The following is a 230,686-nucleotide window of genomic DNA, read 5'->3' as shown; positions in this document are numbered from 1 at the left end:
CCAGAGGTAAGCTTGTAACTTCATTGATGACCGCGATCAGATCATACCAACAAATATGTGAACTTGAACAACAGAGCGTCGCTTTGACAAATATCTTAGAAGCATCGCAAGCAATACTCGGCCACACCGATATGGTGTCGTTTAGCCAAGCCGTGGTGAAGCAAATCGCTAAGATTATTGGGGCGCAAGAAAATGGCATCGTGGCGGGGATCACGAGCAGTTCACGTGTAATTATCTTCGGTGGCACGCAGAATTATGTCGAATTTTTTGGGGATGGGCTTGAGCAGCTAGATAATGGCCGTGTGATAATGCAGGTGCAAAATTGTTTTGACCGAGAGGTTCATCAACACACCGATCACGATATAACTTTTCTGTTACAAGGTAAAAGCCGTCGAGCAGCAATTTACATTGAAATAGAGCACGCACCAAGTGCAGCGCAATTACAGTTTGCGGAGATATTTTTAGCTAACGTCAGTGTTGGCGTAGACAATATCAAGCTGATTAATGAACTAAGAGATGTTGCGTATAAAGATACTCTGACGAGGTTACCCAATAGAGCAAACTTTATAGACTCTATTGCTACCTACTACCAACCGGATAATGACTCACTTGTTTTTGTACTGCTCGATATTGCCCAGTTTTCTGATATTAATAATGGTTTGGGGCAAGAAGTTGGTAATTTGCTATTGCTGGCGGTTAAAGAGCGGTTGTGTATAGAGTTTCCTGACTGTCAGTTATTGTCTCGAATAGGCGCAGATGTGTTTGGTTTACTCCTACCTGCAGAGGGCTTTGATGAGCAGCGCTTCGTTGATGCGATTACCGTGCCTTATCAAGTAGGAGAGCATGTCTTAACCATGCACTTTCATGTGGGGGTGTGTAATCAGGCCGATTTCCATTATCTTGGTTTAGAGACCCTTAAACTTGCTTACATTGCCCTCAATCAGGCGAAACAAGCGCGTAAAGTGATTGATAGATATACGCCTGACTTAGAAGAGAAAATGGCTTGGCGGTTGGGGCTCATTCGGCAACTAAGACAAGATTTTGAACTGAACAAACTAGAAGTATGGTATCAACCTCAATTTAGCCTGACTTCGAACGAAGTGATTGGTTGCGAAGCATTATTACGTTGGCCATCTGGAAACGGAGACTATATATCTCCGGGGATATTTGTGCCTTTAGCTGAAGACTCAGGGCTTATCGTTGACATTGGACAATGGGTATTAGAGCAGGCCTGTAAGTTACAGCGACAGTTTACACAGCTTAACTTAGAGCTAAGTGTTGCTGTTAACGTGTCTGTACCGCAATTTAAAGTGAGTAACTACGCTGAACAAGTCAAAGAAACCATTGTTAGCCATAACGTGGAGCCAAGTAAGATCGAACTTGAGGTCACTGAGAGCGTTGTAATGGATGAGATCACAACGGTCATTGAGACCTTAGGAGAGTTAAAGTCATTTGGTGTTGAAGTGGCGATTGACGACTTCGGAACCGGTTTTTCTTCACTGAGCTACCTTCAACAGCTGCCTTTAGCGCGTTTGAAAATAGATAGGGCCTTTGTAAAGGGCATACCAGAAACGGACAGTGGGGCTATAGCAGAGCTAGTCATTTCTCTGGGGCGTCATTTGGGACTAAAAACGATAGCAGAAGGGGTAGAAACGCAAGCTCAGGCACAGCTACTTAGAGACTTGGGTTGTGATGAGGTACAGGGGTTCCTATTTGCTAAACCGATGCCCGAAAAAGAGCTCTTGAAATTTTTAACTAATAGCAAAAAATAAAGTTTAATTTGGGTGTGTATTCGAGACATCTTATTTTCCAATTCTGAACAGCTCTGTTGAGTCTTTTCTCTTAATTATTGACCAACTTCCATGTGAATTTATTTATGTGACAGTTGGTTGATGGTATCTCTTCGTATAATTTTTTTCATTTTTTGCAATAATCTTTATTTTTTTTTAAATGTATTTCTACGTTGTTTTATACGTTTACGGACTTTTTTAAGTAATATATGCAATGTACCTGTTTACATGCTGTTGACTGTCGAGGGCTAAATTAGTAACTTCTATAACGTGGGATGAAGATATTTCACATGTACTATAAAAAAAACGTAATTTTTTAATAAGGAAATATCAATGAGATACTCTAAACTGTCTCAATCGATAAAGACCTCGCTAGTCGCGGGTTCGATTTTAACAACAGGTTTTTCACAATTAGCAGTTGCTGAAGAAGCCGGAGCTGAAGGCAAGGTTGAACGTATTGAGGTAACCGGAAGCCGTATCAAACGTATCGCGCTTGAAGGTGCTAGTCCAGTAACTACCGTATCGGCTGAAGATATCAAAGTTGCGGGTATCACACGTATTGAAGATATCCTAAATGATATGCCAGCGGTATTTGCAGGCCAGACATCTGGTACAGCGAATGGTGCAACAGGTACAGCTACGGTTGACTTACGTAACTTAGGTCCTGAGCGTACTTTGGTACTACTAAACGGTCGCCGTCTACCTTCTGGTTCTCCATCAGCTGGTGGTATTGGCGCTGACTTGAACCAAATTCCGGCAGCACTTGTAAAACGTGTTGATGTATTAACCGGTGGTTCATCTGCAACATATGGTTCTGATGCGGTTGGTGGTGTTGTTAACTTCATCTTAAAAGATGATTTTGAAGGCTTCCAGTTTGAATACCAAACTGGTATGTACCAACACAACAATGACCATGATGAAATGCAAGCAGCTGTTGCTGCGCGAGGCTTTGAAAACCCAGAGTCAAGCGTAACAGATGGTCGCTCTGAAGACTTCACTATCATGTTTGGTGCAAATACTGCTGACGGTCGTGGTAACGTTGTAGCTTACGCTACTTATCGTGAAATTGATGCGATAACGCAAGACAGCCGTGATTTCAGTGCGTGTGCGATGAACTTAGATGCAGATGGTAATCGTGCATGTTTTGGTTCTGGTACTATTCCTGATGGTCGTTTGACTAACTTTGTAGACTTTGATGTAAAAGTTGCAGGTGATCAGTTCGTACCGCGTGATGGCACCCTGTACAACTACGGTCCATTAAACTACTTCCAGCGTCCAGACAAACGTAAGACAATGGGCATGATTGGTCACTACGACCTAAATGACAATGCGACTGTGTATACTGAGCTAAGCTATATGGATAACCGTACAGTTGCTCAGATTGCTCCTTCAGGTGCATTCTTCCCAGGTGGCGTAACTATTCACTGTAATAACCCACTATTCTCTGATCAGCAAGTTAAGACTCTTTGTACTGATAGAGGCCTAGGCATCAATGATACTGCTGACGGTATCTTTGTGGGCAAACGTAATGTGGAAGGTGGTCCTCGTCAAGATGATAGACGTCACACTTCAACACGTTATGTATTTGGTGTTAAAGGTGAAATCAATGATAGCTGGACATACGATGCTTACATGAACTTCGGTGAAGTATCTTATATTCAAACGTATCAAAATGATTTATCTATTACTAACATCGGCAGAGCGCTAGACGCTGTAAAAGATGCAGACGGCAACATCGTATGTCGTTCAGTAGTAGAAGGCTATGATCCAAATTGTGTGCCTTGGAACATCTTTGAAACAGGCAAAATTACTCAAGATCAATTAGATTATCTAATTATCCCGCTTTACTCTCGTGGTGAAACGAAGACTAAGCAAGTGAGTGGTTATGTTGCTGGTGACTTAACTGACTACGGTATTATGGTACCGGGTACTTCTACTGGTCTTGGTGTGGTACTAGGTTTAGAGCACCGTAAAGAAGAGTTAGTGCTTAATCCTGACAGCAACTTCCAAAATGGTGACGGTGCTGGTCAAGGTGGCCCTACTGCGCCAGTTTCTGGTGAGTATGACGTAGATGAATTCTTCACTGAGCTGAATGTTCCTCTATTAGAAGACACAAGCTTTGTTGATACCTTAACGTTAGAGCTAGCTTATCGTTACTCTGATTACTCAACGGGCAAAACGACAGATACTTATAAAACTGCATTTGATGTTCGCTTTAGCGATGCGTTAGGTGTACGTGCAAGTTACCAACGTGCTGTGCGTGCAGGTAATATTCGTGAGCTATTCCGTCCAACTGCTCAGGGCTTATTCAACTGGGTAGACCCTTGTAGTGGTGCATCTCCTACAATGTCACAAGCTGATTGTGCTAAGACAGGTGTGACGGCTGAACAGTATGGCAAAGTTCCAGCTAACCCAGCAGGTCAGTACAATGCGGTAAATGGTGGTAACCCAGCTCTTGAGCCAGAAGTATCAGATACTTACTCTTATGGTATTCTTTGGTCTCCTGAGTTTGTAGAAGGCTTAGATATCGTTGTTGATTATTTTGATATCTCTGTTGAAAAAGCAATTACTGAGGTACCAGAAGGTGATGTACACGCAGAGTGTGTGGCTGGCAATGCAGATTCATGTGCGGCTATCTCTCGTGATCCTGTGAACGGTAACCTATGGATTGGTACAAACGCAATTACCTCATTAGATAGAAATATCGGTTTCATCGAAACATCAGGTATCGATTACGACATTACTTACCGTTATGATATCAATGACCTAGGTTCACTACGTTTCTCTCTTAAAGGTACTTGGTTAGACAAGTACTCGACGCAGAACTACCCAGATCGCCCAGCTGACGATTGTGCTGGTTACTGGGATAGAAACACGTGTTCTGTACCAGTTCCAGAGTTACGTCAGAACTTAGCAACGACTTGGATCACGCCTTGGGATGCGAATATTACAGCAACAGTTCGTTACTACGGTGAAGTGAACGAGTACACGAAAGATGCTAACAACGTTGTTTCAGACGGTCCTACTACGCTTAAAGCTATGACATACTTTGACTTAGCTGCAACGTGGAATGCTACAGACAGCATTACGCTAAGAGCAGGTATTAACAACTTGTTTGATGTTACACCACCTCTAGTACCAAATGGTCCAGCGGGTGACGCAAACGGTAATACATACCCTGGTCAATATGATGCATTAGGTCGTTACCTATTCGCAGGCGCGACATTTAGATTCTAAGTGTCAAAATAATAAAGTAGGCTCTGTGGCCTACTTTATAAAAGCCATGAAAAAAGCAAACCTTTCGGTTTGCTTTTTTGTTGTCTGTCTATTACGAAAAAGAACACAAGTACAGATTTAGCCTGTAGGTGAATTCCTGACTAGCTTCGCAACTACAGCGGTGATGGAATTAAAGACCACCCTGTGCTCCAGTGTTATTACCACGAGAATCTAACATTCGCTTAGCTTCTTCCTCTTGGCGATCAATCTGTTCTTGGGTACGACATGTCCGTTTACCAAAACGTGTTCCAGTTCTCGCTTCTCTTGAACAAATTAGTCCATTGTTCGCAGTTGCATTATTATCTACAGCTGCGTTGTTACTGTCTGTTGATGTTGTTGAATTGCATCCCGCAAGCAGAACGATGGCAATTGATATAGGTATAAACTTCATATCAAACTCCTTCTATTTCTTTATTAGTTAATTGTATACGCAGCAAAAACTATTGAGCTATTTTTCACCACATATACCTACCTTAACGACTTTATCTTGATGAAACAACCACAATAAAGATTTGAATTATTTTTTACATATTTTGGCCGTGTTTTGCGGTGGTTTTATGAGGTTAAGCCTTGTTATTACTAATAAATTCATAATTTGTAAGCATTTTGTAAGTTGAATGGTGGCAACCTATATGTTGAATAATACAGGTAAATACCGTGTTGATATGGTGTCGGTTTTCAAGCATACAGCTATACACTCATATTTACTTTTATATTTTGGGTTGTCACAGGTTTGAGTCACAATCTGAAAGTTTAATTATGAGTGGCATGTTTATATTCATATCGTTCAAATGTTGAGGCAGCAATATTACTTCGCTGTTTTTTAAATGTTTTTTCTAAGATTACGGTTCATTGGGAATTTTTTACCTAGTTGCGATATAATCTGGATCTTTTTTACTCAGAGCCGTCACTCTATGAACACACCCAAAGCTACACCGCTTAAAGCAGAGCGTTCGCTTTTTTCTTACCCTAAGTATTGGGCTGAATGCTATGGTCCAGCGCCTTTTTTACCGACCTGCCGTGCTGAGATGGATGCACTCGGTTGGGATAGCTGCGATATCATCATCGTCACTGGAGATGCTTATGTAGACCATCCAAGTTTTGGTATGGCAGTGATAGGGCGAGTATTAGAAGCGCAAGGTTTTCGAGTAGGTATTATTGCACAGCCCGATTGGTCTGATAAAAGTGCTTTTGAGTCGCTAGGCAAACCTAACTTATTTTTTGGTGTGACTGCGGGTAATATGGACTCCATGATAAACCGCTACACAGCAGAAAAACGGATTCGTCATGATGACGCCTATACACCCGGAAACGTCGGTGGTAAGCGCCCAGACCGTGCCGTTGTGGTTTATAGTCAACGATGTCGAGAGGCTTATAAAGATGTACCAGTTATTATTGGCGGTATTGAAGCCAGTTTACGTCGCATTGCTCACTATGATTACTGGCAAGAAAAAGTGCGCCGTAGTGTCATTTTTGATGCAAAAGCCGATATCCTGATCTATGGCAATGCAGAACGACCTTTGGTCGAAGTAGCGCATCGTATTGCCAATGGCGAGTCTATCGAAACAATTCAAGATGTGCGTGGCACAGCGGTTATTCGTAAACAGCCGCTGGAGGGGTGGCGCGGAAGCGACTCAACGGCGATTGATAAAGTTGGTAAAATTGACCCAATTCCAAATCCGTATGGCGCAGATGATATGGGTTGCAGCAAGTCTGAATTTGCTAAAGCAGGCATAGATTTAAAAGCAGATTTAGCCAAACCCATAACCGTGCAGCCTCCGCGTTTAAAGCCTTGGGAAAAAGTCTATGTTAAGTTGCCTGCTTTTGAGCAAGTAAGTGTTAATAAACCTTTGTATGCACATGCATCGCGTATATTGCATCAAGAAACCAACCCCGGCTGTGCGAGAGCGCTATTTCAACGTCACGGCGATCGTTCGGTGTGGGTAAACCCGCCTGCATTTCCGCTTGAAACCGAAGAGATGGACCATGTATTTGGTTTGCCGTATCAGCGTATTCCACACCCTGTTTACGGGGAGGACAAAATCCCAGCATATGACATGATCAAAACTTCGGTGAATATCATGCGAGGCTGTTTTGGAGGCTGTAGTTTCTGCTCTATAACAGAGCACGAAGGGCGTATCATTCAAAGCCGCTCAGAAGAGTCTATCATAGAAGAGATTGAGCAAATTAGAGACAAAGTACCGGGCTTTACGGGAGTCATCTCTGATTTAGGGGGGCCCACTGCCAATATGTACAAATTGCGCTGCAAAAGCAAAAAAGCAGAAAGCACTTGTCGGCGTTTATCATGTGTTTACCCCGATATCTGTAAACATATGGATACCGACCACACGCCAACCATTGAGTTGTATCGAAAAGCGCGTGATGTAGAAGGTGTTAAGAAAATCTTAATCGCATCAGGCGTTCGTTATGATTTGGCGATTGAAGATCCTCGCTACGTGAAGGAGTTGGTTTCTCACCATGTCGGCGGGTATTTAAAAATTGCGCCAGAACATACCGAGACAGGCCCATTGTCTAAAATGATGAAACCAGGTATGGGCACTTATGACAAGTTCAAAGAGCTATTTGATAAGTACTCTAAAGAAGCAGGGAAAAAGCAGTATTTAATACCATATTTTATCTCTGCCCATCCGGGTACAACGGACGAAGACATGGTCAATATGGCGCTATGGTTAAAAGCCCATGACTTTAAATTGGATCAGGTGCAAAACTTCTATCCATCGCCGATGGCTAATGCGACAACCATTTACCACACGGAGATGAACTCACTGCGTAATATTAAGAATAACCACGAGGAAGTGCCTGTACCGAAAGGGGCACGTCAGCGTCGCTTGCATAAAGCCATTTTGCGCTATCACGACCCCGCTGGCTGGCCTATGATCCGTGAGGCACTCAAGGAGATGGGTAAAGCCCATCTAATTGGAAGAGGGCCTGAATGTTTAGTGCCAGAGGAAAATAGCAGGGAGCGACATAGCAAAGGTGGTAATAAGCGCAGTAATAAGGCATTGACCAAACACACTGGTTTTAGCCAGTTTAATCACGCGAATACTAAGCCGAGGGTAGGGAAAAATAAGCGCAAGCTGAATAATAAAAAACCAACTCAGCACTAATAAAAAAGCCGCTTTTATAAGCGGCTTTTTCTTTGTATGCAATGAATATTTACTCTTCAGGGCGATGTGCTTTACCCGACGTGATCCACTCGGCAGCTGGCATGCCACGTAAGTAGTGGTCGAAGTACTCCATCATTCGAACCGAAAAGTCGACCTGATTAGGAAACTTTTTCAGGTGGTGCGGTTCACCTTCGTACTGTAAGAAAATCGCGTCTTTGTCATGACGTCTCAGTGCTAAGTAATATTGAATACCCTCTTGCCATGGAACAGCACCATCTTTATCGCCAAACATCAGCAAGATAGGTGTATTTACCTTATCTGCGAAAAAGACCGGCGAGTTTTCAATGTACAACTCTGGTGCAGCAGTCAGCGGCTGACCAATACGGCTTTGTCCTGATTCGTATTGGAATTGTCTGGCTAGGCCCGTCTTCAATCGAATACCACTGTATGCTGATGTCATGTTTGATACTGGTGCGCCAGACACAACTGCTTTAAACATATCAGTTTGCGTCACTGCAAATGCACTTTGATAGCCAGCCCAAGAGTGGCCTTGAAGGCCAATTTTGTCTTTATCAGCAATCCCTAAATCAATTAACTTTTGTGCTGCGTTGATCAGTGTTTGCGTTGATGAAGGTCCTGGTTTGCCGATCTCAAAGCGAATGTCAGGCAAGAAAATGGCGTAACCGTTGGAGGTAAACATCGGGAAGTTAGGTCTGTGGTTTAACTCCATTTTTGGGAAGTCATACATACGCTGACTCATATAACGGTAGAAATAGATGACCATGGGGAGTTTTTGGCCTGGTTTGTAATCTGCCGGTTTAATGAGCACGCCTTGCAGAGATTCGCCATTATATCCTTGGTATTTAACAAGCTCCGGTTTTTGTCCCCAAGCGAAATTTGTCACTTGCGGATTGAGATTCGTGACTTGCTTAGGAGCACTGAACTGGCTGTTGGTTTGCCAATAATCGGGAAATTGATGATAAGTTTGCTTGGTAAATATCAGCTTATCAGCATGTTTGGCTTTTTTTACTAAATCGAAGCGTGCTTCACCAGTTAGCACCGTGCTAAGCGCTCCTGTCGCAAGGTTAAGCTTGGCAATATGGGTTTGCTTGTTTTGTAAGTTATGCGCGGATAAAAATAAGGTTTCGTCGCTGGCAAAGCCGACTTGTTTTTTATCTAGCTTAATCAAGCGATATTGCGTGTTGGTTTCTTTACCTTGTGTCAGTCTTTTTGCTTCACCAGTCTTGGCATCAAATGCCCAAATATCAAACTTACTGTAGGCATACAGCGTGCTGCCATCCAACTGCCACCCTGCAAAACCATAACCTGGATTCGGTTCTGGGTAATCGTGCTTATCATCGGCAAAAATCGCATTGCGTACAGCTTTACTAATGACTTGCTCTTTCTGTTGATGTAAATCTTTTAACCATAATTGGTCATGCAAAAAATAAGCTGCGTGTCGTCCCGTTGGTGATAGGCTTGGGCGATTTGGCGTGTCTTTTACAATATAGCCTTTTGCGCCGGTACTTACCTTAACGGCATAGTAGTCAGAATAGAAACCGTCATACATTATTTTTTTCAAATAGGGCTGATCATTACGTCCTAATAAAAAGTCAGCTTCCGTATTAAGTGTGACATCGCGTACGGTTTCGTCAGCCAGCTGAACCACTCTTTGAGACTCTATATGGTAAACGGCTTGATATTGGCGATCGCGGTTGGTCTTTTTCCACGTGTGCTGCTCACGGGGTTTTATCTCTGGATCATTATTGTGCCAAAGCTTAAGGCCCGATTGTTCGCGGATCGTATCAAAGTCACGTAATGATGTTTCATCACTATACTTACGTGCTTCTACTTTATCGGTAAGCAGTGGACGATTCTCAAAGTACAGCCTGTTACCTTGCTCAGACCACTTTAACTTTGATGACTTGGCACTATACCAACCGCTTTGGCTTTCAACTTTAGTAACTTTATTCGTATTCGCATCCCAGAGGGTGACTTCGTAACTGCGGCGGCGTTTATCTTCATTAATATAATTACCTAAGTTAAACGCGACGATACTAGAGTACGGGTGCCATGCAATAGCGCTTACTGTGACACCCGGTTCATTAAACAGCACGTCGACTGATTGCGTATTCAAATTTAAGTATTGAACTTGATTATTAGCTGTCGCTGAATCATGTTGGCTAAATAACACGCCGTACTCTGCTGGGCTTAACGCGTATGAAACGACATTGTCGAAGCGTTGTACCTGTTGGGTGTGTAAATCCAGCACGACTAACGTTAAAGGTTTATCTTTTTTATCCGCTTTGATAGCAGCTGTTTCTTGCTTAGCCTTCTCTTTCGTTTCTTCTTTTTTGCTATCTTCTCGATAGGCAAGCCAGCGTCCATCATCACTCAATTGATAGTCTTTAACATTGTTAAAGCTTTGCTTTTGGCCATTTTTTGTATTGACCAAAACTAAGTGCTTTTTAAGCTGTTTACGTTCTTTTTTAGTTGCGGTCTCGAACTCCAACAAAGAGGCGACTTGAGTAAAAGCAACCCAAGTCGAAGACCTGTTGATTTGAGCTTGAGTACCGCGTTCAACACTGGCAATGAGTGTGTTGTTACTAAGGTCATAAACTTGCCCTTCAGGATTACCGCGGTATGGCTTCGCACTGAAAGCTAAAAATTTCCCGTCTTCTGCAAGTTGTGTGGATTTGGCATATTTAAAATCGAAAACATCGTCAAATTTTAAAGGCGCTTTGTCGGCCAATGCATGGCCGGAAAACAAAGCAGCCGTGATGAGCGAGTAGGCTAGCTTCATGGTTTATCTATTCTTGTATTTTAAAGTTGCTTCTTTTTAACACTTTTAATAGATAAACAAAATCATGCTGCGTTGTGTGGAAGTGAAAAGTCGATAAAAGCGGTATAGCACCGCTTTTCTATAACCAAATCCTTTGTAGTTCCTGCCATTGACTGGCAAAGGTAGAAGTTGGTTTTGCTTTGAAGTCGCTGCGTACAAACTGGTTCATCTTGCCTTCTACATGCGCTAAAAATAGGTTGGCAAGCGCGGCTTCGTCACTGTTGAAGGTTTTACCCTCTCGGAGCTTTCTCTCTCTCAGTACCTGCTTAAACTGTGTCTCAAGTTTTTCAAATAGGCTTTGGACACGCTCTCTTAATCGCTCTTGTTCACCTTGCAAAGCATCGCCCGTAAGAATGCGCGTGATACCAGGGTTTTTTTCTGAGAAGGTGAGCAGTAGAGCGAGGATATTATAGATACGACTTTGGGTATCTTTTTCATTCTCTAAAATTAAGTTAATACGAGAAAGTAGCGTGTCTTCAATAAATTCAATGAGCCCTTCAAACATGCGTGCCTTGCTCGGAAAGTGGCGATATAGGGCTGCTTCAGAGACACCGACTTCAGCGGCTAGCTTTGCGGTGGTGATTCGTTGACCTGGGCTAGTTTCAAGCATTTGCGCAAGAGATTGAAGAATTTGCTCTTTGCGATTACTGCGTTTAGTCGCTGGCATGAACTTTCCTTTAATAATTATCGTTATTCTGGTCTGTATGGTGTATTTTTATTAGGTCCATACTGAGTAAGGACCTATGTTAATGTTTTATTCAGCTTCTTTCCAGCCTTTTAACAACAACTCAATCAAGTTTACTTGCAATTGCTTTAACGACAGTGAGCGCTAACTCATTCTTGTTGGAAGTCGGTAAAGAAACCTGCTCTTCCTGCCAGAATAAAGTTAAAGCATTGTTATCTGAGTTAAAACCTAACCCTGCTTGAGATACATCATTCGCGCAAATCATATCGAGGTTTTTGTTTTTTAATTTACCTAAAGCGTACTGTTCAACATTTTGCGTCTCTGCTGCAAAACCCACAGTATAAGGGCGCTTTGCAGTGAGCGCCGCTACCTCTGCAATAATGTCAGGGTTTTTTACCAACGTTATTGTCATCGCATCGCCCTGCTTCTTGATCTTTTGTTCAGCGATATCTGCAGCGCGATAGTCTGCGACGGCGGCACAACCAATAAAGACGTCGGATTCACTCGCCAAGCGGAGTGCTTCGTCGCGCATCTCAATTGCACTATTCACATGGCTAACATGAATGTCTGTTGGTGGGTTGAGTTTTACTGGACCGGAGATTAAATTCACGGTTGCTCCGAGCATCTTAGCTGCTTCAGCAAGCCCATAACCCATTTTACCAGAGCTATGATTAGTGATATAGCGGACGGGGTCTAAAGCTTCTCGCGTCGGCCCTGCCGTGATTGTGATGACTTTGCCTAGTAAAGGTTGCTCGGCTGGAAGCAGTGCAGAAGTACATTGCTCAACAAGTTCATTGGGCTCAAGCATGCGGCCTTTACCAATATCTCCGCAAGCCTGTTCGCCTTGTCCTGGTCCCCATATCGCAACTCCGTCACTGGCTAGCGTTTCTAGATTGCGCTGTGTGGCAGGATGAGCAAACATTTGTTGGTTCATAGCGGGGGCAATCGCGACTTTAGCTGGCGTTGCTAGCACTAAGGTAGTAAGTAAGTCATCAGCAATACCAGTAGCCATTTTAGCAATGATATTACTGGTTGCAGGGGCTATGAGAATCAAATCTGCCCATTTGGCAAATTCTATATGGCCCATGGCGGCTTCGGCACTGGGGTCGAGGAGCGAATCAGATACAGGTTCTCCAGATACGGCTTGCATTGTGAGTGGCGTGATAAAGTGTTTGGCTGATTCAGTCATTACCACTTTAACTTCACATTGTTGATCTTTTAATCGTCTCACTAATTCAGCACATTTATAGGCTGCAATACCACCACTTATTCCTACAACTATTTTTTTGCCAGATAGGTTCATGTTCACAATTCTCACGACTCAAACTGACCCTAAGATATCATAGCCATAGGCCAGTTTTGAAATATTGACGGTGGCACGAACAATAAATTGCACCGCGACTCATATTAATGAGCGGTTTTTTTATCACAATACATGGTAAATATGAGAGCGCCGCTGGCTTTTGCTTAAAACAAGGAGTGAATATGCAATTGAGTGCGCTACCAGAACAATCTAGACCAAGAGAAAAGTTGCTGGCATTAGGGCCAAGCTCTCTCAGCGATGCTGAGTTATTAGCGATTTTCTTGCGTACGGGGGTTAGTGGCATGAATGCCATTGAGCTGGCAGAATCATTACTTGCACAACGAGGCTCATTACAACGTCTGTTCAACAGCACGCAACATGATTTCGTGCAATTAAGAGGGGTGGGTGACGCAAAGTATGTGCAATTTCAAGCTGTATTAGAACTATGTAAACGCTACTTAAAAGAAGGCTGCCATCGAGAGGTGTGCTTTGGTAATCCACAGCGTGTTTATGACTATTTGAGTATTCAGCTAAAGGGTCTGGAGCATGAAGTGTTTATGGCGCTGTATCTCGACAGCCAAAATCAATTAATCAAAGATGAGGTGTTATTCAGTGGCACAATCAATGCGGCGTCTGTTTATCCAAGGGAAGTTGTCAAAGCTGCATTAAAATACAATGCTGCTGGGATTATTTTTGCTCATAATCACCCATCCGGAGTAAGTGAACCGAGTTATGCGGATAAAGTTTTGACTGAGAAGTTACAAAAAGCGCTATCACTTATAGATATCAAAGTGTTAGATCACATCATTGTAGCGGGTAATCGGTGTGCCTCTTTCGCTGAAATGGGCTTGCTTTGAGCTTTTTATCGACACTTTTTGGTCCGCAAGCCTTTATTGTGCTTAAAAATTATAAAATAGTTTAATTTAAATGCAGTTTTTACTTTCCACATGGCCCGATGATCATTATAATTGGCCGCTATCAAATTTACCCATGAGCTGACTAGGATATCATCAGATCCTTGATCTCTGCCTGCAGATGCTGTATAAAGAGCGCCCTTTGATTTTACCCGGGGCACACCAGTGTAAGGCCTAAGGGGAAATTAAGCTCGAGCGAAGTTATTGGAGATACATAGACATGTCTAAAGTCTGTCAAGTTACAGGTAAGCGCCCGGTTGTTGGTAACAACCGTTCACACGCGCGCAACGCAACTAAGCGTCGTTTCCTACCTAACCTACAAACACACCGTTTCTGGGTTGAAAGCGAAAAGCGTTTCGTTACTCTACGCACTACTACTAAAGGTATGCGTATTATCGATAAAAAAGGCATCGACGCGGTATTAGTAGATATCCGTGCTCGCGGCGAAAAAGTATAAGGAGCTTAAATCATGCGTGATAAGATCCGTTTAGTTTCAACTGCTGGTACTGGTTATTTCTACACTACCGACAAGAACAAGCGTAACATGCCTGAAAAAATGGAGATCAAAAAGTACGATCCTAAAGTACGTAAGCACGTGATCTTCAAAGAAGCGAAAATCAAATAATTTCGCTCTTCGGATTAGAAAAACCCAGCCTTGTGCTGGGTTTTTTATTGCTTCACTTTTTAGCGACCATTCTCTTTACCTTTTCACCAATTGCAAAGCAGCTTTTGGATTGAGACCAAATTGCCTTTTAAAACTGCGGCTAAAGTGAGCTGAGTCTGCAAACCCTGCTTGTACGGCAGCCTCCGTAATACTTTTTTGTTGTTTTAAGTGCTCAATGGCACAGATGATCCGCTTCCAAATTAAGTAGGGTCGCCAAGCAATCCCCACCTGCGCTCTAAATAAATGAAGAAATCGACTCTCTGAAAGGTGTAGCTGCATGGCAACTTTACTTGCTCGCCAATATTCCGGCTCTAAGTTAGTGGCAGTCTTAAAGTGACTGTCGAGCATGTTTAATAACTCGCAGATACGCGGGTCTAAATCTACATGTTCTGCTTGGGAATGCAGCCCTAAGGCTTTAATAAGTACGTCCAAAGATACATCTTGGTGTAATTGAGGCGCTTCCTCTAAAACGTGAACTTGGCTTGGGTGGTAACTGTTTTGCAGTTGTTGACCAATTTCAGAGCATGGCTCTATGAGTATTATCCAGCCCTCATCCATTGTGAGTTTGTGGGAAAGAGCGCTTGGAATAATATGCGCGTCGGTTATTGTGTCGTCATCACATGCTACGGTACATGCGCCATTTGGAAGCGTAATTTGGATTTGGTGATGCTGGTGAGGTTTTGTGTCTATGATACGTGTGTATGCGGCGAAAATACCAGGGCGAATATACATAGACAATAAAGCCGGGATAACGCCCGGCTTCTCACTCGACGCTTAAGCGAATGCGTCTTGAAGTGGTGGTACTACTTGCTTTTTACGGCTTAATACACCATCAAGCCATACACGGCTTTGTTCTGGTGCTTCACCGTATGCTTTTTCGATGATACCCTCATCATCAGAAGCGATAAGCATTTGTGAACCTTCTTTCATAATATCCGTAAGTAGTAACAACACTGAGTGGCGACCACCTTCTTCTTTTAGCTTTGCAATGTCAGCTTCAAGGTCGGCTTTAATTTCATCGAATACCGAAAGGTCGATAACTTCCAACTGACCAATACCAACGAGGTTGCCGTTCATGTTGAAATCTTTAAAGTCACGCATAACTAGGTCACGAGCAGGTGTGCCCTCTACCGCAGACTTCACTTTAAACATTTCCATACCAAACGCTTTGTAGTCTTCGATACCTGCAATCTCAGCAAGCACTTCAACACACTTAATGTCTGCAGTTGTGCAAGTTGGTGATTTGAAAATAACGGTGTCAGATAAAATGGCGCCTAACATAAGGCCTGCGATGTCTTTAGGGATCTCAACGCTGTAGAAATCGTACATCATCTTAATAATCGTGTTACTACAGCCTACTGGACGGATCCAACATTCAAGTGGTGTCGAAGTCGTTAAGTCACCTAATTTGTGATGATCTACAACACCAACAACCGTTGCTTCATCAATGTCATCAGGAGCCTGTGTTTTTTCAGTGTGATCAACAATATAGACGTCTTCGCCGGCATAGCTCATTTTTAGTTCAGGCGCTTCAAAACCAAAACGATCTAGGATAAATTGTGTTTCAGGCGATATATCACCTAGACGCGTTGGGATGGCCTCTTCGCCGATCTGGTTTTTTAGATAAGAAAGTGCGATTGCACCACAAATTGAATCTGAATCTGGGATTTTATGACCCACTACATACATTGCCATTGACGGACTCCTCAAAATTTTGCCGCCTAGTTTAGCAAAAATTAAGCACATTAATACAGCATCAAAGCGGTATTTTGGATCTTATCAAATAGTCTTAAGAATTTAGATACTGCTATAAAGCTTAGGGTTTTTAACGCTTGAAGCTGTTGTCATATGCTGAGTAAGGTATAGTAGGGTGATCTAAAACGCACAAAAGATGGTATCAATGGAGCCTGTATGGGATTGAGCAGAAAAGCATGGAATAATGTCGTGATATTTTCCATGCTCATTATGATCTTTTTCTTAAATGGATTACATCACAAGCTGAACCCGCCCGAAGAGGAACTGGGCAGCGTGCGGGTGCTTCCTGAGCAAAGTTTCGTGTTGGCGCTTGCGTATCCAGGCGTCAAAATTGAGCGTATTGGCACATCGTGGCGTATAGAATCAGAATTGCCAAGTAGTGATCAGAAGGGCTACACAGAGCAAGATCTAGTTGCAATTGTGAAGCTTTGGCAAAGCAGTGAATTGGAGATGATCAGCCCTCCTCAGGTGAACACAGAGCAGGCGGTTTCAGTTGCGACATTTTGGTTAGCTGCAGAAGAGTTGCCGCTCAGTTATCAGCTGTATCATATTAACGGCGAATATGTTCTATTTGCTAAACGCAGTCATCGCTGGTTGCAATTAACGCCGCAACAAGCTCGGCAGTTATTTAAACCGATAGAAGTATAGTTATGCCTGAATTACCAGAGGTCGAAGTAAGTCGACAGGGGATTGAGCCCCACATTAAGCAAAAAGTGGTTACTGAAGTACGAATACACAATGGCAGCTTACGCTGGCCTGTGCCCGATGATGTGCAACTCCTATCTGGGGAAAAAATAGATGCAGTACATCGAAGGGCGAAGTACCTTTTACTTGAGAGTAAAGTGGGCTCCGCTATTCTACATTTGGGTATGTCGGGAAACCTACGTGTGGTTGAAAAGTCTGAGCCTTTGAAGAAGCATGACCACGTAGAGCTTATCTTTGATAATGGATTGTCACTGCGGTTGAATGACCCGCGCAGATTTGGGGCTTTTTTATGGCAAGCTCCCGATGAACAGCACGCTGTTTTTGCCAAGCTAGGTCCTGAGCCTTTGACTGATGACTTTGATGCAAAACACCTCTATGAGCGTAGCAGAGGCAAGAAAGTGGCGGTTAAGCAATTTATAATGGATAATCACGTGGTTGTTGGCGTAGGTAATATATACGCGAATGAATCCCTGTTCAAAGCGGGCATTCACCCCAAGCGCGAGGCGGGTAAAATTTCTTTAGCGCGCTATCAAAAGCTAACCCCGATTATAAAGGACACTTTAGCGTCTGCAATTTTACAAGGTGGTACGACACTTAAAGATTTTGCGCAAAGTGACGGTAAACCGGGATATTTTGCTCAAGAGCTTTTGGTATATGGACGCAAAGGGGGGCCTTGTATCCAATGTGGTACGCAGTTACAGGAAATTCGCTTAGGCCAACGCAGCACCATTTATTGCACAAAGTGTCAGCGTTGACCTGATCAAATCAAACCTGAGTGGCAGTTTGTTTTACTTGCTGTGGGTGATAGCACAATTGCGCTAAGATGGCCGTCATTTGCTCAATGCGCAATTCAAAGCTTGATTTCAGTGCGCGCTCGTCAGCGGTGTGATCACCATCACCATACGGACCAAATCCATCTAGCGTAGGTGTGCCCGTAGAGGCTGCTGTGTTTGCATCAGACACACCGCCACGGTGTTCGATTGGTTGCTCTTGGCCTAAGATCTGATTGATAGTATCGAGCAGGTTTTGTTGTGCTTCACTGGGCGCCATAACCGTGCGTTGTAAACCTCCTTGAATATCCACTTTAACGCCTGTGATTTCGATTGCCATACAGATATTCTCAATCCCTTCTAGTAAACGTTGCTGTTCACTTTGATTGGTAAAACGCGCTTCAACTTGCATGGTTGCTTTTCCTGAAATCGTATTGGCGCCTATGCCTCCCTGTACTTTACCTACGTTGACCGTACTGCCCTTTTTTAAGTCGGTCAAAGATGTCATTTCAAGTAACATATTGGCCATGGCAAAGTTGGCATCTATGCCATCTCTGTAGTGATTGCCTGCGTGTGCGGGTTTGCCGGATACTGTTATGTGGTAAGTGGCGATCCCTTTTCTGGCTACTACGAGCTCATGATCTTTTCCGGCTGCTTCAAATACAAAACACGCATCATATTGTTTAGCAATTTTTTGTGTGAGCGATTGACTATCATCACTGCCAATTTCTTCATCGCTAACGAGTAGCCAATCGACATTGGCGAGTTGACCAAACTGTTTTTTTAGATTTCTCAACACATTCAGTGCAACCCAATTCCCTCCTTTCATGTCACAGACACCTGGCCCGTAAACATAAGCTTCATCTTCATGAAACTCCGTGAAAGTGTCTTTGGGAAACACGGTGTCTAAGTGCCCCAGTAAAAGAATCCGTTTGCCGCTTGAGCGTGCTGATCGAAACAAAAGGTGATCGCCAATATGCTCGCGTTGATATCGTGTCAGTGAATATCCCAAGGGCTCAATTAATGCGATCATTTGCTGGCCGTGTTGATCCACCCCTGCTTTATTTTTACTGTGCGAGTTACAGCGTATTAAGTCTGCTAATTCTGCATAGTCCAGATTCATCTCAATCTTCTCCCTGCTAAGGTTTGGCCACATCGTGGCGTTTTTCGGTTGCAGTTCAGTGAAGCTTTTATGAACAGTTTTGAGATCGTTAAAAGGATCAAAATACTGTCATACAGATGTTTTTAACTATTGTGACAGTTCAAAAATCAAGCACCTAATTTAGAACCAAGGAGATATTCTATGACAGCCGTATCGCAGGCGCCTCATGTTGGTATTTGGATGTACGAAAATGGCGGAGGAAAAGAAATTGAACAACAATTGGTGCACGCGCTTGCTGAGCGCGGGATCTTAGCCAGTACAGGCCTAAACCTACGTGATGCCAGAGCCCGCGACGGTGGGATCGAGTGTAATGGGGTAGCAATGGAGCAGTTAGACGCCTTTTTGAGCTACAACGCTGGCCAGCAAACTCAGTACCAGTTATATCTTTATGAAACTTTGAATGAAACCATTCCCACTCTCAATAATTACCGTGCATTCGCACTCGCTGAAGATAAATTCCGTACCGCGCATTTGCTCAATAGTCATGGGATCTGTACACCTGATTATCGACTGTGTCACAAAAATGATATGGCGGGTTTAAGATCTGCGCTGAAAGACTTTGGTGATAAGCTTGTTTACAAGCCAACGGACGGTTGGGGTGGCGTTGGTATTGTTAAAATTGAAGGTGAGCAAGCGTTAGATATGATCATGCCGTTTCTGAGCCGTACAGATTTACGCTACTTTTATGTTGAGCGTTTTATCAATTATGACAACACGGATTTTCGCGTAGATGTGGTCGATGGAAAATTTGTTGGGTGCTATGGCAGAAAAGCCCCAAAAGATGATTGGAAAACCAATGTGACAAGCGGTGGAACTGTTTTTGTTCGTGAGGCAAATGATGAAGTGGTTGAGCTGGCATTACAGGCAACCAAAACATTGGGACTAGAAATAGCAGGCGTTGATCTGATCTACGATCGCGAGCGCGAGCAATACGTCGTGCTAGAGGTCAATACCATCCCTGCTTTTGCAACACCAGAGCAAGAACAGTTAGGGATCATGTTCAATCAAACGAAGATCCAAGCGATGGTGGGGTTGATCGAAAAAACTGTCGCAAAGAAAACTTCATTTCAATCAGCCAAGGTGGCCTAGTGCAATGACAACACAAACCAAACTACCCAAAATAGGGTTGCTATATCTCGACTATGTACTTCGATTCTTTGACAAATCTAACTTTAAAGGTTGGCCCGATAAGATTGAAACAGTGGTTTATCATTGGGGTAATGATAAAGCGCGTTTTATTGCTGAAGTAAAAAGAAAAAAAATAGAAGTTTTGATTGGGAACATCCCCGCAACAGCATATGAAACATTTAGAGAAATAGCGCGGGCATTGCCCAATGTACGTTTTTTGCCTTCTTTAGATAGCCAGTTTTCTAATAAGTCGAAAGAGAATGTGACCCACTTTTGTCGCAAATATAAGTTGCCTGCGCCTCACACTGAAATTTTTTATATTCCAGAAAAGGCACAGCAGTATTTAGCCAAGGCGCAATATCCGAAAATCATTAAGCGCTCATATGGCCCGTCAAATTATGGCGGTTACTTTGTGCATAAAGTGGATAGCTTTGAAGAGGCTACGAGTTTACTTGGAGAGAAAAAGTACTACCCGGTCTACGTCCAAGACTTCGTGCCAATGGAGGCCGATATTCGTGTAATGCTCATTGGCCATAAACCAGTCTGTGCATTTTGGCGTCGACCTCCTGATGGGGAGTGGCTAACGAACACCAGCCAAGGCGGCAGTATGGATTATCAGGCAGTCCCTAAAGAGGTATTAAAGCTTGCCACAGCCGCGTCAAAAGCCGCCAATGCTGAATACTGGGCATGTGATATTGCATTGGGTAAAGATGGTAAATTGCGCATCCTTGAGTGTGCCACTGCATTTGCTGCCTTTCCTTATATTCGCGATTGGATTGGTCAATATCTAATGTGGCTGTTGTCAGATGGCTATTTCAAAAAGCCCAATATTCCACTTTATAATTGGGAAGAACTTGGCAAAATTGACGCCCGTTTGTTGCGTACGATGCGCCATATTGGGTTTTCAAGTTATACGCCGAGCCAAGATGCTGGTGAGCTATTCAGTCAGCTGGATGAACAGAGTTTTCCTATCCTTGATACTGCGCTTAAATGTGGTGAAGAATGGCCAAGTGAAGTGTGGAACTTACAAGACAATTTTGTGCTGAATGCCAAGACCATATCTGCGAAAACATTACAGCCAATTCCTGCGGGAGATGAACAAGGTGTCGACTTAAATAGCTATCAAGCACCAGTGTTTGATGAAGCGCAGATCCGTATGATTTTAAGTGGCGTGCGTGGTATTGGAGAGAAAATGCTCGATGATATCATGTCAACGTTTGGCGCCCATGGGGTTGTAGAAGCACTTAATACGGACCCTCAAAAGCTTTGTGCAGTGAAAAATCTTAAAGATAAAAAGCTCGAGAAAATAGTCGAGCACTGGCAAAGCCATCTCGCACATATCCATTAACATCCTGAATACCTGTCAATTCAATTGGGCGGCAACTTGTTGGTTGTCGCCAAGACAAAACTGAGAGTTAACCTGCATGAAAATTCAATACGCTTCATACCAAGATACAATTGATGCGCTGCAATGCGCTATGAATGAACATCCGCATTTAATTCGTTTGCAAAGTATTGGAGAAACTTGGGAAGGGCGACCGATCATGTTGGTCACGGTTTCATTGGATGTCACTTACGCAGATGACAAACCGGCACTCTTATACACGGGATCAATCCATGCGCGTGAGTGGATTGGCAACGAGTTAGCCCTTAAGTTTATTCAATATGTAATAGATAACTATCGATTTAACCCTAAATTACAGACAGCCCTAACAAGAAACACCCTTTACATGGTGCCTTGTTTAAATCCTGATGGGTTTGAATATTCGCGTAACCACTTTTCTTTTTGGCGCAAAAACCGCCGCAATAATGGCGATGGTACCTTTGGTGTCGATTTGAATCGCAATTTTGATGCGAAATTTATGCGTAATCAAAATACAGGGTCGAATACATATGGTGGCCCACATGCGTTTTCTGAACCCGAAACATGTGCCATTCGAGATTTTGTAGAAGCGCATGAAAATATTCGCATAGCCTTAGATTACCACTCACAAGGTAATGTGTTTTTCCCCGCGCATAAGTTCAATCATGAAGTTGAGATTGAGGGCACAGACTTAAATATTTTATGTGCGAATATGAATTATGAAATTAAAAAGGTGACAGGCAGACAATACGGGATCCATCGCGGTAAACCGCCAGCACAGCTGATCCATGGCAGTGGACGAGAGTATTACTATCGGAAAGGCATTATTGCGACTGTGGTTGAAGTGGGGACGCGCAATATTCCAGATTATATGAAGAATATGTCTGAGAGCGTTGCTGAAAATATACCCGCCGTATTACATGCGCTCAGTGAAGCAATTAACTACTCGCCGCTCGCGCCGCTTAGAGTATCTGAATTTACGATTAAATCGGTGGATCACGATGGTGTTGAACTAGAGTGGCAATATGCGGATAGGGATGATATTTACTTTGAGTTGTATCGCAGTGAAAACAATAAAAGCCCATGTGGTGAAGAAAGTCTGATTGCAATAACAAAGTCATTGTCTTTTAGGGATTCCCAATTAACCAGTGGACAGAGCTATTTCTACAATATTCGCGCGGTGGACAAAGTCACTAAAATTAAATCGCCATTCAGCCCTGAACTCAGATTGAAGACGCATTTAGCGCGACATCAAAGTGCGCGCACACTTTTCCCTTCAAAAGAGCTGGTGGGCTACTTGTCTGAAAACTATTTGAGTAAGAATAAGGAGCACTTTGGCTATAACTCAATGTTTATTGGTGTGGATAAAAAGCGCGGTATCAGTTTAGGGGTTGTGCAGTTTGATCTGAGTAGTTTGCCTGTCGGCTCTCATATCGAGCGGGCGGAATTCTTTTTGTATCCAATGAATCGCGTTGCGGCCAAAATAGAGAAGTATGGAGAATGGTCTGTGGCAATTCTAGATGCAGAGCGCATCTCAGATATCTATGATTTTAAGGAAGTCAGTGAAGCTAAGCCCTTGCACACACTAGGGCAGACGTTTGCGTCAGACAAAATGACGCAAGGGATCTGGATGAAGTGGTCGTTTAACGGTGTAGAGCGTGAACTACTGACCGAATTAATCACAAAGAATTCATTACTACTGCGATTGCAGGGTCCGAAAACATTACCGCTCGGTAATGATTCTCAAGTCATGCAGTTTGATATCGGTTACGGTCCATTTGGCAGTGGTTTACATTATCGACCTAATTTAGAGTTGGTTTATCAAGTAGCCGAAAAGTTATTGACGCTCAGTCCGACAAGATGCAACACCATCTTTAAAGAGCGAGTCGTACCGGATAGGCTTGCATCTGGCTTCGATGATGCGGGTGAGATAGTGTATGGCCAAATGGCGTTTGAATTGAATGCAGATTTACCCGTTGAAAAAACGATATTTACGCATGCCTGCCTTACGTTACGCAGTTGCAACAGTATTGCCAGTGCCAAAGATGTACGTTTTACCATTGAGTTGGTGGAACTGCAGGATGTTGATTTTCAGGCGGTAAAACAGAGACAAAAAATTGAGTACATAGGCTATGAAGTCAGTAATGAACAGCTTAAAGAGCGTGGAGAACATCATTTTATTTTTGATAGCTACAGTCTACAAGCATTAGAGCGCTTGCACCAAGCCCACACGCCGTTTTACTTTATTATTCGTGCGACCTCAGAGTCACAAGCAACAAGCGCTTTGGTCAATTGGACTGCCTGCCAAGATCAACATCCTGCAGAGTTGAAAATTGGCTATATCAATCGTCGTAAACATGCTTTGCACGCCCCTCAAGCCTTGGCAGCACAGACTGAATCTGGAGTGGTCAAATTAACCTGGCAAAACCCTAGCGACGAAGATTTTGTGGGTTGCTTTGTTGTTCGTAACCGCTTTCATCCGCCGCGTTCACCATTCGATGGTGTTAAATTGTATGGGGGCAAAGACGAATACACGCTGGATAACTTTGGCAATCCTGATCTAGACAAGTACTACGCTGTTTTTAGCTATGATGATGTCCCTAATTACTCAGATCCCGTCGTGCTCTTTTATAAAGGTAAAGAACAAAACTAAAGGATCATTATTTATCATCGCGTGCTTGTCTGAGCCGAGCAATGAGCACGCCGCTAAAAATTTTAAAAAAAGTGCAAAATTAATTAATTCATCGCACTTACTAGTGATATGAAAATAAAGCTAACTTATTAATTTAATTATTTTTTGTTGCCAGTTTGAAATTGAAATGGCAAGAATACTTCCCGATCTGCCTGCTACCGTTTATATCAGTTAGCAAATACATGTTCTTGCGGATGAGTGTGCTCAGCAGATGGGCTCTGTTGCGCGCGGCTCATATTTTTAGATGTAGCTAACTGTATCGCTCTTCCCTATTTTTTATTTTAGTTGACCAGTTTTAGGGCGAGTTATATGGGTACGGGAGGGTGGCCAAACTGTCCGTATATGGGTAACCCATTTAGAGTTCGGTTGAGGCAATGGATTGCTGAAATAAGGGCGATACGCATGGAAGCCACCTAGTTTAGGCTGCTATATGGTGCGGCATTTGCGAAGTCTTGCTTGCAAAATAGTCAAACTGGCATAGTGACAAGCAAAACAAAGAATTAAGTTTGGTGGGAGATATAGAAGTCAGCTAACATCTAATTTTTATTAGTTTTGGGCTTATTCTATGACTGAGCTATACCACTGGTTTGATCTACTCGGCGTAATGGTATTTGCAATCTCAGGTACCTTGCTTGCCCACCGCAAGCATATGGACGGATTTGGGGTTGTAGTACTGGCTACGGTGACTGGTATAGGTGGTGGGACCATACGTGATGTTATTTTAGATATTCCCGTGTTTTGGTTACATGACAGCAGCTATTTTTTTGCAATTTTTGCTGCGATAGCTGTCAGTATTTGGTGGTTAAACCGGCAAAAATCGGTACCCATGCAGTTGCTTTCAAGTGCAGACGCGTTTGGGTTGGCTTTTTTTGCGGTAATGGGAATGCAAAAAGCGATGAATATTGGTATGCCTGATACCACTGTGATCATCATGGGCGTCTTAACCGGGTGTTTTGGTGGGGTAATCAGGGATGTGTTGGCTGATGAAATCCCAATGCTGCTCAAAGGTGAATTATATGCGATAACCTGTATTGTCGGTGGCATTGTGTATACACGGCTCACTCACTATGGATTCTCCCTTGAATTGACGATGTTGGCGGCGATGGTTTCAATTCTGTTGTTACGCTTGGCTGCGATCCGTTGGCGCCTTGTGTTGCATGTTTTCAAATACAAGGACTGAGTGTGCCTTATCGCTGAGCCTTAATCGTTTGTCTGCTCCATACCGGGTAAATAGCAATTAAATGAGACAGGGAATGTCACTAGCAAAAACTTATACACGTGCTCAGGTCGGCATTGAGGCACCATTGGTGACAGTTGAAGTACACCTCAGCAATGGATTACCAGCTTTTAATATTGTTGGCTTACCAGAAACGTCTGTTAAAGAATCGAAAGAACGGGTTCGCTGTGCACTTGCCAACAGCCATTTTATTTTTCCTGAGCAGCGTATCACAGTTAATTTAGCGCCAGCGGATTTACCTAAGCAAGGCGGACGATATGATTTAGCCATTGCTGTTGGCATTTTAGCGGCGTCTGGCCAAATTCAAAATCCCGATATGCATGCTTTTGAGTTTTATGGCGAGCTGGCATTAAACGGTGAAGTCAGAGAAGTTACGGCATTAGTGCCCGCACTTATTTCGGCTACAGATGTAAAGCACTGCTGCTATATCCCAAAACCAAATGAAATGATGGCGAGGTTGGTATCTCAAAGCTATCGTAAGAGTGTGGTGAGTTTAAGAGAGGTGTGGGCTGATCTGGTTGGACAGCAAACACTTGCTTGGGATGAGCAAAGTCCGAGTGATCCAGCACTGGGTGTGGATACCGGAATGGATATGAATGAGGTCAAAGGCCAAGGAGCAGCAAAACGGGTCTTAGAAATTGCAGCCACAGGTGGACATAACGTACTCTTTTTAGGCCCTCCAGGTACAGGAAAGTCGATGCTTGCGCAGCGTATGCCAACCATCATGCCAGCAATGGAGTTACAGCAAGCGCTTGAAACTGCGTCCGTTTACTCAATCATAGGCAAAGAGATTGACCCAAACAATTGGCGACAAAGGCCTTTTCGAGCACCGCATCATACCTGTTCAGCGGTTGCACTTGTCGGGGGCTCTTCGACGCCTAAACCTGGCGAGATATCGCTCGCTCATAATGGGGTGTTGTTTTTGGATGAGTTACCTGAGTATGAGCGCAAGGTATTGGACTCGTTACGCGAACCGATGGAGACAGGCATGGTTAGTATTTCCAGAGCGGCACAACAGGTTGATTTTCCTGCACGCTTTCAGTTGATAGCGGCATTAAACCCAAGCCCTACAGGTTGCCATACCGATAAGCGGGCAACACCAGAGCAAGTACTTAAGTATTTGAGTAAAGTCTCCGGCCCTTTTATTGATCGTATCGATTTGCAAATTGAGTTACCTAGACTTAGCACGGTCGAACTGCAATCTACGTGTGTCGAGGAGGGCAGTGAAGCGATACGTTTGCGTGTTGAGCAAGCGCGTGCTTTGGCGTTGCAGCGTCAAGGTAAAGTTAATGCGTTGCTTTCTAGTAAGGAAATCGATCAATACTGTCAATTGTCGAGCACAGTTTTGGCATTTTTAGCGAAAGCGACTGAAAAACTGCATCTGTCGCCACGCTCATATCATCGCGTCATTAAAGTATCGAGAACAATTGCTGATTTAGCAGGTCATGAAGAGATAACTTTGGCGCATTTGAAAGAGGCGCTGAGCTACCGGGCATTTGAACGCCTGCTCGCTCAGCTGATCCGTTAGGTTGACAGCATGTAGCCTTTGCCACGCACAGTAACGATGCGTTTTTGGTCTTTTTCATCACCCAGCTTTTTACGCAGTCGGCCTATGAGCACGTCAACGGTTCGATCACTCGGACTCCAGTCTGGTTGACCAATATCCTCAGATATTTTGGCGCGAGAAGTGGCTTTGCCTGCATTGGCAATTAAACAGATAAGCACCTTGTGCTCGGCTTCTGTTAAACGGGCTTCATCACCGTTGGGGTTGATCAATGTTCTATTATCGGGGTGTAGTTTAAAGTCAGCGTATTCAATAAACTCTTCTGATTCATCTTCACCTTTAGAACCCGCGAGTCGTTTATACAGAGCGCGCATACGAAGCTCAAGCTCTAACAGGTCAACAGGTTTACAGACGTAATCATCTGCACCTTGTGCTAGGCCTGCGATTCTATCCGCTTGAGAATCGCGACTTGAAAGCATTATTACGCCTAAGTCTGTTAAAGTATTGAGCTCTTTCGCAAGCTGCAAACCATCTGTAGCTGGCAATACAATATCTATGATGGCCATCATAAATGGATTACCGGTCTGTGCTTGCTCCTGTACCTGTTCAAGAGTACGAGCACCGGTATTATCTACAGTGATTTGAAACTCCGTTTGTGCGAAATGGCTTTCGACTCGTTTAGCCAACAACTCGTCGTCCTCGACTAATAATACGTTTATGCTCATGGTTTCGAAACTTTCTCAATAATTAATCTATATCTTAGCACCGAGAATTCTCGGCTGAGAACCATAAGTTATCTATTTTTATATAAAAACTCTAATGAAAATTGCCAGTAAATTGTGTGCTTAATGACCACTTATTAAAAATAATGAAATAGTTTTAGCTATTTATTATTTGCACATAAAAAAATAGCAGCACTAAAGTGCTGCTACAAACTTTTATTTACCGTACATATGTTGCCACCACTGTGGCTCTTCTTTGAGGTGTTTGTCAAAGTAAGCCAGCATAGTGTTCCACCACTGGAAGCGTCGGTCACGGGCAAAAATCTGGTGATCTGCGCCTTTGTACTCGATCATTTCAACGTCTTGGTTTAATAGCTTCAATGCGGTGTACATAATATGACTTTCTCCAACTGGCACATTGGTGTCAGCATCCCCATGGATCAGTAGCAGCGGTGTTTTTACTTTGTCTGCGTTAAACACTGGACTTTGTTCGCTGTAAAGCTTCATGTTGTTCCAAGGGTAGCTATTCTTAGATGCTTCAGATGAGTATAGGTATCCCCACCAGCCGTGACCCCAGTATGAAGTTAGGTTTGAGATCCCCGCATGAGAGATTGACGCACTGAACATGTCAGTTTTAGTGGCGAGCGTCATCGTCATGAAACCACCGTAAGACGCTCCTAAATTACCTAAACGATTTTTATCAACAAACTGATAAGAATCTAAAAATGCTTTGGTGCCTTCAATGATGTCGTCGGCGGCACGGTTACCCCAGTCGTTCACATGTTTGGCAGAAAACTCCTGACCAAATCCAGTTGCGCCAGATGGCTGTAATACATAAACCACATAGCCATTCGTTGCCCAAAAATTAAATGGGTAACGTCCTGTAAAACCACGTGAAACAGGTGAAGTACCACCATAGTAGTATATTAGCGCAGGGTGTTGTTTAGATTTATCTAGGCCGTGTGGAATGTAAACGCGGCCCTTAATCTCAGTGCCCACAGAATTCGTGAAGTTGAATTCTTCTAACTTCGCTATTTCGGCATTTTGGTATGCAATTGGCTGCGAATCCCAAAGTGTATTAGCGCGATTATTCTTGACACTTAATTGGATAAGCTTTTGTGGTGTAGAAGCCGTTGTACCAGTAGCCAAAACGACTGGGCTGCGTTTGTCCGCGACACTGAATTTATCGACTACATCAAGTTTGGTATTGAGCGATTTAAACTTACTTTTACTTTCATCATAAAAGTAAAGTTTCTTGCGATCTTCGTCTGTCACTTTAAGAATTAAGTCGCCATTATTCAGTACGCTGAAAGAGTCGATTGATGGGTCAAACTTTTTACTCAGGGGCTTAACTGCAGCGCCGTCATCGTTCATCCAGTAAAGCTGCGTATCGTAATTGTTGACCAACACATCTTTTGCAACAACGCTACCTGCACCATTGTTAAACCCAGCACCGGCTGAGATATAAATCCCATCATTGCCATATCTTGCGTCACCAAAAGTACCATATTGGCCGATGACTTTATGGCTGTTGTTCTTAATATCAAACTCGACAAGTTCAGTCACACCGTGATGTGGAGCACGGTAGTTTTGAGGGTGACGGGTAGTAAGAATACGGCCACTCTTGCTATCGAAGTCTTCTAAGCTGTGGCTTAGTTCGTGCTCTGTAATCGCTTGAACAAGCCCAGTACTGATGTCAATTAAGTACACTTGACTCTTATTGCGTGCATAGGACCAACGATCTTCTAGGCCTTTGAGGTGTTTGACAATTTTGTCACCTTCTGGGGCGCGCTTAGTCCAAGTAAAGATCAGGCTATCGTCGTTGAAATACTTAAAGCCGCTTGCACCTGCAAGACCTTCTGCGATGACCGTTTCTTTTAAGCTTTTAATGTTGAGGGCTTTGAGCTGTTTATTTTGAACAAATACCAGCTCTTTTGAATCTGCACGCCAGCTAACCGCACCTGCATTCACACCGGAGAGGCGATAAATTACATCACCATCTTCATTGTGGATTGTGGTATCCCTGAGCGCTTTGTTGCCTTGATTGTCTTGGTAATGCTGTTGTGTGGCAACATAATAATTGGCGTCAGGAGAAACCGAAATCGCACTAATTGTAGGTGCATCAAAGAGTTGCTTTGCAGACAGTGCTTTTGTTTCTTTTTTACTGAAAACCAGTATGTCGTGTGCTTCTGTACCGTCAAACTCCACTGCGACTTTTTTCCAATCACTCACTTGCTCGGCAATAATAAGAAGTTGATGATCTCCTGTGACCGCGCTCAGTTTGTATTCTGAATTTCCATCGATAAGCTGGCCATTTAAGAATACATGGCCCTTTTCAATACCCGTTAATTTGAGTGTGCCCTGAACAAAACGCGCGGTAGAAAAGTTGAGTTTCAGCGCCTGTAAACCACCCATCGTTAGCGCATTTACATCGTTTAACGGCTGCCAATTAATACGCTGTCCAAAGACATCTAATGACTTTGCATCAGTACTGAGTTTATCAACTAGATTACCCACAATGGCCGATTGATGGCCCGTATGGTGAGGCTTAGTTTGGATATTTTGACCAATTGGGCCTATAAACTGGATATTTGCAGGATCGATCGGCGCTGCGCTGAGTTGCGTAGCTATTGCGGAAAATAGTAAAGTTACCGCTGATTTTAATTTCATAGTGTGCGCCTATTGTAGGTAAAATATGCGTTAATATAACATATTAATCAAAATTAATAGGTGCTGTGCGATTAAGTGCTGTACAGCTAAGATATAAGTGAACGGTTATTACGTGAGGAGTAGACCTTGTTTTTGTTAATTAGCTACATGTTATTAGCTATTGCGATTTCTTTTATATGTTCTGTGATGGAGGCAGTGCTCTTGAGCATTACCCCCAGCCACGTTGGGATGATGAAACAGCAAAATCCCACTTTGGCATCGCGTGTACAAAAATTAAAAGACAATATTGATAAACCGCTTGCAGCGATTTTGACATTAAATACGGTCGCACACACTGCGGGTGCGGCCGGCGTTGGTGCCCAAGCTGCGGTCGTCTTTGGCGATGCGGCGGTTGGCTTAGCTTCAGCTGTGATGACGTTGTTGGTATTAGTGTTGTCTGAAATTATTCCTAAGACCTTGGGGGCGACGTATTGGCGCGGTTTAACACCGAGTGTCAGTTTTGCCTTAGTCTGGTTAGTTAGATTGCTAAAACCGTTTGTTTGGATGTCTGATCAACTGACAAAATTAATCGGCAAAAAGGGTGACGAGTCGATTTATATTCGCCAAGAAATTGAAGCGATGGCAGAAATGGGATCGCAAGCGGGGGCATTAAAAGAGGAAGAATCGGCAACAATTCGTAGCTTATTGCAATTTAGACACGCTAAACTTGAAAACTTAATGACGCCTCGTACCGTGCTATTCAAAGTACATAAAGATATGTCAGTACATGACTATTTGGCGGAACACGGCTCTGTGTCTTTTTCTCGCGTATTGGTATTTGACCAAAACAGCGATGACATTGTTGGCTTTGTGCATAAAAACGACATCATGCTGGCATATCATCGCTTGGGCGAAGATTACAAAATTAGTAAGTTAATGAAGCCATTGTATACGGTACCTGAGACTTTGGCTGCACCGACACTGTTTCAAACCTTACTTGAAAAACGCATTCATATTGCATTGGTGATTGATGAGTATGGCGATATTCAAGGTATTGTCACCCTAGAAGACTTACTAGAGTCTCTCATGGGCATGGATATTGTTGATGAGCGCGAGCAAACCAGTGACATGCAGGCGGCTGCTAAGCAAAAGTGGCAGCAACGTGTTGATAATCATAGCCATCTGATTGTGACTGAAAGCGAATCAGAAAATGAGGACATCGTTGAAGGTAAAGCAAACGACAAAAACTAAATGCTTTAAGCTTAAATTGGGCCCAAACCGGGCCCTTTTATGGATTAGAGTTAATCATTCTCTGCCAAGAGTGGATCCAGCGAATGAATTCATTTAGGGCTTTGGGCCTGCTAATTAAATAGCCCTGCATTAAGAGACTAAACTTGTAGCGCTCTAAATACTGAAGCTCTTCAATACGCTCTATCCCCTCAGCAACGATATCCAGCTGCTCATTTTGTGCAATATCAATCAAGCTATCTACGAGGACTTGAGAAAAACGGTCTGACTCAATGTAGGTAATTAAAGAGCGGTCAATTTTAATCTCTGTAAAGGGCAATGTTTTAAGTTGCTGTAAATTCGTAAATCCGGTGCCGAAGTCATCAAGCGCAAGATCAAAACCTCGCAGTCGTAAGCGATTAATGGTCTCCAGTTGAACATTTGAGATGATAGGTTGATTCTCGGTAATTTCGACTATAACCTCTTGAGGTTTCAGGCGATTGAGCTCTAAAATCAACGCTAACTTATCTGGACAGCTAGTATCATTGAGTTGAATGGGCGACAGGTTGAAGGCCAATTTAAACGGATAATTAAGCTCGTTTCTAATACGCTGAAACTCATTGGCTGCTTTTTCGAATAATTGAAAGGTCAATAGGTTTACGAGATCTAAATCTTCTGCGATGCCAATAAAGCGTTTTGGCAGCATTACCTGCCCTTCTTCTTTTGAGACGATGCGAGCCAAGACCTCAATACTTTTTATTTGCTTGGTGCCGCGATGTACCTTAGGTTGATAAAAGGGCGTGATCTCGTGGTGGCTGATCGCTTCAAGCAAACGGTCTTCAGTAATGGGCTGCTCGTAGGTCTCTTCGACGCCGACAAAACTGTCCAGTTTTTTTAAGGTTCTCTCGACATCAATGAGCTGTACAGGCTTAGCAATATTACCAATCAAGTGCGTGTTGTGCTGTCTTGCCAAGTTAGCCGCTAAATCTATAATTCGATTTTCCATTTCAGAAATGATAACGATGCCGCCAGGGTAATGAAGCTCCCCTAAATGACGAATAAACTCCATGCCGTCCATTTCGGGCATGTTGAGATCGGTAAAAATGGCATCAAATTGATGGGGAGACTGACGTATTTTCTCCAATGCCTTTACTGCACTATTGGCTACGGTGACATGTTCTATATCTAACTCAGATAGAATCGCCTGCATGACGATTAAAATTGCTTGTGAATCATCTACGACCAGTATACGTCGGCTACGATCTTTCATAGTTTCCTGTCCCTAGGGCAAATTACACAGTAAAAGTTTGGCTCGCTTGCAAGCGTATTTATCAACATGACACTTTTACATCACGCTTGTATTTCAAAGTGGTCTTAAGACTATAAGCTCGCAAGACAATCTAAGCGTAGTACAAGTTGGCAATAATTCACTCATTGTCTCTTCAATCGAAACTCTGAATTTAGGATAATAAGGAAAATTTCACTAAGTCGTGAGTGTGATGATAAGAATTGAATTGCCGATTGATGGCATGACGATATCAGTAATGGTCAATCGTCAAAGCGTGGTACAGGTATATAAAGAACAGCAATCAATGCCAATTGATGAGCTCAATGAGCATCAGCTAGAGGTCGATCTGGGTCAGCGAACGCTGCAAATAAGCACAGAGCAACTCAGAGATAATCTGTTGGCTGTATCTATAGACCAATCTCCTTGGCAGTGGGTGGAGGTGCCTGTTGCGAGCTATGAACGCAAAGGAAACTGGCTTGGACTTGCGGCGCTTGGATTTAAGTTGTTCAAAAGTGCCAAAGTGATAAAAGCGGCTTTGATTGGTGCATCCGTTGCAGGTTATGCTTGGCTGTTTTCTTGGCAGTTTGCATTGATGTTGGTGGCTTGTTTAGTTGTGCACGAGTATGGACATGTAAGAGCAATGAAGTATTTTGGGCTGAAAACCAAAGGCTTTTACTTGATCCCCTTTGTTGGCGGGCTCGCTATGAGCGAGGATAAAATGACAACGCGTTGGCAAGATGTGATTATCTCCTTGATGGGGCCAGCTTTTGGCTTATTTACATCTGTTCTGGGGGTCGTGCTTTATTATGTGACCGGCTCGGAAATTTTTGCCGGGGTAGCAGTACTCAGTGCGCTTTTAAATTTATTCAATCTATTACCTATTTTGCCACTTGATGGTGGACATGTGTTGAAAAGTATTAGTTTTTCCATGCGGTCATGGGTGGGCTTGTTAGCCTGTTTGGGAGGGCTTGCACTTGGCCTGTGGGTAAGTTACACATTTGGGCTGATGCTTTTGGCATTTTTCATTTTCATTGGTAGTATCGAAATCTTATTAGAATGGCGGACGCGACATCAAACTCACCTTCTACCACTTGACCGATACGGCCAGATTGTATCGGCTGCATTATATGTTCTCGTGGCTGTTGGGCACATTGCGGTGATGTGGCACTTTGCAGACTCGGATAATGTGATCCTAAGCCTGCCAGTGAAAGTGTTATCTAGCTAAACGAAGCTTAAGACAGCGGCGATAATGATGCCTGTGACAATTAGTTGGAGCAGGCAAAACCCCATAATGTCTCGTGCTCTGAGCCCCGCGATGGCGAGCACGGGTAAAGCCCAAAATGGTTGAATTAAGTTTGTCCACGCATCCCCCCATGCGACAGCCATGGCAACACGAGCAATATCGGCATCTAAGGCTTGCGCTGCAGGAATAACAATGGGGGCTTGCACAGCCCATTGGCCACCACCTGAGGGAACAAAAATATTGACGAGCCCCGCACTTAAAAAGCTCCAAAATGGCAAGGTTTGCGCATTACTGATAGACACAAATCCCGCAGAGATCTGTTCTGCTAGTCCTGTATTAACCATGATGGCCATAATGCCCGCGTAAAACGGAAACTGAATGACGATACCAGCGCCGCCTTTAATTGCCTGCTGAAGGCTATGTAAAATATTGGCTGCTGAGCCATGAAGCAAAATCGCCAAAAACAAAAAAAGCGCGATGATGATGTTTAGATTTAAACCACCACCTTGTACAACAAAATAGTGCGTTAGGTAGCCGCAGCCGAGCAAACCAATCAATATGCCCAATATTGCACTATTCTCCAGTTTTTCTGCTGGCGTTAAAGTTTGACTTGGCGTGGCTGTTGGCGGTTCTTTTAAGTTCTTTTTGTCGACCAAGACTTGCTCATTTTTTGGAGGAAGCATCGCCCGATTGAGCAGAGGTAAGACGATGAGCATCACTGCCAGCAAGATTAAATTAAAATAAGAAAAAATGGTTTCGCTGGTGGATAAAATACCGATTTGAGATTCCGCAAAGTGCCCAGCAGAAGCGATGGTGAGTGGTACAGAGCCAGCAAGGCCACCGTGCCAAACAATAAACCCAGAGTAAGCACTCGCAACCAGCACTCTGTAATCAACCATAATCTTTTTTGCGAGTGCTTTGGCAAATAGCGCACCCACAACTAAGCCAAATCCCCAATTTAACCAGCTCGCAAGCATGGATACCAAAGTCACTAAAATGATGGCTTGTGCTGGCGTTTTAGCTAAAGTCGCGAGTGCATTCAATAATTTTGCACATAGTTTGGTGTTAGCGAGCATAAAACCAGCGATTAAAACCAGCAACATTTGCATCGCAAAAGTGAGTAAATTCCAGAGCCCTTGCCCCCAAAACTGCATGGTTTCTATGGGCGTTGCAGGTGTAAACATAATCGCCATGGCCATGACGAATAGCGTTAGTAAAGTGACAAATACAAAGGGGTCTGGCAAATATTGCTCAACGAGTCGGCTGAGTGGCCGAGTTAATTTGTTTAACATGCTAAAGTCCTGTTATTGTTCTTTGCGCTACCGAGCTTGCGTGTATGATCATTACCGTGAGGCAAGTCTTATATTGTCATACCTTCATCAAGCAGTTGTAGTCATTGGATGTAATATAACTAAGAAAAGCACTAAAAGTTAGTGTTTTACGCCAAAAAATCAATAAGTTGGTTATATTGGTTTTTTGTAAGTCATTGATTTTTAAGGTTCTTATTTTTGGCATATATCGTGATTACAGTATTAACTATATTGATTCGGTAGGTTTATCTACCATGCTATACACATTGGGATGTGGTAGTAATAGAAATACAACTAAGCGAGGTATCTATGGCAGGACAAGGTTCTGGTGGTAATGTAATTGCTGCTATCTGTAATGTATTTTTTCCAGGTTTAGGGCAGCTTGTACAAGGTCGTTTATTAGCTGCAATTATTTTCGCCATTATTACAGTAGGTGGATATGCATTGTGGTTTTTAGTCGTGCCAGCTGTAATTGCAGCGGTAGTGCACCTTTGGGCAATTATCGATGCTGCTAAATACTCATCACGAGGTTAGCAAACTAAATCGTGTTCTTATTGAAGAGGCCTTGATGAAAGGCCTTTAAACAATTGAGTTTTTAAGTCTAAATTTTATAAGTGGTGTTTTCCTGACACATTACTCCTTTCATACGGCAATATAAAAGCTAATGTGCATTGTTTATACACAAATACACGGCGCTGTTTGAATTGAAAAAAGTAATTTATTGGTGTTGTTAACCTAGGTACATTGGAATAAAATACGCGCTTTTTATTCGGGAAAACTCAATGAAGTCTAACATTGAAAAGCATGTCATATTGACAAAAAAGCTGGCTTTGAGCGCTGTCATCGCGCTGTCTCTAAGTGCATGTGGTTCAGGTGGAGCTGATGATACACCCAGTACACCACGTGTTCAAAATATTACCTATGAAGCACTGCCTGCTATTCTAACCTTCAATGAAGGTGAAACGATTCGCCTGTCTTTAAATACGAAAGGCGAAGGAGCAAATGGCTTAAAATTCAATTGGACGGTTAAGTATTTAAATCAAGATGTTACGTTTTCTGGGCAAGGTTCAGATACTATTTCATTCAAAGCACCAAACGTTGAAACGCACGGCACTATGCAAGTGAGCGTGAAGTTAGACGAGGCCAATTCTACTAAAACAATTGGTTTTCATGATCAGCACTTATCTCTCAACATTAAAGATTTAGATCCACCTGTTACCCCACCAGCGTCAACGCATGAGCTAGGTGAAGAAGTTTCAGAGATTGATACGTCTGCCCTGACTGTGGGAAGTACATGGACAGAAACGCACAAAACTAACTTAAGAATCGACCAAGTAGATAACAGTTACAATTTAGTGGACAGCACATTTATCCGTTCATTTATTGTCGAAAGTGCGGACCAAAATAAGCAGGTTATGGGGACCAACTACTGTGGATTCCCTGATCTTAATTCAATGGAGTTAAACGCGGGTGTATTGTCTGTAAATTGTGACTCAGGTACTTTATCGACCCAATATTTTCAAAAAGAAAATAGTTTCTCGATAGTACAAAAGTGTGATGAGAAGACTGTTGGAGTGAGCACATATGAAAAGAAAAGCAACGAAGCTGTTGCTAGTTTTGGCTCATTAAACATGCACTTTGACAACTTTGCAGATCTGCAGACCAAAGAGGTATGTGGTGTGGTGGTTACATCAAAAGTGACTGCTCACTCAGCTGATAATCAGGAGGTTGCCAAAGAAGAAGCAACTGCTATTCGCCTTGTAACGCAGCAAGAGGGCAATGACTTTGAACTGCATTTCGCGTTTAATGAAGCCCCTAATGGGTTCTTTGTTTCTTTAAATTCTTTCTTTGATGAAAATAACAAAGCAACCATAGTCTCGGCAAGCTATCCTGAGCTAAATACATCGTCACAAAGCGGCTCTCTTGATCTTGATGCTCAAAATAGCATTTCAAATATGAAAGGTAAGTTTAATTTTGTATTGAAAAATGATAACGGTGTGGGCGAAGCTGTTGAAGGTGACTTTGAGCTCGTTCTTGAGTAACCCTCTTTGATGTAGGCTTAAAAAGTGAGCTTCTCTTTTAAGCCTACTTGCGCCACGGCCATATTAAGTGGGCTTATTCGTTCACTATGCACCGTTATATTAAAAGATAAAGCCAAGCGCTAATACTAAACGGACTTAACATCGTAGAGATGACGACGCTCGCAGCGAGTGTGTCTTGGGCACACTGCTGTTGCCGGGCAACAAGGTAAGCATTGACCCCCAGTGGTGAGGCTGCCATCAATGTCAGTACTGCTGTATGTATTTCCGACAATTGTAGCCAATTAGCAAATCCAAATACCATCATGGGCAGCACCCAGAGTTTGGTGATACTCAGCAGTAACGCGCGCTTCCAAGCCTGTTTAATAGAATACTGCACCAAACTTACGCCCAACACGAATAACGCCCCAGAGATAGCGGGTTTAGCGAGCCATTCCAGTCCTGAAAATAGAAGTTTCGGTAGAGGTATATAAAGCGCGTTAAAGAGTAATCCTGCCGAAATGCTCAATACTATTGGGTTAACAAAAAGTGGTTTTAGAGTCTCGATTAATGAGCCACTTCGGTTGCTTGAAAACAAAAAGCTCAATGCAAATAGCAGCGCACTATGAAAAGTAATAATCATAAACACCAATGAACCTGCTTCGCTGCCCAGCGCTGCAATAATCACCGGTAAACCGACCAATACGGTGTTGGAGTATGTACCTCCGAGTCCCCACATGGCGGCTTCTGCCATCGCTTTTTTATTGTTTAGCCATTTGGTGGTTAAAGTCAGCAAATAACACATCAGGACGGGTATATAGAAGGCGAGTAGTAACTGAGGCGAGGCGACTTTATCCAGATCTGCTTGATACATGTTGAGAAAGAGAAAGACAGGGATCGCGATATAAAAGATGAATCTGCGCAGTCCCTCTAGCTGGGTCGTCGCGATAAACCCAGTTTTACCGCAGAGATAGCCTGTCAGTACTAAGAAAATTAAGGGAAATAGAACTTCGATGGGGGTCATAGAGTTACGATTTATTATGCAAGGCGATTATTATACGTCACAGAGAATTATTTTCACGCGTGTCTGACAAGGAATTTTACTTTGTCCTTTTGGCCATGCTTTACGGTATAATTAAGCATTGTGTTGAGTGTTTTATAAAGTTGTATGGAATATCAGTTTATTCGAGACCCGATTGTGGGTTTTAGAGTTCGCATGTCCGAAGAGCATGCTTTGGTTGGCCGATGGCTAAATGAAGAATTACCTCTCAATGATATTGCTGGTTTTATCGAGAAAATGAGCGCGGTAAAGCAAGGTACTGAAGAGCTTAAGCTTGAAGGTAAAGAAGTGCGTTTAACACTTTCTAAAGATGAAGCCCTGTTTGAAGCACATACCTTATTTCAAAATGACGTGGACCTATCTCGTTACGAAGACGATTTTTTAGAGTTAGATGAAGATGGTCTAATCGCGGGGTGTGGCTTTGAAGATTTTCAGGCTCTGATGCATGATTGGCATACGTTTGTTCAGAGCCGAAGATAACGGGTGTCACTATGCAGTGGCATGCTGAGGTGGTGCACCATATAGCTGCTCAGCCCTTTGAAACAGCACCCATGAAGTTAAAATATATTTGTCATTGGAAAGCGGCATATTTCCTCTATGTGTATGCGTAAAATAACTCGGTGCGATTACCATGCTGCCTTTTTTCGGTGCCAGTTTCCTGTTTTGATAGAAAAACTCTGTTTCTCCACCTTCCTCTACATCATTGAGGTAAAACATGAATAGTAGCACGCGGTGCAGTGCTTCATTGTGATGTAATTGTGGGTAAACTTCGCTATGCCAGTATGGATATCCGCCTTTATTCACTGGGTATTTTTGCGCTTGAATTGGCCCAAGTCTAAATAGTTGCTGTGTGAGAACCGGTAGCTGAGGTTTGCCGACTTCCTCAAAGTTGTCGACGGTTAGGTTGACTGGCTTGCCCGTTGCAGGATGGTAGACGTTGAGGCCGAATGCACCTAACATCATAAAAAAGTGTTCTTCAACGTATTGAAATAAGTGTTTAGACGTTGCTTGTTCGATTTCGCGCAACTGCTGCTGATATTCAGGGTGGTTGTTCAGATACAGGTCTTGACTGATTTTTTTGTTTAAATCAACGCCACCTGATGTTTGGCCTTGAGCTAAATGTGGACTTTTATCAAAGGTTTGCATAAATTGGTCACAAAACTCTGCACTCAGTGCATTGTCGTATACGCGGATAAAATCAGTCATTTCATTCCTCAAAGGTTGTTAGAGTTATTATGCTTGCAGAAAAAATCATGCCACGCTTTAGCGAAACAGATGTACTTGGCCACATAAACAATACCGTACTCCCGGTATGGTTTGAAGCTGCTAGGGCACCTATTTTCAAAATTTTTACACCTGATTTAAATCCACATAACTGGAAGTTGATTGTCGCAAAAGTAGAAGTGACCTTCAAAGGAGAGTTATTTTATGGTCAAGAGGTGGAGATTAAAACGGCAATAGAGAAGATAGGCAACAGCTCTTTTGTGATCTTGCAACAAGCTTGGCAACATGGAGAATGCTGTGCTGAAGGGCGTACAGTGATGGTACGTTATGACTTTGCCAGTAAATCATCTAAAAATTTGAGCCAACATGAGCGAGATGCTTTGGCCGAGTATTTATTGTAATAGCGTTTGAGTACGCTTGCGAAGCAATCGTACTCAGTACACTCGGTTAAATTTTAGATTTAAATTGATGTCCAACAGCGGCTGAAATACACGGAATCACGTCGTATTGATAGCTCGATTCACTATTCTCATCATCTAACTTGGTGATCTGTAATATTTCATAGTCATTCAATTCTATGATTCGCGTACCGGGCGCATGCTCACATCGAGAGCGGGAATCTGCTTCATATTCATAGATAAAATGTCTTAAAACCCTTTTAAGTTGTGCTTCGTATTGTGCTGTATTTTCATCAACTAAGGCGATTTCAGCTTTTAACTCTTTGAGATCTTGCTCACGTTCAACGAGCTTTTGAGCTAATTGTGCTTCCTCTTCTTCAGTCAGCTTTGTGCCATCGGGCTTAATCTTTTCGCCTTCAAGGTAGACTTTAAAACGTGAAGGGCTGACGATGATTTCAAACCAACCTTTGATAAACTGGTTAACGCCTCCGGATAGGCCTGTATGGGAAATTAACATAGCGACTTGAAATAAGATAAGCATGCTGAATACGAGGCGTAAAATACCGGTTGTAACCGGAAACTTGTAATCAACAGGCTGCCACATTTTGTGTAAGCCAAATGGTCGAAGAAAGATAAGCACCAGTAAGTATAACGGTTGGGCAAGCTGTAAGAGCACCAATAAAACGATGGTGGTGATGAAAAACCAGGTTGGCAACGACAATAGTACACTGAGGTTGTGGCTATAGGGGAGGGGGTCTGAGCTCACACCGGTTATATCGTTGATCATGCCCGCAGCTTGTACGAGGGCGTAGTTAGCGATAAATGCATAAAAAAGCAAAATCACCGCTTTGCCGGGGAGGCTGTCCCAAAAAACTAAAAATTTTGGCCAAAACTCTAGCAGCATGGCACTGAGTGCAATAAATGCGACTAAATGAAACCAAGCGTCATTATTCTGGCTGGCAAACAAGATAGCGCCAATGCTGAGAAATAAGGCTGAGAAATAGAGTCTTTGCGGTGTATTGAGTGAGTGCCAGAAGCGTTCAAACGGTGCCCCGATTTTGCTTAGTTGGTCTTTAAACGCTATCCACGCGGGATGATTCATTGTTGTTATAGTCCCTATGAATTGAGTAATGCATGGCAGTGAATGTGAGCTCACTGCCATTGCTTATTACTTATAACATAGGCTTAAGGTATCGGCCAGTGTGGGACTGAGCGTGTTGTGCAACTTCTTCAGGGGTGCCAGAAACCAGTATTTGACCTCCACCAGAACCCCCTTCCGGCCCTAAGTCGACTATCCAGTCGGCTGTTTTGATGACATCCAAGTTATGCTCAATGACCACAACGGTATTGCCATGATCTCGCAATCGGTGCAATACAACCAACAGTTGCTGGATATCATGGAAGTGTAAACCTGTCGTCGGTTCGTCCAAAATATACAGGGTTTTACCTGTGTCACGTTTAGAGAGCTCTCGTGCAAGCTTCACGCGTTGTGCTTCACCGCCAGAGAGCGTCGTAGCCGCTTGGCCCAGGCGAATATATGAGAGGCCAACATCCATTAAGGTTTGCAATTTTCGTTTAATCGCAGGGATTTTATCAAAAAACTCTCTTGCATCTTCTACGGTCATTTCTAGTACTTCATGGATGTTCTTACCCTTATAAAGTACTTCTAATGTCTCTCGGTTGTAGCGCTTGCCATGACAGACATCACATGGCACATAGACATCAGGTAAAAAGTGCATTTCGACTTTTAATACACCGTCACCTTGGCAAGCTTCACAGCGCCCACCTTTTACATTGAAGCTAAATCGGCCGACTTTATAGCCACGAGAGCGTGCTTCTTGCGTACCAGCAAACAGTTCGCGAATGGCGGTGAAAATGCCGGTATACGTTGCAGGGTTTGAGCGCGGCGTTCTACCGATAGGACTTTGGTCTATATCGATGACTTTATCAAAATGATCTAAGCCTTGAATATCTTTATGTGGCGCTGGCTCTGACACCGTCGCACCATTCAGTGCACGGTGCGCCAATTTATACAAGGTATCGTTAACCAGTGTCGATTTACCAGAGCCCGAAACGCCTGTAATACAGGTCATCAAACCAAATGGAATTTTAAGATCGACGTTTTTGAGGTTGTTTCCTGTTGCGCCGAATAACTCTAACCACTTTTCAGTAGGTTGATGACGTTCTGGGGGAACAACTATCTCTTTGGTGCCACATAAATATTGGCCAGTTAAAGAATCTGGGTTGGCTATAATGTCTTCTCTGGTACCCTCGGCAACAACATTACCACCATGTACCCCTGCACCCGGACCGATATCAATGATATGGTCAGCAGCGCGAATGGCATCTTCGTCATGCTCTACAACAATAACCGTATTACCTAGATCGCGCAGATGTGTCAGTGTACTCAATAATCGATCGTTGTCTCTTTGGTGCAAGCCAATAGAAGGCTCGTCCAGCACATACATCACACCGACTAGTCCAGCACCAATTTGGCTTGCCAGTCTTATCCGCTGAGCTTCTCCACCAGATAGGGTGTCAGCACTACGCTCTAAAGAGAGGTAATTGAGTCCAACGTTAATCAAGAAGGACAAGCGGTCGCGGATTTCTTTTAATATTTTTTCTGCAATTTGAGCCTTTTGGCCCGTTAGAGTGAGGTCATGGAAAAACTGACTGGCCTCGCCAATGCTCATGGTAGTGACAGCTGGTAAGTTGGTTGAGCCAATAAAGACGTGTCTTGCTTCCTCTCTTAACCTTGAACCGTGACAGCTTGGACAAGCTTGGCTTGTTTGATACTTGGCTAACTCTTCGCGTACCGACGTGGATTCAGTCTCATGGTAGCGACGATTCATATTGTTTAAAACGCCTTCAAATTCGTGGTTACGCGTGATTAAATCTCCGCGATCGTTTCGATAGTTGAATGCGATTTTAGTTTTACCTGAGCCTTCCAACACCACTTTTTGTGCAGAACTGGGCAGCTCTTTAAAAGGCACTTCCAAGTCAAAGCCATAATGCTCGGCAACTGAGCTGAGCATTTGGAAATAGTAAAAGCTGCGCTTGTCCCACCCTTTAATCGCGCCACCAGAAAGACTCAGTTCTGGGTTTTGTACTACGCGATTAGGGTCGAAGTACTGACGTACGCCTAATCCATCACAACTTTGACAGGCGCCTGCTGGGTTATTGAAAGAAAACATGCGAGGCTCAAGCTCTGTCATCGCATAACCACACGTTGGGCAGGCAAAGTTTGCAGAAAAGATCAGCTCTTCAGCGTCCGGATCATCCATACTCGCTATTTGTGCAATGCCGTCTGCAAGTTCTAAAGCAGTTTCAAAGGACTCAGCCAAACGCTGTTGTAAACCCTCTTTAACTTTAAAGCGGTCTACAACGACTTCAATCGTATGCTTTTTGTGTAGTTCCAGTGCAGGAGGATCCGACAAGTCACAGACTTCACCATCGATTCGAGCTCGAATGAAGCCTTGGCTTGCCAACTGCTCAAGTAGTTTTACATGCTCACCTTTTCGGTTTTTAACGACTGGCGCAAGCAGCATTAGTTTGCTGCCTTCCGGCTGTGCCAAGGCCGTATCTACCATTTGGCTAATAGTCTGAGCGGTAAGTGGTAAATCATGAGTTGGGCAACGAGGTTCGCCAACACGCGCAAATAGCAAACGCAAATAGTCGTATATCTCGGTGATCGTACCGACCGTGGAACGCGGGTTATGAGATGTCGACTTTTGCTCGATTGAGATTGCCGGAGAAAGTCCCTCGATATGATCGACATCGGGCTTTTCCATTAATGATAAAAACTGTCTGGCGTATGCTGACAGTGATTCCACATATCGTCTTTGCCCTTCTGCGTATAAGGTATCGAAAGCGAGTGAGGATTTACCCGAGCCAGAAAGTCCGGTGATCACAATCAGCTTGTCTCTTGGAATAGTCAAAGAGATGTCTTTGAGGTTATGCGTGCGCGCGCCTCTTACTTCTATTTTATCCATAGTGGCCTTTTTATGAATCTTGTGTGCTTACAACAATTGCTCGGGTGTTATTTTTTCCGGGTTAACTGCGTTTAACGAGCCGGTACGCCCCTGATTTAATGTCTGAATGATACATAATTTATAAATTAATTGATGTAACAAACTTTGCCATGGGTAGCTGTATACTCATACAGTATACATCAAAGCTGCCTTTATTCTACCCTTGTTACGCGCGTCGAGAGTAACTGGCTCACTTTATGTCGCCTGTCGTTTATTATGCAGCAAAGCGAGAAGGGACAAATTTGAGCTTTCCTGTTTTTAACAACTAGACTTAACGTAACGATTGGCAGTCGAGCTGTGTACGTGCGATTTTTGCTTATAAGTATTCTCTTTATTTCACCTGTTTGGGGCTGCGAGATGATTGTGCGGTTTGAAAATTATGCTGCTCAGTCAAGGCTAGATGAAGAGAAAGGCTGGCATGGTATGGATGTCGACTTTGCTAAAGCACTGCTAGATGAGGCTGGGTGCGAGTACAAGTTTGTCAGTATTCCCTGGGGCCGTTCACTGAAAATGCTTGAGACGGGCGATATTGATCTCGTGTTGAGTGTGACTAAAACGCTAGCCAGAGAAGACTACGCTTTCTTTATCGGGCCTCAGCGTATGGAAACCATTGTTTTTGCAATGAATGCCAAGCGGCAATTCGATGTGACTACGATGGATGAGCTGTTTTCTTTACCAGTGCCAGTGGCAATACAGCAAGGCGCATTTTACGGTACTCAATTTACCGAACGATTTAAGCTTTTACAGCAAAATGAAACGCAATTTATCTTTGTACCTGATAATCAAACTAAGCTCAGTTTGCTAAAGCATGGTCGTATTGCAGGATTTTTAGAAGAGAAATTTAATATCTTGTTTCAATCGGACAATCACCCCGATTTCATGACAATTAAAGTGGCCCCATTGATCATTAATGAATCTCCGGTGTATTTTGCATTCAGTAAAAAAAGGACGTCTTTAACCCGCCTAGAACGATTGAACAAAGCGTTTCTAAGTTTACAAAATTCAGGCAGATTCAGAGAAATATTAAAAAAATATCAGTTGCAGTGAGTTTTTGATAAACTAGCGGCGATTTTTTACTGTTTGACTTTACATGCTTTATGTCCAATCAATCTTTGAACCAAATTGAAAAACGCGCTGCATTTTCATTGGCAGGCGTATTTGCATTTCGAATGCTCGGCCTTTTCATGCTAATGCCAGTGTTAGCAGTGTATGGCACTTCGTTAGAAGATGTTTCACCTCTGTGGATAGGGCTAGCAATTGGTGCATATGGATTGACTCAAGCTTTGTTACAAATCCCCATGGGGTGGTTGTCAGACAAGTTTGGACGTAAACCTATTATTATTGCGGGGTTAGTCGTTTTTGCACTCGGCTCCGTTATCGCAGCTTTAGCTGAATCTATTTATTGGGTCACATTTGGGCGGGCACTACAAGGCATGGGCGCGATAGCCAGCGCATTACTCGCCCTCGCTTCCGACTTAAGTCGCGATGAACAGCGGCCAAAGGTGATGGCCGTCATTGGCATGTGTATTGGTTTAAGTTTTGCAGTTGCGATGCTTTTAGGTCCTATGGTGGCGGCGGCGTTTGGCATTTCTGGGGTATTTTGGCTAACCGCGATGCTCGCTTTACTCGGCATTGCAATCGTGATGTTTGTTGTTCCAAATGCAGTTCATAAGGCGCCAAAAGGCGACACGGTTGCTTCAATTGCTGACATTAAAAATTTAATCAAACATCCACAGTTATTGCGCTTAGATATCGGCGTGTTAATGTTGCATTTGACCCTAACCACATTATTTGTCGTGTTGCCAGCAAAGCTAATTGAAGAAGGGCTGGCGGCCTCAGATCATTGGCAAATGTACATTCCCGTTTTAATACTGGCATTTGTTTTAATGGCACCTATGATGATTGTGGCGATAAAAAAGCAAAAAGAAAAACAGGTTTTCTTAGCTGCTATTGCTGCATTGAGTGTCAGTGCATTAATGTTGGTTTGGCTATCGCATTCGTTGATAGGTATTGCTGCTGCAATGACTGTCTATTTTATCGCGTTTAACTTTTTAGAGGCGACCATGCCAGCCTTAGTTTCTCGAATATCACCAGCTACACAAAAAGGGTCTGCTATGGGGGTGTTTTCTTCCGGGCAATTTTTAGGAGCATTCTTAGGCGGTGTGTTAGGCGGTTACCTTGCGCAAAACTATGAAGTGAATTCTGTATTTGCTGCTGCGGCAGGAATTGGGGTAATATGGCTGCTTATTGCATGGCGCATGCAAGTCCCTCCACGTAGTAAAGCACTGAGCTTTGTAACGGAACTCAATAAATCTCAGCATGCACAAGTACTTGCTGATAAACTGGTTACATTACCAGGCGTGCTAGAGGCGACTGTAGTCAGTGAAGAAAATCGCGCTTATCTAAAAGTGGATGAAAGTAAATTTGATTTAAACCAAGCGAAACAAGTTTTATCTTCTTAAAGCTGTAAATTTTGCATGCGTTTTCGTGTCACTGCGAAACCGTCTGTGCTTTGATAGATGAATAGAAATTAGTGACGCTTGTAATTGTGTGAGGAGAGGGTGCCATGGCACGCGGTGTGAACAAAGTAATCTTGGTTGGTAATTTAGGCCAAGATCCAGAAGTACGTTATATGCCAAACGGAAACGGTGTGGCAAATATCAGTATCGCAACGACAGACAGTTGGAAAGACAAAAACACAGGTCAACTTCAAGAGCGTACTGAATGGCATCGAGTGGTGTTATTTGGCAAATTAGCTGAAGTGGCTGGTGAATATTTACGTAAGGGCTCTCAAGTATATATTGAAGGCCGTTTGCAAACGCGTAAATGGACTGATCAAAGTGGTCAGGAAAAGTATACCACTGAAATTGTGGTAGACATGGGTGGCCAAATGCAAATGCTTGGCGGACGCAACGAACAGGGCGGTCAGTATCAGTCTGGTGGTAACCAAGGTGGTTATGGTCAGCAGCAAGGTGGTTACGCGCCGCAGCAAAATAATCAGCAGCAATATGGTCAACAGCCTGCAGCACAGCAGGGTGGCTTTGCACCTCAGCAGCAACAAAATGCACCACAGCAACAAAGCAATAATTTTGGTGGACAGCCTCAACAAGCGGCTCAACCACAAGGCGGACAAGCGCAGGGTGGACAAGCACAAGGCGGGTTTGCCCCACAGCAAGGCAGTGGCAGCGCTTCTAACCCGATGGAACCACCAATCGACTTTGATGACGATATTCCATTCTAATGCACAGTTAAATTAAAACTGTAAATTTAGAATAGATAAAAAACCCAGCGCATTTGCTGGGTTTTTTTATTGTGACTCGTGTCTGTGAATTTAGGGACTAAAAATTAGGGGATCTCTACATTCTATTGGTTGTCACGCTTGCAGTATCGATGCTCAATAAGTCATCTCAAAATATATTGCATGCTATATCAGCAGTTTTGCGGTTTCTTCTTCCCCCTTCCTTGAGTTTTGCAATAGATTGAACAAAACTTTAGACAGAATCACCAATGATAGTTTGTCACTATGCTTCATTTTGCGCTTTTTGATGGTACGCACAAGCGAGGGTATTTACTCTTGTTAGTTTGGTGCGTATTGGCGTTGGTAGGCAATTTGAGCGTGATGCATCTGACGAACTCTTGGATTGCTGAAGACACCAAGCGTCTATCAGTGCAGCTCTCAAATTATATTGAACCTATCAACACATTGGATTTACACAAAGAAGCGCGGCGCTTTGGGTTTAGTTTTGAATCCCCCAGCCAATTCCCTTTATCTTGGATGTCGAAGCAGCAAAAATTGGAGCTGAGTGAGCAGCAACTGACATTGTACCCAAATGCGATAGTGCGTAAGGGGGTATATCGTGGCCTCTGGGTCAACGGGGCGCTATTACTGCTTGGTCTTCTACTTATAGCGAAGGGTCGTTTTACCAAAAACAAACAAAGCGTTGTTGATAGTGAAAGAAGTGGGCTTAGCAAGCGTCATAGCACAGCACTCAGTGCACAAGAGATCATTTTACCAGTCAGCACTGGACAGCAAGTGAATATGTTTGCAATGTTTAAGTGGCGTTGTGAATTACCTAAGCACATTGAGCCTCAAAGCCATTTTAGTGTCACTTTGGCAAAGTGCTTTAATAAATACAGGTATTGTTCCGCGAAGTATCTATCCTCTGGCGCGTTGGCTGTTACCTTGTCTTCCATGAATAAAGAGGAAGTAGAGCAAACTATTAAACGTTTGCACGAAGTTGTGTATCAGGCGTTGTTAGCGTTTCGTGGTGATCTGTCCAGAAGTGCAGTTAAGTGCGGGGCATGTTTTTATAGCGAAGGTGCGGACCAAACACAAGTATACCAGATTGCACGGTCGTCTTTGAGTGTGGCACAAAATCACGTATGGCAACATATTCATATGCTGCCCTTGAACAGAACATTAGCCGAAAGTTTGTTAGATGCGGAGTCAAATGTGATTGACGATATCAAAGCGGGTCGGTTTGTTTTGTTTTTCCAACCCTTGTTTGACTTTAAAACACAAGACGTTATTCAAAGTGAAGCGTTGTTACGCGTACGCCACAAAACCTTGGGGTTAATCACCGCTGGTCAATTTATCCATAAGATCCACCGCAGTGAGCATCTCATTGAACTGGACAAAGCAATCGTACAACAGGCGCTTAAAGTGCTAAGTAAAGAGCCGAAGGGCTTTACGGTCAGTGTAAACTTGCATGTGGTAAATTGGTCAAGCAGTGAGTTTTTAAGCTGGTTAATCGCGATACTCAAAGAGTCCGGTCGTGCAAAAGATGTCACGTTGGAACTTATGATCTGTGATTACTACCAACACCGAAGCTACTTCGAACAATTTTTTGATGCGCTTTCGCCTCTTGGCGCCAGTATTGTCCTAGATCATGTAAATGGACCTCTGGATATTGTGCCTTTGCAAAAAGTAAACAATATCGTAGGGATAAAGCTTGCCTTCGAGTTGATCCATGATATTCAATCGAGTGCTAAACGTCGCGCTGTGGTGAAGCAAATCGTAAATCAAGCCAAAAAACTGCATGTCCCAGTATATGCGGTCGGGGTTGAGACACAGGATGAGTTAAACTGTATAAAACGGTTAGGTGTTGACGGTGCACAAGGTTACTATTTTAGTGCGCCATTACTTGAATTAGAAAACAGCTTAAATTAACTTGCGATAACGAAGGCCATCTAACCCCTGCAATCCGCCAGTATGTATGGCGACAATCTTACTATTGGCTGGGAAATATCCTTTCTCAATTAACTGCCACAAACCAAACATCATTTTTCCAGTATAAATTGGTTCAAGCGGCAGGTTATGCGTACGTTTCATCATCTGACAAAAATCCCACAACGGTGCGCCAAACTTGCCGTAACCGCCGTCATGAAAATCATGAAGCAGCTGCCAGTTATTACAGGTAGCTGCTGTGGGGTTGAGTTTGAGTACTTCTGCCTGCAGGTATTCTGCGCCTTTTAGCACACAAAACCCTAGCAACTGAGTTGATTTGGGTATGCCATTCAAAAGACCTGCCAGTGTGCCGCCACTGCCAACAGCACAACATACGTAGTCGCTTTCTGGGAGTGATTGGGCAAGCTCCTGACAGCCCTGTAGGGCGAACTGGTTACTACCACCTTCGGGTACAATATAAGTGTTTGGGTACTGATTGGCTAAGTCTTCGAGGTATTTATTGTCATATCTCTGTCTGTATTCTAATCTTGTGACTGCGTGCAAGTGAACACCGCATGCTTTTGCGAGACGTAAGGTTGGGTTTTGCAAATCTAATTGCGGTCCTCGCACTATAATATGCGCTGGTATATTGAATAATTTACTGGCCATCGCTGTTGCGTACACATGATTGGAGAAAGGACCGCCAAAAGTGAGTAATGCATCGTTTTTACGCCTTTTGAGCTCAAGCAGATTGTGCTTCAGTTTACGCCATTTATTGCCTTGTATTGTGGGGTGCAAAAGGTCGTCTCTTTTCACTAATAACTCGACCTTTTTTGCGCTTAGCAGTGGGTGGCAAATACGTTGTATTGGAGACTCTAGGTGATTGGAATTGAACATCAGATTTTAGATTTCTCTATAAATAGGCGCTTTGAGGTTATTATTTCATGAAAATGTGAAGAGAACACTGGTAAGGACGTGACTATTAGTTGTAAACTCAGATATTAATTGTACAAGGCTTGTGTTTTACTTCGTAAGTACATAGCATTAAGCATTAAAACATCAAAAATAACAAAGACCAAAACAACTGCCGCTGTTGGGAATGGAATATATGCGAATTGCTCCTTTATCTCTTTTTGTCTCTGCCGCCTTATTGTCTGTAAGTGTTTGGGCACAAGATACTGCGACTGTGACAGCTATCGAGTCAGAGCGCTCTGAAAAACAAGCTGAGTTAGACAGATATACTCAGATTTTAGATAAGCATGTGGCTGAAGAAGCCCGTTTACAGGCACAACTGGAATTATTAAGAAAGAATTCAAGTGAGCTTGATAAAGAAAAAAACCAAGCCTTAGATGCGATGAATGATTTATATCGTCGTTTGATCGATGATCCTTCCATCGATATTTCAACGGCTCAGTTGAGATATCAGCAATCAGTAGCTGACCACAAATCTAATAAAGAAGATATCGCGATGCAGTTAGCGGCCATAGCATCGCACCGTAAAGATATTGAACAAATTCGCGTCAGTAAACATACGCTTGTCAATACAATTGCCAGTTTAAGAGATCAACTGAGTACAGCGCGAGTTGAGCGCTTGCGCAATGAGTTTACGCGTGAAGGCACATTAGAAGTTGAACACACCATTAACTGTAAACGCACAGAAACGTTGGCAGCGTGTGAGCAACGCGGGCAGCAGCTTGGACTACAAAAAGCGACAAAGCGTTTTATCGACCAAATCTTTGCTAACCTCACGGAACAGCGCATTGTTGAGCCAAAAAGACATATGGCAGGGGCACAGGTTCAGGTTGTTAGTAGTCACGTAGTTGGCAGCGCGTTTAGTGGTCAAGGTAATTACAGTGTCAATTTAAGCGTTACAATGCGTGGAGATGTAAATAATAGTCGTTTATGTGGACTCTTATCTCTAGACAATCGATTCTGTAGCGAATATGGCACGCCATTGGCTGTGGGTTATCAAGCAAGTTATCCGACAACATTCAGCGACAGTCAGCTGACTTTTACTGATGAAATAGATAAACCAGATCTTAATGTCCCAAGTATTACTGCATTGCAGCCTAAACCAGAGATAAAATCTCAAGTCATACAACAAACGCCTAAAGACAGACAGGTTGATTTAACTTTACGATCTAATGTGTATGACGATGAAGTGTTTATTGATGGTGTAAGCTACGGTTCAACTAAGTTAGTAGTTAGTGTGCCACTTGGCTCGTATGACATTGAAATCCGTAAATTAGGCTATGAATCATACACAGCAAAAGTGGATGTACGCAGAGCTCGAACGATCAATGCAAAACTGATAAAAAAGCCTGAGTCGATTGCTGCACCGACGCCAACAAGCGAGCAACAGAGCAAACCCGTTTCGGTTGTGAATAAAATATCACCAAACTTGGTTGGTAACGAAGTGGTAATTATTCCCGCAGGTACTTTCCAAATGGGAGACTTGACTGGAAATGGTTTAGCAAATGAGCGACCTGTTGTAGAAAAAGTGTTGAGTCATTCTTATGCAATGCAAAGCAAAGAGGTGACTGTAGCAGAGTTTAGGCAATTTATTCTAAGCACAGGCTTTCAAACCGAGGCCGAAAAAGGCAATGGTTGTGCGCATTACAAAAATGGCGAACCTATTTGGGAGAGCGAGTACAACTGGGACAAACCAGGATTTGAACAAGCTGATAATTTCCCTGTGGTATGCGTGACGTATGAAGATGCAAAGGCATACGCCAATTGGCTCTCTGGTGAAAAAGGCATTCAGTACCGTTTACCGAACGAAGTTGAGTGGGAGTACGCAGCACGTGCCGGTACAAGCTCAGAGTACCCTTGGGGTAATGAAATAGGCAGAGGCTTAGCAAATTGCGGTTGGTGTGGTAGTGATTGGTCTAATAAAAGTCCAGCGCCGGTAGGTGAGTTTTCGCCAAATAACTATGGTTTGTATGATACCGTTGGTAACGTATGGGAATGGACCCAAAAGCGTGCATCACAAGAGGATGTGACGGTGAGAGGAGGTGCGTGGAACTTCGCACCAAGCTTGGCAAGAGTGTCAACTCGATTGGCCTTAGCTCCTGATTTTAGAGCCAACTATATCGGTTTTCGATTGGTTCGAGAAAGATAATTTATGCGCTCAGAAAGGGCGCATTCAGCCAAAGTGCAGTTAGCATTTTGTAGACTTAATTATTTCAGCCGTGGCGTTAATCGACACGGCTTTGTTAAAAGAATTCTTTAAGGTTACCCAGCCTCATGTTTAAAAAGCTACGCGGATTATTTTCTAATGACTTGTCTATTGATTTAGGCACGGCAAACACCCTGATTTATGTAAAAGAAGAAGGCATTGTATTGAATGAGCCTTCAGTGGTTGCGATTCGTCAGGAGCGGGCCGGTGGGCCAAAGAGTGTCGCTTCTGTTGGTACTGCTGCCAAGCAGATGCTAGGTAGAACCCCAGGCAATATAAAAGCGATTCGTCCGATGAAGGATGGTGTAATTGCGGATTTCTATGTAACTGAGAAAATGCTGCAGCATTTCATCAAACAAGTGCACAACAACAACTTCATGCGTCCAAGCCCACGCGTTCTTATTTGTGTGCCGTGTGGCGCTACACAAGTTGAGAAACGTGCGATTCGTGAATCTGCAATGGGAGCTGGTGCGCGTGAAGTGTACTTAATCGAGGAGCCTATGGCTGCTGCGATTGGTGCCGGATTACCTGTATCTGAAGCGACTGGTTCGATGGTTGTTGATATCGGTGGTGGTACAACAGAAGTTGCAATCATCTCATTGAATGGTGTTGTTTACTCATCATCTGTTCGTATAGGTGGCGATAAGTTCGATGAAGCCATCATAAACTATGTGAGACGAAACTTCGGCAGTTTGATCGGTGAAGCAACTGCTGAGCATATTAAGCATGAAATAGGCTCTGCATTTAAGAGTGAAACGCCAATTGAGATTGAAGTGCGTGGTCGTAATCTCGCTGAAGGGGTACCACGTTCATTTACGCTGAATTCACACGAAATACTAGAGGCATTACAAGAGCCGCTTATGGGGATAGTGAGTGCAGTTATGGTTGCGCTTGAACAATCTCCACCAGAGCTTGCTTCAGATATCTCTGCGCACGGTATGGTGTTAACTGGTGGTGGTGCACTACTAAAAGATCTTGATCGCTTACTGATGGAAGAAACAGGGATACCAGTAGTGGTTGCCGATGACCCTCTAACCTGTGTTGCTCGAGGCGGTGGTAAAGCGCTTGAGATGATAGATATGCATGGTGGCGATGTATTTAGTTACGACTGATGAATTTACTGTTTGGCCGAAGTGCATCTTTACAACTGCGACTTACCGTCGCAGTTGTGCTTAGTATTGTACTTATAATTGGAGACCGCTACACATCTGGTGGCACGTTCGTGCGTACCACGCTTAATACGCTAGTTAGTCCAGTCCTATATGCGGCCAATGTACCGTATGAACTCTTCAATGTTGGTGCAAAAAGCTTAAATACACGTGATCAATTACTTCAAGAAAATGAAGCATTGCGTACCAAGCAACTGCTACAAAGTGAACAGCTGCAACAGTATCAGTTTTTATTAAAAGAAAATATAGAGCTGAGGGCGCTGCTTGGCGCGTCTTCTCGACAATCCCATGCTCGTCAAATTGCACAGGTTTTATCCGTTCGTTCTAATCGCTATAGTCATCAAGTGGTCATCAATCGGGGCACCATTGATGGTGTCGCGGAAGGACAAGCCGTTATAGATGAATTGGGATTGGTAGGTCAGCTTACGCAAGTTGGCACGACCACATCACGTGTACTGCTTATGACAGATACTACCCATGCAACACCTGTTCGAATACTTCGTAACGATGTGAGTATGGTGATCGAAGGGATCGGTAAAATAAACCTGATGCAATTGGCGCATGTTTCGCACAGCTTAGATATTAGAATAGGTGATATTCTGGTGACTTCTGGCTTAGGCGGCCGATTTCCGGAAGGCTACCCTGTGGCAGTTGTAACAGAAATCGATCGTGATGAGGGGCTGCCATTTGCAAAAGTATATGCGGAACCCATTGCGCAACTAGATAGGATCCGTCTGTTAGTTATTTTGGGTGATGGTGCACAAGGGGATGCAAATGAGCCGTAGTTTTTCCCTGATAGCATTTAGCGTTTTTTTAGCATTAATTATGGCACTGATGCCATTGCCTTTTTCTCTGGAGCCTTTTAGGCCTGATTGGGTCTTACTGGTGTTAATGTATTGGTCAATTGCGATTCCACACCGAGTCAATATAGGTTGGGCATGGTGCACTGGATTAATCATGGACTTGGCTGTGGGCTCTCCGCTGGGGGTGAACTCCTTAACTTACTCTGTTTGTATTTATATCACAGTGAGCAACTTTCAAAAACTGCGCAATTTTTCTCTTTGGCAGCAAGCCATGTTAATAGGGCTATTTTTAGCGCTGTACCACCTTCTGCAGTTTTGGTTGAACCATTTCCTATTAGATATTTACTTTGATCCAGCCTACCTTTGGCCGGCACTAGTAGGCATGTTTTGTTGGCCTTGGATTTTTCTTCTGTTACGAAAATATCGAAGGCATTTTAGGATCCGTTAATGACTGTAAAACTATATTTAGCTTCTGCTTCTCCACGCCGCAAAGAGTTACTTACCCAACTAGGCTACGATTTTAAACAATTTTCTGTTGATGCTGATGAAACTCAATTTGCTGACGAGCATCCAATTACGTATGTTGAACGATTAGCGCGATTAAAAGCGCAAAGTGGCGTTGATTTGGGTTATCAAGATAGACCTGTACTTGGCAGCGATACGATTGTGATTGCAGAGGGTAAGGCTCTTGGTAAGCCAAAGAGTGAGGCAGACTTTAAAGCGATGATGAGCATGTTGTCAGGCAGCACACATCAAGTGATGACTGCGATTGCGCTTGCCACTAGCCAGCGAGTGTTAAGCAAGACCGTGATTACCGAGGTGTCATTTAAGCCTTTGTCTGAGCAGGAGATAGAAGCATATTGGCACAGTGGTGAGCCGCATGATAAAGCGGGTGGATATGGGATCCAAGGTCAGGGCGGGCGCTTTGTCAGTCAGTTAAAAGGTAGTTATTTCGCGGTAGTGGGACTACCTTTATATGAAACAGATGAACTAATTCAAGCATTTATGGCGGACCAAGATGAGTAGTGAATTATTGATCAATGTGACACCAAGTGAGAGTCGCGTAGCCTTAATTGAAAATGGGGTTTTACAAGAGGTTCAGGTCGAACGTGTTGGCAACTTGGGTATTGTCGGCAACATTTATCTTGGTAAAGTAAGCCGTGTGCTTCCGGGAATGCAAGCCGCATTTGTGGATATAGGTTTAGAAAAAGCCGCATTTTTACATGCCTCGGATATTGTGAGTAGCGCTTCTATAGAGGAGGACGTTGACGAGCAGCCAGTTAAAAAAGTCCAAGATATTCGTGAGCTGGTTAAGCAGGGGCAGTTTATTATGGTACAGGTGGTGAAGGACCCAATTGGTACCAAAGGCGCACGCTTGACGACTGACATCACCATACCTTCTCGGTACCTTGTATTCATGCCCGATGCGACACATGTCGGTGTCAGCCAGAGAATAGAAACTGAAGAAGAGCGTAGCCGATTAAAAAAAATTGTGGCGCAGTACAATGACGAAAATGGTGGTTTCATTGTCAGAACTGCGGCCGAAGGCGCGGCTGAAGCCGAGCTAAAGCATGACGCAGAATTCCTCAAAAAGCTCTGGCAAAAAATCGTCAATAAGCGCCGCAAAACGAGTAAAGCCAGCATTTTGCATGAAGATTTAACGTTGGCGTTTCGTACTCTACGCGATTACGTGGGAGAGGATATGGAGCGCATACGGGTTGACTCTAAGTTAACCTATCAGCAGTTAAAGTCATTTACTGAGGAATTTGTGCCCCAGCTCTCTGAAACACTGGAATATTATCCGGGTGAGCGACCTATTTTTGATTTGTTTGATGTTGAGGCTGAAATCCAAAAAGCATTACATCGCAAAGTAGAGCTAAAATCGGGTGGCTACTTAATTATTGATCAAACTGAGGCAATGACCACCGTTGATGTCAATACAGGCGCATTTGTAGGCCATCGAAACCTAGAAGAAACAATTTTCAATACCAATGTTGAAGCGACCTCCGCGATAGCCCGTCAGCTTAGGTTAAGGAACCTAGGCGGTATTATCATTATTGATTTTATAGATATGGTGTCGGATGAGCATAAACGACGGGTGTTACATTCGCTGGAAGCTGCGCTAGCCAAAGATCGTGCTAAAGCCAATATCAACGGGCTTTCAGCACTGGGGCTTGTAGAGATGACGCGTAAACGTACCAGAGAAAGCCTAGAGCATATTCTGTGCGATGTGTGCCCATCTTGCTCTGGCAGAGGCTCCTTAAAAACTGTGGAAACAGTCTGCTATGAAATCTTACGAGAGATTGTACGGGTCAATAGAGCTTATGATGCAGATAAGTTTATGGTGTATGCGTCAGCGGCGGTCAGTGAAGCGCTTGTCAACGACGAGTACCATAATCTAGCGGAATTAGAGCTCTTTATTGGTAAACAAGTAAGTATCCAAACTGAAAACTTGTATAGCCAAGAACAGTTTGATGTAGTAATGATGTAGGCCAGTATGCAAGCCAAAACGATATGCTTCTTTTGTATGAGAAAAGTTTGGCAGGTGTTCGCTGTGACATTGGTGACACTTGCTGTACTTGTCTCATTGTTGAAGCTGACGTTACCTTATGCGAATGATTATAAAAGCAGTATTGAATCGCTGATCTATGAGCAGCTTAATGTGGAGTTAAGCATTGGCTCTATCAGTGCCAGTTGGCAGGGAACAGGGCCTGCGCTGCTGCTAAAAAATGTGAGTTTTGAAGACAATCAGGCTTCACCTATCTCTGTGCAAATTGAAAGCACTAATTTACAAGTTAATGTTGTTGAGTCTATCAGGCAATGGCAGTTGGTCTCTAACTACTTTGTGCTGGATGGGTTCAAAGCCAATATCTATTTGGACAAATTAGATCTGGGTAACAGCTCAGGGGAGTTTGAACAGCAAGCATTGATTGAAGGCTTATTCCTTGGCGACACCGGCCACTTCTCCGTCCAAAATAGTGAAATATACCTGTTTGCTAAAACACAAAAGCGTCACTCGGTACTAATCCAAGATATGGTATGGCAAAACAGTGAGTTAGCACACCATGGAGAAGGAAGGCTCGTTTTACCTAACCTATCACAAGGTAGCCTAGATACTCTGGTCCGTTTAGAAGGTAAAACGCTAAATGATATCGGGGGGGAGATCTTTTTACAGGCAAGAGAACTTAACGTTCTTGAGCTGATTGACGAACACCTTGATGAAACGCGCGATGCACTTAGCGCAAGTATTAACGGACAGCTTTGGGCGCGACTCAACCAAGGTAAAATTGATGATATTCAACTGCAATTTGAGCCGAGTTATTTAAAGTGGCAGTCAGAGGACAAAAACAATCAGCTCGGGCTAGACAGTGGTCAGTTACAGTTACTGAAGCACGCAGATGGTTGGCGTATAAATAGCTCAGAGCTTTATTTCAGTCATGGGGAAAGGGTTTTTGAGCCAGTTTTACTGCAAGGCGAATGGCAAAACGAAACGTCCCAGCTATGGCTTAAGCAGTTTAATTTAGAACTTTTGGTGGATGCTTTATCACTGACCCATTACGACTGGGCAAATCAACTGGTTAAAAGTGATGTTGTCGGCCAATTAACCCAGGCAAAGGTATCTTGGCATCAGCAACAGGGCCTAAATGTATGGGGGATATTATCTTCTGTTGGGTGGCAAGAGTCTCATTTAGCTCCCGGGTTTTCGGGGTTGGGGCTAGAATTTCATTGGTCAGATAACCGGGCGGTTGTAAGTTTAAATGCGCATCAACAGCAACTTGTAACAGGACCACGATTCATAGAGCCAATCGCCATTGAGGAACTCAATGGCGATATCCACTTTTGGACGGACGAAAATAAGTATTGGCACGCTCAATCGAGTAATTTGTGGTTGAGCAATTCGGACTTAAGTGTCGCACTGGAGTTTCATACCCGCTTGTTTGATGAGCCGGAATTAGACCTCTATGCAGAAGCGTATGGTGGGGATGCGCGTATTGCTGGACGCTATTTCCCGCTTGAGCTCATGCATTCAAATCTGGTTGAGTATCTCAACAAAGGTATTCTGGCTGGACAAAACAAAGGTACACAGGTGTTGGTCTCTGGACCATTGAAAGATTTTCCCTATAGAGGCACGCATGGTCAGTTTGAGGTACTCGCTGATATTCAAGACGCTGAATTCCTATTTGCGCCTGATTGGCCGAGTATTCACGATGCAGACGTATCATTGCATTTTATCAATCAACGCATGGATATCACGACACGTTCTGGGCAACTGGAAAATCAACAAATCCAAGGTGATGTGGCCGTACGTTTAGCTGACCTCGAACAAGCAGATATATTGACTGTTGATATAAACCAAACCACCGAGGCGGCTTCATTAATGCCATTTTTTGCCGCGACTCCCATAGCCGACCCTCTTGTCGACGTCCTAGATGTTGTGCGAGGGCAGGGCAGTGTATCAGGTGTGGTTGGACTTGAAATAGATTTAGAAAATTTAGACGTTTTGGCACGTGGTCGCGTGCAATTTGCAGATAATACTATTCACTTAAGTCAGCCGGGCATGACGTTACAAGGTGTGTTTGGCGAGCTGAAGTTCAAAGATGATGATATTGCGTTTGAAGGTGGTCAAGCAACGTGGCTTGATATGCCCTTGTCTTTTTCTGTAAAAGGAGGTGGGGATAAACAGGGGTATTTAGTTAACATAGATACTGCGATGCAAATTTCTTCGGACAAGTTGTTACCGTACGGCCATGGTATTATGGATGGGTTCATTGAGGGGCACACTCAATTAGATACCGATATCACATTGAACTTTGAAGATGCTGGCTTTAATTACCTAGCGAGCTTTCGAACCGATCTGAATGGCGTTGAAGTCAATTTACCTCCGCCGTATCAGAAGGCACATGCGATACCACGCATACTATCTGGAGAGGTGAGAGGGGATGATATTTCGAACCTGATCACCGCGAATTATGATAATAACCTTTATTTCAATGGGATTCTGAATAATCAGAATGGGTTATTAGACAAAGCGCATCTCGTCGTGAGTCAGCAAAATAGGGGGTTAGATAAATCAGGGTTTGTCGTAACGATTGAGCACTCTGAACTTGCACTAGAACCTTGGTTCGAGTTTATTGATCGCATCATTGATATAAGCGCAAAGCCCAGCAGTGGCGAAGCCCAATTATTACCTAAGCTGAATGAGATTCGTGCAAACCTTGGCCAGTTAAATATTGGCGGCTTACTTTTTAATGACTTTGAAATGCGTATGACCCCGCAACAGCAAGCGTTGAAAATGCGGCTAACAGGTAAAGAGTTGAGAGCACAGGTGCTCATACCCACCGAAGGGCGCAGCGACCCAATTCAAGTGCAAGCTGACTACTTGCGATTAAACTCGCAAAAAGAAGATGAAACAGAAGCCGAAGATGTTAGTCTGCCACTTGCTGAACAGCAATGGCTCGCCAATATACCCGCGATCGAGTTCGGCTGTGATGATTGCCGTTTGAATCAGTATCAATTAGATAGAGTCAATCTGTCGATGTTTGGCGATGGTCAGCGTCTTAATATTACCGCTTTGAATATCGATAAAGGCACGCACACGTTAAGTGCTAAAGGGAGTTGGCAAAATGGCATATCTCAAGTCATGGGTAATTTAAGCAGTGCCGATTTCGGTGATTTGATGGAAGAGTTTGATATCACTTCAACTGTGAAAGACTCGCAGGCCAACATTGATTTTGATATACAGTGGCAGTCAGCGCCATACGATTTTCAATGGGCAAGTCTAGGAGGGGAAATCCAATGGCGACTTGGCGAGGGGCATTTAACAGATATCAGTGATCAAGGAGCACGTGTTTTCTCCCTGTTGAGTTTGGATTCTCTAGTTCGAAAACTAAAATTAGACTTTCGTGACGTATTTGCCAAAGGCTTTTTTTACAATCAGATGGAAGGGAGTCTACAATTAGAAAGTGGTATTGCCTATACCAGAGATACTAAAATGGATGGCGTACCAGCTGATTTAAGCATTTCAGGATATGCGAATTTAAAAACCCAAGAAATCAACTATGACTTGGCTATCGCACCACAAGTGACCTCAAGTTTACCTGTAATTGTGGGGTGGATGGTGAACCCTGTGACTGGGTTAGCAGCATTGGCCATTGATAAAGTAATACACTCCGCACGCGTTATCTCAGAAATCAATTTTAAGGTGACAGGAACGATGAAAGAGCCGATTGTCACTGAGGTTGATCGTAAGAGCCGTGAAGTGACTATTCCGGGGGTGAGTAAACCACCAGCAGCGGCTCAGCCAGAACCTCAAGGTACAGAAAAGCAAAACGACGCTGGCACACCACCGATACAAATTGATGCTGAGGCTCAGCCAGAACCTCAAAGTACAGAAAAGCAAAACGACGCTGGCACACCACCGTTGCAAGTTGATGTTGAGGCTCAGCCAGAACCTCGAAGTATAGAAAAGCAAAACGACGCTGGCACACCACCATTGCAAGTTGATGCTGAAGCTTTGCCAGAAGCTGGCCGCGAAAATACACAACCAGCCAGTATCGAGTCTGAGGGAAGTTCAAAAAAGAAAGATTTAGGCGGTGCCGATAACACTGAAGGTCAGCCACTCCAATAACATGGCGATTTGGAAGGGACTCACCGTTATTGTCAGTGTGAATACAGTAAACGATATGTGGAAATAAAATATGCGTAGCAAAGTCAATATTGTCGTTATCCCGATGTGCTCTAAGCGGTTGCCTGAGGACAACTTTGAATACCTCTTGGCGCAAATGGAGCAACTGGTTATTGATGAGCCCACGCTGATTTGTTTGCCAGAAGCATGGCTTGCTTTTGGTCGAGATGGCAAAGAGTCTTTGGCCATGTCTAAGCAGGCTGATAAGTGGTTGAAGCAGATCGCTGTCGTTTGTAGAAATAAGGGCGTGTGGATGGCCGCGGGCACAATCCCAGTTTATGATGCTGAAGAGCGTTACTTTGCCGCAAGTTGCCTATTCAATGATGAAGGTAGGCTGGTTACTACGTATAACAAGATACACTTGTTTGACGCAAATGTAGCGGATTCAGCTAAACACTACCGAGAATCTGAGTTCACTCAGCCTGGACGTGACATTGAAGTTGTAGATAGTCCGTTTGGTAGACTAGGCTTAAGTGTATGCTATGACGTTCGATTTCCGGGTCTTTATCAAGTACACAGGGAGCAAGGTGCCGATATTTTGCTGGTACCGAGTGCTTTTACAACGGTCACAGGGGAGGCGCACTGGTTGCCCTTATTGCAAGCCCGAGCAATTGAAAATCAGTGCTTTGTCATCGCTGCGGCACAGGTAGGCAAACATGAAAATGGCCGAGAAACTTATGGGCACAGCGTCATAATTTCGCCATGGGGTGAAGTTTTAGAAGATAGTGAACTATCTTTGCAACCAATACAGCGACGTATCGATTTAAGTGAAATTGATAAAATTAGAGCTGCTATGCCAGTCGCAATGCATAATCGATTTAAGAGCAATTATATATGAATCAAGTTGAAAAGAACTTGTTGACTGACAGTCAATTAACTAGAGAGCAACTAGAACAGACACTTAACTACATACATCAACATCAAGTTGACTATGCAGACCTGTACTTTCAGTCTAGCTATCATGAAACTTGGGTGCTCGAAGACGGGCAGATTAAAGAAGGCAGCTACAACATTGAGCGCGGGGTCGGCGTGCGTGCGGTTAGTGGAGAGCAGACGGGGTTTAGTTATTCCGATGCGATTAACCTCGAAGCCATCAACCAAGCAGCGCAAGCGGCTCGTTCAATTGCAGCCGGTGGGGAATCTAAAGCAATTCAGGTATTCACTGAACGTAAAGTGCCACTGCAATTCGAACCTGTGCAACCATTACTCAGCATGAGTGATGAAGATAAAATTGCATTGCTTAGAGAAGCGGATGCTGCCATTCGAGATTTAGCGCCAGACGCGCAGCAAGTGGTTTGTTCAATCTCTGCGGTATATGAAGAGGTTTTGATTGCCGCGAGCGATGGCACGTTTGCAACGGATATAAGACCATTGGTGCGCTTAAATTGCTCGGTAATACTTGAGCAAAATGGGCGCAGAGAGCGAGGCAGTGCTGGCGGTGGTGCAAGATTAGATTACGGCTATTTTAAAGAGTTAGTTGATGGGGAACCCAGGTGGCTGGGTTATGCGCAGGAAGCTGTGAGATTGGCGAGAGTTAACCTAGGTGCTGTCGATGCACCAGCGGGCACTATGCCTGTTGTATTAGGTGCAGGTTGGCCAGGTGTGCTGCTTCACGAGGCTGTTGGGCATGGACTCGAAGGCGACTTTAACCGCAAAGGAGCATCGGCTTTTAGCGGTCGGATCGGAGAGAAGGTTGCATCTGAACTATGCACCGTGGTTGATGACGGTACCCTTGAAAATTGCCGAGGCTCGCTGAATATTGATGACGAAGGCACTCCGGCAGGTTATAACGTATTGATTGAGAATGGCGTCTTAAAAGGGTATATGCAAGACAAGACCAATGCACGCCTAATGGATACGCAATTGACTGGCAATGCGCGTCGAGAGTCTTTTGCACATTTACCTATGCCACGTATGACAAACACCTATATGCTTGCAGGGGAAAGCACACAAGAGGAGATCATCAGCTCTGTTAAAAATGGCATATTTGCCAATAGCTTTGCCGGCGGTCAAGTGGATATTACGTCAGGTAAGTTTGTTTTCTCTGCTTCTGAAGCATATTTGATTGAGAACGGTAAAGTAACAAGGCCAATTAAAGGGGCAACATTGATCGGTAATGGCCCTGAGGTCATGCAACAGATTTCCATGGTAGGTAACGACCTTGAGCTTGATAAAGGGGTTGGGGTTTGTGGTAAAGAAGGGCAAAGTGTGCCTGTTGGCGTCGGCAGCCGAGCTTGAAAATAGATCTCCTGACCGTTGGTGGTACTGCTTAAAATACTAGGAGGGGCGCTCCCCTCCAAACTGTTTAGTCTAAAATCGCTTCTTTTAGGTATTGAAATAGTTCTTTATAGCCTTTAGCTGGCTTTTCAGCCTTCACTTCTTTGTTAGCTTGACGAACTAGCTGACGTAACTTTTGACGCTCCATGCTTGGATGCAACTCTAATAATTCGTTAATTTTACTATCGCCCTGAGACAGTAGTTCTTCGCGGGTACGCTCTATCTGGTTTAGCAATACTTCAGCTTGGTTATTTTTGTTAAGCAGTGTATCTAAAGCGCGTTGCAAATCTTCAACATTATCCGTCGTACGCAGAACTTTCGCTATGTAGTTCATATGGCGACGATAAGCGTCGTGTTTGCCACGAATTTTGTCTGCTAGTGCCATAGCTTCGACTAGCTCATGGCTAAGCGGTAGTTTTTCTCGCTGTTTTTTACCTAGTTCCGCGATGTCTATACCAAGTTGTTGATATTGCTGGGCATCACGTTTTAGTTCGCTTTTTGATACGTAGATGATTTCTTCATCTTCAATATGGTTTTCTGATTTTTTTGCCATAATTTTTCGACACTGAATATTACAATTATATTGATTATACCAAGAAGCGACAAAAAATATCGCTTTTGCGAGTGATGAACTGCTATCTAATCCAGCGAAATTGTGCCTCATGTGTTAGGATTGTAATGTTTACAAGCATTTGGAAAAGCAGCATGAATGAGAACCAAGTTGGATCTATCTATCAGCAAATGGATGAAGTGAAGGGCGCTGTCTCTGAAGTACTGAGCCTTGCAAAACAGCTCGGCGCGACCTCAGCTGAAGCCGCGATGAGCCGCACCTCAGGGTTGTCAGTAAGTACGCGTATGGGTGAAGTGGATACTATAGAATTCAATCAAGATGGCAGTTTGGGGATCAGTGTCTATGTTGGTAATCATAAAGGCTCAGCTTCGACAGCAGACTTGAGCGAGCATGCATTACGCTCGGTTGTTGCTAAAGCCATCGAAATTGCAAAGTACACCGCTGATGATGCCTGTAACGGTCTGGCAGACAAAGAGCTGATGGCGAAAGATATCCCTGATCTGGACCTCTATCACCCATGGGATCTGAATCCTCAACATGCAATTGAACAATGTGTTGAAGCTGAGAAGGCGGCCCTTGAATTTGACTCGCGAATCATAAATTCTGATGGGGCAAGTATCGCGTCCCATCAGGGATTGCGTGTTTATGGTAATAGTCACGGATTTATTGCTGGATTCCCTCGTACTCGGCATACACTCAGTACTATGGTCATTGGCCAAGAGGGTGAGATGATGCAAAGAGACTCTGCCTTTAGCATTTCTCGTGAGCACTCTCAGTTAAAAAGTGCCAAAGTGATCGGTATTGAAGCTGCACAGTCAACGTTGGCTAAATTAAACAGCCGAAAACTTTCAACCATGAAAGTGCCAGTGGTCTTTCGTGCTGACATTGCCAATAGCTTATTTGCTCATCTTGTTTCCGGCATTGGTGGCGGCGCTTTATATCGCAAGGCTAGCTTTTTGCTAGATTCGCTGGGGACGCAAGTGTTTAGCTCCTGTGTGAATATCCAAGAACGACCCCATTTGTTACAAGGCTTGGCATCGAGTCCGTTTGATAGTGAAGGCGTTTATACGCAGGACAGAGATATCATTGTGGGTGGTGAGCTGCAAACGTATTTATTGGCGAGCTATTCGGCGAGAAAATTAGGTATGCAGTCTACTGGGCATGCTGGCGGGATCCATAACTGGCTTGTACAGCACACACATGATGATTTGAAAGCGGTTCTAAAAGAAATGGGCACAGGGCTACTTGTCACTGAATTAATGGGCCAAGGGGTCAACACAGTAACGGGAGACTACTCTCGTGGTGCAGCAGGCTTTTGGGTTGAAAACGGCGAGATTCAGTACCCTGTGAGTGAAATTACCATTGCTGGAAACCTAAAAGACATGTTTCAGGCTATTCAAGCGATTGGTGCGGATGTCGAATTGCGCGGTGCGGTGCAAACTGGCTCTGTGCTTGTGGAGAGTATGCAGGTAGCTGGTCAATAGTATACACGGTGGTTTTTACTCTGCTTCATGTTCAGAGTAAAAACCACGTTGCTGTGCCCAAGAATGCAAAGATACCGACAATATCGGTGACAGTGGTGAGGACTACACTGCCAGCCAAAGCAGGGTCTATTTTCATTCTCTTTAAAATGAGTGGAATACTTGCACCAGCGATACCGGCAGCCACTAAGTTCATAAACATTGCAAAAGCGATGACAGCACCAAGTTTAAAATCCCATTGCCATAATGCCACCACGCCAGCGATGAGTAATGACCACAGGATCCCGTTTAAAGCGCCTATCGCGAGTTCTTTACCTAGTAAAAAGCGTTGGTTTGTTTGGTTTACATGACCAAGGGCAATACCACGGATTACCAAAGTCAAAGTTTGGCTGCCTGCTACTCCCCCCATGCTTGGTACAATACCATTCAGTACTGCTAGAATAGGTAAAATATCTAGTGTGCTCTCAAAAAAGCTGGCTACAAATGCGGCGAGTAAAGCGGTGAGCAGGTTGATGCCTAGCCAGATAGAGCGTCTTTGACTACTTTTCATCACAGGTGCGAAGGTATCTTCTTCATCTTCTAAACCTGCCATACTCAATAGACTGTGCTCGGCATCTTCTCTGATGACGTCTACAATATCATCGATTGTAATTCGCCCTAGTAGTTGACTCTTGTCGTCTACCACAGGCGCCGAAATCCAGTTGTGGCGTTCAAATAATTGAGCCACATCGCTTTCTTTCATAGAAACGGGAATCGTCTCTCGTTCTTCATTCATTAACTCTTCGACAAGTTTGTCGGGTGGATTGGTTAATAAAATGCCAAGTGGCAATGCACCTAAAAAATGGTTTTCTTTATCAACAACGTATAAATCGTCTGTACCCTGCGGCAATTCTTCTTTTAAGCGTAAATATCTTAATACAACATCGAGTGATACATCGGGCCGAATAGTGATTGCATCACTATTCATTAACGCCCCAGCAGAATCTTCGTCATAAGAAAGTGCAAGTGTTGCTCGCGCTCTGTCTTGGCTATCCATAGCGCTGATTACGTCTTGATAGACAGGATCAGGCAAGCTCCTCAATACTTCACCTAAGTCATCATCATCCATGTCCTCGGTTGCAGCGGCGATGAGCTCAGGTTCCATCTTGGCGATGATACTTAATCGTACATCTTCGGATAACTCTTCCAGTACATCCCCCTGAATATCGGGGTCAACGAGTTTCCAAAGTGTACTTCTAATCTTAAGTGGTGATGACTCAAGGAGTAGTGCTGTATCGCACGGAGGGATCTCTGCTAAGGTTTGCCTAACTTGAACAAACAGTCCACTGTTGATAGCTTTGGTGACTTGCTGCAATTGTTCCAGTGTATAGTCTTGTTCAACAACGTCTGGCATAGGCTTCCTAAGTAGTATTAGTTGTGCGTCAAATGTTCGTGTCTCATTGCGTTACAAATTAAGCTTGGGTTTATTAATCAGTAGCACAATAACTTTTCTGCAACTCTGCCATTTGTATGAAGCAACAATTCTATAAGATCATTGCTGTGAGGTTATGCAGGTTACATAATATTGGTTTGTATCAAAATCACTTAAACTCAAACAGTGTAAAGAGTTTTGTATAATGATTATAGCTGTTTAAATTAAAGTTATTATATAAGAGTTTGTACTTGCCCCACATCTTACCTGATCGTTTTTACCTAAAAATTATAAAAACAGGCTTTAAGTGATAGTGGTTAGCGATTATTCAGCTTCGTGAAATTTTTCTTCAATGAGGTTGCCAATTGCCAGTAATGCACCTTGTGCATCAGGTCCCGTACATTCAACTCGAACGGTTTTACCTTGGCTACTTTCTAATAGCAATAAGGCTAAGACACTATCACCAGGTGCGCTTTTTTCTCCCTGGTAAAGCGTTATTTGTGCATTAAACTGAGCAGATAGCTGGGCTAGAACTGTCGCAGCACGTGCGTGTAACCCCAGCTTGTTGCGTATTAAAAATGTATCTTCCCACTTTTGGGTCATCACTCTTGCTCTCTATGGCGAATTTTCACATTGGCATGAGTACGATTGAAACGCTCCCCTAGGGTTTGCGCTAGGTAAACAGAGCGATGTTGCCCACCAGTGCAACCAATAGCAACGGTCAGATAGCTGCGGTTATTTCGTTCTAAATGAGGTAGCCAAGTTTGCATAAAAGTTTGAATTTGCCAAATAAACTTTTGCACAATGCTGTGGCTAGATAAATAATCCTTAACGGGCTGGTCTAAGCCAGTCAATGGTTTTAGCTCTGGCTCCCAATGTGGATTAGGTAAAAAGCGGGCATCGAATACATAATCGGCTTCTTTTGGAATACCATGTTTAAATCCAAATGATTCAAAGGTGATGATCAGTTGCTTATCTTTTTGACCGAGAATCTTCTCTCTAACGCTTTCAGCTAACTGATGTACACTTAATTCGGTGGTATCGATAGATACATCAGCGCGACGTATCACCACATCCAATAGATTTCTTTCTTGCTTAATAGCTAAATCAAGCGGCAAGTCATTCAAGGATAATGGATGTAGCCGCCTTGTTTCAGAGAATCGCTTAATTAAAGTTTGGTCATCACAATCAAGGTAAAAAACACTCGGATTTGCGAAGCCTGGTAAGTACCCTAAAATGTCGTGAAATTCTTGTTGCTCTTTAGGGAGGTTTCGTACATCGATACTTACGGCAATTTTATCGTATCCGTCTGAGACACTTCGAACTAACGCGGGAAGCAGGTTAACCGGAATATTATCAGCGCAGTAATAGCCTAAATCTTCCAAGACTCGCAATGCAACTGATTTACCTGAACCAGAGCGACCACTGATAATAATGAGTTCCACGATTAATTCCTATTAATTGTCAAATTCAACAAGGACTTGGTACAGCTCGCTGTCGTTTTCAGCCTGTCGAATACGTTTACAAAACACTTTGTTTGTCAGTTTATCAGCGATGCTGGCTAAGGTCTCTAGGTGTTGTTTATTTTCACCATCTGGTACGATGAGTGCGACAAAAACGTCTACATCACGATCATCGTATGCGTCGAATGGAATGGCTTGCTGGTTGACGAGTATAATTGCCACAACTTTGCTAAGCCCAGACAATCTCCCATGCGGGATCGCGATACCTTTGCCAATACCTGTACTTCCCAACTTTTCACGATTTAGTAGTGCTTCAAGAATATCATGTTGATTGGAATCAGGAATTTTTTGTTGCGCCAGTTCGCTAATGTATTGAAGAATTCTTTTTTTGCTATTAAAAAGGACTGCAGCTTTGCTGCAGTCCTCGGAAATAAGTTCGCTAAGTTTCATGATTAGTGTCGAGTTAGCTTCTCTTTATGTTTAATAACTTGGCGATCTAGCTTATCAATTAGGCCGTCTATTGCTGCATACATATCTTTATGCTCTGTTGAGGCAAATAATTCGCCGCCATTGACGTGCAGTGTAGCTTCTGCTTTTTGTATGAGTTTCTCGACATCTAAAATGACATGAACATTATTAATGTGATCAAAATGCCTTTCCAGCTTCGCAAACTTACTCGTTACGTAGTCTCTTAATGAATCGGTAATTTCTACATGGCGACCAGTTAAATTTAGTTGCATAAGCATTTTTCCTTCTTTTGTTACGTCTATATCAAACTCTTACGCTGATTAGACGGTGGAATAGCCAAAGACTCTCGGTATTTGGCAATAGTACGTCTTGCCACCTTGATACCTTGATCAGCTAATACGTCGGCTATTTTGCTGTCACTCAGTGGTTTTGCTGAGTTTTCAGCTGCGATTAGCTTTTTGATAAGCGCTCTTATTGCTGTGGATGAGCACTCACCACCATTCTCAGTACTTACGTGGCTCGAGAAGAAGTATTTCAGTTCATATATGCCGCGAGGCGTGTGCATATATTTTTGTGTCGTTACACGAGAAATAGTCGACTCATGCATATCAACCATTTCAGCTACATCATTGAGGACCATAGGCCTCATCGCCTCAGGGCCATGTTCAAAGAATGCCTGTTGTTGCTGCACAATGCAATTAGTTACTTTCAATAATGTTTCATTTCTGCTTTCTAAACTTTTAATGAACCACTTAGCTTCTTGCAAATGTGAACGAATAAACTGGCTGTCACTGCTCGACTTTACTGAGCGAGACATGGCTGCATAATGATCATTAACTCTAATCTTGGGCATCGAATCAGGGTTCAATTCAACAACCCAGCGACCTTTCACTTTTTTTACAGAGACATCAGGTATCACATAGTCAGCTTCTTCCTGCACAATACTTGCTGCGGGTTTGGGATTCAAACTATGGATAAGTGTCATCACCTCTTTAAGCTCGGGCTCTTTAAGCTTGGTTTTTTTCATGATAGTACGGTAATCACGATTTGCTAAGAGATCGATATATTCTTCGATGACATGCTTGGTTTCTGTTAACCAAGGCGTATCTGCGGCAAATTGATTTAACTGTACAATCAAGCACTCCTGCAAACTACGTGCAGCAATACCCACCGGATCAAAGAGTTGAATACGCTTCAATACTGCTTCGACCTCATCCAGCTCAATAGGTTCCTGATCATTGTCAACATTCAAGCTCTCAACAATGTCTTCACATGCAACCGTTAAAATACCCGAGTCGTCAACGCCTTCAACTATTGAAAGTGCAATCAGTCTATCGGTTGCACTAAACGGTGTCAGTTCAAGTTGCCACATGAGGTATTCTTGAAGGCTTTCGGTCGTCTTACCTTGATAAATACTTTCGTCTTCAGGCATTGGCCCTGATGAGCTCACTGGCGCAGCGCTAATATATTCATCCCAGGTAACGTCCATCGCCATTTCATCGCTTAGCGTTTCCTTATTGAGTGCCGTGTCGGTATCTTGCTCATATTCGCTGGATGGCGTCTCTATGCTATCGTCGATATTTGAATCAGTTTTTTCAGTACTTTGTTGTTCGTTGGTTTTGTTCAGACCGTTGTCAAAAGATTCTGCTTCGTTTTCTTCTACTTCCAATAAAGGATTGCTGTCCAGCGCTTCTTGGATCTCTTGCTGGAGATCTAACGTACTCAATTGCAGCAGGCGAATTGCCTGTTGCAGTTGTGGTGTCATTGTTAATTGCTGCCCCATGCGCAGCTGTAGCGATTGCCTCATGTATCTCTAACAATCCTTTTTCGTTGTTACGCTTGTTCTTAACTATAGCCTGAATTGTTCGCCTAAGTAGACATCTCGGACAGTTTGATCCGCTAAAACATGTTCAGGGCTACCTGATGCAATCAATTCACCGTGTGAGACAATATAAGCTTTTTCGCATACATCTAAAGTTTCTCTTACATTGTGGTCAGTTATAAGCACACCAATGCCACGGTTTTTCAAATGCTCGATAATTTTCTTTATATCTATCACTGAAATGGGATCAACGCCAGCAAAAGGCTCATCTAATAGAATAAATTTTGGATCAGCGGCTAATGCGCGCGCAATTTCTACCCTACGACGTTCACCACCAGACAAAGCCATTCCTAAACTTGTCCGTATATGTTGAATATTAAATTCGTCTAATAACTCGTTCAATGTCTCTTCACGTTGTGCACGATTGAGCTCTTTGCGAGTTTCTAAAATAGCCATTAAGTTCTGATAGACAGTGAGCTTTCTAAAGATAGATGATTCTTGAGGTAGGTAACCAATCCCTAACCTTGCTCGGCTGTGCATTGGCAGTAATGTGATATCTTGATCGTCTATTTGAATACTGCCCTTATCACTGGGAACTAAGCCAACAATCATGTAAAAGGTGGTGGTTTTACCCGCGCCATTTGGCCCAAGCAAACCTACAATACTGCCTGCTTTTACACTCAGCTCAACGTTTTTTACAACTTGTCTGCCTTTATAGCTTTTAGCTAGGGCAATGGCCTTGAGTGTACTCACGGTTGTTCCTCATTTGTTTCTTTCTTATCATCGACCGGTAATAGCACGGTTCTTACGCGTTTGCCTTCTTGATCAGAACGTTGAGCGCTGATCAGTTGCTTGTCCATATCGTAGCGTATTTCTTGAGCTGATATCTTTTGGCCAGCTTGGCTGATTTCGGCGTTACCTTTAATCGTTAATAGTTTGTTGGCAACATCGTAGCGCACTTCTTTGGCGCTCGCTTTGAGAATACTGCCATCGGCCTGCTGTTCTTGAAATATGGCAGGGTCCCCAGTTGCCACTAAAAGCTGTTTATTGTCACCCAGCTCTTCTCTGCGGTGCACTTCTAATCGGTCAGCTGTGATTTTACGAGAACCATGAATGATCTCTACGTTGTCTTCAAATACGCCGATATTTGTCTGCAGCTGTGCCTGCTGCTTTCCGGAGCTGATAATAACCTGCTCAGGCGATGTGTTGGCAACAGCACTTTGCGCTAGAAGTCCTACAGAACACGCAAATAAGATTGTGGCACTCAGTTTATTGCTTATCATAAATCGTTTCAGTATGGTTGATTAATTCAATGACCTCAGTATTGAGGTCGGCTGTTAGGCCCTTGCCTGTGATCGTTACATTTGGCCCTGTAATGACGACTGGTTGTTCAGAGCGCATGACTCGATTGGTAATTTCTAAGCGTAAATTGTCAGCATTAATATGCGTGATCATTGCTGCTGGCATCAAGTTTGTTGCCGTCACATTACCCTCTAAAATCAGCGTATCGTTTTCATACAAGGTTGCTTCTTTTGCTTCTAGTTGCCAGTTGTGTTGGCCGTTATGAAGCACAAAAATAGGCGCTTCAAAATGGCTAAAGCCTAATTCTTGATACAGTTCCATTCTCTGGGCGGTGATTTGGTAGCTTAGTTGTCCATTTTCAGCAAAAGACGTCTGTTTCAAGTCAACAGCAACATAGTCTGGTTTAGCGATTGCTTCTTCTTTGGAAGTCGCCAGCTTATCTTGCTGTGTGATATATGGGTACCACAACCATAGCATCATGACACCGAATACTATGAGTAATATGACCCGCAAATTGGTCATGTGCTACTACCTTTCGAGAGTAATTCTTTCCCCTGACTAAGCATGAGCAGATCGGTTAACTCTCTGACTGCCCCAAACCCGCCCGGTAGCATTGTCGTGTAATGGGCTAATTGCTTCACTAGCGGATGTGCATCAGCGACGGCAACGGCAAAACCGACCAACTGCATCACAGGGATGTCGGGTCCATCATCGCCAATATAGGCGATTTGTGCATCTTCTAATCCGAGCGTGCTTTTTAATTCTTCATAAGCAGCAACTTTGTCTTCTTGCCCTTGATAGATATGTTTAACATTTAAGCTAGTCATACGTTGCTTAACTATTTCTGAATGGCGCCCAGTGATCACTGCAACTTCAACACCTGAATCAATGAGTGCTTTAATGCCAAAGCCATCTTTGGTGTTGAATGCTTTCAACTCTTCGCCTTGATTACCAAGGTAGATACGCCCATCTGAAAAAACGCCGTCTATATCGCAAATTAAAAGTTTAATCGCTTTTGATTTATCCGTCGTTTGTTGCGTAATTGGTTGGTATAAGTCACTAAAGTGCATGCTACAGGACCCCCGCACGTAATAAGTCTTGAGTATTGAGGGCACCGATGGGGTGGTTGTCATTATCTATCACTATCAGGCCGTTAATTCGTTTCTTTTCCATGATGTTAAGAGCTTCGGCAGCTAACATGTCTGGCATGGCTGTAGTACAGCAGATAGTCATGACTGAATCAATGGTATCATTATGCAAGTCTATTTTTTGCTCAATCACACGACGTAAGTCCCCATCAGTAAACAAGCCGCTTAGTTTACCTTGCTCATCAACAATTGCAGTCATCCCCAGTCCTTTTGCAGACATTTCAAAGAGTGCTTCTTTTATTGAGCTGCCCATGGGGGTTATTGGGATATCCGATTTCGTATGCATGATATCTGCAAGCGTAAGCAAAAGGCGTTTACCTAAACTGCCTCCTGGGTGAGAGAGTGCAAAGTCGTCAGCTGTGAATCCCCTTGCCTCCAGCAGCGCGACAGCCAAAGCATCACCCATTGCAAGTGTTGCGGTGGTACTGGCTGTTGGTGCCAGCCCTAAAGGGCAAGCCTCTTGAGAGACTTTGATGCACAAGTGAATGTCGGCAAGTTGCGCCATTGTCGATTGATCATTACCCGTCATACTAATGACCTGTGCGCCAATTCGTTTGATAATAGGAATAATGCCAACGACCTCACCGGTTTCCCCTGAGTTCGACAACATCAATACCACATCGTCAGCAGTTATCATCCCCAAGTCACCATGACTGGCTTCTCCCGGATGCACAAAAAATGAGGGGGTGCCTGTACTGGCCAGTGTGGCAGCAATTTTATTGCCAACATGGCCTGATTTACCCATGCCTATAACGATCACTCTGCCTTTGCAATCCATCATTAGATCACAAGCAGAGACAAAATTGTTATCAATAAATTGCTCGAGTTCAAGTAACGCTTGTTGTTCTATTTTTAAAACGCGCTTAGCAGTTTCGACAAATGACGGTTTTTTCATTTCAAACACCTAAATGATCATGTACATATAGCCCATGAAAGCGGCTAAAAGTAAGCCCCCTTCAAAGCGATTGATTTGTCGTTTTCCTTTGAAATTAAGACTCATTAGAATGAGTGCAGCCGTTGCTCCAAGCATGACAAAAATATCTCGGCCTGAAATATTCAGGTCTAATTGCGCAGGGTTGAGAAGACCAGCGATAGACAATACTGCCAAGATATTAAAAATGTTTGAGCCAATGATATTTCCAAGCGCCAGATCATCTTCTTTTTTCAGCACGCCCGCAACGCAGGCGGCAAGTTCAGGTAAGCTCGTTCCAATCGCGATAATAGTCAAACCAATCAACAAATCACTCATACCAAAGAATTTAGCGATATCAACGGCGGCATCCACTAAGAAATCTGCACTGATAGGAAGCACTATCATACCGACTATAAGCCAAAAAACCGCTTTGCCTGTTGGCACGTTGTTAGGCACTTCATCACAGGCTTCCGAAACCAGTGGGTCTTCCTCTGCCGCATGGCTGCTTTTCTTGGTTATATATATCAAGCTTAAAATAAACAAAGCAAAACCGGCTAAGAGCACGGCACCTTCAAAGGCGCTGAAATAATTGTCACTGACTATATACCACGCACCAAGGGATACGATTACCAACAAGGGCATTTCCCTTCTCAGAATACCAGAGCCAACCGCCAAAGGGCGCAAAAGTGCAGTGATCCCAAGCACTAAAAAGATGTTGGCAATGTTCGAACCTACGGCATTACCGACGGCGGTGTCTGTTTTATCTGATAAAGCTGCTTGTGCGGCAACCATCATCTCTGGGGCAGACGAGCCCATTGCAACTATCGTCAGACCAACAATCAAGGTAGGAACACCAAGGTTTTTTGCTAACGCTGCAGCCCCAAAAACAAATCTGTCTGCGCTCCACACTAGCGCTATAAAACCTAAGATAAGAATGACAAAAGATAAAACCATGAAGCCTATGCCGAGTAACTTAATTAAAGTGCGACAAATATTATCAAATGCAATATCAAATGTATAAATAATCTCGAATTAGATGTGTTTTGTCGTAGCGTTGTGGCGTGCTTAGTGGCATTTGTGAAGCCCTTTAACAAATTCAATTACAAAATTTTACCAATTTGCATTTTCCTTCTTGTGGTAAAAAAAAGTATTATTCATCAATTGGTGAAATCGATATATGGAGAGCGACTTGTCGCAGTCAATCGTTGAAGTCAAGGATGTAACCTTTTCTCGTGGTGATAGAGTCATATACAAAAATATGAGCTTTTCAGTACCAAAGGGTAAAATTACAGCCATCATGGGGCCAAGTGGTATTGGTAAAACCACCATGTTGCGTCTGATAGGTGGACAACTTCGTCCAGATAGTGGTGATATCACTTTTCAAGGTACTAGTGTGCCTGCGATGTCCCGTACAGAGCTTTATCAGGCACGCAAACAAATGAGCATGCTGTTTCAAAGTGGTGCGCTTTTTACGGAACTGTCGGTATTTGATAATGTGGCATTCCCTTTAAGAGAGCATACTCAACTCAGTGAAGATTTAATTAGATTAATCGTTTTAATGAAGCTTCAAGCTGTTGGATTGCGCGGAGCCCGAGACCTCATGCCCTCTGAGCTATCAGGTGGCATGGCAAGGCGGGCAGCTTTGGCTCGTTCAATTGCGTTAGACCCAGAACTAATCATGTACGATGAGCCATTTGCTGGCCAAGACCCTATCTCAATGGGCGTGCTGGTGCGTATGATCAAATCATTAAATGAAGTACTTGGGTTGTCTTCATTGATCGTAACCCATGATGTCACTGAAGTACTCAGTATTGCAGATCATGTGGTTATTATTGCTGAACAAGGTGTCATTGGCAGTGGTTCACCAGAAGAGATGCTGGCTCACAGCTCTCCATTGGTGCAGCAATTTCTGCAAGGGCTGGCCGATGGTCCTGTCCCATTCCATTTTAATGCTGCGCCATACGAAGAAGAGTTATTGAGTGGAGATTCGCAGTGTTAGATTTATTACAAAAGATAGGCCACAAAACGCTCAGCCGCTTTGCATCTATTGGTAGAGCAACACAAATGCTACTTGGTGCGTTGTTAAATGTACCAAATTTACGCAAAGGCACACCGTTGTTGATCAAACAGCTGTATATGGTGGGCCATCAGTCTTTACTCATTATTATGGTATCGGGCCTATTTATTGGCATGGTACTCGCGCTACAAGGCTATACCGTACTTGTTGGTTATGGTGCCGAAGATAGTTTAGGGCCATTGGTGGCTTTGAGTTTATTACGAGAACTTGGTCCTGTGGTAACCGCTCTGCTATTCGCTGGGCGTGCAGGTAGTGCACTTACTGCAGAGATCGGCTTAATGAAAGCGACAGAGCAGCTTTCCAGCTTAGAAATGATGGCCGTAGACCCGCTTAAAAGGGTTGTTGCACCCCGATTTTGGGCCGGTTTTATCAGTATGCCGTTATTGGCACTTATTTTCTCAGCGGTCGCTATATTAGGTGCGCATTTGGTTGGGGTAGATTGGTTGGGTGTTGACTCCGGAAGCTTTTGGTCGATTATGCAGTCTCAAGTTTCTCTGCAGCAAGACATCATGAATGGTCTGATTAAGAGTTTTGTATTTGCGTTAATCGTGACGTGGATTGCGTTATATAAAGGGTATGACTGTATCCCAACTTCAGAGGGGATCAGTAAAGCAACAACGGAGACCGTTGTGCACTCTTCACTGGCTGTTTTAGGGTTCGACTTTGTACTAACAGCTGTGATGTTTTCTAGTTAAGGGTTTTGGGTAATGAATACACGGAAAATTGAAATTTTAGTGGGCTTATTTGTGGCTCTAGGTGTTGCGGCATTTGTTATGCTTGCAATGAAGGTCGCTAATGCGGGTATAAGCGGCAATGGCGAAACATATACGTTACAGGCGAAATTTGACAATATTGGTTCACTGAAAACACGTGCCCCGATTAAAGTGGGTGGTGTTGTGATTGGTAGAGTCGATGGCATTCAAATTCACCCTGAAGAGTTTGTGCCTGTTGTCAGCATGAGCATCAATCAAACATACGAGTGTCAGTTTTCGGACACAACGTCAGTCTCGATATTAACTTCAGGTATTTTAGGTGAGCAGTACTTGGGTATTTCACCGGTCATTGCGTCAGAGTCGGCAAAACAGTCATGTTTAGGTAATGAGGTTGTCAATCAGGAAGAAATGGATTTAGATGATTTGTTTGGCGTTGAAAGCAAAGCCTTGAAAAACGGTGACATGATCACGGATACCAAATCAGCGCTTGTACTTGAAGAGCTCATCGGTCAGTTTTTGTTTAATCAGGGAAGTGAGTAAAGCATCATGATTAAGAATTATAGTTTAGTAATCGCATCGCTATTTGCGGTGTTACTTTGGTCTCAAACTGCAAAAGCAGAACAAGTTGATTTAAGTGACCCATATAAAATGGTACAGCAAGTCGCTGATAATACTTTCAAGCGTGTCGCAAGGGATCAGGCGATTATCACCAAAGACAAAGAGCACCTAAGGCTTATCGTTGAGCAGGAATTGTTACCTTACATTGACTACAAGTATGCAGCTTACCGTGTCTTAGGTAGTTATATTCAGAAAGTGCGCACCATTAAAGATAAAAAGGAAAAACAGCAAGCCGTACAGCACATCAAGGAGTTTATCAAAGTATTTAGAGCCTACCTCGTTGCAACTTACGCTGGTGTCTTTACACAATACACGGACCAAAAAGTAGAATTTGAAGCACCTCGTGCTATCGGCGCGCAATCTGTTGCGACTGTGAAAACTAAAATTGTTGAGGACGGTAAGCCGGATATCAAAATAGATTTCAAAGTGCGTAAAGACAAAAATGGCGAATGGCGTGCATTTGATATGATGGCTGAGGGCATTAGTTTGTTGGATGCAAAGCAAAGTGAGCTTCACGGTATTTTACGTCAACAAGGTATCGAGCACGTGATTACCCTATTAGACAAGAAAAGTAAGTTGCCAGTGCAGTTTAGAGGGGATGATGGCAATGCCTAATCTGCAGTTTAATAAGGTAGCCGAAGACACTGTCGCGGTAACGGGGGAATTGACTCGTGATACCTTGGTAAATGAATCACTTCTTAATCAATTGTTAGAAAATGCGCAGTCAGTGCTCTATTTTGACCTTTGTGAGGTCTCAAGGGTTGACACCGCGGGTTTAGCTTGGTTAATTCACTCTTTAGGCAAATTAAAACGACAAGGTGTACGCCTTGAGTTGAAAAATAGACCTGAACAATTACAAAATTTAATGGAATTGGGGCAGGTCACAAACTTATTTGAGTGAGTCCAATGGAAACTAATCAAGTCGAAACTGTGTTACAAGAATCTTTGACCTTAGAAGAGGTAAAAGTGAAAGCCAATGGTAGTCATTATGAAGTGATTGCGGTTGGAGAATGTTTTGATGGATTAAGACGTGTTAAAAGGGAGCAAATGGTATACGCACCTTTGATGGAAGTCATCAAAGACGGAACCATTCATGCTGTTAGTATCAAGGCATTTACTCCAAGCGAGTGGCAACGCGAACAAAAATTCATTTTGCCACAATAAGTAGGAGCCACAATGGATCAGTTTGTTATCCAAGGTGGCACCACTTTAAACGGTGAAGTCACTATATCAGGAGCCAAAAATGCGGCTCTTCCTATCCTATTTGCTGCATTGCTTGCTGACGGTAAAAGCGTTTTTAGCAATGTGCCTCAATTGCGAGACATTGTTACAACCGAAGCCTTGTTGAGAACACTGGGTGCCGATGTTACTTGGCGTGGAGACTTGCTAGAAGTTAATGGCGCTACGGTTGATAAGGTCTTAGCGCCTTATGAACTGGTTAAGCAAATGCGTGCGTCAGTACTTGCCCTTGGTCCACTCCTTGCGCGCTTTGGAAAAGCTCAGGTGTCTTTGCCTGGTGGGTGTGCGATTGGCGCGAGGCCTGTAGATTTACATATCTCTGGACTCGAGAAGATGGGCGCACAGATCAGTGTTGAAAACGGTTATATCAACGCGCAAACGCCTGCTGGTAGGCGCTTACAGGGTGCTGAGATATTGATGGAAACAGTATCGGTAGGTGCCACAGAAAACCTTTTAATGGCGGCGACGCTGGCGGATGGTACAACGGTGCTTGAAAACGCGGCGCGTGAACCAGAAATCATTAACCTTGCACAGTGCTTAGTTGCAATGGGCGCTAAAATCACAGGAGCTGGGTCGAGTCGTATTGAAATCCAAGGGGTAGAATCACTCAGTGGATGCGAGCACAAGATCTTACCCGACCGTATTGAAACAGGGACATTCCTTGTGGCAGCGGCCATGAGTAAAGGTGAAGTGTTGTGTCGCAACACGGATTACTCAAGCTTGGAACCTGTGCTTGAAAAGCTGCGTCAGGCTAATGCCCTTGTTGAAGTCAATGATGACAGTATCTTCGTCAGTATGAAAGACAGAGAGCTCAAAGCCGTCAATATCAAAACAATGCCGCACCCTGGTTTTCCTACAGACATGCAGGCTCAATTTACAGCGCTTAATGTTGTCGCTAATGGCAGCGCGACCATTACAGAAACGATATTCGAAAATCGTTTTATGCACGTGCCTGAACTGCAACGTATGGGGGCAAATATTCGTCTTGAGGGCAATACCGCGATTTGTGATGAAACTAAGCACCTGTCCGGTGCGCAAGTGATGGCAACCGATTTACGTGCATCAGCAAGCCTTATTTTGACTGGCATAGTGGCTGAAGGCGAAACTGTGGTAGATCGTATTTATCATGTAGACAGAGGTTATCAAAAGATTGAAGATAAGCTCAGCCGTTTAGGGGCCAACATAAAGCGTAAGCACAATTAAAAAAAGCGAGCTTTGCTCGCTTTTTTTAATACAAGGGGGTTTCTAATTCGGCGACTTCCACCATAAAGATTAAAGTTTCTCCATTGCGATAAACTTCAAACTCCAAAGTAGTGCCTGGTTCTGTGTTGCCAATGATACGCAGTGTTTGCTGGGGATTCGTGATCCCTTTGCCTGCAACCTTAGTGACGATATCACCGTCTTTCATCCCTGCCTGCCAAGCAGGGCCGAGCGGATCGAGTTCGCTTATTCTAAGGCCCATTATGGGGGTGTATACATCCGTGATGAGTTGTCCCTCATTATCGACTGCTGAGCCAATAAATCCTAAGTACCCTCGGATTACACGGCCATCTTCAATGATTTTTGTCATGACATCTTTGGCTAAACTATAGGGGACGGCAAATGAGATCCCTTCAATATCGATGTTATATCTTGTGGTAAATTGTGCAGAAGTAATACCTACCAATACACCATTTGAATTAACCAGTGCTCCTCCTGAATTACCCACATTTACCGCTGCATCGGTTTGTAGCAAGCTGTTATACTGACTGTCAGTGAGTGACTGTTTACCTGTTGCACTGATAATGCCCTGCGTAATCGTTTGGCCCAAGTTGAGGGGATTACCTATGGCTAGCACTACATCGCCGACTCTGGGTGATATAGCGTCGTTGACTGGAATCACAGGCAGATGCTCTTCGTTCACTTTTAAAACGGCTAGATCTGTGATGGTATCAAAGCCAATGAGCACGCCATAGTATTGCCTGCCATCAGGCAACAAGACCATGATTTGATCCGCATTATTAATGACATGGTAGTTAGTAAGAATATAGCCATCAGACGTCATGATGACACCCGAACCAAGTTCTTGAATACGATTTTGTCGCTTGAATCGGGGCACTTGGCTAAAGCTTTCTGAGAAAATCGTGACAACGGCTGGGGCGGCCTTACTCACACCATTGGCAAAGCTCATTTGTTGCACGGTATATGGCACATTGAGGTTACCCGCCTTGGTCCTAAATTCGGGTGTTAACCATAAGATCAATAGAGCGATGACAAGCCCAACGGCAATGGGGGGCAACACGGTTCTGATTATTTGAAGCACAGGTTATTATTATTCACGTTTATTTGCTATGAAAGACATGATGACACAAAACAACGCAGCGACAAGTGCCGCTGCGTAGATCTTGGTGATTTTTTTGAATTGATTACTGAATTAGATAGAACACGGAGTCTCTACCGCGTTTAATGCCTAATACAATGTTCCCTTGAATATCATCAATCAGGCGCTTCATCTCTCTCACAGTTGTCACTCTTTGTCGATTGACCTGCATAATGACATCACCTTCTTGCAGACCAACACGTGCTGCCGGTGAGCGTTCTTCCACACTGACTACAACGATCCCTTGATTGCCATTGCGTTCGCTACTTTCTAGCACAGCGCCTCGTAAACTTGGATGTATACGATCCGCTTGTGCTTGACGCTCATTTTGGCCCTGAAGTTTAACATCTAGGGTGCGGTTTCTGCCGTCGCGGTGAATACTAACTTCTATTTCTCGGCCTTCGCCTAACGTGGCGATCTTACCGCGTAGCTCTTCAAAGCTTTCGATTTTGTCACCATCAATGCGCGTGATTACATCATTTGCTTTAATGCCTGCCTCAGCGGCAGCAGAATCAGGTGTTACCTCTTGAACGAATACGCCCTGTTTTACATCAAACCCTTGGGCTTCAGCCAGTCCTGCATTGAGCGTACGACCGACGATACCTAGAGAACCACGGCGTACTTGACCGTACTCTATAATTTGGTCGACAAGGTTCTTCATCATGTTCGAAGGGATTGCAAAGCCAATGCCTACGTTACCGCCAGAAGCACCTAAAATGGCGGTGTTTATACCAATTAATTCACCATGTAAATTAACTAAAGCGCCACCAGAGTTACCCTGATTTATTGCCGCATCCGTTTGGATGAAATCTTCGTACCCTTCGATATTCAAGCCACTGCGTCCTAACGCACTGACAATACCTGATGTAACAGTGTGACTTAAACCAAATGGGTTACCGATAGCAACTGAAAAATCACCCACTCGTAATTTGTCTGAATCGGCTAGTTTGACTTCCGTTAGGTCGTCATTATCGATTTGCAACAACGCGACATCTGACTCTTTGTCTGCGCCAATGAGTTTTGCTTTAAATTCTCTGCCGTCTTTAAGTGTCACGACAATGTTATCAGCCTCGTCGATAACATGATTGTTTGTCACTACGTACCCTTCATCAGCATCAATAATGACACCAGAGCCTAAGCCACTGAATGGTCTTTTCTGTGTTCTTGGGGCAGGATTGCCAAAGAAAAAGTCAAACGGATCAACACGGCGGCGCACTTCTTTCGCGCCAGAAACTTGGATGCTCACGACACCGGGTGTTACGCGCTCTAACATTGGCGCTAAGGTCGGAAGTTGCTGTCCGTCAACCGCAACAGGTAGCTTTGCTTCGGAAGTGTTTGGTAGCAAAAGCATACTGGAAGATAAAAGCGCTGCGGATAATAAAGTTAATTTTAATCTCATAGTCTGGAAACTCTCCTAAATTACAGCGTTGATTCATCCTTAGCGATAAAGTAGATAAAAAATAGATAGTTACCATTTACCTGTACAATACACTAAGGTGATTTAGTCCCTGAGCAGAAAAATGCCTGCTCAATGATTCAGTAATTATTTCTACAGACTATGAGGTCAAAAAAAAGTTCATTAAGGGGTTTTTAATTGCTCGCTTTTTGAACGATTGTCGGTAAATAACCCACTCTCACCTTCAGCGTAATCCACAGGTGGATTCGTGTATGTGGATTCATCGCTGCGGCGCTTTTCAGGGCGTGCTCGCAAAGACGCTTGTAATTGCTCTGTTGTTTCCTTAGAGAAAAATGGCTCGCTCGGCTTTTGGTTCTTTTCCTCAATCAATAACTGGTTAGTGTCTTCAACGTGTTGCAGTAACTGACTGTAATTGTCTTGCATCTTGCCTACTAGCTTTTTGGTGCTCGCTAAATGATCCGCAACATCTTGACGGTATTGCTCTAAATTTTGCTCTGCTTGCTTCGCTTGTTGCTCGATTTCTTCGTGTTTAAATTGTTTTTTAGTGAATAGTGAACCTAAGAAAAACGCACTGATCGCCACGATGATCAATAAGCCCAACCATGCGATTGTTGTCATACTTACTCCTGTATAAGGTGAAAGCCACCTGTTTTAATATGCTAAAAATACCATCTATCGATAGCTTAAATATACGCTGAGTTTGGATGCGTGTTAATATACTCGGCAAAGAAAACTGCTCAGTTCAATAAAAAATATGATGACGCCTTGGGAAAAGTATCAACAAGATCTTAAAAGAGATGACTTTCAATACGACAGTGCGCAAGAAAATGCAGTAAAGCATTTACAGCGCTTATATGACGATTTAATTGCTCAACCAGCTGAACCAAAAGGCTTTTTTGCAAAGCTGTTTGGGAACAAGCAAGTGGAGCCAGTGAAAGGGTTATATTTTTGGGGTGGCGTTGGCAGAGGGAAAACATATTTAGTTGATACTTTTTATGAAGCACTTCCGGGTGAACGAAAAATGCGTGTGCATTTTCACCGTTTTATGCATCGTGTACATGATGAGCTGAAAAAACTCAATGAAGTTAAAAATCCACTCAATGTGGTGGCTGACATTTTTAAAGCCGAAACGGATATTATTTGTTTTGACGAATTCTTTGTACAAGATATTACCGATGCCATGTTGTTAGGCGGGTTGATGGAAGCGCTATTTGAACGCGGTATTGTGTTGGTCGCGACGTCGAATATTATTCCGGATGAGCTTTATCGCAATGGCTTACAAAGGGCGCGATTCCTACCTGCGATAGCGTTGGTTAAAGCCAATACTGAAGTTGTTAATGTGGACTCAGGTATTGACTATCGGTTGCGTACGTTGGAATCTGCTGAAATATTTCATAGCCCACTGGACGAACAAGCGGATCACAACTTGTTTGAGTACTTTGATAAATTGTCGCCAGAGCCAGGTGTATTAGATGCTGAAATTGAGATCGAAGGGCGAATGATCAAAACACGTAAAGTGTCAGACTGCATTGCCATGTTTGATTTTACACAGCTATGTGAAACTGCGCGCTCGCAAGTTGATTATATGGAGATAAGTCGCCTTTATAACACGGTCATTTTGTCAAACGTCAAGCAAATGGGGCAATCAAATGATGATGCCGCACGTCGATTTATTGCCTTGGTCGATGAGTTTTACGAGCGGAATGTCACTTTGATCATTTCTTGTGAAGCACCAATCAATGACATTTATACACAAGGCACATTAAACTTTGAATTCAAACGTTGTATCAGTCGCTTACAAGAGATGCAGTCACTCGAATACCTATCCCGAGAGCACCTAGCTTAACCAAATAAGATTTCTGACGGAAAAATCAGCCATGTGCTGGTTTTTCCTAACTACCCTTGCTATAATCCGCGGCCTGCCACGTTGCGTTCTATAGCCCTCGTCGGCTTAGCCACCGACTTGAGGGGCAAAAAAGTCTTAAACTCGAAGGGGTTGAAGCACCATTAGTAGAGCGGTAGTCCTCTGACTACCTGTGGTTTTAACTGAAACTTTGGATTTTATAAATGAAAACGTTTGTTGCTAAACCAGAAACTGTAAAACGTGACTGGTACGTAGTTGACGCTGAAGGTAAAACTTTAGGTCGTATTGCTACTGAAATCGCTGCTCGCCTTCGCGGTAAGCATAAGGCTGAGTACACTCCACATGTTGACACTGGTGATTACATCATCGTTATCAACGCTGAGAAAGTTACTGTAACTGGTAACAAAGCTCAGCAAAAAATGTACTACGCTCACTCTGGTTACCCAGGTGGTCTTAAGTCTGTTAACTTCGAAAAACTTCAAGCTAAAAAGCCTGAAATGATCATCGAAAAAGCAGTTAAAGGCATGTTACCTCGCGGTCCTCTAGGTCGTGAAATGTTCCGTAAACTTAAAGTTTACGCTGGTAACGAGCATAACCATGCGGCACAACAGCCTCAGGTTCTAGACATTTAAGGAGCACTATCATGGCAAATCAATACTACGGTACAGGTCGTCGTAAAAGTTCAAGTGCTCGCGTATTCTTACGCCCAGGCACTGGCAACATCGTAATTAATCAACGTTCTATCGAAGAATACTTCGGTCGTGAAACTTCTCGCATGGTTGTTCGTCAGCCATTAGAGCTAGTTGAACTTACTGAGAAGTTTGACCTATACATCACTGTTGAAGGTGGTGGTATGACTGGTCAAGCTGGCGCAATCCGCCACGGTATCACTCGTGCACTTATGGAGTTTGACGAGTCACTACGTCCAACTCTACGTAAAGCTGGCTTCGTTACTCGTGACGCTCGTCGCGTTGAACGTAAGAAAGTTGGTCTTAAGAAAGCACGTAAGAAGACACAGTTCTCAAAACGTTAATTTATTACGTTTCAGAATTTGCAAAAACCCAGCCTTGTGCTGGGTTTTTTGTTTTTGAGTATTCGGTATTACCGAATACTCAAACTTTTTACACCTGTTTGTTTCCACTCAACTTAATAAACTTTCAAAAAACTCTAAAAATTAATGTAATTGAACGTTTAATCATCAAATTCTTTGCTACACTTGCATGGCAAGTAAATTATTCGCGATTTAGACTGATTAATTTTCTGTTGATTTAGGCAGAGGTTGATCTTGGTCAGAGAATCGTTGCATAAGACGTCATATCATAACCTGTCGTTTCTAATTTTAGTTGTTATTTGAAGCAATTATCGCTTTGAGAACACCTGAAGTGGAATAGTAATAACCCTGTAGAGTATAGGGCTTTTACTTATGATCGCGTCTATTTTGAAATATCTTAAATTAACCTGCTGTAACTGATGTTCTCAATATAGCAAGTGTTGAGGATCATAGTGGAGATAAGTGGATGAGCAATGCGCCTGTAGACAACAGCCGACGTCGCTTTTTAACTATCGCTACCTCTGTTGTAGGTGGCGTTGGTGCGGCTGGAGCTGCTGTTCCTTTTATTGCGTCTTGGAATCCAAGTGAGCGTGCTAAATCTGCAGGGGCTCCTGTAGAAGTGGACATTAGCAAACTTGAGCCTGGACAATTAATTCGTGTTGAGTGGCGAGGTAAGCCTGTATGGGTTATTTATCGCACCCCAAAAATGTTAGAACAAATGAAACAACACGAAGATCAACTTCGTGACCCCAATTCCGATGAAGCGCAACAGCTTGAATCGGCAAAGAATAGTTACCGCTCAAAGCGTGAAGAGATATTTGTCGCAGTTGGGATTTGTACCCACTTAGGTTGCTCTCCAACGTTCATGAATGGCGGCTTTGGTGAAAAAGTTGAGGGCACAGCGGATGGTTTCTTCTGCCCGTGTCACGGTTCTAAATTTGATATGGCTGGACGCGTTTTCCAAAACGTACCAGCACCGTTAAACCTGGAGATCCCGCCGTACGTCTTCCTAGATGACACCACTATCTTGGTGGGTGAAGAAGAAGGGGTGGCGTAATGACTAGCAAATACGAAGAACAAACCACTATGGGCGACAATACCGAAGCTAAATCGGGTGGCGTCGTGAGCTCTGTGGTGAACTGGATTGATGACAGAATCCCGATGACTCGGGTCTGGAACATGCATATCGCACAGTACCCAGCACCTAAAAACTTTAACTTTTGGTACCTTTTTGGTTCATTGGCCATTTTAGTATTGGTCAATCAAATAGTGACAGGTATTTGGTTGACGATGAACTTTGTGCCTTCAGCTGAGGGGGCGTTTGCTTCAGTTGAATACATCATGCGTGATGTTGAATATGGCTGGTTATTACGTTATCTCCACTCTACGGGTGCATCTGCATTCTTTGTTGTCGTTTACCTACATATGTTTCGAGGAATGATATACGGCTCATATCAAAAACCAAGAGAGCTACTGTGGTTATTTGGTATGTTGATCTTCCTTGCGTTGATGGCTGAAGCGTTTATGGGTTACTTATTACCTTGGGGGCAGATGTCATTTTGGGGTGCGCAGGTAATCATTTCGTTATTCGGTGCTATCCCCGTAATTGGTGAAGACTTAACACAATGGATCCGTGGTGATTACGTTATCTCCGGTGCAACTCTAAACCGTTTCTTTGCTTTGCATGTTATCGCACTGCCATTGGTATTAGTGATTCTCGTTTTCCTACACATTGTAGCGCTACACGAAGTGGGTTCGAATAACCCAGACGGCATTGAGATTAAGCGCAAAAAAGGGTCTGTTGCAGAAGAAGATAAGCCCAAATTTAAGTTCCATGAATACTATACCAACAAAAAAGATGTGGTTGATGCTATTCCATTCCACCCTTACTACACCGTGAAAGATGTGCTGGGTGTTGCAGGATTCCTAATTCTGTTTTGCTGGGTGGTGTTCTTTATGCCTGAAATGAATGGTTTCTTCTTAGAGGCACCAAACTTTGAGGCGGCAAACCCGCTTAAAACACCTGAGCATATTTTCCCTGTTTGGTATTTTACACCTTTCTATGCGATTTTACGCGCTATTCCTGATAAACTAGCGGGCGTAGTGGCGATGGGCGCTTCGATTGTCATGTTGGCACTGTTACCATGGCTAGACAGAGGTAAAGTTCGCTCAATCCGTTATCGCAGCATTTGGCACAAATTGAATATAGCTCAGTTTGTTGTGACCTTCTTAATCTTAGGATGGGCAGGTGCAACACCACAGACGGTATTTTCGACGATTTTGTCTCAGATCTGTACTGTGACGTATTTCATGTTCTTTGTATTACTTTATGTATATTCCAAGAACGAAGTAACAAAGCCACTACCAACGAGGTTGACGAAATGATGAAAAAGCTATTGATCGGTTTATTCGCATTATTGCCAACCTTTGCAATGGCAGCAGGTCCATCAATGCCATTGATGGATGCTAACATTGACTTAAGGGATAATGCTTCATTACAGCGTGGCGCCAAACTGTTTATGAACTACTGTTTGGGTTGTCACCAGATGCAGTACCAGCGTTACGAGCGTACGTTTCGTGATATTGGTATCCCAGTAGAAATAGGTAAAGAGACATTAATTTTTGATGACTCTAAAGTGGGTTCGCATATTCTTAATGCTATGTCTAAAGAGGATGCTGCGAAATGGTTTGGTGCTGCGCCGCCTGACTTAACGCTGATATCTCGCGTTAAATCGCCAGATTACATTTACACCTACTTAAAGTCATTCTACAAAGATGAGTCTCGACCTTTTGGTGTGAATAATGTTGTATTTCCACTTGTGGGGATGCCTCACGTTCTTCAGGAACTACAGGGGCTACCAATGCCGATCACTGAAGAAGTGGTTGAAGGTGGTGAAACTGTAACCAAAGTTGTGGGTGTTGAAACTGACGGCTCCGGTGAGATGAGTGACGATGAATACGACCAAGCGGCAAGAGACCTTACAAACTTTTTAGCGTATGTGGGTGAACCTTCGCGACTAGAATCTGAGGCAATAGGTATCAAAGTGCTCGGATTCTTGGTAATCTTCTTCATCTTAGCTTTCTTCTTGAAGAAAGAGTACTGGAGAGACGTTCATTAACTTGAACACTCAATGGTGATTTTAGGTAATAGGGGCTTATGCCCCTATTGCTGTTTAAAGTGATTTGATTACTTTGTGATTATTTTATGGAGGTAGGCATGGCCGTAGCTGCCAACAAGCGCCCAGTTATGACTCTTTTTTCTGGTGCAAACTGTATGTATAGCCATCAGGTTCGTATCGTTTTAGCAGAAAAAGGTGTAAGCGTTGATATTCATCTGGCTGAAAAGGACAACTTGCCAGAAGCGCTACACGAAATTAACCCATATGGTACAGTACCAACCTTGATCGACCGTGAACTAGGTTTGTACCAAGCAAATATCATTATGGAATATTTGGATGAGCGTTTCCCGCATCCACCGTTAATGCCAGTATACCCAGTAATGCGTGGCCGCAGCCGTTTGATGATGCACCGCATTGAAAGCGATTGGTATAGCCTTGCTGAGAGAATTATGACTGGAAATGATGCTGACAGTGCTCGTAAAGAGTTAACAGAAGCATTACTTGCTGTAGCGCCTATCTTTGGTGAAGCGCCTTACTTTATGAGTGAAGAGTTTAGCCTTGTTGATTGCTTCATGGCACCGCTTTTATGGCGTTTGCCTCAGCTAGGCATTGAGCTAACTGGCAGTGGTGCAAGTGAATTGAAAGATTATATGTTGCGTTTATTTGAGCGTGAGTCTTTCCAAGCATCACTTACAGATATCGAGCGCGAGATCCGCAGCTAATGACGTCGAATCGACCTTATTTGCTTAGGGCGTTTTACGATTGGATTGTGGATAATCAATGTACACCGCACATTGTCGTCAATGCAAATTATCCGCAAGTTCAAGTCCCAGTACAGTTTGTTCAAGACGGGCAAATTGTACTGAATGTGAGTCCAAGTGCCGCCAATAACTTTCTGATGGACAAAGAAGCGTTGAGTTTTAGCGCTCGTTTCTCAGGGCAGCCTATGCAGGTATATGTGCCTGTTGGCGCAGTGCTAGCGATCTACGCAAGAGAAAACGGTGAGGGTACAATCTTTTCTGAGTCAAATGTGGAAGATGAGTACACACAAGACGCTGAGGAAGTTGAGCTGGAAACCACCGAGGAAGAGCCAACCGTTTCACAGCCAAAAGCGCCAAGCTCTAGCGAAGAGAAGCCCAAAAAGGGCGCTCACTTACGCGTAATAAAATAATAAAAAACCTGCTAATGCAGGTTTTTTCTTTTAAAACGGAACATCTATTTTATAGATACTCGAATGCTTTGATAACTCTTTCAACGCCATGAATATTTCGCGCGATATCTACCGCTTTCTCAGCCTCATCTTTATCAACCATCCCCATTAAGAAGACTTCAGCATTTTCTGTAATGACTTTGATATTACTGCCATTGACGTTGTCATTGGCGAGGAGTTGTGTTTTCACCTTAGAAGTTAACCAAGTGTCGTGAGTTTGCGTCGATAGACCAATGTTACTGCCAATTCTGATTTGGTTTAGTAAGCGTTTTACACCCATGACTTTGTTAACGGCATTATTTGCTTCTGAGCGCATTTCGGTATTGGCGACTTGTCCAGTTAGTAGCACGGTGCCATTCACACTGACGACATTTATATTTGCATGTTTGGCTAAACGCGGGATCTGCTTTAGTGCCAATGTAGCTTTTATTTCTATGCTGTTGTCATCGATCTGAGAGCCGATCGTGCGTCTGTCGTTTGCTGCTGAGACGGCACCAGCGGTGCCTGCAACGACAGCAACGGCGCAGCCTTGGATAAGTAAAATAGCGCAAAGTAACAAGATGGTTCTAAAATGCATACTAATCATCCTGAGGGAAAAGAATATTATCAATAAGCTGGCTAAGGCAATGTATGGTAAACAAGTGAGATTCCAAAATACGACTCGCACGTTTACTTGGCATACGAATTTCGACATCGTTGGGGCCCAGTAGACCAGTTAACTCTCCGCCATCATTACCCGTTAACGCGATGATCTTTAAGTCTTTCGTGAGTGCTGATTCAACGGCACTAATGACTTCTTTTTCATTTCCGTTTACGGCAATTGCAAACAGAAGATCACCTTCTTGTGCGACAGCTCTAATTTGTCTTGCAAAGAGCTCGTGGTGCGCATTAGGTACTTGACCACTTAAGTTTATGTTTGATTGACTCAGCGTCAGAGCTGGCAAACATGGGCGCTCTGTTTCATAGAAATTGATAAGTAAACTGGCAAAATGCTCAGCGAGCATATGGCTACTTGGTACACCGCAACATATTAACTTATTACCATTAATTAAAGTTTGCGATATCACGTAAGCAGCGGTTTCTAATTGCTCTGCGACAGCTTCTCCGGCTGCGATCTGTGCCTGAATACTCTCGGTAAAGATGGCCTTGATAGATTCTTGCATATTAAAAAACGTTCTTTATCCATTGTATAGCGTGGGGACTATCCCCCTGTATTGCAACAAAGTCTACGCGTAGAGCACGATTATGCAAGGCATAATCTTGAGTATATTGATAAATACTGCGCCTTAAACACTGTTGCTTTTTAGCCGATAATGCATTGACCGCACCACCGTAGGCTGTACTTTTTCTAAATTTCACTTCAACAAACACCCAAGTCTGCGCTTCTTGCATAATGAGGTCAATCTCCCCAAAACGGCACAGGTAATTGCGAGTGACAGGTCTAAGACCTTGCTTTATCAGATATTGTTCCGCAATGACTTCGTAGTGCTGACCTTTTTCACGGGTATTGCCAAATAGTCCTTTTAGCATAAAAGTTCCTTTTTTCTTCTCCTTTGCTCAGCAACACCGCCCTTTTATTGCTCCGCATGTTGCATAAACAACGGGGTCGGTGGGCGTTCATCTAAGCTAACTAAGCGAATTCGGTTTTTGTGATACTGTGCCCAAATTAATTTTCTGTGTATTTGATTTGCTTCTTTGATGCTGAGTGCACCTGTGAGACCTTCGAACTCTTTTCCAGGTATCTTATTAAGTTGTTTAAGCTCTGGTATCAAGTTTACTGCATCGTACGCCATGGCAAATAAGCGTTGCTCTATATCAGCTTGTTCTGGCCAAAGGCGAGAGTAGGTATCTCTTAAATTTCGTTCATTAATCGCATCGGGCAGCATCCAGGGTAACTCAGTGAAGTATAGGCCTTCCAGATCCCCTTTATCTGTTTTATCGATTTGTTTACTGTAACTACGAGAGCTTGCATAAAGGGGAATACGCTCAGCAAAGGTGCTGACGTTAACATCCAAATATGGTTTTAGCAGCCTCGTTTCTATTGCATCGCCCAAAATGTATATGGCGTCTAAATCACGTCTTGAGCGCGTTTCACTTTCAACTTCACTGCGAAATAGGTTTCTGACCTCTTTGATTCGCGTTTTTGAGCCGTCGACTTCTAACAGTTCAGTGATCACTTTTACCATGTCTTCGCTGTTTGAGTAAAAGCCAACTTCAGGATGGGTGTCACTAAAGCCTTGCCACTGTTGGTTGAAGTGTGCAATTAGACGCTGCCCTGAGGGCGTATCAGGCGCAAGAATCATTGGTTTCTGATAGCCTTTTGCTAAAAAATGAACCATGGCTTGTTCGACTTCATGCTCAGGATTAAGTGCAAAGTAAAAGTGTTCAGAGTGCACGCGCTGAGCCTCTGATTCATCAATTTCATTCAAGAAGATAGCTGGAGAGTTGGCTACATAACTGCTGCTTTTCACCTTGATAACATTAGACTTTAGTAATGGCCCAATAATAAAATCAGCTTGGATTTTTTGCAGGCTTCTTTCAATTAACTCGGGACTGTCCATCTCGTCAATAAAGTAGATCTCTGATATTTTGCTTCTGTCCATTGCAGCCAGAAAACCATTTTTCAATGCCGCGCCAAGGCGTTCACTACTACCCGATTGCGGAAGCAAAATGGCTAGCTTAGTAGCCTGGTATGGTGCTAAGTCGATGTCTGATTTAACTTTTGTTGGAATAATGAAGCTACCAGGGTGGTTTTTATAACGACGTTGCCAGTTATTCATTGCTTGATGCAATTGCACGGTTGAACCGAGGTAAACCTGATGATACTTAGCGAGTTTAACCCAACCTTGTTGGATGACAGAGCCGCGGTCAAAACGTTCTAATGCATAGGATGAAAGTTGTTGTAATGCGACCCAAACCTCGCTATCCAGTCCTGCTATCGCAAGCTTGTTTTGCTGAGCGATATCAGCGCTTTTAAAATAATGAACGAGCGCTTTTTTGGGTAAATTTTGTGAGGCATAAATACTACCAGTGAGATATTGATGCCATGCTTTATGCTCTGGGAGCTTTAATTTCTGGGCAACACTTTGCAGTATTTCGTGGGCACTTTCGTATTTTTGAAGTTCTTTACGAGCTAAGGCTATATACAGCTTGTTTTGTACATGATCGACACTGGCTTTAGACTCAAGCTCGCTACAAGCTTGCTCTAGGACTTGCCAGTTACGTTCAGTTATCGCTGCTTCGCGTGCATTGTAAAGTAGCTGAATACGCGCTGCACCGTCTTTTTCAAGGGCTTTTGTATAGAGTGCCGCAGCATCTAAATCTTGTACAATTTGAGGGGGGTTAAGCTGTGATTGTGCGTTTGTAGGTGGTTGAGTGCTATTAGGGGTTGTGCCACAGGCAGATAACCCCGACAATATGGCCATAATTAGACTTATTTTTTTCAGTTGCACGCGTATACCTTCACTCATCACTTTGTATGTGAATATCTTACTGACTGATCTTGGAGACCTCAATGACAAAAGCCGAAACCACTAATAAAATTGGCACCCTTTATATCGTGGCCACGCCCATCGGTAATTTAGAAGACATCAGTGAACGGGCGCTGAAGACATTAGCTGAGGTCGATTTAATTGCCGCAGAAGATACTCGCCATACAGGTAAATTACTTAGTCACTTTAATATTAAAGCAAAAACCTTTGCGCTGCATGATCATAATGAAAAACAAAAAGCGCAGCAGGTCTTAGATTGGTTGAATGAAGGCAAAGATATCGCCTTGGTTTCAGATGCGGGCACACCGCTTATCAGTGATCCAGGCTATGCCGTGGTGAACATTTGCCGAGAATTTGGTGCGCAAGTGACACCGGTTCCGGGGGCATGTGCTGCAATTTCTGCGGTGAGCTGCTCAGGATTACCAACCGATAAGTTTCAATTTATTGGCTTTACGCCAGCAAAAAGCCAAGCTAGACAACAGTTTTTCAAAGAGGCGTTTGAGTCTGGGATCACCAGCATTATGTATGAAAGTACGCACCGCATTATGGCGAGTCTGGATGATCTTGCCAGCGCGTTAGGAGAACAGCAGCAAGTGGTGTTTGCCAAAGAGCTCACTAAGACATATGAAACGTTTTTTAGCGGTGAAGTGTCTGAGCTAATTGCTTTTCTAACCGATGAGCCAGAAAGGCAGCGTGGTGAGTTGGTACTTATGTTGCCTGGAAAGGGCAAGGAAACTGCGGCAATCACGCCTGAAGCACAAAAATTAATTTCGCTTTTGGAAGCTGAAATGCCGCTTAAAAAGGCATGTGGTGTGGCTGCTGAGTACTTTGGTCTGAAAAAGAACGCATTGTACAAAGCGATTATTGCACAAAGAGAAGAATAGCAAAAAATCCGCTGTGCTTTAGGCTAGAAACAGGTATAATGCGCCGCGAGTTGGCCGGATAATCGCTGCTTGTGACGAAAATGATCAAGGGGAGGAAAGTCCGGGCTCCACAGGGCAGGGTGCCAGCTAACGGCTGGGGGGTGTAAGCCCACGACAAGTGCAGCAGAGAGAAGACCGCCAACCTCGGTTGGTAAGGGTGAAAGGGTGCGGTAAGAGCGCACCGGACCACTGGTAACAGTTGGTTGCAAGGTAAACTCCACCCGGAGCAAGACCAAATAGGGTTCCTTATGGTGTGGCCCACATCGGAACCGGGTAGGTTGCTTGAGCCTAAGAGCGATTTTAGGCCTAGACGAATGATTATCACCTCGCAAGAGGGACAGAACCCGGCTTATAGGCCAACTCAGAAATTTTAGTAACCGCTTGATCTTTCAAGCGGTTTTCTAAAACCCCTACATTTCAGAACCGTGGTCGACCAAAGGTACACGGTTGCACTCAAATTAAATTTCAGATTCTAAAAATTCAATAAAATCAGATTTTTTCAGTTGTCTTATAGACCAACTCACACCTTCCTTTTTAACTATCTAAACGAACGATTGTTTGACTAGGAATGCGGCTTACAAACCGACTCTCACTTTTCCAAGAGCTATCAATTTTCAGTGTTTCCCCCGAGCCATAATGGTTTTTCCAAAATAGAATACCTGCACTTATTACAACAAATTTTTGGACAATTATGGCTAACGTTAACAAGAAATGGTTTCTCGCAGAAGTGGAGTACCAGCTTAAAAGTAACTCAAACAAATATTACTCTGTTTTAAAGATGTTACTGGAAAATGCAGCAGGAAATACCGCAGAAAAATTGAATGAAACCATGTCGTTGCTGATGACACGGCGCGACATCAGTCCAGTATGTAACCATCTGTGGGAAAACATCCATAGTTACGGTGTAGGGCTTAACAGGCTATTTGCAAATGACAATAGGTTTGATGAGATTCCGACTTCAGAAGAAATGGTTAAAATTCACCATCACTGCATAGCAAAAGCAACTCAGGCTACACTTCAGCACTTCTTTGAAGAGAAGTGCCAAGTTGGATTAAACCTTGTACAATCCGTGAACAACGTTCCTGCGAGATACACCCATAGTTATGTGTGTGCTTGCATAAACGTCTATGAACTGTTAAATGAAACGCTAAGAGATTGTTTTATTCCGGCAAGAATATCATGGGGTACAAGCACCACTGATAAGCTAATTCTTCGTATTGCTAAACATTACGTACTCCCTCCACAAGCTGCTACACAAGAAGTGCAAGAGAGGCGCGATGAACTCAACCGGAACATGAGATATTTTTCAAATCAAGGGTATTACAACGCATCTGGTGAATATATAACTAAGACAGTTAACAATATTCATGCGTTGGGTGACTGGTACGAAAATAAATCCAGAGATGGTGAAATGGTTGGCTCAAGTGAAGAGTTTCCAAACCTGTACATTATGCCCAGAAATGACAAATGGGGGGCAGATACACTGGTTGGTTATCACGGTTTCCCACTGAGAGATGGTTTTTATATGTACGTGGTTTTACCCTCGAAGAAAATACTTTATATGCCTGCTGCTGAATATATTGGAGAAGGAGGGGCAGCGAAGCCGTTCTTTCAATATGTTCCCCACTCTCAGTTAGCGAATCATGGAGAAGTGCTTGCTGCGGGCAATTTTCAAATTAAAGAATGCAGGCTTTCATGGATAGACGGAGGAAGTGGCCATTACAGAGTGGCATCGGATGTTAACAGATCTAATGTATTAGATATCCTTTCTATAATAGGCTACGAATTTGGCGAACAGATTTATCAGGAGCAGTGGAATCAGGGGGAGGCTGGGTTATATTACCGTTTAAATAAAGTGCTTAAGCGCTTTGAAGGCGTTCGGCCATCAAAAACACCTGAAATAGATGATATGTCGAAATTGAACTCTAAACTGCTTACAGCTGTGAATTACCTTAACTCTTTTCAATAAAACAGCAACCACAACAATAATCAAAGCCAGTTCTCGATTTAAAATTTGCTAAGTAACTATCCTGCTGTGCGACTGTTGCGCAGTTAGGATCCGTTTTTAAATTTTTTGAACATGAAAATCAGTCACCCCACACCACCAAAGAAAGCGGCTACTAGCCTTCATCCTGCAGATGTTTCGCGCTATGACAGACAGTAGCACGCAATCCCAATTTTAAAGTGACACTTATTCAATCAATAGACGACAAGCGTTAATCGTAGCTCGTGCACAAACCGTGTCATGTTTAATCAGCGCTTAAACACTTTGGTATACCACACCATCATTAGGACAACACAGCAGTTGCGTTTCTATCACGTTTATTGTTTTTATAATTTAAATAATGATGTTTCAAGCATGTTTTAATTCGTTCCATTTTTTTGCACATTTGCATGTCATAAACCCTAAGTTGAACTGTATCTGTCAATTAATAGGGGGTATTAATATTATGATGCGGACTAAACTGTGCTTAGCCTTGCTGACTTTGGGGGCAAGTGTCCCCAATAGTGCTGAAGCTGCTATGGCACCATTAACAATCCATGTTGATGAAAATACCAAAACAAACACCACCATTGGTCGGGTGAGTTTTGTTGATGGCGTATCCGATAAAACGGTGCGTTTAGAAGTCGGTAAAACAGACATAAAAAATTGGGTAACCAATGGTGAAGCATTTGAGCCCATCTCATTTGCCTCAAGTTTTACGCAAGCGCCGATTGTTTTCGGTCAGATCCAATCCAATAGTGACTACGCAGTAGAGTATGAAGTCAGTACTTACTCTTATTCTGGCCTAACGAGCAAAAACAATAATAGACTGTTGATGCGTCACCGCTTAGATAACGTGAGTGCACAGGGGTTTGAGGCCGTACTGGAGTCTGAGCTCGATAAAAAAGGCACCAGTGTTATTCAAAGCTTTACCAATACTGGTGAGGGCGAAACGCTTGGCTGGATAGCATTTGCTGAGCCCATCTCAGCGCTTTGGAATGACAAGCCATTTGAAGTTTCAAGCACAGGCTCTGCGGTGACACATCAGGTTCATGGCCATGCGTTTAGTGCGCCAATTACAGAAGCCCCAACGATTTTAACCTCCTTAGCATCCTACAATGGCACATCTCAAAGTGGTGTGGCGATTGATGAAGTCTCAGCAAACCGTGTAAAAGTGCACATTGATAATATTGACGATGACGCCCATGCGGCTGAAAACGTTAACGTGTTTGCACTGCAAGGTTCAGGCTTATTATTTACAGAAAGCTTGGCAATTGTAGGTGAAACGGGCGTCATCAAAGTCGCTGATTCAGGTAGTGATTCGCCATTTTCAATCACTTTTTCGAAATCTTATAACAACCCAGTTGTCTTCGTTCAAGCGGTGGGAATAGACAAAGACATTGTTGATGCGGCGGTACGCTTAAACTTCGTTGCGCCAATGATGCTACAAGGGTATTTGCATGGCGATAATGAAAGTGTGGTACCAAACCGCTTTGGTGAGTTTGAACTGCATTATCAAATCTTTGAGGCGGGTCGTTGGGATATACCACTGGAACATTATAGCTATGAAATCGTCTCTGGTAACGATGCGGGTGTGTTCTCAATTGATGCAATCAAAGGTGACATTAAAGTTGCTGACCAAACACAATTAGATTTTGAGCTGGGCAATAATCAGTACGTATTAACGGTTCGTGTGAAAGATGGGGCAGGCAATACGTATGATTCGACAGTCACGATTAATGTAAACGACATTAATGACTCTCTGAACAACAATGCGCAATCCATTGATGGTCTAGCAGCGGATGACTGGGCTGGTTGGTCAGTAGCCCCTGCTGGTGACGTAAACGGTGACGGCTTTGACGATATTATTGTAGGCTCTCCTCAAGCAGATGTTTATAGAAATGATGGCACCTTTATGTACGAAGATAATGGTGCAGCTTACGTTCTTTTCAGTGATGCAACGGGCACATTTCCATCACTAACGGAAGTGATCGGTGGTACTCGTGGTTTTGGGATCATGGGAGCTGAGTCTGGCGATAACGCAGGTTTTGCGGTGGCAGGCGGCGTTGATATCAATGGTGACGGATTGTCAGACGTTGTGGTGGGTGCGCCTTATGCAGGTACTAACGGTAAGCATTCAGGTTCAACCTACGTTGTATTTGGTAAAACAGACACCAACTATGTGCCACTGTCTGATTTAAACGAGGGAGGCAGTGACGACGGCTTTGCTATTCATGGCGCTTACACTGAAGACTACGCAGGTGGGACGCTAGTTGTCGGCGATGTGAATGGTGATGGCCTCGGTGACATTGTTATCGGTGAAACAGTTACGCGTTTTTTAGCAGGAACGGGGGCATTTGAATTAAGAGACTTGCTAGAAGATGGCACGGCAGATCCTAACTTAGCCTATGTTGTTTACGGTAAGAAAGACAACAACGTGGTTCAGTTAGCCAATGTTGCGACAGACTACAACACGCAAGGTTTTGCGATTACTCGCCCAAGCAGAAGGCTATTCAGCGGGTGGCACTATGGTGCACAAGTATTACCAACCGGTGATTTTAACAGTGACGGTTTAACTGACTTTATCGTGAGCCATGGTTTATATGTTGATACGTCTGGCACCAGTTATGTTGCATATGGCCGTATCGGTGGCGAATCGATTAAGTACAACAGCATCAAATCGAGTGGAAATGGCATTAAAATCATCCCGGAAGCCAGCGGCAACTACGGTTTTAATTTTGGTCGTGCAAGCTTAAATACACTGCCTTCATTTACCACATCCCATGTTGGTGACGTGAATGCTGATGGTGTTGACGATATTGCGTTATTGCTGACCGATACAGGGTGTTGCTCTGCCATTGACCATCCCCGCGCGTATATCTTATTCGGTGGAGTAAACGTTGCCGATGAAATTAACTTAGCGGATATTGCACAAGGCAACGGTGGCTTTGTTATTCACAATGATGCATCCAATATTGATCACAGTGATTTACAGGTTATTTTGGGCTCTATCGGTGGTGCAGGTGACCTAAATGGTGATGGTTTTGACGACATCATTGTTGGCGATCCGTTTGCAGAAGATAACAAAGGCCGTGTATATGCAGTATACGGACGTGCAGGTACAAACCCTGTTTATCTAAGCGAAATTATTGAGACAAAACAAGGTTTTTATTCTGAAGGTAACGGTGGCGAGCAGTTAGGTCAGTTCATCGCCAGCGCGGGTGACATCAATGGCGATGGCATCAAAGATATTCAATTTGGTACGCCTTCTGCTGATAAAAACAATTTAAGCAACACCGGTGCAGTATATGTATTAAACGGCGATGGTAATTTAGTGACACTTTGGGGCACTGTGGGTGATGATACAATCACAGGTGCAGCAACGGCAGATAATATCGCAACGGGAACCGGTGATGATGTTATTCGCACCAATGGAGGGGCTGATGCGGTGTATGCAGGCCCTGGCGAAGATACCATTTTTATCTCTGACAATACCTTCACGCGTATCGACGGGGGCGGCAATACAGATACATTGGTTTTTGATGGCGCAGGCATTAACCTCAATCTCGCAGCGCAAGCATCTCGCGTGCGTAACGTTGAGGTGTTTGACATTCGAGGCTCAGGTGCAAATTCAATCACACTGAATAAAAGTGTCAGCAGCAACTCAAACTTGCGCATTTTAGGTGATGATGATGACTATATTGGTGCGGCGAACAACCAGTGGGTTGATTCAGGCACAACGCAAGTTATCGACAATATCACCTATAAAGTGTTTACAGCAGGCGCTGCGACCATGTTAGTGCAAGACGGTGTGAGTATTGCCGTTAACAATGCGCCCACCATTGAAGCGCAATCTTTCACTGTGAGTGAAGCTTCTGCAAGTGGTACTGAGATTGGCACTATTTTGGCCGACCCGAATGATGTCGGCGACTTTGTTACTTTTCAAATTCTAAGTGGCAACACAGATGGTGACCTAGTGCTAGATGCACAAACCGGTGTGTTAAGCATCAGCCCTGACATTTCTCGTTTAGACTTCGAAAACACCGCTAGCTATAACTTAGAAGTCATTGTTTATGACCAATACAACACAACGGATGTGGCGAACATTACCGTTGATGTATTAGACATGGAAGCCATGACCATAAGCTTTTCCGGTGACGCAAGTGGTGAGGGCAGTTATTGGGGTAACAATACCGTGCTTGAACTGCTTGGTATGAGTTCACCTGATTGGGCATCAACTGAAACTAAAATGACTTGGACGCTGCCTGATGAAGATACGGGCGCGGCGACCTGGCCTGCATTTAGAGTACAGTCAGGCGGTAAAATTCACTATGTGGGTGGTCTTGATGTCTTTGGTGGTTGGGTTGAAGCGGATATCCCATTAGCCATGGACTTAAAATACCCAGATGAAATTCAAGTAGGTCAACCGGTTAACTTAACCACGCAATTTAAAGTGGACCCTCACTCGAACTTCATGGCGTCTTCCCCAGGCGTACAAATCTCAGCGGAGTTAATTGTTGAAGACTTCTTCATGAGCTTTGAGTCGGAAGTATTCCCAAACCTGAATGACACAACCAAAATTGACTATGGTTCATATGAGAAAAGTGTCGGTTCAGAGTCATCAGGCATTTATGGTGACAACTGTGCCAATGCTTTAAATCGTGCCGATTGTTACAAGTTGGACGAGGGTGTGGAAGTTTACGATTTAACGCGTGAACTGACAGATGACGAAATTGCTACCCTCATTGCAGAACACCATTATGAGTTATCGCTGGCAACGACAATTGCGCATGCAAAACAAGTTAGTTCAAACCTAACGTACGACACCAGTATGGTTGACGGCGACTACCTTGTAGATGTTGTTTATGCTCATCTAGGTGCAACCGATGGATTTGAGATTATCAGCACAGATCACTCAGATCCATTGGCATCGATCACCTCTTTTGTTCGAGCTGAAACGACAGACGAAGAGATTGCGCTATATATCAAAAATCTAACTCGCGATACGTTAGCAGCTGATGTCGCAAATAGCGCCAGAAAAGCCATTGAGAAAACCATTAATTTAGAGGTAGATAAGCTACGTTTTCTTGCTGGTCATGATTTAATTGATTGGGTGTCTGAAGAAGTATATTGGGGTTCAAATTGGACCAAATGGCATGCTAAAGCGGGCATGGAGGCGGTTGAAGGTACTTCTGAGCAGTGTATTGAAGACTTTTATGCACCAGTGGGTGAAGATTTATACCGTAGTTATAAGTTCAGCACCTTAGATACTTTTGTGAGTATCACATTAGATTTATTCCAAGACTTTGAGTTGAATGTTGAGCCTTCAGCAATTTTAGTGTTAGAAGATGGCACAGAAATTTATTTTGACCCAGAAGACGACATTGTATTCACGCCAGAACTTGCGCATGACGTTAATAACGATGGCATGATTGACGCGACATTAACAGTGGATGTTCAGTCTAAGTTTGTGAACAACAGTAAGATGAAAGCGTCGTATAAAATGCCGTTTAAGTTCTTAGAGTTCTCATATAACGTGCAAGAAGCCGTGTGTACTGACGCCCGAGCTTACTTCATGGGTAAGCAAGGCATTCAGTACGAAAAAGGCTCATATGGTCCGTTAATGGATAGTGAGTGGGTGTTTGAGTTCTCTGACACAGATTTTGGTGGTGAAACGGAAATCACACTGGCTCAAAATTCGTATACAACGCACCTATCGTTTGATCTGTGTAATACTAACGGCGTGTGTGGCGAGCCGGTATTGTCGTACAAAAATAATGCGCCAGTGGCATCTGATGTCACAGTCACGGGTGACTTTATTGGTAAGTCTACAGTATTCGGGACTTATTCTTATTCGGATCCAGATGGAGATATCGAAGAAGCGACGCGTTTCCAATGGTATCGTTCTGCAACTGGCAATGAGACTGACGCACAAGTTATTGAGGGTGAGCTTTACCAATCATATACCTTGTCATTAGACGATATTGATAACTATGTGGCATTTTGTGTGACACCTGACGATGGCACAGATCTTGGGAGCCCTGCATGTTCTGAATGGACTTATGTAGAAAGCCCATTCCACAAAGACTTGTCTATCATCAATGGCTTCGGTCAATCAGTTGTCTTTGATGGCACGGATCAGAGCATGGTTCAAACTCTGAATTCAGGCTTCAATCCGAATAGCTCTTACACAATTGAAGCCTGGGTGAAAGTGAATGCATTGAACCCCGATGACAATTCCAACTTAATTACCTTTACCGAAAGCGATAATAAGTCAAAAGCAGCAATTAGAATATTCTCTGATGGTCGCTTACGTATTAAAGCAACGAACACCACATTTAAATCGACAGAAACAGTGACCGTTGGTCAGTGGCAGCACTATGCTATCAGTTACGATCAGCCGACACAGCAGTTATCTGTGTATTTAGATGGTGAATTGATCATATCTGAAGTTGACGCTGCTGACTCAAGTAATGTGTATTTTGTATGGGGTTCAGGCAATGATGGTGTAAGCAAGAAGCTAAATGGTCAAATTGATGAGATCCGTATTTGGAACCAAGCGCTATCGCAACAGACGATTGCGGCGCATCGTGCATTAAGTGCTTCGTTAACTGATTCAAGACTCGTGTCTTATTACAATTTCGATACGGTGGTTGATGCTCAGGTAGCCGATCTGGTGGGTCAAAGTACGATGACGTTAGTTAACGAGCCAACGTTAGAAAAATACGACTCGTACTTAACACTTGATGGCAATGGAGATTATATCGAGATTGCTGATGCCAGCGACGGTTCGATAGACTTTGCTGGTGACAACTTTACAGCCTCAGCTTGGATTTATTTAGAGCCAGGATCCAATGGTACAAACCGCAATATTTTCGCGAAAAAAATCTCAGCGAACGCAGGTTACAAAGGCTGGAGCTTAAGCATTAACAGCTCAAATAATTTGCAGTATCACCATGATGCTGTCAACGATGGTAAAAAGACCTACTCAGGAGGCACGTTTAAGACGGGTCGTTGGTATCACGTTGCGGTAGTAGCTAACTGGGAAGGTGGCAAGATTAGGTTGTATGTGAATGGTAGCGAAGTTGGTGGAAATGGCAGTGGCTTAGGTAATAAACGTAACTTGAGCAACCATAAACCACTTCGTATAGGAGCATATAGCCATACAAATACGACCTCAAACACCTTTAAAGGTCACATTGACGATGTCGCTATATGGACGCGCGCTTTGTCTGAAGATGAGCTCAATGTATGTAAAGATGACATGGTGTTGGGCTGTGAACAAGACCTATTACTCTATTATGACTTCGAGCAGGAAGCCCATAAAAACAAAGCAGTTGATAGATACAACGGCACTATTTTTGGTGCGGCCGAAGTCAATCAAGGTCTGGACGTTAAATTTACCACGACTGAGTCAGTCTCGTTTGTAGGCAGGTTACCAGGGGGGACAGGTGTCACGTTTGGAGTCGCTGATGCACCTGCTTATGGTGAAGTGGTCATCAATGAATATTCAGGTGAATTTACCTATATTCCAAATGGCAGTGCAAACGGCGCCAACGACTCGTTTAGCTATGTCGTTTACGATAACAACGAGGGGTATAGTCTTAAGCAGGTTGTGACCATTGAGTTTGAATAAGCTTAATAACCGATAAAAGTCTAAAGCCGCGATATCAAAAAAGTGTCGCGGCTTTTTTGTCAGATAAACCACTTAAGATAGGCAACTGATTACTTTTATGAATTTAGCAATGGGTTGATCTTTCGAGCGATTCGCTAAGATGCTTATCAAAATCTCATTTAATTGCGAATTCGCAACATTACATAAACTTTGGTCAGTATGTTGAATATAAGTTTGGCCTAGCGTGCATTTGAATCATGCTTACCAGATAGTAAGGCCCTTGTTGGATCAACCACGTTAAACTTTAAAGTGTGTACGCTCCAGAGACGTGCTGAAGAGGGCTGTACGAATCAAAAACGTCAAAATCCAATCAAATAATTTCTTTTAATACAATAATGTAAGAATAAAAATGTAATCCCAGTGACATGTTCCTGAAATAAAAAAGTCACTTTGTATACGTACACTTGCGCCTGCTCACAATTGATTACGTTTTAGGAACATTCGAATGAAGATGAAATTTGTTGCACTCGCTGTGTCTGCGGCTTTACTTACCGGTTGTAATGATGACACTCAAACTGTTGAGGTTATTAAGGAAGTTGAAGTTACTAAAGAAGTTGAAGTGGTAAAGGAAGTCGTTAAAGAGGTACCACCTACACCAGTTACTTCGGTTAAAAATGTCATTTTAATGATTGGTGATGGCATGGGCCCTCAGCAAGTCGGTTTACTTGAGGAGTACGCTCAACGCGCGCCTAATTCAGTATACAAAAATAAAAATAACCAAACCGCGCTTTCTAAGTTTGCCAATGCAGGTCACTTGGGTTTATCACTGAATGCCCCACATGGACCAACCGGCAGCCTAGTTACAGACTCTGCTTGTTCGGCAACACAGCTAGCGACAGGCATTTCAGCAGGTTCTGAGATGATCGGCTTAGATACTCAGGGCAATAAAGTTGCGACTATCTTAGAAAAAGCGAAAGCGATGGGTAAAGCGACTGGTTTAGTTTCGGACACACGTATCACCCATGCGACACCTGCTGCATTTGCTTCACACCAACCTCACCGTTCTTATGAAGACAAAATCGCGGCTGAACTTATTTCTTCTGGCAATGTAGACGTGATGCTTTCGGGTGGTGCGCGTGTATTTTTACCTCAAGACGTTGCATCAAATGAAGAAACTCAAAAGCAGCTTGCCGAGCTAGGGATGCCAAGTGGTGTTTATAAGAAGTCTAAGCGTAGTGACAACGAGAACTTGGTTGTTCAAGCAAAAGATCAACACGGCTATGCATTGGCATTTGATAAAACCCAATTGATGGATGTGGACGGCGATAAGTTACTGGGTTTATTTGCAAACTCGGGAATGGATGATGGTATTGCATACAGAAAGTGTCAGCAGGACAACAGCTGTACACAGCCTTCATTAAAAGAGATGACAGTCAAAGCGCTTGAGGTGTTATCTAAAGATGAAGACGGCTTCTTCTTGATGATCGAAGGGGGTCAAATTGACTGGGCAGGCCACGCGAATGACGCAGGCTGGATGCTAAATGAATTACTTAAATTTGATGAAGCAGTTGAAGCTGTACATGAATGGGTTAAAGACCGCAACGATACGTTAGTTGTTGTAACCGCTGACCACGAGACGGGTAGCTTTGGTTTTAGTTATTCAAATCACAATACGCCAGAGGCGGTTGCATTACCAGGTGATGGCATGGGCGATGCTCTGTACAAACCAAAATTCAACTTTGGTGCATTAAGTCTACTCGATACGCTTTACAATCAGGAAGGCACATTCTACGACATCATGGGTGATGTAGATGGCAGTTACAACTTTGCAAATAGCAGTGCAGAGCAGTGGCAAACGGCCATTACTAAGCATACGCCATATACAGTAACGCTTGAGCAAGCCGCAACGATTCACGAATCTCATGAAACAAATGACGATGGTCATCCGTTGCCGCATTTTGAAGATTTTTCTGATTTCTATGTATACGGTACGGAGGATTTTACAGGTAAGATTGCACGCGTTGTTGCGACACAGCAAAATGTGGTTTGGGGCACAGGTACCCACACGGCTGCGCCAGTGCCTGTATATGCATTTGGACCAGAGGGCATCACAAAGCAATTCTCAACATTGCAGCATCACGTCGATATCGCGAATAAAATGATGGCGGCTCTGGGTGTTAACGAATAAATAAGAAGCTGTTCAATCCAAACAGACAAAGCCATTCTTCGGAATGGCTTTTTTACTTTTTAATATTGCGTGTCTTGAGTTGTTAAAAAGGTGATGAAACTGTCCATCGGTAGTGGCTTGCTGTAAAAATAACCTTGTCCAAAATCACATCCAGCTTGTTTGAGCAGCTCATGCTGCGTGGCCGTTTCAATCCCCTCGGCGATGACTTTGAGCCCCAATTGATGAGCCATTAAAATCATTGTTTCGCACAGAACCAAGTCGTCTTGATTATGCTCTATGCCGTCGACAAAGCGTTTATCGATCTTAATAAACTCGGTATCCATCTGCTTGAGATAAGCCAGTGACGAATAGCCTGTGCCAAAGTCATCTAGCGCAATCGAAAAGCCTTGTTGAATGAGCTTAGTTAAGCGTTTTTGACTACGCCCTTCACCTTGCATCATCAAGCCTTCCGTGATTTCTAAAACCAGCATATCCGGTGTTAATTGGTGTTTGGCCAGTTGGCTTTGCCAAGCAAGTAGTGTGGTGTGTTTGGCACTAAATTGCACCGGAGACACATTGATACTTAATTGCAGCTTTGTGCTCAAGTGCTGAGTTTGTTTCAATACGTCCACAGCTTGTGTGAAAGCAAACTCTCCCAATTGATGGATGAGTTGAGTTTCTTCAGCCAAAGGAATAAAGTTTGCGGGGCTGATCATGCCTTTGGTTGGATGTCGCCATCGTATTAAGGCCTCAGCTTTGGTAACTGCACGGTTTTGCATTGAAACGATTGGTTGAAAGTGCATGACAAATTGGTTGGCGCACAGTGCCTGTCGCATGTCTTTTAGCAGAATAATCCGCTGTTCTGCTTGTTCTCGTAGCTCAGAACTAAACAATGCAAACCCATTCCTACCCAGTTGCTTAGCCTTATACATGGCTTGATCAGCTGCCTTTAGAAGCTGTTCGGTATTTTCACCATCTTGAGGCGCTAAAGCAATACCGATACTGGCTGCGATATGACAAGTTTCGTCGGCTACATCAAACGGTGCTTTAATCTCAGCCAATATTTGCTCTGCGAGCGCAGTCGCTTGAGACTGATCTGTGCAGTTATCATATACAAGCACAAACTCATCTCCCCCGATCCGAGTTAGGCGAGCAACCGATTCGGTGGCTTTTTTAAGTCGTTGTGCAATCTGTGTTAGCAACAAATCGCCGTAATAATGTCCCAGTGTATCATTAATGTCTTTGAAGTGATCGATATCGAGCAAGAGTACAGCAAAATTATGTTCTGGCAGTCCAAATAAGGTGTTAAGTTGCTTCTTCAAACTGGTTCTATTCGGTAAGTCGGTGAGAGCGTCGAAGTGGCTTTGTCGCCATAATTGCTCATCTTTACGCTTTTTATCTGTAATATCCGCAAAAATACCAACTCGACGATAAGGCTCTCCATGCTCGTCATACACAGTATCAATCGTTAGCCATTCAGTATAAAACTCACCATTTTTGCGTTTATTAATGATTTCCCCTTGCCACTTACCCGAGGAGACCAAAGAGCGCCAAAGTTGTTCATAAAAGCTGGGATCATGTTTTCCCGAACTCAATATAGATGTGGTTTTACCGATTACTTCATGTTGTGCGTAACCGGTAATTTTACTGAAAGCCGGGTTGGTATCTAGAATGTAACCCTGAGCATCGGTGATCACCATACATTCGCTACTATTGTTATACGTTAGTGCAGCTAGATTTAGTGCTTCTTCCTGTTGTTTTTTCTGGCTTATATCACGCATTATTAATATCGCTTCATCAATATTTGCGATCTTATGTATGCGAATTTCATATACTTTATTCTGATTTTTGTCTTTGTGTGCGTACTCAAAAATCGTATTTGGTTTGTCTTGCAGCAATGCCAGTGCTGCTTTTATACGAATATTAATGTGTGTAGGAAAAATATCGCTCAAGGTATTGCGACCTGTGACACCGTGGCCATGTTGATCAAGAATATTCGCATCTTTGTCTAAGCGGAGAAAGTCGTCAGGTAATGCACTTATTAACGTGTTTATCTCCGCATGCTTGCGATTTAACTCATTTTCAGTTGTTAGCCGGATCTCTGCCATGCGTTCGAAATGTGCTGCTAAGTCAGCCAATTCTTTGGGCATATTTTGCTGATCCAATTTTACCGCTTTGCCGTGGGTAAGTGCGCCGATGGCATTGCTGAAATCTTGCAGAGGAAGCAAAAGCGTATGTCGTAGCTGTTGACGACCAAGCCAAATTAGAAAGCACACAGCAAGTAAAAATGCGACTAATATTAGCGAAAATTGGCGATTTACCTCGTGTAGCGCATCATCAAAAGGGAAATCAAAATAGATGTTGAGCTCAGATTTTGATTGTTCTAAAGGCAGGCGTAAATACACATGGTGATGCCCATTGGGGCCTTCTAAGATGGCAACCTTGTCAGACAAATTATTCGGCCAGTCCTCACTGACAGGTCGGCCTAAGAGTTTTTCAGAGTATGGATACTCAGCCACAACTTGTGCAAAATTATCCGCTATCATCACCCTTGTACCTATTGGTAAAGGTAAGTGGGACAGCGATTCGCTCCAATTTGTGAGACGGCGAACAGCAAAAATCACCATCTGGAGGTGGTTGTTTCGATACACTGGTTGCGCAAAATTGAGCGTAGCAGTATGTACACTGCGGTCTTGCTGGTATTCACCAATACTAAAACTCTGTGTTCTAATCGCCTGCAAGAAGTAAGCTCTGTCGGCGATACTGATCGGATCTGATAGCGGATACAAAGAACAAAAAACATGCCCACTTGGCGTCGCCAAGCCAAAATTTGCAAATTCGTGATGAAGCAGTTTGGCGTGTCGCAAAAGCTGCGGACATTCTGAGTTTGGCGCCTGAAGTAATTCGCTGTTATTTGCCAGCTGCTCCAAGAGTTGCTGTGTATCGGCTATCTCCACACGTTGTTGGGTGGCGATTTGATTGGCGTAAAAAATTGCATCCTGCTCTTTGATATGAAGGATGTCTGCTCGCTGTGCAAATAATAACGCTAGTATTAGTGTGAAACCCGGTAAAGACAGTAACAGCATCAACCTAGAAAAGCGTTGTTTTATTGTCGAATAAAGAATAATTAAGTCTCAATTTGTAAATACATGTATATCATAACCGCCCACACTTAAATCACCAAACTTCAGAGCACAGCAATTAAACGGCACTTGATAAATAGTAAGTTTTGCTAAATTTGAGGTAAATTCGATTCTGTATTTTTTGGTCGTTGAATTTAATTTAAACGCAAATTTTTTATTTATTGGTTGTGACTTTTTAAGTCTTCCCATTTTTTCCCACACATTTCAAAAACTTCTTTGAAAGCCTCATTTTTTCTGGATTTATGGATAGGTTACCCCCCTTATCTAGCTTGACAAAAAGGCTTGTCAAGCCCTAGACTTGTCAACTGTGGTAGAATGTGGGTTAAAGTGGATCAAATTGGATCAAAATGTACATTTCTTACTCGTTGAGGTGGTTTAGCTATGTTTCGCGGTGCGAACTTAATTAGCCTTGATGATAAAGGGCGTTTTTCGATACCTGTGAAGTATCGCCAACCGCTGCTGTCTGAAGAAATGGGAACCGTGATTTGTACCATTGCGATTAACGAACCCTGTCTTTGGGTTTACCCGCTTTCTGAATGGCAAGACATAGAAGCTCGCTTACACAAGCTGTCGAATACGAATCCTCGGGTAAGGCGATGGCAGCGCATGTTATTGGGGCATGCGACAGAATATCAGTTGGACAAAAATGGCCGAATTTTATTGGCCCCGTCTTTGCGCAATTATGCCAACCTTGGGAAAAAACTCATGTTGGTTGGCCTTTTAAATAAGTTTGAGATCTGGGATGAAGCTCGTTGGAACGAACAAATGCGTCTCGATACAGAGATTGAGCGCAGTGGTGACGTGGAAGAGAGCTCAGATCTTGATGGTTTTTCTTTATAGAGTACAGGTGTAGCTCACAATTATGAGTTCAGAATTAGAACATATCTCAGTGTTAATGGACGAAACGCTCGATGCGCTGGAGATAAAGGCAGATGGCATTTATATCGATGGTACTTTTGGTCGAGGGGGCCACTCAGGTCAAATTCTGAAGCGTTTAGGCGAGCAAGGTCGTTTACAAGCCATAGATCAGGATCCTCAGGCGATCAAAGCTGCGCAAAAGTTTGCACAAGATGACAGATTCTCAATCGCACACAATCGCTTTTCAAATATCGCTGAGGTAGCAGAAGAAGCTGGTTTGACTGGCAAGGTAGACGGTATCTTGCTCGATATTGGCGTCTCTTCTCCTCAGTTAGACGATGCAGACAGAGGGTTCAGTTTTATGAAAGACGGCCCACTAGACATGCGTATGAATCCACAAGCTGGGCGCAGTGCCGCACAATGGTTAGCTGAGGCTGAACTTGAGGACATGGTGCATGTTATCAAGAAATATGGCGAAGAAAAGTTTGCCAGACGCATTGCCCATAAAGTGATAGAAACGCGCGAAGAGACTGAAATTACAACCACTAAGCAGCTTGCAGATCTAATTGATGAAGCCGTGCCAGTAAAAGACAAGCATAAGCACCCTGCAACTCGTACCTTTCAGGCTATTCGCATTTATATCAACAGTGAATTGGAAGAAATACAAACTGCGCTCACCGCGGCGTTAGATGTACTCAGACCGGGTGGTCGTTTGGTCGTGATTTCGTTCCATTCACTGGAAGATAGAATCGTTAAGCAGTTTATTAAAAAGCAAAGTAAGGGAGAAGCCGTTCCACGCGGGTTACCACTTACCGATGAACAGCTTAATAAAAATTTGACTTTAAAAGCGATTGGTAAGGCGATTAAACCAAGCAAAGCTGAAATCGAAGCGAACCCAAGATCGCGAAGCTCAGTTTTACGTATTGCTGAGAAACTCTAAATGGCTAAGTCGACGCAACGCCAACCTCAGCTTTTTTTAGAAATTTGCCAAGTGATCTTGGCAAACAAGCTGACGTTTTTGTTGCTCGTGAGTGTTTTTGTCTCATCTTTGGTGGTGGTGCAAGTAACGCACTCAACTCGTCAGCAATTGATTATGCAAGATCAGTTGTTACAGCAAAGGGATGAACTGGATCTCGAATGGCGCTACTTGCTGGTTGAGGAAGAGTTTTACTCGCAGCACGCACGAATTGAAGAAATTGCGAAAGCACAATTGAAAATGCTGCGTCCAACAAGTAAAGAAGAGCAGGTGATAGAGCTGCCATGAAAACAAACAATAAACCATCACAAAATTTAATTGCTTGGCGCTTTATTTTAGTGTGCGTCATGTTGGTATCTGTATTTGTTGCTTTAATCGCAAGGGCTGCTTACCTACAGGTTATTGAACCTGATAAAGCGCGTGCAGAGAATGCCAAACGCACCGTGAGAATGGAAAAGTTGCATGTGCAGCGTGGGATGATATTTGACCGTAATGGCAAAGAGCTTGCGGTGAGTGTCCCTGTGGTAAGTGTGTATGCCGATCCGCTTGCGTTGGATAAAGCATTAAAGACACGAGTGCTGCGACAAGCAAGAAAAAATGGTGAAGATCATGTTGCGCTTGCAGACAATGAGGGGCAGTTAGCTCAAAGAAAGGAAAAACTTTATCAGGAACAAGCGCGTTGGAGGGAACTCTCTGATGTACTGCAATTACCCGCAGAGCAGGTCACTAAAAAGTTGCGCAGTAATGCAAAACGAAGATTTGTTTACTTAAAACGCCAAGTCACCCCTGCGGTGGCTAAGTATATAAAACAGATGCGTTTACCAGGTATTCACTTACTGGATGAATCAAAACGTTTTTATCCAAGTGGCGAGATCGCAGCACATATTCTCGGTGTTACCAACATTGATGGCCTAGGCATTGAAGGTATTGAAAAACGCTTTGATAAAGCACTCACTGGCACTGAAGGGCTAAGAACAATCCGTAAGGATGCTCAGGGCCGTGAAGTGCAAGTCTTGTCAGAGGAAGAGCGTGTCGAGCCCGAGGACATTCACTTAAGTATTGATCTTCGAATTCAGACCATAGCATACCGTGCGCTTAAATCAGCGGTGTTGACCTACCAAGCAACGTCAGGATCTGCGATGGTCGTTGATGTGCATACTGGTGAGATTCTAGCGATGGTAAATAGCCCTAGCTTTAATCCAAATGATATGAGTAATGCGGCCCCTTATAAACGCCGTAACCGAGCGATTACCGATTTATTCGAACCAGGCTCAACCCTTAAACCTTTGGCGATATTAGCAGGCTTGGATCACGGCGTGATCGAACCAGAAGACACCATTAACACGTTTCCTGGTTGGATGCGATTGGGTGGCAGCTTAGTTAAAGATACTCGAAACCATGGGGAAATGGCGCTCAGAGATATATTAAAGGTGTCTAGCAATATGGGGGTTGCGAAGATCAGCCAATTATTGCCAAAAGATTACTTTGTCGGGGTGTACCAGAAAGTGGGATTTGGTGAAGACACTGGCACGTTAATGATTGGGGAGAGTTCTGGGTTATTTTATCCAAATAGACGTTGGTCTGATTTTGAAATCGCGACACTGTCGTATGGTTATGCGGTTTCTGTCAGTACTGCCCAAGTCGCGCGTTTGTATGCCACATTAGGCGCTGGCGGGATTTCTAGACCTTTGACTATTTTAAAGCAAGATACCCCTCAGCCAGGCACCAGATTATTTAAAGAAAAAGATGTGAAAGCCGTTGTTTCAATGATGGAGTCTATTTTTGAAAAAGGCGGTACAGCTGCAAATATTAAAGTCGATGGCTATCGCGCTGCGGGCAAAACCGGCACCTCAGAAAAAGCGATTGCAGGCGGGTATGGTGACGAGTATGTCGGTTATTTTGCAGGCGTTGCACCTGCTAGTGATCCTAGGCTGGCGGTCGTCGTGATGGTTAATGAGCCGGGAGGCGACGTATACTATGGCGGTGATACTGCAGGTCCGGTGTTTGCCGAGATCGTTTCTAATGCTTTAAGAATGTTGAATGTTGCTCCGGATAAAGAACGGGTTGCTTATTTATCGGAGTCAAAAAATGATGCGTGATCTGGCGAAGGTGCTTGCGAAATACGATGTCAAAGTTGCGCAGATTGAAGTGCAAGAGCTGCGCTTAGACAGCCGAGAAGTATGCCGTGGTGATTGTTTTATCGCGATAAGTGGCCACCAACTTGACGGCCATCGATTTATCGCCTCAGCAATTGACAATGGGGCTGTGTGCATTTTAGTAGAGGATGATTCTGAAATCGTAGACTCTGCGGTTGAAGTGATTAAGGTACCTAACCTGAGAAGTAAATTGGCGGATATTGCCGCCGATTTTTATCAGCAGCCAAGTCGTCAATTGAATGTCATTGGGGTGACTGGAACGAATGGAAAGTCGACGACTACTGCGATGATCGCTAATTTGGCTACCTTATGTGGTCAGGATAGCGCAGTGATCGGCACTTTAGGTTATGGCAGTCCAAAGGCCTTAACACCACTGAATAATACGACCCCCTCAGCGGTTGACCTTCAGCGTATTTTTTCTAGTTTATTAACACAATATCAGCTAGTTGCAATGGAAGTGTCTTCTCATGGTATTGTTCAAGGTCGCACAGAGCAGGTTGATTTTGATATCGCGGTATTTACCAACCTAAGCCGCGATCACTTAGATTACCATGGTGATATGCAAAGCTACGCAAATGCGAAAAAGCGTTTGTTTACAGAGTGTGGCGCTAAACACAAAGTACTGAACATTGATGATGACTATGCTCAGCAATGGTTAACGGAGCTATCTCCTAGCGAGTGCGTTTTATATGGTAAACAGCCTGAACAGGGCCAATTTGAGCGCTATGTGTTTTTTACTAACGTTACTTATCATCAAAATGGCATCTCGTTCGAGCTAAATACCTCCTGGGGTGTGGCAACAATTTCCACGCAGCTATTTGGTTTATTTAATTTATACAACCTCTGTGCGGCATTGGCTTGCATGCTGGTTCAAGGATTTAGCTTGAGTCAATTACAGGTCGCGGTAAACAAAATCGAGCCTGTAGATGGTCGAATGCAAGCATTTAAGCAAAACGGTAAGCCAACTTGTATTGTTGATTATGCGCATACACCAGATGCACTTGCGCTGGCATTACAAGCTCTGCAGCAGCATGTACCTGGTAAAGTCACCTGCGTATTTGGCTGCGGGGGAGATCGCGATAAAGGTAAGCGTCCGTTGATGGCCAAAGCAGCAGAGCAGTTCTCCGATAAAATCGTCATTACAAGTGATAACCCTCGCAGTGAAGATCCATTAACAATTATTAATGATATTAAGGCTGGGCTCAGTAATCCCGAGTATGCTGTTGTGCAACCTGATAGGGCTTTAGCCATTCAACTTGCCATTGAGCAGGCAGATGCTGACAACGTCATTCTCATTGCCGGCAAAGGTCATGAGGACTATCAAATTATTGGAAATAAAAAACTGAACTTCTGCGATAGAAGTTTAGTGAGAGCAATTTTAGAGGGGGAAAGTGCATGATCAAGATGAATTTTTCTTGGCTTGCAGAAGTACTTGAGGCCCCTTTTAGTGGGCAGAATTTGGCTGTGGCCAATATCAATACAGACACAAGAACAATAACCAACGACGAAGTTTTTCTAGCGCTGCAAGGCGCTAATTTTGATGGCCATAAATTTGTTGCTGAAGCGAAAGAAAAAGGCGCTATTGCGGCTATCGTATCTCGTCCTGTCGATGTCGACATAGTCCAGTTTGTGGTACCGGATACGCGCATTGCGCTTGGCAAATTAGGACAGAAGGTTATCCAGCAAGTTGCTCCAAAAACGGTGGCGATAACAGGTAGTGTGGGTAAAACGACCGTTAAAGAGATGGCCGCAGCCATTCTGTCAAGACGCGGTAAGGTGCTCGCAACCAAAGGCAACTTTAATAACGACATCGGCGTACCGCTCACGCTATTGAGATTATCAGAAGATGATGAGTACGCGGTCATTGAGTTGGGTGCGAATCATATTGGTGAGATTGCTTACACCAGTGGTTTAACAAATCCAGACGTGGCGGTGGTTTGCAACGTCGCACCATCTCACTTAGAGGGGTTTGGGTCGATTGAAGGCATCGGACAGGCCAAAGGTGAGATATTTGGTGGTCTTAAAGCAGACGGTGTTGCGGTGATAAACCAAGATAGTGATTTTGCTGATATGTGGGTCGATGGTTTAACCACACAATCAATAAAACGATTTTCAATGCAAGACCAGCATGATGTATGGGCTGATGATGTCAAGTTAGACGATACCGGTAAGGCAGAGTTTTTGCTCTGCACGGATACCTCATCGGTGCCTGTAAAACTGGCATTGCCCGGTAAGCATAACGTAATGAATGCTGTGATTGCTGCCTCAATTACTATGCCGCTGGGGGCTTCATTAGAGGATGTTGCAACAGCTTTACAAAATATGGATGTTGTCAAAGGGCGTGTAAATGTTATCGATGTCTCTCCAAATTTGCGGGTGGTGGATGATACCTATAATGCCAATGTGCGCTCAGTAAAGGCCGCAATTGAATTGTTAAAAGAAATGCCGGGTACGCGAATTCTGGCACTTGGAGACATGGCTGAACTTGGTGAAGAGGCGAGAGCTTACCACCAAGAAGTGGGAGAGTATGCCCAGCAGCATGATATCGATGCACTGTTTTCATTGGGGGTATTGAGCCGTTATGCCAGTGAGATCTTCGAGCAGCCTAATCGCCACTTTTCGACCCGAGAGCATATGCTTGAAGCGCTATTTGAGTTCATTGGTCAAGACTCGAAAAGATGCACTGTACTGGTGAAAGGGTCACGCAGTGCACGTATGGAGCTACTGGTTTCAGACCTGATAGCAGACCACAAAATTTCTGTAGATGGGGACCGATAATGTTAGTTTGGTTAGCAGAGTATTTAACGCAATACTACAGTGGTTTCAATGTCTTTTCATACCTAACCGTTCGCGCGATCCTAGGGATCTTAACCGCTTTACTTATCTCTTTGTATTTTGGGCCTAAGTTAATTCGTGCATTACAACGCATGCAAATTGGCCAAACGGTCCGCGACGATGGCCCAGAGTCCCATTTGTCAAAATCAGGTACTCCTACCATGGGGGGGTTACTTATCTTAGGGGCGATTTTTACGAGCTCTTTAATGTGGGGTGACTTAAGCAATAAGTATGTTTGGGTCACTTTGTTTGTGATCGGCTCTCTGGGTATTGTGGGGTTTGTTGATGATTATCGTAAGGTGATCCGCAAAGACAGCAAAGGGCTAATTGCAAGGTGGAAATATTTTTGGCAATCCGTGATTGCGATATCTGTTGCCGCTTTTTTGTATTATACCGCAAACTCTGAAGCAGAAACCTCTTTGGTTGTGCCATTTTTCAAAGACGTATTACCGCAATTAGGGTTATTTTACCTTGTGATGAGTTACTTTGTGATTGTGGGCACATCAAATGCTGTTAATTTAACGGATGGTCTCGATGGATTGGCCATAGTACCCACTATTTTAGTCGCTGCCGCCTTAGCCATTATTGCCTACCTGACAGGTAATGTGAACTTCTCAAATTACCTCCATATTCCTCATATACCATTGGCAAGCGAACTCGTAGTTGTTTGTACGGCCATTGTGGGTGCTGGATTGGGGTTCTTATGGTTTAACACCTACCCTGCACAGGTCTTTATGGGAGACGTGGGTTCATTAGCATTGGGCGGGGCCTTGGGTATTATTGCGATTCTAGTAAGACAGGAATTAGTACTGGTGATTATGGGAGGCGTATTCGTGATGGAAGCGCTGTCGGTTATTCTACAGGTTGGATCATACAAGCTGCGTGGTCAACGTATTTTTAGAATGGCACCTATTCACCATCATTATGAGTTAAAAGGCTGGCCTGAACCGCGAGTCATTGTACGCTTTTGGATTATTTCTTTTATTTTGGTACTGGCCGGATTGGCGACTCTTAAGATCAGATAAATGAGTTATTTAGACAAGCTTAAACAGCAACATATTACAATCCTTGGCCTTGGTGTTACAGGGCTTGGGATTGTGCGCTTTTTAGTGCGCCATGGCATCATGCCAAAGATCGTTGATACGCGAGCAGTGCCACCGGGTGCTGATTGGCTCGCTCACAACGTACCTGACTGTGAAGCTGTATTTGGGCCTTTAGCCGAAGCTGCGTTAACCCAAACTGATATGATCATCATTAGCCCAGGGATCCCTTTATACGATAGATATGTAGTACAGGCGATAGCCAGTGGGACAGAGGTGATTGGGGATGTTGAACTGTTTGCCCGTCTAAATAAAACGCCAGTGGTTGCAGTCACAGGATCTAATGGTAAGTCTACCGTTGTGAGTTTGGCGACTGAAGTATGCAAAGAAGCAGGTTTGAGAGTTGGGTTAGGTGGCAATATTGGCACCTCCGTACTCGATTTATTGGACCAAGAACTTGACCTCATTGTACTAGAGCTATCCAGCTTTCAGTTAGAAACAACATGGAGTTTACAATGCGCTAGTGCGATGATCCTCAATATTACCGAGGATCATATGGATAGATACCCTGATTTTGGAGCGTATTGTGCAGCCAAACAGCGTATCCATCAACAGACAGAGCTATTGGTGTATAACTGCGACGACGCGCAAACCTATCAAGCGCATGATCACACTTTGAGTGTGGGATTAAGTAATGCAGATTACTGTATTCAAGTGTGTTCTGAAGGTGAGTACTTTAGTGTCAGTGGCGAGCCTTATCTACCAGTAGATTGCCTATCTATTCCTGGGAAGCACAACCAATTTAACGCGCTGTCCGTGATGGCTTTATTGAGCCCATTTAATATTCGTAAACAGGCATTTGAACATGGGTTTGCGCGATTTCGTGGGCTTGCTCATCGCTGCCAATTAGTTGCCGAAGTAAATGGCATCCAATATTTTAACGATTCAAAAGCAACGAATGTGGGTGCTACGGTTACGGCACTTGAAAGCCTTATTGATGAATGTGAGAAAATTGTACTTATTTTAGGGGGCGATGCCAAAGGTGCAGACACATCTCCGCTTGTTGAGCCGCTTAAAGCACATTGTCGGGCTATTTTGTGTTTTGGGAAAGATGCGGATTTGTTTGTGCCTCTTCATGATAAAAGTATGAAAGTTGCAACATTACAAGAGGCCGTTTTTGAAGCCAACAAGCAGGCAAAAGCTGGAGATATAGTGTTGCTGGCCCCGGCATGTGCAAGCATCGACATGTATCCTAACTATATGGTTAGGGGAGAGGAGTTTTCCAAATTGGTTGGGGAGCTCTAATGATAGCGACACTTAATTTTAAAAACGTATTTCAGTCGAAAAGCTCGGATACCTTGTTCGATTTACCCTTGCTATACGCGATGATTTGCTTAATCGGTGTCGGTTTTGTCATGGTAACTAGCGCTTCTATGCCAGTGGCAGAGCGGCTTTACGACAACCCGTATCATATTATCGTGCGACACGGCATGTTTTTGATTATGGGAATGGTGTTGTTTTGGCTGAGTACATCGGTGTCCATGACATGGTGGAAACGCTTCAACCCATATTTATTGTTATTTGGTATGGCATTGCTGGTGTTGGTACTGGTGGTTGGTCGTGAAGTGAATGGTGCAAAAAGGTGGATCCCTGTAGGCCCAGTTGGGATACAAGCTGCCGAAGTCGCTAAATTGTATTTCATCAGTTATATCGCGGGTTACTTAGTACGAAAACGTGAAGAAGTGCAAGAAAATATAAAAGGTTTTGCGAAGCCAATCGTTGTTTTTGCTGTGTATGCCTTTTTAATATTAATGCAGCCAGACCTGGGAACTGTCGTTGTGATTTTTGTAACAACGGTAGGGTTGCTCTTTTTGGCAGGTGCAAAATTATGGCAGTTTTTTGTATTAATGCTGACGGGTGTATTTTTGGTTGTGATGCTGATTATCTTTGAGCCTTATCGCATGGCTAGGGTCGTCGGATTTTTGGAGCCATGGAAGGATCCGTTTGGTAAGGGTTATCAACTGGTTCAATCATTGATGGCATACGGCCAAGGCGGCTGGTTTGGTCAAGGTCTCGGCAATAGTGTACAAAAGTTACAATACCTACCAGAAGCGCACAATGACTTTATCTTTGCTGTCATTGCAGAAGAGCTGGGCTTTATGGGGGTTATTTGTGTTTTATTAATGCTCGGTACCCTCGTGTTTAGAGCGCTTGTAATCGGACAACAAGCTTTAAAATCAAATAAAGAATATGAAGGGTATCTGGCACTTGGGATCGGCATTTGGTTTGCCTTTCAAACGCTTGTTAACGTTGGTGCGAGCGCCGGCATGTTACCGACTAAAGGCCTTACACTGCCATTTGTATCTTACGGCGGATCCAGTTTACTGGTTATGACGATAGCTGCTGGCCTATTGCAGCGAATAGACTTTGAAACAAAAATGTCCACGAGGCAAGCAACGTCGAGAGGCAGTAAACGATGACAAAACGAATATTAGTTGCTGCTGGTGGCACTGGGGGACATATTTTCCCGGGGATTGCAGTAGCCCAACAGTTAAAAGATGCGGGCTGGGAAGTTTCTTGGGTTGGCACTGAAGACAGGATGGAAGCACAGGTTGTGCCTAAACATGGCTTCGATATTGATTTTATTACAGTAAAAGGTTTGAGAGGGAATGGAGTTAAAAGGCTTTTACAAGCGCCATTGATGGTTTTTAAAGCCATTATTGCCGCCAAGCATATCTTGAAAAAGCATAAACCCGACGTGGTATTAACGATGGGGGGGTATGTAACAGGCCCTGTAGGAGTTGCTGCAAAGCTGCTTGGTGTACCGCTCGTTATCCATGAACAAAATGCGGTAGCCGGTTTTAGTAATAAAATGTTGGCGAAGTTTGCAAGTCGTGTTTTATGTGCATTTAAAGGCGCATTTCCAGAAGCTCGCTGTGATGTTGTGGGAAATCCGATCCGCGACTCTGTAACGCAAATTCAGCCTAAGACCATAGCGCAGAATATCAACTTTCTTGTTGTCGGTGGTTCATTAGGTGCCAAGGTACTGAACGATACGTTACCCACTATTTTTAATACGTTGCATAAGCGCAAGCATTGTGAGCTATCTGTTTGGCATCAAAGTGGCCGAGGCAATGAACAGGATGTAGCAACACGCTATAGGGATAGTCAATTCACATATAATGTGGATGAGTTTATCGAAAATATGGACCAAGCCTATGATTGGGCTGATATCATTATTTGCCGTGCTGGAGCGCTTACAGTGAGTGAAGTCGCAGCGGCAGGTAAAATGGCTGTTTTTGTACCACTGCCACATGCTGTGGATGATCACCAAACGCAAAACGCCAGCACCTTGGTGGATGAAGGTGCAGCGCTGTTGGTGCCTCAGACTGAATTAAATGAACCAAATATGGTCAATTTACTTGAACCGTATTTATGTGAACCTTCACGCATTGAAGCAAAATCACAAAAAGCAAAGTCGTGTGCTCAATTGTCAGCAACGAGCACAGTTGTAGAAATTATTAAAGAAATGACAAGTCGAAGAGAAGATTGTGAAAGAAAATAAGTATCGCCGAGCAATGAGACGAATTAACACCATTCACTTTATTGGAATTGGTGGTGCCGGTATGGGCGGCATTGCAGAGGTCTTGGCGTATGAAGGTTATCGAATCACAGGTTCTGACATTGCCCAAAATGCCATGACACAAAGGCTACTGAAAGTGGGGGCAGAAATATTTATCGGCCATGATGCCAACAATGTCAAAGATGCAGACGTTGTGGTCGTGTCTAGTGCAATTGATACAACGAACCCTGAAATCATTGCAGCCAAGCAAGCGCGCACGCCGGTTGTTAGGCGTGCAGAAATGCTAGCTGAATTAATGCGCTTTAGACATGGAATTGCCGTTGCAGGCACCCATGGGAAAACGACCACAACAAGCTTGATTGCGAGTATTTTCGCAGAGGCAAAGCTTGATCCGACGTTTATTATCGGTGGATTACTGAATAGCGCGGGGAGCAATGCAAAAGTTGGCACGAGTGATGTACTGATTGCTGAAGCGGATGAGAGCGATGCCTCATTTTTACACCTTCAACCAATGGCTTCTGTCATCACCAACATTGAAGCAGACCATATGGATACATATGGCGGCGACTTTGAGAAGCTCAAAGACACGTATATCGAGTTTATCCATAACTTGCCGTTTTATGGCTTGGCAGTGGTGTGCATCGACTCACCTGTGGTACGTGAGCTGTTACCACGTTTTGCTAGACCTACGATTACGTACGGTGAGAGTGAAGATGCTGATTATCGTATGACTGACTATGTTCAAGAGGTGGGCAGCTGTCGTTTTACAGTGTTGCATAAATCTGGCACGAGTATGGATATTCAGCTCAACATGCCAGGTAAGCACAATGCGCTTAATGCAACTGCTGCAATTGCAATTGCAAAAGATCATGAGATCGAAACCATTGCCATTCAAAATGCCTTACAAGATTTCGCAGGTATAGGCCGTCGTTTCCAGCATTATGGCACCTTTAGCCATGATGGTAGTTCTACCATGTTAGTTGATGACTATGGGCACCACCCATCGGAGGTTGCCGTGACTATCCAAGCGGCGCGAGCTGGCTGGCCTGATAAGCGCTTGGTTATGTTGTATCAACCTCACAGATATACAAGAACGAGAGATTTGTACGAAGAGTTTGTCAAAGTACTGTCAGAGGTGGATCAACTGATTCTTTTAGATGTATATAGTGCAGGTGAAAGCCCGATTGTTGGTGCAGATAGTAAAGCCTTGTGCCGTAGTCTAAGGCAGAGAGGCGTTGAGCCTATACATATCGCCGATCATGGCGATCTATTTCATGTGCTTGCTGATGTAATTCAAGATAACGATTTAGTTATCACACAAGGCGCAGGGAACATAGGACAAATAGTGAAAAAATTAGCCGCGACGGAGCTATCGAAAGAAAAGCTGAGGTCAGAAAGTTTATGAACGAATTTGGTAAAGTAGCCGTTCTACTTGGTGGTAGCTCAGCCGAGAGAGAAGTTTCATTAGCTTCGGGTGAAGCAGTGCTTGATGCACTTAAGCGTGAGGGGGTCAATGCCATTGCTTTTGACCCGGCTCAGCGCAATATCTGGGAATTGAAAACTCTGGGTATCGACAGAGTATTTATTGCTTTACATGGTCGCGGTGGTGAAGATGGCACCGTGCAAGGCGCGCTGGAATTTATGGGGATACCCTACACGGGCAGTGGCGTATTAGGCAGCGCCCTCGCTATGGACAAAATAAGATGTAAGCACCTATTCCAGTCAGCCAAATTGAGTACAGCTAAATACGCGGTTGTCGACGGGCAAAGTGGATTTGACGCAAAAGCCATCATTCAAGAATTGGGTTCTGTCATGGTTAAGCCTAGTCATGAGGGCTCAAGTGTTGGAATGGCCAGAGCCGATGATGAGGCGGCTCTGACGGAAGCACTAAATAACGCCTTTAAATTCGATAATCAGGTGCTCGTCGAGCAGTGGATAGAAGGTCGTGAATTTACCGTAGCAGTATTAGACGGTAAGGCTTTACCTGTCATTGAGATGCGCACACCACGCGGTTTTTACGACTATGAGGCCAAATATAAAGAGCATACCACCGAGTATATTTGTCCGGCCGATATAAGCTTGGCGTTTACAGAGCAGTTACAAGTGATGGCAAGTCATGCGTTTGAGCTGGTGGGCGCAACGGGTTGGGGCCGAGTGGATGCAATGCAAGATGCCAATGGTCAATTTTATCTGCTTGAGGTCAATACGGTGCCTGGTATGACGGAGACTTCGTTAGTACCTAAAGCTGCAAAAGTAGAAGGGATGACATTTGACCAGTTAGTTATTCGTATTTTGGAGCAAACCGTTTAAGATGCGACAAAATTTGCGAAAAGCCATCATACATTTAAGGACCTTAAACTGGTCCATTGTGCTTGGTATGGGCTTTTTTCTGTGTGTTTTGCTGGTGTTATCTCGCAGCTTTTATTGGGTGAGTGATTGGCTAGTTGAACATCGCGATGCGCAAATTAAAACCCTAACAGTGCTTGGAGAGCCGTATTACACCAGCGAGCAAGCAATTGTAGATGCTATTAGTGAAGCTGACTTGAGAAGCTTCTTTAAGTTGGATGTGAAAGCGGTTCAGGCCTCGGTTAAATCCTTGCCGTGGGTTGCCTCTGTCTCAGTGCGCAAGCAATGGCCAGATACGATACAAATTTATGTCACAGAGCATACTCCTGTGGCGTTTTGGAACAGTGATTCGCTGCTAAATGAAAGTGGCGTTATTTTTCAGGCGAGTAGTAATAAATTACCGGAGGGGCTTCCGCAGTTGTATGGCCCTGAAGGAAGTGAGAAAGAAGCTTGGGAAACTTTTTTGCAGTTGAAGGAGATGCTGGCTGTCAATTCATTTGAATTAACCAGTTTAGCTTTGTCTGAGCGGTTTGCTTGGCAACTGTGGTTGAAAAATGGCATCAAGCTTAATTTGGGTAGAGAAGAAAAAGCCAAAAGAGTGCAACGGTTCATCGATGTATATCCATTGTTACAACGCCCAGAAGGGGCTCTGCTCGATGTGATCGATTTGCGATATGATACAGGGCTGGCGGTAAGTTGGAGATACCCCCAGACACAAGAACATAATGAAAAGAGTAAAGCATGACCAAGTCAGCAGAAAGAAACTTAGTGATAGGGCTAGATGTGGGAACAGCGAAAGTTGTTGCTACTGTGGGTGAGATCACACCAGATAATCAGTTAAGTATTGTTGGCGTTGGCAACCAAGTAGCGCACGGTATGGACAAAGGTGGCGTAAACGACCTCAACTTGGTATCTGACTCGATTAAACGCGCGATAGATGAAGCAGAACTAATGGCTGATTGTCGTATTAGCTCTGTGTATTTAGGTATTTCAGGCAAACATATTCAGTGCCAAAACGAAAGTGGTGTAGTCGCTATAAATAATGCTGAGGTTACGGATGATGACATTGCAAACGTGATCCATATCGCACGTTCTGTGCCGATTTCAGCAGAGCGAAAAATGCTACACTCTTTGCCACAAGAATACAGCATTGACATGCAAGAGGGGATAAAAAATCCGCTTGGAATGAGCGGTGTAAGAATGGAAGCCAAAGCGCATATCATCACTTGTTCGAACGATATGGCAAAAAATATAGAGAAGTGTGTTGAACGTTGTGGTCTAGATGTCGATCAGCTTACCTTTACAGCACTGGCTTCTTGTTATTCCGTGCTGACTGAAGATGAGAAAGAGCTCGGGGTTGCGGTTGTCGACCTGGGGGGCGGCACTATGGATATCGCGATCTACGTAAATGGTGCATTGCGTCATACTGCGGTAATTCCAGTTGCTGGCAACCAAGTAACAGGTGACATAGCAAAAATATTTAGAACACCTATCTCACATGCAGAGTCTTTGAAGGTACAATACGCGTTTGCAAGTAGCCAAATGGCCAGTGCTGAGGAGACAATTGAAGTACCAAGTGTCGGTGGTCGTCCCTCAAGAATTATGTCTAGGCATACTTTATCTGAGGTTGTAGAGCCCAGATTCAGAGAATTATTTGAACTTGTTCAAGAAGAAATTCGCCGTTCTGGTTTTGAGGATCAGATAGCGGCTGGTGTTGTTTTAACAGGTGGCAGCGCCAAAATGAAAGGGGCTTTGGAGGTGGCTGAAGACATTTTCCAAATGCCTGTAAGGATAGGAAACCCTGTTGGGATCACAGGATTAACAGATTATGTTGATGATCCGGCATATGCAACAGCGGTAGGTTTGTTACAATACGGCCGAACGCTGCAAGCCAAGAATGCACAAAAGGCGAAAGTTGATGCCGAAGAAGGTTGGTGGAGCCGAGTAACTAAATGGTTCCAAGGTGAGTTTTAAAGCTCAAGTCGGAGAGTGAAGATGTTTGATATTATGGAACAACACGGCGAAGAGGCCGTAATTAAAGTAATTGGTGTTGGCGGCGGTGGAGGCAACGCTGTCGAGCACATGGTAAAACAAGAAATAGAAGGTGTGCGATTCATTGTTGCCAACACAGATGCACAGGCGTTAAGAAAATCGTCAGCTGATGTAACAGTACAATTAGGCACGCAAATTACCCAAGGCCTAGGTGCAGGTGCAAATCCTGAAGTCGGCAAGAAAGCTGCGGAAGAGGATGTTGAAACGATTAAAGCCAGCCTAGAAGGTGCGGATATGGTTTTCATCGCTGCAGGTATGGGCGGTGGTACAGGTACTGGCGCCGCGCCTGTGGTTGCTCGTGTAGCGAAAGAGTTAGGTATTTTGACCGTAGCTGTTGTGACGCGTCCTTTCGATTTAGAAGGCAAGAAGCGTATGGCGGCAGCGGATCATGGCATCGGCGAATTGTCTGAAATTGTAGACTCACTTATTACAATTCCTAACAACAAGTTACTGAAGGTTTTAGGTAAAGGTACTACATTATTAGATGCCTTCGCTAAAGCAAATGATGTGCTATACGGTGCTGTACAAGGTATCGCAGAGCTAATCACACGTTCAGGTTTAATTAACGTGGACTTTGCTGATGTAAGAACTGTGATGTCGGCAATGGGCACTGCCATGATGGGCACGGCTGCTGCGTCTGGTCCAGACCGCGCTCAAGAGGCGGCTGAAGCTGCGATTTCAAGCCCGCTACTTGAAGATGTCGATTTGACTGGTGCAAAAGGCATTTTGGTTAATATCACAGCAGGTATGGATATTACCATCGAAGAATTTGAAGTTGTTGGTAACCATGTGAAAGCCTTAGCGTCAGAAAATGCGACGGTCGTTGTGGGTGCTGTCATCGACCCTGAAATGAGCGATGAACTGAGAGTGACTGTTGTTGCAACGGGACTTGGTGGTGAGCGTAAACCACAGTTTGGTATTGTTGATAATGGTCTTCAAGGCTTTTCGGGTCAGGTTGGTACTGGCACAGGCACTAATGGACCTGGGTTTGTGAGTGAAGAAACAATCCCAAGCTTTGGCGGCGCAGGTAATAAACCGTTGGAAACTTCTGGCGGTAAAGAGACTGGCTCGAGCATCGCAGGAGAGCAAGGTGTTAAACCACCGAAAGAGTCTGATGGTGCTGTAAAAGATGCTGGTGACAAAGAAAAGGGCGACTATTTTGACATCCCTGCTTTTCTTAGAAAGCAGTCAGATTAAGAAAGTTGTCATACCAGAATGAAAAATAGACAATTGGCAGGGTGCACAATTTATGATACACTCCGCGGTCTATGTAACTTAAAGTGGGCGAATATATGATTAAACAACGTACAATTGCAGAAGTTGTTAAAGCCACAGGTGTAGGTTTACACAAAGGTGAAAAGGTCACGATCACTCTCCGACCTGCGAGCGCAAATACCGGTGTGGTATTTCGTCGCGTAGATCTAGACCCTGTTGTCGATTTCGAGACAACCCCTGAAGCTGTGGGTGATACGCAATTATGTACTTGTTTGACCAATAAAGATGGTGTTCGCTTATCGACAACAGAGCATTTGATTGCGGCTGTTGCGGCTTTAGGTATAGACAACTTGATTGTTGAGCTTGATAGCGCTGAAGTACCTATAATGGATGGTAGTGCATTACCATTTATTTATTTACTCCAGAAAGGTGGCATTGCAGAATTGAATGTCGCCAAACGCTTCATCCGTATTAAAGAGAAGGTACGTGTTGAAGATGGTGACAAGTGGGCTGAAATCGAGCCATATGATGGTTTTCATATCGATTTTGAAATTGCTTTTGATCACCCCGCTATCAACGCCAGTCGCCAACGCATTGGACTGGATATCACAGCACAAAGCTTCACCCAAGAGATCAGTAGAGCACGTACTTTTGGTTTTATGAAAGACATTGAGTATATGCATGCTAATAACTTGGCACTTGGTGGAAGTATGGACAATGCTGTAGTACTTGATGACTTTAAGGTACTTAATCCAAACGGTTTGAGATATAAGGATGAGTTTGTAAAGCACAAAATCCTTGATTGCGTCGGTGACCTATTTATGACTGGCTATAACATTCTGGGCAAAGTAACTTGTTACAAGTCAGGACATGGCTTAAATAACAAATTGCTGCGTGAAATTATGGCGAATGAAAATGCATGGGAGTGGGTCACATTTGATGAACCAGTAACAATGCCTGCACCAGGATTAGAAGCTGGTCAGCAACTCTCTGCAGGGTAAAAAAATGACGCGATAGCGTCATTTTTTTGTTTCAAACCTCAGTTATTTCAGCTTTTCTTATCTCGATTATGACTTGCAAGTTTTAACAATTTCTCTTTTAGTCCTGGTGGTGCATTTTCAGCTAGCTGCGACAGTTGGCTGGCAGTGGCTTGACTTAATCCATCACGACGCTTGGCAGAGACTGTGTTCTGAGTTGGTTGTTGTAAGCGTTGTTGAGCTTCTGGGTTTGACGTAATTTTTATTTGGCCACAGTCATGCAAACCTGACTGCCTGAATGCAGATAAAATTTCCATTTTTAAATAGCCTAATCGAGTGGCTAACGTGGCTGAAGCAGCCTCGATAAATAAGGTACCGTCTGAATAATTTGCCACCCGGCATTTCTTGCTTAATATTGGTCCCAGCGCTTGCTCTAAGGGGCCTTGTAGCGAGTTGATATTTTGTGCTTTCTCTACATAGTTAGACAATTTATCTGACCATTTCGGTGCGAGTTCTGACAAAGGCTTTGGATTAAATCGGTTTTTTGCCATGGCTGCCCTCTCTTTAAAACACATGATATGGAAATTTAAAAGTGCCCGGATAAAATGGGGCATGTTGTTGTGGTTTTGAACGCCAATATTATATCTCGCTTTGAACAATATAAATAGAGATCTGACATTACTGAAAATTATACTGGATTGGCAAAGCGCGAATACCGTACACTTGAAGTCGGGTCTGGTAGACCCCATATTAAGCTAATCATCGAACATTATCGTCATATCTCTGTTGTAATATGTTTAGAATTGACGCGAGTATTTGAATGTTTTCAAACAGCCTAGCTGGTACATATTTTATTAAATAGGAACAGTTTTCGCTTTGGTGGTTTGCAGATGCGCATAGTCTGGTATGATAGGGCATAAATTTAACTCGGCACACAGCACAAATTCGACTTTGTCGCCAACAGGACTAGTAAGCCTATTGGGAATACGCGAATGCACGGGCTTACAAATATAAGATTGAAATGGTTTAAACATGATAACTAAAATTTTTACCAAGATTTTTGGTAGCCGTAACGACCGGATGATCAAAAATTTACGCAAGACGGTCGCTTTAGTTAACGCTTTAGAAGAGCAGTATAGCAAGCTATCTGATGAACAACTAAAAGCAAAAACAGCAGAGTTTAGACAAAAATTTGAGCAAGGAACCAGCTTAGACGAATTACTTCCTGAAGCATTCGCTACTGTCCGTGAAGCATCAAAACGAGTCTTTGAAATGCGTCATTTTGACGTACAGATGATTGGTGGCATGGTACTGCACCAAGGTCGTATTTCAGAAATGCGCACCGGTGAAGGTAAAACACTGACAGCGACATTGCCTGCATATTTAAATGGATTAACAGGCAAAGGTGTACACGTCATTACGGTGAATGATTACCTTGCTAAGCGTGATGCAGAGAACAACCGCCCGCTCTTTGAATTCTTAGGGTTATCAGTAGGGTGTAATATCCCTGGTATGATGCCTGCGCAGAAGAAAGAAGCGTATGCCGCTGACATTACATATGGTACGAACAATGAGTTTGGGTTTGACTACCTGCGTGACAACATGGCGTTTAGCATTGAAGAACGTGTGCAGCGCCCATTACATTATGCCGTTGTGGACGAGGTGGATTCAATCCTTATTGATGAAGCTCGAACACCTCTTATTATTTCTGGCCCGGCAGAAGATAGCTCAGAGCTATACACTCAGATAAACAAAATTGTGCCTGAGTTAGCTCAGCAAGAAAAAGAAGATGAAGAGGGTGTAGAAGGCGATGGCGACTACACTATCGACGAAAAGTCTAAGCAAGCACATTTAACTGAACGTGGCCAGGTCAAGGTAGAAGAGTTACTTATTAAGCATGGCTTGATTGAAGAAGATGATTCTTTATATTCGGCGGGCAATATTACCTTGTTGAGCCATGTTTATGCGGCATTGAGAGCGCATAAGCTGTATCAAAAAGATGTTGATTACGTTGTTAAAGATAATGAAGTCATCATTGTTGATGAACATACGGGCCGTACAATGGAAGGGCGTCGTTGGTCTGAAGGGCTGCACCAAGCTGTTGAAGCGAAAGAAGGCGTACGCATTCAAAATGAAAATCAGACGCTGGCGTCGATTACGTTCCAGAATTATTTCCGATTGTATGACAAGCTATCAGGTATGACGGGTACAGCCGATACAGAAGCATTTGAATTTCAATCTATCTATGGTTTAGACACCGTTGTAATTCCAACTAATAAGCCGATGATCCGTGATGACCGTGCTGATTTAGTTTATCTGACCCAAGAAGAAAAATTCGAAGCTATTTTGGCTGATATCAGAGACTGTCAAGAACGTGGCCAGCCAGTTCTGGTTGGTACGATTTCGATTGAAAGTTCTGAGTATTTGTCGCATTTCTTACGCAAAGAAAAAATCGAACACAATGTTCTAAATGCTAAATTCCACGCGCAGGAAGCTGATATTATCGCCGACGCGGGTCTACCAGGGTATGTCACCATTGCTACTAACATGGCTGGTCGTGGTACAGATATCATGTTAGGTGGTAATTGGCAAAACGACATCGCGAAAATCGAGAACCCGACTGAAGCACAAATTGAAGAGGCGAAAGCCAAGTGGAAAGAGCTTCACGATAAAGTACTCGAAGCTGGCGGTTTGCATATTATTGGTACTGAGCGACATGAATCACGTCGTATCGATAATCAGCTTCGTGGTCGTTCAGGCCGTCAGGGTGATGCCGGTTCTAGCCGCTTCTACCTGTCTATGGACGATGCTCTCATGCGCATTTTTGCCGGCGAGCGCATGACAACAATGATGCGTAAATTGGGCATGCAACGTGGTGAAGCTATCGAGCACCCATGGGTTAACCGGGCAATTGAAAATGCGCAGCGTAAAGTAGAAGCGCGTAACTTTGATATTCGTAAACAGTTACTTGAATACGATGATGTTGCCAATGATCAACGTCGCGTTGTTTACGAGCAGCGTAACGAACTATTGGAAGAAGGCGATATTTCAGAAACGGTTAATGCGATTCGCAGTGATGTTGTGAATGGCATTATCGATCGCTTTATTCCGCCACAAAGCTTAGCTGAAATGTGGGATATCCCTGGCTTAGAAGAGCGCTTAAAATCTGATTTACTGTTAGAGATGCCTATTGCTAAATGGCTTGAAGAAGACAGTAAGTTATATGAAGAGTCTCTTAGAGAGCGCATTGTTGAGGAAGCTGAGGCAGCGTATAAGCAGAAAGAAGAGCAAGTTGGTGCAGAAGTACTACGTCACTTCGAAAAAGCCGTTATGCTACAAAGCTTGGATCAACATTGGAAAGATCACTTGGCGGCGATGGATCACTTGCGTCAAGGTATTCACCTGCGAGGATATGCGCAAAAGAATCCTAAACAAGAGTATAAACGTGAGTCTTTCGAACTGTTTTCTAACATGCTTGAGACCCTAAAAGTCGATGTTGTTGGTGTATTGAGTAAGGTACAAGTACGCGCTGAAGAAGACGTAGAGAAGGTAGAAGAACAGCACCGTCGTAGCGAGCAAGTACCTAAGCAATACCAGCATGAAGAAGCTGAAAAAGTGGGCGGTGAAGCACCTCAAGGCGCTGCAGTAGCAGCGCGTGCGGAACCAAAAGTTGGCCGTAATGAACCGTGTCCATGTGGTTCTGGTAAAAAGTATAAGCAGTGTTGCGGCAAGCTAAGCTAGCAGAGAAATATTTAAGCATTAATAAAGCGGCCTAGTGTCGCTTTTTTTATGAGGAACAAAAATGACTAAAAAAGTCGTGAACGTGGCCGTTGGCGTTATTTACGAACAAGGCAAATATTTTGTGTGCAAACGTTCTGAAGAGCAACACCAAGGGGGGTTGTGGGAGTTCCCAGGCGGCAAAGTTGAGCCTCAGGAAAGTGTTGAACTAGCGTTACAGCGTGAACTTGCAGAAGAAATTGGTATTCAAGTAATTGGTTCCCAGCATTTATTAACCATTGAGCACGATTATGGTGATAAACAGGTTTGTTTACATGTTCATGTTGTTGACCAATTTACGGGAAGCCCCACAGGGCTAGAAGGTCAACCTAGCCAATGGGTAGATTATAGTACGTTGAAAGAACTTGAGTTTCCAAAAGCAAATATTGCGATTATAGATGCCTTATCTACATTTCAATAAGTCGTTACAATTGTTTGCATAGCTTGCTATAAAAAATTCAATGAGCAGGGTATGATTTGTGTATATAAAGTATGGAGTCAGAAATATGCGCAAATCATTCGCTGCATTTGGTGTAGCTTTAGCGCTTGGTTTGGTTGGTTGCAGTGAACAACCTCAAACAGAAGCGACGAAGGTAGTTACCCAACAACAGTCCCTCAATTCAGGTATTGAATTGGAAAATATAGACCATTCAATTCGCCCTCAAGATGACTTTTACTTCCATGTAAACGGAAAGTGGTTTGAAAAAACAGAGATACCAGCAGACAAATCTAACTATGGGTCTTTTACTGAGTTGTACGATGAATCGCAAAAAGCGTTGCGTGTTATTTTGGACAGGGCTGCAAAGAATAGCAACGCCAAGCCAGACAGCGACGAATATAAACTAGGTGCCTTCTATAAAAGTTACACTGACGAATTGGCTCGTGAAGAGCTCGGTGTTGCTGCGTTAAATGATTACTTAGAACCTATTCGTGCACTAAATGACAAATCGCAACTTCCGCAGTTGATGGCCAAGGTACTCATGCAAGGGGGAAGCACTCCTATGGCGTGGTACGTGAATAATGATGCCAAAAACTCTAGTGTTAATGCGCTCTATTTATTTCAAGCGGGTCTTGGCTTGCCTGACAGAGACTTTTACCTTAAAGACACTGAGAAGTTTGTTAATGTTAGGGCTGAGTATCAAGCTTACATAACGAATATGTTGTTCGAGTTTGGGTATGATGAAAAACAAGCAGAAAAATCGGCTCAGTCTATCATTGCCCTAGAAACACAAATTGCGCAGGCTCAGTGGAGCCGAGTAGACAGTCGAGATGCTTCTAAAACGTATAATAAACTCAATGTTAAAGAGTTTAATAAGCAGCTTTCTGATTTTGATATTGAAATCTATTTGAATGCATTGGGCGTCGATTTGGAAGAGATTATCGTTTCTCAACCAACATATTTCACGGCATTGTCTGATGTGATAAAAGAAAGCGATGTGGATGTATGGCGTGATTATTTAACGTTTCATTTTGCTAGTAATTATGCTGAGCTGCTCGAGCGTAAACTTGTAGATCTGCACTTTGGGTTTTATGGCAAAACCTTAAGAGGGGTGGAAGAGCAAGCACCTACCTGGAAGCAAGCTGTTGATGCCAGTAACGATGTGTTAGGTGAACTACTAGGAAAAATTTACGTAAAAGAGCACTTCCCTCCAGAAGCAAAAGCGCGCATGACCAAAATGGTTGACAACTTGATTGCTGGTTTCGCTCAATCAATAGATGACTTAGTTTGGATGAGCCCAGAAACTAAAGTGGCTGCGAAAGAAAAATTAAACAAGTTTACGCCTAAAATTGGATATCCAGATAAGTGGCGTGACTACTCTCAGTTAGAAATTAGTGCGGATGATTTAGTGGGTAACTTTGCGCGTTATAATCAATGGGCTTATAAAGATATGCTCGATGAAGTGGGCAAACCGGTCGATCGCTCTAAGTGGTACATGACCCCGCAAACAGTCAATGCCTATTACAACCCTGTAAATAATGAAATTGTGTTCCCCGCTGCGATATTGCAACCTCCTTTCTTTAACTTAGAAGCCGACGATGCGGTAAATTATGGGGCAATCGGTGCTGTAATAGGTCATGAGCTCGGTCATGGGTTTGACGATCAAGGGGCTAAATATGATGGTGATGGTAACCTTAGAAATTGGTGGACGCAAAGCGATCTTTCACAGTTTGAAGCTAGGGGGAACAAGCTTATCGAGCAATTTGACCAATTTAAGCCATTCGAAGATGCGCATGTTAATGGCCAACTTACACTCGGTGAAAACATTGGTGACTTGGGTGGTTTAACCGTTGCGCTAAAAGCATATCAATTGTCGTTAAATGGCAAGCCGGCACCTGAAATTGACGGTTATACGGGCGAGCAGCGTTTCTTTATGGGGTGGGCTCAAATTTGGCGTAGAGAGTATCGTGACGAAGAATTGAGAAATCGACTAATGACAGACTCTCATTCACCTAGCCAATATCGCGTTATTGGTATCCTGTCGAATATGCCACAGTTTCATGAAGCCTTCGGAGTGAAGGAAGGTGATGGCATGTATATCAAGCCAGAGGAACGCGTGAAAATTTGGTAATCTTGTAATCTCTTCAATAAAAAACCTGCTTTGAGCATTGCTTGAGCAGGTTTTTTTGTGGAATAAACGGGCTTTTTTAAAATTTGATAGCGCTGTCATTTTTTCTTAGATATGATGAAAAGCTAACAACAAGTTGGTTAGTACTATTCTCCGAAGCCCTGCAAAAGCGTGTTTAGTGCGCATAAACAATGCCACTAATCGGTACAATTAAGTGTGTACAGCAGTATAAACGAGCTTTTGCTAAAATGTGGTTTCAGGGCTTAGTCTTTAGGAGCTGATATGAATCTTAGAAAAAACATGCTGACGCAAGTGTTTGCAACAACGTTGATCGCGACATCGTTTGGTGCAAATGCGGCGCTTTCCCAATCACAGCTAGATGCCTTTGCACAAAATACGCAACTCACATTTGCCGTTGAAAATAACTTTCATGGTGGTGCAGGCAGTTTTATTGGCTCTCTTTCTCTTGAAAATCAATCAAATGTTGCGCTTCCAAAGGGCAAAAGCGATTGGCAAATATATATCCACTCTGTACGTAAAATAAAAACAAGCGACGTCGCGGGGATACAAATAGAACATGTTAATGGCGACTTACATAGGCTAGTGCCTACGGGGAGTTTCCAAGGGTTAGCTCCGAAGCAATCGCTCAAAGTTGAATTTGAGGCAGCTGCATGGATTGCTGCTTATACTGATTTTATGCCACGTGCTTTTATCGTTGCTAATGGTCAAACGCCGGTCATTTTTGCTAATACAAACACAGAAGACATGAAGCGTTTTGTTGCACCATTCAGCCGAGAGAACCAACTTAAGCGCCATAATGAGCCACTTGATTATTCTCCTTTGGCAAATGCTGCTTGGCGATATGAACACAACTTGAGTAACTTAAAAGTAGACAAAGAAGCGGCCATTAAGCGTATTGTTCCAAAACCATATAGTGTTGATTTTAATCGCGGTGTCGCTGAACTTACTAACGAGTGGCAAATTCGCTTTGCGGGTAGGTTAAAGTCTGAGGTGGCGGTGTTCAAAGAGGACTTGCAATCACATGGGTTATCGCTCGAAGCACAACCTGATCATATCAAGGCTGGTAAAAGCCCGACAATTTACCTAAAAGTTGAGTCTAAAAACTATGGTAACAGTGACTCACAGGCGGCTGCGGGTAGCTATAAACTTGAAATAGATGACGATAAGATTGAAATCATCGGTGTTGATAATGCGGGTGTCTTTTATGGTATTCAGAGTTTACTTGCGCTGTTTCCAGTCGAGCAGAGCGGCTCAATTAAAGTGCCTAATGTGGAAATAGAAGATACACCACGCTACGGTTGGCGAGGTATGCACTACGACAATGCACGCAATTACCATGGTAAAGATGCGATGTTCAAGCTAGTTGAGCAAATGGCGCGTTATAAGCTTAATAAATTTCACTGGCACTTTTCGGATGACGAAGGGTGGCGAGTTGAGATCCCGGGTCTACCTGAATTGTCAGAAATTGGTGGCTACCGCTGTTTTGATCTGCAAGAACGAAGCTGTCTCCTAACGCAGCTTGGAACTGGACCTTTTAAATCTGGATCGGGTAATGGGTATTTGTCGAGGGAAGATTTTGTCGAGTTATTGAAATTTGCCAAAGCAAGGCACATCGACATTATCCCAGAGATAGAAGGGCCAGGTCATGCGCGAGCAGCTATTAAAGCGATGGAAGCACGCTACTATAGACTTCATGCACAAGGCAAAGAAGCAGAAGCGAGAGCTTACTTACTGAGTGACCTTGAAGATGAATCTGAATACCTAACCGTGCAAAACTATACAGATAACTCGCTCAATGTATGTATGGACTCAACGTATGCATTCATCGACAAAGTTACGTATGAACTTCAAGGTATGTACCGTGAAGCTGGTACACGATTAACCAACCTACACTTTGGCGGTGATGAAGTGGGGGCTGGTTCTTGGGCTAAGTCTCCGGCCTGTCAGGCCCTGTTCAAAGATGCCAATAACGGTATTGCTGGACCTGCTGATCTCAAACCATATTTTACACAACGAGTCGCGAAGCTCTTTGCTAAACGCGGAATTGCACCTGGCGCTTGGGAAGATGGTTTAATGTATGATCGAGTTAACCCATTCAAACGTGATGAATTCCCAAATCAGGTATTCACTGCAAATGTTTGGGATAACATTTGGGAATGGGGTGTTGCAGACAGAGCGCACCGATTGGCAAATGATGGCTATCAAGTGATCCTGTCTCATGGTACACATTTGTACTTTGACCATCCATATGAAGCGCACCCTGAAGAGCGTGGATACTACTGGGCTGCACGTTATACTGACACGAAAAAAGCGTTTAGCTACATGCCTGACTATGTCTATGCGAATGCCGATTTTACAAGAAATGGTGAATCAATTGATAACCTTGAGGCATTAGTAGGGCGTCCATTGCCAGAATTAGAGAGACCGGAGAATATTCTCGGTATGCAAGGGCAGGTATGGACTGAAACTATTCGAACTGAAGAACAGGTTATGGCCATGATGTTCCCACGTGTGCTGACCGTTGCTGAGCGAGCTTGGCATAAAGCAAAGTGGGAATCAAACGTGCCTGATGAAAAAGCGCGTGCTCTTGACTGGCAGGAGTTCTCAGCAACATTGGCTTTAAAAGAGCTGACGCGTTTAACCAAGTCGGGGGTAAATATCAATTTGCCTGTTCCAGGTGCCATCATCGAAAATGGTAAGCTAATAGCAAACAGTGCTTTTGCTTATTTGAATATTGAAGTCAGTTTTGACAGCGGTAATACTTGGCAGACGTATACAGGTCCGATGTCAGTGGTAGACCCGAAAGTAATTCGATTAAGAACAAGTTTAGACGGTAAAAAATTTAGCCGTGTCACTGGATTAGAGTAATAAGTTACATTGTTTTGAAACATTAAAGGGGGCGCTTGCCCCTTTTTTGAATACTATTTAGTATAATTTCTAACTAGTAATAAAGTAGATTTTAACGTAAAGTTAAATGTCAGCGCTGTCATTTTGCTGTAAGGTGAAAGCAAAGACAGTGCTTTAGCCTTAGCTAACTGCTTAAATCCCGACAGTGTCGGTAGAAAATAATAAAATTTTGAGAGCTTATGGCTTGTAAAGTGATAAGCAAAAATTGTAATAAAATTTAATTGCAAACAAGAAGAGTATTATGGAAGCAACAGTGGATATGAATGAAAAAGCGAAGCAGAGTGTCTGGTTGCCAATGACACTGGCTGGTTCTATGTTTTTTATATTGGGGTGTATCACGTGGCTTAATGGCGCTATTACACCTTTTTTACAGCAGATGCTTGAGCTATCTCCGCTGCAAGCGTCGTTTATTATTTCCTCGTTTTATATTGCTGTAACAATCGCTGGTATTCCTTCTGCGATGGTTATAAAACGTGTAGGTTATAAGAATGGTATGGCTGTAGGTTGTGTGATTATGGCACTGTCTGCACTGCTATACATTCCTGCGGCTAAAATGCAGGCAATTGAGGTATTCTTACTTGCCCAGCTTTTGATTGGTGTAGGGCAGACAGTATTGCAGACGGCTGTAAACCCATATGTTGTAAAAATGGGCTCTGAAAAATCAGCGGCGGTTCGTGTTTGTATTATGGGACTGCTTAACAAGTCCGCTGGTGTGATTGTGCCGATTGTTTTCGCTGCAGTTGTGGTTAGTGGTGTTGTGCAAGGCGGAGAGAGCCTGTCGCAAGAACAAAAAGACGCTATGGCAAATAGTCTTATTGCCCCTTACTTGGCGATTGCGGGCTTAATATTTTTGTTTGCATTGTTTGCGAAATTTGCACCGCTACCAGATCTTGTTTTTGAAGAAGAAAGTAAAACCTCTAAAGGTGAGCTTAGAGAAGCGTTACAACATCCTCATTTAGTGCTAGGTGTCGTTGGTATCGCGCTGTATGTAGCTGTTGAAGTTATTGCTGCTGATACTATCGGATCCTATGCATTGCACTTAGGAATTGCTGATTATTCAATCATGACCTCTTATACAATGGGTTGTATGCTATTGGGTTATGCCATTGGTATCGTATTGATTCCGCGTTTCATGTCTCAGCAAAGTGCGCTAGTAATGTCTGGCATCGCTGGTATCATTACGGTGATCGCTGTTGTAATGGGTGATAATGCGTCTTTTGCAATTTCTAACTTGTTGTTGGTTCCTTTTGGTGGACCTCAGCTACCAGATCCGTTATTGTGTATCGCATTACTTGGCTTTGCTAATGCCATGGTATGGCCAGCAATTTGGCCGTTAGCTCTAGATGGTCTCGGCCGCCTAACTGGTACGGCATCTGGTTTGTTAATCATGGGTATTGCAGGTGGTGCTTTAGGTCCTTTATTAATCGGACTTGGCAATGTGGCAGGATTAGGTGCTCAGGGGGCGTATAGCCTGATGATCCCAAGTTATATATTTATTCTCTTCTATGCTTTGAAAGGTCACAAAATGAGAAGCTGGAAGTAACAAAGAATTTCTATTTCAAAGTAGAAATAATCCCGTGTGTAATGCCACCTTTTAGGTGGCATTTTTTTTGCGCGCATTAAGGCGTGTCAGCGGCTGTAAGCAAGCATAGCCCTGTCAGGCATATCATCTTCCCAGTGACTAGAGAAAACCGCGCTAGAGTGCGTCTGTGATTTGTTTATCACACTTAACAATTGCAGAATCCGTTCTGTTTGATACAAGCCAAGCTGGGACACAGTGACATTTAAATAGGTTGAAACTAAATATGTATCAGTAAATTTGATGAACTAGGAAGTAATCATGTAAATGAATGCAAAGAAAAACAAGAACATAAGGTTTAAGCGCATTATAGGCCATGCGTATTTTTAAAAGTATATGAGTTTATTTTTCAGTGTTTGCATTGAAACAAGAGGGGAGATGGGGCGACTGATGGGGCTCGAACCCACGACAACCGGAATCACAATCCAGGGCTCTACCAACTGAGCTACAGCCGCCACAATTTTCGTGTAACACCTTTGTGGTGTGGCGCGCATATTACAGAACTTTTCTTGTAATGCAAAGCCTTTTTTAATTTTTTTATTGTTTTTAGTAGATTTGCAGCAATTTTCGTCTAGACAGCTAAAATTCATACTTTGTACTTAAACTTAATAGCTTAGAATAAATTATAGGAGAGTTTATGGAAGTACTTATGGACTGGCTGAATAACAATTCGGACACCTTGTCGCATTATCTTCTTCAAGGCGTTATTGCTTTAATCATTTTCTTTATTGGGATCAGGGTGGCTAAGTTTTCCGCTTCGTTAACTGAAAAAGCGATTAGCAAACGGAAAGTCGATAAAGCGGTGGGGACATTTGTATCAAACATCGTTTACAGTTTGGTATTTGTGGCGACATTATTAATGGCGTTGTCACAAGTTGGTGTAGAAACAACATCATTTATAGCGATATTAGGTGCAGCTGGTTTAGCGGTAGGTTTAGCACTTCAGGGGTCACTTTCTAACTTCGCGTCTGGTGTGTTGATAATCATACTTAGACCTTTTAAATCTGGTGACTATATTGATGCTGCGGGTCAATCGGGCAGTGTGCAGCGTATAGAGATTTTTTCTACAGAGTTGATAACGCCGGACAATAAAGTTGTTATAATACCCAATTCATCCATCATGTCGGGCGCGATAGTAAACTATTCTCGTGAAAAAACGCGCAGGATCGATTTTGTAATTGGGGTTGGCTATGAGTCTGACCTCAAACACGTAAAGAAGGTATTAGAAGAAGTCCTAGAAAAAGAGTCTCGAATTTTAAAGGACCCAGCTTATACTATAGCAGTTTTGGCATTGGCAGATTCAAGCGTTAATTTTGCTGTACGACCTTGGGTAAATACCAGTGACTATTGGCCAACTTATTTTGATTTGTTGGAAAACATGAAACTGGCGTTAGACGACGCTGGCATAAATATTCCTTATCCGCAAATGGATGTGCATTTACAAAAAGATTGAATATAAAGGTTACTTTTATAATGAAAATGAAACTGATTTCTCTCTGTGTTTTAACAGCAATGTCTTCTTATGTAGCAAATGCTGAAGCAAGTACTGAAAACCCTACCAAAGAGGAAAAAGTGTGGGACATCACAAGTGAAGTAGGTGCAATTGTCACGAGCGGTAATACCGAAACTACGACACTAAAAGGTGAAATTAAAGCCAAGCATAATCTAGAAAGTTGGCGCAATGAATACAAAATAGATGGCATTTTCAAAGAAGATGAAATTGAAAATGACGATGGCGAAAAAGTTAAAGAGCGAACGAATGAAAAGTACTCTTTGTCAATTCAAGGTAACTACAAGTTAGTAGAAGACCATAGCCATTTGTTTATTTCAGGTTCGTATGCGTCTGACTATTTTGGTGCTTACCGTAGTGAATCTGTACTATCAGTAGGTTATTGTTTGAGGCTACTGAGTAAAAGTAATATGTATTTAGACTTTGAAATTGGCCCAGGTGTAAAACGGTTTGAATACCAAGATGATAGCACTGAAACAACTCCCGATGGTAAATCTCTAGCAGGAGAGACAGAAAGCGAAGTTATAGGCGTAAGTAAGCTAGATTATGAGTGGCAAATATCGGATAACGCTAAGTTCACTCAGTTAGTGTCGATTGAGTACGGCGATACGAACACTAAGACGGTGTCTGAGACTGCGTTGATGACGAAAATCAATGGTTCTTTGCAAATGAAAGTAGGGTATAATATCACCCATAATTCTGATGTTGATGTGGGCAAGGAAAAGACGGATACAGAAACGTCATTGACCTTGGTTTACAGTTTTTAACACTTACACGCAGAATATAACAAAGATATGACAAAAAAAGGGCTACAGGCCCTTTTTCTATTTCGTAGAACTCGTGTAGAATATGCAATCTTTTTTTGGATATTGGCAAAGCAGGATACTGATTAGATGTCTTTTACGCGTGTTTTAGCAATAATTTTATTGGGGTTTAGCGCCTTTGTGAGCGCATTTTCACCAACGCCAGAGCAAATTGAGCAGTTCAAAAAATTACCTAAGGCACAGCAAGAGGCATTGGCTAAGCAATATGGTGTTGATCTTTCAGCTATTATGCCAAGCGCACCAGGGGCTGCTACAACAAATGTACCTGTAAGCAGTGTTCAACAAAGAGCGAACACAGCTGCTAATATCAATCTCACGGAACCGCTTAAACCAGTTACAGAAGAATTAAAGCCGTTTGGCTACGAGTTATTTGCGGGGGAGCCGACCAGCTTTGTACCCAGTGAGCAAATTGCCGTACCTAACGATTATGTCATTGCGAGTGGTGATAAAATTTCAATCAGCCTTTATGGTAAAGAAACAGCGAATCATGAGGTTAGCGTTGATCGTGAAGGTCGATTAAGGATTCCTAATTTTTCACCAACTCACGTTGCGGGTTTAACATATAAAGAGCTAAAAGACTTAATCCAAAATAAAGTGAGCACCGAGGCTATAGGCCTTAAAGCATTTGTCTCAATTGCTGAGTTAAGAAGCCTTCGCGTTTTAATTGTAGGTGAAGCGTATAAGCCAGGCAGTTATGCCCTATCTCCATTGTCTACTGTAACACATGCATTATTTGCAAGTGGAGGCCTATCGGAAATCGCCTCACTGCGAAATATCACAGTCAAAAGAAAAGGCAAGGTGATTTCAACGCTGGACTTGTATGAGTTATTGCTAAGAGGTGATAGCACTGGTGATATCACTCTACAATCAGGCGATGTGGTATTTATTCCTTCTGTAGGCCCTCAAGTTACAGTGAGTGGTTTGGTGAAAAGGCCGGGTATTTTTGAGTTACGTGAAGGCGAAACCGCTGAGTCGCTTGTAACAATGTTTGGGAATTTCAAAGAGACCGCGTTTCTAGAGCAAGTTGAAGTTAAAAGAGTAGTAGACAATGCTAAGCACTCAGTGGTTTCAGTTGACTTTAGCCAAAGTAATATTGCTTATGTCCCGCAAGGTGGGGATGTGCTCAAAGTTAAAGGTGTCAACAGTGAGGTTGTTGATTCTATAACGCTTATCGGTGCAGTTGCTCGACCTGGTTACTACGAGTGGAGACAAGATCTAACCTTTGACAAGCTTGTGCGAAATGTAAAAAGTGATTTACTTCCCCAGGCTGACTTAGGATACGCAATTGTTGTAAGAGAAACCAGTGATACAGGCCGTATTGAAGTTATCCAGTTCTCCGTTATCGATGCACTGTATGGAGCGTCAGTATCGCTGCAAAAAAATGACGAAGTGTATATTTTTAGCCGCTTTAATGAACAAGAAAAGGAATTGGAAGCACTTAAAAATTCAGCCCTAACAATCGAGGAACAAGAGTTACAGGAAAAAGTTAAACTGTGGCACTTATACGAGCGAGAGCAGTTTAATAAAAAAGTGTTGACCAAAAGTGCTGAAAAGAAAACACAGACGATATTTGGCCGTAAGACATTATTGGCCCCTATTATTGAAAGGCTCGATTTTCAATCCACAGCAGGTAATACAAAAGCTGTATTTGAGATTGATGGACAAGTTCGCTTCCCAGGTGTTTACCCATTAGCAATCAATACAACTGCTCAAAGTGCCATCGTTGCAGCAGGGGGATTATTGGAATCTGCGTTTGTGAAGTATGCAGAGGTGACCCGATTGCTCGATGGCGGCGCAGTTCGCCACATTAGAATAAACGACATCAATAGTACCTCAAATAGTGATCCGCTTATTTTGCAAAGTAGGGATACATTGAATGTTCTAATACAACCTAATTGGCAAGATAACTATAAAGTTACTCTTCAAGGGGAAGTCAAGTTTCCTGGAACCTATACTATCAAGCGCGGCGACACTTTGGATCAGGTCTTGATGAGAGCAGGTGGTATTACACAGTTTGCAGAGCCAAAAGCCGCAATTTTTACTCGCGAGGCGATAAAGCAGCAAGAGCAAAAGCAATTGCGTAAATTATCAGAAGAATTACGTAAAGATATTGCGTCGAAGAGCTTTCAAAAATCCATTGGTTCTAATACCTCTTTGTCGTACGAAGAAACCGATAAATTATTAAAAGACCTCGCAAGTGTGAAAGCGTTAGGACGTTTGGTAATAGATTTGCCGGGAATTATCTCGCGTAAAGATATTTTGAGGTTGCAGGACGGTGATACGCTATATATCCCCGGCAAGCAGGACTCTATCTCGATTATTGGTGAAGTCAACTACAGCTCTTCTCACTTATTTAAAGAGGGAGTTTCTATAGAGGAATATATCGTTTTAAGTGGCGGTATGAAAGACCGAGCCGATGAAGCGAAAGTGTATGTAATAAAAGCAAATGGCGCTGTATTTATACCTCGTGAAACAAGTTGGTTTGCGGTGAATAATCATATTAAATTGGAAGCTGGCGATACTATTGTCGTGCCTATGGATGCTTCTCACATGGACAACCTAACCCTCTGGAGCACAGCTACACAAATTTTCTACCAGCTTGGTGTTGGTGTTGCAGCAATTGCGAATTTATAAGGTATGAAAGTGGAAGACATTAAATATCAAGATGAAGTTGATTTGACTTTGCTCGTAAAAGAATTATGGGCAAAAAAAATCTATATAATAGCTTCTGTATTCGTCAGTTCTGTCATATTTGTTTTATATGCGCTATCTCTATCGAACATATACAAAGCTGAAGCCATTGTTGTACCTGCTGAGAGTAACACGTCATCGTCTTTACAAGGTCTCGCATCACAGTTTGGTGGCGTTGCTGCATTGGCTGGAATTAGTCTTGGCGGCAGTGATTCATTCAAATCAGATCTTGCCATTGAAGTAATGAAATCAAGGCAGTTTATTTCTTACTTCATTGAAAAGTATGACATCCTACCTTTAGTGATGGCCGCTGAAAAATGGCATATTAACAGCAATGAAATCACATTCGACGAAGATCTTTATTTAAAAAGTGAAAACAAATGGGTTAGGGAAGTTTCATTACCAAAGAAAACCATTCCTTCATATGTTGAAGCGCATAAAGAGTTTATGGATATTTTTAATGTAGAGAGAGCTTTAGATTCTAATACCATCGTTGTTAGCATAGAACATGTTTCACCTGTAATTGCTAAGCAATGGGTCGATCTTCTTGTCACAGAGATCAATAGAAAAATGCGAGAAAGGGATATTGTTGAAGCTAAGCGTAACATCGAATATTTGACAGAAAAGCTTGAAACAAACGAATTGGTTCAAATGGAAGCTATAATATACAGCTTGCTCGAAGAACAAGAACAAAATGTGATGCTTGCTGAAGTTCAACCGGAATATGTATTTAAAGTAATAGATCCTGCGGTAGTGCCAGAAAAGAAGTTAAAGCCATCTAGGGCTTTAATTTGCGTATTTGGGGCTTTTCTGGGGGCATTCTTATCAATAACTGCCATTTTAATTAATTTTACATTTCGTAGAACAGTTTAGTAGAGCGTTTATGTTACACAAAAGCGAAAATCAAACTTACATTTCCAACTTTGGGAAGCCTGCAAAGAGTGGACGAAGCAAGTTACGCTCCAGAAAGCGCTCCTTACAAGTCAGGAAAATATATCTTTTTTGTCCAGAGCAACATGTTGAGGCTATGCAAAACCTAGCTGAACAGTTTGACTTTGAGTTTATTATTAACGATTACAGTGAAACCAACTTGTCTAACCAAGTTATCTGTCACTATGAAAGCGCCCAGCTGCCAAATGATAAGCGTCACTTTCTAATTCGTGCGACAGAAATGGGGGCTTGGGTTGAGCCACTGGTAACCTACTTGGATGCTCGTTATGGCTATACGGAAGTTTCGTTACTTCATAGTTCATATTTTTTGCATCAAAAAGCATTTTCAATCTTATCGAACAAGCGAACTCAGGTAGCGAAGCGCATTATTGATATCTTTTCTGCCCTGATTATTGGTTTGTTAACATTGCCAATATCCTTGCTGACTGCACTTTTCATAAAATTAGAAAGCAAAGGTCCTGTTTTTTACAAGCAACTCAGAACAGGGCAGCACAACGAGGAGTTCTACATCATCAAGTTTCGTTCTATGTATCAAGATGCAGAGCGTGATGGTGCACAGTGGGCTAAAAAGAATGACTCAAGAGTAACGATTGTCGGTAAGTTCATCAGGAAAACACGTATAGATGAAATCCCCCAGCTTTTAAACATTCTTTATGGCGAAATGTCTATGGTCGGTCCTAGACCTGAGCGAGAAGTGTTTATTGATAAGCTGGAAAAAGAGATTCCATATTATCGCTTTAGACATGCAGTAAAACCTGGCGTGACAGGTTTAGCACAAGTTAGTTATCCATATGGCGACTCGATTAAAGATGCAATTTGGAAACACAAATTCGATATTCACTATATTAAACACCACAGCACCTTAACAGACTTAAAAATAATTCTTAAAACGATAAAAGTTGTATTGTTTGGGATGGGGCGCTAACGCTATGGTACCTTTTTCAGTTTTGATGTCTGTTTACCATAAAGAGTCTGCGGATAGTTTGAGGGAAGCGTTGCGAAGTTTAGTGACTCAGACAGTGCCAGCATCTGAAGTAGTGCTTGTACACGATGGGGCACTCACGGAGCAATTGTATAGCTGCATAGCAGAATTTGAAGCGCAACTTCCTTTAAAGCAAATTAAGTTAGAGGTGAACTCTGGGCTTGGTAAAGCACTAAATGAAGGGCTCAAGCATTGCTCGCATGAGCTAGTAATGCGCGCGGACACTGATGATATCAATTTAGAGAGCCGTTTTGAAACTCAGTTAAACTTCATGCAGAAAAACCCTGATATAAGTGCGAGTAGCGGCTCTATTGAAGAGTTTGAAGTTTCTGTTGGTGATCTAAATCAAAAAAGAACACTACCTACAGAGCCTGAAGATATTAGGCGGATAGTTAGAATCAGAAACCCTTTGAACCACATGGCGGTAGTATTCAGAAAGAGTGATGTATTGAAGGTTGGCGGTTATCGTCACTTACATTTTATGGAAGACTATTACTTGTGGATTCGGATGTTGGGCCGTGGAATGAAACTGGCTAATATTGACCAAGTTTTGGTACATGCTCGAGTGGGTAATGGGATGCTATCTAGAAGAAGAGGGGTCTCTTACATCGGTAGTGAAAAGGAATTATACAAAAAGTTAAAAGAAAATGACTTGTATAAGCCGCTGTTTTCAGAGATAAACTTCTTTTTGCGTTCTTTGAATCGTATTTTGCCCTCAACGGCATTAGCTGTTGTATATCGTACTCTTTTTAGGAAGTAATATGTCTAACTACGCGATTATCACCGCCCGTGGTGGCTCGAAGGGCCTCAAAAGGAAAAATGTCCTTTCACTGGCGGGCAAGCCTTTAATTGGTTGGACTATAGAAGCAGCTAAACGCTCAGCAAGTATTGACAAGGTGTATGTATCTACCGAGGATACTGAAATAGCCTCAATCAGTAAGACGTTTGGGGCTGAAGTAATACCTCGTCCTATGAGCCTAGCTCAAGATGATAGTTCGAGTGAAGATGTATTGACACATGCTATCAAATTTTTAGGCTTAGAGGATAAGCCGTCATATAATATATGTTTACTGCAACCAACTTCACCATGCAGAAGTAACGAGCATATTGACGAATCATTTCAAATATACGAACGCCACAATGCAAAATGCGTTATCAGTGTATTTGAGCCAAAGCACCCGCCAGGTAAAGCTTATAAAGTACTAGATGACGGCAGTATTGTTGGTGTACTTTCACCATCAGCGCCTTACACTAGGCGGCAGGACTTACCTACTACCGTTCAACCTAATGGAGCAATTTACTGGTTTAACGTTGGGGCTTATTTAGAACACAATCTGATTCCAAGAGAATCGGTTTTTCCGTATGTAATGTCAGAGCAATCCTCTACAGACATTGATGATATTAATGACTTTCTAGTAGCAGAAAGTATTTTGAGTACTAGCCATGAATCCTGAATTTAAAATTGAAAACCGTCTTGTAGGCATAGAGCACGATCCTTTAGTAATTGCTGAAATTGGTATAAATCACGAAGGCTCCCTTAAGGTAGCATTTGAGATGGTTGATGCGGCAATTGAAGCGGGTGCTGAAATTATTAAGCATCAAACGCACGTCGTGGAAGATGAAATGTGTGGCGAGGCTAAGAAAGTCATCCCTGGAAATGCCGATGTTTCTATATATGAAATTATGGAAAGGTGCGCTTTAAATGAAGAAGATGAAACAAAGCTGAAGGAGTATGTGGAATCTAAAGGTGCAATATTTATTAGTACTCCTTTTTCTCGAGCTGCGGCGTTTAGATTAGAGCGAATGGGCGTGTCTGCTTATAAAATAGGCTCGGGTGAGTGTAACAATTATCCTTTGGTTGATTTAGTTGCTAGTTTTGGCAAGCCAGTTATTTTAAGCACTGGTATGAATGATATCCCTTCAATTAAGAAGTCAGTGGAAATCTTCGAAAAATACAATACACCATATTGTTTGTTGCACTGTACTAATGTTTATCCAACTCCAGATCACCTAATTAGACTAGGTGGGATAACAGAACTTCAAGAGGCGTTTCCAAATGCCGTAGTAGGCCTTTCAGATCACAGTGTAGATAACTTAGCATGTTTGAGTGCTGTCGCTGTTGGCGCTTCTGTATTGGAAAGACATTTCACTGATTGTAAATCTCGTCCTGGACCAGATATTGAATGCTCTATGGATATAAAAGAGTGTGCGGACTTAATCGAGCAGTCAAAGCGTGTTAAGGCGATGCGCGGTGGCTCTAAGGGTGCTGTAGAAGAAGAGCAAGTTACAATAGACTTTGCCTATGCGAGTGTTGTTACAACTCAAGAAATCAAACAAGGTGAATTGCTAACTAAAGATAACCTATGGGTTAAACGCCCTGGTACCGGAGAGTTCTTAGCTGAAGATTATGAGGCTCTTTTAGGAAAGGTAGCAAAAGTAGATATTGCATCGGATACGATGCTTGCAAGTTCACATATAGAAAAGTAACGATGAAAAAAATCCTTTTTCTTACTGGTACAAGAGCAGACTTTGGTAAATTAAAAAGTCTGATCAAAAAGGTTGAAAGCTCTCAGCATGAAGCATATGTGTTTGTTACAGGCATGCACATGATTGAAAAGTATGGTTCTACAGTTCTGGAAGTGGAGAAGTCTGTTGAGTCTTCAATTTATAAGTTCATAAACCAGAACCCCCATGACACAATGGATATTGTGTTATCAAAAACTACGGCCGGCCTTTCAGACTATGTTAAAGGAATAAAGCCTGATTTGATAGTGGTGCATGGTGACCGTGTTGAGGCTTTAGCTGGTGCGCTGGTAGGAGCGTTAAACAACATATTGGTTGCGCATATTGAAGGGGGAGAAGTCTCAGGTACTATTGATGAGCTAATCAGGCATTCTGTGTCAAAAATGGCTCATATTCACTTCGTGTGTAATGATGATGCAAGACAGAGACTGCTTCAACTTGGTGAATGTGAAGACTCGATCTTTGTGATTGGATCACCAGATCTTGATATAATGAACTCAGCTACATTACCTGATATTCAACTTGTCAAAGAGCACTATGAATTGCCTTTTGATAATTACTCTATCTTGCTATTTCATCCAGTTACCACGGAATTAGACTCATTGACTCAGCAGGCTGAGGCTTTGGCTGATGCGGCCATCGAAAGTGGCAGGAATTTTGTTGTTATTTATCCAAATAATGATCATGGTAATGAAATGATTTTAAGTGCATTTTCTAAATTTGAGAATAATGCACAGTTTGCGGTGTTTCCTAGCGTACGATTTGAGTACTTCTTAACACTGTTGAAAAATGCTGACTGTATGATTGGCAATTCTAGTGCAGGAGTTAGAGAGGCGCCTTTTTATGGCCTTCCTTCGATTGATATTGGTAGTCGCCAAAAAAATCGTTCAAGTGCTAAATCAATAGTTAATGTTGAGCCTGTGAAAAGCGATATTTTGGACGCATTTAAGAAAGTCGAGTCAATGAAATGTGACGCAACACGTGAGTTTGGTGAGGGCAAAAGTGATGAAAAATTCATTGATGCACTGAACTCAAATAGCCTTTGGAAGCTACCTAAACAAAAAATGTTCATTGATAGGGGCTAAACGTGAAAAGGTATTGCTTCACTTACTTTAGCTACAAAAAAGATTTTCCTCTCTTGAAAGCCAGTATAGAGAGCGTGCATAAGTTTTGCCCAAATGCTGAAGTTGCGGTTGTGGAAGATCCTGATTCACCCTTTACTTCTTCACAGAAAGATTGGTTAGATGAAATTTGTTTAACTGTGTTTAAACACCCCTTAGGGCACTCTCCAGCTAATGGGAATGGTAAAGATGCGTTTATTGCACAAATAGAAAGCTTTTTTAAAGTAAGTAAGCTCCAAACTTTTGACTACATAGTCAAAATTGATTCAGATACCTTGTTGTGTTCTGATAGTTTTGAACAACGTATCAGAAACGAGTCAGCGTCATTTGTTGGCAATCACGTCGCTTATAAAGGGGAATCAGAGTACATATATGGAAACTTGTACTTGATTTCCCCTGATCTTGTTAGGACTATTCGCGAGCGGATCCAGAACGAACCGGCATTATTCGATGCCTTAAATGATGACTGTAGAAGATACTTTGCAGAGAACAGAGTTATATACGGTATCGTAAATCTACTTAAAGAACCCAAAGTAATATATCCACATGATAAAGGGTATGTGTATAACATTGACACAGTCTCGAACTATAGAATATCAAGTGCAACGGGCACCGATTTTATTTCAGGCTATGATCTAGAGGATGCCAAAAGATTTGGCTCAATACACTTATGGTCCTCTCAAAAGCTATGCGCTTATTACTTGAACTCAGAGCATAAAAAATTCTTTTTTGAGTTAACGAAGAAGAATATAAAAAACTTGATGGTGAATGTTAAATACTTCGTGGCAAAAAATGTCAAAAAGCTCTTTTAATATCATAGTTACCTTAAAACTAATCCTGCTTTTCATTACCTCTCATCACTTTATCTCTTTGGGGGAGACTGTTGGCAGGTTAACAATGGGGTTAAGTGTAGGTGTACTTTTTGTCATTGTATTTGTCAGTTACCTTATCAGAGCAAAAAATCTCATTAGTTTATACTCCTTGTATATGGTGAGTGTCTCTGCCTTTTTAGGGGGGAGGTTTTTAGCGTCATTATTTCTCGATAGAAATGTTTTTGTAACCACTTATATGGTTTTTACAAAGGCGAGTTATGAAGAGGTTATAAACCTTTATAACTATCTGTTTCTATTTGTTTCATCAGCTCATTTTGCTTGGATGATTTGCTATAGCAAAGTTCAACAAACAGTTCTGCCTGAACGACACTTAAATTTTGAATATCACAAATGTGCTCAGCTGCTGTTTACTTTCGCAGTGCTTATTATAGGGTTTTACTTCTTTTCTAATAGAGCTGTATTTTTGAGTGGTAACTACCTTTCCCTTTATGAAAGTCAAAATTCGGGTGGGTATTCTGCAAATTATGTTGTGTATGGACAGATGATGCTGGCTTTGGCCTTTGGTCTTATAGCCCCACAGAAAAGTGCATTTAAATTAGTCATTGTTTTATTTATGCTTTTTGTATCATTTGGCTTTCTATTCTTGGGCGCTAGATCTTTTATAGTCACGACACTGCTAATGATAATATTGGCATCAAACTACTCTAGGTTGCGATTTACAGGAGTCAGTTTAAAAAAGTTGCTTTTATATTCAATGCTATTTATTGGTGTTATTTACCTCGCTCAATTCATCTTGGTAAGTAGAGCTGGTGAATCTATAGCCGGTATGGAACTTAGTATTGGTTTTATTCTGGCACAGTTTTTCTACATGCAGGGCGTAAGCTTGATGATCTTTCATCTAGCAATTGAAATTCAAGATTATCCTGTGCTGCCAATATTTGCTAGTTTTATACCTTCACTTGGTCACTTTGTATCGATATTTGACCCTAAAATGATATATGAACTTTCCTTTTCTCATTTTATTTCACACCATTACGAGAAAGAGCTTTATGCACAAGGGATGGGGCTAGGTTGGACAATAATGGCAGACTTATATTATATGTCTCGCGGTAACGTACTGGTTTTCTTTACGCTCAACTTTTTATTTACCAGTGCTTTTGTATTGTTTGAAAATAAGTCATATAAAAGTACTTTTGGTCGAGCTATGCTTATTGCCGTGTCATTTAAGCTTATGATGTTACCTAGAAATACTTTGTCGAGTGTCATTCCCGCTCTGTACTATCAATTAATAATACTCGGGGGGTTATTACTCCTATTTATAACGATAAAGAAGGCATGTAAAGTTGATAGGCGTAAGTAATAAAGTAACGAGTCTTTTTGTAAAGTTATTTAGCGGAAAATTTCTGGTTTTAGTATTAGGCTTTGTTAATACTATAATTCTAGCAAATGGCATTGACGCAGAAGGAATTGGGCATTACTTCTTCATCATCGCCACATCTATGCTACTGATGCTATTTATTGATTGGGGTGGACATTCTTATTACTTTAAGAGACTGATAAAGGTTAAAGAAAGTAAGGCTTACACTGTGTCTATGGCTACCTATAATGTGAGCAAAGTCATAGCTTCAGTATTGATTTCAATGTTGTTACTCGCGTTAGTCGCACTTTCATTTCTGTCAGCTGTTGATGCTATATTTATTATTTTACTGTCAACAACATTTGCTTTTCAGCACTCCATTTTTACTATCCTCAAGGTTCAAGGGAAATTTAAAGCTGCTCAAAATTCTTACGAGCTTATTCCCACTTTAGCTCGAAGTGTTATGTTTTTGGGAGGCTTTTTGATGCTAGATGAGCCGACGGTATTGCATGCGCTGCTGGCCCATTTGATGTCTACCTTAATATCCATCCTGATTTATTTTCAGATGTTTTCGCGATTTGATGGCACAACGATATCGCTGCCCAAGGCGACTCACAGAATAAAAGCGAATATCTCACGTTTGACTCCATTGGCTTTGGTAAATATAGCGCTTTACTTTCATTCGCAAGTTGATGTTATTGTGCTTAAATTTCTTAATCAACCTGACGATATAATTGGTCAATATGGTGTCGCAGCGAGGGTTGCGCAACTCTTTGGGGTCGTTTATTCCATCCTAGCTTTAGTATTTCCAAATAAAATTGCGGAGTATGTCAACCAAGTTCGCTTGACTGAGCTTAATTCACTACTTAGTAAGCTGACATGTTTTATGATTGTTTTAGGCTTAGGCCAGTATGTTATACTTTATTTTACGATAGATTTCATATTGCCTATTTGGGGGCAAGATTTTATAGCTGCCAAACCATATGTCATGCTACTGTGTTTTGCTCAGCTGTTCATGATGGCGTTTAGCATATATTCCCATGCGTTATTTTTCTTAAATCATCAAAAGTACAATACAATATTAGAAATTGGAGGCTTTTTACTAAACCTCCTGTTGAGCATATTCATGATCTCTATCTTGGGGCCAGTTGGTGGTGCACTTGCTACATGTGTTTCAATGTGTTTGCTAAATACACTGAGGTTTGTTTTTTATAAGAAGGCAGTAAATGAAAGACATAAAGTTAAACCAGTTTAAAACTTGTTTAGAAGATAGGACTCTTGTTGTTTACCCGTGTAACTTGCAAGAACTGAATGATATTTTGTTGTTTTTGAATGCAAACAAGATACATGAGTTTGTGCTCTTTTGGGATGATGCTTATCTCACGTCTGGAGAGGCTGAAACGGCGGCTAATTTACCGCAAACAGCAACCCTACAGCGTGTGTCAGGTAAGTTAGGCTACTTAATGAGGGCAATCGCACAGCAGCCTCAGCGAGTTGTATTACTGACGGGGATATCGTCAATAAAGCAGCGATTAGTTGCGTTGCTTAAAAGTGTTATTATTCTTTCTTACTTCCGCTGCCCCGTCACTTTTGTTGACAGCTTGAAGCATAACGTGTGTCATTCACTCGCAACTAGATTTAGTCTATTAAGACCTCTATCACAGTTCTATGCACATTATTTTATTTGTCCCAATAAGGCTGTTGTGAATCAATTAGAAGCCAGGTTCGGAAATAAGGCTAGTTACATACCGTGTGAACCCTATAACTTATTAGATTTAAAAAGCGGCCTTACGCTTTCTCCATATTCGGGAGATGATGTAATAGTTTTCTTAACAGGGGCCCATCAATATCACAATGACGAAAAAGCACATTTAGCTCAAATGGGACAGCTCAAGCAGCTTATCGATTCCAATTTCAAGCTGTACATTAAAGTCCACCCTAGAGACTCTAAAGCCCACTATGAGTCTATGATAAGCGACAACGTTAAGTTTGAAGAAGACGCTCACGCTCACTTATCAAATAAAAATGCTATTTTTGTTTCCAACTTTTCTTTTATGAATATTGAGCTCGCATTTTTGGGCGGTCAATCCATATTTCTATGTGATGATTACATTTTTGAAAAATACCGATTTTGGTATGATTTGTATCAGATAACGCCCTGCTTGACCATTAATGAGTTTAAAGAAGCCAAGCAGAAGAGCCTAAGCTTGGGCTATACACACTTCTATAATGATTAGAACATTGGCAAACGTTCATTAACTTGATTCGAGAGTTAGTGACTTGATGACTTTACCTTCATGGTGGTGTACAAGAAACTAACTTCTTCGGAACTTGGAACCCGCCCATGAGTTGCCGTATGTGACCTAACTGCAGCTTCATTAAATTTTCAACGCACTCGAAACACATTTAAGCTATTTGTTTACAGGCCAAAGTATAGGCTTTTACCTCTATGAGCTTGAGATGATGTTGTATAGGAAGCAAGTACAGGCACTTTAAAATTTTTGACATTTTTTCCCTTTATCATTTACTGATGTTAGCCCTTACGTCTTCCTTGTGAGGTGTGGGGCAAAGTCAATCCATCGGATAGACCAGGGAAAAGTGAATGAAAATTGCCGTTGCAGGAATAGGTTATGTTGGCCTTTCAAACGCCGTATTGTTGGCACAAAATAATCAAGTAATTGCATTTGATATTGACCAAGCCAAAGTCAATGCAATAAATAATGGTCATTCACCGATACTCGATCCAGAAATTTCGGACTACTTAGTCAATAAACCATTATGCTTAACAGCCACAACTAATAAAGAAACGGCTTTTTCAAAGGCTGACTTTGTGATTGTAGCTACACCGACCAACTATGATCCTATTACAAATTGCTTTAATACTGCATCTGTAGAGTGCGTGATTGAGGACATCATCGGGGTTAACCCCAAAGCGACTATCGTCATTAAGTCGACTGTGCCAGTTGGCTATACCGCGGGTTTACAAGGTAAGTACCAAACAGATGAAATAATTTTCTCACCTGAATTTTTAAGAGAGGGTAAAGCTCTTTACGATAACCTGTATCCGTCTCGAATCATCGTAGGCAGCAAATCTCAAAAAGCACATCACTTTGCTGAGCTCCTGTCGCAAGGTTCAAAGAAATCAAACGTGGAAATTCTGTTTACAGGTTCGACAGAAGCTGAAGCCGTGAAGCTCTTTTCGAACACCTATTTGGCGATGCGTATTGCTTACTTTAATGAATTAGACAGCTATTCTGAAGCGCATCAACTTAGCACGCGTGAAATTATTAAAGGAGTCGGGCTAGATCCACGTATTGGTGACCACTATAACAACCCCTCATTCGGGTATGGTGGATATTGTTTACCAAAAGATACTAAGCAACTGGTAGCAAACTACCAAGATGTACCTAGCAATATCATAGGTGCGATTGTTGATGCGAATCGTACTAGGAAGGACTTTATTGCAGAGTCTATTTTGAAGAAACGGCCGAAGGTTGTGGGCATCTATCGACTGGTGATGAAATCGGGTTCTGATAACTTTAGAGCTTCAGCAATTCAAGGCGTTATGAAGCGCATAAAAGCTAAAGGTATTGAGGTAATCATATATGAGCCGACTTATAGCCAAGGTAGTTTTTTTAACTCCAGAGTCATAGCTGATATAGACTGCTTGAAGGTCGAAGCGGATATTATCGTGGCTAATAGAATGTCCGAAGAATTAAAAGATGTTGAATATAAAGTCTATACAAGGGATTTGTTTGGAAAAGACTAAAAGGTGCGTACTTTTGGTTATCAAATTACAAGCAAAAATCGCAGCACAGAAGGGGGGAATTGGGGGGGTATTGAATGAATACGTTGATAAATAAGCATCTAATAACTGCAGTTAAATATCGTGGATGCAAACAAGTCTCTGTAACAGTCATATGTGCCTAAAGTTCACTGTGATTGTCCTATTTTAGGTATTTTCATATATTCTGGGCACTTGGTATACAGCTCAGTAATTTGTATCTCGCAATTATTTTTGTGATTGGCGATGGAAAAATTATTCTGTATAATATTTGAGGTTAAGGAGATACTAAAGTCGAGTACAAGGAGCCGTATGAAAGCAAATCCAAATACCTTTGTTCTGGCAAAATTAGCACAAAACCATCACTGAGAATTCTCAAAATAGTTTGTCAAGTAAGAAGCTATGCTCACTTTGATTCTAACTTTAGTGGTAGATACTGGTTAGTTTGAATTTTGCAATTATCACTTTTTGATATAAGCATAAAAAAACTAATGATATGTAATGAACAGGCCCTTCTTTATTGTATGAAAAATGGTGGTAATTGATGTTTTTTGTATGTAAATCAAAGATTTTCTAGTTGAGGTGTATTGGCGTGTCTATTGCAACAAATCTTTAGTAAAACTCATGTAACATTAACGCAATGTAAACTTGCGATTGAATTCGTCGCATGCTTTAATTAGCCATCGCATAAGTAGGACTTATGTTTCTTAGTTGAAAACAACTCAGATAGTAAGAATAAGTATTAAAAATATTTAGGAATAACAAATGGCCCAACGCTGTAAAAATTTCATTGCCACTTCGGTTGCTGCATGTGTTTTGGTAATGAGTGGCTGCACCTTAATCCCAGGTGGGCATTACGAAGGAATTACGTCAGGTGATAAAACAACAAGCTTGGAGCAAGACCTTTCAAAAGTAAATATCCAGCTTATTGATTCTACATTAATTAGACAGCAAAAGCTGAAAGCTGATACTCCTCCAGTGCGTTCAACACAAGGTTTGAATTTGTCTGATTACGAGTACCGTTTAGGTGTCGGTGATGTTGTTACTGTGGGAGTTTGGGATCATCCAGAATTAACTATCCCTGCTGCTGTTCAAAGAACTGCTGAATTTGATGGTTTTAGAGTACAAGCGGATGGAACTATTACTTATGCGTATGCACCTAAAGTGCCCGCAGCGGGAAAAACAGTTGTTGAATTACGCGAAGAATTGACTAAGCGTCTGAGCAGGGTGATAGAAGACCCTCAAATTGATGTAAAAGTTGTTGGATTCAAAAGCCAGCGAGCGTACGTTACAGGCGAGGTTAACAAACCTGGCGTGTACCCAATTAAAGAAACTCCTCTGACACTGATTGACGCTATCAATTTAGCTGGTGGTTTAACGGAAAGAGCTGACTGGCAGGTTGTCACATTTACTCGTGGAGATCATATAGAGAAGATCGAACTAGATAATTTCTATGCTGAAGGAGATATTTCTCAAAACCGATTGTTAAAACACGGTGATGTGATTCACGTTTCGCGAAATGATAAGCGAAGTGTGTACGTAATGGGAGAAGTAAACAAAGTCGGTACCGTTGAAGTAAAACGATACGGACTCAGTCTTGCAGAAGCACTTTCAGAGGTTGGTGGTATTAATGAACGTAGTGCAGACGCAAATGGGATTTTTGTATTGCGTAAAAGAGATCTAGAGAAAGATGGCATTGTTGCCGATGTCTATCAATTACGAGCAAATAATATTGCAGCTTTGGTTTTTGCAGAGCAATTTGAGCTAGAACCACAAGACATTGTTTATGTAACAAGTGCGCCAATTGCACGTTGGAATAAGGTGATAAGCTTATTACTTCCTTCGCTTACTACAGTAGACGCAATTCAAGATATTGATAATCAATAGGTAGGTCTCTTAAATATGTTTGATAGTATATTGGTTGTCTGTGCCGGTAATATTTGTCGAAGTCCAACGGCTGAATATATTTTGAAAAATGCGCTCAGCGATAAAAACATCAAAGTATCATCGGCTGGTTTAACCGCATTGGAAGGAAAGCAAGCAGATTCTATGGCTACGGAATTAGCTCGTTCCCGAAATGTAGATATGACGGCTCATAAGGGGCGCCAATTAAATTCCTCGTTAGTAAACAATAATTCGCTTATTTTGGTTATGGAACAAAGACATGTTCAAGACCTTTGTGCTCGCTACCCTGAAGCCAGAGGAAAGACATTCCTACTTGGTAAGTGGCTGGGGGATAAAGAAATACCAGACCCATACAGGCAAAGTCGCGAAGCATTTGAACATGTATACGAATTAATCGAAAGCGCGTGTAGCGCTTGGCAGAAGTATTTATAAGGATGAAAGAGTCAATGAATGCTCAATCAAACCTATCGACTGAGGCGCTAAATAAGAATGCGTTGAAACAAGCACAAGAAATAGATTTGATGGCTTTGTTCGGGGCTTTGCTCGACAGAAAGCTTTTCATTTTTTTTGTTACAACTTTATTTATGGTTATCGGTACTGCAGTTGCTGTTTTTAGTACTCCAATCTATCAAGCTACCTCAATGATTCAAGTTGAGGAAAAAGGAGGAGCAGTTCCGGGGTTTGACGAATTGGGAGGGATGTTTGAAAGCACTTCTGCGGCAGTGACTGAAATAGAACTTCTTAAATCACGCAGTATTATTGGCGAAGCTGTAGATAGCTTAAACTTGGACATTGTTGCTCAACCTAAGTTATTTCCTATTATTGGCAACCGCGCATTTCGCAAATTTACGCCATTACAACCGGGCGATCTAGCTGAGCCCAGCTTTGGCGCAAATAGCTACGCATGGGGTGGTGAAAAAATCGAGGTTTTCAGGTTTAAGCTACCAAAAAGTGCTATTGGTCAACCGTATACTCTCGTCGCAAAAGGTAACAATGCTTTTGAGCTACTGGACGAGAAAGGCGAAGTATTTCTGAGTGGTAAGGTCGGTGAGGAAGTATCTAATGGTTCATTCTCATTGACTTTAAAAACTTTAAATGCGCGCCCAGGGACTGAGTTTTTCATCACTAAGTATAATCGACTTAACACAATTTTGAGTTTACAGGCATCTATCGCAGCAGGTGAAAAAGGTAAAGACTCTGGGATTATTAACCTAAGCTTGCAGCATGCTAACCCTACCTATGCTGAAACTGTACTAAACAAAGTTGCGGATACTTATGTTCGTCGCAATGTGGAGCGCAGCAGTGCAGAGGCGCAAAAGTCATTGGACTTTTTAGAATACCAACTGCCACAGGTCAAAAAACAATTAGAGTCAGCAGAGCAGCGCTTCAACGATTATCAAGTTAAACAGCAATCGGTAGACATTTCTTTGGAAACCGAAGGTGTTCTGAGGCAATTAGTTAAGCTTGAGACTCAGTTACAAGAATTAGAATTGAAAAGGTTAGAGCTGGGTCGTAAGTTCAAGAAGAGCCATCCAAGTTACCAAGCGGCGCTGGAGCAAATTGACGCGGTTGAAAACCAAAAAAGACGTCTAGCGAGTGAAGTACAAGTTTTGCCTGAAACACAACAAGAATTGTTGCGTCTAAAGCGTGATGTTGAAGTTAACAATGAAATCTACACGCTGCTGCTTGCCAAAACTCAAGAGTTAGACATTGTACGTGCAGGTACAGTGGGTAACGTACGTGTTATTGATGAAGCGCAAGTTAATACTTCCAGCCCGGTTAAGCCTAAAAAAGCACTCATTGTTGTCATGGCTACTATGCTTGGTGGCATGCTGGCTGTCGTTATTGCGTTGGTTCAAAAAGCGATTCACAAAGGCATTGAAGACCCAGCAGAGATTGAAGGGTTGGGATTACCTGTGTACGCAAGCGTTCCGTATTCTGAGTATCAAGTGAAACTGACAGGCTTTGCCAAAGCGCGAAAAGGAAAAACGGCGAAAGCAAAATCGATACTGGCTGTTGATAACCCAGCTGACCTATCAATAGAAGCACTGAGAAGTCTGAGAACAAGTTTACACTTCGCAATGATGGAAGCTAAAAATAACATTATTGCTATATCGGGGCCGAGCCCAGGCGTAGGCAAATCCTTCATCTCCGTAAACTTGGCAACAGTGCTTGCTCAAAGTGATAAAAAAGTCCTCATTATTGATGCTGATATGCGTAAAGGTTATCTACAAACTCAGTTTGGCATGAAATGGGATAATGGATTGAGTGACTATTTGTCGGGTGTTATCACGTTAGAACAGGCAACCAAAAAAACGCAGGTTGAAGGGTTAGATCTGATGACGCGCGGGCAAATTCCACCAAACCCATCAGAATTACTTATGCATGAAAACTTCAGTAAATTAATTGAAGAAATTAATGCTAAGTATGACCTTGTTATCATAGATACTCCACCTATTCTTGCAGTGACGGATCCCGCTATCGTAAGTGCACATGCTGGTAGCACATTACTTGTAACTCGCTTTGGTCAAAACCATCTGAAAGAACTCGAGTTGACTCGTAACCGCTTTGAGCAAAACGGTATAGATGTTAAAGGTGTGGTATTCAACGGCGTAGTGAAGAAAGCAAGTAATGCATACGGGTATTATGGTTACTACAACTATGAATATAAGTCAGATAAATAATTACCTAGTAGTCATTTAATTAAAGAATATTTTTAGCTTACATGGGAAGTTTGAAATGAAAGTCCTTACAGTTTTTGGCACTCGACCTGAAGCAATTAAAATGGCACCGCTAGTGCATGCGCTAGCGGCGGACAGTCGGTTTGATGCTAAAGTCTGTGTTACCGCACAACATCGTGAAATGTTAGATCAAGTTCTGGAGCTGTTTAAGGTGAACCCAGACTATGATCTAGACTTGATGAAAGCGGGGCAAACACTGCCTGAACTTACAAGCCGTATTCTTTTGGAGCTCACTCCAGTATTAAAGGAGTTTAAGCCAGATGTGGTTTTGGTTCACGGTGATACAGCAACCACATTGGCTGCTAGCCTTGCAGCATACTATGAAAGAATTAAAGTTGGTCATGTAGAAGCGGGACTTAGGACAGGAAATATCTATTCTCCTTGGCCTGAAGAAGCAAACAGAAAATTAACGGGTGCATTAACGCACTACCATTTCACACCGACTCAAACATCCAAGCAAAACCTGCTTGATGAGAGCTACAATGATGGCAATATTCATATAACTGGTAATACGGTTATTGATGCTTTATTGATGGTAAAGGCGCAGATTGAGCAAGATCAAGATCTGGCGTCAACTTTGGCTGCACAGTTTCCATTTTTAGAAGATGACAAAAAACTGATATTAGTCACTGGACACCGCCGCGAGAGCTTTGGTGGAGGGTTTGAACGTATATGTGAAGCCTTAGCACAGGTTGCAAAAACGCACCCAAATGTACAAGTACTTTATCCCGTTCATTTGAATCCCAATGTTCAAGAGCCAGTTAATCGCATCTTAAGAGATGTTCCGAATGTTCACCTCATTGAACCGCAGCAATACCTACCGTTTGTATACTTGATGAATAGAGCCCATATCATTTTGACTGATTCTGGCGGTATTCAAGAAGAAGCCCCTAGCTTAGGCAAACCCGTATTAGTGATGCGAGATACCACCGAACGCCCCGAGGCAGTTGAAGCGGGTACAGTGAGGCTAGTTGGTACTGATGTGAAGCTAATTACATCTTCTATCGATGAACTATTGACTAATCAACAGAGCTACACAGAAATGAGTAGGGCGCATAACCCATATGGTGATGGGAATGCATGCCGAGCAATTTGCGATATTCTAGCTCAATAATTTACAAGTTGTTATTTACCTACAACAATAAGCTTTCTAAGGGAACTCATGTCTTTCAATCATATCTCTGTTATTGGCCTTGGTTACATAGGCCTCCCTACAGCAGCGATGTTCGCATCAAGAAAAAAGCACGTAATTGGTGTGGATGTTAATCAGCATGCCGTTGACACAATCAACAAAGGTGAGATTCATATTGTCGAGCCTGAACTAGACATAATAGTTCATGCGGCAGTTACAGAGGGGTATTTAAAAGCTACCACTACTCCTGAACCTGCTGATGCTTTTTTAATTGCAGTGCCAACGCCATTCAAAAATTCTGAGGGTGAACAAAACGGCATAAATATTCCAGAACCAGATCTGACGTATATCCAAAAAGCCAGTCAGGCAATTGCTTCGGTTCTTAAACCTGGCGACTTGGTAATTTTAGAGTCAACGTCTCCTGTTGGGGCAACTGAGCAAATGGCTGATTGGCTTGCTGAATCAAGGCCTGATTTGACGTTCCCTCAAAATGCAGGTGAAAAGTCGGATATCCGTATTGCGCACTGTCCGGAACGTGTACTACCGGGGCATGTGGTAAGAGAGTTAGTTGAAAACGACCGCGTTATTGGTGGAATGACACCGAAGTGCTCACAGGCGGCAATTGAGCTTTACAAGACATTTGTTGAAGGTGAGTGTGTAACCACCAATGCTCGTACAGCAGAAATGGCCAAATTAACTGAAAACTCATGCAGAGACGTTCAAATCGCATTCGCAAATGAACTTTCACTGATATGTGATGAGTTAGATATCGATGTTTGGGAGCTGATATCGCTAGCGAACAGACACCCTAGAATAAATATCCTTCAACCAGGGCCAGGTGTCGGTGGTCATTGTATCGCAGTTGACCCTTGGTTCATTGTTAGCAAAACCCCTGAACAAGCAAAAATAATACATACTGCACGTCAGGTTAATGATGGAAAGCCTAGTTGGGTGATAGATAAGGTTAAGCTTGAAATCGCCAACTTTTTGCAAGATAATCCGACTAAAACAGCACAAGATATCGTTGTTGCCTGTTATGGTCTTGCGTTTAAACCAGACATAGATGACCTGCGAGAAAGCCCTGCATTAAATATAACGAAAGCCTTATCTAATATGCATGCCGGTAGCGTTTGGGCAGTAGAACCAAACATAGCTAGTCTAGAAAATGTATTGTCGACAGTTGAACTAACCAGTCTAGAAAATGCACAAGAAAATGCAGACATTCATCTAGTTTTAGTCGACCATAGTCAGTTTAAAGCCTCAAAATTCAGTACAAAATATTTAGTTGATACAAAAGGGATTTGGTAAGTGAAGAATATTTTATCTCTCATTGGTCGTGAAAAAGAACTTTTTACACAAGACATCACAAAACATGAAGCAGAATTACAGCGCATTGTATCTGAATCCCGTTTCTTGGTCTTAGGCGGTGCAGGTTCTATTGGCCAGGCTGTAACAAAAGAGATCTTTAAACGTAACCCAGCTAAATTACATGTTGTAGACATCAGTGAAAATAACATGGTTGAATTGGTTCGCGATATTCGTAGTTCCTTTGGTTACATTGATGGCGACTTTCAAACATTTGCGCTCGATATAGGGTCGACTGAATACGATGCTTTTATTAAAGCTGATGGCCAATATGATTATGTCTTGAACCTATCTGCCTTAAAGCATGTACGAAGCGAAAAAGATCCGTTTACCCTCATGCGAATGATCGACGTTAATGTATTTAACACGGATAAAACAATCCAGCAGTCCATTGATGCGGGAGTTAAAAAGTACTTCTGTGTTTCGACAGACAAAGCCGCTAACCCCGTCAATATGATGGGCGCGTCAAAGCGCATTATGGAGATGTTCCTGATGCGCCGCAGCAAAGAAATTGATATTTCTACTGCAAGGTTTGCAAATGTGGCATTTTCAGATGGCTCACTTTTACATGGCTTTAACCAGCGCATCGAGAAGCAGCAGCCGATTGTCGCACCTAGCGATATCAAAAGATACTTTGTGGTACCGCAGGAGTCAGGCGAATTATGCTTAATGTCATGCATCTTTGGTGATAATCGCGATATTTTCTTTCCAAAATTAAGCGAATCTTTACACCTAATTACTTTTGCAGATATCGCCGTTAAGTACCTTGAGCAAAGAGGGTATGAACCACACTTGTGTGATAATGAACAAGAGGCAAGAGAGCTTGCGAAAACGTTACCAGCACAAGGTAAGTGGCCATGCCTATTTACTAAAAGTGATACAACTGGTGAAAAAGATTTTGAAGAGTTCTTTACTGATAAAGAAGAGCTGAATATGACTCGCTTTGAGAATCTGGGCATCATTAAAAACGAGCCTGAGTATGACCAAGAATTATTGAGTCTTTTCGAGACACAAATTGCGAATATGAAAACCGAACAGGCGTGGAGCAAAGAACAAATTGTCGAGCTGTTCTTTACCATGATCCCTGACTTTGGCCATAAAGAGACTGGCAAGTACCTTGATAGCAAAATGTAAGGGCTGAGAATGAATGCACAATTACTGGTAGAGTTTGTACGCGATCAATACAAAACGCAGGATTTTATTCCGTTACACGCTCCTACTTTTGCTGGCAATGAGAAAGCGTACGTGTCGGAGACTATCGATAGTACGTTTGTTTCTAGTGTGGGTAAGTTTGTTGACGACTTTGAGCGTAAGATCGAGGCTTTCACTGGCAGCCCTAGCGCAATTGCAACGGCGAATGGTACTGCGGCATTGCATACAGCCCTATATATGGCTGATGTGCAACGTGGTGATTTAGTTATTACACAAGCACTGACTTTTGTTGCGACGTGTAATGCATTATTCCATATGGGTGCTGAACCTGTTTTTGTAGATGTCTCGCCAACTAGTTTGGGCTTATGTCCAAAAGCAGTAGACAACTACTTATCAGAACATGCGCAATTGAATGAACACGGCTGTGTGCATAAACAAACAGGACAAAGGATCAAAGCGGTTGTCCCAATGCATACCTTTGGCCACCCCGTAGAGTTAGATGAACTGGTGGAAGTTTGCCGTAAATGGCAATTAACCTTAGTTGAAGATGCCGCAGAAAGTTTAGGATCTTTTTATAAGGGGAAGCATACCGGAACGTTTGGTGATTTTAGTGCGGTTAGCTTTAATGGAAACAAAATTATCACTACCGGCGGCGGTGGTATGGTTTTATGCAAAACCTTGGAGTTGGGCAAGCGTACTAAGCACATAACAACCACAGCAAAAGTGCCACATCCTTACGAGTTCTTTCATGATGAGCCTGGGTTTAACTATCGTATGCCAAATTTAAATGCGGCATTAGGCTGTGCACAAATGGAAAGTTTGAATGCTTATTTAAGTGACAAGCGAGCGCTGGCCGAGCGTTATAGTGCGCTGTTTGAAGGTACAGAATATAACTTTGTAAAAGAGCCTGAATATGCCAAATCGAACTATTGGCTGAATGCGGTGATTTGTGAAGATAAGGCAGCGAGAGATTTGTTGCTTAAGGAAACCAATGAAGCAGGGATTATGACTCGACCAGTCTGGCAATTAATGCATCGTCTTCCTGCTTTTAGTGAGTGTTTGAAAGGTGACTTGTCTCACTCGCTTTGGGTTGAAGAAAGATTAGTGAATATACCTAGCAGCCCTGTGAACGGGTAGGAGATAAATATGAAAGCTTGTGTATTAGGCTCAGGAGTAATGGGCACTGGAATCGTATCTGTATTGATTGGCTCTGACGAAATTGAAAATCTATATTGGTATGGTCGAAATTCAGCTACTTTAGACAAGAGTTTAGAGGCGGTTCGTAAAAGCACTTTAAGATCTCTGAAAAAGCAAGGGCGTGATGCTACTGAATGTGATTCATTGCTTAACAAAATTAAAATTGTAACTGAAATTAATGAGATAGAAGCGTCAGATATCTACATTGAAGCTGTCGTAGAAGAGTTGGATGCTAAGTTAGCCTTATTCAAGGAATTAAACAAAGTCATTCCTCAGGATGCACTTGTTGCGAGTAACACCTCGTCATTGTCTATAACCGCACTTGCGATGTGTATAGAAAATCCGAATAACTTTATTGGTATACATTTTTTCAACCCGACTTCAGTAATGAAATTAGTAGAAGTAGTTGTGGGTTTGACGACGGCTGACTCAACGCTTGAGAGAGCGCTTGAATTTGTAAATGGTCTAGGCAAAGAGCCTGTTATTGTAAATGAATCTCCAGGTTTCATCGTTAACCGTATGCTTATCCCTATGATCAATGAAGCTGTTTCTATTTTCGCTGAAGGTATTGCGAGCAAAGAAGACATTGATAAAGCGATGAAATATGGCGCAAATCACCCAATTGGACCACTTCAATTAGCAGATCTAATTGGTAATGATGTATGTCTTTCAATTATGGAAACACTTCATACTGAAACAGGTGATCCTAAATATAGAGCTCACCCTTTATTAAGACAGTATGTGAGAGCGAATTATTTAGGTAGAAAATCAGGAAAGGGCTTCTATGAGTACTAATCAGAGCAACAGTGTAATTGGTAAGCTGGCTATTTTTGGTACTTCGGGTTTCGCCTATGAAGTGGCTGATGTCGCAGTATCAATGGGTATTGAGAAGATTATTCTGCTTACCAACGAAAAAGACTTTGATAATGTGGATGAACGGTTTGAAGTTTTGCACGAGTCTGAGGTCAGTAACCTTGTAGAGCAGGGATACCAATTCGCTATGGGGATCGGTGAACCTGAGCTTAGAGAAAAGGTGTTCAATAAATTTAATGATTTAGAATACCCTAATCTGATCCATAAAAATGCCTCGCTGGGCTATGGTCAACGTGAGTTAATCAATAAAAGTCAAGGTAATGTTATTACAGCCGGCGTGGCAATGACGAATAATATTCAACTGGGTAACTTTTGTATTTTTAACCTACTGTCTACCGTTGGTCATGATTGCATTATAGAAGATTTTGTATCAGTCATGCCTTCTGTAAATATCTCAGGTAACGTGAAACTAGAAAAGGGCGCTTACTTAGGTGTTGGTGCGACGATACTTCAGGGGCAGTTGGATGACAAACTCACCATTGGTGAAGGTACCGTGGTTGGTGCTGCATCTTTGGTAAGAAAGTCGGTACCAAGCTACAAAATTGTAGTGGGGTCTCCTGCGAAAATACTCAAAGATATTTCTAAATAGTAAAACATTTTTAATGTTGCACTTTTTACAGACTGGATGCTCAGTTTACGTAAGTAAGATACAAGAAGATTAGTATGGATAAGCCAAAAATATGCTTCTTAACAACAGTATTCCCGATGGAAGCTGAAGTAGTAGAACAGTATTTTGAATCCCTAAGCAAGCAAAGTTACACTGACTTCGACTTGGTGATAGTGAACGATGGCCTTGTTGATTTAGATAGCTATGTAGCAAAGTACACAGACTTAAATGTGGTTGTAATGGATGCGGAGGGTCGCACGCCAGTTGAAAATCGAAGACTACTGATAGACTTTGCCTATTCGAATGGATACCAAATTGCTATTTTCGGTGACTCGGATGATTATTTTTCTGCTTCGCGAGTAGAAAGTTCGCTAAAGGTGTTGGCGCAAGGGTGTGACATATTGGTCAACGAACTGCATATGTTTAGTGCCCAAAGCAGTACTGTAACCGCAGTATTAGAACCTCATTTTGAAAGGCATCAAGTAATCAATTTTGAAGATCTCCTCGATCGAAACTGTATGGGCTTGTCCAATACCGCGGTTAACCTTTCACGAGTACAGCTTGATTCTTACTTTGAAAATGCATTGAACTTAATCGCTTTAGATTGGTATCTCTTTTCTCGTGCCCTGCTCGATGGGGCAAGAGTTCAGTTTACTGATGAGGCGATCACCTTCTATCGACAATATGGCGCGAATACGGCCAACCTGATACAAGTTGACAAGCACTCAATTGAGCGAGCTTTAAATGTAAAACTGCAACATTATACAAAGATGAAAGAGTATTCAGATGCTTATGTTGCACGTGATAAAGCAGTACAAGAAAGCATTAATAACGATGTCATTTCTTCTGAATATATTAATAAACAAATAGATAAAATTATACTACCACCACTATGGTGGGAGATTCCTATAATTGAGGATGTATAAATGAAATTAACTGAATCTAAAGAGATTTTTAACTTTTGCACACCATATATCATCGCTGAATTAGGCGCAAACCACAATGGTGATATGGAGCTGGCTAAAAAGTTAATCATTCAGGCAAAAGAAGCTGGTGCAGATTGTGTTAAGTTTCAAAGCTGGTCAAAAGACTCCGTATTTAGTCGTAAGAAATACGACGATAACTACTTTATCGCAGATGATTATAGAGATAGAGATGATTTCACAATGGAAGAAATCGTAGAAGAATACTCTATTTCTGAAGAAGAGCTGCTTGAAATGAAGTCGTTTGCTGCTGAGGTAGGAATTGACTGTTCTTCAACACCGTTTTGCCGCTCGGAAGTAGACTTCTTGGTAGACAAATTAGAGTCACCTTTTATTAAAGTTGCGTCTATGGATCTAAACAACTATCCATTCCTAGACTACTTAGCACGTAAAGGTAAGCCAATTATTATCTCTACTGGTTTAAGCGAGTTATCTGAAATTGATAAAGCGGTTAAAACAATTGAAAATGCAGGCAATACTGATATTTGTATTTTGCACTGTGTATCTACATACCCGCCGGTAGACAGCGATGTGCACTTAAATAACATCAAAACACTACAGCAAGCATACCCGAATTATCCAATTGGATTTTCTGATCACACGATTGGTGTTGAAATCCCACTAGCTTCTGTCGCTATGGGTGCTGCTGTAATTGAGAAACATTTCACGCTTGATAAAAATATGGAAGGGTGGGATCACAAAGTTTCTGCAACGCAAGATGAAATGCAACAGATCGTGAGCGGTGCAAAGCGTATTAATGATGCATTAGGTAGCTTCCGAATTTCTGCTACTGAGTCTGACGAGAAAAAAGAAGAATTTAGACGCAGCATCGTGTTAACTCGATCAATGAAAGCTGGTGATACGATCGCACTAGAAGACCTAGAGTTTAAGCGCCCAGGCACTGGTATCCAACCAGAGTTTGCTGAGTTTATTGTTGGTCTAACGGTGAATAAAGATCTACCTTATGACTACATTTTAACTAAAGATGACTTGTCATAAATGATAGCAATTATACCTGCTCGTGGAGGCTCGAAAGGGCTTCCAGGAAAGAATATTAAGGATCTGTTAGGTAAGCCCATGATTGCTTACACCATTGAAGCCGCGAAAGCATCAAAACATATAACAGATATTATTATTTCAACTGATTGCGAAGAGATTTATCGGATTGCTATTGAGCATGGTGCTAGGGAAACGTTCTTGAGGCCTGCTGAGTTAGCAACGGATGAAGCCCAAGCAATTGACAATTATATCTATACAATAGACAGATTAGAAAAAGATTTTTCCATGAACATCGAGTCATTTGTGGTGTTGCAACCAACATCGCCATTGAGATCGACGGAAGATATTGATAAGTCTATTGAGATGTATAAAAACTCGAATGCGCGATCTGTTATCAGCTACACAGAGGAACATCACCCTCTTACGTGGCATAAATACATAAAAGAAGACGGCAGCCTCGAAAATATCTTTGAAGATAAGTTAGATAATAGGCAGAAGTTTAGAATGTCGCATTATCCAACTGGTGCAGTATACGTATTTAATACTCAGTTGATTAGAAGCCGAAACTACTTCGATGAATCGACTAAAGCTTACATCATGCCAAGAGAGCGCTCTGTCGACATCGATACGGAAGAAGACTTTAGATATGCTGAGTTCTTGCTTGGGAGAAATCGAGATGAGTAGTGTTTTAAAGTTAAGTGAAAACCCTAGCTTTGAGTTGGCAATTGAACTACTAGATTCGAATGGAAATGGCATACTACCAGTAATAGACAAAGATGGTAAGTTTGCTGGGATCATTACTGATGGTGATATTCGCAAAGCGATTCTTTATAAAAATTTAAATCTTGAAAGCATAATCAATAAAGAACCTTATACGCTTGATCCGAGCTCAAGTGAGCAGCAAAAAGTACAATTTTTAAAAAGCATTAAGCGTCGTCAATTGCCTTTGGTTGATCACGAAAGAAATTATGTTGGTATGTTTACCTTAGACGAACTCGATTTCTCGACACGAGATAACTGGGTCGTAATTATGGCTGGTGGACTAGGGTCTCGCTTAGGTGAGTTAACGAAAGAACTGCCAAAACCAATGCTACAAGTGCGTGGTAAACCAATTCTTGAGCGAATTATTGAAAATTTTGTCGAGCAGGGATTTACTAAGTTCTATTTGGCCGTGAACTATAAAAAAGAGATCATTAAAGATTACTTTCAAGACGGTAAGAAGTTTGGCATTCAAGTACGCTATTTGGAAGAAAGTAAGCGCTTAGGTACTGCTGGTGCACTCGCGTTAATTGAAGAGCAGCATGGTGAACCGATGCTGATTAGCAACGGCGATGTACTTGCTGACATTAACTATGCTGAATTGGTTGACTTTCATGAACGTTCTTCCAGCATGGCAACGATGTGCGTAAAAGAGTATGAACACATAGTCCCGTATGGCGTCATTGAAACGGAAGGTGACAAGATCACTGGCCTAAAAGAAAAGCCTCGTATTCTTTTCAATATAAACAGTGGGGTTTACTGTATTGATCCCAAAGTTATCAATAGAGTACCTCAAGATACTTTTTACGATATGCCAACTTTATTCTCTGAGTTGATGAATGAAGATTTGCCTGTAACTGCTTACAGCTATAACCAATACTGGATCGATATTGGACGCCCAGATGACTTCAAAAAAGCGAACGATTTTAATGAAATTCAATAATTTGAACCGAAGTGAAGCACTGGTTTGTGTCGGAAGATGTAATAACTTTAATGATATAACATTAAGGTTTTCGAAAGAATTTTTAGGGTTAGAAAAATATACAACAATTTCAGAGTACCCCGGTGCAGATCACTTTGTCGATTTGCAAAAGCAGAATATATCCGATCTTCATTCAGATGGCTGGTTAGCTGTAAAGAATACCATTAGCATTGAAGAAGTGATTCTTAAAGATCGTCTATTGAGAAATATCAGCTACTTTGAAGCTAAAGAATTAGTCGTTAAAGTGGCTAAGTACTTTTATGAACTTTATTCTAAAAATAGCTTTAAAGTACTCGTTGTCCATCCAGTAGATAATTATGTCATGGATGTGATGGTGCAAATGGCAGAGAAGTTCAATATTGCTGTTTATGGCGTTTGTGCATTTTTTGTGGGTGGATATAAAAGAGTCTCCGTTTTTGGCGAGCACAATGCGATAAGAGAAGTTAGTCAAGAAGAGGTGCAGACGTTTAAGAAGAAGATAACTGATAAGTATAAATCACCAATGGTTTCTTCTTTTAGCAAAGCACTTAAAGGCAGTATCAGTTATTACTTTAAGTATAAGTTGAAATATTTATATTTCTATTTATTAAAGTATAAACTTTTAGGTAGGCTAGAGTATGACTATATCTCTACACCTCATGCTGCAACAGTAAACAAGCTAACGGATTTATTTCCATTTAAGTACTTCAGTACAACGTTACCAGAGAAAGTCTCAGATAATGATATATACATTCCTATGCATTATCATCCTGAAGCAACCATAGAGTATTGGGCGAGTGATACTACCTTCGTAGACTATCTTACAAGTTTGATAGAAGTCGTAAGAAAGCTCTCTGATGAAGGTTTCAATGTGTACTTAAAAGAACACCCTGCAATGTGTTTTAGACAGGATAAGTCGTTATACAAGAAACTGCTTAATATTAAAAATGTAAAGATAATAAACCCTTATGTCGAAACAGGCCAAGTTTTGGACATGTTTAACAATGTCGCAGTCTGGACTGGTAGTACAGGAATTGAAGCTTTACTTAATGATAAAAAAGTATACTTTATCAGCTCTAACTACTATTTCTCCAAACAAAATGACTCTTTATACGAAGTGAAGCAATTCACAACGGAACAAGAAAAAGACGACTTTGTAGAGTATTTATTACAAAATACTATTATTTGGTAACTATGAAGACGATTATTTCTAGATATGCGTTATATTCACTCATAGCTATTGAAGTGTTGTTAATGCCTTATTTGGTTTCCAGTGAGTTTTATATTGAATTAGAATACTATAAATTTATAGTATTCTTTTTCCCTTTTGTGTTAGTCGGGGCTCAATCTGGCTTTCTATACTATAACTACACTGAAAAGCAAGATAAGTTTATAACATTGCTTTTATTTGGTGCTATCCATGCACTATTTTGTTCGCTCGTTTTTTACAATTATTCAGGGCAGTTTTTGTATAGCGTATCTGCTTTCTTGATGGTTATGATGGTCATTATAGAGCAGAGAGTGCAAGTAGCTCGACACTTTACGCTCGCCTTGATGGTTAAACCCTTAATTTCGATCTTTTTAATTGGGTTTGCATCACTGTCTTATTTTTATCCTTCGCTTGGTTTTGAGAAGATAATTTTTATAGGCGCTTTTTTATCTACCTTCATAATTTGGAGCAGCGCCGCGTTTTTTAGTTTAAGAGATAAACTGAACTTTCGAGAAGTTGGAACGCTTAAAGACTATACTAATCTTATCAAAAAAGGGTTTTTCATTAATGTTTCCACACTATTACTGATGGGAATGTTTTTTTTAGACAGAGAGATAATTAAAGAGTATCACCCTGATTTTATTGGTACTTACTCTTTTTCCTTTAATATATCTCAATTCGTTATTTTGGCATTGACGACTATAGGATATGTGAATACTGTTAATTTAGGAGAAAGCGTTGCCAATATTGACTTTGATAAAATTTTCAAAAATTTACTTTTTACATATAAAATCTATTTTGTTTTAGTCGTATTGTTTTTAATATTTATTTCAATACTAGATAAATTTTATGAATTTCCTGATTTAATGCTAATCGCAATGATTCAAGTTGCTTTTGTTGGCAATTTTTTCTCTATCAATAGCATTTCTGCTGTTGCTCTTTACAAGGGGATGCAGAAAAAAATGACAGCAATATTTTTTGGAATATTTATTGTTAACATAGCCTTTTCGTATATTTTTATTTTGAATGACACAGTGTATTGGGCTCAGTTACTGAAAACGGGAATTTTACTTAATGTGTACTCTTGTTTTCTATTATATTCAGTTTATAAATCGACTTCTAAAAAAGATTTTTAATAGTTGTTTCTAACTCTTGGACTCAGCCACTATGGAGTATATAAATTTTGTTTTTTAATTCAAATCTTACAGTAAGTAGATTTATATATTTTTCTATGTTCTTTTTTATTCCATGGGTGATAGTTGTATTTCTTCGAGCTTATGGGCCAATATCACATGAAGAAATAAGTTTATATTTGGTTGTGTTTATTGGTTTGTCAATTTTATTACCCTATCTTAGCTATATAATAGGGTTTTTCCTTGTTCGTAGTGAAAGTGCTATTAGTCAGTTGCCGGAGAAAAGTAACTTCATTGGTGAAAATAACTCGAATATTGATAGGGTCGCAAAATTTTTATTAGTATTAGCATTCATTTTTCCTGTAGTCGCATTGTTTGATTTCCTGTTTTTAAAAGGTGCAAGTTTAGGCGGGATTGTTGCGCAGCGTGAAGCTGAGCATATGAGCGGCCCAAGAAACTCATTATCTGGAGCATTGATAACTCTTTTGTCTGCGATATCGCCTATTTTCTATGTGTTTATTATGGAAAATTACGAACTAGCGAGAAAGAAGAAAATTATCTATAGCTTAATTGCATTTGTAGGTATTTGCTGTTTATTCCTATCCGGGGGAAGAAATGGTTTCTTTATCAGTATTCTATTTATCTTCTTTTACTCAAAGGTCTTTTTTGCTAATCGTGCTGAGAGCAAAGTAAAATCCAGCTTGCTTTCCAAGTTTATTTTGTATTCTGCGCTTTTATATTTCTTCTTCTTCTCATTAAATATTTTTATTGAAAGGTTCAGTATTCAAGGGTTTGAAGTAGGTTATATGCTGGAGTATTTGGAGCGAGAGTATAGTGTTAAAGTCTCTAAACCAGAAGGTTTGACAGGGTTCTTACTTGAAATATATTCGGTGTTAATTTATTTGATATTTTACGTTACCCATAGCTTTACATATTTAAATCAATACTTTGCTATAGACTATGAACCATTCCTTTCTGGTGGTTATAATTTCCCTTTATTAGCTCGAGTTTTTGACATTCTTTTTGGTTTTGATATTTATTCTTCAGGTAGAAGTGCACTATTAATTGAAGGTGTTTACTTAACTTTACCAGGCTCTTTGTATGTAGACTTTGGCTTTATTGGAAGTATATTGTTTTTATGTGTTTGTAGTTTTTACTTTGGATTTATGGCTAGAAACGTTAAGAAACTCTATTTCTATGAACGCTTCCTTTTTTGCTATTTATTGGTCGCGTTTACATTCTCCCCAATTTATGGCGTTTTTGGGACCGCAAATGGGTTTTCGTTTCTTATTATAATGAGTCTTGTGTTCCTTGTTTCAACTAGATTCAAATTGAGTCGGTAGCGACTAAGTACTTTGTTATTGCAAGGAAGCTCGTATATGAAAAAAATTGATCAGAAAGTATGTGATTTATCAGATTGGTTTAGGGGTATTGGGTGCATGTATATTAGCTTCGCTCATTTATTACAGGCGTTCTATGTACCTATAAATGGAGTGGACACTTTCTTTTCTATTTTTTCTTATGACATTGGCGAAATTTTAATTATGATTTTCTTTGTCATATCAGGGGTTTTTATAATGAACTCCATATTGGATAATATTGAAAGGTTTGATGGTTTTCACTCTCGATTATTTATTGCTAGTAGAGTTGATAGGGTTTATCCCCCATTATTATTTGCGTTGACATTGTCAGTAGGTGTTTATTTTTTTTGTGCTTACTTTCAAATAACAGATCTAGGAGGAGGTAATTTCCCTTTTCCTATATTAAGAGAACATGTGAGCTTTGACTTTAAAAATTATGTGTTTACTTTTCTTCTATTAAATGAGGTTATTAAAGGGATAGAGACGATAGGTAATAATGGGCCGCTTTGGTCTGTTGCACTTGAATTTAATATATATATGCTCGCTTGCGCCGCTATAATGTTCGCTGTTAATAGGAATGTATATGCTGGATTGATTGCAATTTTATTCTTGATGTATCAGATCTACTCATATAACACGCAGTACTTTATACATCTGGCCTGCTGGATAATGGGAGCAGTAAGTTGTCTGCACTTGCGTGGGTTGATCAAAATCAACCGTTCATTATTAGGTTGGGGGCTGTTGTTGTGTTGCCTCTATTTGGTAGGTCACTATGGCTATCTAATTCCGGAAGGAAGAGCGGTAGTAACACTATTTGAACTGACTAGAATCACTTTGATTTTTATGTTGATTTGCATATTTATAAAGTCGCTTTACTTGCCTAGTTGGCTTTGGTGTTTTAAGGGGTATGCTTATTTTAGCTATACTTTATACCTTGTTCATTTTCCAATTTATTTACTTGCTTTCTCTTTAATTGGAGAGAGCTTTATGGAATTTAGTCTGTTGTTAAAAATAGTAAGTGCTTCTTTACTTTATGCTTTCACTGTAATGCTATCAGCATACCTAGCTCGAAGGTTAGAAAGCGTTAGTTATTTTAGAAAGATGGTTCTTAATAAAAGCAAGCCGGTTAAGGCTATTTAGGTCTCACCCTGTGCTGAGCACAGGTATTAAAATTTTTAGAGAAAAAAATGTGTGGAATAGTTGGATTTAATTTTAAAAGCGAAAATAATGACTTCTTGAGTCTTGCTCCTCATAGGGGACCTGATAGCTCTGACTATACGTATATCGGTGGTTATACGTTGGGGCACAACAGACTGGCTGTTGTTGATCACAACGAAGAGTCGAATCAACCTTTTTACTCCGAGTGTGGAAAATATGTCATCGTTTTTAATGGTGAAGTGTATAACCATGCCGATTTACGAAAAGATCTGGCCGGAAAGTACCCATTCAAAACAAAATCTGATACCGAGGCGATGTTATACGCCTATATCGAATATGGTGATGAATTCGTACACAAATTGAGAGGGATGTTTTCTTTTGTAATTTACAATTCAGTTGACGATGAACTGTTTTGTGCAAGAGATAGAATTGGCATAAAACCACTCAATTATTACTTCAAAGATGGTAAGTTCATTTTTGCGAGTGAAATAAATGTAATTGCAAAGCTACTTGAAGAGAAGCCAAGTATCAACCAAGAGGCGATCAGGCAGTACATGAAGTACTTATACGTGCCTTGTCCCGATACGATTTTTACGGATATTAAAAAGTTACCTCCTGGCCATGTTATGAAATTAAAAGATGGTGAGTTAACGAGTAAACCGTATTGGGAAGCATCGCAATTTGTCGGTAAAAACTTAGGCTTAAGCGAAGGTGAAATACTTGAAGAGCTAGATTACCTTTTCGATGATTCTGTTAAGACTCGAATGATCGCTGATGTTGAATTGGGATCGTTTTTAAGTGGTGGTATTGATAGTAGCCTTATTCTTTACTACATGCAGAAGAATTCGGAAAAGAAAATCAACACCTATACCCTGGGTTTTGAAAATGCCGATAGCTATGATGAGTCTAGCGATGCAATGTTAATGGCGAAGCATTTTAATACTAATCACCAAGAGATATTAATTAAACCTGATGTCGTCAGTCTATTACCTAAAATGGTGAAGCATTTTGGGGAACCTTTTGCTAGCCCAACGTCTTTGCTTATTCATGAGTTAACAAAAGAGACTAAGAAATTTGCAACAGTCGCGCTTGCGGGTGATGGTGGCGATGAGGTTTTTGGTGGTTACCCAAAATATCAGGGGGTTCAATTAGCTGAAAAGTTGAATGCGGTTCCTAAATTTGTATTTAATGGGATTGCAAAGGTTACAGACTTAATCCCAGAGAATACATCAGGCAACCATTTGCCTCGTAGAATAAAAGCATTTGCATCTTCACTTGGTAAAGATGCAGCACAAAGGTATGATGACTGGTCGGCGTACATTAGCGATGAAGATTTAAGTAAGCTATTTAAAGACGACATCGGTTTTAGCAGTATCGTTTATGATAGCTGGAACTCGTTGGATACTGGTGATGGTATAATCACAAGCTCCCTAGTTGATTTAAGAACATATTTACCCAACGATATGTTGTACTATGGAGATATTATGAGTATGGCAAATGCGTTTGAAGTAAGGTTCCCATTGATTGATCATAACATCGTTGAGTTTATGACAAGTATAGACTCGCAATGGAGAATCAAAAATGGTCAAACTAAGTACTTAATGAAAAGGTTACTGCAAGGAAAGGTACCTGATCAAATCATCGCGAAGAAAAAACTTGGTCTTAATCCGCCAATGGGCATATGGCTGAAGCGTGATTTAGCGCCATTGTTGGAAGAGTACTTGTCAAAAAGTGTAATCGAAAAGAGAGGGATCTTTGATTATAAATATGTCCAACAGATAATTGATGAATTTACCACTAATAGAAAAGACCGTTCACTTAACTTGTGGGCCATGGTCGTATTAGAAGAATGGTTTAGGCAATATTTAGATTAATTTTAAACAAATCGAGAAACTTAAAGTGACTACTAATAATTATCAAGTCTGTACTAACTGCGTAATGGACACAACGGATTCGAAAATCACTTTTGATGAGAATGGAGTATGTGATCATTGTACGACATTTTACAATGATATAGAGCCTAACTGGCACACAGATGAAAAGGGATGGGCAGAGATCACAAAGATTGCTGCTGACATTAAAAAGGAAGGTGAAGGTAAAGAGTTTGATTGCATTATTGGTATGAGTGGCGGTATTGACAGCTCATACCTAGTTTACTTAGCAAAAGAAAAACTTGGCTTAAGACCATTGGTTTTCCATGTTGACGCTGGCTGGAACTCTCAGCAGGCTGTTCACAACATCGAGCAAATAGTAGATCGACTTGGCTTAGATCTTTATACAGAAGTTATCGATTGGGAAGAAATGAAAGATTTGCAGCTTTCTTTCTTCAAAGCGGGTGTTTCTCATACAGATACACCGCAAGATCATGCATTCTTTGCGACTATGTACAAGTTTGCTTCGAAGCATAAAATTAAACATATTCTAACGGGCGGCAACTACTCAACAGAGTGTATTCGAAACCCGTTGGAATGGATGTATTTCCAGTCAGACTCTCGTCAGATTAAAGATATTCAAAAGAAGTTTGGTACGAAGAAGCTGAAAAACTTCCCGTTGACAAATATCTTATGGCACAAAATTTACTTGCCATATATCAAAGGAATTAAGTTATATAGACCACTTGACTTCATGCCTTATGACAAAGAGGAAGCAACGCAGTTTTTAGTTGATAACTACGGTTATCAGCGCTATGCACAAAAACACTTTGAGTCTCGTTTTACACGTTTCTATGAGGCTTATTGGCTGTATAAGAAGTTTGGCTATGACACTCGTAAAGTACAGTACTCTAGCTTGATTGTTACAGGTCAAATGACGCGAGAAGATGCGTTGGAACGACTCAAAAAGCCACCATATGACCCTGAGACGATCGATGATGATTTCAGCTACATTGCCAACAAGCTTGGTATCACGACTGAAGAACTAAGAGGTTATTTGGAAGCGCCGAACAAAACCTACAAAGATTATAAGAACCAGCAATCTATTTATGATTTAGGTGCAAAGGTCATGAGAAAGCTTGGTCTTGAGAAAGGCGGCAAAAGATGATCGCTATAGTAGATTATGGCTCTGGGAATATTCAGGCCATTCAAAACATATTTACTAAGTTAAAGATTGAGACTTTTTTTGCAAGTACGCCGGAAGATTTAAAAAGGGCGGACAAGATTATCTTGCCAGGTGTTGGTGCTTTTGATGAAGCGATGACACAACTAGAAAAATCCGGAATGAGAGCAGCGCTCGATCACTTTGCGATGGTTGAAAAGAAACCTGTCTTAGGGATTTGTGTTGGTTTACAAGTCATGGCGAAAAGCAGTGATGAAGGTGAATTACCTGGGCTTGGCTGGTTTGACGCGTCAGTTAAGAAGTTCGATGAGTCAAAGATAGACTTTAAGCCGAAACTGCCACATATGGGGTGGAACGAAATTGAGCCGACAGAATCACATCCGTTGTTAAATGACATAGATTGTGAAAAAGGGTTCTATTTTATCCATTCATATTACTTTGATGCGCACGACCCAAAGGACGTGCTGATCAAAGCTCACTACGGTGATGACTTTTGCTGTGCTGTGAGAAAAGACAACATATTTGGATTCCAATTCCACCCCGAGAAAAGTCACTCGAATGGTATTAACTTATTTAAGAATTTTGCTGAGTTTTCATTATGTTGAGATCAAGAGTATCCCCGTGTTTACTCGTCCATAACAAAGGGCTAGTAAAAACTGTAAAGTTTAAAGATGCTAAGTATGTTGGGGATCCAATCAATGCTGTTAAAATTTTCAACGAAAAAGAGGTTGATGAACTGATTGTGTTGGATATTGACGCAACAGTTGAAAACAAGTCACCCGATTATCAAATGATAAAGCATCTTGCCAATGAGAGTCGTATGCCTTTGTGTTATGGGGGCGGTATTAAAACGCCTCAGCAAGCACAAGAAATCATTAAACTGGGTGTTGAAAAAGTCGCTATTTCAAGTGAAGCACTAAGCAATCCATCGGTGCTTAGAGAGATGGCAGATATCATCGGTAAACAGAGTGTGGTGGTTGTTTTAGACGTCAAAAAAACGCTGTTTGGCAGTTATGAAATATATACCCATAACGGAAAGAAAAAAGTCAAAAAGAAACTTGAGCAAGTTATATCTGAACTAGAAGAAATCGGAATTGGTGAGTTAGTGATCAATTCGATTGATCAAGATGGAATGATGAAAGGCTACGATATGAAGTTGGCCGAAAAAGTGCGAGATCTAGCAAGTGTTCCGCTCACTATACTGGGCGGGGCTGGCTCTTCAGAAGATATTTTAAAGCTGATTGAAAAGTTTAAAGTGATCGGAGCTTCTGCTGGGAGCCTTTTTGTCTTTAAAGGTGTTTACAAAGCGGTGCTTATTAATTATTTGACTCAAGATGCCCTCGCTAAGATAAGAAAGATCGCGCGTTCACAATTAGGAAAGTAAGATGAAACAAATTCTACAGGATATGGCGAAAGGCGGCTCGTCAATTGTTGAGGCGCCAGCTCCAAAAGCAACTAAGAACCATGTTGTCATTAATACCACCACAACTCTAATCTCTGCGGGTACAGAGAGAATGCTTGTGGATTTCGGTAAGGCAAACTTAATAGATAAAGCCCGCTCTCAGCCTGATAAAGTTAAAATGGTGCTCGAGAAAGTTCAAACAGACGGACTCATGACCACAGTTGATGCTGTGAAATCCAAGTTGGCCCAACCGTTACCGTTGGGATACTGTAATGTGGGTGTTGTAGAGCAAGCTGGCAGTGGCGTAGATACATTTAAAGTTGGGGATCGTGTCGTTTCGAATGGACCTCATGCCGATGTGGTGCGCGTGTCTAAAAATCTTGTTGCAAAAATCCCTGAGAATGTTTCTGACGAAGAGGCTGCGTTTACGGTTGTCGCCAGTATAGGCTTACAAGGTATACGTCTTGCCAACCCTACTATGGGTGAATCATTTGTTGTTACTGGTGTTGGACTTATAGGCTTGTTAACTGTGCAAATGCTTCGAGCTCAAGGCTGTAGGGTACTGGCCATTGATTTTGATCAGGCTAAGCTAGATATGGCAAAAGAGTTCGGGGCAGAAATTTGTAATCCGGGCCGAGGTGAAGATCCTGTCGCAGCTGGTATGGCATTTAGCCGTGGTAATGGTATTGATGGCGTCATTATTACTGCATCCACCAAATCGAATGACCCAGTTACGCAAGCCGCTCGTATGAGCCGCAAACGTGGTCGTATTATTTTAGTGGGTGTAACAGGCTTAGAGCTGAGTCGTGCTGATTTTTATGAAAAAGAGCTGACTTTCCAGGTATCGTGTTCTTATGGACCTGGTCGTTATGATCCTAACTATGAAGATAAAGGAAATGACTACCCACTACCTTTTGTTAGGTGGACGGAGCAAAGAAACTTTGAAGCTATTCTAGATATGATGGCTGGTGGCCAACTTAACGTAAAGCAGCTTATCACACACCGTATTTTGTTTGAAAATGCGACAGAAGCCTATGATTTATTGACGAGTGACAAGTCTGCACTGGGCATCCTTTTACAGTATGGTTCGCCTTCAGAGTCTCGACACACGTCAAAAGTAACGCTTAATTCTGAAGTCGTATATAAGCCGGGAGAACCTGTTATAGGGTTTGTAGGGGCTGGCAACTATGCATCACGGGTATTAATCCCTGCGTTCAAAAATGCGGGTGCACAGCTCCATAGCATTTCTACTTCGGGCGGTATAAACGGTGTTATCCATGGTAATCAAGCGGGTTTCAAAGAAGCGACCACAGATACAGACGCACTGATCCAAAGTGATGAAGTTAATACGGTGGCTATCGTAACCCGTCATAATAGCCATGCGCATTTTGTGAAGCAGTCCTTAAATGCTGGAAAGAATGTCTTTGTAGAAAAACCGCTGGCGATCACTCACGAAGAACTTGAGGAAGTTAAGTCTGCTTATGAAGAAGCGTCTCAATCAGACAACCCTCCTAAGTTAATGGTTGGTTTTAATCGCCGCTTCGCGCCACAAATACAAAAAATGAAGTCATTGATTGACCCGATAAAGGGGCCTAAGTCATTCATCATGACGATGAACGCGGGCAGTATTCCTGCTGATCATTGGACTCAAGATATTGCTGTTGGTGGCGGGCGAATTATCGGGGAGGCTTGTCACTTTGTGGATTTAATGCGCTTCTTAGCTGGCAGTGAGATTGTATCTGTACAAGCGCGTAGAATGGGTGATAGTGATGCAATAGATATCACGGAAGACAAAGCCGCGATCATACTCGGGTTTGCTGATGGCTCATTTGGTACAATTCACTATTATGCTAACGGTGCAGCAAGTTTCCCTAAAGAGCGAATAGAAGTGTTTGCTGACGGTAAAGTGCTGCAGCTAGATAACTTTGTAAAGTTGAAGGGCTTCGGCTTTAAAGGATTCAAGAAAATGAACCTTTGGAAGCAAGATAAGGGTCAAAACCTTTGCTCGCAATTGTTCTTAGACTCTATCCGTGACGGCAAGAGCGCGCCAATTGATATAAATGAGATTTTTGAAGTAGCCAAGATATCTATCGATATAGCCGAGCAACTTAGACAACAATGAGCGGCCAATTAGAAAGAGTACTTAAGATATTTCACACAGTGAAATATCTTAAGTTTAAGCAGATATATTACAGAGTTTACTATCGATTTAGTAAACCAAAGTTTATCGAAAGCGGCCAGCCAAGCAGCTCTGAATGGCAGTGGTCTGGACCATTACTGAACAAGCAGAGCTTGTTCAGTAATACCGATGTTAAATTTCTTAACCAAGCGGGAACGATTAAAACGCCTGCCGATTGGAATTGCGCAAGTAAGCCTAAGTTATGGTTATATAACTTACATTATTTTGATGACTTGAGCTCACAAGATGGGGCGCAGAGATACACTCTTCATAGAGACTTTATTGAAAAGTGGATTTCAGAAAACCCACCGTGTAGTGGAAATGGTTGGGAGCCTTACCCAATTTCCTTGCGGTTGGTAAACTGGGTCAAATGGTGCAGTGTGCAGCCCCAAGTGTCTCCCAAGCACCTTCAAAGTATGCTTGAACAAGCAAATGTGCTGACGCAGCAACTGGAATATCATATCCTTGGAAATCATTTATTCGCTAATGCGAAGGCATTGACCTTTGTTGGTGCTTATTTACAAGGAGAAAACTCTGCGCAGTTGTTAGCGCAAGGGATCAAGCTACTTAATGAAGAGCTTGATGAGCAGTTTTTAGCAGATGGTGCGCACTTTGAACTCTCGCCAATGTATCATGAGATCTTGTTATGGGATTTACTTGAGCTAATCGATTTGGCGATGACGAGTAACCGCTCTGAGCTAACTGCGTGCCTGCCAAAGTGGACTGGTATCGCAAGAAAAGCATTGAATTGGCTGTCATCCATGATACATGAAGATGGCGAAGTCAGCTTTTTTAATGATGCAGCTATTGGTATCGCGATGCAACCACAACAGATATTTTCTTACGCACACAAATTAGGGCTCAATCACGATAAAATAAATCAGCAGTTAATTACCAATCAAGATAGTGGATATAGCCGTGTTTCTTACGAGCAATATGCCATTATTTTCGACCATGCCAATGTTGGGCCTGACTATTTACCAGGGCACGCACATGCTGATACGTTAAGCTTTGAATTATCAATGGGTAAACAACGTGTCTTCGTAAACTCTGGTACGTCTCTATACGGCACAAGCGCTGAGCGTGTAAGGCAACGTCAAACAGCAGCACATAACACTGTCACTGTTTTAGGGTGTGATTCTTCACAGGTTTGGTCAGGTTTTAGGGTGGCTAAACGGGCGTATGCAAAATTAGAAAAGTCCATCAGTAGCACTGATAATGTACAGTTAGTCGCCAGTCACAACGGCTATTTGCAGCAAAGTCCTAATGTCAAGCATACACGAGAATTACTGTGTTCTCCTGACAGTGTCATTGTCAGTGATATGTTATCAAAGCAGCTCCCTGCTTGTTTTCACCTGCATCTTCACCCCGATGTTGATGTCATTAAACTTTCAGAGAAAGAGCTTAAAATCACAAAAGATGATGAAGTACTTTGCTTAATTAGTAGCGCAGAGCCCATAAATATCAAAGATAGTACTTGGCACCCTGAATTTGGTAAGTCCATTGCAAATAAAAAGATTGAGATAGAGTTTGCAAGCGGCAACTTAAGAACAGAAATCAAACAAATTAAGAGGGACTCGTGAGAATACTGGTTTTATCATTTTACTTTAAACCAGACTTATGCGCTGGCTCGTTTAGAACGACAGCTTTAGTGGAACAGCTAAAGCAGCAAGCTGGGGTAGAGGTCGATGTAGTCACAACAATGCCAAATCGATATGCAAGCTTTGATGCCGGGGCTAAAGCAGAAGAGACTGATGGCAATGTCAGAATAAGACGTATATCGCTGCCGTCTCACGAAAGCGGGATGCTAGACCAAATAAAATCGTTTAAAACGTTTTATCAGCAAGCTCAAAAGCTGGTTAAGAGTGAAAACTACGATCTTGTTTTTGCTACGAGTTCTAGATTGTTCACTGCGTTTTTGGGCGCTCGCGTCGCTAAAAATAAGAAGGTACCTTTGTACTTGGATATAAGGGATATTTTTGTAGATACAATTAAAGACGTTCTATCCCCTAAAGCGGTATTGCTATTAAAGCCAGTGCTTTCAGCCTTTGAAAAATATACATTTTCCTCAGCTAAACACATTAATCTTGTTTCTAAGGGGTTTGCGGGGTATTTCAAAGCCCGATATTCAAAGGCGAATTATTCTTGGTTTACCAACGGTATTGATGGTGAATTCTTAGACCTGCCTGATGTTAAAAGGGAAGTAAATTCCCAAGAAAAGGCGAAGCGGCTCGTCTATGCGGGTAATATTGGAGAAGGACAGGGACTGCACACAATTCTTCCTGAGTTTGCGAGTTTAACGCGTGAAAATTATTACTTCAGTGTGATTGGCGATGGTGGCCGAAAGCAGCAGTTGGTTGACAGGATTTCCGATGTTAGCAACATGGAACTATTACCACCTGTTAATCGGGCAGAGCTGATAGAAGAGTACTTGAGCGCAGATATACTCTTTTTACATTTGAATGATTATCCGGCATTTGAGAAAGTACTGCCGTCTAAAATATTTGAATATGCTGCGACGGGAAAACCTATTTTAGCTGGTGTGTCTGGGTACGCAGCGGAATTTATAAAATCGGAAGTTGCAAATGCTGAAGTTTTCTATCCTGGAGATCATCAAGGCGCGCTGCAAGCTTTGAATAAACTCAAACTTGAGCATACAGATAGAAACGATTTCATCAGTAAATATACAAGAACTAACATAATGAAAGATATGAGTGACTCGATTGTCGCGTTAAGGTAATTTTTCATGGATAAAATTTTAATTACGGGATACTCAGGATTTGTTGGTAGCCACCTTTTAGGTGCTCTTGATTCGCTAGAAAATGTTAATTTACTCGGGCGTTCGGCCCCTGCAAAGTGCAATAAACATTTAAAGGCAAATATTGATGCGCAATCTGATTACTCCTCCGTACTCGATCGAGTAGATGTTGTAGTGCATATTGCCGCTCGAGTTCATGTTATGAGTGATACCGCTGCAAATCCACTTGAGGAATTTCGAGCGGTCAATACGGAAGGCACACTCAACTTAGCAAAACAAGCGGTTGCGTCTGGCGTTAAGCGCTTTATATTTGTGAGTTCGATAAAAGTAAATGGTGAAAGTACTACCGGTAAGGAGGCTTTCAGTTCTGCAGACAAGCCAAATCCGGAAGATCCGTATGGCGTGTCTAAAGCTGAAGCTGAAGAGCAGTTATTGGCACTCGGTAAAGAGACTGGATTAGAAGTTGTCATAATTCGCCCACCACTCGTTTATGGGGAAGGTGTGAAAGCTAATTTTGCATCTTTGATGAAACTAGTTGGCAAAGGGTTACCTTTACCGTTTAGAGCTATCAGCAGCAATAGAAGAAGCTTAGTGTCTGTTTATAATTTGGTTGACCTTATTAAGGTATGTATTGACCACCCAAAGGCTGTAGGACAAGTGTTTCTTGTGAGTGATGACCGGGATGTGTCCACAGCGGCTATGGTTGCAATGATGGCAAAAGTTCAAAACAAACCTAATTTATCTATTCCTATTCCTTGCTGGTGCTTTAAAATAGCTGGCAAATTGCTGTCTAAAGAGGAAGTCGTTGATAGATTGACTGGTTCTTTGCAGGTTGATATTACACATACAAAAAATACGTTAGGCTGGCGCCCTCCCTATTCTCTTGAGCATGGGTTTCAAAAGGCGTGTAAACAGTAAATCTAGGAAATAAACATGATCCGCATACTTGACTTTATCTTTGCACTTTTCGGTTTGCTATTTGCTTTGCCGTTTTTGATTATTTTATACATTATAGGGATGTTCGACACGGGCTCACCGATTTTTAAGCAAGAAAGAGTAGGCCGTAACAAAAAGCCCTTTACCCTTGTTAAATTTAGAACAATGAAGGTAGATACGGCGTCAGTTGCTAGCCACTTAGCAAGCTCTGCTTCAATCACCCCATTTGGCGGCTTTCTAAGAAAAACCAAGTTAGATGAGCTACCGCAATTGTGGAATGTGCTCAAGGGCGAGATGAGCTTAGTGGGTCCTAGGCCTGGCCTCTTTAATCAAGAAGAGTTAACAAAAGCGCGAGATGCGGCGGGGGTGTATCATGTCAGACCTGGGATTACTGGGCTGTCACAAGTCAATGAAATAGACATGTCTACGCCTGAACTGTTAGCGAAAACAGATAAACAAATGCTAGATGATCTGAATTTAGCAAATTATTTTAAGTACATTTTAATGACCGTGAGTGGCAAGGGCAGCGGAGACCGCGTGAAATAAAATATCGATCGGCTAGTTTATAAAGCCGTATTGTAAAAGAGCAACTGAATGACAGTTGACGTTTTATTGTGTATTATTTTAACAATAACTCATCGTAAATAACGATGTATATAAGTTCAAGGATTTACAATGGATAGTTGGTTCAATTCTATTTTAAGAGCCTCTCGCTCTAAAAAGCGCCTTATTACCCTCGTGATTGATACCCTCTTTATTGTAAGTGCGTTTTGGTTGGCCCTGATCGTGCGACTAGATAGCTTTCAGCCACTCTTTGAAGTAGGGAACTGGCTTTTATTATCAGTCGTATTACCTTGTAGTTTGCTAGCGTTTGTAAATCTGGGCTTGTACCGAGCTGTATTGCGTTATGTTGGAGCGCATGCCGTAGGTGCCATTGTCATCGGTACTGTGATAAGTACAACTGTTTTGGTCGTTGCATCATTTTTCACTCATGTAGGCATTCCTCGTACGATGCCTATTATCTACGCATGGCTACTTATTTTAGCTGTTGGCGGTTCGCGGATTGTTGTTCGTGCTTTGGTAGGGCGAATGGCGACGGTCAATAAGACTCCAGTTGTAATATATGGTGCAGGCTCTGCGGGCAGACAGCTGTCACCAGCTATCGGTGCTGGCGATGAATATTATGTCAGTGCATTTATTGATGATGATAAGTCAAAGCAAGGCGCTATATTACAAGGCATTCCGGTTGTCCCATTTGATAGTATTTATAACCTGATAGAAAGAAATAAAGCTAAAAAAGTATTGTTGGCTATGCCAAGTGAAAGTAGAGCACGCCGTAAAGAAATACTTGCTCAGCTAGAAAAGCTACCAGTAGAAGTACTCACGATTCCCGGTATGGTGGATGTGGTTGAAGGCAGAGCGACATTAGATGAAATTAAAGATGTCGAAATAGAAGATTTGCTAGGCCGAGATCCTGTAGCACCAAAAGAAAACCTACTGAACTCCAATATCAAAGGGAAGTCAGTCATGATAACTGGTGCGGGTGGCTCCATTGGTTCGGAGTTATGTCGTCAAATTATCAAGCAATCGCCGAAAAAACTAGTCTTGTTCGAGCTGACCGAATTTGCATTGTACTCAATAGAGAAAGAGCTTAGCGAAGTCATTCGTAATAACAACCTTGAAATTGAATTGATACCGATTATGGGCTCAGTTCAACATATAAACAGACTGGAAACTTGCATGCTTGCATTTGGTGTGCAAACGGTTTACCACGCAGCGGCTTACAAACATGTTCCTTTGGTTGAACATAATGTGGTTGAAGGCGTACGAAACAATGTATTTGGCACGTATTATTCTGCCAAAGCGGCTATTAATGCAAAGGTGGAAACTTTTGTGTTAGTGAGTACGGACAAAGCCGTTCGCCCAACTAACGTCATGGGAACGACAAAGCGTATGGCTGAATTGTGTTTGCAGGGTTTAGCTCAGGGAAAAGAACGCGGTAAACACAATACGCGCTTTTGTATGGTTAGATTCGGCAATGTACTGGGATCATCAGGTTCGGTCGTTCCTTTGTTTCGAAGACAAATTAAAGAAGGTGGGCCTATCACTTTAACTCATCCTGATATCACGCGATTTTTCATGACGATTCCTGAAGCTGCTCAGCTAGTGATTCAAGCCGGTGCTATGGGAAAAGGTGGCGACGTGTTTGTATTGGATATGGGGGAGTCGGTAAAAATTAAAGATCTGGCGACTAAAATGGTCCACTTATCTGGGCTTGAAGTCAAAAGTGAAACCAACCCACATGGTGACATTGAAATAAAATGCACTGGTTTACGCCCCGGCGAAAAGCTGTATGAAGAGCTCTTAATCGGCGATAATGTAGAAAAAACGAGCCACCTAAGGATCATGACAGCTAAGGAAGTAATGTTACCCTTAGCAGAGCTGAATGTCTTTTTAGAAGCTCTTGATATTGCCTGTCATAATTTTGAGCATGAGAAAATCCGACAACTGTTATTAGACGCACCAACAGGATTCAACCCAACTGATGGAATATGTGATTTAGTTTGGAATGCGAAAAAAGAACAAATTGACTTTGATGATAGGAATGTTGTTAGTTTTAAATGATATAAAAAATGTTAGTTGTCTAACGAAGATGTGTATTGCCCATATTAAGTTAATTTAAAAAGTACCTTATATAGCAACTCTGAGTTAGGTAACTTGCATTAGTTTTGAGCAATTCGATATCCCGGTAGTATTTTTCTCTTCACGAATTTGTATCAAGAGTCTTTAAAAACCGGGCAGGTTAGTCCTAAATTGGATTGTGTAACTTATAATAAATATAACTCTTTGGACCTTGTAATATGTCTAAATTTTTTTCTCTGTTTGCATCGAGTTTGGTCGTTGTATCTGCACCGAGCTTTTCCTCTGAAAACCTGAATACTTTCCGAACATTTACTGGATTCACCGGGCTTATTAATACAACAAACGCAGAAGTATTAGAAGTTGGAGAGTGGGATGTAGGTTACAACAATATGCTTGATTTTCGGGGGAATGAGTATGTTGACGGTCATAATATTGCGCTTTCAGCAGGTCTCTTTGAAGGGCTTGAAGTGAGCGGCTTTATCGCTGCTAGCAGTATTCATGACAGCTTGTTTGACCCTAATGTTCAAGCTGAAGGTGACCAAATTCGAGATCTTTCCTTTAATGCCAAGTACCGTATTCCGTTAATACCTAAAGATTGGTTTAGTTTGAGTATTGGAAGCAAAGATATTGGTGGTGCCGAAAACCAATATAAAACACATTTTGCAGTGGCTTCAAAAGAATGGGATGACTTTCGCTTTTCTTTTGGTATAGCTAGTAGCGATCATACAACTGGTATGTTAGACGGTACCTTTGGTGGTATTGAATGGATGCCATTGGATTGGTTTGCATTGCAAGTAGAATACGATGCTGAGGCTGTAAATGCTGGGGCTCGAGTGACGGTGCCAAAAGAGTGGCTGTTTGATTTAGGTGAGCTTACACTAACAAGCCGCTTCTATAGTGGAACCGATTTCTCAGAAAAAGATGTTTATTGGGGCTTCAACTTTAAAGCACCATTCTCAGCGCAATACCAGCTTCGTAAAAAAACTGTAGAAGCAGCTCCAGCGCCTATCAAAGTAACAAATACAGTAGTGCCAACTCAAACTCGTTCCAGAATCTCTGAACAGGCCATTGCTCGAGAGAACGATACGAATTTACAGAAGGGTAAACAAACAACACCAAAAGCAGATATGAATAAGCTGGCACGGAAACTGAGAAATGTGCTTATCGCCGATGGTTTCGAGTCTGTAAGGGTAGGGTTTAATAGGAAGCCTGTTGTTATCGTCTCATTCGAGAATTCTGTATTCAATCGCAATGAAATTGATGCATTGGGTTTAGTAGCCGGGCGTATTACAGAGCTGTTTTCTCATACAAATGCTGATTTTGTTCTTCAATTGAAGAATCATGGTTTGCCAATGTTATCACTTTCTGGCGATGTTGGAAGCTACCAACGCTTTATCGACAATGGGGAAAGCCCACAAGTCAACGCTAGGTTAGGTGCAATGCGAAGTATTGGTGGTATCACTTGGGTTGGGTTAGAGAGTGCCAATAGCCCGTATTTCAAACCAAGAGTAACTATAAGCCCTGAATTGAGCTCTACCCATGCAACTGAGTTGGGTGTACTTGATTATTCCCTAGCGTTAAGAGCGGACGTCACCGTACCTGTTTGGAAAGGAGCGGGTTTTAATGTTTCTGCGCAAACTGTGGTATCGGAAAGTGACGACTTTGAAAATACGGGACCATTTAACGATCGTTCGGTGGACAATGGGGTAAGCAACGCCTTTTTCTACCAGACATATCAGTTACCTTTTGGTATTTACAATCAAACTAGAATAGGCTTCTTTAAAGAGTTCTATAAGTATACTGGTATTATCAATGAGACTGCCTGGGTTAGTCCAGAAGGTAACCACAAAGTAACTAATACCTACGGCTTTTTTGATTATAAAGATTATAACTCGGATCGAGATTATCACACGGTTGAGTATCAATATAACTGGGTTGACCAAGACATTACTTTTCATGTAACAGGTGGTAAGTTTTGGCGAAAAGACAAAGGTTTTAAGGTAGAAACTCGCTTCTGGTTTGGCGATAGTTACGTGTCCTTGTATGGTGAAGATACAAATGCACAAGTCGCTGGTATAGCTCTGAGTATCCCTTTATCTAAGCGCAAAAGTATGAATGTGACTAAGTTTGGCCAGATCAAAGGTAATCACGCATGGCGGCACCAAGTGGGTACGCGCGTAGGGGACGATAGTAACTTCCTTGTATATCAACAAGCTTATACACCGAAAACTGATATCAGCCTTAACAGAACATTCTTTAATCAGGGACGTAGCTCTGTTGGCTATATTTATTCTAACTTGCCTAGACTAAGAGAGGCATACCTAGCTTATAAGTAGGTTAGGTCTAGTTCAGCTGATACTGTGCAACTGCATGTGTGTCAGCTGACTCATTCAACTGTAAAGGCCATTCTTTAGCTTGTGTGCTTTTTAAATTGTCTTGACTTGTTCAAGTGAGTTATACAATCTCTTTGACTTAGAGTTAATAAATTAGCAGCAGCATTCAAAGTAAGCATCAGCTCTTTTCCCGTCAATACTCACAGTGGTTACCAAACTGCATTTATTTCCTTCTCTGTGTGCAAAATACTGATGCTTAGTATCTAGTTGAGTTTGTACTACGAGACTCCTAAAGCGTGGTAGATCATTTGTGTTGCTGAATAAGATATTTGATTCTTTACTAAATGAGTAAAAGCTAAAACGGCATATTAATAAATAATGTGGTAGGTGTACATTGCTCTATGTATTGTTTGATGCTGTGTAAAGTTGCGTGTTAAAGATTGTTACCGCTAGGCTATTACTTATCCACCTATCTTGATAGTGTTAATATTTATCGAGCTAAAGCAGCTTACAAAAGCACATCATCAGTATTCAGCATATAGAATATCTTTTCGAGGTTATCATTATTTTTCGAGTTAGATTTTTGTAATGAGAGCTTTAAGGAGGTATCAGTTATTGCGCTTTGATTATTAGGTGATAACTCTATGACTCGGGTAAGAGTTTTATCAACTTGTACAGAGAAGCTCGATCCACATTATGCGATTCATTATTGACATATATACGTGCGTTTAAACTAGAGTTAAATGGGTGTAGGGGTGAATCACTGAATCACAGTTTGAAAGGCTGCCCATTACTGCCAAAGTAACAGTAGAGATTATGTGAGAGCCATTTATGGGGAGCTTAGAAAGAAAAAAGCTGCGATAACAATCACAGCTTTATGTTCAGTTTACTTAAAAATATTAGCTACCAGAGCCTGACACTTCAGAGAACTGACAGTTGCTACGCCCGACGTTGAACGATACCGCTTCACCGTCAGCAGCTACAAAGTTTGGAACTGTAAGTGAAGCATCACCTACATCTACACCTACAGGAATTACTGATACTTCATAAGTTGCACCAGACTCTAGACCTGTTAGCGCGTATGTACCGTTTGCGCTTTCAGCCGCGATTAGAGGTGCTTTACCCGCTTGGTTGTAACGTACAAGTGCACCAGTAAAATCAAGCTCTGTAGTTGCTTGGTCTGTGTTGCTACACGTGTATGTTAGGCTGAAGTCTTGGTTCACGTATGTCACAGGAGCAGTAACAGGTACTGTTACGCCACCACATAGGTTAACGTTATTTGCGCTACCCCATACGTTGCCGTTTGCATCAACAACATTAACGTTAACTAGAGAGTTTACCGTTACACCGTTTTTAGCAGCTTGACCCTCAGCGAATAGAGTACCAGTACTGCTGTTTACAATTTCGTTCAGCGCTAGGCGGTTCGAGCGAATCTGCATAAATAAGCCAGCAGCAGGAACGCTTACGTTTGTACCAGATAGAGTGAAAGAAACCGCATCTGTACAAGCCGCCACTCTTTCAACAGGCACAAAGCTTGAGAAATGGTTAGTTTGGAAGCTTGTAGGGAACTTATTGTCTACTTTAGCACCAACAGTTGCCACTGTGTCGTTATTTGTGCTGTCTTGTAGTTTGGTCCATTGTGCTTTTGTTTCGTCGAATGTATACACATCAAACGTATTACCAGCAACAAGCTCGTTACCATCTACAGTTCTATATGTATCTGCGATGTCAGTAGTGACCGTTATTGCTTCTGACAACTGCTTAACTGTTGTTGTTGTATCGCCTTGTGTGGCTGTGATATTAACAGTCACAACCGCAGCAGGTACAAGTACTTCTGCTGCACTACCGCTGTTTAAACCACCAGGAATAATACTTGCTGCACTTGCTTCACCGTCAGCCGCTTCAAGATCTGCTGTAACAACTTCAATGTTTACGCTACCAGCAACGGCTTCGCCAGCTGCGTTTTGTAATTCAACAGTTGCAGGGATTGAAACTGTTGCGCCAACGCCAGCTGCGTCTGTATCAACAATGATATCTGCGTCTAGTTTACCCTCAGTAGTAGCTAGGTTAGATTCAGTTTTCGTTGCCGCTTTATCAGCACTAACTAGGTTCACAGAGACGTTTGTAGCACCTTCATTAGCTAGGCTTACAACGCTTGCATTGGCAAGGTAGTTTGCAGCTGAAATTGAAAGTGTGATTGATTCAAGGTTTGCATCTTCTTTGAGCTTGAATGCAAAACTACCGTCAGCTGACGTTAAAGTAGTGATTGCCTCACCACTAAGGTCAGTAACATTTGCTGATGCTTCACCTGCTTCGAAAAATGTAATTGTAGCATTATCCACAGCGTCGCCTGATAAGCTGTCAGTTACAGTTACAGAGACGTATGAAGAAAGTGCTGCAGGAGTGTCAGGAGTTGGAACTTTTACTGTACCCGGATCCGGATCTGGCGGAGTTACAGTAACATCGTTGTCATTATCGCTGAAACAGCCAGCTAAACTTACTGTTAAACCCAATGCTAGGGCAAGTTTAGTTAGCTTGAAATTTTTATTTCCCATGATTTTTACCTTTTCCTTTAAATACAAGTAAACTGAGAGTTTTTAACTAATCAATTGCAGATGTAAGACAGCCTTGCCCTGCATGCAAATTAGTGTTTAGAGGATAAGCGTACATTAAATGTTCGTCAAGTGAACTGTTCTAACTTTATCCAAAAATTCACTTTTAATAATAACACATTGATCTCAAATTGGGATCTGAACTTCAAAATGTTAAAAAAACAATAATATTGATGTCATTAAATTTGTGAAAAGCTCTCTACAAATTCGTTTAAAAGCCCCAAGTTTATGGGCTTTAAGCCAGAGTTAGTTCTTTCTATCAACCCTTTTTCAACAAGTTCACTCACGACTCGTCTATATGCTCTTTCCGTAGTTGCAAACCTCTCTGCTTCGGCACTCACTGTGGAGTATGCGCGTAGCAAAGTAGGGTGGTTATTTTCGGCTCTTAAAAGGCAGTCTTTGGCGATGTTATAACTAAGGGGCAAAAGCAGCTTATCGAGGTTTATTTTTTGGTTCTCAGTAAATTTTGCTGCGATTGTTTGAGCAGTATATAAGCTCAACTCAGGTTGCTCTAGCAACAACTGCCTCCAGTGTTTGAGCTCTATTAAATTGTATTGAACGTCGCTGAGACAACTGACCGTATAAATACATGGCTGATTATTGAGCGCTTCTATTTCACCTATCAATGTATTATTGCAATCTAACTGACCAAGTAGCAAACGTCTTCCGTTACCAACATCGTAGCTAAATGAAACAGTGCCGCTTCTAACTAGGATGAGCTTACTCAGAGGTTCATCCTGATGAATCAAAATTTCTTTTTTGCGATGTTGAAAGCTGTTGCCAGCAAAACTTAATAGTTGCTCTACCAAAGTGGTTGAAAAATGATATTGGAACATCTGGTTGGCTCTCGGACAATTGTCCTATTTATTAAATTATTATAAAGATAGCATGAACAACGTTATTCAAGTGCTATGCGCGTTACTTCTTTGTGAGTTTTAGTCGCATTGGTTCCTTAACGCGATAAGTACCTTATCAAGCGCAACTCTGTGAACTAAAATTTTACGCAATCGATAAGTCGACTGCCGTACTTTTTCAATTTACAGCTGTGTGCAAAAATGCACGGTGGACCTTATAAAGGTTCAATTATATTGGCTTATTGTAGTCGCTATTTTAATGCTAACCCAACTAAGAGGAGAGAACAAATGACTTGGGAGTATTTAGGTTATCTGGCATCTGTATTCTTAGTGGTTTCACTCATGATGACCAATGTAACAAAGTTACGTTGGTTCAATTTGGCCGGATGTATTTGTTTTACCATTTATGGTGCAATGATCAGTGCTTGGCCAGTTGTATTGACCAATGGGCTACTCGCATTGGTCAATATATATCACTTGATCAAACTACTTAAATCAAAAGATTAATGGCGCAGATATCTGCGCTCTCCAGCTATCCATGTTTGCTGCACCTGTGTTGTTAACAGTGAGTTTAAATCGGAGTTGAAGTAGTCGTTGTCTATTAAGATAAAATCAGCCCATTTACCGTGCTCTAGGCTACCCAATTTAAACTCTTGAAATGCAGCGTGGGCAGCGTCGAGCGTAAAAGCTTGCAGCGCTTGTTGTTTTGATAAGCGCTCTGCCGGTCGCCAGCCGCCTTCAGGGTGAGCTGTTTTGTCCATACGCGTAATTGCAGCGTAAAGCCCATCAAAAGGGTTTGCAAGCTCTACTGGGAAATCAGAGCCTGCGGCGACTTTGGTTCCTTGCTTGAGAAAAGACTGCCAAGCGTAAGCACCTTGAAGTTGCGATTGATTGAGGCGCTTCTCTGCCATATGCATATCAGAAGTGGCGTGAACAGGTTGCATTGAAGGGATTATTTTCAATTCTTTGAATCTGGGGATATCGGCCAGATCAACCAATTGGGCATGCTCTATTCTATTTCTAAGTAGCTTCCCTCCCTTTAATTTAAAAACATTTTGGTAGCTATCTAAAACAATGCGGTTAGCACGGTCACCGATTGCGTGTGTATGTGCACTAAAGCCATATGCGACACTTTTTGCTATCAGAGACTCAAGATTGGGCTGATTTTCCAGCATGAGGCCACGATAACCTGGTCTATCTTTGTACTCGGTTAAAAGGGCTGCACCGCGGCTGCCAAGAGCGCCATCGGCATATATTTTGACACTGCGAATGGAGAGGTAGTCAGATTGTTCTTTATATATGCCAGCTTTTAACATGGTGTCTAACAGGGGGTCTGAGGCGCTAAGCATGGCATAAATACGCAACGGAAGGGTTTGTGCTTTAGCTCTCTGCCGATATAGTTGCCATGTTGCATAATCAATCCCCGCATCGTGAACGGATGTTATCCCAAGGCTTAGCAAGTGTTGAGCTGCAGCATCCAACGCATTACTTATTTGTGTGTGCGAAGGACTCGGTATGTGTTTCGTGACCAGTAGTTCCGCTTTATCAATGAAAATTCCGCTGGGCTCACCATTTTTGAGCCTGAGTATTTCTCCGCCTGGCGGTGAGGTTGCTGTACTTTGAATCCCTGTGAGCTCCATAGCTTTTGAGTTTACCCAAATTGCGTGACCATCTACTCGGGTTAACACAACCGGACGGTCTGATACATATTTGTCTAAATCGGATGCGGCAGGAAAGCGACTAGGTGTCCACTTTGATTGGTCCCACCCTCGACCAAGTATCCAGCCGGTTGGGTTCGCTTTGGCATAATCTGTGAGGCGTTTGCCAACCTGTTCTACAGAAATACTGTTTCTCAGATCTAATTGAGATAAGTTTTTGCCTAAACCAATAATGTGGCCGTGAGCATCAATTAACCCAGGCAGCATAGTTAATCCTTTTCCATCAATAGGCTTAGTTTGTGGGTATTGCTTAAGCGTGTTTTCGTCTCCAGTTTTTACGACTTTACCATCTTTTATTACTAAGGTTGAAAAGTGCTTTATTTCACCTGTGCGGGTTGGCGTGTAGCCGTTTACATTGTGTATAACCGTAAATTGGGCATAACAAAGCTGGCTGGCTGATAGGAGCCATAGGAAGAGTAACTGTTTCACACTGGGCCTTATTTTTAATTGTTATAGAATGACTTATAGATACATTATTTGGTTTTAATAGCAAGTGTTGAATTTGTTATTTGGCAATAAGTCAGTATTGAATAGCGCTGCAAAAAACGATGAAGAATTTGAACGAGGATTGTCTATTCTTCATCTTTATCGGCTTTAATAGCTATTTTTATCGCTATAATTACAACCGCAAACATTAAGAATGGTAAGGCCGCTAAGCTGTATTCCGCCCAGTGGTTATCTTGATAGTTTGGTTGCAAAATAAAATGTCCACCAATACACATTGCAATACTGACAAGCAGTAAAGGCAACATCATTAATTCCTTTTTATAATTTGGCTTTTTCATATACCTACCTCCAAGTTCAAGTATGGCATGCAAGATGGATCAGCAGCTTGACATTGATCACGAATATTCAGTGCTTAGATTTTAGCATGTTGACAGTGAGAGCCACACGGGTTGGCGAACTTTTCATGAATAAATCTATATCAGCTTGTTTGGAAAGTATTCAATTGGTACGGGCCGTGATATAAAAACAGTCACGATTTAAATGAAGGTGTTTTTTATGGCTAAACGTAAAGTCATAGTAGTAAAACTGGGCACCAGTGTATTGACGGCGGGTAGTTTATATCTCAACAAACCTAGATTAGTTGATTTAGCGCGTCAGTGCGTGGAGCTAAAAAGTGCTGGATGGCATGTGGTGATAGTTTCCAGTGGGGCTGTGGCAGCGGGGCGTTCTGCACTGGATAAAGAAGTCGGTAACTCGATTGCCGAAAAGCAAATGTTGGCGGCCATTGGTCAAGGGCAGTTAATTCATCTCTGGCAAAGTTTATTTTCGTTGTTTGATGTTCCAGTCGCACAACTCTTATTAACGCGCGCAGATGTTGAAGATCGGAGTCGTTATCTCAATGCGCGAGACACGCTTGATCAGCTCTTGGCCCACGATGTTGTTCCGATTGTGAATGAAAATGACGCCGTTGCCACTTCCGAGATCAAAGTAGGTGATAACGACAATCTGTCGGCTTTGGTGGCAATTTTAGCGAATGCTGATCGATTATTATTATTGACGGATCAAGCAGGCCTGTTTACCGCAGATCCAAGAAATAATCCCGAAGCACGGCTCATCGAACGGGTTGCAGAAATAGATGAACAGATCATTGCGCTAGCTGGTGGATCCGGTACATCTTTGGGAACTGGTGGCATGGCGACGAAATTACAGGCTGCACAAATCGCCCAGCGTGCAGGTATTGAAACGATAATTGCAAAAGGTGAAGAGCCAAATGTGATTATTAACATTCAAAATGACCTGACCAAAAGCACTAAAGTAATTCGATTTGATGCGCCTTTGGATGGACGCAAAAAATGGCTTCTATCGGGGCCTCGTTGCAGCGGCGCTATCATATGCGATCCCGGAGCGGTAAACGCGGTTGTAAAAAATGGCGCTAGTCTGCTCGCGAAGGGAGTAACCGATGTCTGTGGGCAATTTTGCCGTGGTGACTTAATTGAGCTTAAAGACTTAAATGGCAAGGTTGTTGCAAAAGGGCTAATTGCTTTTGATCACAAAGAGATGCAAAGCATTAAAGGGCTACATAGTGCGCAAATCAATGATGCATTAGGGTATCGAGGTGCCAACGTTGTTATGCACAGAGACGACTTAGTATTACTAGAGTACATTGCAACCTAGTTAAGAGGGGCTAAGCTTTACAGTGTAAGTTTACTGGGAGGCCTAAGTGTGGACATATCGCCATGCGGACATGAGTTCTCAATTAGTTTGCAGCAAATGCGCAGTGAAAATGATCTTTATAAACGCATTGCCTATGTTTTACGTGAATTGCTGCCAGATATACCCATCGCGATGTATTTGGCACCCAGTTTATCTGAAAAAGAATCGCTGAAGTTGCTTACGCTCTCATCGGTTTCTAATCCTCCAGATTTGAAGTATCTGATTGCTAGGGCTGAGACGTTAAAACACCAGCAGATCCTGCACGGTGATAATCACTACTGTATTGTACTGAGAAAAAATAAAACCATTATGGGGCTGCTGTGGATTGGTGAGAAGATCCCCATGTCCCGCTGTTATTTAATTGGGCACTTGATCAATGTTTTCTACCATCAATTGAATACGCTTGCGTTGAGTCGCATCGATCCGCTAACTCAGCTTTTAAATCGACAGACATTTGATGATAAAGTCATAGAAATAACCACAGGCGAAGGGTTTATTGCTGAGCGTGAGCAGCAAGGGATCAGGCATTGGTATTTAGCGCTCTTTGATATTGATCATTTTAAAATCGTTAATGACAATTTTGGCCACGTAATTGGCGATGAAGTCCTTCTTTTGGTCGCACAAAAATTGAAAGAAAATTTTCGCGCGGAAGATTTTGTTTTTCGTTACGGGGGAGAGGAGTTTGCCGTTTTGTTTCAAAGTCATGATGGTGATGAAGCGAATCGCCTGCTTAATCGGGTACGCAGCGTAGTGGCTGAGTTTAACTTTCCTCAAGTGAATCACTTGACCATTAGCATTGGATTTACTCTATTAGATGATATTTGCCAAGTGTCTGAATTAGTGCATGAAGCTGATCTTGCGCTTTATCATGCCAAAAAGCATGGACGCAATCGTGTTGTCGATTTTGAGGAATTGGGCATTGCTGGGCAAGCAAAAGCCGAGACAGATATCGAGTTATTCTAAGTCCATTAAATATGTTTCAGTAGACGGATAGAAATCAATTCTTAAGCGTATCTTTTGTGCGTATGTTACTCAGTTTGTGGTATCCTAGCGCCAATTTTGACTGGGAGAATACTGATGAAATTAATCCGATGGTTGCTTGGTCGACTTATCCTACTTTTTGATTTTATTTTTACCCCGCGCAGTAAAAAGCGCACAGCTGAAGCACAACTGCAGCTAGATGCATTGACTCAAAACCTTAAACTTTATCAATTTAAGGCGTGTCCATTTTGTGTAAAAGTCAGACGTGCGGCAAAGCGTGAAGGTTTAAAGTTAGAGACGCGCGATGCAAAAGACAATCAAACGCATCGTCAAGAACTAATGGAACAAGGTGGCAAAGTTAAAGTGCCGTGCTTGAGAATCGAGGAACAGGGCAAAGTAACTTGGTTATATGAATCAAGCGATATTGTTAATTACCTACAGCGCTTAGAGCAGTCTGCTTAGTAAGCGCATATTAATGCTAGCGGTTTGTCACTAAGCAAGCCTGTGCTAGCATTGAAGCTAAAATATTCTAGAGAAATTTAAGAGAAAAAACATGACGATCCGTACACGTGTTGCACCGTCACCAACGGGTGATCCGCATTTAGGTACCGCATATATTGCATTGTTTAACTACTGCTTCGCTAAGCAACAAGGTGGCGAATTTGTATTGCGTATTGAAGACACTGATCAGGTGAGAAGTACGGCTGAATCTGAGCAAGCAATTATGGATAGCTTGCGTTGGTTAGGCCTTAACTGGGATCATGGTCCTGATGTGGGTGGAGAGTTTGGCCCTTATCGTCAGTCTGAGCGCACAGAGCTCTATCAAAAGTTTGCGCACCAATTAGTAGAGCAGGGTAAAGCTTTTTATTGTTTCGCGACAGCAGAAGAGCTTGATCAAATGCGCGAAGAGCAAATGGCCGAGGGCTTACGCCCGAAGTACGATGGTCGCGGACTTCGTTTGACTCCTGAAGAGGTGCAGGCAAATCTGGACGCAGGCAAGCCATATGTGATCCGTATGATGATCCCTGAGGAAGGCACGTTCAAATTTAACGACTATTTACGTGGCGAAATTGAAATTCCTTGGGAAAATGTCGACATGCAAGTGCTGTTGAAAGCAGATGGTTTCCCGACTTACTTTATGGCGAACGTTGTCGATGATCACCACATGCAGATCAGTCATATCTTCCGTGGTGAAGAGTGGATTAACTCTGCACCTAAACTCCTGAAGCTTTATGAAGATCTTGGATGGGAAGCCCCTGTATTAGGCCACTTACCGCTACTTCGTAACCCTGACAAGTCTAAACTATCAAAGCGTAAAAATCCGACCTCGATTAATTACTACAAAGAAATGGGCTTCTTACCTGAAGCGGTATTGAACTACTTAGGTCGTATGGGTTGGTCAATGCCGGATGAACGTGAAAAGTTCACGCTAGCTGAGATGATCGAACACTTTGACATGAAGCGTGTTTCGCTTGGTGGTCCAGTATTTGATGTTGATAAGTTGAGTTGGTTGAACGGTCTGTGGATCCGTGAAAACTTATCTGATGAAGAATTGATCCAGCGCTTTGTAGACTGGAAGTTTAATGCACAAACGCTTTCGCGTGTTTTACCTGAAGCGAAAACACGTATTAATACGCTTTCTGACTTAGTCGATCTAGCGGGTCACTTTGTTGGTGGTATTCCAAGCTATGATCCTGCTCTATTAACTGCGGGCAAAGCGGATGATGCAGTTATTACTCAGGCATTACAGTTCTTTATCTGGGAACTGGAAAAACTGCGCAGCTGGAATAAATCTGAAATCTTTGCCATCGCTAAAAGTGTAGCGACATTCCATGAGTTAAAGATTAAAGAGTTCTTGGAGCCAATCTTTGTTGCTATCACGGGTAAAACGTCTTCAACATCGGTTGTTGATGCGATGGAAGTACTCGGTTCTGACCTTTCAAGGGCGCGTTTGAGAGTGGCACTTAACCATGTTGGTGTCTCTAAAAAACAAGCGAAGAAATTAGAAAAAGCGTATCGCGAATACCCAACTATTGGGTAATCAGAGCGGTGCAATCCATGGCGGGTATTCACCCGCCATGATTTTCTTGAAGCTGTAAAAACTCATCAAGTAGCGTCTTTAGCTGCATCAATTTATCCACGGACATGTCTGTTTGGCCTAACATCTCCATTGGAATACAGGCACATTCACTTTCAAGCGCTTTTCCTTTGTCTGTTAGAAAGATATAACACTGCCTTTCGTCATCCTTAGCACGCCTGCGGCTCACTAGCCCATTTTGTTCTAAGCGCTTTAAAAGAGGGGTGAGAGTGTTACTTTTTAACTGAGACTGATGACCAATGTCTTTTACCATAAGTCCATCCGTCTGCCATAAAATTAACAGCACAATATATTGTGGATAGGTTAAGTCATGGCGTTTGAGAAGAGGTTGATACAAACGTGTAACTTGCCTTGACGCAGCGTATAAGCTAAAGCACAACTGCTTATCCAAGTTTAAGTCAGGGAACTTTGCGCTCATTATTGTGCCTGTAATGCTTTTAAAATGTCGGCTTTGATCTTTTCAGGTTTGGTGGTAGGTGCGTAACGATGTAAAGGCTGTCCAACTTTGCCGATCAAAAACTTAGTAAAATTCCACTTAATATTATTGGTTAACAACCCAGGTAACGCCGATTTTAGATATTTATAAATTGGATGAGCTTGCTGGCCATTAACATCAATTTTTTCCATCATAGTAAAGTCCACACCATAATTTATCAAACACCCCTGTTGGATTTCACTGGCACTGCCAGGTTCTTGTTGACCAAACTGATTACAGGGAAAGCCAATAATCTCCAGACCCTGATCACCTAACTCTTTATGCAATTGTTGTAGGCCCTCATATTGCGGCGTTAAGCCACATTTACTGGCTGTGTTGACAATTAGAACGACTTTGCCTTTTAAGCTGGCAAAGTCGTACGGTGCGCCTTGTAGCGTGTTAGCTGTAAACTCATAGAACATTTTTCTAATCTCTCTAGATTTAATCGTGTGCGATTTAAATGGTAAGTGATCTTACCAGTTAGCGCAAGCGCCCTTTATTGAAACTGTGCCATCAAGAATTCTATAAGTAATCTCACTCGTAAGGGAATCAGATCTTTACGCGGGTATATTAGCCAAGAAGCGTTGTCATCTACTTGATACTCAGGCAGTAAAGCAACCAACTCTCCAGCACTGACATACTCGGCTGCAATGTCCTCAGCAAGATGCGCGATACCTAAACCTGCTTTGCAGGCGTGGATGATTGCCTGAGGGTTGTTACTGCGCCACTGACTGTTTACTTTAACTTCTTCGATGCTGTTATTTAAATTAAACCGCCAACGGTTAGAAAGTGCAATTAAGCATTTGTGGTGCTGTAAATCTAGTGGGGTAGCTAATGGGGGCGCTGAACGCAGATATTCTGGGCTGGCAAGTAGCATCATGTTGCGAGTGCTAAGCTTTCTCGCGATAAGCCTCGAATCCTGCAGCCTACCAAAGCGGATAGCCAAATCAAAACCATCCTCAATCAAATCTACATTTCTTGCATTAAAGTCAATGTGAATACTCACTTCTGGATAGCGCTTACAAAACTGAGCTATCGCAGGCGCTACGCGGTTTGCCATAAAATCTCCAGCCCCAGTAATACGGATCGGCCCTTTTGGTGTGTGCTGAACGCCTTGCAGCTCGTTGTTGGCGTCCATTAATTCCTGTTGGATTACTTTCAATTTGTTGGCGTATGCAACCCCTTCATCGGTCAGGTTAATACTACGGGTTGTACGCTGTAGTAATACTGTTCCCAGCCTTTCTTCTAATTGCTGTATTTGTCTACTCACATGGGAGGTGGATACATCAAGAGCTTGTGCCGCTTTGCTAAAGCTACCTTGCTCTACAACCGCGAGAAAAATGTCCAGACCTTGCCACATATCGCTATCTCAATTGCAAATATAATGGCTTATTTTAATTCATTGTTGCATGTGTGCAAAAGTGATTTGCGATCTGATTAATGATCTAAGTGGGTTATCTCTTTACACTGAGCGCAAAGAAAATAAGTCGTCATAGCAGGGGCAATTATGCTGAACTTTAATTTTTATAATCCAACCGAAATTTTTTTCGGTGAGAATCAAATCGCTGAAATCACCAAAGCGATACCAAAAGAGGCAAAAGTACTGGTTGTTTATGGTGGAGGAAGTATAAAAAAGAACGGTATTTACGAACAGGTGAGTGAAGCACTTAGTGAGTTTAGCTGGGGAGAGTTTGCGGGCATTGAACCCAATCCAACCTATCAAACTTGCATGCAAGCTGTTTCAACAATCAAACAAGAAGATTACAACTACATCTTAGCCGTGGGAGGCGGATCTGTTATTGATGGCAGTAAATTTATTGCTGCAGCCGCCAACTTTGTGGGCGAACCATGGGACATTTTAAGTGCAGATACTGAGGTTACCTCTGCGCTGCCAATTGGTGTCGTACTCACATTACCGGCGACAGGCTCGGAATCGAATAGCTTTAGTGTCGTGTCTAACAGTGAAACTCAAGACAAACTGCCTTTTGCCTCTATTCATGTTCAGCCTAAGTTCGCAGTGCTTGACCCGCAAGTGATGAAAACATTGCCGCAACGCCAGCTAACGAATGGTGTGGTTGATGCATTCGTGCACACTATGGAGCAATATTTAACTTACTCTGTAGATGCAAAAGTGCAGGATCGTTTTGCCGAAGGCCTATTAATCACGTTAATGGAAGAAGGGCCAAAGTTAGTGTCTGAGGAAGTGGATTATAAAGTCCGTGCCAATGTGATGTGGTCAGCGACGATGGCATTAAATGGGTTAATAGGTGCTGGTGTACCACAAGACTGGGCAACGCACATGATTGGCCATGAAATCACGGCTGTGTATGGTCTGGACCATGCACAAACCTTAGCCATTATTCTGCCAAGAATGATGGCAGAGCAAAAAGAAGCAAAGCGTGACAAGTTACTGCAATATGCCGAGCGAGTGCTTGGCTTAGATATCACGGATGAAGACAGCGCAATGACATCGGCGATTGAGTTAACAGAGCAATTTTTCCATTCTGTACAAATGAAGACGCGGTTGAGCGATTACGGTATTGGTGAAGAAGCGGTAGATAAAATAACCGAGCAGCTAGAAAGGCATGATATGACGGCGCTGGGAGAGCAGCAAGCAGTCACGCTGGATAAAAGCAGAGAAATCATTCGCGCAAGCTTATAGTGATTGAAAATAAGGTACGGTATAGCTGCACCGTACCTTGACACCGCCCGATAATAGCGGACCTTTGTAGATATTCTTTCGATATTTGCCTTACCTCAATAAAATCGCTTCAATTTTGATAAAAGCATCGTCTTTGTGACGCTGCTCAGGTAACCTTTGGGGAAAATATACTGTCATTTGGGGCGATTATGACAAAGGTTTGGGATGGGTTTATACGTGGTTTTCACTGGCTGCTTGTCGTGGGAATTGCCGTTTTGTACTTTTCTGGTGAGGAAGGATGGTTAGACCTACATTTTGTAGTGGGGTATTTGCTTTTAGCACTCATGATTACACGTATAATTTGGGGTATCATTGGCAGTGATACGGCCAAATTGAGCAGTTTATTTCATCGTCCGAAGTATATTCTTGCCGCTTTAAAGTCTAAATCTCAACATGTGGGGCACAATCCTGCAGGTAGTATCATGGTGCTCATTTTCTTTCTCTTGATTTTTATCCAGCTTATTTCTGGCTTAATGACGACGGATGACATACTTATGGAAGGTCCTCTGGTGGCTTACATAAGCTATGAATTAGCTGAGTTTGCCGGTGACATTCACCATCTCAATATTGATATTTTATTGATTGCAATTGCCATTCATATTATCGCCATTGTGATGTACCGGATTAAAGGGATTAACTTGGTCAAACCATTAGTGACTGGGAAAAGTAATATTGAGTCTACTGCACCTAAAATGCGAAAAGGCTGGGTTGCTTATGTTATTTTCTTACTCATAGCCGCTGTGGTTTTGTATGTTTGGGGTCAAGAGCCGCTAAATGCACTGTTTTAATTTTTTAGTATGCTTCGTCTACAGGTATATTACTTTTGTGAATTATTCAGCCAACTGATACTGTTGCACAACTGAAAAAGTCTTTTTAAACCAAAAGTTACATTACCAAAGCACAGATATGACCTCTCTGTGCTTTATTTCTGCTAATATAGCGCGATTTTCATGCAAGAAAGAAGTTAACTATGCTTACACCCTACTATCAAGAAGAAACCAATAAACTTGTGATCAGCCGTGAACAAGGCAGTCAATTCGCAAAGCAAGTTGCAGATGACTTTAACCCTTTACACGACATTGACGCGAAGAAGTTTTGTGTCCCTGGAGATTTGCTGTTTTCTTTAGTATTAGATAAATACGGTGTAAGTGAAGACATGCATTTTACTTTTTCGGGTATGGTGGATGAGACATCTCGGCTTGAGTTTCCACAAGCAAGTGATGCTTTTGATATCGTCTCTAACGAAAAAGTCATGCTCTCTGTCAAGCGCTCTGGAGAAAGCAGACAGTGCCCTGAACTTGTTGAAAGCCTTATCAAAAATTATGTGGCATTTTCAGGCAAGGCATTTCCACATGTAATTATCCCGCTTATGGGCCAACAGGAAGTTATGATTAACCCTGCTCGTCCTATGGTGATCTATGAGTCCATGTCGATTCACCTAGATACACTGGATGTGTCTGAAGTATCTCTTGAAGCTGCAGAGCCTGACTTTAGTTTTGAGGGTAAGCGCGGAAAAATTATCTTACGCTTTGAATTATTAAGTGAGGGTAAAAAGGTTGGCTTTGGTGAAAAGCACATGCTGGTATCGGGTATTAAGGAATACTGTCAGCAGGCAATCGACGATTTGATTGCCTACTACAATGAACGTAAAGAAACGCTAAAATAAGCCGTATACTTATCTTGGTGTAGACAAAAAGCAAGCTAAGAGCTTGCTTTTTGTTTGTCTTCAAAACAGCATTGATAAATAAGATCTGTGATTACTTTTTGACTTGGTTTGATTTTGTCCATTTCTAAATGCTCATCAGGCTGGTGGGCTTGAGTGATAGAGCCCGGACCCATGACCAATGTTTCACACCCTAATTGTTGCAAGAACGGCGCTTCAGTACAGTAATTGACAGCAATCGCTTGCTGGCCAGAGATCTTTTCAGCAAGCTTAACTAAGCCGCTGTCTGGCTGGCCATTAAATGCTGGAATTGGGTCGTGAAGATCAATGACATCAACACTGCCCGGGTATTGTTCATTGATAGGCTTAATTGTGGCTAGCAGCATTTGCTGTAGCTCTATGATACTCAGACCCGGCAAAGGCCTAATATCGATATGTAGTTCGCAACAGCCACAGATCCTATTTGCATTATCTCCACCATGAATATGGCCTAAATTGAGCGTGGGGTGGGGTACAGCAAAATGCGTTATTGAATATTTATTCTTTAACTCTTCTTTCAATTGCAACAGTCTTGTGATGACCTGTTGCATGATCTCAATGGCGTTTAAACCGCGCTCAGGGTCGGAGCTGTGCCCCGAGCGACCTGTTATGCGAATTGCACTACTCATATGCCCTTTGTGCGTAAATACAGGCACCATATCGGTGGGTTCGCCGATGACGCAATAGTCTGGCTTTAATTGCTGATGTTTAGCAACTTGTTGAGCGCCCGCCATCGTTGTTTCTTCATCGGCAGTTGCCAATATTAGAATTGGCGATTTTTGTTGTGCGTGATCCAGCTGAGAGACTGCTTCCAACACAAATGCGAAAAACCCCTTCATATCAATAGCGCCAAGGCCATATAGCTTGTTGTCTTTTTCACTTAACTTAAACGGATCTGAGTTCCACCTCGCGTCATCATAAGGCACTGTATCGGTATGCCCTGCGAGCATTAGCCCCCCAGCTTCTGATGGACCACTGAGTGGTGCGCGCTTGGCAAGCAAATTAAATTTACCGGGGGCATTCTCAAGTTCTGTAACTTCAACAGTAAACCCAAGTTCACTACACCAAGTAGACAAAGAGTCGATAACGGCTTTGTTGCTTTGATCTAAGCGCGTGTCGATCGCGCTGATTGAAGGCAGCTCAATAAGGTTTTTGTACATATCGATAAAGCTGGGAAGAGACATAATACTCCAAAATATTTATTCAAAGATGTTGCATAAAAATTTATATGTGTTTAGTATGAATATCAATTCATTTTTAAAGAATAATTATTGAGGGCTGGCAAATGCGACGAACACTTCATCTTTAGCAAATTTGACCCCCTACTTAATCAAATAAACGAGTTATCGATGTTGAATGTTTCTATTATAGGCGCCAGTGGATATAGTGGTGCAGAATTAGCCAAATTATTAGCCAATCACCCCCAGTTTTGTCTGAAAGGATGCTTTGTTTCTCAGCAAAGTTTAGACAAAGGCAAGCTGCTAAGTGAGTTGTATCCGGAACATACAGGGTTATTGGATATTAAATTACAGCCTTTAGATGACGCGAGTTTCGAGCAAATTGCGGCAGCTTCAGATTATGTGTGCTTGTGTACAGATCATAAAGTGAGTGTTGACCTAGCGCCGAAGTTTCTTGAGCTAGGCGTCAAAGTGTTTGATCTTTCAGGTGGGTTTAGGCTGGCAAATACATCCCTCTACGAACAATATTACGGATTCGAACATGCATACCAAGAGCTGCTAGATCAAGCCGAGTATGGATTGGTGGAGTGGAATCAGGCTGGGATCAAGCAAGCGCAGCTGATTGCGGTTGCTGGCTGCTATCCAACAGCCGCACTTAATGCACTCAAGCCTTTAAAAAACGCAGGATTAATTGCTGATTCGCAAATTATCATCAATGCGGTTTCAGGTGTCACTGGCGCAGGCAGAAAAGCGGCACTTAAGACACAGTTTTGTGAAGTGTCATTATCACCTTACGGGCTTTTTAATCATCGCCATGGCCCAGAAATAACGCAATATTTAGATCATCCCGTTCTGTTTACGCCACATTTAGGTAATTTTTCTCGTGGTATTCTCGAAACTATCTATGTTCAGCTTGCCGATAATGTGACAGAAAGTGATGTGACTGCCGCTTATCAAAGTCTTGTCGGAGAACCGCTCATCCGGTTGAAAGGGAGCGTGCTGCCTTCAATCAAGGCGGTCGCTGGCACACCTTATGTTGACATTGGGTGGCAACAGCAGGGTAAGCAGCTGATTGTTGTCGCTGCAATTGACAACTTACTGAAAGGTGCCGCTGGTCAGGCTCTACAATGTATGAATATTGTCAGTGGCTTCGAGGCAACGAAAGGGTTAAGGGATTGATCATGAACGACAAGCAAATATGGGTGGTGAAAGTGGGTGGCGCAGTGCTGAATACTGAGCAAGCAGCGCTCGAATTGTTTAAAGTTTTAGCGCAAGTCAGCGAGCAAGAAGGCAAACAGTTTGTCATTGTGCATGGTGGTGGCGCATTGGTAGACAGTTGGCTGCAAGATGCCGGATTTGCAACAGCGAAGCACCAAGGGCTGAGAATAAGCCCAAAAGAGCAAATGCCATACATTGTTGGCGCACTGGCTGGGTGTGCAAACAAGCAGCTGATGGGGCAAGCGATAGTCGCCGGCTTAAAACCTGTGGGCACTTGCCTTTACGAAGCGGGGTTGATGACGAAACAAAAGCTTAAAGCACTTGGGCAAGTTGGCACTTGCTACACTGAAACAGACCTTGGTTTGCTTGAGCAATTGTTAATGCTTGGTCGGATCCCTTTAGTGAGCTCTGTGGGCATTGGCGAAAATGGTGCGCTATACAATGTTAACGCAGATGAAGCCGCAGCAGCCATCGCTCAAGCGATTAATGGTGAGCTTATCTTTATGACTGATGTAGAAGCGGTTTTAGATGCGCAAAAGCAGCCATTACACACCTTAGATGCAAGTCAAATTTCTACGCTAATCGATGAGAAGGTTATTGTGGGCGGGATGGAGGTCAAAGTTAAGACCAGTCTTCACGCTGCCCAACATTTACGACGAGGCGTATACATTTCCAGCTGGCAAAAGCCAGAAAATCTAGTCGCCTTAATTAAGGGCGAACATGTTGGAACTCAAATTTTACCGTAGGAAAAATAATGGAAAATGTATTTATTACCGGCTTGGAATTCGACCAAGCTGGGGTACTCAAATTGCTTGCTCTCGCGCACCAAATTAAAGCGCAGCCACAGGATTTTGCACAGTCGTTAGCAGGAAAATCAATCGTCACATTATTCGAAAAGCCAAGTTTGCGCACGCGGCTGTCTTTTGATATCGGCATTAATAAGTTAGGTGGGCACGCTGTTTACTTAGATCAGCAAAATGGGGCTATGGGTAGCAGAGAGTCTGTCAAAGACTTCGCATTGAATATCTCGACTTGGGCCGATGGCATTGTTGCCCGTGTAAATCACCATAACACGCTAACAACCTTGTCTGAATATGCATCCGTCCCGGTTGTAAATAGCTTGTGTGACCTGTATCACCCATGTCAGGCATTGGCCGACTTTATGACGATCCAGGAAGTGTACGGAGAAGTCAGTGGCTTGAAACTCGCCTACCTTGGAGAAGGTAATAATGTCACCCACTCGCTTATGCTATTGGCTGCCTGTTTAGGAACAGACTTTGTTGCTGTATGCCCGAAAGGCCACTCGCCAGATGCGCAAATAGTGAAGCAAGCAGAGCAAATCGCGGCGGTAAATGGTGCCAGTATCATGGTAAGTGACCGTGTAGAAGCTGCGGCAGGTGCTAATATTCTCTACACAGACACTTGGGTGTCTATGGGCAGCGACGTTACTTTGGAGCAAGCCAAGGGCGTGTTTATGCCCTATCAAATAAATCAACAGTTGGTAGAGAAAACAGGTGCTCAAACCATACTACATTGCCAGCCAGCGCATCGAGATTATGAAATAACGTCCGCGGTCATGGATGGCAATAAGTCTAAAATTATTCAACAAGCAGAGAACCGGATGCATGCCCAGAATGCGCTACTGGTTACCTTGTTAAACAACCAATTTAAATAAAGGTTTTAAAGTTATGAGTGAAGTAAAAAAGGTAGTACTGGCGTATTCTGGCGGTTTGGATACGTCTGCAATCGTACCCTGGTTAAAAGAAAACTACGGTTGCGAAGTGGTCGCATTCGTCGCCGACGTCGGTCAAGGTGAAGAAGAGCTTGCTGGTGTTGAAGACAAAGCACTTGCATCGGGGGCCAGTGAATGTCATGTGGTGGATCTAAAAGAAGAGCTTGTCAGCGATTACATTTATCCTACTTTACAAACAGGTGCAATATATGAGGGAACCTATTTATTGGGGACTTCTATGGCGCGACCAATTATTGCCAAAGCCCAAGTGGAAATTGCGCGTAAGGTTGGGGCTGATGCATTGTCACATGGATGCACGGGTAAAGGTAATGACCAAGTAAGATTTGAGTCTTGTTTTTCTGCGTTGGCCCCTGATCTTAAAGTGATCGCACCATGGCGAGAGTGGGAGCTATCTAGTCGAGAGTCACTATTGGACTATCTGGCCCAAAGGCAAATTCCTTGTTCAGCATCAGCGACAAAGATTTACAGCCGAGATGCAAACATTTGGCATATTTCTCATGAAGGGGGAGAGCTTGAAGACCCATGGAACCAACCTAGCGAACAAGTATGGACATTGACAACTGCGCCAGAGCAAGCGCCGGATAAAGCCGAGTTTGTTTCTTTGGTGATAGAACAAGGCCAAGTCGTCGGTGTCAATGGTGAGCGCTATAGTCCATACCAATGTTTGGTGAAACTCAATGATATTGCCGCTGCACACGGTGTTGGGCGTGTTGATATTGTTGAAAACCGGCTAGTTGGCATGAAGTCTAGAGGTTGTTATGAGACACCAGGAGGTACGGTGATCATGGCGGCGCTTCAAGCAATCGATGAATTAGTGCTAGATAAATCGAGCCGCAAGTGGAAAGAAACACTCTCTAGCGAGTTTTCTCATTTGGTTTATGACGGGCGTTGGTTTACGCCACTGAAAGACTCTATTTTAGCCGCTGCACAGGCTTTGGCGGTGCCAGCCTCTGGGGAGGTCGTGTTAAAGCTATACAAAGGCCAGGTTACGGCTGTACAGAAGCAGTCTATTCACAGTCTTTACAGTGAAGACTTTGCGACATTTGGAGAAGATGATGTTTACGACCAATCTCATGCCGAGGGATTCATTCGCTTGTTTTCATTATCAAGTCGTATCGCCGCGTTAAATAAACAGCAATCGTAGAGGAGAATGAGGATGGCATTATGGGGAGGTCGCTTCTCTACTGGTCCTGATGAAGCATTTAAGCAATTTAATGATTCGTTGCCGTTTGATTACCAACTCGTAGAGCAAGACATTATTGGTTCAATTGCATGGGCTGGCGCGTTGAAGCAAGTTGATGTGCTCTCTGGTGATGAGTGTGACACGGTGGTCAGCGGTTTAAATGCGCTGTTGGCAGAAGCCAAACAAGCACCACAGCAAATTGCCCAAAGTGGGTATGAAGATATTCACTCATACGTTGAAGCAAAGCTGATAGAAAAGGTGGGGGACTTAGGCAAAAAGTTACATACCGGACGCAGCCGTAACGATCAAGTTGCCACAGACTTTCGTCTTTGGAGTCGCCAAACAGCGCATCAGATACTGAAAGCAATTGATGACTTAAAAGCAGAGTTTATCGCGCTAGCAGAACGTGAATTAGGGACTATATTACCTGGTTACACCCACTTGCAACGCGCTCAACCTGTGTTATTCAGTCACTGGTGTCTCGCTTATGTTGAAATGCTTGAACGAGATAAATCGCGCTTAGCCGATGCGATTGAAAGACTAAACGAGTGCCCGTTAGGGAGCGGGGCTTTAGCGGGTACGGCATATCCAATAGATAGAGAGAAACTTGCTCAAACGCTAGGCTTCAGAAATGCTACACGCAACAGTTTAGATGCTGTGTCAGATAGGGATTTCGTTGTGGAATTACTGAGTTGCGCGTCAATATCGATGATGCACCTTTCCCGATTAGCAGAAGACATGATTTTCTATAACAGTGGAGAGTCAGGGTTTATTGAGTTATCAGATAACGTTACATCTGGTTCATCACTGATGCCGCAAAAGAAAAACCCTGATGCATTAGAGCTGATCCGTGGCAAAACAGGCCGTGTTTTTGGTGCATTTAGTGCCATGATGATGACATTAAAAGCATTGCCTTTAGCCTATAACAAAGACATGCAGGAAGACAAAGAGGGATTGTTTGATGCACTACCCACTTGGATTGCATCTCTTCATATGGCACAAGCGTGTATTAAGGGGGTCAAGGTCAATGGGGAGGCGACATTAGCAGCAGCCAAAGGGGGGCATGCAAATGCGACCGAGCTTGCTGATTATCTTGTTGCTAAGAATATCCCATTCAGAGAGGGACATCATATTGTTGGTCAGTTGGTGCAGCAGGCCATTGCGCAGGATAAAAACCTCGAGGATCTCACGCTTGAAGAGTTTCAACGTATATGCCCTGAGATTTGTGAGGATGTTTACCCCCGGCTAGAAATTGCCGCATGTATTGCGGCGCGACAAGCTTTGGGCGGCACATCATTGCCGCAAGTCAAAACTGCACTGCGTCAGCAAAACCTTAAGTGGTTTAGCTTACTGCGTATTAAAACGAAAGATTTCACCACTCAGTTGCTGCGCTTTAGGAGCGGCTAGAGGTGAGATCTCTTCCCTTGAAAAAAAATCGTTTTCATAATCAGCCTCTAGAGAATTAAATTTCCATAGTACATTTTATAAACATCTCCATGTTTTTTTTAACTTAGGTGAATTTTTTGTTTTTTTTCTATATCATGTGGCCCGGGTGTTGCAGTGTATTGCCCATCGATATGGCTACCAATATGAATTATTTCATATGAATGGGTGGCAATAGTATTTATAAAGGGAAAACAATGTCAATTTTTAAGCGTAAGCATACCAATTCATCTAATAGTACTAGCAAAGTTAAGGTGCTTTCTGATAATGTTATTGAAAGTGAAGCAAATTTAAGAGCAGTCACCGGCTCTCGCGGTAGTGGGATTTACCCTAAACCACCGCATGGGGGCTAGCTGCAACAAAGCTAATGGCATACGATTATTTCGGATTAAGTATCGGAGCCCTTGTTATTTGGGGCTTCGTTATGGCAAGTTTAATGAACATATTTTTTTATGTGCTTGCCATTAATAAAAATTTACAAACATTATCTTGCTCCGTTATTTTAGCGACCTCCTATGGTGTAAGTGACCTTTCTTTATCAACACAATTTCAATCGAGCGATTTCGGTATTCTATTAGCCTATGACGTGATCACTATTGTCTGTTTACTGATTGCACGGCAAGTTTTATTCAAGCGCGAAAAAGTTCAGCCTGTGATAATTTATTGTTGTATTGGACTGTTAATTAACTCAACACTGTTTCTAGCTATGTTTGTTGACTCGCATGTGCTTGGAAATTATAAGCCGTGGGGTTTATGGTATTTCTATTCGACAACCGTCAATGTGATAGACTTAATTATGGTCGGCGTGGTTATTCTGAATCGAGACTTGCTCGGTATTCAGCTTATTTTTAGAAAACTAGGTCGATATAGGGCTGCCGTGTAACTGGATTACTCGATGAATACAGCTTGGCAGCCACGCAGATAGTTAGTATTGGTACTCCCAACTGAAAGTCAGAGCATGCTCCGTATCGCTGTTTTGCGGAGTTTTATCGCGCCAAATACTAAAACTTGTTTTCATTAAGCCATTGAACACACCTTGTTGATATCCAACTTCCAGTAGTGTTCTATCAAGTTGTAAAGCTTCAAACTCTGAGCGTTTGAGTTTGGTATAGCCACCTACGCCATTGGTTTGAAAAAAGTCTGCAGCAATGGTTAAGCTTTTAGCTTGTGGCCCAATCGAAGCGCCGAGCCATCGGCCTCGTTCGGTATAGTCAGAACCACTCCCTTGAGTTTGAAAGTTGCACTGAAAACTGAACGTTTGTGCCTGACAGTCTGTAATCGTATCACTGTATTCTATGTAGGCCTTGGTCCTACTGTCCTCTTGTGACCAAAAGCTTTCTAGACCGACGGTAAACAAAGGTTGGTCAGGCAACGCACCCGACTCGTTGTCACCCGTATATTCACCATAAACCGCGATTGGTTGATTATTTACAAGTGTTGAGTACTTGAAATCTACGCTAGTGAGACGCTGCTTTTTAATCTGTTCAGCCGTGTTCTGAGTGGAGTAGATAAAATCACTGCCTGTGGTAGCAAAGCCTATTTCTAAACCTTGCAAAGGTGATGCGGAAAAGCGTGCACCCCAAAAATCACCTTCTTGTTTGGCGGGTTGTTGTTTTGCAGCAATGGCGGTAATTTGCCAAGGGCCGATAAAAGATAAGAAACTCGGGCCGCTGTAATTTGTATTAGCTCTGCTTAACCTGACGGCTTTCATTGGCGTAGCATTGTTGGAAAGAAGCAAGGCGGTTTCATTACTTGGACCCCACCAATAGTCTAATCGCTCTGCACTTAAAGCCCAATCTCCCAATAGCACCGCAACATGGCTTCCATGATAGTTAACGTGCTTGCCATCAAGTCCATCATCGGCATAATTAACCTGTACACGGGCGCTGACGTTGTTGCCTGTCAACTCTCCAAATGATTGAACCCCTGATTTTGCGCGGGTATTTTCTCCCATGCCTGTTTTTATACTAGGCTCACCATTATAGTGTGCTTTAATCCCCGAACGCGTGGCCCTTTTGTCAGTATTTAGGGCATGGCGTAAATGATTGACTGCAAATGTGGTTTGCTCAGTTAACATGTCCGGAGAAATTTTGCTTAAGTCATAGGCAATACCTTGCCACAATAAAGGGTATTGATTGACGGGACGGTTAATGAGCCCATGGCTAACAAGGAGGTCAATAGAGTGCTTTGTTGCGCTATCTTGTGCTGAGATCCATGGGCTGGCATTAATTTGCAAAGACGTTGCACACAGACAAGCAGCAGTAAGGTGCCTTAATTTCATTTATGTAGCTTCTCCTTGAGTGCTTTGGCAACAAGAGGGTCGACAAATTCACTCACATCTCCGTGGTGAAGTGCAACTTCTTTGACCAGTGTCGATGAAATAAATGAATTTTTCTCCGATGGCGTTAAAAATACGCTTTCTAGCTGTGGGTATAGCCTTCGGTTCATGTTGGCGAGTTGAAACTCGTAATCAAAGTCAGAGACTGCGCGAATGCCTCTAATTAATACGTTGGCATTTTGTGCTTTTGCTAGATCGACTAATAAACCTGAAAATCCAATGACTTTAACATTCGGAATATCACCAAGAACTTTTTCAGCCAGTTCAACACGCTCTTCTAGCGTAAAACAAGGCTTTTTAGACGGGTTGTGGGCAATGGCGAGTAGCACTGTATCAAACATTTTAGCAGCACGTTTGATGAGGTCTGAATGCCCATTGGTCAGTGGGTCGAATGTACCTGGATAGAGAGCTATTACTTTCATGGGATTGTTGCAACGCAAAAAATTTTTGCTATGTTAGCAAGCTTCGCACTCAAATTCACTGGTCTGCTTTCAAATTTGCTCATTTAACCTTGTATATGTTTAGTGCTATTTTCAGATAACCAAGCGGGCAAGTGAACCCACTAATTCAATTAAGCGTGTAAAGAGAGTTGGATATGAATACCAAGGAAAAAATAATTCGTACGAGCATTGCGTTGTTCAATCTGCATGGGGAGCGAGCAATAACAACGAACCATATTGCCTCCAATATGGGAATAAGCCCAGGCAATTTGTATTATCACTTTAAAAATAAAGAAGACATTATTCGACATATTTTTTCCCTATATAGTGAGCACTTAAGAACCCACTTTAAGCCACTTAGTATTGAACACGAGCCGTTAGAGCAGCTTACTCAGTACTTAGACTCTTTGTTCGAACTGATGTGGCGTTACCACTTTTTCTACGACAATTTAACGGATATCTTGGCGCGTGATAAAGCGTTGAAAAATGATTATATTGAGTTTCAAGCACATTTATTTGAGCAAGTAAAAGCGGTTGTTATTGGGCTACGCGATGCTGGCGTTATCGATATTGAAGATGCGGATACGGACGAGTTAGCGCATATGTTGAAAATGGTGGTGAGTTTTTGGACGCCCTATGTCAAAGCGCGCAGAATGACAGGGGTGCTTGAGCAAAAGGATATATACAATGGCATCGTCAAAGTGCTTATGTTGTTTAAGCCTTACGCCACTGATTTAAGTCGAGAAAAAATCGCACAATTAAGAGATTATTACCAAGAGCAAGCCGATACGACTTTACCCAGTATCGCTTAATCTATCATCGTAGAAAACGAATGGGGGCGAGTTGCAGCATTGTCCCCATGGATGTTTGTTGAATACAAAGTTGCCAATCCGATTGTTTATTTCCTAGTCTTTAATAAGTTTGTTATAATCCCGCGCCTTAAAATGATTGGACGTTTAATACGTTTGTAGTTTCACACCAATGAGTGACTTCTTATGCTTAAATTTATCGTCAAGCTGCACCCTGAAATTGTTATTAAAAGCAAATCGGTGCGAAAGCGTTTTACAAAAATTTTGGAAAAAAACATCAAGTTGCTGTTGGGTCGCATTGACGAGGCTATAACAGTAAAAAACAACTGGGACAACATTACCGTTGTGAGTCAACTCAGTGATGAAGAGACGCGCCTAGCTTTGATTGATGGCTTAAAACGTGTGCCAGGTATCGTGCTATTTCTTGAAGTACAAGAAGAGCGATTTGAAACGCTTGACGATATTTACCAGCACACCTTACCGCTGGTGAAAGAGCAGATTGAAAACAAAACGTTTTGCGTTAGGGTGAAACGTCAAGGTAAGCATGACTTTACCTCTAGCGATGTAGAGCGCTATGTGGGTGGTGGCTTAAACCAAAATGTTGAGTCAGCGAGTGTTAAATTAAGTAAGCCGCAAGAAACTGTAAAGATAGAAATCAAAGATCAGTTTGCCTATATCGTAAGAAGCCAACACCGTGGTCTAGGTGGCTTCCCGCTTCCCACTCAAGAAGATGTTTTATCATTGGTTTCTGGTGGTTTTGATTCAGGTGTTGCCACCTATCAAATGATCAGAAAAGGTGCTCGAACGCATTTCTTGTTTTTTAACTTAGGTGGTGCAGCTCATGAGATCGGCGTCAAACAAGTCAGTCATTATTTGTGGAAACAATATAGCTCAACACACCGCGTTAAATTCATTACCGTTGATTTTGAACCTGTCGTGGCTGAAATTTTAGAAAATATAGAAAACAGCCAAATGGGCGTTGTCCTAAAGCGTATGATGATGCGTGCGGGCAGTGCGGTCGCTCAAAAATTAGGTATTCAAGCGCTGGTCACAGGTGAGAGTATTGGCCAAGTCTCGAGTCAAACACTGGCGAATTTGAGTGTGATTGATAGAGTAACAGAAACCCTCATCTTGAGACCGCTGATACAGCATGACAAAGAAGAAATCATTCGTATTGCTAGAGAAATTGGCACATGTGAAATGGCTGAAGCGATGCCAGAGTATTGCGGGGTTATCTCTAAAAAGCCGACGGTCAAAGCGGTATTAGAAAAAATTGAAGCTGAAGAAGCTAACTTTGATTTCGATGTTTTAGACACCGTTGTGAATAATGCGACGATTAAAGACATTCGTGAGATTGAAGAAGAGGCGAAAGAAGAAGTTAAAGAAGCTGAAAATGTCTCAGAACTTCCTGCTAATGCGGTTGTTGTGGATATACGTTCACCTGAAGAAGAGGATGCAGACCCTCTTGAACTCGATGGTATCGAGGTGATCCATTTGCCGTTTTTCCGTCTTGCAACAAAGTTTGGAGACTTACCACAGGACAAAGACTATTACTTATACTGTAGTAAAGGTGTTATGAGTCAGCTGCAAGCGCTGATATTACATGAAAATGGTTTTGAAAAAGTAAAAGTATATAGACCATAAAAAAGAGCGGGCTTAAGCCCGCTCTTTTCGTTTTATTTGTTGCCACAGTAATTCATTTTCAGGGACGTTAATCCCATGCTTCTTAGCGCGAGCGACAATGAATCCGCATATCGCATCTATTTCAGTGCGTCGTTCGAGCTTGATATCTTGTGCCATGGAAGAGTTGTTTGCTGCAGTCAGCGTCATGACTTTGTATGCGCGCTCTAGCTCAGCAAGCAATTTTAATTCTACCCCTTCATATTTAGCGACATGACATGCCTCGTTTAGTAGGGCAAGCACTTGCTTCGAATAGCATGGCGCGCGGAGTCTACCATTTTGACATTGCAAAAGCGCACTCAGAGGGTTGATAGCTATATTTACACAGAGCTTTTGCCAGCGTATTTCAGTGATATTTGTAACCTGCTCAACCGCAGATAAACTAGGTTTAAAGAGCGCTTCAAATAGACTGGGCAGGCGCGTTTGTGCAATTTGGTTACACGCACCTATCTGAGTAAGCCCGGCGCCGTGTATTTCACTGCATTGGCGGCAGGTTTCATTCCGCCCATCGACGTTGTTAAAAAATACAGCCCTTGGGACGGCTTGAGTAATTGCGCTATTTCAGCGATATCACTCATGCCATTGTGGCTAAGTATAATGTCAGCATCATCCTGCAAGTGTGGCATCAGTGCATGTAAAGCTTGATTCAACTGATAGGCCTTAACGGGGATGATGCACGTGCTAATCTTGGCTTTTAACGACGCAAAGGTGGTTTGATTGACAGGGATTACACTGGTCTTATCCTTGTCGATGAAGTGGTAATTTTCAACAGAATCATCGCGTGTGATTAGTGTACTTTTAGTATGGGAAGAGAGTTTATTCGCGAGCAGTAACCCAATGGCCCCCCTGCCTAAAATATGGATCCGGTTCACTCAGTGCCTCTTCGCAGTCGATATTTGCGCACGAGCCACAGTACGACAAAATAGCTAAGTGCACCGAGCACATCCGCGGCAAAGTCTCCGAGTGATGCTTGGCGATAAGGGAGAGTAGATTGCATCCACTCGATACATGCACCGTAACTGGTTAGCAGCACCATATGAAACCAAGGTTTGAATCTAAATGCATGGCAAGAGAAAAACGCGAGCACGAAAAATACAGCAAAGTGGGCAACTTTATCTAGGTGAGGGATTCGAACTCCTTGGACTTGAACCTCTTTCGCAAACAGATAAGTAATAGCTATCAAAAATAATAATAATAGTGTTTGATATACTCGTCTTGTCACAAGCACTCCAACTTCAACTTGATGGAAATCCAGTATAACATCGAAAACTGAAAAATGGATTAACGTTAAGTCGCTTAATTATAAACCTTAAATGTACCTCAGGACTGTGATTAACTTCTTACAATTTGGTTCGTAAATAAAACGGTATCTTATTGTCGATGAGCATTGTTATAATTCGGAGCAAATTTGATTTGAGGAGAGAGCAATGCCTTCTTTTGATATTGTATCTGAAATAGAAATGACAGAGGCTAAGAACACTGTTGATAACGCGAATAGAGAATTAGAAACGCGCTATGACTTTCGTGGTGTTGAAGCATCAATTGAACTAAAAGATGAAGTGATTCAATTAAAATCTGAATCTGAACAGCAAGTTATGCAGTTATTTGACATGGTCGTAGGCAAAGCTGCAAAACGAGGCTTAGATGTTGGTTGTTTTGAGCTAAAGGATGTGGAGCGCAGTGGCAAAACATTTGCTCGTAAGGTCGCGTTAAAACAAGGTATTGATAAAGATATGGCTAAAAAGGTGGTCAAACTTATCAAAGATTCAAAGCTAAAAGTTCAGGCGGCGATTCAAGGTGAAGAAGTACGTGTAACGGGTAAAAAGCGTGATGACTTACAAGAAGTGATGCAACTAATTCGCACTTCTGAATTGGGCCAACCTTTCCAATTTAAAAACTTCAGAGATTAATCTTTGATCTCGTTAGAGTTCCAAGCATAAATTCCTTGCTGGAACTCTAGACGTCCATTGACATTCCCCCTATAAATCCCCGACAATATGCGCTGAATTTCGAGGTGCCTCGCTGCAGTTAAACTGTCAGCAGATAGGATAATCGGGAAGTTGGTGCGCACTTGTAGTGTATTCGCAATGCCAACGCTGCCCCCGCAACGGTAGAGCTACATTCATGTAGTTGAGCCCGGAGACCGGCCTTGAATCAGACTCATTGATTGAACTTTGTGCGGTGGGCACGAAGTAGGGGAAACCATGTTTAAAAAATCTGCTCTAAGCCTTGCTGTACTAGCTGCGGCTTCTTTTAACGTATCTGCAAATCAAGATATTGAACGCATTACCGTCACTGCGAATAAATTCGAACAACCGATAGACAATACGTTGGCAAGCGTATCGGTTATCGATCGTGTTCAGATTGAAAAGCTCAATGTACGCGATATTCCGTCACTCTTAAATACTTTACCTGGTGTGGATGTGGTAAGAAATGGTGGGTTTGGTCAAATCGCGAGTGTCTTTGTGCGCGGCGCGTCAATAAAGCGCACATTGGTACTTATTGATGGTGTAAGGGTCAGTGATGCCAACTCAGGCAATGTGTCATTTACGAATATCCCAGTAAACAGCATTGAGCGCATTGAAGTGGTCAAAGGTGCACGTGCAGCGATATATGGTTCAGATGCAGTTTCAGGTGTTATCAACATCATCACACGTGAGTCTCAAACAAACCAAATTACGTTGACCTCTGGCAGTAACAATTATTTCGAAGCGCAAGCTGCTGGTCACTTTAAGTCTGGTAAATTGCGTTTGAGCTATAACTATGGCTATCAAGAGACCGACGGTTACGATGTGATAGAGAAAGATCCGGTCGAGCCAAGAGGCAAAAATCATGACAGAGATGGATACGAAAACGAAAATAAAGGTTTCAACGTAGCATATGACTTCGAAGAGTATGGTGAACTTTCGGCTTTAGGCCAGTTTAGCCAAGGCAAGGCCCAGTATGATAGCAATTGGGGTAACGACGCGTATAGATTTGATAATCATACAGCCAAAGTCGCATGGCAAAAGGGCTCTGAGCGTTTAACGCAAAATGCATCTTTTAGTGTTTCGCAAGAAGAAAATATTCAGTTTGATGACAGCGAGAACAATCAGGCCGGCGGCGGTGAAGTGAATGTTTACAGTACAGAGCGCGAAGAACTCGAGTACCGTGCTCGTTTTAAAATAATTGAGTCTCTTCAAGGTACCGCTGGGGTTTCGCATTTAAGCGAAGATATATCAAAGTCTACTGCAAAATTTGCGCAAACAGAGCGTGATAATACGGCTATTTTTGCTGGTGCTTTTTATGATGACAGCAAGTGGTTAGCTAACGTTGCTGTGCGTTCAGATGACTATGAATTCCACGGCCGTGCGAATACGTATACCACCAGCTTTGGTGTAAAACCACATCAGAACGTCGCGTTTAGATTTAATCATGGTACCGCGTTTCGTGCCCCAACTTTAAATGATGCATTCGTGACAGATAGCCTGTGGTACGGACCAAATATTGATATCAAACCAGAAGAAGCTGAAAACAACGAGCTGGGTTTAACCGTGACGTCCTCGTGGGGCCGTTATGACGTTGCGATTTTTGAAAATCGCATCACGAACTTAATCTCAAATAAGCTAGATGCTGAGACTCAAAAGTACGTTGCATACAATGTAGATAAAGCGACAATGAGAGGCGTTGAATTGAGTGCTCAATTTGATGCATTGGGCTTTAATCACTCGGCTAACTTAACGTTACTAGACGCAAAAGATGTGTCAACCAATGAGTCTAAGGATTTGCCACGTCGTCCTTCAAAGGCATTTAATTATACATTGACCAAACAGTGGGACAGCTTAGATGTCAACTTAACGATGATTTATCGTTCAGATAGACCATCTATCAGTTTCTACGATACGACGTTAAGTGCATATACGATATTTAATTTATCTGCCAATTATGAATTGCTAGAGGGTATTGAATTGAATGCGCGTTTAGAAAACTTAACTGACAAAGCGTACTTTACAGCTGGCGCAGGATTTACGGCGGATAACAGTCGTTTACTTGGTTACAAACCACTGGGCCGTCAACTTTATGTTGGTGCAAAAGTAGAGTTTTAAAACGCTTTCGGAGCTAGCATTCGCTAGCTCGATTTGTGCTCTTTAAAGTAGGTAGTCTGCAAAGTTTTTCTCAAACTTTGCCACTTTAGGGGCGATCATGATACTGCAATAACCTTGATTTGGGTTTTCATTAAAGTAGTCTTGGTGATATCGCTCAGCGTCATAAAATGGACCTATGGCACTTACTTCGGTGACAATTGGGTCTTGGAAACCCCCACTGATGGCAGCAATAACTTGCTCAGCTTGCCTCTTTTGCTCTTCTGAATGATAAAAAATTACACTTCGGTATTGGGTCCCTATATCATTACCCTGGCGGTTTAGTTGTGTCGGGTCATGAAGCGCAAAGAACATGGACAATAGCGTATCAAAAGACACTAAATCTGGATCAAACGCTAACTGCACTACTTCTGCGTGACCCGTCATGCCAGTACAAATATCTTTATAAGTAGGGTCTAATGTCTCCCCCCCGCTGTATCCCGAAATAACCTTTTGGACTCCTTTGACTTTACGAAAAGCGGCGTCAATACACCAAAAGCAACCTCCGCCGAATGTGGCTAGCTGTGTTTTACTCATCGTTTTACTCCCTCATTATGCTCTATGATTGGATGGGCACTATGCTGTGAGTCTAGTGCGGCGGCAGTATGCTCTGGAGAGCGAGTACGCCTAGCTAATATGCTATAAGCAGTTGGGATGACAAACAAGGTTAAGATGGTTGCAAGGCTGACGCCTGCAAAAACGACAATACCAATGACCATTCTGCTCTCAGAGCCAGGGCCACTTGCTAGCACCAATGGAATGGCACTCATCACCGTGGTTAAAGAGGTCATAATAATGGGGCGTAAGCGCTGAGAGGCTGCCTCAACAATGGCTTCCTCAAATTGCAGGCCTTTATCACGAAGTTGGTTTGCAAACTCGACGATTAAAATACCATTTTTGGCGCTAAGACCTATGAGCATCACAATACCTATTTGGCTGTAGATATTTAATGAACTATCAGTCAAATATAAACCAAGCATGGCACCGATTAAGCCAAGTGGAACAGTTAGCATAATGACAAAAGGGTGCACAAAGCTTTCAAATTGTGCCGCAAGTACCAAAAATGTCACAACCAAAGCCAAGATAAAGACATAGGTCATCGCTGAGGCTCCTTCGTAAAAGAGCTGAGATTCGCCTTTATAATCGACCGCACCATCGGACAGGTTCTCTTCATCTGCGACTTGATTTAAAAAGTTCAATGCTTCCTCGAGCGTGTAACCTTCAGCGAGGTTGGCAGTAATTGTGATGGCGCGCATACGATTATAACGATTAAGACGGGCCGAGGTCGCTTCTTCTTGAATACTAATTAAACTATCCAAAGGGATTAACTGACCCGTGCGCGACGAAACAAACACATTATTGATATCCGTTGGTGCGGTAAAATCGGCTTTAGTGCCTTTTAATACCACATCATACTCTTCTCCTCGGTCTATAAAGGTCGTGACACGTCTTTGTCCAAGCATGGTCTCTAGTGTACGTCCTATATCGTCCGTAGATACTCCCATGTCAGCTGCTTTTAGTTTATCTATGCTGATTAAAAACTGCGGAAAGGTCTCTTTAAAATCGTGATCTAAGCGGACTAATCCCGGGTTATTTCTCGCTTTTGCAAAGATACGGTCCCGCCATTGGGCCAACTCTTGGTAGTCATTGCCCTGGATCACAAACTCAACAGGCCGTGATGAGCCTCCGCCACCAATACCACGGCGCATGATGGCAAAGGCCCTTACATCGGTCACTTGCTGCATTTTGCCACTGATCTCGGCCATGACTTGCCAAGATGAACGTTTGCGCTCGTCCCAATTAGGCATGCCAACAATGGCGACACCGCCCATACCACCCCAACCGGGTACTCGAACGAGGACTCTGCTTAATTCTTTGTTTTCAACATATGGCATAAGATGCTGTTCTATTTCAGCCATATTCTGTGCATTGTTCTCGTAGCTTGCGCCTTCAGGGCCACTCATCATAATGAAAAAGGTGCCGCGGTCTTCTTTTGGTGTCAGCTCTGATGGAATTTTGCTAAAGAGTCCATAACTGGCCAGTGCGGTTAGCAATAGAATCAATAAAAGGGCGATGCGACTCTGAATATTTTGAACTAAGACGCGCTTATAAGCGGATTCTAGACGCATGAACTGCCCGTTCATCCAGCTTGAAAAGCGGCCTTCCTTTTGATCTTGTTTTAATACTTTAGAACACAGCGCTGGCGATAATGTCAGTGCCGTAATACTTGAAAAGATCACGGCTGCACTGACGGCAAGCGCAAACTCTGTAAACAATGCGCCAATACGTCCATCCATAAAGATGAGCGGGACAAATACTGATACGAGGACTAAGGTCGTTGCAACAATGGCAAACCCAACCTCTCGAGCACCTCGAAATGCTGCCAATAGCCTAGGTTCCCCTTTCTCTATTCGTCGATGAATGTTTTCCAGCATAACAATGGCGTCATCCACGACCAGCCCAATGGCGAGCACCAGCGCCAGCAAGGTCAGTAAATTAATGGAATAATCCATCGCTAATAAAAACATAAAGGTTGCAACCAGCGCCACAGGTACGGTCACAGCAGGTACAAGGGTCGCACGAATATTACCTAAAAATATAAAAATAATGAGTACGACCAGTCCCATTGCAATCGCGAGGGTACGATATACTTCAGTGATAGACTCCCGTATAAAAATAGAAGAGTCATAGCTATCTTGTATTTGTGTCCCTTCCGGCAGGTTACGCTTGATTGTTACAAGCTCTGACTTTACGTTGTCTACCACGTCTAGGGTATTCGCTTTGGCTTGTTTTACAATACCAAGGCCAATCATATTAACGCCATTCCCTCTAAAGGTACTTTCGTCATCTTGGGCTTCTAGCGATACTTTGGCTACTTCACCAAGCTTGATTTGATAGCCGTTATCGCCACGTTTTATGACTAGGTTTTGGAAGTCTCTTTGCGTGGTATAGCCACGTGAAATACGCACGGCAAAGTCTCTGTCCTGGGATTCAATTTCCCCAGCGGGTAGCTCGACATTTTCACGTCGCAACACGTTTTCTATATCTGTACTGGTAATGCCCCGTGCGGCCATTGCTTGTCTATCAAGCCAGATTTTCATCGCATATCTACGTTCACCACCGATAATGACACGGGATACCCCATCGACGACCGCTAATCGGTACGATATAGCGCTGGGCGTAGTCAGATAATTGCAATGTGTCCATTGACGTGCTGTTTAATACAAACCAAGCAATGGCATTTTCGTCATCACTTGATTTTGATACTTCTGGGGGGCGTACTTGTTCGGGTAACCTGTCTAGAGCACGAGAAACACGCTCTCTGACATCGTTGGCTGCAGCATCAATGTCTCTGTCAATATTAAACTCAATAGTGATACTGGAGCGCCCATTGCGGCTTGAAGAGTTGATGCTTTTGATCCCTTCAATGCCCGAAATACGATTTTCCAGTACTTGTGTTATTTTTGCTTCGACAACTGCTGCAGAAGCACCGGTATAATCGGTGCTTACGTTGACGATTGGCGTCTCTATGTCTGGGTATTCACGTAGAGGAAGCATCGTAAATGCAACGATGCCAAAAGTAAGTAAAAGCAGATTGACTACAATAGCGAAAACTGGGCGTTTTACGGCGGTGTCTGTTATTTTCACGAATTACCCCTTCACCGTCACTGGGCTACCATTGCGCACTTTGGTGGTACCTTCAGTGATCACTAACTGTCCTGGTTGTAAACCATCAACAGCCACCCACCCGGTAAAGCGGTTGAGTAGGGTGACTTGTTGTTGCTTTACTTTGCTATCTTCGACGACATAAACGTAGTGCCTATCTTGTCTTGGAATAATACTTTTTTCTGGTAAAATGAGTGCGTTAAGCTGTTGTAATTGTACAGCCACATTGAGCAGCATGCCCGGGCGTAAGCGTAAATCTGAATTTTTAAAATCAGCAGTAATTTGTATACTGCGTGTAGTTTCATCGATTCGCGGGTCAATATGAGAAATTTGGCCAATAAAACGAGTATCTTGATAGGCGGCATTCGTAACGGAAGTTTGCATGCCTAACGAAAGTTGCGCGAGATATTTTTCTGGCAATTGAAAGTCGACCTTAATGGTGCTGATGTCATCCAATGTAGTAAGCGGCGTATTGTCGTCAACGTAGCTACCAATGGATACCAAACGTTTACCCAATATGCCGTCAAATGGAGCGTATACTTCCATCTCCGCAAGTTTTAATTTTGTGGCTTGTAATTGTGTTGATAAGGCATCGACTTTGGAGCGTTGCGTATCGAGCTGCGAGCGAGCGGTTGACTGGGTTTTTGCCAATTCAGTTAATCGCACAAGTTGTCTCTGTTGCTCTTTGAGATTAATCGTCAACTCTTTGACAGCCAAGAGTTCTTGTTGGTTTTGTAATTGTGCGAGTTTTTGGCCTCGAGAGACCGCTTGGCCGTCACTGAACATTAGCTCGTCAATGTAATCACTGTGGGAGCTGGTAATGTTAATTGCTTGATTGGCTCTAGCTGAGCCAATGGCATTAAGAGTAATCTCGCGGTTTTGAGTTGATGCTTTGTAAACGACAACTTGAACAGGCTTGGCTTGACGTTTTGTGTCGTCTCCTTGAGAGGCTGGGAAATAGAGATAGCCGCATAATGCAATTAGCATTAAAATGAAAGCTGGAAAAAGGGTCTTGCCCGACTGGTTTGCACGCATAAATTAATCTCACTATTTGTAAGTGATTAGTGTACAAAAATTCCAGAATGAGAAAATCGCGGATATCTTGTATATTTGTGTATTAAACGAAAATCTAACAGAGATTTTCACTGTGTACCCAAAAGGTTACTAAAATGAGTAAAGCAAAACCCTGCAAAAGGTGTATGCAGATACGTAAATTATTAGTGTGGCTGGTGGCGATGCTGATATTTTATTGGTGGTTTTACTATGCATAAAGTGTCTTTGCGTGCTCAGGCAAACCGTCACAGTATTGAATTTATGCTTGCAGGAGCCGTGTGCTTAGCCATTATCATGGTGTTTGTCACACTCAGGGCTACACCGCCAACCATATTGGAATTAGCATTTTCTGCGGCGGCTATCTGCTCGATATTATTAGGCTTTTTAAAAAGTCAGCAGCCTTATTTTAGTATCGAACTCAGTACTGAAGCCCTGAATTATGTGCATAAATTTGGGGTTATGCGGGTTTCGCACGCCAACTTTCACTCCAGTGGTGTCCCTTTTGTGACTCAAGGAGTTGAAAACCTTGAGTTAAATGCTGTAGGTATTAAACTAAACAGTATTGATGAGTTTTTGGCAGAGCTAACCCCCCGTTTGGCTGGGAAACTGCTAATAGAACAGCGGCATATTTTTTTACAAGCTGTTAAAATACATTGCGCAAATGGCAATTGTCCATCAGAATGGCTCATTGAAGAGACCAGTTATCAATCGCCAAAAGGGCGAAATTACACCGGTTTAATGGCTATGTTTGCAAATAGGATGCAAAACTTAAAAACCGTTACTGGCTACGACTTGATTCTACCAGCGAACGTGTTGGACAGGGATATTTGGCAATTTGCTAACATTTTAAACCACTGGAAAACCAATCCAGAAAAGGTGGTAAAAGACTTGCATGATGAAGTCGCCACCGCTAAGTGAAGTAACAGGATATATACATGAGCTTCGATAGAGCCTTTATTAAAAGTGGTCGTAATACCATTATCCATAAAGATAAAAAGCTCGATTTAGTGATCGTGAATGGGGAAACTCACCCCAAGATTAAGGTAACTGCCACAGGTTTAATTCCTTTTAAAGAAGAGTTGCCAAGAAATCGACGGGAAGCTAAAGAGCGCTATTTAGAGGTGGTGCAGATATCAAGTGCCGATGTATTCAGTGAGGTAAAGAGGCTACTGTTTATCCAGTCTTTGGATGGCCGCGAATACAAAGTTGATTACAGCAAGGTTGGCACTAAGTTATTTGTTCGTATTCACCAAGATAGCTACCTCTAACTTGACAAGGGAGGTGGTCAGTTAGGAGTTGTAATGCTTAAGAAATCGCTCGTGTTACTCGCCATTAGCAGCATATTGAGCGGCTGTGGCGGATCCGGCGGATCCGATCAAGAAGAAGTCGTAGGTGCCAGTATTAATGCTGGGAAAGACGTCACCGTCATTGAAAAAAATGAGTTTACGCTCAAAGCGGTTGCTTCGCCTTCGGGTGGTACTTTCAATTGGCAAATTGTGTCGGGCCCTGCAATTAGTGGCTTTCCGCAAACTGGTGAAGAACTGACCGTTGCTGCGCCGGACGTTAAAACGGACAGTGTTGTGGTACTGAAGGTTGATTACCTTACACCAACAGGTGCACTCGTTAGCGATACCTTGAGCGTGAACATTACTTCTAATAACCAGTTGCCAGTCGCTGTGATAACGCAAACAGCACCCGATCCTTTGCCTTCAAAATACCTAGATACCATTGTTTTGTCGGCTGCTGATTCCACTGACCCTGACTCCAATGGCCAAGTTGTAGGCTACAAATGGGAGCAAATATCGGGGCCAAGTACAATTAAGGTGCAAGACACGGGCTCTGTCACTTTGAGTTTTGTACACCCTCTGCTTGCAGAGACACAAACTGCGCTTTGGCGCGTTACAATCACCGATGATGAGGGTGGCAGCGCAACAACCGACGCCAGTGTCGTACTCGCGAAGAACGCGCAGGTAGTACTGGCAAATGCTGGCGCAGATCAACAGGTATTAGAGTTTGATGAAGTGACCTTAGATGCGACAAGTAGTGTGACCGTGGATGGTCAGTACAACTGTACATGGGAACAAACAAGTTCTGGGTCAACCATTGCTCTGACAGACGCAACTGAATGCAAAACGACATTCCGTGCTCCAAATATTACAGATGTCGTGTCAGCGACATTCAAAGTGACCGTAACTGATTCTTCAAATAGAACAGGTACAGATGAAGTCCAAGTCACCATTTCGAAAAAGCCACTCAGTAATTTAAATGATTCTGGTGCTGGCCAGTGTTTCAATAACACTGAAGCGATCACATGTGGCAATGACGATTTTCCGGGTCAGGATGCTGACTTCGGTAGAGACAGTGTGTCGCAATTAATCGCAAAAGAAGGTAAAGGTAACTTAGCTTTTGACTTCACTAAGTTGGATGTTGATGGTAAAGAGCTAAGTAATGACGCGACCGAATTTAGCTGTGTAAGAGATAATATTACAGGGCTAGTATGGGAGGTTAAAGAGGCCACAGCAGGTACATTACCGAACACGTCCATTCGTAATGCGCAAAATCATTATACATGGGCTGTTAGAGATCCCGATGACATGGACGACTTAATTCACAGTAATACGGTGATGCCTAATCCTGTGCCATGTCCGCACTCGGACCATTGTGGGATCAAAAATTTGATCAGCTCGGTAAACAACCAAGCTGGTGATCCTTATTGTGGTGGCAGAACGTGGCGTTTGCCGAGTTACTCTGAATTAATGAGCATTGTCGATTTTGGCCGCCAAGGGGCGCATGTTCTAGATCCTGAGTTCTTTCCTAATATGCCGGATGTGGGTTTATTGAACCACCTACATTATTGGACCATACAAACCTATGTTGGTGGTACAGAAGGTATCGATGCGAAATTGACAAGCGCATATGTTGTTGACATGGCAACCGGTAATACAGTGCATGAATCAAAAGGCAACACTGCGTATGTGAGACTTGTACGAGGAGATGAAGATGCAAACTAACCTGACCTTGTTTTGCATACTGTTCAGTGCTTCTGCACTTGCTCAAGAGTGTGCAACGGAAACATCTGTGCCTTTTACAACACCGGAGTCTCGTTTTGTTGTTAAAAATGACGGCACGATATGCGATAAAAAAACAGAGATAATGTGGCAACGTTGTACGTTTGGGTTTGTGTATAATGCGACAACTGAAACGTGTGACAACAAAGAGCAAAAGTTAAGCTGGCAAGAAGCGTTGTCTGCTGCTAAGAGTAGCCGAATCGCTAACTTTGATGATTGGCAGTTACCTAATGTCAAAGAGCTGTCCTCGATTGTTGAACGCAGTTGCGAAGATCCCGCCATTAACGCAACGGTGTTTTTGGGTAATCACAGTGGTAACTATTGGACTAGTACCACCAATATTAAAGACCCTAGCCGAGCCTGGACTTATCAATTTCAAGATGGTTTAAATGATAGCTCTAGCAGCAAATCGTCAGACGCGTTTGTGCGCCTTATGCGTTATGCTGCATGTGAGTAAAGAAAAAATAGGTTTGGTTAAAATTTAAAATTTGCTACCCTCATAGTGTCGAATTTGGGGGTAGTATGCGTTTGTCCTTCTTTAAAGTTAAGTCTCTTCTATTCAGTTTGCTCATGGGTACATCAATACACGCTTATGCTGATGAAAAGTGTGACGTCGAATTAGGTCATGGCTTGATTATCACAGACTCTGTCATCCGCATTCTCGACAATGGTCAGACTCGCGTGCAAATCAACAATGATAATCAACTTCTCGTTCGAGGGCGGTGGATAAAGCTAGACGATCAAGAAACCTTAATATTGCAGGAATATGCGAAAGGGATAAGGGATACCGTGCCTGAGCTTGTTAACCTCGCGACTGACGGTGTCAACTTGGGCCTCAGTGCCATAGAACAAGTCGTAGAAGGGATGTCAGACAACAACCCTGAAGTGCTTAAAACTCAGCTTCAGTATGTAGAGCGGGCTCTGATGGATAAGTTTAAACGTGGTGAAGATTTCTATTTCATCGCGCCTCAATCACTCTCAAAAATCGACGATTTTTTTACCAAAGAGATCAGCAGTAAAATTCACTCAGCCGTTCATGGTTCTTTGGGGGCGATTTTGGTTTCCGTTGGTGATGCATTTAAGTCCAGAGAAGGTAACATTGAGAGCCGGTTTTCGGATATGGGACAAAGAATGGAAATCATCTCTAAAGAAATAGATAAATCCCTACAGCAAAAAGCCTACCAATTAGAAGAGAAAGCTAATGAGTATTGTGAATGCCTGAACTCATTGGACGATACAGAAAAGCGGCTTCAGGATATTGTGCCCAGTTTAGCCGCATTTGACTTGGTGCAGTTTCGCTCTTAAAGCGCGAATTGATATAGATGCTTGGCATTTTCGTAACTGAGCTTGTGCCATGCAGTTGGTGCTATTTGCGAAACCACATTGAAATAATGTTGCCATTGCTGATCAAAGTTGCGCTGTATTAAACAGACTGGGTGGTTAGAGGCCAACATGACTCTGTCTTCCCCAAATGCGTCGAGTAAAATAGCGAGCTGCTCTGTCGGACATAGTGGAGAGTCTAGCATCTCATGCCCAGAAAACTTTATTGTACAGTTGTTGAGTTTGGACAGCGTATCTATGGCGCTTTGCCATGCCCCTGAGCGCTCCATAAACCCTGCATGGTTAAGCACTAAGGTGGCATCCGGTATCGCACTGTAAATTTCGTACAGCCTTTGCGCTACGGGGTGATTAGCGAACTCAAACTGCGCTTCAAAGTGGTAATTTTGTTGATGTAGCAAGGCAATATTATCGGCTACATTTGGGGACAATAAACGCGCTGCATCAGCGCCTTCAGTGATATCTCTCAGTGCGACAAGGTGTGTGTGAGAGAGGGCGTTTAATTGATGACGAAATTCCGATTTATCCGCATCAATAGGCGCATAAGCGACGGCTTTATAGGGCAGGTTCGGTAAGATGTCCTGTAACCAATCAAGCTCCCTTTGTGGGTTGTTATTATCGAATCCTGCTTCTACATGGACACAGCCTCTTAAATTAACCTGAGTGTTGCTCAATAAAGCCTCGGGAAGATGATCTTGGCGAATTTTTTCAATATTAGGCCAATTAGGTGGATTGTCTTTCAACCAAGTATAATCACCTTTAATCAAATCGAAAAAATGTAGATGCGGGTCGATAATATTCATTAGCGTGCCGTATAACCACCATCAATTGTTTGTAGACTGCCAGTAATAAAGG

192 protein-coding genes, 1 tRNA gene, 1 other RNA gene, 3 pseudogenes and 1 riboswitch (2 of these 198 only partly in view) are annotated in these 230,686 nt (G+C 42.5%); of the genes and pseudogenes, 140 read left to right on the top strand and 57 right to left on the bottom strand.

Annotated features, from left to right (window positions below; all coding sequences use genetic code 11):
* A protein-coding gene (locus A7985_RS17940) for an EAL domain-containing response regulator (RefSeq protein ID WP_065791775.1) crosses the window boundary here: on the top strand, positions 1-1,772 show its 3' portion. Its footprint begins 421 nt before the window's first position; the window shows 1,772 of its 2,193 coding nt (coding positions 422-2,193); its start codon lies off the left edge, out of view; the stop codon is at positions 1,770-1,772.
* Positions 1,773-2,123: 351 nt separating this feature from the next.
* Positions 2,124-5,027 carry a TonB-dependent receptor domain-containing protein gene (locus tag A7985_RS17935; protein WP_065791774.1) on the top strand — a complete coding sequence of 968 codons (2,904 nt, stop codon included), beginning with the start codon at positions 2,124-2,126 and terminating at the stop codon, positions 5,025-5,027.
* Between the two features lie 169 nt (positions 5,028-5,196).
* Here the strand turns inward: A7985_RS17935 and A7985_RS17930 are convergent, their stop codons facing one another.
* Positions 5,197-5,457 (bottom strand): hypothetical protein, encoded by a 261-nt coding sequence (locus A7985_RS17930; RefSeq protein WP_065791773.1) that lies wholly within the window; start codon positions 5,455-5,457, stop codon positions 5,197-5,199.
* Between the two features lie 523 nt (positions 5,458-5,980).
* On the opposite strand from A7985_RS17930, the gene A7985_RS17925 reads away from it, so the two are divergent.
* Entirely contained in the window at positions 5,981-8,194 is a 2,214-nt protein-coding gene (locus tag A7985_RS17925; protein ID WP_065791772.1) for a YgiQ family radical SAM protein, read from the top strand.
* 49 nt (positions 8,195-8,243) lie between these two features.
* Here the strand turns inward: A7985_RS17925 and A7985_RS17920 are convergent, their stop codons facing one another.
* The 3 genes from A7985_RS17920 to coaBC form a co-directional block, all read right to left on the bottom strand.
* Positions 8,244-10,997, bottom strand: coding sequence for a S9 family peptidase (locus tag A7985_RS17920; protein WP_065791771.1), 2,754 nt, complete (start codon positions 10,995-10,997; stop codon positions 8,244-8,246).
* A gap of 118 nt (positions 10,998-11,115) precedes the next feature.
* Positions 11,116-11,703, bottom strand: a complete 588-nt coding sequence (slmA, locus tag A7985_RS17915) for a nucleoid occlusion factor SlmA (protein ID WP_063374300.1) — start codon at positions 11,701-11,703, stop codon at positions 11,116-11,118.
* A gap of 121 nt (positions 11,704-11,824) precedes the next feature.
* Entirely contained in the window at positions 11,825-13,024 is a 1,200-nt protein-coding gene (gene coaBC, locus A7985_RS17910; protein ID WP_065791770.1) for a bifunctional phosphopantothenoylcysteine decarboxylase/phosphopantothenate--cysteine ligase CoaBC, read from the bottom strand.
* A gap of 182 nt (positions 13,025-13,206) precedes the next feature.
* Between coaBC and radC the strand changes: the two genes are divergently transcribed.
* The 3 genes from radC (at position 13,207) to rpmG (ending at position 14,563) form a co-directional block, all read left to right on the top strand.
* Positions 13,207-13,881, top strand: a complete 675-nt coding sequence (gene radC, locus A7985_RS17905; RefSeq protein ID WP_065791769.1) for a RadC family protein — start codon at positions 13,207-13,209, stop codon at positions 13,879-13,881.
* Between the two features lie 277 nt (positions 13,882-14,158).
* Positions 14,159-14,395 carry a 50S ribosomal protein L28 gene (gene rpmB / locus A7985_RS17900; RefSeq protein ID WP_023397288.1) on the top strand — a complete coding sequence of 79 codons (237 nt, stop codon included), beginning with the start codon at positions 14,159-14,161 and terminating at the stop codon, positions 14,393-14,395.
* 12 nt (positions 14,396-14,407) lie between these two features.
* The gene (gene rpmG, locus A7985_RS17895) at positions 14,408-14,563 is read left to right on the top strand and encodes a 50S ribosomal protein L33 (RefSeq protein ID WP_005493124.1); all 156 of its coding nucleotides are present in this window, start codon (positions 14,408-14,410) and stop codon (positions 14,561-14,563) included.
* Positions 14,564-14,638: 75 nt separating this feature from the next.
* On the opposite strand, the gene A7985_RS17890 is transcribed toward rpmG, so the two are convergent.
* Positions 14,639-15,334, bottom strand: coding sequence for an AraC family transcriptional regulator (locus tag A7985_RS17890; protein WP_065791768.1), 696 nt, complete (start codon positions 15,332-15,334; stop codon positions 14,639-14,641).
* A 42-nt stretch (positions 15,335-15,376) separates the two neighbouring features.
* Positions 15,377-16,297 (bottom strand): manganese-dependent inorganic pyrophosphatase, encoded by a 921-nt coding sequence (locus tag A7985_RS17885; protein ID WP_063380419.1) that lies wholly within the window; start codon positions 16,295-16,297, stop codon positions 15,377-15,379.
* A gap of 216 nt (positions 16,298-16,513) precedes the next feature.
* On the opposite strand from A7985_RS17885, the gene A7985_RS17880 reads away from it, so the two are divergent.
* Together A7985_RS17880 and mutM are read left to right on the top strand one after the other, a co-directional pair.
* Positions 16,514-17,005 (top strand): hypothetical protein, encoded by a 492-nt coding sequence (locus tag A7985_RS17880; protein WP_065791767.1) that lies wholly within the window; start codon positions 16,514-16,516, stop codon positions 17,003-17,005.
* Between the two features lie 2 nt (positions 17,006-17,007).
* Entirely contained in the window at positions 17,008-17,817 is an 810-nt protein-coding gene (mutM, locus tag A7985_RS17875; RefSeq protein WP_065791766.1) for a bifunctional DNA-formamidopyrimidine glycosylase/DNA-(apurinic or apyrimidinic site) lyase, read from the top strand.
* A gap of 10 nt (positions 17,818-17,827) precedes the next feature.
* On the opposite strand, the gene A7985_RS17870 is transcribed toward mutM, so the two are convergent.
* Positions 17,828-18,955: a M20 family metallopeptidase gene (locus A7985_RS17870; protein WP_065791765.1), complete on the bottom strand. Its 1,128-nt coding sequence runs from the start codon at positions 18,953-18,955 to the stop codon at positions 17,828-17,830.
* A 180-nt stretch (positions 18,956-19,135) separates the two neighbouring features.
* Between A7985_RS17870 and A7985_RS17865 the strand changes: the two genes are divergently transcribed.
* From A7985_RS17865 to A7985_RS17845, 5 genes are all read left to right on the top strand, one after another.
* A complete protein-coding gene (locus tag A7985_RS17865) occupies positions 19,136-20,083 on the top strand; it encodes an ATP-grasp domain-containing protein (protein WP_065791764.1) in 948 nt (315 codons plus the stop codon).
* 4 nt (positions 20,084-20,087) lie between these two features.
* Complete coding sequence (locus A7985_RS17860) at positions 20,088-21,470, top strand: ATP-grasp domain-containing protein (protein WP_065791763.1); 1,383 nt, start codon at positions 20,088-20,090, stop codon at positions 21,468-21,470.
* A gap of 76 nt (positions 21,471-21,546) precedes the next feature.
* Positions 21,547-24,138: a M14 family zinc carboxypeptidase gene (locus tag A7985_RS17855; protein WP_065791762.1), complete on the top strand. Its 2,592-nt coding sequence runs from the start codon at positions 21,547-21,549 to the stop codon at positions 24,136-24,138.
* Positions 24,139-24,742: 604 nt separating this feature from the next.
* Complete coding sequence (locus A7985_RS17850; RefSeq protein ID WP_065791761.1) at positions 24,743-25,357, top strand: trimeric intracellular cation channel family protein; 615 nt, start codon at positions 24,743-24,745, stop codon at positions 25,355-25,357.
* 73 nt (positions 25,358-25,430) lie between these two features.
* Complete coding sequence (locus A7985_RS17845) at positions 25,431-26,942, top strand: YifB family Mg chelatase-like AAA ATPase (RefSeq protein ID WP_065791760.1); 1,512 nt, start codon at positions 25,431-25,433, stop codon at positions 26,940-26,942.
* Here A7985_RS17845 and A7985_RS17840 read toward each other — a convergent pair.
* Positions 26,939-27,643, bottom strand: a complete 705-nt coding sequence (locus A7985_RS17840) for a response regulator transcription factor (RefSeq protein WP_063374312.1) — start codon at positions 27,641-27,643, stop codon at positions 26,939-26,941. The genes A7985_RS17845 and A7985_RS17840 overlap by 4 nt on opposite strands.
* A gap of 213 nt (positions 27,644-27,856) precedes the next feature.
* Positions 27,857-30,310: an alpha/beta hydrolase family protein gene (locus A7985_RS17835; protein ID WP_065791759.1), complete on the bottom strand. Its 2,454-nt coding sequence runs from the start codon at positions 30,308-30,310 to the stop codon at positions 27,857-27,859.
* A 147-nt stretch (positions 30,311-30,457) separates the two neighbouring features.
* On the opposite strand from A7985_RS17835, the gene A7985_RS17830 reads away from it, so the two are divergent.
* Positions 30,458-31,540, top strand: coding sequence for a CNNM domain-containing protein (locus A7985_RS17830; protein WP_081310622.1), 1,083 nt, complete (start codon positions 30,458-30,460; stop codon positions 31,538-31,540).
* A 37-nt stretch (positions 31,541-31,577) separates the two neighbouring features.
* On the opposite strand, the gene A7985_RS17825 is transcribed toward A7985_RS17830, so the two are convergent.
* Positions 31,578-32,786, bottom strand: coding sequence for an EAL domain-containing response regulator (locus A7985_RS17825; RefSeq protein WP_065791757.1), 1,209 nt, complete (start codon positions 32,784-32,786; stop codon positions 31,578-31,580).
* Positions 32,787-33,015: 229 nt separating this feature from the next.
* Between A7985_RS17825 and A7985_RS17820 the strand changes: the two genes are divergently transcribed.
* Positions 33,016-34,029 (top strand): site-2 protease family protein, encoded by a 1,014-nt coding sequence (locus A7985_RS17820; RefSeq protein WP_065791756.1) that lies wholly within the window; start codon positions 33,016-33,018, stop codon positions 34,027-34,029.
* On the opposite strand, the gene A7985_RS17815 is transcribed toward A7985_RS17820, so the two are convergent.
* Positions 34,026-35,339 (bottom strand): short-chain fatty acid transporter, encoded by a 1,314-nt coding sequence (locus A7985_RS17815; protein ID WP_065791755.1) that lies wholly within the window; start codon positions 35,337-35,339, stop codon positions 34,026-34,028. The two genes, A7985_RS17820 and A7985_RS17815, sit on opposite strands and share 4 nt — an antisense overlap.
* A gap of 327 nt (positions 35,340-35,666) precedes the next feature.
* Between A7985_RS17815 and A7985_RS17810 the strand changes: the two genes are divergently transcribed.
* Together A7985_RS17810 and A7985_RS17805 are read left to right on the top strand one after the other, a co-directional pair.
* Positions 35,667-35,891 carry a hypothetical protein gene (locus tag A7985_RS17810; RefSeq protein ID WP_065791754.1) on the top strand — a complete coding sequence of 75 codons (225 nt, stop codon included), beginning with the start codon at positions 35,667-35,669 and terminating at the stop codon, positions 35,889-35,891.
* A gap of 248 nt (positions 35,892-36,139) precedes the next feature.
* A complete protein-coding gene (locus A7985_RS17805) occupies positions 36,140-37,399 on the top strand; it encodes a hypothetical protein (RefSeq protein ID WP_065791753.1) in 1,260 nt (419 codons plus the stop codon).
* Positions 37,400-37,493: 94 nt separating this feature from the next.
* Here the strand turns inward: A7985_RS17805 and A7985_RS17800 are convergent, their stop codons facing one another.
* Positions 37,494-38,399: an AEC family transporter gene (locus A7985_RS17800; RefSeq protein ID WP_065791752.1), complete on the bottom strand. Its 906-nt coding sequence runs from the start codon at positions 38,397-38,399 to the stop codon at positions 37,494-37,496.
* 144 nt (positions 38,400-38,543) lie between these two features.
* Between A7985_RS17800 and A7985_RS17795 the strand changes: the two genes are divergently transcribed.
* Entirely contained in the window at positions 38,544-38,915 is a 372-nt protein-coding gene (locus tag A7985_RS17795) for a YacL family protein (RefSeq protein WP_065791751.1), read from the top strand.
* A 9-nt stretch (positions 38,916-38,924) separates the two neighbouring features.
* On the opposite strand, the gene A7985_RS17790 is transcribed toward A7985_RS17795, so the two are convergent.
* On the bottom strand, positions 38,925-39,641 hold the full coding sequence (locus tag A7985_RS17790) for a 2OG-Fe(II) oxygenase (protein WP_065791750.1): 717 nt from the start codon (positions 39,639-39,641) through the stop codon (positions 38,925-38,927).
* Between the two features lie 29 nt (positions 39,642-39,670).
* Between A7985_RS17790 and A7985_RS17785 the strand changes: the two genes are divergently transcribed.
* Positions 39,671-40,060, top strand: coding sequence for an acyl-CoA thioesterase (locus A7985_RS17785; protein ID WP_065791749.1), 390 nt, complete (start codon positions 39,671-39,673; stop codon positions 40,058-40,060).
* 46 nt (positions 40,061-40,106) lie between these two features.
* On the opposite strand, the gene A7985_RS17780 is transcribed toward A7985_RS17785, so the two are convergent.
* Together A7985_RS17780 and uvrA are read right to left on the bottom strand one after the other, a co-directional pair.
* Complete coding sequence (locus A7985_RS17780) at positions 40,107-41,159, bottom strand: hypothetical protein (protein ID WP_065791748.1); 1,053 nt, start codon at positions 41,157-41,159, stop codon at positions 40,107-40,109.
* 70 nt (positions 41,160-41,229) lie between these two features.
* Positions 41,230-44,049, bottom strand: coding sequence for an excinuclease ABC subunit UvrA (gene uvrA, locus A7985_RS17775; RefSeq protein ID WP_065791747.1), 2,820 nt, complete (start codon positions 44,047-44,049; stop codon positions 41,230-41,232).
* A gap of 396 nt (positions 44,050-44,445) precedes the next feature.
* On the opposite strand from uvrA, the gene A7985_RS17770 reads away from it, so the two are divergent.
* The 4 genes from A7985_RS17770 to A7985_RS17755 all read left to right on the top strand — a co-directional run bounded on the left by A7985_RS17770 (position 44,446) and on the right by A7985_RS17755 (position 49,258).
* On the top strand, positions 44,446-45,135 hold the full coding sequence (locus A7985_RS17770; RefSeq protein WP_065791746.1) for a substrate-binding periplasmic protein: 690 nt from the start codon (positions 44,446-44,448) through the stop codon (positions 45,133-45,135).
* A gap of 50 nt (positions 45,136-45,185) precedes the next feature.
* On the top strand, positions 45,186-46,550 hold the full coding sequence (locus A7985_RS17765) for an MFS transporter (RefSeq protein ID WP_065791745.1): 1,365 nt from the start codon (positions 45,186-45,188) through the stop codon (positions 46,548-46,550).
* 104 nt (positions 46,551-46,654) lie between these two features.
* Positions 46,655-47,329 carry a single-stranded DNA-binding protein gene (ssb, locus tag A7985_RS17760; protein ID WP_065791744.1) on the top strand — a complete coding sequence of 225 codons (675 nt, stop codon included), beginning with the start codon at positions 46,655-46,657 and terminating at the stop codon, positions 47,327-47,329.
* Positions 47,330-47,707: 378 nt separating this feature from the next.
* A complete protein-coding gene (locus A7985_RS17755) occupies positions 47,708-49,258 on the top strand; it encodes an EAL domain-containing protein (RefSeq protein WP_256096793.1) in 1,551 nt (516 codons plus the stop codon).
* On the opposite strand, the gene A7985_RS17750 is transcribed toward A7985_RS17755, so the two are convergent.
* The gene (locus A7985_RS17750) at positions 49,250-50,152 is read right to left on the bottom strand and encodes a 1-aminocyclopropane-1-carboxylate deaminase/D-cysteine desulfhydrase (RefSeq protein WP_065791742.1); all 903 of its coding nucleotides are present in this window, start codon (positions 50,150-50,152) and stop codon (positions 49,250-49,252) included. The genes A7985_RS17755 and A7985_RS17750 overlap by 9 nt on opposite strands.
* A 211-nt stretch (positions 50,153-50,363) precedes the next feature.
* Here A7985_RS17750 and A7985_RS17745 point away from each other — a divergent pair, with 211 nt between their 5' ends.
* From A7985_RS17745 to tldD, 9 genes and pseudogenes are all read left to right on the top strand, one after another.
* Positions 50,364-52,376: an SUMF1/EgtB/PvdO family nonheme iron enzyme gene (locus A7985_RS17745; RefSeq protein WP_065791741.1), complete on the top strand. Its 2,013-nt coding sequence runs from the start codon at positions 50,364-50,366 to the stop codon at positions 52,374-52,376.
* 125 nt (positions 52,377-52,501) lie between these two features.
* Positions 52,502-53,545, top strand: coding sequence for a rod shape-determining protein (locus A7985_RS17740; protein WP_010376642.1), 1,044 nt, complete (start codon positions 52,502-52,504; stop codon positions 53,543-53,545).
* Complete coding sequence (gene mreC / locus A7985_RS17735; protein WP_065791740.1) at positions 53,545-54,387, top strand: rod shape-determining protein MreC; 843 nt, start codon at positions 53,545-53,547, stop codon at positions 54,385-54,387. Before A7985_RS17740 ends, mreC begins: the two co-directional genes overlap by 1 nt.
* On the top strand, positions 54,377-54,853 hold the full coding sequence (gene mreD / locus A7985_RS17730) for a rod shape-determining protein MreD (RefSeq protein ID WP_065791739.1): 477 nt from the start codon (positions 54,377-54,379) through the stop codon (positions 54,851-54,853). Before mreC ends, mreD begins: the two co-directional genes overlap by 11 nt.
* Entirely contained in the window at positions 54,853-55,431 is a 579-nt protein-coding gene (locus A7985_RS17725; protein WP_065791738.1) for a Maf family protein, read from the top strand. Before mreD ends, A7985_RS17725 begins: the two co-directional genes overlap by 1 nt.
* Entirely contained in the window at positions 55,424-56,896 is a 1,473-nt protein-coding gene (gene rng, locus A7985_RS17720) for a ribonuclease G (RefSeq protein WP_065791737.1), read from the top strand. Before A7985_RS17725 ends, rng begins: the two co-directional genes overlap by 8 nt.
* Before the next feature lie 6 nt (positions 56,897-56,902).
* Positions 56,903-61,033, top strand: coding sequence for a YhdP family protein (locus A7985_RS17715; protein WP_065791736.1), 4,131 nt, complete (start codon positions 56,903-56,905; stop codon positions 61,031-61,033).
* 70 nt (positions 61,034-61,103) lie between these two features.
* On the top strand, positions 61,104-61,928 hold the full coding sequence (locus tag A7985_RS17710) for a carbon-nitrogen hydrolase family protein (RefSeq protein ID WP_065791735.1): 825 nt from the start codon (positions 61,104-61,106) through the stop codon (positions 61,926-61,928).
* Positions 61,925-63,363 (top strand): annotated as a pseudogene (gene tldD, locus A7985_RS17705) (metalloprotease TldD). The gene A7985_RS17710 and the pseudogene tldD overlap by 4 nt, the downstream one beginning before the upstream one ends.
* A 32-nt stretch (positions 63,364-63,395) precedes the next feature.
* Here the strand turns inward: tldD and yjgA are convergent.
* Positions 63,396-63,920 carry a ribosome biogenesis factor YjgA gene (gene yjgA / locus A7985_RS17700; protein WP_065791811.1) on the bottom strand — a complete coding sequence of 175 codons (525 nt, stop codon included), beginning with the start codon at positions 63,918-63,920 and terminating at the stop codon, positions 63,396-63,398.
* Between the two features lie 152 nt (positions 63,921-64,072).
* On the opposite strand from yjgA, the gene pmbA reads away from it, so the two are divergent.
* Positions 64,073-65,422, top strand: a complete 1,350-nt coding sequence (gene pmbA / locus A7985_RS17695) for a metalloprotease PmbA (protein WP_065791810.1) — start codon at positions 64,073-64,075, stop codon at positions 65,420-65,422.
* A gap of 31 nt (positions 65,423-65,453) precedes the next feature.
* Here the strand turns inward: pmbA and mgtE are convergent, their stop codons facing one another.
* The 12 genes from mgtE to A7985_RS17635 form a co-directional block, all read right to left on the bottom strand.
* Entirely contained in the window at positions 65,454-66,812 is a 1,359-nt protein-coding gene (mgtE, locus tag A7985_RS17690; protein ID WP_065791734.1) for a magnesium transporter, read from the bottom strand.
* Positions 66,813-67,154: 342 nt separating this feature from the next.
* Positions 67,155-67,433, bottom strand: a complete 279-nt coding sequence (locus A7985_RS17685) for an HPr family phosphocarrier protein (RefSeq protein ID WP_065791733.1) — start codon at positions 67,431-67,433, stop codon at positions 67,155-67,157.
* Positions 67,433-68,275, bottom strand: a complete 843-nt coding sequence (gene rapZ / locus A7985_RS17680) for an RNase adapter RapZ (protein ID WP_065791732.1) — start codon at positions 68,273-68,275, stop codon at positions 67,433-67,435. Before rapZ ends, A7985_RS17685 begins: the two co-directional genes overlap by 1 nt.
* 12 nt (positions 68,276-68,287) lie before the next feature.
* Positions 68,288-68,743: a PTS IIA-like nitrogen regulatory protein PtsN gene (gene ptsN / locus A7985_RS17675; protein ID WP_065791731.1), complete on the bottom strand. Its 456-nt coding sequence runs from the start codon at positions 68,741-68,743 to the stop codon at positions 68,288-68,290.
* A gap of 2 nt (positions 68,744-68,745) precedes the next feature.
* The gene (hpf, locus tag A7985_RS17670) at positions 68,746-69,033 is read right to left on the bottom strand and encodes a ribosome hibernation promoting factor (protein WP_023397244.1); all 288 of its coding nucleotides are present in this window, start codon (positions 69,031-69,033) and stop codon (positions 68,746-68,748) included.
* Positions 69,034-69,059: 26 nt separating this feature from the next.
* Positions 69,060-70,568: an RNA polymerase factor sigma-54 gene (locus A7985_RS17665; protein WP_065791730.1), complete on the bottom strand. Its 1,509-nt coding sequence runs from the start codon at positions 70,566-70,568 to the stop codon at positions 69,060-69,062.
* 42 nt (positions 70,569-70,610) lie between these two features.
* Entirely contained in the window at positions 70,611-71,336 is a 726-nt protein-coding gene (lptB, locus tag A7985_RS17660; protein ID WP_065791729.1) for an LPS export ABC transporter ATP-binding protein, read from the bottom strand.
* The gene (gene lptA, locus A7985_RS17655) at positions 71,333-71,866 is read right to left on the bottom strand and encodes a lipopolysaccharide transport periplasmic protein LptA (protein ID WP_176716765.1); all 534 of its coding nucleotides are present in this window, start codon (positions 71,864-71,866) and stop codon (positions 71,333-71,335) included. Before lptA ends, lptB begins: the two co-directional genes overlap by 4 nt.
* Positions 71,853-72,407 (bottom strand): LPS export ABC transporter periplasmic protein LptC, encoded by a 555-nt coding sequence (lptC, locus tag A7985_RS17650; protein ID WP_065791728.1) that lies wholly within the window; start codon positions 72,405-72,407, stop codon positions 71,853-71,855. Before lptC ends, lptA begins: the two co-directional genes overlap by 14 nt.
* The gene (gene kdsC, locus A7985_RS17645; RefSeq protein ID WP_065791727.1) at positions 72,404-72,955 is read right to left on the bottom strand and encodes a 3-deoxy-manno-octulosonate-8-phosphatase KdsC; all 552 of its coding nucleotides are present in this window, start codon (positions 72,953-72,955) and stop codon (positions 72,404-72,406) included. The genes lptC and kdsC overlap by 4 nt, the downstream gene beginning before the upstream one ends.
* Before the next feature lies 1 nt (position 72,956).
* A complete protein-coding gene (locus A7985_RS17640) occupies positions 72,957-73,928 on the bottom strand; it encodes a KpsF/GutQ family sugar-phosphate isomerase (RefSeq protein WP_065791726.1) in 972 nt (323 codons plus the stop codon).
* Positions 73,929-73,937: 9 nt separating this feature from the next.
* Complete coding sequence (locus A7985_RS17635) at positions 73,938-74,900, bottom strand: calcium/sodium antiporter (protein ID WP_065791725.1); 963 nt, start codon at positions 74,898-74,900, stop codon at positions 73,938-73,940.
* Positions 74,901-75,123: 223 nt separating this feature from the next.
* Between A7985_RS17635 and A7985_RS17630 the strand changes: the two genes are divergently transcribed.
* From A7985_RS17630 to murA, 7 genes are read left to right on the top strand one after another with little or no spacing between them, the layout of a single operon-like run.
* On the top strand, positions 75,124-75,945 hold the full coding sequence (locus A7985_RS17630; RefSeq protein WP_065791724.1) for an ATP-binding cassette domain-containing protein: 822 nt from the start codon (positions 75,124-75,126) through the stop codon (positions 75,943-75,945).
* Positions 75,939-76,718 carry a lipid asymmetry maintenance ABC transporter permease subunit MlaE gene (gene mlaE / locus A7985_RS17625; RefSeq protein WP_065791723.1) on the top strand — a complete coding sequence of 260 codons (780 nt, stop codon included), beginning with the start codon at positions 75,939-75,941 and terminating at the stop codon, positions 76,716-76,718. Before A7985_RS17630 ends, mlaE begins: the two co-directional genes overlap by 7 nt.
* A gap of 12 nt (positions 76,719-76,730) precedes the next feature.
* Positions 76,731-77,276: an outer membrane lipid asymmetry maintenance protein MlaD gene (gene mlaD / locus A7985_RS17620; protein ID WP_065791722.1), complete on the top strand. Its 546-nt coding sequence runs from the start codon at positions 76,731-76,733 to the stop codon at positions 77,274-77,276.
* A gap of 6 nt (positions 77,277-77,282) precedes the next feature.
* Entirely contained in the window at positions 77,283-77,969 is a 687-nt protein-coding gene (locus A7985_RS17615; protein WP_065791721.1) for an MlaC/ttg2D family ABC transporter substrate-binding protein, read from the top strand.
* Positions 77,962-78,255, top strand: coding sequence for an STAS domain-containing protein (locus A7985_RS17610; RefSeq protein ID WP_065791808.1), 294 nt, complete (start codon positions 77,962-77,964; stop codon positions 78,253-78,255). The genes A7985_RS17615 and A7985_RS17610 overlap by 8 nt, the downstream gene beginning before the upstream one ends.
* Positions 78,256-78,260: 5 nt before the next feature.
* Positions 78,261-78,518 (top strand): BolA family protein, encoded by a 258-nt coding sequence (locus A7985_RS17605; protein WP_063376220.1) that lies wholly within the window; start codon positions 78,261-78,263, stop codon positions 78,516-78,518.
* 12 nt (positions 78,519-78,530) lie between these two features.
* The gene (gene murA, locus A7985_RS17600; RefSeq protein WP_065791720.1) at positions 78,531-79,796 is read left to right on the top strand and encodes a UDP-N-acetylglucosamine 1-carboxyvinyltransferase; all 1,266 of its coding nucleotides are present in this window, start codon (positions 78,531-78,533) and stop codon (positions 79,794-79,796) included.
* Positions 79,797-79,821: 25 nt separating this feature from the next.
* On the opposite strand, the gene A7985_RS17595 is transcribed toward murA, so the two are convergent.
* The 3 genes from A7985_RS17595 to A7985_RS17585 all read right to left on the bottom strand — a co-directional run bounded on the left by A7985_RS17595 (position 79,822) and on the right by A7985_RS17585 (position 82,987).
* The gene (locus tag A7985_RS17595) at positions 79,822-80,763 is read right to left on the bottom strand and encodes a trypsin-like peptidase domain-containing protein (protein WP_247684746.1); all 942 of its coding nucleotides are present in this window, start codon (positions 80,761-80,763) and stop codon (positions 79,822-79,824) included.
* A gap of 235 nt (positions 80,764-80,998) precedes the next feature.
* A complete protein-coding gene (locus A7985_RS17590; RefSeq protein WP_065791718.1) occupies positions 80,999-82,351 on the bottom strand; it encodes a DegQ family serine endoprotease in 1,353 nt (450 codons plus the stop codon).
* 180 nt (positions 82,352-82,531) lie between these two features.
* Entirely contained in the window at positions 82,532-82,987 is a 456-nt protein-coding gene (locus A7985_RS17585) for a YhcB family protein (protein ID WP_065791717.1), read from the bottom strand.
* Positions 82,988-83,126: 139 nt separating this feature from the next.
* Here A7985_RS17585 and zapE point away from each other — a divergent pair, with 139 nt between their 5' ends.
* From zapE to A7985_RS17545, 8 genes are all read left to right on the top strand, one after another.
* The gene (gene zapE, locus A7985_RS17580; protein WP_065791807.1) at positions 83,127-84,215 is read left to right on the top strand and encodes a cell division protein ZapE; all 1,089 of its coding nucleotides are present in this window, start codon (positions 83,127-83,129) and stop codon (positions 84,213-84,215) included.
* A gap of 221 nt (positions 84,216-84,436) precedes the next feature.
* Positions 84,437-84,865 carry a 50S ribosomal protein L13 gene (gene rplM / locus A7985_RS17575; RefSeq protein WP_023397225.1) on the top strand — a complete coding sequence of 143 codons (429 nt, stop codon included), beginning with the start codon at positions 84,437-84,439 and terminating at the stop codon, positions 84,863-84,865.
* A gap of 8 nt (positions 84,866-84,873) precedes the next feature.
* Positions 84,874-85,266, top strand: a complete 393-nt coding sequence (rpsI, locus tag A7985_RS17570; protein ID WP_141685394.1) for a 30S ribosomal protein S9 — start codon at positions 84,874-84,876, stop codon at positions 85,264-85,266.
* 484 nt (positions 85,267-85,750) lie between these two features.
* Positions 85,751-86,341, top strand: a complete 591-nt coding sequence (gene petA, locus A7985_RS17565) for a ubiquinol-cytochrome c reductase iron-sulfur subunit (protein ID WP_065791716.1) — start codon at positions 85,751-85,753, stop codon at positions 86,339-86,341.
* 29 nt (positions 86,342-86,370) lie between these two features.
* Positions 86,371-87,669, top strand: a complete 1,299-nt coding sequence (locus A7985_RS17560) for a cytochrome b (RefSeq protein WP_065791806.1) — start codon at positions 86,371-86,373, stop codon at positions 87,667-87,669.
* Complete coding sequence (locus A7985_RS17555; protein WP_065791715.1) at positions 87,666-88,403, top strand: cytochrome c1; 738 nt, start codon at positions 87,666-87,668, stop codon at positions 88,401-88,403. Before A7985_RS17560 ends, A7985_RS17555 begins: the two co-directional genes overlap by 4 nt.
* A gap of 98 nt (positions 88,404-88,501) precedes the next feature.
* Positions 88,502-89,125 carry a stringent starvation protein SspA gene (gene sspA / locus A7985_RS17550; RefSeq protein ID WP_065791714.1) on the top strand — a complete coding sequence of 208 codons (624 nt, stop codon included), beginning with the start codon at positions 88,502-88,504 and terminating at the stop codon, positions 89,123-89,125.
* Positions 89,125-89,574: a ClpXP protease specificity-enhancing factor gene (locus tag A7985_RS17545; RefSeq protein ID WP_065791713.1), complete on the top strand. Its 450-nt coding sequence runs from the start codon at positions 89,125-89,127 to the stop codon at positions 89,572-89,574. The genes sspA and A7985_RS17545 overlap by 1 nt, the downstream gene beginning before the upstream one ends.
* A 49-nt stretch (positions 89,575-89,623) precedes the next feature.
* Here A7985_RS17545 and dolP read toward each other — a convergent pair whose 3' ends face one another.
* From dolP to A7985_RS17525, 4 genes are read right to left on the bottom strand one after another with little or no spacing between them, the layout of a single operon-like run.
* The gene (gene dolP / locus A7985_RS17540) at positions 89,624-90,190 is read right to left on the bottom strand and encodes a division/outer membrane stress-associated lipid-binding lipoprotein (protein ID WP_065791712.1); all 567 of its coding nucleotides are present in this window, start codon (positions 90,188-90,190) and stop codon (positions 89,624-89,626) included.
* Between the two features lies 1 nt (position 90,191).
* Positions 90,192-90,776, bottom strand: coding sequence for an SIS domain-containing protein (locus A7985_RS17535; protein ID WP_065791711.1), 585 nt, complete (start codon positions 90,774-90,776; stop codon positions 90,192-90,194).
* 1 nt (position 90,777) lies between these two features.
* The gene (locus A7985_RS17530; RefSeq protein ID WP_065791710.1) at positions 90,778-91,143 is read right to left on the bottom strand and encodes a YraN family protein; all 366 of its coding nucleotides are present in this window, start codon (positions 91,141-91,143) and stop codon (positions 90,778-90,780) included.
* Between the two features lie 44 nt (positions 91,144-91,187).
* On the bottom strand, positions 91,188-93,065 hold the full coding sequence (locus A7985_RS17525) for a penicillin-binding protein activator (RefSeq protein ID WP_065791805.1): 1,878 nt from the start codon (positions 93,063-93,065) through the stop codon (positions 91,188-91,190).
* Between the two features lie 62 nt (positions 93,066-93,127).
* On the opposite strand from A7985_RS17525, the gene rsmI reads away from it, so the two are divergent.
* From rsmI to A7985_RS17500, 5 genes are all read left to right on the top strand, one after another.
* The gene (gene rsmI / locus A7985_RS17520; protein ID WP_065791709.1) at positions 93,128-93,988 is read left to right on the top strand and encodes a 16S rRNA (cytidine(1402)-2'-O)-methyltransferase; all 861 of its coding nucleotides are present in this window, start codon (positions 93,128-93,130) and stop codon (positions 93,986-93,988) included.
* 46 nt (positions 93,989-94,034) lie between these two features.
* Positions 94,035-94,395, top strand: an RNA gene (gene rnpB / locus A7985_RS17515) — RNase P RNA component class A.
* A gap of 323 nt (positions 94,396-94,718) precedes the next feature.
* Positions 94,719-95,996 carry a hypothetical protein gene (locus A7985_RS17510; RefSeq protein WP_065791708.1) on the top strand — a complete coding sequence of 426 codons (1,278 nt, stop codon included), beginning with the start codon at positions 94,719-94,721 and terminating at the stop codon, positions 95,994-95,996.
* Between the two features lie 481 nt (positions 95,997-96,477).
* Positions 96,478-103,647, top strand: coding sequence for a LamG-like jellyroll fold domain-containing protein (locus A7985_RS17505; protein WP_065791707.1), 7,170 nt, complete (start codon positions 96,478-96,480; stop codon positions 103,645-103,647).
* Positions 103,648-104,131: 484 nt separating this feature from the next.
* Complete coding sequence (locus tag A7985_RS17500; protein WP_065791706.1) at positions 104,132-105,814, top strand: alkaline phosphatase; 1,683 nt, start codon at positions 104,132-104,134, stop codon at positions 105,812-105,814.
* A 59-nt stretch (positions 105,815-105,873) separates the two neighbouring features.
* Here A7985_RS17500 and A7985_RS17495 read toward each other — a convergent pair whose 3' ends face one another.
* The gene (locus tag A7985_RS17495) at positions 105,874-108,879 is read right to left on the bottom strand and encodes a bifunctional diguanylate cyclase/phosphodiesterase (protein WP_065791705.1); all 3,006 of its coding nucleotides are present in this window, start codon (positions 108,877-108,879) and stop codon (positions 105,874-105,876) included.
* Positions 108,880-109,317: 438 nt separating this feature from the next.
* On the opposite strand from A7985_RS17495, the gene mraZ reads away from it, so the two are divergent.
* The 16 genes from mraZ to lpxC all read left to right on the top strand — a co-directional run bounded on the left by mraZ (position 109,318) and on the right by lpxC (position 126,998).
* Positions 109,318-109,776, top strand: a complete 459-nt coding sequence (gene mraZ, locus A7985_RS17485) for a division/cell wall cluster transcriptional repressor MraZ (RefSeq protein WP_063374371.1) — start codon at positions 109,318-109,320, stop codon at positions 109,774-109,776.
* Between the two features lie 22 nt (positions 109,777-109,798).
* Positions 109,799-110,734, top strand: a complete 936-nt coding sequence (gene rsmH / locus A7985_RS17480) for a 16S rRNA (cytosine(1402)-N(4))-methyltransferase RsmH (protein ID WP_065791703.1) — start codon at positions 109,799-109,801, stop codon at positions 110,732-110,734.
* On the top strand, positions 110,735-111,058 hold the full coding sequence (ftsL, locus tag A7985_RS17475; protein ID WP_065791702.1) for a cell division protein FtsL: 324 nt from the start codon (positions 110,735-110,737) through the stop codon (positions 111,056-111,058).
* On the top strand, positions 111,055-112,869 hold the full coding sequence (locus tag A7985_RS17470; protein ID WP_065791701.1) for a peptidoglycan D,D-transpeptidase FtsI family protein: 1,815 nt from the start codon (positions 111,055-111,057) through the stop codon (positions 112,867-112,869). Before ftsL ends, A7985_RS17470 begins: the two co-directional genes overlap by 4 nt.
* A complete protein-coding gene (murE, locus tag A7985_RS17465; protein ID WP_065791804.1) occupies positions 112,862-114,325 on the top strand; it encodes a UDP-N-acetylmuramoyl-L-alanyl-D-glutamate--2,6-diaminopimelate ligase in 1,464 nt (487 codons plus the stop codon). Before A7985_RS17470 ends, murE begins: the two co-directional genes overlap by 8 nt.
* Positions 114,322-115,704 (top strand): UDP-N-acetylmuramoyl-tripeptide--D-alanyl-D-alanine ligase, encoded by a 1,383-nt coding sequence (locus tag A7985_RS17460; RefSeq protein ID WP_065791700.1) that lies wholly within the window; start codon positions 114,322-114,324, stop codon positions 115,702-115,704. The genes murE and A7985_RS17460 overlap by 4 nt, the downstream gene beginning before the upstream one ends.
* Positions 115,704-116,786, top strand: coding sequence for a phospho-N-acetylmuramoyl-pentapeptide-transferase (mraY, locus tag A7985_RS17455; RefSeq protein ID WP_065791699.1), 1,083 nt, complete (start codon positions 115,704-115,706; stop codon positions 116,784-116,786). The genes A7985_RS17460 and mraY overlap by 1 nt, the downstream gene beginning before the upstream one ends.
* Entirely contained in the window at positions 116,787-118,106 is a 1,320-nt protein-coding gene (gene murD, locus A7985_RS17450) for a UDP-N-acetylmuramoyl-L-alanine--D-glutamate ligase (protein ID WP_065791698.1), read from the top strand. It abuts the gene before it with no gap.
* Complete coding sequence (gene ftsW, locus A7985_RS17445; protein WP_065791697.1) at positions 118,106-119,281, top strand: cell division protein FtsW; 1,176 nt, start codon at positions 118,106-118,108, stop codon at positions 119,279-119,281. The genes murD and ftsW overlap by 1 nt, the downstream gene beginning before the upstream one ends.
* Positions 119,278-120,366, top strand: coding sequence for an undecaprenyldiphospho-muramoylpentapeptide beta-N-acetylglucosaminyltransferase (gene murG, locus A7985_RS17440; RefSeq protein WP_065791696.1), 1,089 nt, complete (start codon positions 119,278-119,280; stop codon positions 120,364-120,366). Before ftsW ends, murG begins: the two co-directional genes overlap by 4 nt.
* Before the next feature lie 13 nt (positions 120,367-120,379).
* Positions 120,380-121,789 (top strand): UDP-N-acetylmuramate--L-alanine ligase, encoded by a 1,410-nt coding sequence (murC, locus tag A7985_RS17435; RefSeq protein WP_065791803.1) that lies wholly within the window; start codon positions 120,380-120,382, stop codon positions 121,787-121,789.
* A complete protein-coding gene (locus tag A7985_RS17430; RefSeq protein WP_065791695.1) occupies positions 121,786-122,694 on the top strand; it encodes a D-alanine--D-alanine ligase in 909 nt (302 codons plus the stop codon). The genes murC and A7985_RS17430 overlap by 4 nt, the downstream gene beginning before the upstream one ends.
* Before the next feature lies 1 nt (position 122,695).
* The gene (locus tag A7985_RS17425; RefSeq protein WP_065791694.1) at positions 122,696-123,475 is read left to right on the top strand and encodes a cell division protein FtsQ/DivIB; all 780 of its coding nucleotides are present in this window, start codon (positions 122,696-122,698) and stop codon (positions 123,473-123,475) included.
* Positions 123,472-124,704 carry a cell division protein FtsA gene (gene ftsA, locus A7985_RS17420; protein WP_063374382.1) on the top strand — a complete coding sequence of 411 codons (1,233 nt, stop codon included), beginning with the start codon at positions 123,472-123,474 and terminating at the stop codon, positions 124,702-124,704. Before A7985_RS17425 ends, ftsA begins: the two co-directional genes overlap by 4 nt.
* A 21-nt stretch (positions 124,705-124,725) precedes the next feature.
* Positions 124,726-125,979 (top strand): cell division protein FtsZ, encoded by a 1,254-nt coding sequence (ftsZ, locus tag A7985_RS17415; protein ID WP_065791693.1) that lies wholly within the window; start codon positions 124,726-124,728, stop codon positions 125,977-125,979.
* Positions 125,980-126,074: 95 nt separating this feature from the next.
* Entirely contained in the window at positions 126,075-126,998 is a 924-nt protein-coding gene (gene lpxC / locus A7985_RS17410) for a UDP-3-O-acyl-N-acetylglucosamine deacetylase (protein WP_065791692.1), read from the top strand.
* 47 nt (positions 126,999-127,045) lie between these two features.
* Here lpxC and A7985_RS17405 read toward each other — a convergent pair whose 3' ends face one another.
* Positions 127,046-127,525, bottom strand: a complete 480-nt coding sequence (locus A7985_RS17405; protein WP_065791691.1) for a DUF721 domain-containing protein — start codon at positions 127,523-127,525, stop codon at positions 127,046-127,048.
* 481 nt (positions 127,526-128,006) lie between these two features.
* On the opposite strand from A7985_RS17405, the gene secA reads away from it, so the two are divergent.
* The 5 genes from secA (at position 128,007) to nagP (ending at position 137,789) form a co-directional block, all read left to right on the top strand.
* Positions 128,007-130,715 carry a preprotein translocase subunit SecA gene (gene secA / locus A7985_RS17400; protein WP_065791690.1) on the top strand — a complete coding sequence of 903 codons (2,709 nt, stop codon included), beginning with the start codon at positions 128,007-128,009 and terminating at the stop codon, positions 130,713-130,715.
* 61 nt (positions 130,716-130,776) lie between these two features.
* Positions 130,777-131,172, top strand: a complete 396-nt coding sequence (gene mutT, locus A7985_RS17395; RefSeq protein WP_065791689.1) for an 8-oxo-dGTP diphosphatase MutT — start codon at positions 130,777-130,779, stop codon at positions 131,170-131,172.
* Positions 131,173-131,257: 85 nt separating this feature from the next.
* Positions 131,258-133,321, top strand: a complete 2,064-nt coding sequence (locus A7985_RS17390; protein ID WP_065791688.1) for a M13 family metallopeptidase — start codon at positions 131,258-131,260, stop codon at positions 133,319-133,321.
* 279 nt (positions 133,322-133,600) lie between these two features.
* Positions 133,601-136,207: a family 20 glycosylhydrolase gene (locus A7985_RS17385; protein ID WP_065791687.1), complete on the top strand. Its 2,607-nt coding sequence runs from the start codon at positions 133,601-133,603 to the stop codon at positions 136,205-136,207.
* A 280-nt stretch (positions 136,208-136,487) separates the two neighbouring features.
* On the top strand, positions 136,488-137,789 hold the full coding sequence (gene nagP / locus A7985_RS17380; protein ID WP_065791686.1) for an N-acetylglucosamine MFS transporter NagP: 1,302 nt from the start codon (positions 136,488-136,490) through the stop codon (positions 137,787-137,789).
* A gap of 415 nt (positions 137,790-138,204) precedes the next feature.
* Here the strand turns inward: nagP and A7985_RS17375 are convergent.
* Positions 138,205-138,280: transfer RNA gene (locus tag A7985_RS17375), tRNA-His, on the bottom strand.
* A 182-nt stretch (positions 138,281-138,462) separates the two neighbouring features.
* Between A7985_RS17375 and A7985_RS17370 the strand changes: the two genes are divergently transcribed.
* The 42 genes from A7985_RS17370 to A7985_RS17165 all read left to right on the top strand — a co-directional run bounded on the left by A7985_RS17370 (position 138,463) and on the right by A7985_RS17165 (position 189,245).
* Positions 138,463-139,278: a mechanosensitive ion channel family protein gene (locus A7985_RS17370; RefSeq protein ID WP_065791685.1), complete on the top strand. Its 816-nt coding sequence runs from the start codon at positions 138,463-138,465 to the stop codon at positions 139,276-139,278.
* Positions 139,279-139,298: 20 nt separating this feature from the next.
* A complete protein-coding gene (locus tag A7985_RS17365) occupies positions 139,299-140,102 on the top strand; it encodes a DUF481 domain-containing protein (protein ID WP_065791684.1) in 804 nt (267 codons plus the stop codon).
* A gap of 126 nt (positions 140,103-140,228) precedes the next feature.
* Entirely contained in the window at positions 140,229-142,793 is a 2,565-nt protein-coding gene (locus A7985_RS17360; RefSeq protein ID WP_065791683.1) for an SLBB domain-containing protein, read from the top strand.
* A gap of 9 nt (positions 142,794-142,802) precedes the next feature.
* Positions 142,803-143,723, top strand: coding sequence for a Wzz/FepE/Etk N-terminal domain-containing protein (locus A7985_RS17355; protein WP_176716764.1), 921 nt, complete (start codon positions 142,803-142,805; stop codon positions 143,721-143,723).
* A gap of 10 nt (positions 143,724-143,733) precedes the next feature.
* Entirely contained in the window at positions 143,734-144,726 is a 993-nt protein-coding gene (locus tag A7985_RS17350; RefSeq protein ID WP_065791681.1) for an exopolysaccharide biosynthesis polyprenyl glycosylphosphotransferase, read from the top strand.
* Between the two features lie 4 nt (positions 144,727-144,730).
* Positions 144,731-145,543, top strand: coding sequence for a glycosyltransferase (locus tag A7985_RS17345; protein WP_065791680.1), 813 nt, complete (start codon positions 144,731-144,733; stop codon positions 145,541-145,543).
* A 1-nt stretch (position 145,544) separates the two neighbouring features.
* Complete coding sequence (locus A7985_RS17340; protein ID WP_065791679.1) at positions 145,545-146,237, top strand: acylneuraminate cytidylyltransferase family protein; 693 nt, start codon at positions 145,545-145,547, stop codon at positions 146,235-146,237.
* On the top strand, positions 146,227-147,270 hold the full coding sequence (locus A7985_RS17335) for an N-acetylneuraminate synthase family protein (RefSeq protein WP_065791678.1): 1,044 nt from the start codon (positions 146,227-146,229) through the stop codon (positions 147,268-147,270). Before A7985_RS17340 ends, A7985_RS17335 begins: the two co-directional genes overlap by 11 nt.
* Before the next feature lie 2 nt (positions 147,271-147,272).
* Positions 147,273-148,391, top strand: a complete 1,119-nt coding sequence (gene neuC / locus A7985_RS17330) for a UDP-N-acetylglucosamine 2-epimerase (protein WP_065791677.1) — start codon at positions 147,273-147,275, stop codon at positions 148,389-148,391.
* 2 nt (positions 148,392-148,393) lie between these two features.
* On the top strand, positions 148,394-149,239 hold the full coding sequence (locus A7985_RS17325) for a hypothetical protein (protein ID WP_065791676.1): 846 nt from the start codon (positions 148,394-148,396) through the stop codon (positions 149,237-149,239).
* Positions 149,220-150,620, top strand: coding sequence for an O-antigen polysaccharide polymerase Wzy (wzy, locus tag A7985_RS17320; RefSeq protein WP_065791675.1), 1,401 nt, complete (start codon positions 149,220-149,222; stop codon positions 150,618-150,620). Before A7985_RS17325 ends, wzy begins: the two co-directional genes overlap by 20 nt.
* On the top strand, positions 150,604-151,872 hold the full coding sequence (locus tag A7985_RS17315) for an oligosaccharide flippase family protein (protein WP_065791674.1): 1,269 nt from the start codon (positions 150,604-150,606) through the stop codon (positions 151,870-151,872). The genes wzy and A7985_RS17315 overlap by 17 nt, the downstream gene beginning before the upstream one ends.
* Positions 151,844-152,854, top strand: a complete 1,011-nt coding sequence (locus A7985_RS17310; RefSeq protein ID WP_065791673.1) for a hypothetical protein — start codon at positions 151,844-151,846, stop codon at positions 152,852-152,854. Before A7985_RS17315 ends, A7985_RS17310 begins: the two co-directional genes overlap by 29 nt.
* A 365-nt stretch (positions 152,855-153,219) precedes the next feature.
* Positions 153,220-154,386 carry a nucleotide sugar dehydrogenase gene (locus A7985_RS17305; RefSeq protein ID WP_065791672.1) on the top strand — a complete coding sequence of 389 codons (1,167 nt, stop codon included), beginning with the start codon at positions 153,220-153,222 and terminating at the stop codon, positions 154,384-154,386.
* A gap of 780 nt (positions 154,387-155,166) precedes the next feature.
* Complete coding sequence (locus A7985_RS17300) at positions 155,167-156,288, top strand: polysaccharide export protein (RefSeq protein WP_065791671.1); 1,122 nt, start codon at positions 155,167-155,169, stop codon at positions 156,286-156,288.
* A gap of 15 nt (positions 156,289-156,303) precedes the next feature.
* Positions 156,304-156,738, top strand: coding sequence for a low molecular weight protein-tyrosine-phosphatase (locus tag A7985_RS17295; protein ID WP_065791670.1), 435 nt, complete (start codon positions 156,304-156,306; stop codon positions 156,736-156,738).
* 14 nt (positions 156,739-156,752) lie between these two features.
* Positions 156,753-158,990 carry a polysaccharide biosynthesis tyrosine autokinase gene (locus tag A7985_RS17290; protein WP_065791802.1) on the top strand — a complete coding sequence of 746 codons (2,238 nt, stop codon included), beginning with the start codon at positions 156,753-156,755 and terminating at the stop codon, positions 158,988-158,990.
* A 55-nt stretch (positions 158,991-159,045) separates the two neighbouring features.
* The gene (gene wecB, locus A7985_RS17285) at positions 159,046-160,161 is read left to right on the top strand and encodes a non-hydrolyzing UDP-N-acetylglucosamine 2-epimerase (protein WP_065791669.1); all 1,116 of its coding nucleotides are present in this window, start codon (positions 159,046-159,048) and stop codon (positions 160,159-160,161) included.
* Positions 160,162-160,209: 48 nt separating this feature from the next.
* Positions 160,210-161,487: a UDP-N-acetyl-D-mannosamine dehydrogenase gene (wecC, locus tag A7985_RS17280; RefSeq protein WP_065791668.1), complete on the top strand. Its 1,278-nt coding sequence runs from the start codon at positions 160,210-160,212 to the stop codon at positions 161,485-161,487.
* Positions 161,488-162,678: a UDP-N-acetylglucosamine 4,6-dehydratase gene (locus A7985_RS17275; protein ID WP_063378436.1), complete on the top strand. Its 1,191-nt coding sequence runs from the start codon at positions 161,488-161,490 to the stop codon at positions 162,676-162,678.
* 9 nt (positions 162,679-162,687) lie between these two features.
* Positions 162,688-163,833, top strand: coding sequence for a LegC family aminotransferase (locus A7985_RS17270; protein WP_065791667.1), 1,146 nt, complete (start codon positions 162,688-162,690; stop codon positions 163,831-163,833).
* Positions 163,834-163,842: 9 nt separating this feature from the next.
* Positions 163,843-164,688: a 3-hydroxyacyl-CoA dehydrogenase family protein gene (locus A7985_RS17265; protein WP_065791666.1), complete on the top strand. Its 846-nt coding sequence runs from the start codon at positions 163,843-163,845 to the stop codon at positions 164,686-164,688.
* On the top strand, positions 164,678-165,355 hold the full coding sequence (locus A7985_RS17260; RefSeq protein WP_081310617.1) for a PglD-related sugar-binding protein: 678 nt from the start codon (positions 164,678-164,680) through the stop codon (positions 165,353-165,355). Before A7985_RS17265 ends, A7985_RS17260 begins: the two co-directional genes overlap by 11 nt.
* Before the next feature lie 74 nt (positions 165,356-165,429).
* On the top strand, positions 165,430-166,299 hold the full coding sequence (locus A7985_RS17255) for a glycosyltransferase (RefSeq protein ID WP_065791665.1): 870 nt from the start codon (positions 165,430-165,432) through the stop codon (positions 166,297-166,299).
* Positions 166,300-167,355, top strand: coding sequence for an N-acetylneuraminate synthase family protein (locus A7985_RS17250; protein WP_065791664.1), 1,056 nt, complete (start codon positions 166,300-166,302; stop codon positions 167,353-167,355).
* Positions 167,356-168,039 (top strand): acylneuraminate cytidylyltransferase family protein, encoded by a 684-nt coding sequence (locus A7985_RS17245; RefSeq protein WP_065791663.1) that lies wholly within the window; start codon positions 167,356-167,358, stop codon positions 168,037-168,039.
* Complete coding sequence (locus A7985_RS17240; protein WP_065791662.1) at positions 168,032-169,057, top strand: nucleotidyltransferase family protein; 1,026 nt, start codon at positions 168,032-168,034, stop codon at positions 169,055-169,057. Before A7985_RS17245 ends, A7985_RS17240 begins: the two co-directional genes overlap by 8 nt.
* Positions 169,017-170,267, top strand: coding sequence for a capsular polysaccharide export protein, LipB/KpsS family (locus tag A7985_RS17235; protein WP_141685393.1), 1,251 nt, complete (start codon positions 169,017-169,019; stop codon positions 170,265-170,267). Before A7985_RS17240 ends, A7985_RS17235 begins: the two co-directional genes overlap by 41 nt.
* 2 nt (positions 170,268-170,269) lie before the next feature.
* Positions 170,270-171,421, top strand: coding sequence for a hypothetical protein (locus A7985_RS17230; RefSeq protein WP_065791660.1), 1,152 nt, complete (start codon positions 170,270-170,272; stop codon positions 171,419-171,421).
* Positions 171,422-171,468: 47 nt separating this feature from the next.
* Positions 171,469-172,761: an O-antigen polymerase gene (locus A7985_RS17225; protein WP_141685392.1), complete on the top strand. Its 1,293-nt coding sequence runs from the start codon at positions 171,469-171,471 to the stop codon at positions 172,759-172,761.
* 36 nt (positions 172,762-172,797) lie between these two features.
* The gene (locus A7985_RS17220) at positions 172,798-173,919 is read left to right on the top strand and encodes an acyltransferase family protein (protein ID WP_065791658.1); all 1,122 of its coding nucleotides are present in this window, start codon (positions 172,798-172,800) and stop codon (positions 173,917-173,919) included.
* A gap of 47 nt (positions 173,920-173,966) precedes the next feature.
* Positions 173,967-175,811 carry an asparagine synthase (glutamine-hydrolyzing) gene (asnB, locus tag A7985_RS17215; protein WP_065791657.1) on the top strand — a complete coding sequence of 615 codons (1,845 nt, stop codon included), beginning with the start codon at positions 173,967-173,969 and terminating at the stop codon, positions 175,809-175,811.
* A 25-nt stretch (positions 175,812-175,836) separates the two neighbouring features.
* Positions 175,837-176,976 (top strand): N-acetyl sugar amidotransferase, encoded by a 1,140-nt coding sequence (locus tag A7985_RS17210; RefSeq protein ID WP_081228074.1) that lies wholly within the window; start codon positions 175,837-175,839, stop codon positions 176,974-176,976.
* Positions 176,973-177,596 carry an imidazole glycerol phosphate synthase subunit HisH gene (gene hisH / locus A7985_RS17205; RefSeq protein WP_065791656.1) on the top strand — a complete coding sequence of 208 codons (624 nt, stop codon included), beginning with the start codon at positions 176,973-176,975 and terminating at the stop codon, positions 177,594-177,596. The genes A7985_RS17210 and hisH overlap by 4 nt, the downstream gene beginning before the upstream one ends.
* Positions 177,590-178,375 carry an AglZ/HisF2 family acetamidino modification protein gene (locus A7985_RS17200; RefSeq protein WP_063378450.1) on the top strand — a complete coding sequence of 262 codons (786 nt, stop codon included), beginning with the start codon at positions 177,590-177,592 and terminating at the stop codon, positions 178,373-178,375. The genes hisH and A7985_RS17200 overlap by 7 nt, the downstream gene beginning before the upstream one ends.
* Before the next feature lies 1 nt (position 178,376).
* The gene (locus A7985_RS17195; protein ID WP_065791655.1) at positions 178,377-180,515 is read left to right on the top strand and encodes a bi-domain-containing oxidoreductase; all 2,139 of its coding nucleotides are present in this window, start codon (positions 178,377-178,379) and stop codon (positions 180,513-180,515) included.
* Positions 180,516-180,553: 38 nt separating this feature from the next.
* Entirely contained in the window at positions 180,554-182,155 is a 1,602-nt protein-coding gene (locus tag A7985_RS17190; protein ID WP_256096786.1) for a heparinase II/III family protein, read from the top strand.
* Complete coding sequence (locus A7985_RS17185) at positions 182,152-183,312, top strand: glycosyltransferase family 4 protein (RefSeq protein ID WP_065791653.1); 1,161 nt, start codon at positions 182,152-182,154, stop codon at positions 183,310-183,312. The genes A7985_RS17190 and A7985_RS17185 overlap by 4 nt, the downstream gene beginning before the upstream one ends.
* A gap of 6 nt (positions 183,313-183,318) precedes the next feature.
* Positions 183,319-184,248 carry a UDP-glucose 4-epimerase family protein gene (locus A7985_RS17180; protein WP_065791652.1) on the top strand — a complete coding sequence of 310 codons (930 nt, stop codon included), beginning with the start codon at positions 183,319-183,321 and terminating at the stop codon, positions 184,246-184,248.
* A 15-nt stretch (positions 184,249-184,263) separates the two neighbouring features.
* Positions 184,264-184,812 (top strand): sugar transferase, encoded by a 549-nt coding sequence (locus tag A7985_RS17175; protein ID WP_065791651.1) that lies wholly within the window; start codon positions 184,264-184,266, stop codon positions 184,810-184,812.
* Between the two features lie 129 nt (positions 184,813-184,941).
* Positions 184,942-186,891 (top strand): polysaccharide biosynthesis protein, encoded by a 1,950-nt coding sequence (locus A7985_RS17170; protein ID WP_065791650.1) that lies wholly within the window; start codon positions 184,942-184,944, stop codon positions 186,889-186,891.
* Between the two features lie 236 nt (positions 186,892-187,127).
* Complete coding sequence (locus A7985_RS17165; protein ID WP_065791649.1) at positions 187,128-189,245, top strand: YjbH domain-containing protein; 2,118 nt, start codon at positions 187,128-187,130, stop codon at positions 189,243-189,245.
* An 896-nt stretch (positions 189,246-190,141) separates the two neighbouring features.
* On the opposite strand, the gene A7985_RS17160 is transcribed toward A7985_RS17165, so the two are convergent.
* Together A7985_RS17160 and A7985_RS17155 are read right to left on the bottom strand one after the other, a co-directional pair.
* Complete coding sequence (locus A7985_RS17160; protein ID WP_065791648.1) at positions 190,142-191,797, bottom strand: hypothetical protein; 1,656 nt, start codon at positions 191,795-191,797, stop codon at positions 190,142-190,144.
* A 236-nt stretch (positions 191,798-192,033) separates the two neighbouring features.
* Positions 192,034-192,690 (bottom strand): Crp/Fnr family transcriptional regulator, encoded by a 657-nt coding sequence (locus A7985_RS17155; RefSeq protein ID WP_065791647.1) that lies wholly within the window; start codon positions 192,688-192,690, stop codon positions 192,034-192,036.
* 306 nt (positions 192,691-192,996) lie between these two features.
* On the opposite strand from A7985_RS17155, the gene A7985_RS17150 reads away from it, so the two are divergent.
* A complete protein-coding gene (locus tag A7985_RS17150; protein WP_063374431.1) occupies positions 192,997-193,215 on the top strand; it encodes a YgjV family protein in 219 nt (72 codons plus the stop codon).
* Here the strand turns inward: A7985_RS17150 and A7985_RS17145 are convergent.
* Positions 193,212-194,855, bottom strand: coding sequence for an amidohydrolase (locus A7985_RS17145; protein ID WP_065791646.1), 1,644 nt, complete (start codon positions 194,853-194,855; stop codon positions 193,212-193,214). The two genes, A7985_RS17150 and A7985_RS17145, sit on opposite strands and share 4 nt — an antisense overlap.
* 143 nt (positions 194,856-194,998) lie before the next feature.
* Positions 194,999-195,211, bottom strand: coding sequence for a hypothetical protein (locus tag A7985_RS17140; RefSeq protein ID WP_063374433.1), 213 nt, complete (start codon positions 195,209-195,211; stop codon positions 194,999-195,001).
* A gap of 217 nt (positions 195,212-195,428) precedes the next feature.
* On the opposite strand from A7985_RS17140, the gene proB reads away from it, so the two are divergent.
* The 4 genes from proB to gltX all read left to right on the top strand — a co-directional run bounded on the left by proB (position 195,429) and on the right by gltX (position 199,608).
* Positions 195,429-196,547, top strand: a complete 1,119-nt coding sequence (proB, locus tag A7985_RS17135) for a glutamate 5-kinase (RefSeq protein WP_065791645.1) — start codon at positions 195,429-195,431, stop codon at positions 196,545-196,547.
* A gap of 48 nt (positions 196,548-196,595) precedes the next feature.
* Positions 196,596-197,549 carry a GGDEF domain-containing protein gene (locus tag A7985_RS17130; RefSeq protein ID WP_141685391.1) on the top strand — a complete coding sequence of 318 codons (954 nt, stop codon included), beginning with the start codon at positions 196,596-196,598 and terminating at the stop codon, positions 197,547-197,549.
* Between the two features lie 114 nt (positions 197,550-197,663).
* Positions 197,664-198,029, top strand: coding sequence for a glutaredoxin family protein (locus tag A7985_RS17125; protein ID WP_065791643.1), 366 nt, complete (start codon positions 197,664-197,666; stop codon positions 198,027-198,029).
* A 91-nt stretch (positions 198,030-198,120) separates the two neighbouring features.
* Complete coding sequence (gene gltX / locus A7985_RS17120) at positions 198,121-199,608, top strand: glutamate--tRNA ligase (protein ID WP_065791642.1); 1,488 nt, start codon at positions 198,121-198,123, stop codon at positions 199,606-199,608.
* A 28-nt stretch (positions 199,609-199,636) separates the two neighbouring features.
* On the opposite strand, the gene A7985_RS17115 is transcribed toward gltX, so the two are convergent.
* From A7985_RS17115 to A7985_RS17105, 3 genes are all read right to left on the bottom strand, one after another.
* Positions 199,637-200,083 carry a MarR family winged helix-turn-helix transcriptional regulator gene (locus tag A7985_RS17115; protein ID WP_065791641.1) on the bottom strand — a complete coding sequence of 149 codons (447 nt, stop codon included), beginning with the start codon at positions 200,081-200,083 and terminating at the stop codon, positions 199,637-199,639.
* On the bottom strand, positions 200,083-200,562 hold the full coding sequence (locus A7985_RS17110; protein WP_065791640.1) for a glutathione peroxidase: 480 nt from the start codon (positions 200,560-200,562) through the stop codon (positions 200,083-200,085). Before A7985_RS17110 ends, A7985_RS17115 begins: the two co-directional genes overlap by 1 nt.
* Positions 200,563-200,636: 74 nt before the next feature.
* Positions 200,637-201,500, bottom strand: coding sequence for a LysR family transcriptional regulator (locus A7985_RS17105; RefSeq protein ID WP_065791639.1), 864 nt, complete (start codon positions 201,498-201,500; stop codon positions 200,637-200,639).
* A 147-nt stretch (positions 201,501-201,647) separates the two neighbouring features.
* Here A7985_RS17105 and A7985_RS17100 point away from each other — a divergent pair, with 147 nt between their 5' ends.
* From A7985_RS17100 to A7985_RS17090, 3 genes are all read left to right on the top strand, one after another.
* Positions 201,648-202,802, top strand: coding sequence for an iron-containing alcohol dehydrogenase (locus A7985_RS17100; RefSeq protein WP_065791638.1), 1,155 nt, complete (start codon positions 201,648-201,650; stop codon positions 202,800-202,802).
* A gap of 188 nt (positions 202,803-202,990) precedes the next feature.
* Entirely contained in the window at positions 202,991-203,629 is a 639-nt protein-coding gene (locus A7985_RS17095) for a cytochrome b/b6 domain-containing protein (protein ID WP_065791637.1), read from the top strand.
* A gap of 182 nt (positions 203,630-203,811) precedes the next feature.
* A complete protein-coding gene (locus tag A7985_RS17090) occupies positions 203,812-204,507 on the top strand; it encodes a DUF3581 family protein (protein WP_065791636.1) in 696 nt (231 codons plus the stop codon).
* A gap of 35 nt (positions 204,508-204,542) precedes the next feature.
* On the opposite strand, the gene argE is transcribed toward A7985_RS17090, so the two are convergent.
* On the bottom strand, positions 204,543-205,727 hold the full coding sequence (gene argE, locus A7985_RS17085; RefSeq protein WP_065791635.1) for an acetylornithine deacetylase: 1,185 nt from the start codon (positions 205,725-205,727) through the stop codon (positions 204,543-204,545).
* Positions 205,728-205,895: 168 nt separating this feature from the next.
* Between argE and argC the strand changes: the two genes are divergently transcribed.
* From argC to A7985_RS17050, 7 genes and pseudogenes are all read left to right on the top strand, one after another.
* On the top strand, positions 205,896-206,900 hold the full coding sequence (gene argC, locus A7985_RS17080; protein ID WP_176716769.1) for an N-acetyl-gamma-glutamyl-phosphate reductase: 1,005 nt from the start codon (positions 205,896-205,898) through the stop codon (positions 206,898-206,900).
* Between the two features lie 2 nt (positions 206,901-206,902).
* Complete coding sequence (gene argB / locus A7985_RS17075; protein WP_065791633.1) at positions 206,903-207,685, top strand: acetylglutamate kinase; 783 nt, start codon at positions 206,903-206,905, stop codon at positions 207,683-207,685.
* A gap of 8 nt (positions 207,686-207,693) precedes the next feature.
* The gene (locus tag A7985_RS17070) at positions 207,694-208,614 is read left to right on the top strand and encodes an ornithine carbamoyltransferase (RefSeq protein ID WP_065791632.1); all 921 of its coding nucleotides are present in this window, start codon (positions 207,694-207,696) and stop codon (positions 208,612-208,614) included.
* A 13-nt stretch (positions 208,615-208,627) separates the two neighbouring features.
* Complete coding sequence (locus tag A7985_RS17065; protein ID WP_065791631.1) at positions 208,628-209,836, top strand: argininosuccinate synthase; 1,209 nt, start codon at positions 208,628-208,630, stop codon at positions 209,834-209,836.
* Positions 209,837-209,848: 12 nt separating this feature from the next.
* Positions 209,849-211,213: pseudogene (gene argH / locus A7985_RS17060) on the top strand (argininosuccinate lyase); the annotation flags it as partial.
* Positions 211,214-211,515: 302 nt separating this feature from the next.
* Positions 211,516-211,671, top strand: a complete 156-nt coding sequence (locus A7985_RS26550; protein WP_176716763.1) for a hypothetical protein — start codon at positions 211,516-211,518, stop codon at positions 211,669-211,671.
* Between the two features lie 83 nt (positions 211,672-211,754).
* Positions 211,755-212,201, top strand: coding sequence for a hypothetical protein (locus A7985_RS17050; protein WP_141685390.1), 447 nt, complete (start codon positions 211,755-211,757; stop codon positions 212,199-212,201).
* 42 nt (positions 212,202-212,243) lie between these two features.
* Here A7985_RS17050 and A7985_RS17045 read toward each other — a convergent pair whose 3' ends face one another.
* Both A7985_RS17045 and coaD read right to left on the bottom strand, forming a co-directional pair.
* Positions 212,244-213,599 carry a capsule assembly Wzi family protein gene (locus A7985_RS17045; RefSeq protein ID WP_065791628.1) on the bottom strand — a complete coding sequence of 452 codons (1,356 nt, stop codon included), beginning with the start codon at positions 213,597-213,599 and terminating at the stop codon, positions 212,244-212,246.
* The gene (gene coaD / locus A7985_RS17040; protein WP_065791627.1) at positions 213,596-214,078 is read right to left on the bottom strand and encodes a pantetheine-phosphate adenylyltransferase; all 483 of its coding nucleotides are present in this window, start codon (positions 214,076-214,078) and stop codon (positions 213,596-213,598) included. Before coaD ends, A7985_RS17045 begins: the two co-directional genes overlap by 4 nt.
* Positions 214,079-214,251: 173 nt before the next feature.
* On the opposite strand from coaD, the gene A7985_RS17035 reads away from it, so the two are divergent.
* Together A7985_RS17035 and thiI are read left to right on the top strand one after the other, a co-directional pair.
* Positions 214,252-214,908, top strand: coding sequence for a TetR/AcrR family transcriptional regulator (locus A7985_RS17035; RefSeq protein ID WP_065791626.1), 657 nt, complete (start codon positions 214,252-214,254; stop codon positions 214,906-214,908).
* 183 nt (positions 214,909-215,091) lie between these two features.
* The gene (gene thiI / locus A7985_RS17030; RefSeq protein WP_065791625.1) at positions 215,092-216,549 is read left to right on the top strand and encodes a tRNA uracil 4-sulfurtransferase ThiI; all 1,458 of its coding nucleotides are present in this window, start codon (positions 215,092-215,094) and stop codon (positions 216,547-216,549) included.
* Positions 216,550-216,561: 12 nt separating this feature from the next.
* Here the strand turns inward: thiI and A7985_RS26965 are convergent, their stop codons facing one another.
* From A7985_RS26965 to A7985_RS17020, 3 genes are all read right to left on the bottom strand, one after another.
* Complete coding sequence (locus A7985_RS26965) at positions 216,562-216,930, bottom strand: ketopantoate reductase family protein (protein WP_256096792.1); 369 nt, start codon at positions 216,928-216,930, stop codon at positions 216,562-216,564.
* A gap of 101 nt (positions 216,931-217,031) precedes the next feature.
* Positions 217,032-217,457: a ketopantoate reductase family protein gene (locus A7985_RS25820; protein WP_081310612.1), complete on the bottom strand. Its 426-nt coding sequence runs from the start codon at positions 217,455-217,457 to the stop codon at positions 217,032-217,034.
* Positions 217,454-217,807 (bottom strand): VanZ family protein, encoded by a 354-nt coding sequence (locus tag A7985_RS17020; RefSeq protein ID WP_065791624.1) that lies wholly within the window; start codon positions 217,805-217,807, stop codon positions 217,454-217,456. The genes A7985_RS25820 and A7985_RS17020 overlap by 4 nt, the downstream gene beginning before the upstream one ends.
* Positions 217,808-218,012: 205 nt before the next feature.
* Between A7985_RS17020 and A7985_RS17015 the strand changes: the two genes are divergently transcribed.
* Together A7985_RS17015 and A7985_RS17010 are read left to right on the top strand one after the other, a co-directional pair.
* Entirely contained in the window at positions 218,013-218,495 is a 483-nt protein-coding gene (locus A7985_RS17015; RefSeq protein WP_065791623.1) for a YajQ family cyclic di-GMP-binding protein, read from the top strand.
* An 85-nt stretch (positions 218,496-218,580) separates the two neighbouring features.
* A riboswitch (cobalamin riboswitch) is annotated at positions 218,581-218,751 on the top strand.
* A gap of 38 nt (positions 218,752-218,789) precedes the next feature.
* Positions 218,790-220,670, top strand: coding sequence for a TonB-dependent receptor domain-containing protein (locus A7985_RS17010; RefSeq protein ID WP_065791622.1), 1,881 nt, complete (start codon positions 218,790-218,792; stop codon positions 220,668-220,670).
* Between the two features lie 42 nt (positions 220,671-220,712).
* On the opposite strand, the gene msrA is transcribed toward A7985_RS17010, so the two are convergent.
* The 3 genes and pseudogenes from msrA to A7985_RS16995 all read right to left on the bottom strand — a co-directional run bounded on the left by msrA (position 220,713) and on the right by A7985_RS16995 (position 225,407).
* Positions 220,713-221,243: a peptide-methionine (S)-S-oxide reductase MsrA gene (msrA, locus tag A7985_RS17005; RefSeq protein ID WP_065791621.1), complete on the bottom strand. Its 531-nt coding sequence runs from the start codon at positions 221,241-221,243 to the stop codon at positions 220,713-220,715.
* Positions 221,240-224,354: pseudogene (locus A7985_RS17000) on the bottom strand (efflux RND transporter permease subunit). Before A7985_RS17000 ends, msrA begins: the two are co-directional and overlap by 4 nt.
* Positions 224,355-224,357: 3 nt before the next feature.
* Positions 224,358-225,407, bottom strand: coding sequence for an efflux RND transporter periplasmic adaptor subunit (locus A7985_RS16995; protein WP_065791620.1), 1,050 nt, complete (start codon positions 225,405-225,407; stop codon positions 224,358-224,360).
* A gap of 228 nt (positions 225,408-225,635) precedes the next feature.
* Between A7985_RS16995 and A7985_RS16990 the strand changes: the two genes are divergently transcribed.
* The 5 genes from A7985_RS16990 (at position 225,636) to A7985_RS16970 (ending at position 229,798) form a co-directional block, all read left to right on the top strand.
* A complete protein-coding gene (locus A7985_RS16990) occupies positions 225,636-226,343 on the top strand; it encodes a DUF2982 domain-containing protein (RefSeq protein ID WP_065791619.1) in 708 nt (235 codons plus the stop codon).
* A gap of 17 nt (positions 226,344-226,360) precedes the next feature.
* On the top strand, positions 226,361-226,693 hold the full coding sequence (locus A7985_RS16985) for a hypothetical protein (RefSeq protein WP_063374462.1): 333 nt from the start codon (positions 226,361-226,363) through the stop codon (positions 226,691-226,693).
* Positions 226,694-226,726: 33 nt separating this feature from the next.
* The gene (locus A7985_RS16980) at positions 226,727-228,436 is read left to right on the top strand and encodes an Lcl C-terminal domain-containing protein (protein ID WP_065791618.1); all 1,710 of its coding nucleotides are present in this window, start codon (positions 226,727-226,729) and stop codon (positions 228,434-228,436) included.
* Positions 228,426-228,950 (top strand): Lcl C-terminal domain-containing protein, encoded by a 525-nt coding sequence (locus A7985_RS16975; protein ID WP_176716762.1) that lies wholly within the window; start codon positions 228,426-228,428, stop codon positions 228,948-228,950. Before A7985_RS16980 ends, A7985_RS16975 begins: the two co-directional genes overlap by 11 nt.
* A 113-nt stretch (positions 228,951-229,063) precedes the next feature.
* Positions 229,064-229,798 carry a YggN family protein gene (locus A7985_RS16970; protein ID WP_256096791.1) on the top strand — a complete coding sequence of 245 codons (735 nt, stop codon included), beginning with the start codon at positions 229,064-229,066 and terminating at the stop codon, positions 229,796-229,798.
* Here the strand turns inward: A7985_RS16970 and A7985_RS16965 are convergent.
* Together A7985_RS16965 and A7985_RS16960 are read right to left on the bottom strand one after the other, a co-directional pair.
* On the bottom strand, positions 229,795-230,634 hold the full coding sequence (locus A7985_RS16965; RefSeq protein ID WP_065791615.1) for an amidohydrolase family protein: 840 nt from the start codon (positions 230,632-230,634) through the stop codon (positions 229,795-229,797). The two genes, A7985_RS16970 and A7985_RS16965, sit on opposite strands and share 4 nt — an antisense overlap.
* Positions 230,634-230,686: the final stretch of an SDR family NAD(P)-dependent oxidoreductase gene (locus tag A7985_RS16960; protein ID WP_065791614.1), read on the bottom strand. It continues 676 nt past the right edge of the window; only the last 53 of its 729 coding nucleotides appear in the window; its start codon lies off the right edge, out of view; it ends in the stop codon at positions 230,634-230,636. The genes A7985_RS16965 and A7985_RS16960 overlap by 1 nt, the downstream gene beginning before the upstream one ends.

It is taken from the genome of Pseudoalteromonas luteoviolacea, assembly GCF_001696455.1.
GTDB classification, from domain to species: Bacteria; Pseudomonadota; Gammaproteobacteria; order Enterobacterales; family Alteromonadaceae; genus Pseudoalteromonas; species Pseudoalteromonas luteoviolacea_C.
The sequence above is the reverse complement of the archived record's forward strand: the minus strand, read 5'-3'. Positions and strand labels throughout refer to the sequence as shown.

Bases quoted from the DNA above. Each gene is read 5' to 3' on its own strand.
- A7985_RS17935 (WP_065791774.1), top strand. From the start codon at position 2,124: ATGAGATACTCTAAACTGTCTCAATCGATAAAGACCTCGCTAGTCGCG.
- A7985_RS17930 (WP_065791773.1), bottom strand. From the start codon at position 5,457: ATGAAGTTTATACCTATATCAATTGCCATCGTTCTGCTTGCGGGATGC.
- A7985_RS17925 (WP_065791772.1), top strand. From the start codon at position 5,981: ATGAACACACCCAAAGCTACACCGCTTAAAGCAGAGCGTTCGCTTTTT.
- A7985_RS17920 (WP_065791771.1), bottom strand. From the start codon at position 10,997: ATGAAGCTAGCCTACTCGCTCATCACGGCTGCTTTGTTTTCCGGCCAT.
- slmA (WP_063374300.1), bottom strand. From the start codon at position 11,703: ATGCCAGCGACTAAACGCAGTAATCGCAAAGAGCAAATTCTTCAATCT.
- coaBC (WP_065791770.1), bottom strand. From the start codon at position 13,024: ATGAACCTATCTGGCAAAAAAATAGTTGTAGGAATAAGTGGTGGTATT.
- radC (WP_065791769.1), top strand. From the start codon at position 13,207: ATGCAATTGAGTGCGCTACCAGAACAATCTAGACCAAGAGAAAAGTTG.
- rpmB (WP_023397288.1), top strand. From the start codon at position 14,159: ATGTCTAAAGTCTGTCAAGTTACAGGTAAGCGCCCGGTTGTTGGTAAC.
- rpmG (WP_005493124.1), top strand. From the start codon at position 14,408: ATGCGTGATAAGATCCGTTTAGTTTCAACTGCTGGTACTGGTTATTTC.
- A7985_RS17890 (WP_065791768.1), bottom strand. From the start codon at position 15,334: ATGTATATTCGCCCTGGTATTTTCGCCGCATACACACGTATCATAGAC.
- A7985_RS17885 (WP_063380419.1), bottom strand. From the start codon at position 16,297: ATGGCAATGTATGTAGTGGGTCATAAAATCCCAGATTCAGATTCAATT.
- A7985_RS17880 (WP_065791767.1), top strand. From the start codon at position 16,514: ATGGGATTGAGCAGAAAAGCATGGAATAATGTCGTGATATTTTCCATG.
- mutM (WP_065791766.1), top strand. From the start codon at position 17,008: ATGCCTGAATTACCAGAGGTCGAAGTAAGTCGACAGGGGATTGAGCCC.
- A7985_RS17870 (WP_065791765.1), bottom strand. From the start codon at position 18,955: ATGAATCTGGACTATGCAGAATTAGCAGACTTAATACGCTGTAACTCG.
- A7985_RS17865 (WP_065791764.1), top strand. From the start codon at position 19,136: ATGACAGCCGTATCGCAGGCGCCTCATGTTGGTATTTGGATGTACGAA.
- A7985_RS17860 (WP_065791763.1), top strand. From the start codon at position 20,088: ATGACAACACAAACCAAACTACCCAAAATAGGGTTGCTATATCTCGAC.
- A7985_RS17855 (WP_065791762.1), top strand. From the start codon at position 21,547: ATGAAAATTCAATACGCTTCATACCAAGATACAATTGATGCGCTGCAA.
- A7985_RS17850 (WP_065791761.1), top strand. From the start codon at position 24,743: ATGACTGAGCTATACCACTGGTTTGATCTACTCGGCGTAATGGTATTT.
- A7985_RS17845 (WP_065791760.1), top strand. From the start codon at position 25,431: ATGTCACTAGCAAAAACTTATACACGTGCTCAGGTCGGCATTGAGGCA.
- A7985_RS17840 (WP_063374312.1), bottom strand. From the start codon at position 27,643: ATGAGCATAAACGTATTATTAGTCGAGGACGACGAGTTGTTGGCTAAA.
- A7985_RS17835 (WP_065791759.1), bottom strand. From the start codon at position 30,310: ATGAAATTAAAATCAGCGGTAACTTTACTATTTTCCGCAATAGCTACG.
- A7985_RS17830 (WP_081310622.1), top strand. From the start codon at position 30,458: ATGTTATTAGCTATTGCGATTTCTTTTATATGTTCTGTGATGGAGGCA.
- A7985_RS17825 (WP_065791757.1), bottom strand. From the start codon at position 32,786: ATGAAAGATCGTAGCCGACGTATACTGGTCGTAGATGATTCACAAGCA.
- A7985_RS17820 (WP_065791756.1), top strand. From the start codon at position 33,016: ATGATAAGAATTGAATTGCCGATTGATGGCATGACGATATCAGTAATG.
- A7985_RS17815 (WP_065791755.1), bottom strand. From the start codon at position 35,339: ATGTTAAACAAATTAACTCGGCCACTCAGCCGACTCGTTGAGCAATAT.
- A7985_RS17810 (WP_065791754.1), top strand. From the start codon at position 35,667: ATGGCAGGACAAGGTTCTGGTGGTAATGTAATTGCTGCTATCTGTAAT.
- A7985_RS17805 (WP_065791753.1), top strand. From the start codon at position 36,140: ATGAAGTCTAACATTGAAAAGCATGTCATATTGACAAAAAAGCTGGCT.
- A7985_RS17800 (WP_065791752.1), bottom strand. From the start codon at position 38,399: ATGACCCCCATCGAAGTTCTATTTCCCTTAATTTTCTTAGTACTGACA.
- A7985_RS17795 (WP_065791751.1), top strand. From the start codon at position 38,544: ATGGAATATCAGTTTATTCGAGACCCGATTGTGGGTTTTAGAGTTCGC.
- A7985_RS17790 (WP_065791750.1), bottom strand. From the start codon at position 39,641: ATGACTGATTTTATCCGCGTATACGACAATGCACTGAGTGCAGAGTTT.
- A7985_RS17785 (WP_065791749.1), top strand. From the start codon at position 39,671: ATGCTTGCAGAAAAAATCATGCCACGCTTTAGCGAAACAGATGTACTT.
- A7985_RS17780 (WP_065791748.1), bottom strand. From the start codon at position 41,159: ATGAATCATCCCGCGTGGATAGCGTTTAAAGACCAACTAAGCAAAATC.
- uvrA (WP_065791747.1), bottom strand. From the start codon at position 44,049: ATGGATAAAATAGAAGTAAGAGGCGCGCGCACGCATAACCTCAAAGAC.
- A7985_RS17770 (WP_065791746.1), top strand. From the start codon at position 44,446: ATGATTGTGCGGTTTGAAAATTATGCTGCTCAGTCAAGGCTAGATGAA.
- A7985_RS17765 (WP_065791745.1), top strand. From the start codon at position 45,186: ATGTCCAATCAATCTTTGAACCAAATTGAAAAACGCGCTGCATTTTCA.
- ssb (WP_065791744.1), top strand. From the start codon at position 46,655: ATGGCACGCGGTGTGAACAAAGTAATCTTGGTTGGTAATTTAGGCCAA.
- A7985_RS17755 (WP_256096793.1), top strand. From the start codon at position 47,708: ATGCATCTGACGAACTCTTGGATTGCTGAAGACACCAAGCGTCTATCA.
- A7985_RS17750 (WP_065791742.1), bottom strand. From the start codon at position 50,152: ATGTTCAATTCCAATCACCTAGAGTCTCCAATACAACGTATTTGCCAC.
- A7985_RS17745 (WP_065791741.1), top strand. From the start codon at position 50,364: ATGCGAATTGCTCCTTTATCTCTTTTTGTCTCTGCCGCCTTATTGTCT.
- A7985_RS17740 (WP_010376642.1), top strand. From the start codon at position 52,502: ATGTTTAAAAAGCTACGCGGATTATTTTCTAATGACTTGTCTATTGAT.
- mreC (WP_065791740.1), top strand. From the start codon at position 53,545: ATGAATTTACTGTTTGGCCGAAGTGCATCTTTACAACTGCGACTTACC.
- mreD (WP_065791739.1), top strand. From the start codon at position 54,377: ATGAGCCGTAGTTTTTCCCTGATAGCATTTAGCGTTTTTTTAGCATTA.
- A7985_RS17725 (WP_065791738.1), top strand. From the start codon at position 54,853: ATGACTGTAAAACTATATTTAGCTTCTGCTTCTCCACGCCGCAAAGAG.
- rng (WP_065791737.1), top strand. From the start codon at position 55,424: ATGAGTAGTGAATTATTGATCAATGTGACACCAAGTGAGAGTCGCGTA.
- A7985_RS17715 (WP_065791736.1), top strand. From the start codon at position 56,903: ATGCAAGCCAAAACGATATGCTTCTTTTGTATGAGAAAAGTTTGGCAG.
- A7985_RS17710 (WP_065791735.1), top strand. From the start codon at position 61,104: ATGCGTAGCAAAGTCAATATTGTCGTTATCCCGATGTGCTCTAAGCGG.
- yjgA (WP_065791811.1), bottom strand. From the start codon at position 63,920: ATGGCAAAAAAATCAGAAAACCATATTGAAGATGAAGAAATCATCTAC.
- pmbA (WP_065791810.1), top strand. From the start codon at position 64,073: ATGAATGAGAACCAAGTTGGATCTATCTATCAGCAAATGGATGAAGTG.
- mgtE (WP_065791734.1), bottom strand. From the start codon at position 66,812: ATGCCAGACGTTGTTGAACAAGACTATACACTGGAACAATTGCAGCAA.
- A7985_RS17685 (WP_065791733.1), bottom strand. From the start codon at position 67,433: ATGACCCAAAAGTGGGAAGATACATTTTTAATACGCAACAAGCTGGGG.
- ptsN (WP_065791731.1), bottom strand. From the start codon at position 68,743: ATGAAACTTAGCGAACTTATTTCCGAGGACTGCAGCAAAGCTGCAGTC.
- hpf (WP_023397244.1), bottom strand. From the start codon at position 69,033: ATGCAACTAAATTTAACTGGTCGCCATGTAGAAATTACCGATTCATTA.
- A7985_RS17665 (WP_065791730.1), bottom strand. From the start codon at position 70,568: ATGAGGCAATCGCTACAGCTGCGCATGGGGCAGCAATTAACAATGACA.
- lptA (WP_176716765.1), bottom strand. From the start codon at position 71,866: ATGATAAGCAATAAACTGAGTGCCACAATCTTATTTGCGTGTTCTGTA.
- lptC (WP_065791728.1), bottom strand. From the start codon at position 72,407: ATGACCAATTTGCGGGTCATATTACTCATAGTATTCGGTGTCATGATG.
- kdsC (WP_065791727.1), bottom strand. From the start codon at position 72,955: ATGCACTTTAGTGACTTATACCAACCAATTACGCAACAAACGACGGAT.
- A7985_RS17640 (WP_065791726.1), bottom strand. From the start codon at position 73,928: ATGAAAAAACCGTCATTTGTCGAAACTGCTAAGCGCGTTTTAAAAATA.
- A7985_RS17635 (WP_065791725.1), bottom strand. From the start codon at position 74,900: ATGGTTTTATCTTTTGTCATTCTTATCTTAGGTTTTATAGCGCTAGTG.
- A7985_RS17630 (WP_065791724.1), top strand. From the start codon at position 75,124: ATGGAGAGCGACTTGTCGCAGTCAATCGTTGAAGTCAAGGATGTAACC.
- mlaD (WP_065791722.1), top strand. From the start codon at position 76,731: ATGAATACACGGAAAATTGAAATTTTAGTGGGCTTATTTGTGGCTCTA.
- A7985_RS17615 (WP_065791721.1), top strand. From the start codon at position 77,283: ATGATTAAGAATTATAGTTTAGTAATCGCATCGCTATTTGCGGTGTTA.
- A7985_RS17610 (WP_065791808.1), top strand. From the start codon at position 77,962: ATGCCTAATCTGCAGTTTAATAAGGTAGCCGAAGACACTGTCGCGGTA.
- A7985_RS17605 (WP_063376220.1), top strand. From the start codon at position 78,261: ATGGAAACTAATCAAGTCGAAACTGTGTTACAAGAATCTTTGACCTTA.
- murA (WP_065791720.1), top strand. From the start codon at position 78,531: ATGGATCAGTTTGTTATCCAAGGTGGCACCACTTTAAACGGTGAAGTC.
- A7985_RS17595 (WP_247684746.1), bottom strand. From the start codon at position 80,763: ATGAGCTTTGCCAATGGTGTGAGTAAGGCCGCCCCAGCCGTTGTCACG.
- A7985_RS17590 (WP_065791718.1), bottom strand. From the start codon at position 82,351: ATGAGATTAAAATTAACTTTATTATCCGCAGCGCTTTTATCTTCCAGT.
- A7985_RS17585 (WP_065791717.1), bottom strand. From the start codon at position 82,987: ATGACAACAATCGCATGGTTGGGCTTATTGATCATCGTGGCGATCAGT.
- zapE (WP_065791807.1), top strand. From the start codon at position 83,127: ATGACGCCTTGGGAAAAGTATCAACAAGATCTTAAAAGAGATGACTTT.
- rplM (WP_023397225.1), top strand. From the start codon at position 84,437: ATGAAAACGTTTGTTGCTAAACCAGAAACTGTAAAACGTGACTGGTAC.
- petA (WP_065791716.1), top strand. From the start codon at position 85,751: ATGAGCAATGCGCCTGTAGACAACAGCCGACGTCGCTTTTTAACTATC.
- A7985_RS17560 (WP_065791806.1), top strand. From the start codon at position 86,371: ATGGGCGACAATACCGAAGCTAAATCGGGTGGCGTCGTGAGCTCTGTG.
- A7985_RS17555 (WP_065791715.1), top strand. From the start codon at position 87,666: ATGATGAAAAAGCTATTGATCGGTTTATTCGCATTATTGCCAACCTTT.
- sspA (WP_065791714.1), top strand. From the start codon at position 88,502: ATGGCCGTAGCTGCCAACAAGCGCCCAGTTATGACTCTTTTTTCTGGT.
- A7985_RS17545 (WP_065791713.1), top strand. From the start codon at position 89,125: ATGACGTCGAATCGACCTTATTTGCTTAGGGCGTTTTACGATTGGATT.
- dolP (WP_065791712.1), bottom strand. From the start codon at position 90,190: ATGCATTTTAGAACCATCTTGTTACTTTGCGCTATTTTACTTATCCAA.
- A7985_RS17535 (WP_065791711.1), bottom strand. From the start codon at position 90,776: ATGCAAGAATCTATCAAGGCCATCTTTACCGAGAGTATTCAGGCACAG.
- A7985_RS17530 (WP_065791710.1), bottom strand. From the start codon at position 91,143: ATGCTAAAAGGACTATTTGGCAATACCCGTGAAAAAGGTCAGCACTAC.
- rsmI (WP_065791709.1), top strand. From the start codon at position 93,128: ATGACAAAAGCCGAAACCACTAATAAAATTGGCACCCTTTATATCGTG.
- A7985_RS17510 (WP_065791708.1), top strand. From the start codon at position 94,719: ATGGCTAACGTTAACAAGAAATGGTTTCTCGCAGAAGTGGAGTACCAG.
- A7985_RS17505 (WP_065791707.1), top strand. From the start codon at position 96,478: ATGATGCGGACTAAACTGTGCTTAGCCTTGCTGACTTTGGGGGCAAGT.
- A7985_RS17500 (WP_065791706.1), top strand. From the start codon at position 104,132: ATGAAGATGAAATTTGTTGCACTCGCTGTGTCTGCGGCTTTACTTACC.
- A7985_RS17495 (WP_065791705.1), bottom strand. From the start codon at position 108,879: ATGCTGTTACTGTCTTTACCGGGTTTCACACTAATACTAGCGTTATTA.
- mraZ (WP_063374371.1), top strand. From the start codon at position 109,318: ATGTTTCGCGGTGCGAACTTAATTAGCCTTGATGATAAAGGGCGTTTT.
- rsmH (WP_065791703.1), top strand. From the start codon at position 109,799: ATGAGTTCAGAATTAGAACATATCTCAGTGTTAATGGACGAAACGCTC.
- ftsL (WP_065791702.1), top strand. From the start codon at position 110,735: ATGGCTAAGTCGACGCAACGCCAACCTCAGCTTTTTTTAGAAATTTGC.
- A7985_RS17470 (WP_065791701.1), top strand. From the start codon at position 111,055: ATGAAAACAAACAATAAACCATCACAAAATTTAATTGCTTGGCGCTTT.
- murE (WP_065791804.1), top strand. From the start codon at position 112,862: ATGCGTGATCTGGCGAAGGTGCTTGCGAAATACGATGTCAAAGTTGCG.
- A7985_RS17460 (WP_065791700.1), top strand. From the start codon at position 114,322: ATGATCAAGATGAATTTTTCTTGGCTTGCAGAAGTACTTGAGGCCCCT.
- mraY (WP_065791699.1), top strand. From the start codon at position 115,704: ATGTTAGTTTGGTTAGCAGAGTATTTAACGCAATACTACAGTGGTTTC.
- murD (WP_065791698.1), top strand. From the start codon at position 116,787: ATGAGTTATTTAGACAAGCTTAAACAGCAACATATTACAATCCTTGGC.
- ftsW (WP_065791697.1), top strand. From the start codon at position 118,106: ATGATAGCGACACTTAATTTTAAAAACGTATTTCAGTCGAAAAGCTCG.
- murG (WP_065791696.1), top strand. From the start codon at position 119,278: ATGACAAAACGAATATTAGTTGCTGCTGGTGGCACTGGGGGACATATT.
- murC (WP_065791803.1), top strand. From the start codon at position 120,380: ATGAGACGAATTAACACCATTCACTTTATTGGAATTGGTGGTGCCGGT.
- A7985_RS17430 (WP_065791695.1), top strand. From the start codon at position 121,786: ATGAACGAATTTGGTAAAGTAGCCGTTCTACTTGGTGGTAGCTCAGCC.
- A7985_RS17425 (WP_065791694.1), top strand. From the start codon at position 122,696: ATGCGACAAAATTTGCGAAAAGCCATCATACATTTAAGGACCTTAAAC.
- ftsA (WP_063374382.1), top strand. From the start codon at position 123,472: ATGACCAAGTCAGCAGAAAGAAACTTAGTGATAGGGCTAGATGTGGGA.
- ftsZ (WP_065791693.1), top strand. From the start codon at position 124,726: ATGTTTGATATTATGGAACAACACGGCGAAGAGGCCGTAATTAAAGTA.
- lpxC (WP_065791692.1), top strand. From the start codon at position 126,075: ATGATTAAACAACGTACAATTGCAGAAGTTGTTAAAGCCACAGGTGTA.
- A7985_RS17405 (WP_065791691.1), bottom strand. From the start codon at position 127,525: ATGGCAAAAAACCGATTTAATCCAAAGCCTTTGTCAGAACTCGCACCG.
- secA (WP_065791690.1), top strand. From the start codon at position 128,007: ATGATAACTAAAATTTTTACCAAGATTTTTGGTAGCCGTAACGACCGG.
- mutT (WP_065791689.1), top strand. From the start codon at position 130,777: ATGACTAAAAAAGTCGTGAACGTGGCCGTTGGCGTTATTTACGAACAA.
- A7985_RS17390 (WP_065791688.1), top strand. From the start codon at position 131,258: ATGCGCAAATCATTCGCTGCATTTGGTGTAGCTTTAGCGCTTGGTTTG.
- A7985_RS17385 (WP_065791687.1), top strand. From the start codon at position 133,601: ATGAATCTTAGAAAAAACATGCTGACGCAAGTGTTTGCAACAACGTTG.
- nagP (WP_065791686.1), top strand. From the start codon at position 136,488: ATGGAAGCAACAGTGGATATGAATGAAAAAGCGAAGCAGAGTGTCTGG.
- A7985_RS17370 (WP_065791685.1), top strand. From the start codon at position 138,463: ATGGAAGTACTTATGGACTGGCTGAATAACAATTCGGACACCTTGTCG.
- A7985_RS17365 (WP_065791684.1), top strand. From the start codon at position 139,299: ATGAAAATGAAACTGATTTCTCTCTGTGTTTTAACAGCAATGTCTTCT.
- A7985_RS17360 (WP_065791683.1), top strand. From the start codon at position 140,229: ATGTCTTTTACGCGTGTTTTAGCAATAATTTTATTGGGGTTTAGCGCC.
- A7985_RS17350 (WP_065791681.1), top strand. From the start codon at position 143,734: ATGTTACACAAAAGCGAAAATCAAACTTACATTTCCAACTTTGGGAAG.
- A7985_RS17345 (WP_065791680.1), top strand. From the start codon at position 144,731: ATGGTACCTTTTTCAGTTTTGATGTCTGTTTACCATAAAGAGTCTGCG.
- A7985_RS17340 (WP_065791679.1), top strand. From the start codon at position 145,545: ATGTCTAACTACGCGATTATCACCGCCCGTGGTGGCTCGAAGGGCCTC.
- A7985_RS17335 (WP_065791678.1), top strand. From the start codon at position 146,227: ATGAATCCTGAATTTAAAATTGAAAACCGTCTTGTAGGCATAGAGCAC.
- neuC (WP_065791677.1), top strand. From the start codon at position 147,273: ATGAAAAAAATCCTTTTTCTTACTGGTACAAGAGCAGACTTTGGTAAA.
- wzy (WP_065791675.1), top strand. From the start codon at position 149,220: ATGTCAAAAAGCTCTTTTAATATCATAGTTACCTTAAAACTAATCCTG.
- A7985_RS17310 (WP_065791673.1), top strand. From the start codon at position 151,844: ATGAAAGACATAAAGTTAAACCAGTTTAAAACTTGTTTAGAAGATAGG.
- A7985_RS17305 (WP_065791672.1), top strand. From the start codon at position 153,220: ATGAAAATTGCCGTTGCAGGAATAGGTTATGTTGGCCTTTCAAACGCC.
- A7985_RS17300 (WP_065791671.1), top strand. From the start codon at position 155,167: ATGGCCCAACGCTGTAAAAATTTCATTGCCACTTCGGTTGCTGCATGT.
- A7985_RS17295 (WP_065791670.1), top strand. From the start codon at position 156,304: ATGTTTGATAGTATATTGGTTGTCTGTGCCGGTAATATTTGTCGAAGT.
- A7985_RS17290 (WP_065791802.1), top strand. From the start codon at position 156,753: ATGAATGCTCAATCAAACCTATCGACTGAGGCGCTAAATAAGAATGCG.
- wecB (WP_065791669.1), top strand. From the start codon at position 159,046: ATGAAAGTCCTTACAGTTTTTGGCACTCGACCTGAAGCAATTAAAATG.
- wecC (WP_065791668.1), top strand. From the start codon at position 160,210: ATGTCTTTCAATCATATCTCTGTTATTGGCCTTGGTTACATAGGCCTC.
- A7985_RS17270 (WP_065791667.1), top strand. From the start codon at position 162,688: ATGAATGCACAATTACTGGTAGAGTTTGTACGCGATCAATACAAAACG.
- A7985_RS17265 (WP_065791666.1), top strand. From the start codon at position 163,843: ATGAAAGCTTGTGTATTAGGCTCAGGAGTAATGGGCACTGGAATCGTA.
- A7985_RS17260 (WP_081310617.1), top strand. From the start codon at position 164,678: ATGAGTACTAATCAGAGCAACAGTGTAATTGGTAAGCTGGCTATTTTT.
- A7985_RS17255 (WP_065791665.1), top strand. From the start codon at position 165,430: ATGGATAAGCCAAAAATATGCTTCTTAACAACAGTATTCCCGATGGAA.
- A7985_RS17250 (WP_065791664.1), top strand. From the start codon at position 166,300: ATGAAATTAACTGAATCTAAAGAGATTTTTAACTTTTGCACACCATAT.
- A7985_RS17245 (WP_065791663.1), top strand. From the start codon at position 167,356: ATGATAGCAATTATACCTGCTCGTGGAGGCTCGAAAGGGCTTCCAGGA.
- A7985_RS17240 (WP_065791662.1), top strand. From the start codon at position 168,032: ATGAGTAGTGTTTTAAAGTTAAGTGAAAACCCTAGCTTTGAGTTGGCA.
- A7985_RS17235 (WP_141685393.1), top strand. From the start codon at position 169,017: ATGACTTCAAAAAAGCGAACGATTTTAATGAAATTCAATAATTTGAAC.
- A7985_RS17230 (WP_065791660.1), top strand. From the start codon at position 170,270: ATGAAGACGATTATTTCTAGATATGCGTTATATTCACTCATAGCTATT.
- A7985_RS17220 (WP_065791658.1), top strand. From the start codon at position 172,798: ATGAAAAAAATTGATCAGAAAGTATGTGATTTATCAGATTGGTTTAGG.
- asnB (WP_065791657.1), top strand. From the start codon at position 173,967: ATGTGTGGAATAGTTGGATTTAATTTTAAAAGCGAAAATAATGACTTC.
- hisH (WP_065791656.1), top strand. From the start codon at position 176,973: ATGATCGCTATAGTAGATTATGGCTCTGGGAATATTCAGGCCATTCAA.
- A7985_RS17200 (WP_063378450.1), top strand. From the start codon at position 177,590: ATGTTGAGATCAAGAGTATCCCCGTGTTTACTCGTCCATAACAAAGGG.
- A7985_RS17195 (WP_065791655.1), top strand. From the start codon at position 178,377: ATGAAACAAATTCTACAGGATATGGCGAAAGGCGGCTCGTCAATTGTT.
- A7985_RS17180 (WP_065791652.1), top strand. From the start codon at position 183,319: ATGGATAAAATTTTAATTACGGGATACTCAGGATTTGTTGGTAGCCAC.
- A7985_RS17175 (WP_065791651.1), top strand. From the start codon at position 184,264: ATGATCCGCATACTTGACTTTATCTTTGCACTTTTCGGTTTGCTATTT.
- A7985_RS17170 (WP_065791650.1), top strand. From the start codon at position 184,942: ATGGATAGTTGGTTCAATTCTATTTTAAGAGCCTCTCGCTCTAAAAAG.
- A7985_RS17165 (WP_065791649.1), top strand. From the start codon at position 187,128: ATGTCTAAATTTTTTTCTCTGTTTGCATCGAGTTTGGTCGTTGTATCT.
- A7985_RS17160 (WP_065791648.1), bottom strand. From the start codon at position 191,797: ATGGGAAATAAAAATTTCAAGCTAACTAAACTTGCCCTAGCATTGGGT.
- A7985_RS17155 (WP_065791647.1), bottom strand. From the start codon at position 192,690: ATGTTCCAATATCATTTTTCAACCACTTTGGTAGAGCAACTATTAAGT.
- A7985_RS17150 (WP_063374431.1), top strand. From the start codon at position 192,997: ATGACTTGGGAGTATTTAGGTTATCTGGCATCTGTATTCTTAGTGGTT.
- A7985_RS17140 (WP_063374433.1), bottom strand. From the start codon at position 195,211: ATGAAAAAGCCAAATTATAAAAAGGAATTAATGATGTTGCCTTTACTG.
- proB (WP_065791645.1), top strand. From the start codon at position 195,429: ATGGCTAAACGTAAAGTCATAGTAGTAAAACTGGGCACCAGTGTATTG.
- A7985_RS17125 (WP_065791643.1), top strand. From the start codon at position 197,664: ATGAAATTAATCCGATGGTTGCTTGGTCGACTTATCCTACTTTTTGAT.
- gltX (WP_065791642.1), top strand. From the start codon at position 198,121: ATGACGATCCGTACACGTGTTGCACCGTCACCAACGGGTGATCCGCAT.
- A7985_RS17115 (WP_065791641.1), bottom strand. From the start codon at position 200,083: ATGAGCGCAAAGTTCCCTGACTTAAACTTGGATAAGCAGTTGTGCTTT.
- A7985_RS17110 (WP_065791640.1), bottom strand. From the start codon at position 200,562: ATGTTCTATGAGTTTACAGCTAACACGCTACAAGGCGCACCGTACGAC.
- A7985_RS17105 (WP_065791639.1), bottom strand. From the start codon at position 201,500: ATGTGGCAAGGTCTGGACATTTTTCTCGCGGTTGTAGAGCAAGGTAGC.
- A7985_RS17100 (WP_065791638.1), top strand. From the start codon at position 201,648: ATGCTGAACTTTAATTTTTATAATCCAACCGAAATTTTTTTCGGTGAG.
- A7985_RS17095 (WP_065791637.1), top strand. From the start codon at position 202,991: ATGACAAAGGTTTGGGATGGGTTTATACGTGGTTTTCACTGGCTGCTT.
- A7985_RS17090 (WP_065791636.1), top strand. From the start codon at position 203,812: ATGCTTACACCCTACTATCAAGAAGAAACCAATAAACTTGTGATCAGC.
- argE (WP_065791635.1), bottom strand. From the start codon at position 205,727: ATGTCTCTTCCCAGCTTTATCGATATGTACAAAAACCTTATTGAGCTG.
- argB (WP_065791633.1), top strand. From the start codon at position 206,903: ATGAACGACAAGCAAATATGGGTGGTGAAAGTGGGTGGCGCAGTGCTG.
- A7985_RS17070 (WP_065791632.1), top strand. From the start codon at position 207,694: ATGGAAAATGTATTTATTACCGGCTTGGAATTCGACCAAGCTGGGGTA.
- A7985_RS17065 (WP_065791631.1), top strand. From the start codon at position 208,628: ATGAGTGAAGTAAAAAAGGTAGTACTGGCGTATTCTGGCGGTTTGGAT.
- A7985_RS26550 (WP_176716763.1), top strand. From the start codon at position 211,516: ATGTCAATTTTTAAGCGTAAGCATACCAATTCATCTAATAGTACTAGC.
- A7985_RS17050 (WP_141685390.1), top strand. From the start codon at position 211,755: ATGAACATATTTTTTTATGTGCTTGCCATTAATAAAAATTTACAAACA.
- A7985_RS17045 (WP_065791628.1), bottom strand. From the start codon at position 213,599: ATGAAATTAAGGCACCTTACTGCTGCTTGTCTGTGTGCAACGTCTTTG.
- coaD (WP_065791627.1), bottom strand. From the start codon at position 214,078: ATGAAAGTAATAGCTCTCTATCCAGGTACATTCGACCCACTGACCAAT.
- A7985_RS17035 (WP_065791626.1), top strand. From the start codon at position 214,252: ATGAATACCAAGGAAAAAATAATTCGTACGAGCATTGCGTTGTTCAAT.
- thiI (WP_065791625.1), top strand. From the start codon at position 215,092: ATGCTTAAATTTATCGTCAAGCTGCACCCTGAAATTGTTATTAAAAGC.
- A7985_RS17015 (WP_065791623.1), top strand. From the start codon at position 218,013: ATGCCTTCTTTTGATATTGTATCTGAAATAGAAATGACAGAGGCTAAG.
- A7985_RS17010 (WP_065791622.1), top strand. From the start codon at position 218,790: ATGTTTAAAAAATCTGCTCTAAGCCTTGCTGTACTAGCTGCGGCTTCT.
- msrA (WP_065791621.1), bottom strand. From the start codon at position 221,243: ATGAGTAAAACACAGCTAGCCACATTCGGCGGAGGTTGCTTTTGGTGT.
- A7985_RS16995 (WP_065791620.1), bottom strand. From the start codon at position 225,407: ATGCGTGCAAACCAGTCGGGCAAGACCCTTTTTCCAGCTTTCATTTTA.
- A7985_RS16990 (WP_065791619.1), top strand. From the start codon at position 225,636: ATGCATAAAGTGTCTTTGCGTGCTCAGGCAAACCGTCACAGTATTGAA.
- A7985_RS16985 (WP_063374462.1), top strand. From the start codon at position 226,361: ATGAGCTTCGATAGAGCCTTTATTAAAAGTGGTCGTAATACCATTATC.
- A7985_RS16980 (WP_065791618.1), top strand. From the start codon at position 226,727: ATGCTTAAGAAATCGCTCGTGTTACTCGCCATTAGCAGCATATTGAGC.
- A7985_RS16975 (WP_176716762.1), top strand. From the start codon at position 228,426: ATGCAAACTAACCTGACCTTGTTTTGCATACTGTTCAGTGCTTCTGCA.
- A7985_RS16970 (WP_256096791.1), top strand. From the start codon at position 229,064: ATGGGTACATCAATACACGCTTATGCTGATGAAAAGTGTGACGTCGAA.
- A7985_RS16965 (WP_065791615.1), bottom strand. From the start codon at position 230,634: ATGAATATTATCGACCCGCATCTACATTTTTTCGATTTGATTAAAGGT.